Origin of the sequence: Ochrobactrum sp. BTU1, assembly GCA_018798825.1 — a bacterium.
In the GTDB taxonomy this organism is placed as follows: Bacteria; Pseudomonadota; Alphaproteobacteria; order Rhizobiales; family Rhizobiaceae; genus Brucella.
Genome location: CP076354.1, coordinates 860,658 through 1,091,343 on the forward strand (window position 1 = coordinate 860,658; position 230,686 = coordinate 1,091,343).

Here is a 230,686-nt window from a genome sequence, read left to right on the forward strand (position 1 = left end):
GCTGAAAGGCCTGTCACCGAAAGAAAACCGCGATATTCCGCCACTTGATTATGACCGTGTTTATCGCCTCAAACAGCGCCTCAACACGCCGTTTGTGGGCATCAATGGCGGTATAGGCACGCTGGAAGAGGCTGCTTTGCATCTCAACCATGTAGATGGCGTCATGTTGGGGCGTGCCGCTTATCATAATCCGGCGCTTCTGGCTGACGTTGACCAGCTCATCTATGGTAGCGCCGAAAAGCCGAAAGACATCGCCGATGTTATTGAAGCCATGTGCGAATATGTCGACCGGCATATTGCCGATGGAGGCAGACTTTCGCATATCGGTCGCCATATGGTTGGCCTGTTCATGGGGCAACCCGGTGCACGTCGTTGGCGCCAAATATTATCGACCGATGCGACCAAACCCGGTGCAAACAGCGATGTGTTGCGTCAGGCTTATGCGTCCGTCATCGAAGCGTGCAACGAAGCAGCCTGATTAGAGCGCTGATTTGATTCATTCAGATCGAAACGCGCTCTAATCCATCATGATCAGCTGGTCGCCGCGAACGCTGAAACCACCAAGGGTCTGCAGGAAGTTCATGCCGAGCAGGCTGCCGGTCATTAAACCTTCCTGTGTCACCATCGCACGAATATTGTGCCGCTGAATGTCGCCGATCTGTAGGGTCGCGATTGTGATGCTGGCTGCAGTCGCTCTGCCGTTAGCCGTATTGATCGGCACATTATAGGCAAGGGACGATGTGTCGATACCTGCTCGCTCGGCATCTTCCTTGGAAAGCACCACTGATGATGCTCCCGTATCGACAAGGAAATGCACGCGGGCATCGTTGACGCGGCCATTGACTTCAAAATGTCCGTTAGCCGATTTTGCCAGTGTGACTGTCAGTGATCCATCAGATGCACGACCAGAAATCGGGCTGCCTGGAATAAGGCCAGCAGTTATGCGACTTCCAACATCCTGAAGCTCATAGCGATATTGATAGGCTGCAACGAGACCGAGAATAATGACAGCCCAAACAGCCATGTTGCGCACGAAATCGGTAAGTTTGATACCGGAGCCGAGCAGACCAGCTGCAAGCACAACGCCCCATATGCCCATATAGGCGGCTTGACCGAAGGCGTCATTGGCAATGCCAAGCGTTGTGCCGCTGTCATTATTGGCCATCAGTAGCAAAATAACGACTGCAATGGCTGCAATCACAATCCAGAACAAACGCCCCATCAGCCTTCCTTCTTTTCCAGTCTTTCATGTCGCGTCGGTAAAAGCGCCATGATTGCTCGCCGTTCGTCTTGGCCCATGGAGGACCACTCGGCAATTTCATCGAGTGTGCGGGCGCAGCCAAGACAGAATCCTGTCCGACTGTCGATTACGCATACCAGAATACATGGCGATTCGATTGTTGCCGTGTTCATGAAATGAATGTGGTTTCCTCAAAGCGCGCTGACAAGGCCAAGCAGCACTGCAGCAACGCCAATCTGTTGAGCGGCACCCAGTGTATCACCTGTTTGCCCGCCAATTTTTGCAGTGCAGAGCTTTGCAAAGCCGAAGATCAATACAATGCTGAAGAGCAGTGCTTTGATAAAACCTGCAAGACCGGCGACCGGAATAGCCGTCACAATAAGGATGCCAAGTCCCAGCGAACAGGCGCAGACGAGGGTTTCCCAGCTTGGTTGCCCAAGGTTATCAGCGAGCCCACCGGGGCGTGCGGATGGCAGCCCATACCAGAGCGATAGCATAGCAGCGCGGCTTGCAGCTTCTGCACCGATAAGCGCAAGTGCTGCATAGCACGGACCTGCGCGATCAATGATAGCGGCCAGCAGTGCCACCTTGAGGCCTGTCCAGATGATGAGTGTCAGTGCTGCAAAGGTCCCAATGCGTGAGTCCTTCATGATGTCGAGGCGACGTTCTGGGTTGGATGAGCCAAAAAAGCCGTCCGCTGTATCACCCAGCCCGTCTTCGTGCAGTGCGCCGGTCATGGCGGCCAGTGCGCCAACGGCGATTAGGCCCGAAACAACCGAAGGCAGGCCGAGATGATCTGAAACCAGAAGGGCGATACCTGCAAAAAGGCCAAGAACAGCGCCAGCCAAAGGAAACGCGCGCAAGCTTTTTCGGAGCGAATCGCCCATGCTATCTTCAGTTGTGGTCAGCCAGTTTTGAGGCAATGGCAAACGGCTAAGAAAGCCCAGAGAACGAAATGTGTCTCTTATAAAGCTATTTCGCTGCAACTATTTGCTCCGCTTTAAAACTACAACGTCGACTGGGTCGAATATTTGCGGCCAATAAGGCTTGGCGCAAAGAGGTGATTTGAAAATTTGATTAAGTGCTTATAGGACGAGCACAACAGTTTTGCATCCTCCATTGATTGATTGGACTAGACGATATGAGCGCCAGTGGCCTTCCTTTTGACGATTTTCGCGAACTCATCCGCAATCTGCCGGGGCCTGATCTTGGTGCCGAAGCAACTGTACGAGCACGAGACGCCACTCTGACCAAGCCTGCTGGCTCGCTCGGGCAGCTTGAAGAAATTGTTGCCTGGCTGGCTGCATGGACCGGCAAGTCCATACCGCAGATCAATCGTCCGCTTGTCGCAGTTTTTGCTGGTAACCACGGCGTAACTGCCAAGAACATCACGCCATTCCCATCAAGCGTTACTGCGCAGATGGTGGAGAATTTTGCGGCTGGCGGTGCAGCAATCAATCAGATCTGCATTGCACATGATCTTGGCCTGAAGGTTTTCGATCTCGCACTGGAGCATCCGACGGGCGATATCACTGAAGAAGCCGCAATGGACGAACGTACCTGTGCTGCTACCATGGCATTTGGCATGGAAGGCATTGCGGGCGGCACGGATCTTCTTTGCATCGGTGAAATGGGGATAGGCAACACCACGATTGCCGCTGCAATTTCTTTGGCGCTTTTCGGCGGCACTGCTGAGGATTGGGTCGGGCCAGGCACAGGTTCAACTGGTGAGCTTCTGCAACGCAAGCTTGCTGCTGTTCGTGCCGCGGTCAATCTTCATCAGGATCACCTCAAAGACCCGCTGGAAGTGCTGCGCCGTCTGGGTGGCCGAGAAATCGCTGCTATGGCAGGCGCAATCCTCGCTGCACGCATGGAGAAAATTCCGGTTATCGTCGATGGTTTTGTCGCAAGTGCCGCAGCAGCAGTACTTTATGCAGCAAATCCAACGGCTGTCGACCATTGCCTGTTCGGCCATGTATCTGCTGAACCGGGCCACAGGCTGCTTCTGGAGAAGATGGGCAAAAAGCCACTTCTCGATCTTGGGATGCGTCTTGGCGAAGGTACTGGTGCTGCTTTGGCTGCAGGGATCGTCAAAGCCGCAGCGCTTTGCCATAGTGGAATGGCAACATTTGAACAAGCTGGTGTCACAAGTTCCACAAAATGAACACAAAAAAGCCCGGAGTTTTCCGGGCTTTTTTGTGGCTATAAGCGTTTAATTGCTCTCTTTATCGAGCACCATGTAGTCAAGCGGCAGCTCGGTCGTGTACTTGATTTGCTCCATCGCGAACGACGAAGAGACGTCACGAATTTCGATCTTGCCGATCAGACGCTTGTAGAAAGCATCATATGCAGCAATGTCTGGTACCGCTACGCGCAGAAGATAATCAACGTCACCGCTCATGCGGTAAAACTCGATAACTTCAGGAAATTCCTGAACCACTTCCGAGAAGCGCTTGAGCCATTCATTGCTGTGCGAGCTGGTGCGGACAGAGACGAAGACCGTTACGCGCGTGTTGACACGCACTGGGTCGAGAATGGCGACACGGCGTTTAATGACGCCATCTTCCTCAAGTTTCTGGATGCGGCGCCAGCAAGGGGTCGTGGATAGGCCAACCTTTTTGGCGACATCAGCGACCGCCAAAGTTGCGTCTTCCTGCAGTAAGCGCAGTATTTTTCTATCGAGCCTGTCCATACGTTTTTAATCCCGGTATTAGAAATCGTTTCCCGAAGTGTCCGGATGAGTGAAACTTCATACCTTATCGTTTGCATTCGCCCGAATTTACAGGAAAAAAATTCCATTGAGAACTGAAGTTCTAAAAATTATTTTCCGGGATCAATGAGTTTGCGTATTTTCTGCTGAAGAGCTGGTACGGTTTCCGCATCAAACCACGGATTTCGTTTAAGCCAGCCACTGTTGCGCCACGATGGATGCGGCAGAGGTAAAACCGTTCGACCGTCGGCATTCGGCGTTTCCATGAAGCTGCGCCAGTTCTGAACCGTTTCGGTGAGGCTGGTTTTGCGCCACTCAGGCAAATGATAGGCAAGGGCGTATTGCCCGACGACGAGAATGAACTCAAGTTGCGGCATGGATGTAAATACGCGGTCATGCCACGTCTGCCGGCACTCTCGGCGTGGAGGAAGATCTCCGCCATGTTTGTCATAGCCTGGAAAGCAAAAGCCCATTGGCACAATCGCAAAACGTGCGGGGTCGTAAAACTCTTCTCGCGTGGTACCGAGCCATTGCCGCAGACGATCGCCTGATGGGTCGTTGAAGGGCAGGGAGCTGTTATGCACGCGAATACCCGGCGCCTGCCCGCAAATGGCTATGCGTGCGGTATCCGATATGATGCAAACGGGATTGGGTTCGTGCGGCAAAGGCGGCAGATATTGAGGCGTGTCACGACAAATACGACACGCCTGGATCGAGTGTCTGAGCTCGTCCAGATTTTTCATTATCGCAGTGCCGCTCCGCATCAGAGTGAATTAATAAACGAAAATAGCCGATCTTTGATATAGTTGATGGTGCCGCTGATTACATCGGTTGATGGTGCCTCATGGCCTGTTTCGGGTTCAGCATTCGGCTTTTGGTGTTCTCTGCGCCATTGAAAGGGCATTTCAAAGCTGCCAGCCCATATTCCGCGTTTCTCGCGACGGGCGGAAGCTTCAGCGCTGCGATAGTCGCCATAGGAAACCGCCCAGCCTTGTTCCACCATCCACTGGTTGAGATCCGTATCGCCCAGATAGCAATTTCCGAGATCTCGACCATATTTATCAAAGCCTTCTTTTTCACACCGAATCGCGGCTTTGCCGATTCTGATTTTCAGCGCATCGCGGGCATCTCGACCGCAGGCATAGTCACTGCCTTCGATCCGACAGGTCTGCTCCATCTCAGGTGCGTCGATACCGAGAAGGCGGATATGTACCTTATTCAGTATGACTGTATCGCCATCAATGACATAGACTGATCCTGTCGCAGATTCCCGCGGCTGTCGGTTAACAGGTAGGGAAACAATGACGGCCCCAAGAACTAAAAAGATTAGTGAAGTTAAGAGGATGCCGCCAAATCCTCCACCCTTTTTTCGGCTTCTTGTTTGATATGGCCGCTTATAATAGCGCCGCCTTTTGTTCATTGTTTCATGCCCCCAATCGCGCCCCACACTTAACGCATCTGCAGCTTTTTGCGAAGTTCAGCGTATTTTGGATTGAAGATGCACGGCAACTTATTGGGATCAACTCAGAGCGGTTTTGTGTTGATTCAGCAACAGTCTTTACCATTGCTTTAGTCTAAAAAGACGGGACACACATTTTGCCCATTTCCCGCCACAAAGGCACGTCACCGGATAGGAAAGGCAAAAGCTATTAAACACTTCTGGGAAACTTTGGTTCCCTCAGGACAGGCGAAAAATGAAGCAAGGCGCATTGTTATATAACGATCCGTTTTCGAGCAGTGGAAAGACTGCCTCAGCTTCTTTTTCTTATGCGCACAATAGCCGAGCTTTTTTCCGTCAAAATCGGGTCTCAGTGTTGACGAAAAGACAATGCATTCTGTCGTTTATGTCATCAACTTCCACCCAATGTGAAAGACCAGCGTTGTGATGCGTATCCGCAGTTTTTCATATCCCCTTATCGCTGCGGCACTTGGCTTGGCCATTGTATGCAACAGCGCTTCGGCTTTTGATTTAAACGATGACTCGGAAAAATCACGCAGTCCGTTTGAGCTCTTCAAATTCGGTTTCTCCGCTTACAAAAGCGGCCATAAGGACGAAGCCATCAAAGCTCTTCGTTATGCTGCTGAACGCGGTCATCAGGGCGCTAAGTGGAAACTGGCTCGCATGTATGCCGACGGTGACGGTGTTGCCGAGAATGACTACGAAGCTTACCAGATTTTTGAAAAGATCGTCCGTGACGGTGCAGAACCAGGTTCCGAGAACGAGCCTTATGTTGCTGACGCGCTGGTCGCGCTTGCTGGTTACGTGAAAGTAGGCATCCCGGGTTCCCCGGTGAAGTCCAATCCAAAGTTTGCTCGCGATCTTTATGTGCAGGCAGCGTCGAATTTTGGCGATTCGGCTGCCCAGTATGAGCTCGGCAAGATGCTCCTGGATGGCGAAGGCGGTGAACGCAACTCGGTTCAGGCTGCTGGTTGGTTCCAGTTGGCTGCCAAAAAGGGCAATGCCAGTGCCCAGGCAATGCTTGGAAACATGCTCTTTCAGGCTGGCAAGACCGTTCGTGGTCTGGCTATGCTGACCGCAGCATTTGAACGCTGCCCCACGGAAGATTGCACCTGGATCCGCGATATGCAGGAACAGGCATTCTCAATTGCAGGTGAAGCAGATCGCCGTAATGCCATTGCTCTCGCAGGCGACTATGCCGTCAAGGGCGACTACTAATCATGCTTTATTCCTTGAACTGATCCAAGTTTAAGGAATTATGCTCTATAAATTTGTTTTTACGCGCATCTTGCTCCGATAACTGCTTCGCCCTTTTCGGGATTCACTCTAGCGGTGTGATTACACCGCCAATGTGACTGTGACCGGAACATGGTCGGACGGCTTTTCCCACGCTCTGACGTGCTTCTCTATATCCGCAGCAACAAAATGGTTGGCCGCTTCTGGTGAGAGCATCAGATGGTCGATGCGAATGCCATTATTTTTCTGCCAGGCTCCCGCCTGATAATCCCAGAACGTATAGACGCCATCTTCATCAGTTGAAGCGCGCACAGCTTCCGTGAAACCCAGATTTTCAAGTCGGCGAAACGCCTGACGTGATTGAGGTTGAAACAGCGCATCGCCCAGCCACTGCTGCGGGTTCTTCGCATCGTTTGGCTCTGGAATGACGTTATAGTCACCGGCAAGTACTAGCGGTTCTTCGAGCTCAAGCCTGTCTTTGGCCCATGCTTCAAGGCGCTGCATCCAAGAAAGCTTGTATGGAAATTTTTCTGTGTCGATCGGATTGCCGTTTGGCAAATAGAGCGAGACCACACGGAGAACGCCCTTATCTGTCGAGAATACCGCCTCGATAAAGCGCGCTTGTTCATCGCTATCGTCGCCCGGCAAGCCACGATTAACCTCGTCAGGCGACTTCTTGGACAGAATCGCAACGCCGTTGAAGCCTTTCTGGCCGTGCGTTTCCACATGATAGCCGAGCGCTTCAATCTCCAGCCGTGGGAACAGTTCGTCCACCGACTTGATTTCCTGAAGGCAAGCAATGTCAGGCGACGACTCCTTCAGCCAATGCTGGAGGTTTTCGATACGCGCCTTGACGCCATTAATGTTCCATGTCGCGATTTTCATCTGCAAATGATTAGGCGGAAGACGAGGCGAGGGCAAGCGCCGCTCACTCTCCATCACAGAATTTCGCCTCTGTCTGATAATTATTCAAATGCCATTTGTATTGCCGCTTTTGCGTTCCTATCTCCATGAAACCGTAGCCAAACAGGAGATTTTAATGTTCGACGCCAAAAAGCTTCTCGATCAGTTTCTGGGATCGCAAATACCGGGCATGTCAGGAAGCGTTCGTGACAAGGCAGGGCAGGCCACTGATCTCGCGAAGAAAAACCCATTGGCTACGGGGGCGATTGCGGCTGCAATCTTGGGCACAAAAACCGGACGTAAGCTTGCGGGTAATGTGGCAACTGCGGGCGGTATCGCTGCAATCGCGGGCCTTGGTTATCTCGCCTACAAAAATTATAAGTCCGGCCAGTCGCCACAGACCGCTGAACAGCCTGTAGCAAAAGAGCCAGAGCTGCTCCCGCCACCACCAGCGGATTCTCCATTTCATCCGCAGTCCCCGACGATGAGCAATAGCTTCGCGCTTACACTCATTCAGGCGATGATTGCCGCTGCAAAGGCGGATGGCCATATCGATGACGCTGAACGCGCACATATCATGGAGAAGGTGCAGATTTCGGGTCTCGACAATGAGGCTGAAGCCTTCTTCGAGAAAGAATTGGCTGATCCGATTGATATTGATGCGCTGGTCGCTGCAGCGCAGACCGAAGAACAGAAGGTCGAGCTTTATACTGCTTCCCGTCTGACGATTGATCCGGACACCCGTGCGGAGCGCGGTTATCTCGATATGCTGGCCGGTCGTCTCGGCCTTCCGGATGCGCTGGTCGATCATATTGATGCGACCGTTTCATCGGTAAAAGCCTGATAAAATAAAGCGGCTCCAGTCCAACTGGAGCCGCTTTATACAGCTGAATCTTACTCAGGAATTAGAGCACATCCCGAGAAGTGTGTAACGGTTTTCGGATAAAGATGCGCGTTACAGCGGTTGCAGTTAAGAAAGAATCGTTGGAACCGCTGTAACTATTTGTTTTTACGCATTATCCGACGCAAAACCGCTTCGCACTTTTGCTGGAAATGCTATAAAACAAGGATTTAGAGCGACAATCTGATTCAATCAGATCGAAACGCGCTCTAAAGTCTGATCAGATCGCGAAGCTCGTGCCGCAACCGCACGATGCAGTTGCGTTTGGATTGCGTATCTGGAACGATTGCCCCATCAGATCATCAACGAAGTCGATTTCCGATCCATCCATGTACGGCACAGAGATTGAATCAATCAGCACCTTGGCGCCGAGCTTTTCAATAACAATGTCATCGTCGGATTGATCGTCTACGAGGTCGTATTTGTAAGAAAATCCGGAGCAGCCGCCGCCTTCGACCGAAACGCGGAGCGCAGTTTTGCCCGGTTCAGAACCGATAATTTTTGCAATCCGCTTGGCTGCGGATTCGGAAACGGTAATGTCTGTCATCTGCCTTGTTCCGCTTGCAATTGCGAGTGTCGAGTTGGAATTGTCTGGATTTACGACAAACGCATACTTGCCTTCATGTTTAGCTGATAGCTATGAACGCAACGTGTGGAAGTCAATGTCCGCACGATATTTGCGTAATCATATTACAGTGAGGAATGCATCGCAATGTCCGCTGAAGAAATAGGGCAACTGGAAGGAATTGGCTTCGGCTATCGCGAAAGAGCGCCCTATGCCAGTAATCCTGCGCTGAGCCGAGGTCGGCTGGTGCCGGAGCCTGAAAGCGCTACGCGAACGCCTTTCCAGCGGGATCGCGATAGAATCATCCATTCCACCGCTTTTCGCCGTCTCAAGCATAAGACACAGGTGTTCATCGCCCATGAGGGGGATCATTATCGAACCCGCCTGACCCACACGATTGAAGTGGCGCAGATTGCCCGTGCTTTGGCGCGCGCTCTGAGGCTTGATGAAGATCTCGCTGAAGCCGTAGCACTCGTGCATGACTTTGGTCACACGCCTTTTGGGCATACCGGCGAAGATGCGCTGAATGAGCGGATGAAAGCCTATGGCGGCTTCGATCATAATGCGCAGTCTTTGCGTATCGTGACCAAGCTTGAACATCGCTATGCAGATTTTGACGGATTAAACCTTTCTTGGGAAACGCTTGAGGGACTGGTCAAACATAACGGCCCCCTTGTTGGTCCATTCGCCACGCATTCAGATGAGCCGGTCCCGCAACCGATCCTTGATTTCAACGAACGTTATGATCTCGAATTATCGCGATTTGCGAGCCTTGAAGCGCAATGTGCCGCGATTGCCGACGATATTGCCTATAACGCCCATGACATTGACGATGGTCTTCGGTCGGGTTTGCTTAAGCTTGAGGGGCTTGATGAGGTGCCGCTCACAAAACGCCTTCTGGATATCGTGAGGACGCGCTATCCGGCGCTTGATGCGGTGCGCACTGGTCACGAACTGGTCCGCCGCCAGATCACCATCATGGTTGAGGACGTGATCGCTGAATCGCAGCGCCGTATTGCGGCAGCCAATCCGCAGAGCTTTGAGGATGTACAGGCACAACCGCGTGCGCTTGTTGGCTTTTCAGATAAGATGCGGGATGAAGAAAAAGTCCTGAAACGCTTTTTGTTCAAGAACCTGTATTTTCATGACAGCGTCGTTGTTCGCAGGCACGCTGCAGACAAGATCGTTCAGGACCTGTTCGATATCTGCTTCAGTGATCCATCGATCATGCCGTCAGAATGGCAATCAGGCTGCGAAACGCTTGATGATGCAGGGCGCGCGCGCCGCGTCGCCGACTATCTTGCGGGGATGACTGACAATTATGCAGTGCGAGAACACCGACGATTGTTTGACCATACACCCGATTTAGCTTAATCGGGGCGGGACGAAGCGGGTCTCGAAGCGCAAATGCCTCCGGGATCGCCGCTATTTTTATGACGAACAGAAGCCGGACAGCAGAAATTAACCGGACGGAAGCCTCACAGGACGAACCATGAATATCTTTGCAGATTTCGACGCGCGTATCAAAAAAACGTTGCAAGATATTGATCTTAAAGCAAAGGACGGTGGCGATCTCGATTTATCTCGTATCACCGTTGAGCCTCCGCGCGATGCAACGCATGGTGACATCGCCACCAATGCCGCGATGGTGCTTTCCAAGGCTGTCGGTCAGAACCCGCGTGAGCTTGCCACAATTATTGCTGATGCGCTGAAGGCTGATGCCGATGTTGCAACGGTCGATGTGGCTGGCCCTGGCTTCATTAATCTCCGTCTGAAAGATGTTTATTGGCAGCGCGAACTGTTTGCGATGCTCAATGAAGCAACCGACTTCGGCCGCTCCAAGCTTGGTGCTGGTACGAAGGTCAATGTCGAGTATGTTTCCGCCAACCCGACAGGACCGATGCATGTTGGTCATTGCCGTGGTGCAGTGGTTGGTGACGTGCTGGCAAATCTGCTGAAATTCGCAGGTTTCGACGTTACTAAAGAATATTACATCAATGATGCTGGTGCGCAGATTGATGTTCTTGCCCGTTCGGCGATCCTTCGCTACCGCGAAGCGCTAGGTGAGAACATTGGCGAGATCCCAGCGGGCCTTTATCCGGGCGATTATCTGGTGCCGGTTGGTGAGGCGCTTGCCAAAGAGTTTGGCAACAAGCTTCTTGAAATGCCGGAAGATGAAGCGCTCGTTATCGTTAAAGATCGCACGATCGATGCCATGATGGGCATGATCCGTGCCGATCTGGAAGCGCTGAACGTTCATCATGACGTTTTCTACTCCGAGCGCACGCTCCATGTTGATCATGCACGCGTCATTCGCGCCGCAATCAACGATCTGACGCTCAAGGGCCATGTTTACAAGGGCAAGCTGCCGCCGCCAAAGGGGCAACTGCCTGAAGAATGGGAAGACCGCGAGCAGACCTTGTTCCGTTCGACAGAAGTCGGTGACGATATTGATCGTCCGCTGATGAAGTCTGATGGCACTTTCACTTATTTTGCGGCTGACGTTGCTTATTTCAAAGACAAGTATGACCGCGGCTTCAACGAGATGATCTATGTGCTGGGCGCCGACCACGGTGGCTATGTCAAGCGTCTCGAAGCTGTCGCTCGTGCCGTTTCCGACGGCAAGGCCAAGCTGACAGTTCTGCTGTGCCAGCTCGTCAAGCTGTTCCGTGACGGCGAACCAGTTCGTATGTCCAAGCGCTCTGGCGAATTCATCACTCTGCGTGATGTGGTCGATGAGGTTGGTCGTGATCCGGTCCGCTTCATGATGCTTTACCGGAAGAACGATGCGCCGCTCGACTTCGACTTTGCGAAAGTGACTGAGCAGTCGAAAGACAATCCGGTGTTCTACGTGCAGTATGCGTCCGCGCGTTGCCACTCGGTTTTCCGTCAGGCAGTCGACCAGCTTGGTCTGTCGGGTCTTGATCGCGTTTCTATGGCTGAACATTTCGGCAAACTGACCGACGAAAGCGAAATCGCACTCGTTCGTAAGCTTGCAGAATATCCGCGTCTGATCGAATCTGCAGCCACACATCAGGAGCCGCATCGCCTGGCTTTTTACCTCTATGACCTGGCCAGCGCGTTCCATTCGCAATGGAATAAGGGCACTGAGAACCCAGACTTACGTTTTATTAAGGTTAACGATCCAGAATTGTCTCTAGCAAGGCTAGGGCTAGTACAGGTCGTTTCCGATGTGCTGACTTCCGGTTTGACTATAATCGGTGCGGATGCTCCAACGGAAATGCGCTAGGACGGTTTCTATACGCGCAAGTTCAACCAGAGTGTTGAGCGGGTATAGATAAGTCAAAATGATGGAAGATCAGCGAGTATCCAAGTCGTCGATCTTCCTTCAGGCGCAGGAAACTTCCGTCAACTTTTGCCCACATTGCCTCGCTACAACGTAATGTATCGAGACGTCTTGCGGCGTCCAGGGTTTGAGTTAGGAACACACCATGACGGACAGCAGTGCTAATCCCCGTAGTTACGGCGAGCGTCCGCTGCACGAAGACGATCCGCTGATGGAACTTTCACGGATCATGGATTTCGGCGCGTCTGCAGATAATAACGTTGCTCGAAGCGAATATAGACCCGAACCAAATTTTGATTCTGGCGACAATGACCTTTCGTTCGATCTCGAGCGAGAGTTGCTTGGTGATTTCGGTAATTCAATCGAACCGGAACAGCATTCGGCTCCATATGTGACGCCAGCTTATGAGCCGCATTCCTATCAGGACGCAGAACCTGCGGTGCAGGAAGACGCGCTGGCGTCTGCGCTTGAAGAAGAGTTCGATCTTCATCTCGATGCAAACGAGCCGCTTGCTCCTGCTGAATCTTTTGAATTTGTTGAAGCTGATCGTTCCGAGCCTGTGCCTCAGTTCGATTACAACGACTATTCAGAAGCCCGCACGGCTTATGAAGAAACTCATCCGGATGCCTATGCTGCACAAGCGCCTGTAGAGCCGCTGGAGCAGAACTATTCGAACTATAATCCGTCTGCTTATCAGCCGTCGGAAGATCCTTACGACAATACTTATGCGACTGAACCTGCACCGCTGCCGTCCGATGGCAATGATTGGGAATTCCAATCCGCCAAGCCGTTAGAGGCCAGCTACGCCGCAGAGCCATCGCATCAGCCGCTTTCGTTAGAAGACGAGCTGGAAAACCTGCTGTTCAGCGACGAGCCTCAGTCTGCTCAGGTCATCGAGACGGCTTACGATGAGCAACCTGAGCCGTTTTCGGCTTATACGCCACGTTATGCTGAACCTGCAGCAGAAGCCCCAACTTCGGCTTATGCAGAGCCTGCTTATCGCGAAGAATCTGACCCTGTGTTTGATGACTTTCAGCTGGATGAGCCAGAGGCTTATGAACCAGTAGAAGCCGCTGCAAACTATGCGCCGGAATCAGTAGAAGAGCCACAGGCTGCTTCACAATCTGCACAGACACCGATCTATCCGCATTACGCACTCAGCAACTTCGCGGCGGGTGCCGCAACGGCTGGCGTCTTGTCGCCAGAACCTACGCAGGCTGCTGCAGAATACGAATCAGAACAAGTCGAACTCGACGATGATTTCTCTTTCGATGACGACTTCACGCTTGAGACCGAACAGTCATTTGCACCTGTCGCGGTTGAAGCAACCGGCGATGAACTTTCCGGCCTTGATGAAATCTCGTTCAATGAAGACGATTTCGGTTTCGAAGCCTCGGGCGATGCATCTTCGCCAGTTGCGGCTGACGATGCGAACCTCTTCACTGAAGAAGACTTCTTCACGGCAGATGATCTCGATCTGAGCGTAGAGGCCGAGAGTGAATCGGTGGAAACACCTTACGCTCACGCTACCTATTCCGAGGAAGAGCAGCATCCTGCCGCTCCGTCCTTCACGAACTACGCCGACCCGCGTTCTTCGTTTGCAGCACCAGCACCCGAAATCGAAACGCTGAGTGTTGCTGACAGCAAGGTGGAGCAGACCCATTCGCTCGATTTGCCGGAAGTCAGCTATGGCGAAGAAGAAAATAATGCAGGTCTGACCGATCTTGAGACTGAGTTTGCAGAAGTTTTCAACACGATTGGAGTTGATGAAACCGCTGCAAAAACAGATGCTCAGAGCGAAGCTGACAAGGCGTTTGAAGATATTTTCCGCGAAAGCGCTTCGTCCTACATGCCAAACGCAGGTGTTGCAGCTGGTACCGCGCTAGGCGTTGGAGCGGCTGCAGCTGCTGCAACAATGGCTTATGGACGTGCCAACCCTACGGCACAACCAGCATCACCGCAGAACCCAAGCGGTAGCAGCGATGATTTCTATAATCATTGGGCTGCCCAGGGTGCGCAGACTATGGAAAGTGGCGAGTTCGGCACTCGTGCTACAATGCAGCCCGAAGATGATCTCGGTAGCGCTGCGGAAGCCTATCGTAATCGTCCGGTGCGCGGCCGCCGTGGTCTTATCCTCGCAAGTGTTGCTGGTATCGCTGTCCTTATCGGCGGTATTGGCTACCATTTCCTCGGCGGTAGCGGATCCGGTGAGCCGGTTGTGATTCGCGCTGATAATCAGCCAATCAAGGTTCAGCCGGAAAATCCGGGTGGCGCTACGGTTCCTAATCAGGACAAGGCTGTCTATGACCGTGTCGCTGGTACATTGCCAAACAACCCTGAGCAGAAGTCATTGATTTCTGCCGGCGAAGAGCCTGTTGATCTTGGTGCAACACAGGACAATGAAGTCGGCACGGATGATGCACCTGAGCCTAATCAGGCTGCCGGAAACTCCGCTGAATCCGGTCAGGAATCACCGTTGATCCAGCCCCGTGAAGTTGAAACGATGATCGTTCGTCCTGATGGCACCATTGTTCAGGCCCAGCAGCCTGCGCAGACACCTCCACAGGCCGCTCCAGTAAATACTGCAAACAATTCAGCGCCAATCGCGCCTCCAGCGGAAACTGATGAGATTGCAGCTCTTGCTGCAGGTAATACGCCTCAGGAACCAGTTGCAAACACGCCTGTAACGCAGCCGACACCTGCAACTCAGGCTCCAGCGCCTCAGGTGCGGGCACCTGTCGTGCCTTCACGCCCGGCTGAACAGCCAACCACTATCGTGGGAAATGTTCCGCAGCGTACTCAGGCACAGGCTCCTGCTGCAGCACCTCAGGTTGCTTCTGCAGCCGGTGCAGGCGGTTACTTCATTCAGATCGCTTCGCAGCCGTCTGCTGAACTGGCACAGAAGTCTTACGCCAACATGGCGCAGCGTTATGGCAGCGTGATTGGTGGCCGTGCAGTCGATATCAAGCGTGCTGACATTCCGAACAAGGGCACTTATTACCGCGTTCGAGTTCAGGCTGGTTCGAAGGATGATGCATCCGCACTATGTGGTCGTCTCAAGACTGCTGGCGGTAGCTGCTTCGTGACGCAGTAAACGCTTCAAGATTGTGAATTGAAAGAAGGGCGACACCAGTCGCCCTTTTTCGTGTGACTACCATGCTCACTGTTTTTGGGTTAAACCGTTACCGCTGATTTGAAGGCGACGAACAGATCGAAGGAATGCTGCATGAAAGAGTGCAAGGCGTGGATTGCTGGTGTAGCCGGAACGAAGTTGACGCCGGACGAGGTGGCCTTTTTCCGGGATGAAAAGCCTTGGGGTTTTATTCTCTTTGCGCGCAATGTTGAAAGCCTTGAACAGGTTGCCGAGCTCACTGCGCAGTTGCGCGAAGTGACAGACAGGCCTCAGACGCCTGTTTTCATTGATCAGGAAGGTGGTCGTGTTCAGCGTCTTCGTCCGCCACTGGTTCCTAACTATCCAGCCGCAGCTCAAATTGGTGCGATCTATGATCGTGATCCCGAAGCAGGGCTTCGTGCTGCTTGGCTTCATGCACGCCTTCATGCTTTCGATCTTTTGAAGGTCGGCGTGAATGCCGATTGCCTGCCGGTTCTCGACGTTCCAATCGAGGGCGCTCATGATGTGATCGGCGCGCGCGCTTATTCCAAGAATCCGCACAATGTTGCGGCCATGGGAAGGGCTGCCGCAGAAGGTCTTCTCGCTGGTGGGGTGTTGCCTGTGGTGAAACATATGCCGGGGCATGGCCGTGCATTCAGCGATACGCACAAGGAGCTGGCGCGCGTTAGTGTGCCGTTGAGTGAGCTGGTAGCCCACGACTTTGTGCCGTTTAAGGCATTGAATGACTTGCCAATGGCGATGACGGCGCATGTGATCTTTGACAGTCTCGATCCTGAACGCCCTTCGACTATGTCGCCTACGGTCATCAACACGGTTATCCGTGACGTTATCCAGTTCGATGGTCTGGTGATTAGCGACGACATTTCGATGAAGGCGCTTTCAGGTGATCTGGGCGATATCGCTGAAGGCATCACAAATGCCGGTTGCGACATCGTTCTTTATTGCGCGGGCGTTATGGAAGAGCTGGTGAAAGTTGCTGCTCGCGTTCCCGTCCTTGACGGAAAGTCGCGCAAACGTGCTGATCTTGCAGAAGTTTATGCAGGCGACCCTGATCTTTCCGATGAAGCGGAATTGCGCGAAGAGTTTGGACAAATGTTCGAACTGATGGCGTAACCGCCAAAACTTGGTAGACTATAAACGCCGGCGCTGTTCACGCGCCGGACAGAATCTACAAACAGGACGAGCGGGTGGCTGAATCTGAAGCGAACACAGGCGGAAAAGACGGTGCTAACGTGCCGATGGATGCTTTGTGGCAAGGTGAAGCCGAGCGTGCAGAAAGCGAACCATCGCTGCTGATCGACGTGCAGGGGTTTGAAGGCCCGCTTGATCTTCTGCTGCATCTGGCCCGCAATCAGCGTGTCGATCTTTCACGGATTTCTGTTCTCGCACTTGCCGAGCAGTATCTCGGCTTTGTGGAGCAGGCACAGGCGCTTCGGCTCGAGCTGGCAGCAGACTATCTGGTTATGGCCGCATGGCTGGCTTACCTTAAATCCAGATTGCTTATTCCCAAGCAACAGGATGATGATGGTGCCACAGGCGAAGAACTGGTTGCTTCGCTGCAATTTCGTCTGAAGCGCCTCGAAGCGATGCGGGATGCTTCCGCAAAGCTTGTAAATCGCAACCGCTTGGGCCGTGACGTTTTCGCCCGCGGTATGCCTGAACTGGTCGTCGTCGATCGATCAAGCCAGTTTGCTGCTTCACTTTATGATCTGTTGACGGCTTATACATCGCAACGCCAGCGACAAGCCGTATCTCATGTGCAGATTGAAAAGCGCGCGGTATGGTCGTTGAGAGAAGCGCGTGTTGCTCTTGTAAGATTGATGGGAGTGAGCGGGGACTGGGTTTCCCTTGATCGCTTTCTTATTGATTATACGTTGTCTCCACAGGAGAGAGCGTCAGCCTTGGCAAGCTCATTTGCCGCAAGTCTGGAGCTTGTTCGTGAGGGTAAGCTGGAGGTGCGACAGAACGCGCCTTTCGCGCCAATCTATATGCGGGCGTCGGGCGAACTGAATGAACTGGATGAGGGCGACAATGTCTGAAGCGGAAGCGGCAATGGATGAATATGAAGACGATGCTCAGCATCCGGCTTCGTCGCTGACTTTGGCCGAGCTGGCTCGCATGGTTGAAGCAATAATCTTTGCATCATCCGAGCCCGTATCCGAGCGTGCTTTAGCCGAGAGACTGCCGAATGCGACTGATCTTTCTGCAGCACTTACTCATCTGCAGAAGGTGTATGAGGGACGTGGTGTGCATCTCGTTCAGGTTGGCACGGCATGGGCTTTTCGCACCGCTCCTGATCTCGGCTTTCTTATGAGCCGCGAGAGGGTGCAGCAGCGCAAACTTTCGCGCGCTGCCATGGAAGTGCTTGCAATCATTGCATATCATCAGCCGGTGACGCGCGCGGAACTTGAAGATATTCGCGGTGTGGAAACCTCCAAAGGCACGCTTGATGTGCTGATGGAGACGGGCTGGATCAAATTGCGCGGACGTCGGCGCACGCCTGGCCGCCCTGTGACTTACGGCACGACGGACACGTTTCTGGATCATTTCGGTCTGCCGGAAATCCGTGATCTGCCTGGATTGGAAGAACTGCGTGGGGCAGGGCTGTTGTCTGCCCGCATCCCATCCAGTTTCTCGGTTCCGGTTCCAAATGTTGATCCGGATGAATTGACGGATGAGGAAGAACCACTCGAAGATATCGATCTTGAAGGGCTCGGACTGTTAGCACCACGCGGAGATTGATAAGAAAATTGAGCTACAACAAATAAATTCGTTGTATCTTGGTTCACAGTCATACTTCTGTTTGAAAGATTTGTTGAAAGCGCTTAAATCGTAATCAGCAATACAGGAATAGGCCGTGCTCTAACGGCGATGAGAGGAATGAAATGGGTAGCTTTTCTATTTGGCACTGGCTGATCGTTCTCGCGGTTGTGCTGCTTCTGTTTGGCCGTGGCAAAATTCCAGAACTGATGGGTGACGTCGCCAAGGGCATCAAGAACTTCAAGCAGGGCATGTCTGAAGAAGATGCTGCTAAGGAAGACGCCAAGGCAGATGCACGTACAATTGATGCGCGTGCGGATGAAACCGTCAACGATGTCAAGAAGACGACAAAGTCCTGATGTGATCTAGATGCTGCTGCGTGCAATATGGTGCGCAGCATGTTTTGTCATGACAGCATGATCCCGTGAGTTGAACGCCGGTTTTCGGGGCCCATCATGCGCAATAATAATAGGTTGATTGCAGGGCTTTCTCACCAGAGATGCATTTGTAATCTGGATTGCGGTTTTCCGCCGAAAGACGGGACGCGCGCGTCAGAAGCGCGGAGTATCAAATTATGTTCGATATCGGTTGGTCTGAACTGCTGATAATCGCAATCGTGATGATTGTGGTCGTTGGTCCCAAGGATTTGCCGAAGATGCTCAGAGCTTTCGGTAAGGCGACAGCGCGTATGCGCAGCACCGCCAACGAGTTCCGGCATCAGTTCAACGAAGCTTTGAAGGAAGCCGAACTTGAAGATGTGAAAAATATCGTTGATGAAGCTCGCAAGCTTGATCCGCGTTCGAAGCTTACTCAGGTTTTCGATCCGATTCGCAGTGCCGGTGAAGATATTCGTTCCGGTCTCCAGTCCACGACATCAATGTATCCTACTGAGCCTGCAAAGGTTGCCGAGGTGACGACACCTGTCGAAGCGAATGGTACGACGGTCCCGGTCGAAGCTCCTGCAGAAAAGCCTGCGCCAAAAGCACAGGCAGCCAAGCCTAAAGCCCCGCGCAAGAAGGCCGCTCCAGCTGTTGAGGCAGAGGTTCCGGCTGCATCCAAGCCTGTCAAAGCTAAGGCAGTGGCTGCAGAACCTAAAGCTGCCGCCAAAGTTGAGCCTGTTGCAAAGGCAGTGGCTCCGAAGAAAACTGCTTCGGCAAAGCCCGCAACGCCAAAAGCAGCAGTGCCTGCTGCTAAAAAGACCACCAAAAAGACGACTGAAAAGACAGGAACCAAAGCGTGAAACGGGACGAGGACGAAATTGAACAGAGCGCCGCTCCTCTGCTCGAACACCTGATCGAACTGCGCCGCCGCCTGATTTGGGCGATTCTGGCGTTTTTTGTCGCTTTTGTTATCTGCTTCGCCTTTGCAAAGCATCTCTTCAATATGCTCGTCGTGCCTTACCAGTGGGCTATCGACTGGGCTGGTATGGATCGCTCGAAGGCTGAGCTGATTTATACCGCGCCGCAGGAATTCTTCTTCACGCAGGTCAAGGTCGCGATGTTTGGCGGTCTTGTGCTGGCGTTCCCGATCATCGCCGCACAGATCTACAAGTTTGTGGCGCCGGGCCTGTATAAGCACGAGCGTATGGCATTTTTGCCGTTCCTTATTGCTTCGCCGATCCTGTTTCTGATTGGCGGCGCGCTCGTCTATTTCTTCTTCACGCCGATGGTGATGTGGTTCTTCCTGGCCATGCAGCAAAGTGGCGGCAATGGTGAAGTTCAGATTTCGCTGCTGCCGAAGGTTTCCGAATATCTGAGCCTCATCATGACGCTCATTTTCGCTTTCGGTCTCGTTTTCCAGCTTCCGGTCGTTACAAGCCTTATGGCACGCGTTGGCTTGATTACATCAGCGGGCCTGAAAGACAAACGCAAGTATGCAATCGTCATTGCCTTTGTGGTGGCAGCGGTTCTGACACCGCCGGATCCGGCAAGCCAGATCGGTCTTGCCATACCGACGATCCTTCTCTACGAGATTTCCATCATATTGGCTCGAATGATTGAGAAGCAGCGCGAAGAAGCTAAGGATGAAGCCGAAGGCGATCCTGATGCTGAAGATAGCGCTCCGACTTCCTGATCCGGACATATGTTAAACAGAGGCTGCGGGATCGCAGCCTCTCTTCTTGTTAAATTTCATGAAACGGCTTTTCCCATGCTCGATATCAAATGGATTCGCGAAAACCCTGAAGCTCTCGATAAGGCGCTTGCAAAGCGCGGAGCAGGGGCACTCTCGTCCGAACTGATCGCGCTGGACGAGAAGCGTCGTGAGCACGTCGGTAAAGTTCAGGCCGCGCAGGAACGCCGCAACGCGGCTTCCAAGGAAATCGGCAAAGCCATGGCCGAGAAGGACGCGGCAACCGCTGAAAAGCTCAAGGCTGAAGTTGGTGAGCTGAAGACCTTTTTGGCTGAAGCTGAGGAAGCAGAACGCCGTCTGGTCAAGGAACTGAACGACGCGCTTTCGAGCCTGCCAAATGTGCCAGCAGATGATGTGCCGCTTGGCAAGGACGAGGCAGATAATGTCGAAGTCCGCCGCATTGGCAATCAGCGTAATTTCTCGTTCCAGCCAAAAGAACATTATGAGCTGGGCGAAGCACTTGGCTACATGGATTTCGAGCGCGCGGCAAAGATCGCCGGTGCGCGGTTTACGATTCTCAAAGGCCCGCTCGCCCGTCTTGAACGTGCGCTTGGCCAGTTCATGCTTGATCTGCACACCACCGAAAACGGCTATACTGAAACCATGCCGCCGCTGATGGTGCGCGACGAAGCCGTATATGGCACAGGCCAGCTGCCGAAGTTTTCGGAAGACCTGTTCCGCACCACGGATGGTCGTTGGTTGATTCCAACAGCAGAAGTGCCGTTGACCAATCTGGTTGCGGACGAGATTGTCGATCTCAAGTCGCTGCCTCAGCGTTATACCGCGCTGACACCTTGCTTCCGTTCGGAAGCGGGTTCCGCAGGCCGTGACACACGCGGAATGCTGCGCCAGCATCAGTTCATGAAGGTCGAGATGGTTTCTGTCACTGACGCAGACAGCTCGGCTGCTGAACATGAACGCATGACAGCCTGTGCGGAAGAAGTTCTCAAGCGCCTTGGTCTTCCGTTCCGTACTGTTGTTTTGTGTACGGGTGATATGGGCTTTGGCGCGCAGAAGACTTACGACATCGAAGTATGGATGCCTGGACAGAACGCTTATCGCGAAATTTCCAGCTGCTCGGTCTGCGGCGACTTCCAGGGCCGCCGTATGAACGCGCGCTATCGCCCGGAAGGTGAGAAAGCCACGCGTTTTGTTCATACCCTCAACGGTTCAGGTGTTGCTGTTGGTCGCGCTCTGATTGCTGTGATGGAAAATTATCAGCAGGAAGACGGCAGCATTCATATTCCTGAAGCATTGCAGCCATACATGGGCGGCCTCACGCGCATTGAGAAAGCCGCGTGAAATAAAACATTAATGACGTGAATGAAGGAGAGACGACGTGCGAATTCTGCTGACGAACGATGATGGTATCCACGCTGAAGGCCTCGCAGTTCTGGAGCGTATCGCACGCCAGCTCTCCGATGATGTCTGGGTCGTCGCTCCTGAAACTGACCAGAGCGGCCTTGCACACTCGTTGACGCTGTCAGAGCCTCTGCGCCTGCGCAAGATTGATGATCGTCATTTTGCACTGCGTGGCACGCCGACTGATTGCGTTATCATGGGCGTTCGCCATGTTTTGCCAGAAGCACCGGACCTCATCCTGTCGGGTGTAAATTCGGGTGCCAATATGGCTGATGACGTGACCTATTCAGGCACGGTCGCCGGTGCGATGGAAGGCACGCTTCTCGGTGTAAAGGCAATCGCGCTGTCGCAGGAATATGACTACGAAGATGGTCGCCGTATTCTGCCTTGGGAAACAGCAGAGGCTCACGCACCTGGGCTTATCAAGAAGCTGGTTGAAGCTGGTTGGCCAGAAGGCGTCCTGCTCAATCTGAATTTCCCGAATTGCGCACCGGATAAGGTCAAAGGCACACGCGTCACTGCACAGGGCAAGCTGAGCCACGATGCACGGCTCGATGAGCGCCGCGACGGTCGTGGTTTCCCTTATTTCTGGCTGCAGTTCGGTCGCACCAAGGCAGAAGTCGCCAGCGATAGCGACATTGCCGCAATCCGCGCTGATTACATCTCGGTGACGCCGCTGCATCTCGACCTGACAGCACAGAAGGTTCGCGCTGAATTGAGCAAGACTCTTGGGGTTGAAGCATGAATCAGGCTGTGTCTGAACGCCCGCAGCTTTCGGACAGGGAGGGATTTGCATCCTTCGTAATGCGTATGAGAGCGCGTGGCATCAATGATGCCCGCCTCTTTGCGTCAATTGAAGCGACCCCGCGACAGAGCTTCATGGGCTCTTCATGGGCGCATCTTGCTTTCAGCCAGCGCACCGCACCGCTTGATTGCGGTGAGTATATTGAAGGTATCGACGATCAGGCGCGGGTTATCTCTGCGCTCAATCTGGAAACGGGACACCGTGTTCTGGAAATCGGTACAGGTTCGGGCTTTACAGCCGCTGTTATGTCTATGCTTTCTGGCCGCGTGACGACGGTTGAACGCTATCGCAAGCTCTGCGACCGTGCCTTGCAGCAATTCGTGACGCTCAAGCGCGAAAATATCATGGTGAAGCACGCGGATGGTCGCCACGGAATGCCGGGTGGGCCATTCGATCGTATCGTAATCTGGCTGGCCTGTGAGGATATTCCGCGCCATTTTGTGGAGCTTCTGGCAACCCATGGCGTTCTCGTTGCGCCAGTGGGGCCGGGCGATGGTGTGCAGATGGTAACGCGCATCGCAAAAGTAGGTAGTCGTTTCGAGCAGGAAAACATTATGCCTGTTCGTTATCAGCCGTTTATCGAGGGCATTTCCTCCGTTTTGTGAGGAAGTGGCCCGCGTATTTATCCTTTAAAAGCTCAGGGTTTGTGGAGCATTGCGGGCAATGCCGTGGCACTTTTGTGTGCTTATGGTGTTTAATTGGTGAATATTTTTTCGAAGAAATCTCGATTCTTAACCAGCGAGTAACATTAACGCGTTTTAATGAGTCCAAGTGAGTTTTAGAGTTGGGCGAGTTGAACATGCGTTTTCCAATATTGCAGCATACGTCCGAACGTCTTCTGCGGAATGCAGCGATCGTTCTCATTGCCGGTTTTGGTGCAGGGTGTAGCGCCGATACGATGCGCTTCACGGATGGTCTTTACACAGGCTCCACGTCTAATCAGCGTGTTGTGCAACAACAGCCTGCTGGCGATGTTTACGCATCTGCGCCAGTGGCGGCGGCTCAGCCGGTTTCGAGTGGGTCCGTACAGCGTAACAGCCTGCCTCCTGTGTCGTCTGCACCGGTCGCTGCTGCTGCAACGCAGGCACAGAATCAGGTTTATCAGGCGCAAAATAATGCCGCCAATCACGTGAATGGCGCCGTTAACAATGCCGGAACTCAGGTCGCCAGTGCTGCCGGTGCTGCAAATAATGCAGCTGCCAATGCGAAGTCGCAGGTTCTGGGTCAGCTGCCTGCCACCGCAAATGGCGTTCCTCTGCCTGCCGCAAATCATACTGTTGCTCCTGCTCCAGTCGCGAACGCTGCTCCACAACCTGCCGCAGCTGGTGGTGGTTACACGGTTAAGTCAGGTGATTCGCTCTTCTCGATTGCGCAGAAGCACAACGTACCGGTTGAACAGTTGAAGCAGGCAAATGGCCTGACAAACGGAGCAATCCGCGTCGGTCAGAATCTGGCTATCCCATCGGCAGCAGGTGCGGCAACGCAGGTTGCAGCCGCTGCACCTCAGCCAGTGAAACCTGCAGCTCCTGCACCTGTGCAGACCGCTTCGGTTGCTCCTGACGCAGCATCGAACGTCAAGCCTTACACGCCGCCTCAGGCGAGCAACAAGGTCATTGAAGATGCGGAAAAGGATCAGTCCGCTGCGCCATCTTCAACCGGTATCTCGCAGATGCGATGGCCAGTTCGCGGTCGCGTTCTCGCAAGCTTCGGTCAGCGTGACGGCACTTCCGTGAATGATGGCATCGACATTATGGTGCCGGAAGGTACCGCTGTTAAGGCTGCTGAAAACGGCGTCGTTATTTATGCAGGTGACGGTCTGAAAGAATTCGGCCAGACAGTTCTTATCCGCCACGACAATGGTCTGGTTACGGTTTACGGCCACAACAGCCAGATTCTCGTGCAGCGCGGTCAGAAGGTTCGTCGCGGTGAAGATATCGCCAAGTCTGGCATGAGCGGCAACGCAAAGTCGCCAAAGCTACACTTTGAAGTGCGCAAGAACTCTTCGCCGGTCAATCCATCCAAGTATCTGGAATCCTGATCGGAATTGGATCATGTAAATAAGAAAGGCGGGTCTCGGACCCGCCTTTTTCTTTATGCTTTCAGTTACTGCGGTTCCAGTTTAGAATGAATCCCTGGACCCGCTTTAACTGTCTGTTTTTACGCATCATCCGACACACAGCCGCTTCGCACTTTTGCTGGAAAAACCTTAAATCGCTTTGCCGAGCCGGCCAGCGAGATCCTGAATATATTGCCAGGCAACACGGCCTGAGCGATTGCCACGCGTGGTCGACCAGGTCAGCGCCTCAGCGTGCATCGCCTGCGGATCGTAATCCAGCTTGTAATGCGCGGCATAGCCATCAACCATCGCCAGGTAGTCATCCTGACTGCACTTATGGAAACCAAGCCACAGGCCGAAACGATCGGACAGCGAAACCTTTTCTTCAATCGCTTCCGATGGGTTAACGGCAGTCGAGCGCTCGTTATCGATCATATCGCGCGGCATCAGATGACGACGATTGGACGTCGCATAGAAAATTACGTTGTCTGGACGGCCTTCAACGCCACCTTCAAGTGCAGCTTTCAGCGACTTATAGGACGTGTCGTCGTGATCGAACGAAAGATCATCGCAGAACAGAATGAAGCGATAGTCCGTTTCCTTGATGATATTCATCAGGGAGGGCAGGCTGTCGATATCTTCGCGGTGGATTTCAACGAGCTTGAGCGGCAGTTTGTCGGCCTGTTCGGCGTTGACGCTGGCTTGAGCAGCCTTGACGAGCGATGATTTGCCCATACCGCGCGCGCCCCAGAGCAGGACATTGTTTGCCGGATAACCTTTGGCAAAACGGCGGGTATTGTCGACAAGCTGGTCACGCACCAAATCAACGCCACGAATGAGCGCTATATCGACGCGATTAACACGTTTGACCGGATCAAGTGTCAGTCGCTCCGGTGCCCAGACGAAGCAGTCAGCGGCTTCAAGATCAGGTATGCCTGGTTGCGGTGGTGCAATGCGCTCCAAAGCAGCAATCAGGCGGTCTAGTTTCTGGCTGAGTATATTTTCGGTGGTCATTCCAAGCCCTCAAATAGTGAGGATCAGGGCTTAACATGCCACAGCGGGTGGGAAAAGTGTGCGACCTTGGCGCAGTAGGGCCTTCGCCGGTTGCAATTGTCGCGCTAACCATTGTAATGCCGTAAAGAATTTGTCTTCGAGACTTCAGAGGAGTTCCTAATGTTCGTAACACCAGCTTTCGCTCAAGCTTCCGGCGGCGGCGCTATGGGGCCAGATATGCTCATGAGCATTCTGCCTTTCGTCCTGATTTTCGTAATCATGTATTTCCTCATCATCCGCCCTCAGCGTACCCAGATGAAGAAGCGTCAGGAAATGCTGGCAGCAGTTCGTCGCGGCGACACGGTTGTGACCGGTGGCGGCATCGTCGGTAAGGTCCAGAAGGTCCATGACGACGGCGAACTCGATGTTGAAATCGCTGAAGGCGTTAAGATCCGCGTTCTGCGCAGCGCTCTTTCTGAAGTGCGCGTTAAGGGCGAACCAGTCGCCGACAACAAGAACAAGTAATTTTTACCAGACTAATCGAGCCCCGGTAAGGTTTCCATAACCGGGGCTCGATCATTATCGTGCATGTGCCGTGTCTCTGGATATGGCGCGTTCACAAAGCCGGAGGGCAGTTCGCGAATGCACTCCTCCAGCACGATCTACCCAAGCCGAAACGGATTTGCTGCTCGATGCTTTATTTTTCACGTTGGAAATCGGCTCTGATCTGGTTGGCAATCATTGCCAGCTTCATCATTGCGTCGCCTAATTTTTTCTCGCGTGAAACACTGGCAAATCTGCCCGGATTTTTGCCCACAAAGCAGGTCGCACTCGGCCTTGATCTTTCGGGTGGTTCTCGGCTCGTCCTTCAGGTGCAGAATGCTGCCAGTGGCGATCTTGATCGCACTAAAGACATTATGCGGCAGCGTCTGGAAGAACTTGGCTACGGCAGCCCTATCGTCGAGGAAGAGGGCCGTAATCGGATTCGCGTTGAAGTCCCGGGCCTTTATGACGCCCAGCTTCTGAAAGATATTCTCAGTATTCGTGGCAATCTCTCATTCCGTTCGGTTGATGACAGCATGTCTCCCGACGATGCGATCCGCGGAGAACCACCAGCTGACAGCGCGGTGGTCTATTCCTATGACGATCCACCAGTCGGCTATCTCGTCAAGAACGAGCCAATTTTTACCGGTGAAGATGTTACCGATGCAAAAGCAACCCTTGCCGAAGATGATAACGAACCAGTCATTACGCTGACGCTGGACGAGAAGGGGCGCAGCAGTCTCGCTGCTGCGACCACTCAGGCCGCTGGCAAGAGCTTCGCAATTGTCATCGATAATCAGGTTGTTTCAGCGCCTGTCGTAGACGGACAGCTTGACACGAATGAGCTTGAAATTTCTGGCGGCTTTGATCTGCAGGCTGCCAATAATATGGCCGTCGTTCTGCGTTCGGGCGCGTTGCCAAAGGCTGTTTCAGTTCTTGAAGAACGTACCATCGCTTCGGCTCTGGGTGACGACTATGCAAGTGCAGCGGTATCCGCAGCACTTCTGGCGGCGCTGCTAGTCGGCCTGTTCATGATCCTGTCCTATGGCATCCTCGGCGTGATCGCCATGGTGGCGCTTGTCGTCAACATGATCATTCTGATAGCGATCATATCACTGATTGGAGCATCGATAACGCTTGCCAGCGTTGCGGGTCTGGTGCTGATCATCGGTATGGCCGTTGATGCCAATATTCTGATTTACGAACGTGTGCGGGAAGATCGCCGAAAAGGCTATTCCGTTGTTCAGGCGATGGAATCTGGTTTCTATCGCGCGCTTTCGACCATCGTTGACGCCAACCTCACAACGATGATTGCAGCTCTCGTTCTGTTCCTGCTTGGCTCAGGTCCGGTACATGGCTTTGCGCTCACTGTTACAATCGGTATCCTTACAACACTATTCACGACGCTGACCTTCACGCGTTTGCTGATCGCCCAATGGGTGCGCACGGCAAAGCCGAAAGAAATCCCGAAGCGTCGCCTGAAGCTCGTTCCGACCGTTACGCATATTCCGTTCATGCGTCTTCAGTTCGTGACCCTCGGCATTTCCGTTCTGGCTTCAGCAATCGTTGTCGCTCTCTTCGTCAATATCGGCATCAATTACGGCATCGATTTCCGTGGTGGTTCGATGGTCGAATTGCAGGCTCGCAGCGGTGACGCCAATCTGGCTGACATTGAAGAACGCATGAGCGAACTCAATATTGAGAGCGCGCGCGTGCTGCCTGTCAAATCCCCACGTTCTGCGCTTGTCCTTATTGGTAGCCAGGAAGTGGGCGACGATGCGGAACAGACCGTTGCGGTGAAACTGCGCGGTGAATTCGAGCAGGACTACTCGTTCCAGCGTGTCGAGGTTGTCGGGCCAACCGTTTCGGAGCAGCTGTCACAGGCAGGTCTTCTTGCGCTGTTCCTGTCGCTTGCCGGTATCTTCGTCTATGTCTGGATCAGGTTCCGTTGGCAGCTGGCGCTTGGCGCTGTTCTTTCGACGCTGCACGACGTCATCATTCTGGCGGGCGTCTTCATTGTCTTCCGCATGGAATTCAATCTTTGGAGTGTTGCGGCGGTTCTGACAATCATCGGTTACTCGTTGAATGATACCATCGTGATTTATGACCGCGTGCGTGAAAACTTGAAGCGCTATAACAGTGCGCCGCTGCCCGCGATTATTGATGCCTCCATAAATCAGACCTTGTCGCGTACATTGCCGACAGCCTTTGTGACTTTCATTGCGCATATTCCGCTCTATATGTTTGGTGGAGCAGATATCCGCATGTTTGCACTGGCATTGAGCGTGGGCATCATCGTGGCAACCTATTCTTCGATCTTTATCGCAGCACCTTTGCTGGTACAGTTCGGTCTCAAGCCGCGCGCTGCTGATGGTGACGATGCAATGGGCGATGATCTTGCACAGTCGCTCAATCTGGATAATTAGACATGGCTAAGGGTATAGAAATTCGTGAGGCCCACTTTCCGGGCCGCGCACCAATTGATGCATATGGTAATGGCGGTTTCCGCTTCGCCGATATGTCGCATATTGGCTCTATTCTGTGCCTGCCATCCGGCATTCATGGCTGGGAACCGCAGACGCCGCCAATCCTGTCACGCCGTGATCTGGGCGCCATTCTTGAACAGGCAAGTGACATTGAAATCCTGTTGGTGGGAACGGGAATGGATCTTCGCCGCATTCCGGAAGATGTGCGCGCTATGCTGCGTGAGCATCGTATTTCCTCTGATCCAATGAGTACGGGCGCTGCGGTGCGCACATATAATGTGCTGCTCGCCGAAGATCGTGCAGTAGCAGCGGCGCTGATTGCGGTAGACTGATTTCCATGAACCAGAATGAGGCACATTGCCTGGCGCTTCTGCGCGAAGCTGACCGGGATCGTTATCTTTCGGTGCTCTATGCGCCGGAAGAAAAACGCGGCGCGCTTGCGGCGCTTTATGCGTTTAATGCAGAAATTGCTCGGATTCGCGATCTGGTACACGAGCCACTACCCGGTGAAGTCCGTCTTCAATGGTGGCGCGATCTCATCAATGGTGAGGAACGGGGCAGTGCAGATGCCCACCCTGTTGCTGCAGCGCTGATCGATACGATTACCAAATATGATCTGCCGCGCGTGGCTTTCGACAATTATTGCGATGCCCGCATTTTCGATCTCTATGACGACCCAATGCCAAGCCGGAACGATCTGGAAGGCTATTGCGGCGAAACCGCGTCGGCACTTATCCAGCTAGCCGGTTTCATTCTTGATCGTGATGCGGCGCAGGCCCATACCGAGACAGTCGGCCATGCCGGAGTTGCACAGGCCGTGACTGGCCTCTTGCGCCTTATGCCGATTCATCGTCGTCGCGGGCAGCTTTATGTGCCTGCCGATATGCTGCAGGCGGTTGGCGTGACGCGCGAAGCCTTCCTCGGCAACGACGACAAATCCGCTCATGAGCGCGTCATCACTGTGATGATGGCTCTCGCGCGTGAACATCTGGCAATCTTTGATAAGGCCAAGAAAGATCTGCCCAAAAGCCTCAGCCCTGCATTTCTGCCGTTGGCGCTTGTTCCGGCCTATCTCAGCTCTGTTGAACGGCTTGGTAGTAAAGCTGCTGATCAGGTGGCTGACCTGTCAGCCATACGCAAACAATGGCTGATGTTTCGCTCTAATTTTTAAAACAGATAAGGCGGTTTTCCTGAATAAGAAAACCGCCTTATCTTTTTGAATTAAAACTGTAAATTTCTTTCGAAACTTACGCGTTGTTGCCGAGCCATTCCTGGAAATCGGCGAGTGCGCGTGCAGATAGCGCACGCTTTTTTGCAAGCGTCTTTTCCTTGCCGCGCAGCCGCTTGCCTTCTGGTTTAGGCACGTCGATTGGTGGGAACAGACCAAAATTCACGTTCATTGGCTGGAATGAGCGTTTACCCGGTTCATCGTCGTCAGCAACAATGTGGCCGCCAGTGATATGGCCGAGCAGGGCACCAAAAGCTGTGGTCTGCGGCGGTGCCACCGGTGTCTTGCCAAGCTTTTCAGCAGCGGTGAAACGTCCGGCCAGCAGTCCGATTGCCGATGATTCGACGTAACCTTCACAGCCGGTAATCTGGCCAGCGAAGCGAAGGTTTTCGCGAGACTTCAACCGCAGCACATTATCCAGCAGCACTGGCGAATTGAGATAGGTGTTGCGGTGCAGGCCGCCGAGACGCGCAAATTCTGCATTCTCAAGGCCGGGGATCATTTTGAAGATGCCGGTCTGCGAGCCGTATTTCAATTTCGTCTGGAAACCGACCATATTGTAGAGTGTGCCAAGCGCATTATCCTGACGCAACTGCACGACCGCATAGGCCTTGACCGTTGGATTGTGCTCATTGGTGAGGCCCATTGGCTTCATCGGGCCATGGCGCAAGGTTTCCGGGCCGCGTTCGGCCATCACTTCGATAGGCAGACAGCCATCGAAATAGGGAGTGCCTTCCCATTCCTTGAAATCGGTCGTGTCGCCTTCGATGAGGGCAGCAACGAAAGCCTCATACTGCTCCTTGTCCATAGGGCAGTTGATGTAGTCCTTACCGGTGCCGCCCGGCCCAACCTTGTCATAGCGCGACTGGAACCAGCACACATCCATATTGATCGAATCAAAATGAATGATCGGCGCGATGGCATCAAAGAAAGCGAGCGCATCAGCACCTGTTTGTACTTGAATCGCTTCTGCAAGAGTCGGCGCAGTCAGTGGGCCGGTCGCAACAATGGTCGTGCCCCAGTCTTCGGGCGGTAGGCCGGTGACTTCTTCGCGCTCAATGGTAATCAGCGGGTGCGCTTCTAGTTTTGCAGTCACTGCCTGCGAAAAGCCTTCACGATCGACCGCAAGTGCGCCACCAGCGGGAACCTGATGTGCGTCGGCACAAGCCATAATCAGCGAGCCTGCAAGGCGCATTTCGGCATGAAGTACGCCGACGGCATTGGTCTCAGCGTCGTCCGAGCGGAAAGAATTCGAGCAGACCAGCTCTGCAAGCTGCTCCGTCTTATGCGCGTCTGTGCCGCGAACGGGGCGCATTTCATGCAAAACCACAGGAACGCCAGCCTGCGCAATTTGCCACGCGGCTTCGGAGCCTGCGAGGCCGCCGCCAACGACATGTACGGGGGAGAGATTGGTATCTTTTGACATGGCAAATCCCTTACCTCCTTTGAATGTCGCCTTCAATGGGAGAAGCGCATCAGAGCAGGGAACCTATACCACAAAAACAAATGGCATCCGGCGCGGGAGGAGGTGCGACGGATGCCATTATTGTCAGACCGGAATTGGGAGGAGGAGAGACCGGTCTTGGTATCGCAAAGCATGGGAGGAGGAGTGCTTTGCGACGAACCGGGCCTGATGGGAGGAGGATTCAGGCCCAGCAAAGTCAAATCTGATTAGCGTCCCTTGGACTGACGTGCGACAAACGGAATGTCTGCGCGGGAAATGCCAAGATCGTTAAGTTCGCGAGTCGAAAGCTGGTTAAGCTCGTTGACAGTATCGCGGTAACGGCGCCAGTTGTTGTATGAGCGAAGCAGGTTCATCGTTTTATTCCTTCATCTTTGAGGAACTGTGGTTCAATTCATCTCGTTGTGTTGCCCATTATATAACTCATTGTTTTCGCTACTTGCAGGCCCGAGTTTGCATAGCTGCTCTGCGGGTTCTGCACGACGGACTAAATCGATTAGACTGTTCAGGCACAAAATTGCCGTAAAGGACCTCGACCTAACTATTTGCCGGCTGGCGAGTTTCTTATATGTTTCCTGGTGGATTGAATTTGACGTTTGGACACGGACCGACATACATGCTGCTCCAAACGTCAAATTCGAAAAATCCACTAGATTCATAATATTGCTGGTGGTTTTTAGGTTCCGATATTTGTTCAACGCGAGTCTCGTCCGGTTACAAATATCGGAATCTAACCACCAGCCACTTGGATTAAGCTTCGTATCAACGGATAGATTGTTCGGGAGTTGTTTTGTCGTTTTCAGTTTCAGTAGAGCGCCTGATCGAGCGATGGCAGCATGATGGCCTTATCGATGCCGACACGGCTTCGCGGCTGAATGCCGATCTTGAAAAACGTGGCCCCCGGTTCAGTCTCGGCTCTGTTCTCGCAACACTTGGCGGGCTGCTGCTTGGCGCTGCGGTCATCATGCTGGTTGCAGCCAACTGGCAGGATATGCCGCGCATCATGCGTATCGGTCTTATCTTCGCATTGATCTGGGTGTGCTATATCGGCGGTGCATGGCGTGAGCTGCGCGGCGACAAGCTGTTACCGCAGGTGCTCTATATAATAGCGGCGGCATCATTCGGCGCAGGCATCGCACTTGTTGGTCAGATGTATCACCTGTCTGGCGATGTTCATTCAGCGGCTGTGGTCTGGGCGGGCGGTGTTCTTGTAGCAGCGTTTCTGCTGCGCTCTCCGGTTCTGGCTGTGTTCGGTGCAGCCGTCGCCTGCTTTTATTTGGGGACCTATGCGTTCAGCAACGAATATGGCGACTTGAATTACCGATGGGTAGGCCCGTTGCTGGTTTTGGTTGGGGCAGTTGCCGCGCGTTTCACGCAATCCCGCCACGCAGCCCATCTATGGTGCCTGTTCGTTCTGGGCTGGGCGGTGCTTCTTTATTCTGAAAACGAAAGCCGGGCGATTCTTGGCATGATGCTGGTTATCGGTATTGCTTTCATGCTCGCCGACGCCTTTGCCCATGATGCGCTTCAGAAGCTCACACGCTTTGCGCATCCGCTGGCATCCTACGGCCTGCTGCTTGCGCTGTTGGCGCTTGGCATACTGCAAGTCGACAAGATGCTTTCCATCATCTTTGATAAGAACATCACGCAGGATGTCGTCTATGGCATTCTCATTCTGGCGCTATCGATTGGTTCGTTAGCCGTGTGCGGGCGAGACAATGGCAGTTTGCGTTCCATTGCCTATGCAGCTTTCTCGTTTGAAGTGCTTTATCTCGCCTTCTCGACGGTCGGCTCGATGATCGGCACATCCGGTTTCTTCCTCACGGCAGGCGTACTGGTACTGCTCCTTGCAGCCTTCGTGCGACGTATGGAGAGCCGGTTCGGGCGAAAGCGCCAAGTGGAGGCAAAGCCATGAGCTTATTCAAGAGTAAGTGGCTTTATGCCGGTGCCGTTGTCGCTGCAGTGCTCCAGACGGGCATTCTTTATGCAAGTATTGAGAAACGCGCCTCAGTGCTTCGGTCTGGCAATGAGATCGTGCTGCAGACACGACCGATTGATCCGCGTGATCTGATGCGTGGTGATTACGTTATCCTCGGCTATGACATCACATCGATCAACCGCAACATCATTCAGGGCAAGCCTGAGGACGGTACCCGCACAGTCTATGTAGCGCTGAAGCCCGACGCTCAGGGCTTGTGGCATCTTTCGCGTGCGTCCTTTGAGCCGTTTACTGATCTCGCTTCTGACGAGAAGCAGATTCGCGGCCATTCGGTCTATGCGATTTCTGATTATCCTGATGCGACAATCAGTATGCGTTACGGCATAGAACGCTATTACGTGCCGGAGGGTGAGGGGCGTGCAATTGAGGATAGCCAGCGTGATTTACAGATCACTGCCGTGGTTGCCGTTGACGATACAGGCAAGGCTGTCATGAAAGCTTTACGTGATAATGGCGAGCAACTTTATCAGGAGCCGCTCTATTAATCGGCTTCTGAACGAAAAGGGGCTTGGCTAAGACGACAAGATCGCTATATAGGGGCGGAAAGCACGAAAGCGCTTCGGCTTGAAAGAGCTGGTAAATCTATGCCGGTGAAACGGCTTTTTTCCTTTGAACCGGGAAAATTGAATGATATAGAGACGCGCGCTTTCGAGAGGCGGTTCAATATCTGAGGCGAATTTAGTGCGTTCGGTGGAATGCACTTCGGTTCAGAGGCGGATATGGCGAAATTGGTAGACGCACCAGATTTAGGTTCTGGCGGGAGACCGTGGGGGTTCGAGTCCCTCTATCCGCACCAACTGCCTTAAGGCAAAAGAATTTCTCTCCCGCGACGAGGCACAAACGCCGGAAACGGCGGGACAATGACAAGAAGTGAAGGTTTGAACATGCAGGTTACCGAAACGCTCAATGAAGGGCTGAAGCGCGAGATTAAAGTCGTGGTTCCGGCCGGAGATCTCGAAGCCAAGCTCTCTGAGCGGCTCGAAACTGCCCGTGGTCGCGCCAAGATCAATGGCTTCCGTCCAGGCAAGGTGCCAACGGCACACCTGCGCAAGACCTACGGCAAGTCCTTCATGGCTGAGATCGTGAACGAAATCCTCAATGATTCGTCGCGTTCGATTCTTGCTGACCGCAATGAAAAGTCGGCAACACAGCCTGTCGTTTCGATGTCGGAAGACGAAAAAGAAGCTGAACAGGTTCTGGACGGCAAGGCCGATTTCGTTTTCTCGCTGACTTACGAAGTTCTGCCAGCGATCGAAGTCAAGGACTTCTCGAAGATTGCTGTCACCCGCGAAGTCGTAGACATCTCGGACGAAGAAGTTGACGAACAGGTTAAGCGCGTTGCTGCTTCGACCCGCACTTTTGAATCCAAGAAGGGCAAGGCCGAAAATGAAGATCGCGTAACGATCGACTATCTCGGCAAGCTCGACGGCGAACCATTTGAAGGCGGCGCAGACACCGATGCGCAGCTCGTTCTCGGTTCGGGTCAGTTCATTCCAGGCTTTGAAGAGCAGCTCATTGGCCTCAAGGCTGGCGACGAAAAGGTTATCAACGTAACTTTCCCTGCTGAATACGGTGCCGCGCACCTCGCAGGTAAGGAAGCAACCTTCGACATCACCGTTAAGGGCGTTGAAAAGGCTGGCGAACTCGTTCTCGACGACGAAACCGCTAAGAAGCTCGGCATCGAGTCGCTTGAGCGTCTGCGTCAGGTTGTTCGCGAACAGATCGAAAGCCAGTACGGCCAGATCACCCGTCAGAAGGTAAAGCGTCAGATTCTCGACGCACTCGATGGCGATTACCAGTTCGAAACGCCAGAAAAGCTCGTTGAAGCAGAATTCAACAACATCTGGCAGCAGATCAACTTCGATCTGCAGCAGGCTGGCCGCACCTTCGAAGACGAAGAAACCACTGAAGAAGCTGCTCGCGAAGAATACCGCAAGCTAGCTGAGCGCCGCGTTCGCCTCGGTCTGGTTCTCTCCGAAATCGGTGAAAAGGCAGGCGTAGAAGTTTCTGAAGAAGAACTGCAGCGCGCTGTTTACGACCAGGTACGTCGCTACCCAGGTCAGGAAAAGGAAATCTACGAATTCCTGCGCAAGACGCCGGATGCAGTTGCTAACCTCCGCGCACCTATCTTCGAAGAAAAGGTCGTTGACCATCTGCTCGCAAACATCAACGTGACCGACAAGAAGGTCTCGAAGGAAGAGCTGACTGCAGAAGACGAAGATGCAGCTTCGGAAGCAAAGCCAGCCAAGAAGGCTGCTGCGAAGAAGAAGGCCGCTCCTAAGAAGAAGGCAGAAGAAAAGTCCGACGAGGCTTAATTCTTCCAAGTCTGAACTATTCGAGAAGGCCGCGCACTGCGCGGCCTTTTCATTTGAAGCTTAGTTCGTCCGTTGAAGGTGTGACATGAATGGATTGCCATATCTCCATTTAGAGCTGACGATGCAGGAAGAGCCACGCCAACCTGCATGGCCGGCCGATGTCAGTGTAGTTACCTTCTCTGATGAATATGCACGAGCTACTCATGATTTGCTGCTTCGGGCCTATGCCAGCGGCGGCGGTTCGGTCACTGATTTCGACAGCTGGTACAATGGTTTGATAGCCGATAGCGAATATGATCCGGAACTGGCCGTTCTGGTTCTCGATCAGGTCCGTCGCCCTGTAGCATTTGTGCAGTGTTGGAATAGTGCTTTCGTAAAGGATTTGGTTGTCGATCAAAGCAGGCGGCGGGAAGGGCTCGGCGAAGCGCTTTTGCTTTGTGTTCTTCGGCTTTTCTTTCAACGTAATCAGACAACGATTAGTTTGAAAGTGGAGCAGAATAACCCCTCTGGAGCTGAAAAGCTTTACAGGCGTATAGGCTTTAGCGAAGTTTCAGTGACGAAACTGCCTATGAAACCTTGAGCAAATCACCCTGAAGGGCAGAGAAGGCTTGCCAGTCCTCGCCGTTTGTTTTAGCCAAAGTCAGATAGAATTTTTGCTGCGCATTGCGTCGCACAGGAAGAGATAGACGAGTTACTATGACCCTTATTGATACGCGTACGCCTGAACCAAAACGTTTCATCTCTGGCGCCACCGGCGACTGGGAAATCGTCATTGGCATGGAAGTCCACGCTCAGGTCACGTCCGAGTCCAAGCTATTTTCCGGCGCTTCCACATCCTTCGGTGCAGATCCGAATGCGAATGTGTCTCTGGTGGATGCCGCGATGCCGGGCATGTTGCCTGTCATTAATATTGAATGCGTCAAACAGGCTGTGCGTACCGGCATTGGCCTGAATGCTCAGATCAATCTGAAGTCGGTTTTCGATCGCAAGAACTATTTCTACCCCGATTTGCCGCAGGGCTATCAGATTTCGCAGTTCAAGCAGCCAATCGTCGGCGAAGGCAAGATCATGATCTCCGTTGGTCCTGACAATAAGGGCCAGTTCGAAGACGTAGAGATCGGTATTGAGCGTTTGCATCTGGAGCAGGATGCGGGCAAGTCGCTGCACGACCAGCATCCAACGATGTCCTATGTCGATCTCAATCGTTCCGGTGTGGCGCTTATGGAAATCGTTTCCAAGCCAGACCTGCGTTCGTCCGACGAAGCCCGCGCTTATCTGACCAAGCTGCGCACGATTGTCCGTTATCTCGGCACTTGTGATGGCAACATGGACGAAGGTTCGATGCGCGCAGACGTGAACGTTTCCGTTCGTCGTCCGGGCGGCGAATTCGGCACGCGTTGCGAAATCAAGAACGTCAACTCGATCCGCTTCGTCGGTCAGGCGATTGAATATGAGGCACGTCGTCAGATCGCTATTCTGGAAGACGGTGGCTCTATTGATCAGGAAACGCGCCTGTTTGATCCTGTGAAGGGCGAAACCCGTTCGATGCGCTCCAAGGAAGAAGCGCACGACTATCGCTATTTCCCTGATCCAGATCTTCTGCCGCTCGAATTCGATCAGGCCTTCGTTGATGCGCTTGCCGCAGATCTTCCTGAGCTGCCGGATGTCAAGAAAGACCGTCTGGTCGAAAAACTCGGTATCTCGGTTTATGACGCCTCGATTCTGGTCTCGGAAAAGGCGATTGCGGATTATTACGAAGCAGTATCCGATGGTCGTGATGGCAAACTGGCTGCAAACTGGGTCATCAACGATCTACTTGGTGCGCTGAACAAGACGGGCAAGGACATTGAAACATCGCCTGTTTCACCAGTTCAGCTCGGCGCGATCATCGATCTGATCAAAGACGGTACGATTTCCGGAAAGATCGCCAAGGAACTGTTTGAAATCGTCTGGAATGAAGGTGGCGACCCGAAAAGCCTCGTTGAAGAACGCGGCATGAAGCAGGTTACGGACACCGGTGCGATTGAAAAGGCCGTTGACGATATTATCGCAGCCAACCCGGATAAGGTCGAACAGGCCAAGGCCAAGCCAAGCATGGCTGGCTGGTTTGTCGGTCAGGTGATGAAGGCAACGGGTGGCAAGGCCAACCCGCAAGCTGTTAATGATCTGGTCAAGTCCAAGCTCGGGATTGAAGAATAATGTGGGTTCGCAGCGCCAGTGAGGCAGATCTTAAGGCCGTGCATGAATTGCTGGTCTCGACCTGGCACGCGACTTTCGACGATATTCTTGGCCGGGAAACGGTGAATGCCGTCACCGGCAAATGGCACTCGGTTGCGGCGCTGAAAGCCAATCTCAAGAAGCCATATTCTGAATTCATCGTTGCAGATAACGGCGAGGGTGGCATCGACGGCATGGCTTTTGCGAGCCAGACCGGAGAGGGCAAGGCCTCGCTCCATCAGCTCTATGTGCGTCCTGAATCGCAGGTGCAGGGCATCGGCACAATGCTTCTGGCAGAAGTCGAAATGGCTTTTCCGGGCGTAAACACGATGCGGCTTGAAGTGATCGAACGCAATGAAAAGTCGGTGCGCTTTTACGAGCGCAAAGGCTATGCCCGCGTGGGCCGCAGTGAAGATTGGGGCGATCCCAATTGCAAGGAGCCCGTGCTGATTATGGAAAAGTCTCTCGAAGGCTGGAGTATGTAGTCTTTTGCTTTAACGCGCATCATATCCGAAAACCACTTCACACTTTTCGGGATGCGCTTCATACTCTTGTGACAGCGGCAACTTGCCCCTTGCCTTGGGCCTTTGATAGGGCCATAAGCGTTGAAAACCCGGCAGTTAATCTGCCTGTGGCAATAACGGATCTGGATAGGTCATGAAGAAATTTCTTACGCAAGTCTTCACCTGGTGGAATGGCCAAACGCTTGGCACCCGCCTTCACACCTGGCGCAAAGGCGAACGGGTCGGCGAAGATGAGTTCGGCAATGTCTACTATCAGGGTGGCAAGGACTCTGAGGGTCGCACCCGCCGCTGGGTCATTTTCAATGGTTATGCGGAAGCAAGCGCTATTCCTCCGGGCTGGCATGGCTGGATGCATCACCGCGTTGATACGCCGCCAAGCAAGGAAGACTACAAGCCGCGTGACTGGCAGAAGCCACACCTGCAGAACCTGACTGGTTCGTCGCTGGCTTATCGTCCGAAGGGATCGATCGCGATTCCGGGAACCACTCCTGCCGAGCGCCCACGCGTAACCGGCGAATACGATGCCTGGACACCGGGCAGCTGATTTGAAGCTTTAAACCGGCATGGAGCTCATGCCGGTTTTTTCTCTTTTGCGGTATGAGAGCATAATTCGACCGGAGTGAATCGGGGGCGATAAGATTATGCTCAACATCAAAATTTTAGAGCGCTGATTTGATTCATTCAGATCTAAGGCCTGTCTAACGCAAAAGGTTTGAGGATAGTTGGATCACACATACGGTAGCAAAGCATTGCTGCTTGCAGCTGGGCCACGAATCGTCACAATTGACGATTAGGAGTTGTTCCGGCTCATTATTTAACCAGATTAATACGGATATCCGTTTTGACGAAGCATTCCACCGGCACGGCTATTAACGGAAAGAACTGGTTCAAGCAGGCAGCAAAGGTGGCTTTGCTCACTCTGCTCGCTGGCACTTCAAGCTTTAATGCAGCTTATGCTGAACGTATTTCCAATCCTGTTGCAGAGTTTTCGGGTCTCGACAAGATCACCGGCCGCATCACCAGTTTCGATGTTTACATCAATGAAACTGTGCAGTTCGGCGCGCTTCAGGTAACGCCAAAGGTTTGCTATTCGCGCACCGAGAACGAAGCGCCGCGCACAGACGGTTTTGTCGAAGTTGATGAAATCACCCTCGACCGCAAAATTCGCCGTATCTTTACCGGATGGATGTTTGCCGATAGTCCGGGTCTCAACGCTGTTGAACATCCAATTTATGACGTTTGGCTTAAAGACTGCAAGCAGAAGTCCGACGTTCCGCCGCCAGATCAGCGCAAGTAATCTTTCATTTCAGAAAATGGCGACGCCCTGAAGTGCTTCATCGAGAAGCCCTTCATATTTTTTGCGCCGAACTTCGATTGCACCGAAGCGCTCCAGATGGGCTGTCGTGAACTGCGTATCAAGCAGTACAAAACCCTGTCGTTTCAGATGCTCGACCAGATAGGCGAGGCAGACTTTTGAAGCGTCGCGCTTACGTGTAAACATGCTCTCGCCAAAGAAGGCGCGTCCGAGCGTGACGCCATAAAGCCCACCCACGAGTTGGCCGTCATGCCATGCTTCGACTGTGTGGCAATGACCAGCGTCAAAGAGTTTCTGATAGGCTTCGCGGATCGGCGCATTGATCCATGTCCGCGCTCGTTCGCCGGTACCGCTTGCGCAGCCGTCGATAACGCCCTCAAAGTCACTATCGAGCCGGATTTCAAAAACTGCTTGTCTGATTGTTTTCTGCAGGCTTTTCGGAATGTGAAAGCTATCAAGCGGGATGATGCCGCGCTTTTCAGGACGAACCCAGAAAATTTCGGGGTCGTCTGCTTCTTCGGCCATCGGGAAGACCCCGGTGGCATAGGCCCGCAGGAGCAGCTCCGGTTCGATTGTATAGTCGTCCGGTGAGGCTCCTGCGGTCACTTTATTTATGCACCCATGTTCTTATGTATTTGGAGTTTCTGACTGCTTGGCCAGATACTTTTCCAGCCAATGGATGTCGTAATCACCATTGGCAATGTCCTGATTGGAAATCAGATCCTGGAACAGGGGCAGGGTCGTCTTGACGCCATCGACCACGAACTCATCAAGCGCACGACGCAGACGCATCATGCATTCAACGCGGTTGCGGCCATGTACGATCAGCTTGCCGATGAGGCTGTCATAATATGGCGGAATGCGGTAGCCGGAATAGACGCCCGAATCCACACGGATACCAAGGCCACCTGGCGTATGGTAATGGGTGATCAGGCCCGGTGAAGGCGTGAAGTTACGCGGGTCTTCCGCATTGATGCGGCATTCAATGGCATGGCCATGGAAGCGTACATCTTCCTGCTTGACGGAAAGGCCCAAGCCTGCTGCCACACGGATCTGCTCGTGAACGAGGTCGATGCCGGTGATTGCTTCGGTAACTGGGTGCTCCACCTGAAGACGGGTGTTCATTTCGATGAAATAGAACTCGCCGTTTTCATAAAGGAACTCGATCGTGCCTGCACCGCGATAGCCCATATCAGCAACAGCATTGGCACAAATCATGCCGATCTTGTCGCGTGCTTCGGCATTCAATGCTGGGGAGTTGGCTTCTTCCCAGACCTTCTGGTGACGACGCTGCAACGAGCAATCGCGTTCACCCAGATGGATTGCATTACCTGCACCATCGCCCATGACCTGCACTTCGATGTGGCGCGGCTTTTCGAGATATTTCTCGATGTAAACGGCATCATCACCAAATGCTGCACCAGCCTCGGTACGCGCAGTTGCAAGAGCTACTGCCAGATCGTCTTCAGTGCGGGCAACCTTCATGCCGCGACCACCACCACCGGCGGATGCCTTGATGATGACCGGATAGCCGATTTCTTTTGCGATGCGCTTGGCTTCGTTTTCATCGGTTACGCCACCGTCCGAACCCGGAACGACTGGAATGCCGAGGCGCTTTGCAGTGCGCTTGGCTTCAATCTTGTCGCCCATGGTGCGAATATGCGAAGAGGTCGGTCCGATGAAAGTAATGCCGTGTGCTTCAAGAATTTCAGCAAACTTGGCATTTTCCGAAAGGAAGCCGTAGCCCGGATGGATTGCATCCGCGCCGGTGATTTCGCAAGCAGCAACGATTTGATGAATATTCAGATAGCTGTCGCGTGATGGAGGCGGTCCAATGCACACGCTTTCGTCCGCAAGGCGAACATGCATCGCATCGGCGTCAGCTGTGGAATGAACAGCGACCGTCTTGATGCCCAGTTCTTTACAAGCCCTGAGCACACGAAGAGCGATTTCGCCACGATTGGCTATGAGTATCTTTTGAAACATTGCGCTTTGCTGCCCGTTCATTGAATAAGCCTGAATTCTACTGACCAATGGGTCGTCTTATTCAATGACGACAAGCGGTTCGCCGAATTCAACAGGCGCTGCATCTTCAACCAGAATAGCCTTGACCGTACCGGCGCGAGGCGCAGAAATCTGGTTCATGGTCTTCATGGCTTCGATGATGAGAAGGGTCTGGCCTTCCTTGACCTGTGTGCCAACTTCGATGAAGTTGCGTGCGCCAGGAGCAGGGGCGAGATAGGCGGTACCGACCATTGGCGAAGGAACAGCATTCTTGCTGAGTTCTGCCTTGGTGGGTTCTGCTGCAACAGCAGCAGCCACCGGTGCTGCAACTGCGACAGGTGCAGCCTGCATCACAGTAGCAGCAGCCTGAACCGTTAAATTGCGCGAAACGCGGATGCGCAATTCACCATGTTCGACTTCGATGTCGGTCAGGTCGGTTTCATTCAGAATATTCGCGAGATCGCGAATTGTTTCTTTGTCGATGACGGAATTTTTGCTGGACATATAAAGGCCCCTTTACGCTTGCCCGTTGTTTTCTTCTTCTTTGGCAATTGCCGCGAGTGCGCGCAGGCCGAGCAGGTATCCTTCCGCGCCAAAGCCGCAGATGACGCCTTTGGCGACTGCGGAGACATAGGAGTGATGCCGGAAAGCTTCACGCGCATGAATGTTCGACAGATGCACTTCCACGACCGTAACTTTGGCCGAACGGATGGCATCGTGAATAGCAACCGAAGTGTGGCTGTAAGCTGCGGGATTGATCAGGACATAGGCGTTTTTATCACCCGCTTCCTGAATCCAGCTAACCAGATCACCTTCGTAATTAGTCTGGCGAAAATCGACAGCAAGGCCCAATTGTTCAGCCTCGCGCTTGCAGCCCGCTTCGATATCTTCGAGCGTTGCCACACCGTAGATGCCCGGCTCGCGCTTCCCAAGAAGATTGAGATTGGGGCCGTTCAGAACAAAAACCGTTTTCACCATATTCGTCCGTGATCGATAACGGGCCTATTACGAAAATTCAATTACACTTCGCATTTCATATAGAGGGCTTGGACGCAAGTCGAAACCCTCTAATTTAATGCTAATGTTTCACCACAGCGTTTTTCCCGCTATTCTTTGTGGAATGAACGCTATTTGTGGCAAAAATAGTCATTTATCACTTCTGATTTATTGAATGTACCTTGCCAATAATCAACAAGACGCGATCTCAATCAGATCAGCTTTTTTTGGCTGAGCGCGCTGCAGCGATTCTTTCAATCAGGCCTTCTGCGCCGATTGCACCGGGAACGAGGTCGTTTCCGATGATGTAGGACGGCGTGCCGGTGATGTTGAGCTTCTGGGCGAGCTGATAGGTTTCCTGGAAGGCATTGGTGATTGCCGGGTCTTTCATCTTCTCGCGAAGTTGTGTTTCATCTGCGCCGAGCTTGACCGCATCAGCAATAGCCGAAGCTTCTGTTGCGCGTTCCTGCGCACCGAGAAGAACTTCATGATACTCGGCATATTTCTCCGGCATAAGGGCTTTAAACGCCTGCGCTACAATGTGGGCGCGCATGGAGTCCGGTCCGAGGATCGGGAATTCCTTCATAACGAAACGGACGTTTGGATCGTTCTTCAGGATTGCTTCCATGTCTGGAAGCGCGCGCTTGCAGTAGCCGCAATTGTAATCGAAGAACTCGTAAACGGTGACATCACCGTTTGGATTGCCGAAGACAGCATCGTGTGACGGATTGAAAAGCTGATCCTGACTTGATGCCAGAACCTGCTTGACCTGCTCCTGAGCAGCTTCCGCCTGCTTGGTTTCAAGTGCGGTCTGCACCTCAACCATGATCTCTGGGTTCTTCAGCAGATAATTGCGAACGATTGTCTCTACCGCCTGCTGGTCCAATTGCGGCGCAGCAGCCATTTCCACAGGTGCAACTGTAGGGGCTACGGGCGCTGGCTGATGTGCGGTGCCGGCATAATAGCCGAGTGCAAGTGCAGCTGCACCGACGACGGCACCACCGATTGAACCAAGAATGACGTTCTTCATAGCAATCACTTTCATACGTTCTGAAATCTCACTTAAAGTGCGGCTTGGGTGGCCTCTTAAGTGGCTTACTTTTTAGCTTTGGCGTTGATGATGTCCTGCGCACGCAGCCAGTCGGGAGTTCCTGACTTCATTTGCTTTTGCGCGCGAATGGCAAATATCTGGGCCTGCTGCAGCTTTCCGGAATAGTAGTTCATGTCGGCTGTGGCAAGGTCAGCGCGGGCCATATCGCCAGACTGGCCATAGGCTTGCGCTAGATATCCATATCCGCCGGGAAACTCTGGGTCGGCCGCAATACCTGCTTTCAGCTCCTTGATAGCATTGGGCATATTGGCCTTGGTGCCAGTAAGCATCAAGGCGCGGCCGTAGCTCATGCGCAGCAGTGGAGACTTGCGCGTATCAAGAGAAACTGCACGTTGGAAAGCTTTTGCAGCACCTTGTGGGTTGTTAGCCTTAATCAGCACTTCGCCCATCATTTCCTGGAAATATGGATTCTTTGGCTGTTCTTTGATGAGTGCCTCAAACTTCGGCAGTGCGGCGCGGGCAGAGCCATTCAGATAAGTTGTGATTGCGCTGCCATAACGGGCCGGCAGGCCTCCGGGATTACCGCGGAACATACGCTGCAAAGCGCCCATATTGTTGGAGTAGGCTGCGATCTTGGCGCGTGCCATATCATGTCGGAGTTGCAGCGCTGCGGAATCCGTCTTGTTATAGTTCGGGCTTTTTTTGGCCAGTTCTTCAAGGTTGGAAATTCGCTCGCGTGGCAACGGATGGCTGATACGATACTGATCGATCTGGGTGCCGGACAGCGAAAGTGCCGATGCGAAGCGCTGGAACGTATCAAGCATTCCTTTTGTCGACTGGCCGGTGGCATTGAGATAATTAACAGCCAGACGGTCTGCAGTCATTTCTTCGGTACGCTGATAGCTGAGCAGGCTACGCATTGCCATTTCCGTACTGCCCATTGCAATGCCGCCACCTGCACCCGCGGCAGCACCGCTGCCTGAAGCAGCACCGGCAACGCCTGCGCCAACGCCCAGAAGCATACCAATAACTGCCATGGTGCGTGCGCGGCTCAACTGTTCACGCAAGCGATCCTGATGCCCGCCAGCGATATGACCCGCTTCATGCGCAATGACGCCGATGATTTCGTTCGGTGTTTCTGCCTGCATGATGGCGCCTGTATTGATGAAAATACGGCGGCCATCGACAAAGGCGTTGAAGCTCTGGGAATTGACGAGAATAACGCGGACACCACGTCCGCCTAATCCGGCGACTTTGAGAATAGGCGCTGCATAATCGGCGACAAGCGCTTCGATTTCAGCATCGCGTACGATTGGAACGCCGCCACCGCCACGCGATTGCGCCTGTGCAGGCAGGACGCCTGTAACGGCAACAGCAAGGGCTGCAAAGGCAGCAACTGAACGGCGCATCACATTCTGAAAAGAAAACGCTTTGGTCGTGAAAGTTGCAGTCATGCTCCCCATAGTGCTCCTCATCCTGCTCAAACGAAACAAAAGCGAATCTTACAAATCCGGCCTAGTTTAAGGGCTTTATATCAATCTTCATCGCTGTTTTTACTACAGCGCTGTTGCTTTACCAATCCGGCGATTATAGGGCGGGTGAGTTGCATTGCATTCCCCGCTTTTCTGGAGGCTAAGTTGAATACTCTTTCCAACCGTAGCGCAGTCGAACCGTTTCACGCCATGGATGTTCTGGCAGAGGCCAATCGTCGTCGCGCTGCGGGCCATCCAATCATTTCGATGGCAGTCGGGCAACCGGCAGACCCGGCACCGCAAATCGTGCGGCTGGCTGCGGAACGCGCCCTGAAAGATGGCCGTATCGGTTATACCGATGCTCTAGGGCTGATAGAGCTGCGCGAAGCAATTGCCGCGCATTATGCTGACAACTATGGCGTAACCGTCTCGCCGGAACGCATTGCGATTACGACAGGGTCATCGGCCGCGTTCAATCTGGCGTTTCTTGTCTATTTCGATCCAGGCGATCGCGTTGCAATCACGCGCCCGGGCTATCCAGCCTATCGCAATATTCTGACAGCGCTTGGCCTCGAAGTGGTTGAAATCGCCAATGAAGGCGGCGCATCAGGTGCACTGACCGCTCAGGCATTGGCTGCCGCTCATGCCGAGAAACCGTTGAAGGGCGTACTTTTTGCAAGTCCCGCCAATCCAACCGGCGCTGTGATTGACAAGCCGGAACTCAAGGCCATCATTGAAACTGCGCGCGATCTTGGTATCCGCGTAATTTCTGACGAAATCTATCACCGTCTTTCATATGAGAGCGAAGATGTGACGGCACTGCAGATCTCGGACGATGTCACCATCATCAATTCATTCTCAAAATACTACTGCATGACCGGCTGGCGTATTGGCTGGATGGTTCTGCCAAGTGCTGATGTGCGTGCCATCGAACGCCTCGGCCAGAGCCTTTATATTTCCGCGCCTGAACTTTCGCAGCGCGCGGCAATTGAAGCGTTTCACGCCACCGCAGAGCTGGAACGCGTGAAAAACCGCTATCGGCAGAACCGCCAAATTCTGCTCGAACACTTGCCGCGAATGGGGTTAAGCCTCGCCGCGCCAATGGACGGCGCATTCTATGCCTATTGCGATGTTTCGCGCTTCACCAATGACAGCATGGAATTTGCCCGAAGCATGATTGCTGAAACCAACATTGCGGCTACTCCGGGACGGGATTTTGATCCGATCGACGGGCATCGCACCATGCGCTTTTCTTATGCAGGCAGCATAGAAGAAATTGAGGAAGTGGTTCGCCGTCTTGAAGAGTGGCTTCCACAACAGCGCGCCTGATAGCTAGAGCATTTCCTGTTTTAATTGAGTCATTGGAAATGCTCTATCTATTTGTTTTTGCGCGCATCTTGTTCCGAAAACCGCTTCGCACTTTTCGGGATGCGCTCTAGAGCGGTCCCAGTTAATATTGAATCGTGGAACCGCTCTATGTTTCTGTTTTTACGCAAAGCCGCTTCGCACTCTTGCTGGAAATGCTTTAATTACTAAAACAAAAAGAAAACCGGCGTTTCCGCCGGTTTTCTTATATTCTACATCAGAAGTGAGCAGGGCTTAGAAAAAGCCCTTCTTCTGCCACCAGCCGCCGCGCTTCGGCTTCTGCTCTTCCGTATCGCTGGAGGTGACGACAGGCTCGGTAACCTTCTGCGCTTCTGCAACAGGGGCTACCTCTGGCTCCACCGCAACTTCCTCAACTTCCGGCTTTACAGCAGCCTTGCGTGTACGACGCTTAGGCTTTGCGGCTTCTGCATCTTCAGCAGGAGCTGCAACTTCTTCATCAACAGCCTTCTTGCGCGAACGTGTCTTGCGAGCAGGCTTCGCAGGTTCTTCTGCTGGCTCTGCAACGACGACATCGTCATTCGCCGCTTCTTCGCTCTTTGCAGTCTTACGACCGCGTGGCTTGCGCGCTGGCTTCGCAGGCTTTTCGTCTGCAACTGTTTCAGCAGCCGGAGCAGCTTCAGTCGCTTCAACAGTGACGGTTTCAACCGCAACGGCCTCAGCAACAACCACATCAACAGGCTGTTTTTCTACCTTCGCAGGAATGACAGGCGTGTAACCGACGAACTCAGGATCAGGTACTTTGTTGAACTGAATATCGTCTTCACGACGGTTCTTGCGACCGCCACGACGACCACGACGACGCTTCTTGCGACGATCTTCATCGCTCTGCGAGGCATTGCTCGAAGATGCGTTGTCTTCTTCATCGTCTTCGTCTGAATCGTCAGAGCCTGCTTCAACCTGCTCAGTCTGTTCGCGATTGTCGCGATCACGACCACCACGACGGCGACGGCGACGACGGCGCTTGCGATCGCCTTCTTCGCTGCTTTCTTCGCGAGCAGGGGCTTCAGCCTTGATTTCTTCTTCGGCGTCGTCGTCCTCAAGTGGAATCTCAGGATCTTCGATATCGTCTTCGTAAATCATCGGCTGTACAGGCTGGATGGTTACTGGACGTGTCGAAGGCGCACCCTTGTCGATGACAAAATGCTGATGTCCGACGCTTTCATCGGCATCGATGCTGATATTGGCACCGAAACGGCCTTCCAGATCAGCAAGCAGCTGGCGCTTGTGATTGAGGACATAGAGAGCAGACGCTGCAGGCGTGCGAACGACAATGTCGTAGCCCGAATGACGCAGCAGATAATCTTCGATGCCACGAATGATATGGAGCGCCATGGACGAGTCGGAACGGATATGACCGGTGCCGCCGCAATGCTGGCAAACCTGCATCGTGCTTTCGAGAACGGATGCGCGAATACGCTGACGCGACATTTCCAGAAGGCCGAAATGCGAGATACGGCCGACCTGAATGCGAGCACGGTCGTCTTTCAGGCAGTCCTTCATCTTCTTTTCGACAGCGCGATTGTTGCGCTTTTCTTCCATGTCGATGAAGTCGACGACGATAAGACCTGCAAGGTCGCGCAGACGCAGCTGGCGCGCAACTTCTTCAGCTGCTTCCAGATTTGTCTGCAGTGCAGTGTCTTCAATCGAATGCTCACGGGTCGAACGCCCGGAGTTCACGTCGATTGCAACCAGAGCTTCGGTCTGGTTGATGATGAGATAACCGCCGGATTTCAGCGTCACCTGTGGCAGAAGCATACGATCAAGCTGTGCTTCCAGACCATAGCGCGTGAAGACTGGCACCTGTTCGCGGTAAGGCTGAACGACCTTGGCGTGGCTCGGCATGAGCATACGCATGAAGTCCTTCGCTTCGCGATAACCGGTTTCACCTGATACGAGAATCTCGGTGATGTCTTTGTTATAAAGATCGCGGATCGAGCGCTTGATCAGGCTGCCTTCTTCATAGACGAGGGAAGGCGCTGTCGACTGCAATGTCAGCGTGCGGACATTTTCCCACATGCGCATCAGATATTCGTAGTCGCGCTTAACTTCCGCCTTGGTGCGGTTTGCGCCAGCGGTACGAAGGATCACGCCCATGCCCTGCGGCACTTCGAGTTCCTTGACGATTTCCTTCAGGCGCTTGCGATCCTGCGGATTGGTGATCTTGCGCGAAATGCCGCCACCGCGCGCGGTGTTTGGCATGAGAACCGAGTAACGGCCAGCAAGCGACAGATATGTGGTGAGAGCTGCGCCCTTATTGCCGCGCTCTTCCTTAACGACCTGAACCAGAATGATCTGTCGGCGCTTGATGACTTCCTGAATATTGTACTGACGACGGCTGGTGCGGCCATGCGAAGGAAGTTCTTCCATCGCATCTTCCGAGCCTACCGATTCAACGATGTCTTCTTCGTTCTCAACATCATTGTCGTCATCATCGTCACCATTGTCGGTGTCGATTGCTTCGGAAATGACATGTCCAGCTTGCTTCATCAATGCGATGGCAGGAGTGCCAGGAACGTAATTTTCAAAAGCCGGTCCGACAGGTTCGGCTGCAGGCAAGCCGCTATTCGAACCGCCTGAATGCGAATCACCGTTCTGGCCATCACGACGTCCGCGACGGCGATGACGGCGCGAACGGTCGTTCTTTGCCTTCGGCTCTTCGTCTTCATCTTCTGCGCGCGCAGCTTTTGCTTCCGCTTCGAGCAGGGCCAGACGATCAGCAACCGGGATCTGGTAATAATCCGGATGAATTTCAGAGAATGCGAGGAAGCCATGGCGATTGCCGCCATATTCCACGAACGCAGCCTGAAGAGATGGTTCGACGCGGGTAACGCGTGCGAGATAGATATTACCCTTCAGCTGCTTCTTATGTTCCGACTCGAAGTCGAATTCTTCAATTTTGTTCCCACGCGTTACGATAACGCGCGTCTCCTCCGGGTGGGAGGCATCTATAAGCATTTTGTTGGACATTATTGTCTTTCCTGCCGGCGCTAAGACGCAAGCCGCGTGCGCCGGACGAAACCCTTAAGGCTGTCGTCCTGGCTGGGATGCGTCTGCCGGATGATAATGGGTTCGTCGGAATAAAAGCTGCTGTCCTTGCGCGCGATGGCCTCATGGCGATCACGGTCTTCAGGCTTGCGATGGTCAGTCTTGCTTGACCCATAGCTGTTCCGAACGAAACGACCTCATATATGACCCGAAAAAGCCGGGCCGACCTCTTTGCTCTTTTCAGAGCACTGGCGACAGCGCGTATCAGTACGCAGTCGGCCGATTAAAAAACGGAGGCAGCAGGGGAGCCGTATTCCGTTGAATTCTGTGCGGGCTATTGGAGCAACAAACGTATATGCCACTGTTTTCGCTGCTTTTAGTAACGGTTCAAATTGAGAACCGGCAAACGATTCTGGCAGCTGCTCCATAACCTAACTAAGCTTTTATGGCGTCAATTGAACTATGACAAGTACGAATATCAGTTGACACCTTCATCGTAATTTTGCCGAAAGATGATTATAGGGCTCAAAATGCCCTGCTAGTGGTCTGATTTCGACATTTGCGTCCCTCTGATACAGGCGCCGAGCAAATGTCGGAATCGCAAAGATCACTAGTAACTTTAAGCATCTACTGGATTTTTCGCATTTGACGTTTGAAACAGCATCTCATTCAGCGGGGATTCAAGCGTCAAATTCAATCCACTAGAGCCATTAGATGCGAGCTGAAAAGTGTTCATTAACTATAATTTTGTACGGGTAGATTTATGAAGTGCGCGCAATCATAGGTCTTGGCTGAAATGTCAGGATTTGAGATTATTCGATAATATCTGGATCGCGATTACGGATGCATTGTCTGAGCTTTAAAAACGCAGCAAACAAAATTTCGGCAGTTCGAAGCACGCTCGCGCTTCTGGCGATGGTTTTTGCCGCTATTTTCCATGTCGGTTCGGCCGTTGCTGCTGACGAAGCGCCACTTTCTGCTCTTACATATCGTATGGCGGGGGACGATCTGCGAATGCGGGTCGTTGTGATGTTTGATCGTAAGCCGGAAGTTTCGACGCTGCTGCTCGACAATCCGCATCGCCTGGTCTTTGATCTTCCAGAAACGCGTTTCGGCTTTGATGAAAAAAGCCTGGAGGCGAGGGGGATTGTATCGCGCGTGCGCTATGGCCTGGTTGGAAAAAGCCGGTCACGTCTTATTCTCACCTTGCGTGGACCATTCAACGTCGAAAACGTTCAGGTGATCCAAAACGAAACAACGTCGGGTTATCGGCTTGTCGCGGATATCATTGCGTCCTCTGATCGCGAGTTTTCTGAAAGGCTCAAGTCGCAGCATGAGGTTACTGGCTCAACTGAGCGTAAGTCCGCAACGGCTGCTAAGGCAGTTGCATCCGAATCCGGCGGGGCGCGGCCATTCATCGTGATGTTAGATCCCGGCCATGGTGGTATCGATAGCGGTGCTGAAAGCCTGAGTGGTATTAAAGAAAAAGATCTGACACTTGCCTTTGGTCAGGAGCTGCGCGATCGGCTGGGTAAGGAGAAGAATATCAAAGTCATGATGACGCGAGATGACGACACATTCCTGCGTCTCTCAGAGCGCGTGCGACTGGCTCGCCAGTACGAGGCTGATCTTTTCATTTCCATCCATGCCGATACGATCAATCAGGGCGATATACGCGGGGCGACGGTATATACAATTTCCGACAAAGCCTCTGACTCCGTTGCGCGAGCCATGGCTGAACGTGAAAACAAGTCGGATAGCGTTGCGGGCGCCGTTCCAGAAGAACTCCCGGAAGTTGCCGATATTCTGCTCGACCTGACTCGCCGGGAAACGCATACATTTTCGTTGAGCTTTGCCGAGAAGGTCATCAGTTCCCTGCAGGGTGAGGTAAACCTCATCAATAATCCGCATCGCTTTGCCGGTTTTCAGGTTCTGCGCGCGCCTGATGTGCCATCAGTGCTTATCGAAATCGGATATCTCTCCAATGCTGAAGACGAAAAACTGATCAGTAATCCTGAGTGGCGTCGCAAATTGGCTGACCGTATTGCCCGGGCGGTAAAAGCGTTCGAAATCCAAAAACACCCGGACACTTTGTCAAAAGGCTAGAATTATGTAATGTTTAGTGGGGGGCTCATATTCATCCCTGCTGATAAGATGCATGGTTGCAACAGTTTCTTGGATTTTTGTCGCTGCCCGGCATTTGCATGCGTTAAATTGGTAAAAACATAGAAACGATCTTGCCTTTGACGCATTTGATGGTCACTAAACCAGCTTGTTGCCAATGCGGCATAGGTCGACGGGTGCTCGTTTTGATTGCCCCTAAATATATGCGAATGATCTGAAGGCAGGATCCCGGATTTATGGTAAGGCTTATCGGATATTTCTTCGGAATTGGTACGGTTCTGGCGCTTTTGGTTGCTGGCGGCGTTGCCGTCTATATCGGTAGCGTCACAAAAGAACTGCCTGATTACGAAGTGCTCGCAAAGTACGAGCCTCCTGTTATGACGCGTGTTCATGCATCTGACGGTAGTCTGATGTCGGAATTTGCGCGCGAACGCCGCATGTATTTGCCGATTCAGGCCGTGCCAAATCGCGTCAAAGCTGCTTTCATTTCTGCTGAAGACAAAACATTCTACGAACACCATGGTCTCGATTTTGGTGGTCTCGCGCGGGCAGTGCTGACGAATGTTAAGAACATGGGTTCTGGCCGTCGCCCGGTTGGCGCATCGACCATCACGCAGCAGGTCGCAAAGAACTTCCTTCTAAGCTCTAACCAGACCTATGACCGCAAGATCAAAGAAGCGATTCTTGCGATGCGCATTGAGCAGGCCTATTCCAAAGATCGTATTCTCGAGCTCTATCTCAATGAAATCTTTTTCGGTCTCGGTTCCTACGGCATCGCCAGCGCTGCACTCACTTATTTCGACAAGTCTGTTGGTGAGTTGAGCATTGCTGATAGCGCGTATCTCGCCGCACTGCCAAAAGGTCCAAACAACTATCATCCGTTCCGCTACCCCGATCGCGCGATCGAACGCCGCAACTGGGTTATCGATCGTATGGCCGAAAACGGCTACATCACGATGCAGGAAGCGGATGAAGCGAAGAAAGAACCGCTCGGCGTAAAGACCCGTACTGCTACCCATTATCTGTTTGCTTCGGAATACTTCAGTGAAGAAGTGCGCCGCCAGATCATCCAGAAATATGGCGTCGATGCCCTTTATGAGGGTGGTCTTTCGGTTCGTACAACTCTTAACCCAACCATGCAGGTCGAAGCGCGCAAGGCGCTGCAGGCAGCTCTGCTCCGTTACGACGAAGCACGCGGCTGGCGCGGCCCTGTAAAGCACGCCGAGCTTGGTAGCGACTGGGCTTCTGCTTTCGGTGATTTGCAGGCATATCCTGATGTGCCTGAATGGCAGCTCGCAGTTGTACTCAATGTATCCGCTGCAGGCGCTGATATTGGGCTTCAGCCTGAAGTCGAAGGTTCTGGTTCCCGCAGCAAAGAGCGCACGCGTGCCTTTATTGCGGCTGATGACATGAAATGGGCAATGCGCGTCACCAATATCGGTGGCAAGCGCAGCAGCGCCAAGTCGCCGGAAGGTGTGTTGAACACTGGCGATATTATCTATGTCTCTAAGGTTGGTGACGGCGGTTCGCGTTTCCGTCTGCAACAGCCGCCGAAGCTACAGGGCGCGCTTGTCGCGATGGACCCTCATACCGGTCGCGTGTTGTCGATGGTTGGCGGGTTCTCATTTGGTGAATCTGAATTCAACCGCGCGACACAGGCGTATCGCCAGCCAGGTTCATCGTTCAAGCCGTTCGTCTATGCTGCTGCACTCGACAATGGTTATACCCCGGCTTCCGTTGTGCTGGATGGTCCGTTGGAAGTTAATCAGGGTGGCGCACTCGGTGTGTGGGCTCCGAAAAACTACTCCGGTAAGTTCTCCGGCCCCTCGACGCTCCGCTACGGTATTGAACAGTCGCGTAACGTCATGACCGTGCGCCTCGCGCAGGACATGGGCATGAAGACGGTTGCAGAATATGCAGAACGCTTCGGTGTTTACGACAAGATGTTGCCGGTTCTGTCGATGTCGCTCGGCGCTGGTGAAACAACGGTTCTGCGGATGGTTACGGCCTATTCTGTGATCGCAAATGGCGGACAGAGCATCACACCTTCGATGATTGACCGTATTCAGGATCGCTACGGCAAGACGGTGTTCAAGCACGATGGACGCCAGTGCGAAGGCTGTAATGCCCAGCAATGGTCCAATCAGGAAGAGCCAACTTTGATCGACAATCGCGATCAGGTGCTTGATCCGATGACCGCTTACCAGATCACATCCATGATGGAAGGTGTCGTTCAACGCGGTACTGCTCAGCTTCTTAAGAGCCTTGATCGTCCACTTGCCGGTAAGACCGGTACGACCAACGATGAAAAAGACGCCTGGTTTGTCGGCTTCACGCCTGACCTGGTTGTCGGTGTATTCATGGGTTATGACACGCCAACTCCGCTGGGTCGCGGCGGTACTGGTGGCGGTCTCGCTGCTCCGGTCTTCAAGGAGTTTATGGGCCAGGCTTTGGCTGGAACGCCGAAGGTTGATTTCCGTGTCCCTGAAGGTATGACGCTGATTGCGATCAACCGTAAAACCGGTATGCGCACGAATAAGGGCGATCCGAACCTGATCATGGAAGCCTTCAAGCCTGGGACCGGACCGTCTGATACCTATTCGGTCATTGGTATGGATCAGTTCCGCGAAGGGTCACCGGTTCAGCCGCAGTCGCCACAGGCAACCCGCGCTATCAATTCGGGTTCAGGCGGACTTTACTGACGTCAGCCTCTTTACACTGCGCCGCGTGCTAATTATGGTCCGCGGCGCTTGAATGGTTTTAACTTTAGCCATTCTGCGTTGAGGCAGAGCGCATCGCTTTGGTGGGATGCGCTTCAGAACAAAGCGGCTCGCTTCGAGCCTTTGTTCTCTCCATCCACGACTGAATTATTGAAGGAACGATTTGCCCATGCGCGCGGAAATCGAGACGCTGGTTGACGAAATCCAGCAGGCCATAAGCCTGCTGAGGAGGCATCTTTGACTGGGATCAGGCAATCAAACGTCTGGGCTATCTGAATCAGAGAGCTGAAGATCCGACCCTTTGGAATGATGCACAGGAAGCCCAGAAGCTGATGCGTGAGCGGCAGCAACTGGAAGACAGCATCAACGGCATTAACGGCCTGAAGCAGACGCTTAACGACAGCATTGAACTTATCGCCATGGGCGAAGAAGAAGATGACAAGTCGATTATTGCGGATGCTGAAAACACCATTCGCGATCTGAAGAAGGAAGTCGACAGCCGACAGATCGACATGCTACTTTCAGGTGAAGCGGATGCCAACGACACCTATCTTGAAGTCCATGCTGGCGCAGGCGGCACGGAAAGTCAGGATTGGGCGTCGATGCTTCTGCGCATGTACACACGCTGGGCCGAACGCAGCGGGCGTAAAGTTGAAGTGATGGAAGTGCATTACGGCGAAGAAGCAGGCATCAAGTCTGCAACGATCCTGATCAAGGGCCATAATTCATACGGTATGGCGAAGACGGAATCCGGCGTGCACCGTCTGGTTCGTATTTCGCCTTACGATTCGAATGCCCGTCGTCACACTTCGTTTGCGAGTATCTGGGTTTATCCGGTCATCGATGACAACATCGATGTGCAGGTAACGGAAGCGGATGTCCGTATCGATACCTACCGCGCATCGGGTGCCGGTGGTCAGCACGTCAATACGACTGACTCAGCCGTGCGTATTACGCACATTGCGTCGGGTATCGTGGTGCAGTGTCAGGCCGAACGTTCGCAGCACAAGAACCGCGAAAAGGCTTGGTCGATGTTGCGTGCGCGTCTTTACGAGGAAGAACTCAAGAAGCGCGAAGAAGCAACTGACGCGGCCAACGCCACCAAAACCGATATCGGTTGGGGGCATCAGATCCGCTCTTACGTGCTTCAGCCGTATCAGCTTGTTAAAGACCTTCGTACGGGCGTTGAAAGCACAAACCCGCAAGAAGTGCTTGATGGCGCGGTCACACCGTTCATGGAAGCAGCCCTCGCACATCGCATTCAGGGCGGTGGCGAAGCAATCGAAGATATTGATTGATCGGTTCCCGATGACGCTAAATAGAAAACCCGGCCTTGTGCCGGGTTTTTTGCATATGCATGTCAGATTATGCCGGAGAAATTTGCGGCCCTTACTAAGCGTCACGAATCTTTTGACGCCGTGCGCTTGATCTCAGCTCTTGGCTTATAGGCCCGCGGACCAGTGATAATGGGATCAATACCCTGAAGATTTGGCGCATTATCGGGAATAAGTAGCTCTTGCTGCGCAGAAATATTCGGCATGGGCTCAGATGGCATTTCTGGCAAAGGCTGCATTGCCGAAGAACCTTTTAACAGCGACGCGAGCTTGCTGTTCTGCGGCTTATCCGAACTGCCACCTTCAGTATTGAGATAGATACCAACGCCTAAGCAAAGAGCGACCGTAACAGCGCTAAATCCAAGAACTTTAGATCGAATTCCGAACATGCCGATTGCTTTGCTTTCCATGCTTTCGAATCAACGAAATTCTATCATGGTTAACAAAGCTTATCCGAAGCTTTTGTGGTCAGATCGAAACAGGTGACAAGTTGCGATAAATGCGTGCGCCAGTTCATTGAACGGTGGCTTGAGGTCACTCGCGGAAATTGCTCTGATGGCATTCCCCGCGCAGAGACGGTTCAAACCTTTGCTTTTCAGAGTGCGCGCGCTGCCTTAAGAACGGCTTCAGCGTGACCTGCGACTTTTACTTTTTCCCAGACGTGGGCGACGCGGCCATCTGCATCAATAAGAAAAGTGGCGCGTTCAACGCCCATGTATTTACGGCCATACATGCTCTTTTCTACCCAAACACCGTAGGCTTCCAAAGCGGCTCGGTCTTCATCTGCTGCAAGCTCGACCGTCAGGTCATGTTTTTTGCGAAACTTGGCATGTTTTTCCGCGCTGTCGGGCGACAGACCAATGATGCGAGCGCCGATCTTGTCGAATTCAGGCTTTAGCTGCGAAAACGCAATCGCCTCTTTGGTGCAGCCGGATGTATCGTCTTTCGGATAGAAATAAACGACGACTGGTCCGCCTTTAAGTGAAGACAACGAGATTGCACCATTATCGGATGGCAATGAAAAATCCGGTGCCAGATCTCCAACTTGGGGACGAGCCATATCTAGGCCTTTCTTTTATGGATAAACGGGGAAACTGCCTGTTACACTCAAATCTATCGCATTCAGGGTAAGCTCATGCAACCATTCAAGTGCAGCTTGCAGAGACCTTTGACGGGTGTTGATAATTCACCGGATTCGATCAAGAATGTTTCGGATGCGATGAGGAAGTGAAATAAAAACAGAAAGTTACTAAGCTCTTATAAACTGCCTCGTGAGGTCTTCCATTTGCGGAAATATGTTGTTCGGCTGGAATATTGACAGATAAACCGCGCCAGATCCGCTTTACAAAGCGGGAGATGAAAAGAATCGAACGCCTCGCAGCTGAAGGCGAGGATTGTGCTGCGCTTGGACTAACGCGGCCTCGGCGCTCGTTTGTCACCTGGTGTTCTCACGCTTTTCTTTCTTTGTGCATCGTGCTCGTCCTCATCGGCGGCGCAGGATTTGTCATTTTACGTGGCGGCGTAAACAGCGATCTCTTGCGCGACGAAGCGCAAAAGAGCCTTAGCGGAATTCTCGGTGAAGAAGCATCGGCTTCCATTGCGAGTGCAGGTTTGTCGCTTGACCAAAACAGTCTGGTTGCACTTGAAGCGCGGGGCGTGTCGATTTCTGAGCCAAAGCAGGGGCTGGAGATCAAAGATATCAGATCGGTAAGATTGGGACTGGCCCCACTGCCGCTGTTGACGGGCAAAGTCCGCGTTGCAGAGCTTGAAATCGACGGTGCGAGTTTTGACCTACCGGAGCAGAAGGGCGCAGGTTTCTGGAAGTCTCTGCCTTACGACAACAACGGCTATATAGATTTTGATGCGGTTTCAAACGAGCTGTTCTCGACAATGCGCCGCAATCTCGAATTGCTGAGGGATCAGAATACTCAGGCAATTGGCCTTCTGAATACAACAATCCGATTTAAGACAGGCGGCACGCAGCAAAGTGTTGAAGTTAAGAAGCTTCGACTGGTCGAAAACAATGGCAAGATTTCAATCGAAGGCAGTGTTGTCTGGCAAAATAAAACCATAGCAATTGATGGGAATATTGATCGCAAAGGGCAGGAAAATGATCTTGACGCTTTCCAGATCAAGGTCAGCAACCTGCCGATTGACCTTGGTTCGCCCGAAGAAGTGGCGCCAATAATTGATGGAAATCGGGTTAATCCAGCTCATTTCGATTTGCAGGGTAAGGCGAGCCTCGCCCTGTCAGGCAAGGCAGCGAATGGTGAGAATCCAGAACGCGTAACCGCCGATCTCGCCGTTGATGGCATCGAGATGGAAATTGGTCGCGTTAATGATGTGCTCGGTAAAGCGGCTCTCCGCATTGAGCATTCTGTTGGGAGTGGCAAACTTGAAATCAAGCCGTCCCGAATCCAGCTTGGCGGAATGAACGCGGCGTTTAACGGAGCGTTTGGACCAGACCCTGATTCTGAAAACAATGCGGGTGGTCCGAGCTATCGTTTTGAAGTCGTGACAAGTTCAGCCACCAGTATGCCAGCCGAATCGAGCGATCCTGAATTGCCGTTTGGTGTTAAAATTGCGGGTCGGTTTCTTGCCAATCAGCAACGACTGCAGTTCTCCAATCTGGATGTTAAGACTGAAACAGGAGAACTTTACGGGCAGGGCAGCATGGCCTTCGGCAATGGTTCGCCCGAGATGATTTTCATGCTGCGTATTCCCGAAATGCCTGTAGCGGACGCAAAACATCTTTGGCCGATTGATGTCGCTGACGGCGCGCGCGAATGGGTACTGAAAAACCTCTACGGCGGCATTCTGAAAGACAGCCGCATTGATATTTCTCTGGCGGGTGGGCGTTTTAACGGTCCCGGCTTACCGCCTCCATTGACCGGCGAAGAGATCAAAGCAGACTTCAATGTGTCGGATACGCGCTTTGATGTGATCGGTGAATTGCCGCCCGTTCGCGATGTTACGGGGAACATCTCGGTGCGCGGTGCGCATACGACGATTAAGCTGGAAAAGGGTGTGGCCTACACACCGGATAATCGGAAGGCATCCGTTTCGGACGGCACGCTGATTATCCCATGGGGGCCGCAGCGCCCCGTTATTGCTGATCTTGATCTGTTGGTATCTGGGGATGCAGCGGCAATTGCTGAGATTGCAGGCAAAAAGCCGATTGATGTGCTGAAAAGCGTGCCGTTTGTGCCAGAAGATGTGACCGGCGATGTCAAGGCAAAGGTGAAAGTCGGGTTTGCTGTTTCCAAGGGTGCTCCTCCCGGTACATTGACATGGAATGCCGATATAGGATTCACCGACCTTGCGATTGCCAAGCCCGTTGGCGGCTCCAATGTGAGCGATGCGACGGGCAGCATCAAAGTTGATCAATCTGCTGCGCTCATAACAGCAGATGCAAAGCTTGATGGCGTCCCTGCCAAGATATCGATGACCGAGCCGGTGGATCGTTCTGGCCCCGTCAAGCGCGAGCAGAAAATCAAGCTTGAGCTCGATGATAGCTCCCGGGACAAGCTTTTGCCCGGATTAAAAGATCTCTTCTCTGGCCCGATATCCGTTGACCTCGGTATGGAGAATAACGGCCAAAGACGCGTTTCTGCGGATTTGGACAAGACACAAATAAGCTTGCCCTGGCTTGGTTGGCGCAAAGGTAGCGGCGTTCCGGCTAAGGCGACATTCGATCTGGTAAAAGCCAGCGGCACTGACGGCAAGCTTGATATCCGCAATTTGGTTCTGACGGGCGATGCATTCGGCGCGAAGGGCAATCTTTCGATATTGGGCGGCGATTTCCAGTCGGCTGACTTCAGCGAAATTCGATTGACGCGTTCGGACCGAATGAGTGTAAAAGCCACCAAAAGCTCCGGCGGCTATCGTGTGACCGTTCGAGGCTCCCAGTTCGATGCTCGTTCAATCATCAAACAGATATCTGATATCCAGAAGAAGAGCGAAAGTTCGGGGGGGAAAAGCCCACGCATTGTCGTCAGCGCTCAGGTTGATGAAGTGAGCGGGTTCAACGATGAAAAACTCCGCAACGTGGCTGTTTCTTATGAGAATGCAGGCAACAAGATTTCCGGCGTTTCCGTGAATGCCGTTACCTCATCTGGTGCAGCTTTCGTTGCGACAAACAACGATCAGGGTGATGCCCGTTCGGTCTCGCTGCAATCCAATGATGCCGGTGCAGTTCTGCGCTTTTTCGATTTTTATGACAAAATGCGCGGCGGGAAAATTACCGTTGGTCTTGCCGGTCAGGGGAATGGACCATTGAGTGGGCAGATTGATGCGCGTAATTTCGCGATTATCAATGAGCCGCGATTGGCCAAGATCGTTTCCAGCTCTCCTTCAAGCGGTGGCACCAGCCTCAATCAGGCAGTTAAGCGGGATATCGACGTCTCACGGGTTGATGTTGAACGTGGGTTCTCTCTGATCGAAAAGGGTGAGGGTTATCTCAAGCTTTCCAAGGGCGTGGTACGCGGCCCATCTGTAGGGACGACCTTCCAAGGCACGCTTTATGATCAACGTGGCAATATGTCGATCACCGGCACATTCATGCCCGCTTATGGCGTGAACCGTATTTTTGGTGAGGTTCCAATCTTCGGCGCTCTACTTGGCAATGGCCGTGATCGTGGACTTCTCGGCATTACCTTCAAGCTTGAAGGCAGCGCCAAGCAGCCACAGGTAATGGTCAATCCGATCTCGATTATCGCGCCGGGCATTTTCCGCTCGATCTTCGAGTTCTAGAGCGCATCCCGAAAAGTGCTAAGCGGTTTTCGGAACAAGATGCGCGTAAAGACAAATGTATAGAGCATTTCCAATGACTCAATCAAAACAGGAAATGCTCTAAGAGAGATCAAATCAGAGCAAATAAAAGCCGGGCTTAGCCCGGCTTTTTTCGTTATGCGATAAGCCCTTACGCTGGGCGGATTAGAACGTGACGCTTCTTGCCGAGCGATACCTTGATAACGCCCTGATCGTTGAGAGCGGAAGCGTTGATCGTCAGGCGCGGATCGGTAACAGGCTCGTCATTGATACGAACTGCGCCACCTTCGATGTGACGACGTGCTTCGCCGTTGGTTGCACAGAGTTCTGCAAGAACCATCAGCGCCAACACACCAATACCGTCATTTAGCGTTGCTTTGTGGACGCCAACCGTTGGCAGATTTTCCGACAGTTCACCGTCTTCAAAGGTCTTGCGCGCGGTTTCCGCAGCTTCTTCGGCAGCGGTACGGCCATGCAGGATTGCGGTAATCTCGGTTGCAAGGATCTTCTTTGCTTCGTTGATTTCCGAACCACCCAGTGCTGCAAGCTTTGCAATCTCATCCATAGGCAGCGTCGTGTAGAGCTTCAGGAAGCGTTCTACGTCCGCATCTTCCGTATTGCGCCAGTATTGCCAGAAATCGTAGGCGCTGAGCATATCGGCGTTAAGCCAGATTGCACCACCCAGCGACTTACCCATCTTCTGGCCGGAAGCCGTGGTGAGCAAAGGCGAGGTGAGGGCGTAAAGCTGTGGCGTACCCATACGGTGACCGAGATCGATACCGTTGATGATATTGCCCCATTGATCCGAACCGCCCATCTGCAGGCGAACGCCATGACGCTTGTTCAGTTCTACGAAGTCGTAGGCCTGAAGGATCATGTAGTTGAATTCGAGGAACGACAGCGACTGCTCACGATCAAGACGTGTCTTTACCGAATCAAACGACAACATGCGGTTGACCGAGAAATGACGGCCGACATCGCGCAGGAATTCGAGGTAGTTGATGTTGCGCAGCCAGTCGGCATTGTTGACCATCATGGCGTCGTTTGGACCGTCACCGAAGGTCAGGTAATTTGCGAAAACGCGTTTGATGCCGGCAATGTTCTCGGCAATCGTGTCTTCGGTCATCAGCTTGCGTGCTTCATCCTTGAAGGATGGATCGCCAACCATGCCTGTACCGCCGCCCATAAGGGCTATGGCCTTGTGGCCGGTCTGCTGGAACCAGTGCAGCATCATGATCTGGATCAGACTGCCAACGTGGAGACTCGGCGCTGTAGGATCGAAGCCAATATAGGCCGTCACGGTTTCCTTGGCCAACAATTCGTCGAGGCCGCTTTCATCGGAAATCTGATGAATAAAGCCGCGCTCGGAAAGTGTGCGAAGAAAATCGGATTTAAAACCGGACATGCCCTTTTCCTGACTGATTAGGCGAGAATGGAAACAACAGTAATCAAGTGCTTACCGCCTTATGATATTTTGCCTTTAGCATCATTCAAGCGGGAATAACAAGGAAAGTCCGGTATGGCCGATTTGAAACGCGCAATAGGACTGATGAGCGGTACTTCGATGGATGGTATCGATATTGCGCTTCTGACCACCGATGGTGAAAATTGGGTCGAGCGTGGACCATCCAGTGCTGTGTCTTATTCGGAGGGGTTTCGTGGGCGCTTGAAGGCAGCGCTGGTTGATGCGCGCAGTATCAACAAACGCAGTGAACGCCCCGGAGTCCTTAAACAGCTTGAACACGACCAGACCCTTCTTCATGCGATAGCGATTCAGGATTTCCTATACGCGCATTCGTTAAGGCCTGATGAGATCGATGTGATCGGTTTCCATGGTCAAACCGTGCTGCATCGTCCACGTGAGGCGCTGACTGTTCAGATAGGCGATGGACAGCTGCTGGCTGAAGAGACGGGCATTCCCGTCGTCTATGATATGCGTGCCGAAGATATGCGACACGGCGGCGAGGGTGCCCCTCTGATTCCGGCCTATCACGCAGCTTTAGCGGCCAATCTTCCGTTTGGCCTCGATGGGCCGGTGGTCTTCGTCAATATCGGTGGCATATCCAACCTGACCTATGTTGGTGAGGGCGGTGCGCTGATGGCCTATGACAGTGGGCCGGGCAATATGCTGATCGATCAGTGGATGGAGCTGCATGAACAGGGAAGCTTTGATTCAGGCGGCATCACGGCGATGAGCGGCACTGTGGATGAGACCTTGGCTTTGAAATATCTCGATCACGAGTTTTTCAAAGGGAATCATCGTCGTTCTTTGGATCGGGGTGATTTTGTCGTTCCTGCGAAAGATGAAGCGAACTTGGCAACAGGCGCACGCACGCTTGCTTATGTCAGTGCGGCCGCCATTCTGCGGTCGGCTTCGCATCTGCCGTCGAAGCCTCGAACCTATGTCGTCAGTGGCGGCGGACGTAAGAATGCAGCGATCATGGCTGAACTGAGTGCGCTTGCAGAGCGTGAAGGCGCACGCGTTTTGGATGCTGATAATGCGGGTTTTGATGGCGATGCCATGGAAGCGGAAGCCTGGGCCTATCTCGCTGTGCGCTCAATGCGTGGGCTGCCGCTCACCTATCCGACGACAACGGGCTGCGATAAGCCTGTTTCCGGCGGTGTTCTTTCACTTCCGCCAAAATAAAAGCCCGGTGAGAACAATCACCGGGCTTCAGTAGGATCAGCCTTTTAAGGCTTTTAGCGCAGACGCTTCTGGCGGACTTCAACCAGTTCGCCAGCAAGACGGCGCTCCAGATATTCCGAGCATTCGTCGATCAGCTGATCGCCCATGCCGGTGAAGAAGTGGTTCGCACCCGGAATGGTATTCTGGGTAATGGTGATACCCTTCTGCGTCTTGAGCTTATCAACGAGCCCCTGAACATCCTTTGGCGGTGCAACCTTATCCTGATCGCCATGAATGATCAGGCCCGAAGATGGGCAAGGCGCAAGGAACGCAAAGTCGTAGGTGTTTGGCTGCGGCGCGACCGAGATAAAGCCTTCGATTTCCGGACGGCGCATGAGAAGCTGCATACCGATCCACGAACCAAACGAATAACCGGCGACCCAGCAATTCTTCGAATCCGGATGCAGAGCCTGCACCCAGTCGAGCGCACTTGCCGCATCCGACAATTCACCCGCGCCGTGGTCGAATTCGCCCTGACTGCGACCAATGCCACGGAAGTTGAAGCGAAGCGTCGTAAAACCGCGCTGCTGGAACATATAGAACAGATCATAGACGATCTTGTTGTTCATCGTTCCACCGAACTGCGGGTGCGGATGCAGGATAAGGGCTATAGGCGCATTCTTTTCCCGTGAAGGCTGATAGCGGCCTTCAAGGCGTCCGGCAGGGCCGTTGAAAATGACTTCTGGCATGTGTACTCCGCTGGTGATCGGAAGATCGGCTTCAGGGTGGCGAACTTGACGTGGGGGTGCGCCGCTTCTAGAACCGATTTGAAATTTCGTTAGACTGGACCGTAGTTCAGTACCTAATGTGGCTTAATAGGCTTTTCCTGATTGAAAATTCAAGAAAATTGCGCTTCTGGCCACTTTATGGTGTCGCTTAGGAGATAGTATCGGTGATCGGAACCGGCAAGAGGCTCTATCTGGACTATAATGCCAGTGCGCCTTTGCTTGATGAAGCGCGCAATGCAGTCATCGAGGCATTAGGCATAACCGGCAACCCTTCATCCGTGCATCGTGAGGGCAGGGCTGCCCGCGCGCTGGTCGAATCGGCTCGCCGTAGTGTGGCGGCACTCGTGAATGCCAAGCCTGAGCATGTCTTTTTCACATCTGGCGCCACCGAAGCCGCATCCACCTTGTTGACGCCGATCTATATGATGGGGCGTTCGCCGGTGCGTCTGTCGCATCTTTATGTAAGCGCAACCGAGCACCCCTGTATGTTGGCGGGCGGACAATTTGCTCCAGACAACATCACGGTTCTTCCGGTCGATGAAAATGGTGTCCTTCGTCTGGATGCACTGGAACAAGCGCTGAAAGCGCACGACAAGAGCGCGGGCTTGCCGCTCGTAGCCGTTCAGGCCGCGAATAATGAAACCGGAGTAATCCAGCCCATTCGCGAGATCGCAGCACTCGTCAAAACAGCGGGCGGTATCTTCGTTGTTGATGCGGTACAAGCCGCTGGACGTATTAAGATCGATATTACAGCGGGTTGTGGCGATTATCTCATAATCTCTTCACATAAGATCGGTGGTCCGAAGGGTGTTGGTGCGGTGATCGCAATCTCCGATCTCATGATGCCGAAGGCGCTGGTCCGGGGCGGCGGTCAGGAAAAGGGACATCGCGCAGGCACAGAAGCGCTTCCGTTGATTGCGGGCTTTGGTGCGGCCGCGGATGTTGCAGCCACTCGACTGAACGGCAATGGCTGGTCTTTCGAAGCGCGTGACCGGCTTGAAACCGGCCTCATGGAGATTGCACCAAGTGCCACGATCCACGGTAAATCCGTTGATCGTCTCCCGAACACGACCTTCTTCTCGCTGGATGGACAAAAGGCTGAAACCGTTCAAATCGCATTCGACCTTGGCGGAATAGCTCTGTCGGCAGGATCAGCCTGTTCTTCGGGAAAGGTCGGACCAAGTCATGTGCTGGCTGCAATGGGCCTTGAGGAAGGGCCGGGCGCGATCCGTGTTTCGCTCGAACCAAACGCTCCAATAGAATCTGTTGATCAGTTTCTTGAAGTTTTGCGCAAAATCGTTGCCCGTCACGAGCGCTCAAAGGCCAGTTAAACGCCTAATCGGGCCTAACCTCGTAAATTATTCTTGAATTTTACCAGCAAATTTAAAGCCGGGCTTGAAATTTAGTTTAGAGAGGTTTTAAAGAAGCGACACGCACACTATATTGTGGCGAGGATAGCGACTATCATCGCCCTGACGTTTGCAACTGTCGAACCTTGAATTCGACGAGGATGGAGAACGCCAATGCCTGCAGTGCAGGAGACCATTGATCAGGTTCGCGGCTTGGACGTGGACCAGTATAAGTACGGCTTCGAAACAACGATCGAATCCGAGAAGGCCCCAAAGGGTCTTAATGAAGATATCATTCGCTTCATTTCCGCTAAAAAAGAAGAGCCGGAATGGATGCTTGAGTGGCGTCTGAAGGCCTATGAACGCTGGCTCACCATGGAAGAGCCATCATGGGCGCGCGTGGATTATCCAAAGATCGATTTCCAGGATGCGTATTATTACGCAGCCCCGAAGAATCAGACCGGCCCGAAATCGCTGGATGAAGTCGATCCGGAATTGCTCCGCACATATGAAAAGCTTGGTATTCCCCTGCGTGAGCAGGAAATCCTCGCTGGCGTGCGCAAGCAGGGCGATCCAAGCGAAATCGACGGCAATCCATCGGACAACGTTTATGCATCGGGCCGCGTGGCTGTTGATGCCGTGTTCGACAGTGTTTCCGTTGTCACGACCTTTAAGGCAGAGCTTGCCAAAGCGGGCGTGATCTTCTGCTCGATTTCGGAAGCCATTCGCGAGCATCCTGAACTGGTTCAGAAGTATCTCGCTTCGGTTGTTCCGGTTTCGGACAATTATTATGCGACGCTGAACTCAGCTGTCTTCACCGATGGTTCGTTCGTCTATGTACCAAAGGGCGTTCGCTGCCCGATGGAGCTTTCGACATATTTCCGTATCAATGAGAAGAATACGGGCCAGTTCGAGCGCACGCTGATCATCGCGGAAGAAGGCGCCTACGTCTCCTATCTCGAAGGCTGCACCGCACCACAGCGCGACGAAAACCAGCTCCACGCAGCAGTCGTTGAACTAATCGCGCTCGATAATGCCGAGATTAAGTATTCGACCGTTCAGAACTGGTATCCGGGCGATAGCAGCGGTAAGGGCGGCATCTATAACTTCGTTACCAAGCGTGGCGATTGCCGTGGTGATAATTCCAAGATTTCGTGGACGCAGGTTGAAACCGGCTCCGCTGTAACGTGGAAATATCCTTCCTGCATTCTGCGCGGTGACAATTCGCGTGGCGAATTCTACTCGATTGCCGTTTCCAACGGCTATCAGCAGATCGACAGCGGCACCAAGATGATCCACCTCGGCAAAAACACGTCGAGCCGCATCATCTCCAAGGGTATTTCGGCAGGCAATTCCAACAATACCTATCGCGGTCAGGTTTCAGCCCATCGTAAGGCTGAAAATGCCCGCAACTTCACCCAGTGCGACTCGCTCCTGATCGGCAACGATTGCGGTGCGCATACCGTGCCATATATCGAGGCGAAAAACGCCACGGCACAGTTTGAGCACGAGGCAACCACCTCCAAGATTTCCGAAGACCAGCTGTTCTACGTTATGCAGCGCGGCATTCCGGAAGAGGAGGCAATCGCCCTCATCGTCAATGGTTTTGTGAAGGAAGTTATTCAGGAACTGCCAATGGAATTCGCCGTCGAGGCGCAGAAGCTCATTGGCATTTCGCTTGAAGGCAGCGTCGGTTAATCCGGCGCGCTTTACTGCCTTACCACATCCGATTTTCTGGCCAGCCCTTTAACTGGCATAAGCAGCTCTTCGTGAGGCTGCGCTGAGAGACAAGGTTTATACCCATGCTTGAGATCAAGAACCTTCATGCAAAGATCGCTGACACGGATACAGAAATTATCCGTGGTCTGAACCTCACTGTGAACAAGGGCGAAGTTGCCGCCATCATGGGCCCGAACGGCTCGGGCAAGTCGACACTGTCCTACATCCTTGCAGGTCGCGATGATTATGAAGTGACCGAGGGCGACATTCTTTACAACGGCGAGTCGATCCTCGAGCTCGATCCGGCTGAACGCGCTGCCAAGGGCATCTTCCTGGCGTTCCAGTATCCGATGGAAATCCCAGGCGTTGCCACGATGGAGTTCCTGAAGGTTGCGATGAACAGCCAGCGCAAGGCGCGTGGCGAAGCGGAACTGAAGATTCCTGAATTCATCAAGCGCGTGAAGGAAGCCGCTGGCGGCCTTAACATCGACATGGACATGCTGAAGCGACCGCTCAATGTCGGCTTCTCGGGCGGCGAAAAGAAGCGTGCTGAAATTCTTCAGATGCAGCTTCTCGAACCAAGCCTTTGCGTTCTCGACGAAACCGACTCCGGTCTCGACATCGATGCTCTGAAGATCGTCTCCGATGGCGTGAATGCTCTTCGTTCGCCAGACCGCGCTGTGATCGTGATTACCCACTATCAGCGTCTGCTCGATTACATCGTGCCGGACAGCGTCCATGTTCTTTACAAGGGACAGGTCATCAAGTCGGGCGACAAGACCCTCGCAAACCACCTTGAAGAAAATGGCTATGCCGACATTATCGGCGAAGTAGCCTGAGGAGCGGATTATGAACATCCAGACCTCTAAACCAAGGACACCAGCTGAAAGCGTGCTGATCGACAGCTTCGCCACTCGTATGGGCGAACTGCCGGGCAATGGCGATGTCGTCGTTGCACGCGACAACGCCCTGGAATCGCTGAAGGTGCACGGTCTTCCGTCACGCCGCATTGAAAGCTGGCACTACACGGACTTCCGAACGCTGCTTAAAGGCGTTGCTGACTTCAATCCGACTGCTGGAACCAATGCGCTTCCTGCACTTCTCGCAGGCTCGTCCATCATTGCTGCAAGCAATGGTGCAGCACTTGACGCAAAGGCTCCGGAAGGTGTGACCCTGACTGCTGTGCGCGACGCACTTGCTGATGGCTCGCTCGTTCCACAGCTTACCGTTCGGGGAACCGATGACACCATCGGCCAGATCAACGCTGCTTATGTAAGCGATGGCTGGGCATTGTCGATTGCCGATGACGTTGAGCTGGAAGCACCGCTTGAGCTGCAGAACATCCAGAAAACCGGGCAGGGCCACACGCGCTTCCCAGTTGAAATCGGTTCAAACGTCAAGGCAACGATCATTGAGCGTCAGTCGGGCGGTGAAGGCGATGCTTTCTCGACCTCCGTAAGCCATGTGAGCGTTGGCGATGGCGCCGATGTCATCTGGGTTATCCTGCGTGATTTTGGTCAGGCAACGCAGCTTGCCCAGTTTAACGCAACGATTGGCGCAGGATCGAAGCTTACGCTTTACATCGTCAATGCTGGTGGCAAGCTGGTTCGTCAGGAAGTGCATCTGACTGTTGCAGGTGAAGATTCGGACTTCGAACTTCGCGGCCTCAATCTTCTGTCTGACGATTCCCACACCGACATCACAATGACGGTGGCGCATCTGGTCGAAAATACACGTTCGACCCAGATCATCCGCAACGTGGTCAAAGATCGCGCGCGTGGCGTGTTCCAGGGCATGATCCGTGTCGCACAGATCGCCCAGAAGACCGACGCCCGCATGGCCTGCAACACGCTGCTGTTGTCTGATGATGGCGAGTTTGATGCGAAGCCGGAGCTGGAAATCTTTGCGGATGACGTGGCTTGCGGCCACGGTGCCACGGTTACTGAGCTGTCGAAAGACTATCTCTTCTATCTGATGGCACGCGGTGTTCCTGAAAACGAAGCCCGCGGTCTGCTGATCAAGGCTTTCATTGCCGAGATTATTGAAGAGCTGGAAAACGAAGCTCTCGTTGAAGCACTGGAAGAAGTGCTCTCGAACTGGCTTGCAGCCCACGCTTGAGTAAATAAGGCGGAGTAATAATTGCTCCGCCTTTTCTGCCTGAATGGTAGAAGGAGCGATCATGGATCAGAAGAATCCAATTGTTGCGGCTTACGATGTCGAAGCGATCCGCAGAGACTTCCCCATCCTGTCACGACAGGTTCATGGCAAGCCGCTCGTTTATCTCGATAATGGCGCGTCTGCGCAAAAACCGCAAAGCGTCATCGACGCTGTTACGCATGCCTATGCGAATGAATATGCCAATGTGCATCGCGGCCTGCATTTTCTTTCCAATGCTGCAACCGATGCTTACGAAAAGTCGCGCGAAACGGTTCGTCGCTTTCTGAATGCCGGTTCTGTAGACGAAATCGTCTTCACCAAGAATGCGACTGAAGCGATCAATACGGTCGCTTACGGTTATGGTATGCCCAATATCGGCGAGGGTGATGAAATCCTTCTGTCGATCATGGAGCATCACTCCAATATCGTTCCATGGCACTTCATCCGTGAGCGGCAGGGCGCAAAGCTTGTCTTTACACCGGTCGATGACGATGGCGTGTTCCATATTGAGGAATTCGATAAGCGTCTGACCGAGCGTACGAAGCTTGTTGCAATCACCCACATGTCCAACGCGCTTGGCACAGTCACTCCGATCAAGAAGATCGTTGAACTTGCTCATGCGCGCGGCATTCCCGTGCTGGTCGATGGCAGCCAGGGCGCTGTCCACCTGCCGGTCGACGTGCAGGATCTCGGTTGTGACTGGTATGTCTTTACCGGCCATAAAGTCTATGGCCCGTCAGGTATTGGCGTTCTTTATGGTCGCGCTGAAATGCTCGAAAAGATGCGCCCGTTTCAGGGTGGTGGCGAAATGATCGAGGAAGTGACGGAAGAAAACGTCACTTACAATCACCCGCCACATCGTTTTGAGGCTGGCACACCGCCAATCGTTCAAGCGATTGGCCTTGGCGCTGCGCTTGAATATATGGAAAAAATCGGTCGTCATGCGATCGCAGCCCACGAAGAAGACTTGCGTGTTTATGCGCATGAACAACTGGGCAAGATCAACAGCTTGCGCATTTACGGCAATGCTCCGGACAAGGGTGCGATCATCTCGTTTGCGCTTGATGGCATTCACGCGCATGACGTATCAATGGTCATTGACCGGGCAGGGGTTGCGGTGCGTGCCGGCACGCATTGCGCACAACCGCTCTTGAAACGCTTTGGTGTCACCTCTACATGCCGTGCATCTTTCGGGATGTATAACACCCGTGCTGAAGTGGACGCGCTGGCAGAAGCCTTGGAAAAGGCTAGGAAGTTTTTCGGATGACCGAGATCGAACAAAAAATTCAGGAACAGACTGAAACCAAGACGGATGATGCAATCGCATCGGCAGATGGAAAGTCTGTTTTCTCCGCCTCTGCTATTCCGCAGGAAGAGCTGCTTCGGCTGACCGATGATATCATCAGCGCGTTGAAAACGGTTTATGATCCTGAAATACCAGCGGATATTTACGAACTCGGTCTGATCTACAAGATCGACATCGAAGATGATCGCACAGTCAAAATCGAAATGACGCTGACTGCCCCTGGTTGTCCTGTTGCTGGCGAAATGCCGGGTTGGGTAGAGAATGCCGTTGGCGCAGTCGAAGGTGTTTCGATGGTTGAAGTGACCATGACATTTGATCCGCCATGGTCTGCAGACCGCATGTCGGAAGAGGCGCAGGTCGCTGTCGGCTGGTACTAAAAACTAAAAAGCCCCGCACAATGCGGGGCTTTTTATTTGGTTAGAAGCCTGTCGTGTTCGCGTAGTGCAGGGAATTCTTTCCGATACTTCCCTGTATGAGGCCAACTAGCCCGCCTAGCGCCGTGGCCGCTGATACGAGCCCTTGGCCGCCTCGGAAAGATATAGACAGTACGGCACCCATAAATTTGAGTGCACGGCCTACGATCTTCATTGGCAATTTTTTCAATGTCTTGTTCGGGTTTTCGCGATAACGAGCGCCGAACTCTGTGATGTTGTGATCACGGTTGCGACGATAATGATAGCTCAGCGTCAGTCGAGACGACGGCACTGTTTCATAGACGATCGCATCGCAAGCCCAGCCGGTTCTTGCGCCAAGCGATTTTGCTTTCGCCCAGAGGTTCCAGTCTTCCCCCCCGGTTAGCCCGAAATGGGAATCGAAACGCAGTCCGGTGTTGCGGAAGAAATCTAGTCGTCCCATCCAGCTGCCTGTGGCAACTTTGATGGAGTCACCGCGACCTGCAGCACATTTGCGGCGGCATCTTTTCTCAGCGTTATAACCACTGCGTTTAATACCCGACCAGACAAGCTTTTGAAGAATTGTCAGGTTCTCATCAAAAGGTTTTGGTCTTACCGGGGAGCCTATAATATCGAGCTCCAGTCGATCTCGTTCTGCGAGCAATGTCACAAGCCAGTTTGGCTCAACAAATTCATCGTCATCAACGTAGACTAGAAAGTCAAAACCCTGTTCGATTGCGTGATTCAACGCTCGATTTCGTGCCGAAGAAATGCCTAAAACACCTTCCACGATATAATCGATATGATCGCCTGGCATTTGCGCGCGAAACGTTTCGACGGTCTCATCAAGCGTCGGTGAAGAGTTATTCTCGACAATGAGAAATGAAACGTTGACGTTGTTAAGCTTCTGAATGGAAGCAAGTGATGAAAAAAGGTTGCAGAGCATTTTCGGTCTGCTGCGAGTTACGACGGAAACACAAATGCGCCGTTGACACATGATATATTAAACCAAAAAAGTTTATTTGCGATATTATGCAAGCTTAATATGTATTTGTTATCAATGCAATAGTTGTAAAAAAGCAACGTTGCAACCGCAGGAAAGAGAAAGCAGTCTCTTATTCTTGCAGCTATTTGAATTTGTAAGGGAAAAAAACGAGCACATGATAAATGCGCTAGTGGTGCCCCCAGAGAGACTCGAACTCCCGACCCCCTGATTACAAATCAGGTGCTCTACCAACTGAGCTATAAGGGCAGCACAGGCGTGGAATTAGCATAATTTTCAGCCGTGTAAAGCGAAAATTCACATTCAGCGGGTGATGGTAAGCAGGTTTTGCATATGATAGCCATCATGTCTGTGGAAAATGCACGCTTTGGCTCGCTGGAACGGATAAAAATGAACGATACATCCTTGGCGCTTCACTTCGTTTCTTCAGGGACAGAAGAATCACTCGCAGCTCAGAAAGAGCTGGTGAAGCGTTATGGTCATGTTGCTGCAGAAGACGCCGACACAGTTGTCGCGCTGGGTGGCGATGGTACAATGCTGCAGGCCTTGCGGGATTTCATGAACAGCGGCATTCCCGTTTACGGTATGAACCGTGGTTCAGTGGGCTTTCTGATGAACGAGTTCAGCGTCGAAGATTTGCCTGCGCGCATTCATGCAGCGCAGAAAGAAACAATTCGCCCTCTGGAAATGATTGCGGAAACGGAATCTGCTCCGCCATTCAAGGCTTTGGCAATAAATGAGGTTTCGCTTTTCAGGCAGTCCTATCAGGCCGCCAAGGTGCGGATCACCATTGATGGTAAGGTTCGGCTGGAGGAGCTCGTTTGTGACGGTGTGATGGTCGCGACGCCTGCAGGGTCCACCGCCTATAATCTTTCGGCGCAGGGGCCAATCCTTCCGCTGGAAGCGCCACTTCTAGCTTTGACGCCCGTAAGCCCTTTTCGACCGAGGCGATGGGGTGGGGCACTTTTGCCAAAGCATGTAACTCTGCGCATGGACTTGCTTGAAACTGAAAAGCGACCAGTGAATGCAGTTGCTGACAATAACGAAGTTAAATCCGTGAAGGCAGTTACTGTGCGTGAAGACCCGGATAGTCGGGTTGCTATCTTGTTTGATCAAAATCATTCATGGGACGAGCGCATTCTGACAGAACAGTTTAGACATTAGTTGGCTATGAATTTAGTAGTTTCACGCTTTAGTGTTCGGCGAAACCTAATAAAATACAAATAAATAAGCATTTTTATATTCTCTCCGGGTATTTTAGTTGACTTTTGCACGTTCTGGACGTAGGCGATGCTGCAAGAAAACGCGTATAGCGTTGCAGATGCCTTTTCTGCCTTGGTTCCTGCGCCGGATGACGCGGCTGCAATGACAGGATGGGTGGAACTCACTTCCAAACAGAGAGCTGCGCCTCCATTGACAACATTTGCCGAACTCGGTCTTTCCCCGAAAGTGCTCGCTGCTGTTGAAGCCGCGGGATACACCGCGCCTACGCCTATCCAAGCGGGAGCAATTCCTCCAGCGCTCGAGCGTAAGGATGTGCTTGGTATTGCACAGACGGGCACCGGAAAGACTGCATCTTTCGTTCTGCCTATGCTCACGCTTTTGGAAAAAGGCCGTGCTCGCGCTCGTATGCCTCGCACACTCATTCTCGAACCAACGCGCGAACTCGCAGCACAGGTCGAAGAAAACTTTGTGAAATATGGCATTAATCAGCGTTTGAATGTTGCTCTGCTCATCGGCGGTGTTTCGTTTGACGAGCAGGAACGCAAGCTTGAACGCGGCGCAGATGTGCTGATCGCCACGCCTGGTCGTCTTCTCGACCATTTTGAGCGCGGCAAATTGCTGCTGACAGGTGTTGAAATTCTCGTCATCGACGAAGCTGACCGTATGCTCGACATGGGTTTCATTCCCGACATCGAGCGTATCTGCAAGCTGATCCCGTTTACCCGTCAGACGCTGTTTTTCTCGGCAACCATGCCGCCGGAAATTACCAAGTTGACCGAACAGTTCCTGCATTCGCCAACGCGTATCGAAGTTGCCAAGGCTTCTTCAACCGCAAAGACTGTGACGCAGCGTCTGGTCAAGTCGGGTAAGAAGGACTGGGACAAGCGCGCAGCTCTGCGTGATCTGATCCGCAGCGAACAAGATTCGCTCAAGAACGCGATCATCTTCTGTAATCGTAAGAAAGATGTGTCCGAGCTGTTCCGTTCGCTTGTTCGTCATGAGTTCAATGCAGGCGCTTTGCATGGTGATATGGATCAGCGCGCACGCATGACGATGTTGGCAAACTTCAAGGAAGGCAAGTTGCAGTTGCTGGTTGCCTCTGATGTTGCTGCACGCGGCCTTGATATTCCTGATGTGAGCCACGTCTTCAATTACGATATTCCGATTCATTCGGAGGACTATGTCCATCGTATTGGTCGTACTGGTCGTGCCGGTCGTTCAGGCAAAGCATTTACGCTGGTAACCACTGCGGACACGAAGTATCTGACCGCAATCGAATCCATGATTGGTGAAAAGATCGAATGGGTGGACGGTGATCTTTCTACATTGCCAGCGGCTGACGAATCTGAAGATACGTCACGCAAGGGCAAGAATGCCCGAGGTAAAGGCAAAGATGCCAAGGGTAAGTCGAAAGACAAACAGAAGGTCGAGGCACCTGTGATCGTTCAGGCCGATGAACCGCAACCAGTTATCAATGAAATAAAAGATCGCCGCGATGCAATCCGTCATTCAAATGACGACCGTCGCGGCAAGCCGCAGCACGATAATCATAAGCGTCGCCGTGATCGCGATGATGATGATGGTCCAGTGCCGATTGGCTTCGGTAACGACATTCCAGCATTCATGCTGATCCCGACAGGGATACTGGCGTAAGGCTTAGAAGAAACAAAAAGCCGCTCTTTCAGTGAGCGGCTTTTATTTTTTGGCTTCTGATCTGAGGCTGGCTGCAAATGCAAGTCGCGCCCATTCGGTCATGATTTCTGGATCATCATAAGCTTCGTCCGGCACACTCCAATAGGGCATTGCAATGGTTTTTCCGTTCTTGCGGCCGTCGTAAATCCACTGTGTTGATCCCGCAGCGATGAAAGCCGGTGCGCTTTCCTGATCTGCCTGTAAAAGCAACTCATCCTGAACAACAAGCGCTACGATCAAACCTTGATGGTATATACCTTTGCCGCCAAACATGCGGCGGATGCTTATCGTCCCTAAGCCTTCAAAAAGGTCTCGTAGAGATTGATCCTCCATGGAATGGGTAATCCTGAACGGTTAAGCAGCGCCCTGCATCTGGCGAAGGCTTTCTGGTGACGCTGCTGTGAGCTCGACAGACTCACCGCAACCGCAAGCCGATGTCTGGTTTGGATTATTGAAAACAAAACCAGTGCGCAACGTGGTCACTTCGAAATCCATTTGAGTGCCAAGCAGGAATAACACGGCTTCTGGAGCAATATAGACCTTAGCTCCGTTCTTTTCGACGGAATCATCACCGGCCTTTGGCTCAGTGACGAGATCAATCGTATATTCCATGCCAGCGCAGCCGCCTTTTTTTACGCCTACGCGGATACCGAGGGCACCTTCACGGGAAGCCATGATTTCATTAACGCGCGCTGCGGCTGCATCGGTAAGCGTCAAGACTGAGAAACGGCCCATGTTCATCTCTTCCGGTGTTATGCTGGTTTGTGACTGAAGAATCATCCAGTCTGTTCGCAACGTTGCGCTTTTCTGCGCGATTGCCACGTTTTTACTATAGTTAGTGTTGTAACATCATTACTGCAAGACACCAAATCAGTCGTTGTCCTGGCTGGCAAACACATCTTGGTGTGCTGCAACCAAAGAATTGCTGGAAGAGGAGACGCGTATGTTGATTGAACGCATAAAGCCTTTGATGCTTGCCGGGATTGCTGGCGTTTTCAGCACGATGATTTTGGTCTCTGGCACGCAAGCGCAGGAAGCGCCTAAGAAAGCAGCTTCTGAGCAGGAACAGACCAAGCCGGTCGAAGAGACAAAACCGTCTGAGCAGACGCAGGACGCGTCTGATGGCGTTACGGTGCCTGATTATCGCGATGATAGGTCCACGCCGCAGGCGTTAATGGAATCCTATTATAATGCGATCAACCGCAAGGAATATGCTCGCGCTTATAGCTATTACTCGGAAGAAGGACGTGAACCGGACTTTAAGGTCTTCGTTAAAGGTTATGAAAAAACCAAGAGCGTGAAGGTTGCAGTTCGTAAGACTGATCCAGATCCGGGGGCAGGGCAGATTTACTGGAGTCTTCCGATTGCAATCGAATCCGAAAGCGATGATGGCAAGAAGGAAGTTTATACCGGCTGCTATACAATTCGCCTTACCAATCCCGGTATGCAGGAAGAGCCACCATATAAGCCTATGCAGATTGTGACCGGTTCGCTCACCAAGTCGCCGCTTGAAATTGAGAAAAGCGTTCCGGAAAGCTGCGAAGCGCCATAATGAAAGATGTTGCTTGACCTTACCACGATGGGAAGCTGCATTGTGGGTATAGTGAAAGCAAGGAGTGATTTAAATGGTTACGTTTTCAATTCCCAAGATGAAATGTGGCGGTTGTGCTGAGAGCGTTACAAATGCACTGCACAAGATCGATGGAGCATCCACGGTGGATATTGATCTCGATAAGAAAGAGGTCAAATTCGTAAGCAATGCTTCAAATGACGATGCACTCAACGCACTTGCTGCAGCGGGCTATCCAGCAACGATCACGCAATAATGTGATCAACCTCACAAGCGTTTTGATAATGCATGACTTGTAAGACGCTTATCCAAAGCCTAAGTGCCGGACGCAGATGCGCCCGGCATTTTTGTTTTGATAGAATGATATACGGTGCGGAGAGGCGACCAAGTGCTGCAGCTAGGCCTGCAAAACTTGTGTTTGATTGACTGGAAGGCCGATTTTTGCCACATCAGCGGCAAATCTCGTTTATGGTGCCCCGTAACGACAGCGAACTGAGATGATAGCATTGGATGCGTTATCCAGGCCCTGTTCATAAAGGGTGCCAGAAGGCATAATCATCGCGTTATCGCGATATAGAAGGATGTAGGGCATGGCTATGGCAGCCGATTTCCAGGATCTTCGCACGAAGATGGTCGATAACCAGATCCGTACCACGGATGTAACGGACCTTCGGGTCATCGACGCTTTTCTGACCGTTCCGCGCGAAGTTTTTGTTCCGGCAAACCGTCAGGTGCTTGCCTATATCGACGAAGACCAGCTTCTCGAAGGCGAGGGCACTGCGCCACGCTATCTGATGGAGCCGTCACCTTTTGCAAAGCTTATTCAGCTCGCAAAGGTAAATAAGAACGACGTCGTTCTCGATATCGGCTGTGGCACTGGTTACTCTTCGGCCATCCTTTCTGAGCTGGCAGGTTCGGTTATTGGTCTTGAAAGTGATTCCTCTTTGTCAGCTATTGCAGCGGCTCGTTTGCAGGAATTGGGCCATGACAATGTTGTGATCGTTTCAGGCGATTTGAAAGCAGGCTACCCTTCTGAAGCGCCTTACGATGTGATTTTCATCGAGGGTGCAGTTGATTTTGTACCGGAAGTACTTTTCAATCAGCTAAAGGAAGGTGGTCGTTTGATCGCCGTCGAAGGCCGTGGAAACGCCGGAGTTGCAAGGATTTACGTGAAAGAAAACGGCGTGGCTTCTGGTCGTAGCGTTTTCAACACTGCAGTTCGTCCGCTTCCAGGTTTTGAGCGTGTTGAGCAGTTCGAGTTCTAATCCAGAGCATGGGGCAATTCTGCAACGATGCGGAAATTGTTTGTGAAAGCACTGGCGGGAAAGATGGAAATAGCGGAATTTACACGTTATTAAGTCTTCCCGAACCGATCGGTTCGATTATAGATTCGTTTGTTCTTATATGAGGTATACGGTGTTCAAAGCGTGCAAAGGACTTATGGCGGCGGCAATACTCCTGTCGGGCACCGTTTTATCGGGCCAGGCCGCTTTGTCAGAGACGCTGAACGGCGCTCTCATGAAGGCGTATAAGAACAATGCTACCCTGAACTCATCGCGGGCAGGTGTGCGTATTCAGGACGAAAATGTTGCGATTGCAAAATCCGGCTATCGTCCACAGATCACCGGTAGCTATAACGTAGCTCGTGGCAAGTCGCCTACCTCTGATTATAGAACGACCGGCACTTACGGCATTGAGCTTAACCAGATGTTGTTCGATGGTTTTCAGACCAAGAACAACGTTGCTTCAGCAGAAACCACAGTTTTTGCTCAGCGCGAGAATCTCCGAAATGACGAACAGAACACGCTCCTAGAGGCCGTTCAGGCCTATATGAACGTGTATCAGCTTCGCCAGATTGCGGCTTTGCGCGAGAAAAATCTGGCCGCTATGAATGAGCAGGTACGCGCCTCGCGTGCTCGCCTTGACGTAGGTGAAGGCACTCGTACCGATGTTGCTCAGTCAGAATCGCAGCGTTCTACTGCAATCGCGCAACTCAACTCTGCTCGTGCAGACGTTAAGTCTGCCGAAGCGACCTATGTTCAGGTTATCGGCTCACAGCCAGATCGCCTTTCTACGGCACCAGCTGCAAAAAATCTGCCACGTTCACCAGACCAAGCCTACGCGAATGCAGTTACCGTGCATCCTGGTATTCTTGCCACTCAATATGCAGTTAACGCGCAGGGCTTTAACGTCAAGGCCAAGGAAGGCGCTTTGCTGCCGACTGTCGGTCTGACGGCAAGTGCCAGCCATCTCGACACCTATGCCGGTACTAGTGTCGGTGACGGTAACTCTGCTTCGGTTGGAGTTGGTGTAAGCATTCCAATCTATACCGGTGGCCGCACCTCTGCACAGGTCCGCCAGGCTAAGGAACAGCTCGGTCAGGCACGTATCGAAGTCGATATCGTTCAGGATAAAGTTCGTCAGGCAATCAGCTCTGCTTGGTCGCAGCTTGAAGCAGCTCGTGCATCCGTGAAAGCGAACCGCGATGGCATCGCTGCAGCTCAGCTTGCTCTTGATGGTGTGATTGAAGAACGTAAAGTTGGCCAGCGCACGACGCTAGACGTATTGAATGCTCAGAATGATCTCGTCAGCGTACAGATCGCACTCGTTCAGGCTGAACACGACTCGATTGTTGCAAGCTATGCGCTTCTGAATGCCAGTGGACGTATGACGGCACAGGACATGCAGTTGCAGGTCGCTCAGTACAAGCCTGAAGAACATTACAATGCAGTCAAGGACAAATGGTTCGGTTTGCGTACACCAGATGGTCGCTGAGCCCTATCATAAGCATTAATAAAAACGGCGCCCTCATCGGCGCCGTTTTTGTATGATTCGTCTTTCGGTTCGTAAATCTTAATAAAATGATAAAGCTGTGGGTTCGGATCACACATACCTGTGCAGGGATTCTCAAATCGCTGCATGTCCGATACCCTTAATCCATTGATTCTCTGCCTGTGTGAGTAATTGGCAAAAAGGGAAAGACGGACAGCTATGGCACAAACATCCAGCGCAGCACGCGAACCGTCGATGGAAGAAATCTTGGCTTCCATTCGCCGGATTATCGAAGATAGCGATGTTACGCGTCATCCGGCGCCTGCCGCATCCGCATTTCCTTCTCGTGGTGAGGTCGCCAAATTCCGCCGACCTGCAACGATAGAAGAGCAACAGCCTGAAGCAGTGGAGAAGCCGGTGGCAAAAGCCCCGATTTTCTCTGAGGAACCAATCCTGCGCGGCCCGATTGTCGAACCTGCAAAAGAGGTTGCTGTTGCTGACGAAACTGTCGATGCCGACGAAGAAGAGGCTGACTTCATTCCTGACGCGCAAAACGATGACAATCGTAGCGGAATCGTCGAAACTACTGGCGAGATAGACAATACCGTGTCGGCTGAAGCTCAAGTTGACGATAAGATCAGTGCGTCATGGACCGAAGACGTGTCAGAACCAGAGGCTGAAGTGGCTCCAGTTGCTGAGGCGCAGCTTGCTGACTTGAAAGCGCAGGGCGCAGCACATATTTTGTCGGAAGGTACAGGACGTAAAGTGGCTGCAGCTTTTCAGGATTTGAACCACGCTGTTCATTCCGAACCGCGCCGTTCCTTTGATGAAATCGCATCAGATCTTTTGCGTCCAATGCTACAGAATTGGCTCGATACCAATCTGCCTCCGCTTGTCGAGCGACTTGTTCGCGAAGAAATCGAACGTGTGGTGAGAGGCGAACGCTAACCGTCACACGTCAGATTGGACTCTTTAACCCGTCTGTCATGCAGGCGGGTTTTCACTTTTAGGGTGATTTGTCGGCTGTTAGTTGCTATTCACCCGTCAATCAATTCATTCCGCATAAAGACCGGACGTTTCCATGCTTGAGAAGACTTATGACGCCGCGGCCGTAGAGCCGAAAATCGCTGAACGCTGGGAAGAAGCTGGCGCATTCAAGGCGGGTGCAGGTTCAAAGCCTGGCGCCGATCCATTTGCTGTGGTTATTCCTCCGCCGAATGTGACGGGGTCGCTTCACATGGGCCACGCGCTCAACAATACGATTCAGGACATTATGGTCCGCTTTGAACGTATGCGCGGCAAGAACGTTCTTTGGCAGCCAGGCATGGATCATGCGGGTATTGCCACGCAGATGGTTGTTGAGCGCCAGCTCGCTGAGCGTCAGGAACCAAATCGCCATGCCATGGGCCGCGAAAAATTCATTGAACGCATCTGGCAGTGGAAGTCGGAATCCGGAGGCTTGATTTCCAATCAGCTTCGTCGCCTCGGCGCATCATGCGATTGGTCGCGTGAACGTTTTACGATGGACGAGGGGCTGTCACGCGCTGTTCTTGAAGTGTTTGTCTCTCTTTACAAGCAGGGACTGATTTATCGCGACAAGCGCTTGGTCAACTGGGATCCGAAGTTGCTTACCGCAATTTCCGATATTGAAGTCGAATCCCGCGAGATCAAAGGCCATCTGTGGCATTTGCGTTATCCGCTGGAAAACATTCCTTTCGATCCAGAAAACCCACATACATTCATTGTTGTCGCCACCACGCGGCCTGAAACAATGCTTGGTGATACGGGTGTTGCTGTTAATCCGAAGGATGAGCGTTATCACGCTTCAATTGGCAACAATATCGTACTGCCACTCGTTGGCCGCCGTATTCCGATTGTTGCGGATGATTATGCTGACCCGGAAGCAGGTTCCGGTGCGGTTAAAATCACGCCTGCTCATGACTTCAACGACTTTGAAGTAGGCAAGCGTAATGATCTGCGCGTCATCAATATTCTCACGCCTTCTGCTGCTATCACTCTCAAGGGCAACGTTGATTTCCTTGAAGGTCTGGAAGTAACGCCTGAACTCAATGCGCTTATCAACGAGTTTGAAGGACTAGACCGTTTTGCCGCGCGCAAGCGTCTTGTCGAAACGCTTGAAGAGCGGGGCTATCTCGAAAAGATCGAGGATCACACGCATGCGGTTCCGCATGGTGATCGCGGTGGCGTACCGATTGAGCCTTACCTGACCGACCAGTGGTATGTGAATGCGGCTGAACTTGCAAAGCCAGCTATGGCTGCGGTTCGTGATGGGCGCACGCAGATTGTGCCGAAGAACTGGGAAAAGACCTACTTTGACTGGATGGAAAACATTCAGCCATGGTGTGTTTCGCGTCAGCTCTGGTGGGGCCATCAGATCCCGGCATGGTATGGACCAGATGGAAAGTGGTTCGTCGAGAAGAGTGAAGAGGAAGCCAAAGCTGCGGCTCTCGCACATTACGGCGAAGACGTTGCTCTGGAACGCGATACGGACGTTCTGGATACCTGGTTCTCATCAGGTCTCTGGCCGTTCTCCACACTCGGCTGGCCTGACAAGACACCTGAACTCGCGGCCTATTATCCAACCAGCGTTCTGGTAACTGGTTTCGATATTCTGTTCTTCTGGGTTGCCCGCATGATGATGATGGGCATGCACTTCATGGATGAGATTCCGTTCCACACGGTTTATCTCCACGCGCTCGTGCGCGATAAGCACGGCGCAAAGATGTCGAAGTCCAAGGGCAATGTTATCGATCCGCTTGAGCTGATGGATGAGTATGGAGCAGACGCTCTGCGCTTCACACTTGCGATCATGGCGGCTCAGGGACGCGACGTGAAGCTCGATCCAGCGCGTATTGCTGGCTATCGTAACTTCGGCACCAAGCTCTGGAATGCAACACGTTTCGCACAGATGAATGGTGTTAAGCTCGACCCGAACTTCAAGCCTGATGATGCGAAACTCGCTGTTAATCGCTGGATTCTGACTGAGCTCACGAAAGCAACAAGCGCAGTTACTGAAGGCATTGCGAACTATCGTTTCAACGAAGCAGCAAGCGCTGCCTATCGTTTTGTCTGGAACCAGTTCTGCGATTGGTATCTGGAACTGCTCAAGCCGATCTTTATGGGCGATGATGAGGCTGCCAAGGCTGAAGCACAAGCAACGGCTGCTTACTGCCTGGATGAGATCTATAAAATCCTGCATCCGTTCATGCCGTTCATGACCGAAGAGCTTTGGACATTAACCGCAGGAGAAGATGCAAAGCGCGATACAGTTCTTGCTTTGGCAGAATGGCCAGAACTGTCGTTTGAGGATGAAGAGTCCGCCGCAGATATCAACTGGCTGGTTGATCTTGTCATGGGCATTCGTTCTGTTCGTGCGGAGATGAATGTTCCGGCAGGTGCTGTTGCACCGATTGTTGTTCTCGAAGCGAATGAAACAACCATTGATCGTTTCGCGCGTCATGATGCTGCTATCAAGCGTCTTGCGCGTGTGGAATCGGTTTCCTTTGCTAATGAAGCACCAAAAGGCTCTGCTCAGCTGGTGCATGGCGAAGCCACGATTTGCCTTCCTTTGGGCAGTCTGATTGATCTGAAAGCTGAAGCCGCTCGCATGGCGAAGGAAGCAGGTAAGATCGCGGCCGAAATGGAAAAAATCGAGAAGAAGCTCTCAAACGAAAAGTTCGTGGAGAACGCCAAGGAAGAAGTTGTTCAGGCAGAACGTGAGCGGCTCGCTGAACTCAAAGATGCGGCTGCACGCGTTGCAACCGCCGAAGCACGTATCCGTGAAGCAGGCTGATTTCGGCAGTTAGAAGCAGCTTTACCTCGAATCACAAGCCCGGCAATTTCGCATTGCCGGGCTTTTCTGTGTCGGTGGGTCACAATTAGCTTGTTTCAAGGCGCTCTAAAGTTCATCGAACCGTCGTTTCGATTGTTTTTTCGCGCTGTTGCGCTTTAGCAACAAGGCGTGATTTGGGCCGAAAAGTGGCTAAAATTGGCGTTTTAAAGCAGGTTAGAACCAAGAAATTTAGAAGAATTCGCAATTAGCATGCTAATTTTGTGCTTTTCGCTAAAACACATCTTCGCTACTCGCTGTTCTCCCAATTTATCTATCTTGCGGGCTGAATCCTTCCTGATTTACGTTTGCGTCAAAGTAAATTGCTGAAGTTCATTGCATTCTGTTTGGGAGGACACTTTATGAAACTGCAGCGCATGAAAGCTGTCGGAATCGCAGCCGGTCTGTTGGGGAGTGCCGTAAGTGCACATGCAGGCGGTTTGGAGCGTAGCTCGCAGGATTTTGATATCCTGTTTGAGCAGGGAACCGTGATCGACACGACGGGGACTTTCGTTTCGCCACAGCGTAAGCTGAAGAACATTCGTGGTCCAATTGGCGACAGAACCGGTAACATCAACCCGTTGAGCGGTCGTCCTTATTCCTCTGACGTCGATGAGGCCAAGAGCTATTGGGTTCCGAAGTTTTCGGCAAAGGTTGATCTTACTGACGATCTCGCTTGTGCGGCCCAGTACCGTCAGCCTTGGGGTATTCATACGGATGTAGGTACAGACAACCTTCGTATGTTTACGGCTATCGAGCAGAAGATTTCCTCCAACGATTACGGCCTGAATTGTTCTTATCGGTTCAATGCGGGGGAAAAGGGTTACTTCCGCCTTCTCGGTGGCGTTAGCTATCAGGAGCTGAAGGGTGAGCAGACCCGTATGATCCCTCCGGGTTCAGCTTTCGGTGGTACGTTCCGTGTCGCTTCGCTTGATGTTGAAGACAAAGCTTTTGGCTGGCGTATCGGTGCTGCCTACGAACTTCCTGAATACGCAATTCGTGCAAGCGTCGTGTATCAGTCTGAAGTCAAATACAATCTGGAAGGCACTATTGATAACCTGGCTCTGAGCCCGCTCACTGGGCGCTCGCTTCCAATCGCTGTCGCAGGTGATGTTGCTACGCCGCAGTCTGTAGAGTTCAAGTTCCAGACGGGTATTGCTCCTGACTGGCTCGCATTCGGTTCGGTCAAGTGGACCGATTGGTCGAGTGTTGAAACTGTTGCATTCGACTCTTCTGCCAATCTTCAGCTGGCGCCTGGTGTAATTGTTCCTAAGGGAACGAATATCACAAACCTGAACCTCTACTATCAGGATGGCTGGACTGTCAGTGGCGGTGTTGGTCACAAATTCAACGAACAGTGGTCTGCTGCTGCAACCGTTACCTGGGATCGCGGAACGACAACCGATTTGACATCGCAGACCGACCTCTGGCTCTTTGGTCTGGGCACAAACTACAAGGCAACGGAAAACTTTGAAATCCGTCTCGCTGGTGCTGCTGGCTGGCTCACGTCGGGCGAAATGGACGATACCATCGTGAACGGTAAGCCAAACGCTACCGGCTCGAAGGGTGAGTTTGGTAATGATTTCGTCGGCGGTCTGTCGCTGACGGCCAAAGTTAAGTTCTGATCGTCTGAACACCACAATGAAAAGCCCGGCTTCGAGCCGGGCTTTTTTGTTTCAAGCTTAGTATCTTATTGCTCAAGTCGAGCGAGCAGAGAGGAGGTATCCCAGCGACCGCCGCCGATCTTCTGCACTTCCTTATAGAACTGATCAACAAGGGCTGTTACCGGAAGAAGCGCGCCGTTGCGGTTGGCTTCCTCAAGGCAAATCCCAAGATCCTTGCGCATCCAATCAACAGCGAATCCAAACTCATATTTGCCTTGGTTCATCGTGTTATGACGATTTTCCATCTGCCAGGAGCCTGCAGCACCTTTGGAAATAACGGCAACCAGTTTCTCGATATCGAGACCAGCTTTTTTACCAAAGTGAATACCTTCCGCCAGTCCTTGCACCAGACCTGCGATGCAAATCTGATTGACCATCTTGGCAAGTTGTCCAGAGCCAACAGGCCCCATAAGCCCGACCGAGCGCGCATAGGATTCAATGATCGGCTTTGCTTTTTCAAAGACCGCCTCTGATGCGCCGACCATAACCGTAAGGACGCCGTTTTCAGCTCCAGCTTGACCGCCGGAAACTGGCGCATCTATGAAGTGAAAACCGCGCTTTTGCGCTTCCGCGTCAAGCTCGCGTGCAACTTCGGCTGAAGCTGTCGTGTTATCGATGAACACGGCATTCTTTTTCATTGTTGCAAAGGCGCCGTTCGGCCCGGTTGTCACTTCACGCAGATCGTCGTCGTTGCCCACGCAGCTGAAAACAAAATCTGCATCACGAGCTGCTTCCGCCGGGGTGGCCGCATGATTTCCACCAAACTGTTCTGCCCACTTGGAAGCTTTTGCACTTGTTCGATTATAAACGGTAACGTCGTAGCCGCCCTTGGTTTTCAGGTGACCAGCCATTGGATAGCCCATCACGCCGAGGCCGAGGAAGGCCACTTTAATTGCTGTCATTGTCAGATACCTCCGGAGGGAATGCGTAGAAACATCGATTAGGTGAGGGGTGTCATCACTGCCTTGCGATAGGCTGCACGCTGCGTAAGACGCTGATACCAGCCTTCAAGGCGGGGCATTGAGGGGCGTGTGATGGGTAATTCGAACCAAGCATAGGCATAGCAACCAAGTGGAATATCACCTATGCCGAAATTATCGCCGGAAAACCACGGTTGTACGGCAAGTGCTTCTTCCGCAATTTGGAGCGATCGAGTCATGCCTTCAATGCCGCGCTGCAAAATCGCTGGATCGCGCTTGTCTTCAGGTAAACGGATCAGATGCATCATCACATCTCGGAAATCGCCAAACAGGGTAGTCGACGACCAATCAATCCACTTTTCAGCTTGAGCGCGCTTGGCGGGATTTTCGATCCATAAACTGCCGTTGGCGTGGCTAGCTGCAAGATAGCGTACAATGACGTTGGATTCCCAAAGTGTTGTGTCACCATCCTGTAAAAGTGGAATGAGGCCGTTGGGGTTTAGCGCCAGAAAGTCGGCATCCTGTAAACCGCCAAATGGACCGCCAATGTTGACCTGTTCATATTCAAGGCCAAGCTCTTCAGCCGCCCAGAGCGCTTTTCTTACATTGGTGGAATTAATTCGACCCCAGATTTTCAGCATGATGTAGCCTATCACATTGCTATGAAAACGCGCGTGTAGCGCATTTGAATAAGTATGCATTTAAAGCAGATCGCCCCCGGTAGCTGCAAGGCTACCGGGGGCGATAAATTTTCTTTTGTTTCGATGACTAGCGGACCAAATGTCTTGTCAGTCGCCGTTCAATGAAATCCCATATATGTCGCAAACACTCGACAATCAGCAGATAAATAACTGCAGCCCAGAGGTAGGTCTGGAAGTCGAATGTGCGCGAATAAGCACGGCGCGTTTCGCCCATCAGATCGAGGATCGTGATGATCGAGACAATCGCAGAACCTTTAATCATCAGAATGATTTCATTGCCGTAAGGACGCAGAGCAACGATCAGTGCCTGAGGCAGAATGACCTTCCAGAATGTCACGCGTTTGGAAATACCAAGCGCTGCTGCACCTTCCCATTGCCCGAGAGCCACACTCTGAATCGCACCGCGAAGAATTTCAGCCTGATAGGCAGCTGTATTGAGCGAGAATGCGAGGATAGCGCAATTCCAAGCGTCCCGGAAAAACACCCAGAGACCAATGCTTTCAAGAAACGGACGGAACGTACCGAAACCGTAATAGATCAAGAATGTCTGCGCGAGCAGTGGCGTGCCGCGGAAGAAGTAGACATAGCCAAACGCAATGCCACGCAACCAACGATTATTGGACATACGCGCTGCGGTAATTGGCAGGGAAAGCAGCGCACCGATGACGATAGACACTGCAACCAGTTGCAGCGTCGTCAGCAGACCCGACCAATAACGCGGCGCATAGGTTTCAAAAAGATCGATGCGCCACGTATTATAAAGATAAATGGCAAGTCCTGCGAAAAGCAGAGCCCAGAAGGCTACGATGAGGTGGCCAGCGATGCGGATGCCTGTCCAGCTTTTAACGACTGGCGGCGGTGCGAGAACTTCTGCTGTTCCTCGTGATGTGATCTCACTCATGATCATGCACCCCGCGACGCATTGTTGCCGGCATCAGCCCAACGAGCGATGCGGTTGATGAAGTAGGACGAAATGATCGCAAGGCCGAGATAGAGAAGACAAGCCACGCCGAAGAACAGGAATGGCTCTTTCGTAACGCGTGCTGCAATCGAAGTCTGGCGCAAGATGTCTGACAAAGTGATCACGGATACCAGAGACGTATCCTTCAGCAGAACGAGCCAGAGATTGGCGAGACCCGGAAGGGCGATACGGATCAACTGTGGAAGCACGACTTTGCGCATGGTCTGCCAATGGGAAAGACCGACAGCATAGCCGCCCTCATATTGACCGCGCGGGATCGCACGAAATGCGGACAGGAAGACTTCACTCGAATAGGATGAGAACACGAAACCAAGCGCCACCATACCGGCGGCAAAAGCATTGATTTCAACATTTGCATCAACGCCAAACAGACTAAGTAGGCGCTGCAAGCCCAAAGATGCACCAAAATAAACCAGGAAGAGCGTCAGAAGCTCAGGCAGTCCGCGGAAAATGGTGGTGTAGATATTGCTGGCGAGTCGGATGGATGGTTCTTGTGATTGTTTGCCCAAGGCAACAAGAAATCCGAGCGCGAGGCCGACTGGCAGAGTTGCTATTGCCAAAGATATCGTGACCAGAAGGCCCCAGGCAATACTCATCCCCCAACCGTCGGGACCGAAACTTAACAAGGTGGCGTAGTGTTCCATGCGCCTAATCTCTTCCTAGGGCTTCTCAGGTCTGCGAGTAGCAAAGCCCGATAACTTTTGAAGTTTCTCTTTATAGCCCAAATAGTTACGCCGGCTTACTTGGGAGTAAACCGGCGTTTTGATGTTAAAATATCTTAGTTTTCTGCACCGTAAGCGTCGAAATCAAAGTACTTGTCGTTGACTTCCTTGTACTTACCGTTTGCGCGGATCGCTTTGATTGCTTCGTTGAATTTTTCAATCAGCTCAGGGCGACCCTTTTTGAAGGCAACGCCGGCACCAGGACCGTGAATCTCGATCACTGGAGGGAAGGTGCCAACCATCTTACAGCAAGCGCCATCTGGCGTCTTCAGCCATTCAGCCAAGGTCACGCTATCATCGTTGACGGCATCGAGACGACCATTCGCGAGATCAAGACGATATTCTTCGGCCGTCGGATAAGCCTTGATGGTGCTGTCGGTGAAGGTCTTTTCCGAATAGTTTGCGTGCGTGGTCGAAACCTGAACACCAATCGTCTTGCCAGCGAGATCTTCCTTGGTCACGCCCTTGATGTCCGTGTCCTTAGGTGCGGCGATACCTGGAGGTGTGTTGTAATACTTGTTCGAGAAGTCGACCTGCTTCTTGCGCTCATCCGTAATGGACATGGATGCGATGAAGGCATCGAATTTGCCGGACTGAAGGGCTGGAATAGCGCCGTCCCACTCCTGGGTGACGAACTCGCATTCAGCCTTCATTTCTTCGCAGAGCGCTCTGGCGATATCGACGTCGAAGCCCGAAAGCGTGCCATCTGGCTTGATAAAGTTAAACGGAGGATACGCACCTTCCGTGCCGATCTTCAGCTTCAGTGGTTCCTGAGCGGTCGCAGTGCCTGCGGTCATGGAGCCAATGGTAATTGCAAGTGCTGCAACTGATGCTGCTGCGGCGATACGCTTTAATACGCGCATTCTAAGTCCTCTCGTTTGTTAAGGCTGGTTCCCTGATTATTCTTCTGGTTCAGCCGCTTCAAGGTACACTGTCATTCTAAACTTTAAGTAGCAATTCTGACAGTGAATCCCTTGTTGTCTACAATTAGATGCTAGAGCTGACAACGCGCAATATTTTTTCGCACTTATGCCCAATCATCCGCCCATAATCTGATATTCCCACCATTTTCCATGTCATGGCAATACGGCTAGAGTAATTTAATTGTGCATGCAAAAAGGCTGATTTAAAAGGATATCCGTGCCATATCTGCGCTTGGTAGAATTTTACCCTATAGTTTAACGTTTACACGGGGAAAATCTCAAAGCTCCATCAGCTCTACGACGAAATCGGCAATTTCTTCAATTTTATCGATATGGAAAACGGGCAATCTTTCATCATTGGCGAGATGGTCACTGGCCAGTGCAACGATGCTCGGATCATCATCAGAAAGCGGTGGTCCATCATGCCCGCCGCTACGCCTCAGCTCGACCTTCCTATGAGATTCGCGCTTATAGCCCTCGATCAAAACGAGATCGCATGGGGCCAGCTTGCTAACGATGGCTTGTAGCGAAGGTTCTTCTTCACCCATGTTTTCATGCATAATCGCGTAGCGAGCTGATGAGACTATGGCGACTTCGGAAGCTCCGGCATTTCTGTGTCGCCACGAATCCGTACCGACGTGATCAATATCGAAGTTATGGTGAGCGTGTTTCACGGTCGAAATTTTATAACCGCGCTTGGTCAGTTCCTGAACCAGCCGTTCGGTCATGGTGGTCTTGCCCGAGTTTTTCCAGCCGGTGATACCGAATAGTTTATGGGTCATCTCAGAGCCTCATTCAGCCGTTTTGCTTCAGCAAGATCGTCTGGTGTGTTGATGTTGAAGAACGGATCAAATGTTTCGCCATTGGCAAGTTGTACCAAAGGGAATTCTACCTCTTCAAAACCGATATGCCGTGCGAAAGCAAAGACACTGGCTTTTTCAGCCTGTGCCAACCAGTCATTGAGCGGCTGCGCCAAATCAGTTTTCCATAGCCCGAAGATTGGATGAACACGTCCGCCTGAACTCGCCAGCACGATAGAAGCCCCTGTTTTCTTTTGTCTTTCACAAAGTTGAGTCGCAAGATCGAGTGGAAGAAAGGGGCTGTCAGCTGCGACGCTCAACAGAAACGGGAACCCAGATGCATATTCGAATGCTGTTCGAAGACCGACAAGCGGCCCACCATGAGCGGAGGGCAAATCTGAGACAATTGGAGTATTGAGCTTTGCTAGACGGTTAGGGTCGCCATTCGCATTGACAAAGGGGTTGCTCACCTGTGGCGAAAGCCTTGAAGCGACGTGTTCAATTATCGTTTGGGAATCAAGTGATTGGAGAAACTTGTCGCCTGCGATGCCACCTTCCTGCATACGGCTGGATAAGCCGCCTGCGATGATAACCCCTGCAAGTCTGATCCCGTCTGGTGTCACGACGGATCTACTCCTGTCGGTGTTGTGGCCAAGGTGCTCTTGTTCTGTTCGCGTCTTTTGCGAATGTTCTCGCGGTAAACCATATAGATACCGCTGCCAACGACAAGGATTGAGCCGGCAATTGTGTAGGAGTCCGGGGCTTCGTTGAAAACGACGGTGCTCAACAAAATGGCCCATAACAGGCTCGAATAACGGAATGGCGATACGAAAGAGATTTCGCCTTCACGCATCGCCATGATGATAAAATGATAACCTACCAGCAATAGCCCGGCGGCCAGCGCCATAATCAGCACTGGTCCAATACCAACCGGTTGCCATCCACCCATCGGGTGAATGAGCCCTCCGCCTGTCAATGCTATGGCACCAGCAGTCAGCGTTGAGAGGTAAAGGGTAGGGACATGCGCTGGCACGCGACGCGTTGCGATATCCCGCATAGCCGCGAAGCAAACGCTGGATAGCAAAATTCCGACGGCTGCTAGACTTGCTGAGCTATCGGTGCCGGGGCGGATGATGATGATAACCCCCACAAGGCCAAAGGAAATACACATCCAGCGTCGCCAGCCGACTTTTTCGTTGAGGAAAAGAACAGCGCCAAGGGTTACGACCAAAGGGGTTGCCTGAAAAACTGCAGAGCAGAAAGCCTGCGAAAGGTGACCAAGAGAAAAAATATAGGTGACTGTCGCTAAAACCTCGCCGAGAACGCGAAGAACGGTCATTAAATCCAAAGAAAGGTTGCGAAGGGCGCCGTTGCGCCAGGCGAGTAAGCCAATTGCAATTGTCGCGAATATGCCCCGGATGAACATATACTGACCGCTATTCATCTGGGTCAGCAGATATTTCGTCATAGTATCGCCGATGGTGAATGTACCCATAGCGAGAAGCATAAAAATACTTGCACGGAAGTTTGCTGACTGCGGCACGATATGAAATCCGGTTTAGGATTGTATATCGCTATCGTATCATTTGGATTCGGTCCAATTTATACTTGTTGCAAATCCATCTAATTTATTTATCCGCCGGTAAGGCTCATATGGCGTGCGACTGCCGGGCGATTATGGTCGCGATCAATAATGAAGTCATGGCCCTTGGGCTTACGTGAGATTGCCTCGTCAATCGCATCGTTGAGAACGCTGTCACCTTCACTTGCACGCACCGCCGCACGCAAGTCTGCATCATCATTCTGGCCAAGGCACATATAAAGCATACCTGTGCAGGTGAGGCGCACGCGATTGCAGCTCTCGCAGAAATTATGCGTAAGTGGCGTGATGAAACCGAGACGCCCGCCCGTTTCTGCAATCGTGACATAGCGGGCAGGGCCGCCGGTGCGATACGGGATATCGGACAGGGTGAACTGTTGGCCGAGGTCGTCGCGGAGCTGCGAAAGCGGGAGATATTGATCGGTGCGATCAAATTCGATTTCGCCCATCGGCATGGTTTCGATCAGGGTCATGTCCATGTCGCGGCCATGCGCCCAGCGGATCAGTTCAGGAATTTCAAATTCATTGAAATTCTTGAGTGCTACCGCGTTGATTTTAACGCGAATGCCAGCCTTTTGCGCGGCCTCAATGCCTTCGATGACGCGGTTAAGATCGCCCCAGCGGGTGATCGTACGAAATTTTTCAGGATCAAGCGTGTCCATCGAGACATTGATGCGCCGTACACCGCAATCTGCGAGTTCGTCGGCATAGCGCGCAAGCTGTGAACCATTGGTGGTCAGCGTCAGCTCGTCCAGCGCACCTGTCTTCAGATGCCGCGAAAGCTCGCGAATGAGATGCATGATATTCTTGCGAACAAGCGGTTCACCGCCTGTCAGACGCAGTTTACGAACACCCTTCTCGATAAATGCGCTGCAGATGCGGTCGAGTTCTTCCAGTGTCAGCAGATCTTTTTTCGGCAGGAAAGTCATGTGTTCCGCCATGCAGTATGTGCAGCGGAAATCGCAGCGGTCTGTAACGGAAACGCGCAAATAGGTGATGGCACGCCCGAACGGATCAATCATTTGTCCGGTCGGAGAAACAACAGGCAGTGTTTGAGAACGTTGCATAGAGTAAGCCATTGTTTCCACATGCTGCAGAGCCTGTCTGCATCTTAGTCCTAGAGATAGGTTCCGCGAAGCGCTTTGTCCAGTTTACACCTTGGTATAGCAGCTTCAAGCAAGAGCACATTAATCGAACAGATCGATCCCTTGGCTCTTCTCATAATGGATAAAGATCAATATCTCTTTGATTTGACGCAATTCGAAGCGGCTACTGCAGTATTTATATGCAAGCCGTCATATATTGCAGAATGAAACACCGCTGGAATGACGGAGAACAATTATGAGTGATGTCTGGCCTACCGAATTGCGGGTCTCGAAGGATCGCAAGCTTTTGACGGTGGCTTTTGAAAGCGGTGAACGTTTTGAGCTGACTGCGGAACTTTTGCGGGTTCTGTCACCTTCAGCGGAAGTGCAGGGGCATTCACCTGAACAACGCGTGACGGTCGGTGGCAAGCGCGATGTCGAAATCATGCGCATGGATCCGATTGGCAATTATGCCGTCCGCATCACCTTTGACGACATGCACGATACCGGTCTGTTTTCATGGACCTATCTTCACAAGCTGGGCACCGAGAAAGACACGCTTTGGCAGACTTATCTGGACGAGCTTGCGGAAAAAGGTCTGAAACGCGATCCGCGATGAGGAAAAGGGCGGACTTTATTTTTTGCGCATCCCAAAAACCGCTGCACAGTTTTCGGGATGCGCTTAAGCCGCTCTTTATTCTTTAACCGAGATTGAGTTCCTTGAAGAAGTCGTTGCCCTTATCATCGATGACGATAAAGGCTGGGAAGTCGACGACTTCAATACGCCAGATGGCTTCCATCCCGAGCTCTGGATACTCGACAACCTCGACCTTCTTGATGCAGTCTTGCGCAAGACGAGCGGCTGGGCCACCAATCGAGCCAAGATAGAAGCCGCCATGCGTGCCACAGGCTTCGCGAACCTGACGCGAACGATTGCCCTTGGCGAGCATCACCATCGAGCCGCCAAACGACTGGAACTGATCAACATAAGAATCCATACGGCCAGCAGTGGTTGGTCCAAACGAACCAGATGCGTAGCCGGTTGGTGTCTTGGCCGGGCCTGCATAATAGATCGGATGGTTCTTGAAATAATCCGGCATAGCTTCGCCGTTTTCCAAACGTTCGCGGATTTTCGCGTGCGCGAGATCGCGTGCAACAATAATCGAGCCGGTCAAGGAAAGCTGCGTCTTTACCGGATGCTTCGACAATTCCTTGAGAATGTCTTCCATCGGTTGATTGAGGTCTATCTTGACCACATGCGACGACAGCTTTTCTTCGTCGATTTCCGGCATATATTGTGCTGGATTGGTTTCAAGCTGCTCTAGGAAAATACCTTCCTTGGTGATCTTTCCTTTGGCCTGACGATCAGCCGAGCAGGAAACACCGAGGCCAATCGGCAGCGATGCGCCGTGACGTGGCAGGCGTATAACGCGCACATCATGGCAGAAATACTTGCCACCGAACTGCGCACCAACGCCGAGTGACTGGGTCAGTTTGTGGATTTCAGCTTCCATCTCCAGATCACGGAACGCACGGCCGTTATCGGAGCCTTCGGTTGGAAGCTCATCGAGATAGCGGGTGGAAGCGAGCTTCACCGTCTTCAGGTTCATTTCAGCCGAAGTGCCACCAATGACAATCGCCAGATGATAAGGCGGGCAGGCGGCCGTACCGAGACTGAGGATCTTATCCTTGAGGAAGTCGATCATGCGGTCATGCGTCAACAGCGATGGCGTTCCTTGAAACAGGAATGTCTTGTTAGCCGAACCGCCGCCCTTGGCAACAAACAGGAATTTGTAGGCGTCTTCGCCTTCTTCGTAGATGTCGATCTGCGCAGGCAAATTGTTTTTGGTGTTCTTTTCCTCGAACATCGACAGCGGAGCGAGCTGCGAATAGCGCAGATTCTTCTTATTATAGGCATCCAGCACGCCAGCACCCAAAGCATCGGCGTCGCCACCTTCGGTCCAGACGCGACGGCCCTTCTTGCCCATGATGATCGCTGTGCCTGTATCCTGACACATAGGCAGAATGCCGCCCGCTGCAATATTTGCGTTCTTCAAGAGATCATAAGCCACGAAGCGGTCGTTATCGGTTGCTTCGGGGTCCTTCATGATATTTGCGAGCTGTTGCAAATGGCCTGGGCGCAGAAGGTGATTGATGTCGGCAAAGGCAGCTTCCGAAAGGATGCGCAGCCCTTCAGCGTCGACGCTCAGAATTTCCTGTCCCTTAAACGTATCGACCGACACATGATCGGAAGTCAGTTTGCGGTAAGGAGTTTTGTCTTCGCCAAGTGGGAATAGATCGGCGGCGCTTGCTTCTGCCATTGTGGTACCTCGCTTGCTTGCCTGCCGCATCCAAGTGCCGCCTTCGGCCCAACGGATGCGCTCCGTGATTCAGCCCTGACAAAGTCAGGGGCATATTCTGCGGGGCTTTTAGCGCGATGCAGGGCGGAATCCACTGCGGCACATTGTTCTGTTCGACACGAAACGGAGCTCGAGTGTGTCCGCAAAATCGCTTTTCAAGAAAAATTGATAGAGTTGGGCGCAAAATAATAGGAGGATGCGTTAACGTTAAAAGATTCTATACGAGATTCATCAATTCTATGGGCAAAGATTGACGCGGCTTCGCTTAATAGCGGTTGCATTGAATTGGCGGTTGGAATGCAGTTCTCCAGAAATTTGAATCGGAACATTAAAGATAATCGCAAGCGCGGTCCTTATGTCCGTAACGCGATGGCTTTCGCACTGGCAGCATCGACACTTTTCTCGACAGCGCAGGCGCAGGCAGCTAACTCTCTGCTTGAGCTGTTCCAGCAGCGTCGTCAGCAACAGGCCCAGCCGGTTCAGCCGCCTGTGCAGGTCGCACCAGCACCAAATACTGCTAAGCCAGTTTCCGTGCCTCGAGCTGCCGTGCCGCCAGCACAGCGCGTCACGGTTAAAGGACCGCAGATCTACAATTATAAGCCGGATGCTTTGATCAAGGTCGATTTCAGCGCTCTTGATATGCAGGTGACAGCGGCAGTTGATCCCGCGCGCGTCGATCCTCTGACATCAGGAATGTCGCCGTTTGGTCCGGTAAACAAGACCGACGAATCTCAGGGTGAGCTCGCTTTCGATGCCGCAACGGATTATCTGAAGACCGTCGATGTCAAAGCGGAAAAGCAAATTGCTGAAGCTATTGTCAGCTTCTATTCCGAAAAGCGCACTTTTCTTTGGTCGGCAGACAACAAGGCGCTTGATAAAGCCCGCAATGTTGCAGCCTTCTTTGCTCAGGCTGACGATGATGGTCTGAACCCGGAAGAATACGCCGTCGCTATTCCTGGCGATCATTTCGAAGAAGCACAGCTTGCCGAACGTCAGCAGAAACTTGCTGACTTTGAAATTCGCATGTCTGCGCGTGCATTGCGCTATGCAATTGATGCGGGCGAGGGCCGTGTGATTGCAGACCGCCTCAGTGGTTTTTATGATCTGCCGCGTAATCGCGTCGATCCTAAAGCCGTTCTGGCCCGTCTGGCATCTGAAACCGACCCGGTTACTTATCTGAAAAGCTTCCAGCCGAACAACGAAGCCTATGCTTCATTGAAGCGTGAACTGGCTAATACGGACGCGCCAGCTGGCGAACCTATTCGCATTTCGCTTGATAAAGCTATTCGTCCGGGTGATTCCAGCGATCAGCTTGCAAATGTTGTCGCGCTTATTACGAGACACGCTCCAGCCAGTTATCTGGAACAGCATCGCAATGTTCTGCAGGCTCATGCAGATGGAAGCATCTATGATCCAGAACTGGCCGCTGCCATCAAGGATTACCAGAAGCTTTCAGGCAGCACACCCGATGGCATTATTGGTAAGAACACGATTGCAGCCCTTCAAGGCGAGCAGGATTCGGTCAAGCGTGATCGCATTCTCTATTCGATGGAGCGCCTGCGCTGGCTGCCACATGATTTCGGCTCGCGTTACGTGATGGTCAATCAGCCATCCTACCGAGCTGAATATTTTGAAGACGGCAAAGAAAAGCTGGCCATGAATGTGGTCATCGGTTCGCCAACCCATCAGACCTATTTCTTCTATAACAAGGTCCAGATGGTTGTTTTCAATCCATCCTGGGGCGTGCCGCGTTCGATTATTCTGAACGAAATGCTGCCAAAGGTGATGCGTGATACGAGCTATCTCGATCGCAACGGCTACGAAGTTTATGTCGGCGGCAAGAAGGTTTCGGCGAGCGCTGTGAACTGGAGTGCAGTTGCTGCAGGCAAGGCGCATGTCGGCATCCGCCAGAAGCCTAGTCTCGATAATGCTCTGGGCGAACTGAAGATTCTTTTCCCGAACGCTCACGACATTTACATGCATGACACTCCGGCGAAATCCTATTTCAGCCGCGATATGCGTGCCTTGAGTCATGGCTGCATCCGTCTGGAGCGCCCGCGTGATATGGCAGCAGCAGTTCTTGGTAAGCCGGTTGAAGAGCTGAGCAAATATTTCGGTAAGGACGAACGCGGCTTGAAGGTTGCAAATCCGGTTCCGGTCTATATCGCTTACTTCACGGCTTGGCCTGATGCCAACGGTAACGTTCGTTACTTCAGCGACGTTTACGACCGTGATGCGGGTATGCAGAAAGCTTTCGATAAGACGGCAGAGTCACGCATGGCCGCTCTTTGAGCGGTCGGCGGTAACTCGGCTAAAGAATGTTTTTATCGAACAGTGCTGCTTGCATAGACAAATAACATCAAGAAAAAAGCGGACTTAGAGCATTTCAAGCAAAAGTGCGAAGCGTCTCTGCAGGGAAATCAGTTCGTCGGACTGATTTCTTTTCCTGCTGCGCTGCGTCGGATACTGCCATAAAAACAAATAGATAGAGCGGTTTCAAAGATTCGGTATTAACTGGAACCGCTCTACCCCTCTTTTCGTTCTTAATTCTGAATGAAACAGGCTTTTCCGACACCGCGTGCTGGATCACCGAAAGCACGGTTGTCACATCGTACGCCATCACGGAATACGCGCTCTACAAAACGCCCTTTCGCTCCGTAACGAACGACCTTACGACCATAGAAATCGCAGAAGCCTTTTTCTTTTGCGCATTGCTGCCACTCGCCACGACGACGATCATCGCGTCTGTTATCACGCCAATCATCACGGCGATCGTCACGCCAATCGTTTCGGCGATCATCACGACGATTGTCGCGCCAATCGTTGCGACGATCATCACGTCGATCTTCATAACGATCACGGACAACGAATGAGCAGCTTTTCTGTGCGCCAGGGGCCGGATCACCGAAAACTTGATTTGAGCAGCGCACATTCGGACCATCGATAAACTGAGACGTGCCCCGGCCATTCGCGCCATAGATCACTTCAGTTGGATACGGAAGCCTGCAGGTTTCATTTTCACCGGCGCAACGCTGCAATTGCGCAGCCTCAGCGGGTGCTGGAGCAATTACGTACATAGATGCAATAAAAGCTGACATGCCTGCGACGAGGCTAAGTTTATTAGACAGAAGAGCTGCCATGGCTAACACCATTGTTTGAATGTCTGATGAGTTCTTATAGATTTCAGTTCTTGAACATAGAATGAACGGCGACTTACGTTTCAACTGGACAAAATCGCGAATGATTTTAAATATTTGAATGCAAATCGTGTAAAAATTCCAGATAGATAGTTCCCTTTTTTTGCTGAATCCGCAAGAGTGCGAATAGATGTTTCTCGTCAGCAAGGTCGTAAGAAAATGCATGGTGAATACAAGGTCCACGGTGGCAAGCTGGTTGTTATCGATCTCGAAGTTCAGGATAACAAACTGAGCCGGGTTCAGGTCGCGGGTGACTTTTTCCTCGAGCCTGCAGAAGCCCTTGATGACATTCGTGATGCATTGAACGGTTTGCCTGCGACTGCCTCGTCCGAAGAAATTGCCAATGCGGTCCGCAAAGGACTTCGCCCAGACGCTTTTATGATCGGTTTCAGCCCTGAAGCTGTCGCTATTGCGGTGCGTCGCGCTCTTGGCGTTGCTCGTACTTGGCGCGACTATGAATGGCAGATCATCGATATTCGGCCGCTGACGCCAACCATGCATCTCGCGCTTGACGAAGTTCTGGCGCGTGAAGTGGCCGCTGGACGCCGTGCGCCGACCTTGCGCTTTTGGGAGTGGGAGCGTCCATCCATTATCATTGGAGCATTCCAGTCGCTGCGCAATGAAGTGGATATGGAAGCGACGGCTGAACTCGGCGTCGAAACAGTTCGTCGCGTAACAGGCGGCGGCGCGATGTTCGTCGAGCCGGGCAACTCGATTACCTATTCTCTCTATGCGCCGGGTGAACTCGTGCGTGATATGAGTTTTGCCGATTCCTACGCATTTCTCGACGAATGGGTCCTGAAGTCGCTTAATTCGCTTGGCATCGACGCGTTTTATAAGCCGCTCAATGATATTTCGAGCTCGAAAGGCAAGATCGGTGGAGCGGCCCAGAAGCGCTATTCAGGCGGAACTGTTCTGCATCACGTCACCATGGCTTATGACATGGATGCCGAGAAAATGGTGAAGGTGTTGCGCATTGGCCGGGAAAAGCTGTCTGACAAGGGTACGGCCAGTGCGGTCAAACGCGTCGATCCTGTCCGCAGCCAGACGGGTTTACCGCGCCGGGAAGTCATTGATCGCATGAAAGAGATGTTCGTGTCGTTGAATGGCGGTGTCACCGGGACGATAACACCGGAAGAATACGCAGCAGCCGAGAAGCTCATTGAAGAAAAATTTGCCACGAAGGAATGGCTGCATCACATTCCGTAAGCAAACATGGCTCGCAATGTCATCGCGCCGCGTGACAGCGGGTGCTAGCCATGTCATAGGGAGGCCAAGTTATCACAAGGCCTCCCACGCACATGATCCGCATCGACAGCATCAGCAAGTCCAACAGCCACCGTATTCTCTTTATCGAAGCTTCTGCCGCGTTGAATCGTGGGGAAAAAATTGGTCTCGTCGGCCCGAACGGTGCCGGTAAAACCACGCTTTTCCGCATGATTACCGGCGAAGAACTGCCCGATGAAGGGCAGGTGAATGTCGAAAAAGGCGTGACGATCGGCTATTTCAACCAGAATGTTGGTGAAATGGGTGGTCGTTCGGCTGTCGCGGAAGTTATGGAAGGCGCAGGTCCGGTCAGTGTTGTGGCCGCAGAGTTGCGCGAACTTGAAGCCGCGATGTGCGATCCTGATCGTCTTGACGAAATGGACGCGATTATCGAGCGATACGGCGAAGTGCAGGCTCGCTATGAAGAACTCGACGGCTATGGATTGGATGGTCGTGCGCGCGAAGTGCTTGCGGGTCTGAGTTTCAGCCAGGAAATGATGGATGGCGATGTCGGCAAATTGTCCGGCGGCTGGAAAATGCGCGTGGCTCTCGCTCGCATTCTTCTCATGCGCCCCGACGTTATGCTTCTCGACGAACCGAGCAACCATCTCGATCTTGAAAGCCTTATCTGGCTTGAAGCTTTCCTCAAAAACTATGATGGCGCATTGCTGATGACCTCGCACGACCGCGAGTTTATGAACCGCATCGTGACCAAGATCATTGAAATCGACGGCGGCTCGCTCACGAGCTATTCCGGTGACTATGCCTTTTATGAAGGCCAGCGTGCGCTGAACGAAAAGCAGCAGCAAGCGCAGTTTGAACGCCAGCAAGCAATGCTTGCCAAGGAAATCAAATTTATCGAACGCTTCAAGGCACGCGCATCACACGCATCTCAGGTACAGAGCCGTGTGAAGAAGCTTGAAAAGATTGATCGCGTGGAACCGCCACGTCGTCGCCAGACAGTGGCTTTCGACTTCGCACCAGCGCCACGATCTGGCGAAGATGTCGTCAGCCTCAAGGGTGTCAACAAAAGCTATGGCAGCCGCACGATTTATGACGGGCTGGATTTCATGGTTCGTCGTCGTGAGCGCTGGTGCATCATGGGCGTCAATGGTGCAGGCAAGTCGACATTGCTCAAGCTTGTCACCGGCACAACGGAGCCTGATCAGGGGATCGTCAATCTCGGTGCGAGTGTGAAGCTTGGCTATTTCGCACAGCACGCCATGGATATTCTCGACGGTGACAGCACCATTCTTGAATGGCTGGAACAACGCTTTCCAAAGGCAGGGCAGGCACCTTTGCGTGCACTTGCAGGCTGCTTCGGCTTTTCTGGCGATGATATCGAAAAGAAATGCCGTGTGCTTTCTGGCGGTGAGAAAGCGCGATTGGTCATGGCAGCAATGCTGTTTGATCCGCCAAATTTCCTTGTACTCGATGAGCCGACTAACCATCTGGATCTCGACACCAAGGAAATGCTCATTCGGGCGCTTTCCGCTTACGAAGGCACAATGCTTTTCGTATCGCACGATCGTCGTTTTTTGTCGGCGCTCTCCAATCGCGTACTGGAACTCACGCCGGACGGCATTCACCAATATGGCGGTGGCTATACGGAATATGTTGAAAGCACAGGCCAGGAAGCGCCGGGCTTACACGTCGGATAAGAAAAAGGCGGGAAATTTCCCGCCTTTTCTTTTGTCATATGCTTAGCGGTAAACAATGCCGCCATCAGTCAGGATAGCCTGTCCGGTAATATAATCTGAATCTGGGCTCGAGAGGAACGATACCAGCGAGGCAACGTCTTCCGGGGTCTGGGCGCGGCCAAGAGCGATGCCTTCAACATACTTCTTGTAGGTTTCGCCCTTTGGCGCACCGGTGATCTCCGAGAAGCGCTCATCGATCTCAACCCACATATCGGTGCCGACGATGCCCGGGCAATAGGCATTCACCGTTATGCCTGCGCTCGCATATTCTTTGGCGGCGGCTTGAGTCAGCGCACGCACAGCGAATTTCGTGGCCGAATAAACACCCAGCATTGCGAAGCCATCATGGCCAGCAATCGACGAGGCATTAATAATCTTGCCCTTATGTCCGCGCGCTTTGAATTTGGCTGCTGCTGCCTGAATGCCCCACAGAACACCTTCGACATTGATTTTCAGGATACGGTCGACTTCTTCGGGCTTAACATCGGAAATAGGCTGAACCTGTGCGATGCCCGCATTGTTGACGATGACGTCGAAACCGCCGAGTTCCTTTTCTGCATGGTCAATTGCCGCGTAGATATCATCGCGTTTGCTTACATCTGCTGAGAACGTAGAGGCCTTGCGACCCAGTGCTTCAACTTCCTTTTTTACGGATTCAAGCTTGTCTGCTTTCAGGTCGACCAGTGCAATATCAAAGCCGTCTTTTGCAAGGCGCAGAGCGATACCGCGACCAATGCCCTGTGCTGCACCTGTGACCAATGCAACTTTAGCTGTGTTTGACATGATTTATCCTTTTCTGCTGTTAAGCTGATAAGCAGTCGGGAGAACTGCTGTTGTTCAAGCTGGCATTGCCAGATGACATGCACAAGACTGTAGAACGCCGTACTTTCTGTTCATTGATCACAATCAAGTGCGCGCTAAATTATTGATGTGCCAATCAGAAACAGCTTCTTAATTAGATTGGTAAGCAGTATAGTAGATTAAATTTATCAACTTTTAGAATGTGCCATGCGCTTCCGTTCCGACAACAGAAAAACATCCTCAAAAATTGAACTACAACGCCGTCGTTTTCTCGCGATATCAGCGATGGCTTTCGCTACAAGCTTGCTGCCATCGGTACTCTATGCCGAAGAGAGGCAATCTCTACGTATTGCGCTTGCAACCAGTGTCTCCAACCTAGCTGCGGAGGTGGCAGCTACTGAAGCAAAAGAGCAGGGGCTCGATGTCGAACTGATTGAATTCAGTGATTGGAATACGCCGAATACGGCAGTTGCCGATAAGACTGTTGACGCCAATCTTTTTCAACATATTCCCTATCTGGATTACACCAACTCCAAGACCGGAAACGGACTCGTGCCGATAGCACCTGCTTTCAGCACGCCATTCGGGCTTTACTCGAAGAAATATTCAAAGCTCGAAGATCTTCCGGTTAATGCGCAGATCGCGTTTTCAGGCGATGTGATCAATACCGGCCGGTCGCTTCTTCTTCTGCAGAAGGCGGGCTTTATAGAGTTGAAGCCAGGCACAGATCACCGTGCAAGCCTCGAGGATGTTGTTATCTGGAAGAAACCGCTCAAGATCGTGCAACTGGACGGACCACAAATCGCGCGATTACTGGACGAGGTGGATGCAGCGGCGACCTATCCCACTTTTGCAAAACTCGCAGGGCTGGAAGCGTCATCAGGACTGATCTTCGAGAACGAACCGATCTACGCCTTTCAGTTCGTCACACGCCCGGAATTGCGGGATGATGTTCGATTGAAGAAGTTCATCGATATTTATCAGAACTCACCAGCTGTTAAAGCAAAGCTGCAGGAGCTTTACGGGGATATGGTTTCGTTTCCGCGTTGAAGTGCGTAGAGCGCTTGCATTTGATCTCTGGTGGAACATGCGGTTTTTAGTGGTCATTTTGCCAAATAGACCATTGATGCAGAGACGTGGTTCAGCTAGAAACGCCTAGATTGAGGCGATCACGCCTCCCGGCGATGCACCCGTAGCTCAGCTGGATAGAGTGCTGCCCTCCGAAGGCAGAGGTCACAGGTTCGAATCCTGTCGGGTGCGCCATATAATCAATGACTTAGCGTAAATTTAGGTGATGCTCACAGGTTCATTGAACCTTCTGGTCACATGCGAAATTCGCATTTGGATCTAGCCTACAAAGATTCGTTACGGGTTTCGTTGCGCTGACGCCGTTACTTTTAACTTTCCTAATTCTTATTGTTGCTCCAAGAGCGCTCGCGCCTTGTCTCATTAGAAGACTCAGGTTTTATTACGCCCAACTTTAAGAGGGTAAGGTAATATGGCTAAGAAAAGTGTGGCGGGTGCACCAGCCGTTATGGCTGTAGTAGGAGTAATACTCTTGGGTGGCGGGTTTTATCTCCAGTCCAGCGGATCGGGTGTTTCACCGGCCGATCAGTCGCGCTGTGAGGAAAACGTCAAGAACCTCTACAAAGATAGCGCCGAAGCCCAACAAACATTTATATCCAAATGCAATGAACCGGGCGTCGTTGCGATGATTGATGCACGGGTAAATGGCTCTGGTGCGTCTGATACAGCCACGGCCATTGCGTCGGCCAACCAGTCCGAGATCGGCTCTGGCGCTCTTGGTTACGGTATCATGGGTGTGGGCGTAGCACTGCTTATTTCAGGGCTTTTTGGCCTGTCTCGCGCCAAAAAGCGTGGTTGAAGCCACCGTTTAATACCAGCTCTCTGCAGCTGGCATTAAACAACGAATATGGAATAATTCACATCTTTGAAATCGGCTGAATCAGCCGATTATGTCGCTATTTTCCGTAAAGATCTGAAAGTAGGTGATGAGCAGAACTGCGAATGCATCCTGCAAAACGGGTTCCGGCTTCCAATTTAGTATGCTTTAAGAAGCCCAACGTATTTTAGCAGGAGTTCGACGTGCGCTTATCCAGCAAGGCAGCCTTAACCAGCGTGATCCCTTTTCTGATGGTTTCTGCGGCGCTTGCCGATGCAAAAACGGATTCGCTTCAACTCAGAAAAACTGTGGTTGATGGGCTTTATACCTATATCGAACTGGGCGAAAATTCTGAAGGGCGATCAAAAGCTCTCGGTGTCGAGATGGAAGACAAGGTAAAAGTACCTGTTGCAAAAGCGCAATCGGAATGGCGGGAAATAGCGCAGAACAGTACAGACCAGGCTGGCTATCAAACCTATAAAATGTGCGATACGGCAGCCAGCTCGCTTCAAGATATTATTGATACAATTGCTGGCTACATTAAAAGCGACAGCACGCAAGAGCCTGACTACGAAGCCACTTTGACCAAGTTTGGCGCGGATTTGACCGAGTGCGAAAAGGCACTGGATGTGCAGTTAACTTTCTAGCTTTCAGTATAATGGCGGCATCCATATTTCGAACGCCGCCATTCAGATAATTACTTTAGTTCAGCAATCATATCATCATAGACTTTGCAGGCGCTCGTTGGATCAGAAGCGAGCTGCGACTGCGCGCCGGAAAGCTTCTGAGCAACTTCAGCTGCTTTCTGAGGGTCCTTTGCTGCCAGTTCCTGCATCTTTGTAGAAAATTCTGTCGCTTTTGCAGTAACGTCTTCAGCTGTGCAGGCGAGCGAAGGTGAAGCAGCGGCCATCACAACAGCGATTGCGAGAAGGTATGCTTTCATTGTTCTTTCCTCGTGACTAGTCATAGTTATATTAGACAACTCCCTATAACCGGCTGAATATAAGAGGGAAATAATATTTGAATCACATAGTGTGTACAGATTTAACAATATTCCAGAGCATTATGTACGACGTGCTTCCGCGCCGCATTTCTGATAATTTTGTTAATATCGGTTCTGCTTGATTAGAATAGATCTAGTAAGATCAAAATAGTTGTCGATACTCGAACATTAAGCTTCGTTTTGTTTTCAATTCTCTGAGTTTTGCGCTTATTGAGCACTTATTAATTAAGCGTAACAGGAGATGATATGCGTCATATTCCAACTGCTATTGCCGCATTTATCGGCTTAGCCATTTTGAGTGTCGTTCTGGGGTCCTGGTATACTGTCGACGAGGGGGAACGTGGCGTCATTCTGCGTTATGGAGCCGTGGCCGGCGTTGCACAGCCGGGGCTTGGTTTCAAAATTCCATTGATAGATTCCGTCGTTCGCGTTTCGGTCCAATCCAAGGCAGCTATCTATAACGGCATGGAGGCCTATAGCCGGGACCAGCAACCAGCAACGATGAACCTCTCGGTCAACTATCGTATTCCGCCGGACCGCGTTGAAGAAGTTTATGCCACCTATGGCGGTGAAGATGGACTTCTGTCGCGTTTGGTTGAACGTCGCGTGTTCGAGGAAAGTAAGACTGTATTCGGTCGCTTCGCAGCTGTAACAGCCATTCAGGAGCGCGGTCGCCTTAATCAGGAAATCGCAGACGCTATCCAGAAAAGCGTAAGCGGTCCGGTCATCATCGATAGCGTGCAGATCGAGAATATTGATTTCTCTGATGCCTACGAGGCTAGTATTGAGCAGCGTATGCTTGCTGAGGTCGAAGTTCAGCGTCTGCGTCAGAATGCAGAACGTGAAAAGGTGCAGGCGGAAATTACCGTGACGCAGGCTAATGCGCAGGCTGACGCCCGCCGTGCAGATGCGCAGGCGCAGGCTGATTCTGTGAGGCTTCAGGCACAAGCTGATGCAGAAGCTATTCGTCTGAAGGGTGACGCTGAGGCTCAGGCCATCAAGGCGCGTGGTGATGCATTGCGCGACAACCCAGGTCTGGTTTCGCTCACACAGGCCGAAAAGTGGAACGGACAACTTCCCACGACAATGCTGCCGAACGGCGCCATTCCGATGTTGAACCTTACGCAGGAATAAGACGTTTTGATTAAATGGCGGGTCGCGAGGCTCGCCATTTTTCGTTCGTCCGAAAACAAAGAAACGCGCAAAGCTTCCGCTCTGCGTTTACATTATCTAATTTAACTATCTACTTGATAGGGTAGGAAACTTTGTCCCTGAACATTCCTCTATCTAAGAGAGGAATGGCGCGAGTGACGGGGCTCGAACCCGCGACCTCCGGCGTGACAGGCCGGCACTCTAACCAACTGAGCTACACCCGCGCATTGTTCCGATGCTTTCGATCAGGAACGGTGCTCATGTATGCGGGAACGGGATCAGCGTCAATCGTTTCTATGCGTAAGACCATAAAAAAATTCGGATAATTCTAATTTAAGGCTGATCTTGTGGAAAAGATGGGGGAATGGGAGCATTTCAGCGGCTAAAAAAGCGTATAAAATGGCGGTTTCACTAAGAAGCGGCACATCTGACTAATGTGCCGCCTGCTGGAGATTCGTTTTATCGAACAGATTCGCCCGTTTTGGGATCGATCTTGATTTCGACCTTTGCCCCATTCTTCATAAAATATTCGATTTCATAATAACCGCGATCATTCCAATCGACTTCATCAATATATTGAACATCGGCTGTTTGCTCGATTTTGGCGATTATCTCGGATAACTTTGCGCCTTCTGGCGCGGCTGCAAAAGCGCCGACGGAAGTCGCAGTGAGAAGAATGGCTGCAAGCATGGTGCGCATGAAGAACTCCTTTGATCGTTACAACCTCTAGGTAAGGCCGCAAATTCACTAATCAAGGATACGCTTCGCTGGATCTCTTATTGCCACGAGCCGAAGTGTGTCTGCAAAAAGCAGCCAAACACGAGGAAGGCCGCTATGGCCAGGGCGATCAAGAGTATTTTCATTTTTTGATCATCCGCATTGTTCAGATCACATACAAGAAAACTGTATGTGATCTGAAGCTGTCAGATAGACCGCCTTAAGGAAATGATTTCGATCAACGGTTACGATTATCGACTGAAAATGCGCCAGCACCAGTTGCGACGAGCGTCAGGAATACGAAGCAGAACAGAATTGCCGCATCGCCACCATTTGCAACTGGGAAGAAGCTTTTGGGAAAATGCGCCATGAAATAGGCAAAAGCCATATGACCCGATAGGATGAAGGCGACAGGACGGGTGAACCAGCCCAGCAAGATCAACGCGCCGCCAACAACCTCCAGCAAGGCTGATGCGATTTGCAATGCAGACAGGCTATCAGGGCCGGCAATAGGAAAACTGAATGCTTTCTGCGTGCCATGCTCGATATAAAGCAATGCCGTCACAATACGAAGGATGCCAATGGCATGAGGTTGATATTTGTTGAGCGAGCTGGTTTCTGCCATTAGTTTCTCCAAACATGAGTTTAAAATTCAACAAACCCATGAAGCCGGAAACAGGAAGAAATGCAAGCAATTGCTAATTAGAAATTGTGGTTGATGTCAGCGACAACGAGGCTGTCCCAGCCTCACATCAAACTGGCGCGGACCGACCATCCCATTTTTCATAGACTTTGAAACGATCGTCGCTCTTACGGAACAAGGGCCAGCAATTACCTGATACTGATCTTCTTTTTGATAGATGACCTTGCTGATCGGGTAATTCGGAATGGCTTGCGCAACCGCTTCAATAACAGCGTTCAGTTCTTTTGCGCGCTGATAATTTGGTGCAAGCGCCGCATAGGATACATGGGTCGCAGCCAATAGCGAAACTGCGCCGAGCATGAGTGTTAACCGTGCCATTGCAATCTCCATCCAATAGCAAGTGAGTTACATTGGAGCGGGTAGCGGGAATCGAACCCGCGCATTCAGCTTGGGAAGCTGACAAGCTACCATTACATCATACCCGCCCGCCGTGGTGATAAGGTAACATCAAGTCAGAGCGTTTTCATAATTGAAATTGATGGTATTCGCGACACTCAGTTTGATCCTGGTGCATTCATTAAAAGCCGTAAAAAGAATTCATCTCGTTTCCCCATTGATATCCGAGAATCCATCGCCATTTGCGGTGTTCGATAATTCAACTTGAATATTCAATGGGTAGTTTATGGCCATAGCTTCCAAGCGCCGAGCATTGCTGATCGTCAACCCGAAAGCCCGAAATGGTAAAGGGTTCAGCGCTGATATGCGCGCGATTCTGGAGCAAGGCGGGATATCGCTGGTAGAGAAGACTGCAAAAAGCGACGAAACAATTTCAGATGTCATTCTTGGCAATCGCGATGTTGATTTGGTGATTGTCGGCGGAGGCGACGGTACACTCAATGCAGCCGCAAAAGGACTTATGGAAACGAAACTGCCACTGGCTATCCTGCCCTTAGGTACCGCGAATGACTTTGCTCGTACGATTGGCATCCCCGCAGACCCAACGGAAGCCACGCGCCAATTACTGAATTATCAGCAACTCCCCATCGATCTGGGTGAGGTCAACGGTCATCTGTATTTCAATGTTGCAAGCATCGGTTTTAGTGCTGAATTGGCGCAAAAACTCAGTGCCGATGCCAAGAAGAAATGGGGCAAGCTTGGCTATGCCATCGCCGCTAGCCGTATTCTGATGAGATCCGAGCTTTTCACGGCCTATCTTGAACATGACGGCATAACCGAAAAGATAAAAACGCTTCAGGTGTCGGTTGGAAATGGCAAGTTTTATGGTGGTGGCATGGCTGTCGAAAAAGATGCAGCCATTGACGATGGAAAGCTCGATTTTTATAGCCTCGAAGTCGATCATTGGTGGAAGCTGTTGCGGCTCCTGCCAAGTCTTCGACAGGGTACCCAGTCAAAATGGGATGATGTGCGCGCATTTCCTACGACGGAAGTTATCATACGCACCAAAAAACCACGGCCGGTGAATACTGATGGCGAGCTCTCGACCTGGACGCCGGCTCATTTCCGCCTGCACCGCAAAGCAATCGAAGCATACCGGCCAGCATCATTCTAAGATAAGATAAAAAATGGCCCGCTCTCATTGAACGGGCCCAATTCATGACGTTAGGTGACTGGCTCGGAGGTCATAAGAGCCGTATAAGTAACGGCTCAACTCCGGGATTGTTCCCGGACTAGAAGAAAAAGTACCAGATAAACAGCACTACAATAAAAGGCACGCCAAGAAGCCAAAGGATAAGTGCACGGAACATTTTGTTTCTCCTTCATGTTGAAAAATCAACGCGCTAGAAGCACCAAAGTTCCCTGTTCGTTGAGACAGATATTTAACCATCCACAACGACTCAATTGTGGGATTTGCAAAAGCTTTAATGATCCGTCAATAATTCGGTGACATCACTAATTCCTAATAGATATTTTCGATCGACTGGTCGTGTGTAGAGTTGCGGGCGTGTGGCGTATGAGTTCGAACCGGTGGCAAAACCGTGCTGGAAACGTAGGGCTATCGATTAAGCGTGAAAAACGCGGATCGACTGCAATGTTGACATTCATGGCATTAGCCGTGGCTCTCGCGGGTTGTGCGAGCGCTCCACAACCGAAGTCATCGAAGAAAAAACACCCCAAAGAATATTTTGCCGAATCCAAATATGGCGTCAAAGCCAGCCCCCGAGTTACCAATGTTCAAGGGAAGCCTCTGCCTCGCGGCGGTGGGCGCAACCAGATCGGTCAACCCTATCAGGTCAAAGGCCGTTGGTATTATCCAAAAGAGAACAAGAACTACGCCTCGACGGGCCGCGCCTCTTGGTATGGCAGCGCTTTTCATGGCCGTCTGACCGCCAATGGCGAAATCTACGACATGACGCATCTGACGGCAGCGCATCCAACAATGCCGCTGCCAAGTTATGCGCGTGTCACAAACACTTTTAATGGCAGCTCCATCATCGTTCGCGTGAATGATCGTGGGCCATTCGAGCGTGATCGCGTTATCGATCTGTCGCAGAAGGCTGCCGAAATGCTGGATTACCAGCATCATGGTACCGCTGATGTGAAGGTTGAATATGTTGGGCGTGCGCCGCTTGATGGGCAGGATGATGCTTATCTGATGGCGTCTTACCGTTCGGGCAATGGCGATCCTATCGGACAGCCAGCCACGGGCGTCATGATGGCCATGAATGCGCCGACACCAACACCTGCGGGTATCGCAGCCATGCCGGTCCCACAGTCTTCGCCATTTGAAGTTAATCCCGCTTATGGCGATGGCGAAATGCCGTTGCTTCCTGCCAACGTTCCAGTTCCATCGCAGCGTCCGGCTGGCAGCTTTGGCGTTGCCACAGCAGCGCGTATTGGCGGTCTTGGATATGCGTCGGATCGCCTGGCTGCATCAGCCTATGCAGAAGAGCGTACCTATGGCAGCATCCTGACAGCAAACGCTGTTTCCGATGCATGGAAGCGTCGCAATACGGAAGATCAGCGTGAATATGTCGAAATCGGCATGTTTAACTCGCTGGAAGATGCGATGAAGCTCGAAAAATCTCTGCCTCGCTCTGCGCACGTTACGCGCACAAAAATACCGACAGAGCAGGGTGATATTTACGAGCTGACAGCTTTTGCCGAAAAGGGCAATAACGACGATCTGCTTCGCGCTGCATGGAAGGCTGGAGCGACCGACGCCTTTGTCGTTCGTGCGGACTGATTTCGGCCAGAAACGCCGCTTAGCTTCGTCAAAGAAGAAGCATGACGGGTGTAAGATGGGGCGTTTCTCGATAAGCATAAAGCTTGCATCGGCGGTTGCCGCTGCCGTTTTAATAGCCGCACCGTGCTATGCGCAGACGGTGCAGGCTGGCTTTGCAACGAAAGCGCCACAGGTGCTTTTGTTAGACGACAAGAGCGGCACAGTTCTTCTTTCAAAAAATCCGGATATGAAAGTCCCACCGGCATCGCTTGCCAAGCTGATGACGGCGGAAGTTGTCTTTGAGGCGCTTGAAAAAGGCAACACGACGCTCGAAACCACCTATCCGGTTACTGAATATGCCTGGCGTACCGGCGGAGCGCCGTCCGGCACATCGACCATGTTCGCTGCCATTAAATCCACCCCGACCGTTGCCGATCTTCTTCAGGGCATGATCGTGCAGGCGGCCAATGATGGCGCCATCATTCTCGCCGAAGGCCTGTCTGGTAGTGAAGGTGCTTTTGCTCAAGCAATGAATGAGCGCGCGAAAGAGCTTGGCTTGACTAGCTCGAATTTCGTGAACTCCACCGGATTGCCTGCTCCCGGACAAACGGTGACGCTGTCGGATCTGATAAAACTCGCGCGCCACATCCACAGCGCTTATCCGGAACGCTATAAATATTACGCGCAAGAAGCGTTTACCTGGAACAAGATCATGCAGCGCAATCGAAACCCGCTTTTGCGGCTCGACATCGGTGCTGATGGCATGGGAACGGGTTACACTGAAGCGTCCGGTTATGCGCTTGTTGGATCGGCAGAACAGAACGGGCGTCGGCTTTTCCTGGCGATGAGTGGTCTAACAAGCATCAAAGAACGTGAAGAAGAGGCGAAGAAGCTCATTCAGTGGGGTATGACTTCATTCGATACCGTGAATATTTATGCGGCTAATGAAGAGATCAGCACGGCGAAGGTTTTTGGTGGTTCGGCGTCCAGTGTTCCGCTGAAAGTGAAAGATGGCGTTGAATTGTTGCTCCCCAAGGAAGGGCGCGACAAGCTGAAAGCGCGTATTACATATCAGGGACCTCTCAATGCACCTGTTTTAGCCGATACTGAGGTCGGGACGCTGCAGTTTGAACTGAATGGCAATGTCGTTCAGCAAATGCCACTTTACACGGCGCAGGAAGTACCTGTTGGTACGCTATCGCAGCGAGCCATGGGCGCAGTCATGGAACTCTCCACCGGTTGGTTGAGGAAGTATCTTTAACGCGCATCCCGAAAAGTGCGTACCGGTTTTCGGATGTGACGCGGTTTAGAAGAGATATCCGACGTTCCGAACTGATGTAATCAGATCGAAAAGCGGTCCAGATACTCGACCTTGCGAACAAACGCCGCTAAATAGATTAGGAGCCTGAACAGGCGATAATTCAGTTTGCGGAAGTCAATTTGACCGGATTATTCATTACATTCGAGGGTGGGGAAGGCGCGGGTAAATCGACCCAGATCGCCTTGCTGGCAGAGCATTTGCGCGCTCTTGGGCTTGATCCATTGATAACACGCGAACCCGGTGGTTCTGCGGGTGCAGAGGCTGTTCGCCATGTGATTCTGAGCGGTAATGCCGAAAACTATGGTCCGGCCATGGAAGCATTGCTGTTTGCCGCCGCGCGTGCCGATCATGTTGATCAGCTGATCCGTCCTGCGCTTGCTGAAAACCGCATTGTGCTTTGCGACCGCTTCATCGATTCGAGCCGCGCCTATCAGGGTGTTACAGGCAATCTCAATGCCACCTATATGGCGGCGATTGAGCGTATCGCCATCGACGGTGCCATGCCTGATCTCACGATCATTCTCGATATTCCTGCGGAAAAAGGTCTTTCACGAGCCAACAAGCGGCGAGGGGCTGACGTGGCGGATCGTTTCGAGAAAGAAGCGATTGCCGTGCATGAAGCGCGCCGTCAGGCTTTTCTTGCCATTGCAAAAGCTGAACCCGACCGCTGCAGGATCGTCGATGCGGACCGCGCTCAAGATGTAATTTCTGCCGACATCATCGCCATCGCTGATGAAATTCTGAAGAAAAGAGGTCTTCTGTGATCGAAGAACTCGATGTCCCCAAAGCTCATGATTCCATCGAGGGCGTGGCCGAACCGTCGGCAAGCGATTATCTCACCGGCCATAGTGAAATCGCCGCTTTTCTCGCACAGGCCTATCGCGAAGACCGTATGCATCATGCGCTGCTTTTTGAGGGCGAGCAGGGTATTGGCAAGGCGACTCTGGGCTTTCATCTGGCAGGCCATATGCTGGCTCATGCAGACCAAGCACTTGCCCCTGAAACTATAGGCGTACCTGATTTCAGTAAGCCACTCTGGCGGCAGATCGCAGGCGGTATGCATCCAGCTGTGCTGCATATCAACCGCCCCTTTGATCAGAAGACGGGCAAGTTTAAAACCGGTATTCCCGTTGAAGAAATTCGCCGTGTTACCCATTTTCTGACCCGCACGGCATCTGACGGCGCATGGCGTATTGTGATTGTCGACCCCGCCGACGACATGAACCGCAACGCTGCCAATGCGCTTCTCAAAACGCTGGAAGAGCCGCCAGCCCGCGCAATCTTCATTCTGATTTCGCATTCGTCGGGACGGTTATTGCCGACGATCCGTTCACGCTGCCAGAGCATCCAGTTCAAGCCACTTGCGGATGAGCCACTCACTAATGCATTGGAACATATCGGGCCAAGTGTTGGCCTCGATGCGGGTGACATCACGCCAGCGTTGCTCACGCGTTCAGAAGGCAGCGTGCGCAAGGCGCTGCTGCTTGTAGCACACGGTGGTCTGGAAGTATCCGATACGGTTGATGCAATCTTGCAGGGGCAGAATTTCGACCTGCCGAAAGCACAGGCGCTATCAGGTGTTCTCAATGGCCGCGAGGCGGAGGTTCAATATGAGCTGTTCCGCGATTATCTCATGAGCCGCATCGCCGATGAAGCTCGCCGCTATGCAGATTCGGGCCAACTGCGCGAAGCCGATCAGTGGTCACGCTACTGGAGCGAACTGACACGCGAAATTTTCAATGCCGAGACCTATAATCTCGACCGCAAGCAGGCCGTTATGATCCTTTTGGAAAAAACGCATCGCGCTTTTCGATCTGGCGTGCCTCCGCTTACGTGACATGCCGACTTAGTTGCGTTATGTCACCGCTAACGTTTTTTAAACATCACACTTGAAGAAGCCGGATTTCTGATGAGCCGCGAAAAATTCTACATCACCACCGCGATTGCTTACCCGAATGGCAAGCCGCATATCGGCCATGCTTATGAGTTGATTGCGACCGATGCCATGGCGCGTTTTCAGCGTCTGGATGGCAAGGACGTTCACTTCCTGACCGGCTCGGATGAACACGGCATCAAGATGTTGCAGAGCGCGCGCAAGGAAGGCATCACGCCCCGCGAACTCGCAGATCGCAACACGGCTGCTTTCCAGCGCATGGGTGAGTTTCTGAACAGCTCGCACGACGATTATATCCGCACCTCGGAAGAACGCCACTACAAGGCCAGCCAGGCAATCTGGCAGGCAATGTCGGCCAATGGCGATATTTATAAGGGCGGTTATGCGGGCTGGTATTCGGTGCGCGATGAAGCCTATTACGGCGAAGAAGAAACTGAGGTGCGTGCGGACAATGTTCGCTACGGTCCACAGGGCACGCCGGTCGAATGGGTTGAAGAAGAAAGCTATTTCTTCCGCCTGTCGAATTATCAGGACAAGCTCCTTGAACTCTATGAAAACAATCCCGGCTTCATCATGCCTGCGGAGCGTCGCAACGAGATCGTTAGCTTCGTAAAGTCGGGCCTGAAGGATCTGTCAATTTCGCGCACGACGTTCGACTGGGGTATTCCTGTTCCGGGCGATGAAAAGCATGTCATGTATGTGTGGGTCGATGCGCTGACCAATTACATCACAGCACTCGGCTATCCTGATACGACTGACGAGAAGTGGGCTTACTGGCCTGCGGATGCGCATATTATCGGCAAGGATATTTCGCGTTTCCACGCGGTTTACTGGCCTGCATTCCTGATGTCGGCGGGCGTTCCCCTGCCAAAGCGCGTATTCGCGCATGGCTTCCTGTTCAACCGCGGCGAAAAAATGTCGAAGTCTCTCGGCAATGTCATCGATCCGTTTGAACTGGTCGAACGCTACGGCCTTGATCAGCTGCGTTATTTCCTGATGCGTGAAGTGCCGTTCGGTCAGGATGGCAGCTATAGCCACGATGCAATCGTCAACCGCACCAATGCCGATCTCGCCAATGATCTTGGCAACCTCGCACAGCGTTCGCTATCGATGATTGCAAAGAACTGCGAAGGCAAGGTTCCAGTTCCGGCTGCATTCTCGGATGCCGATAAGGCCATTCTCGATCAGGCTGATGCTGCATTGGAAACCGCGCGGAAAGCTGTCGGCGATCAGGCATTGCACATCGCCCTCGGGGCTATCTTTGCCGTTGTTGCGGAAGCAAACCGCTATTTTGCGGGGCAGGAGCCTTGGGCGCTCCGCAAGACTGACATGGAACGCATGGGCACAGTGCTCTATGTGACGGCAGAAGTGATCCGCCGCGTTGGCATCATGGTTCAGCCTTTCATTCCGCAGTCGGCAGAAAAGCTGCTCGATACTCTGGCAATCCCGGCAGATCAGCGTCAGTTCTCTGACGTAAGCGCACATCCGCTTGTCGGTGGCGCAGAACTGCCTGCACCGCAGCCGGTTTTCCCGCGCTATGTGGAAGCGGAAGAACAGAACTGAGCTGAATATGCTGGTTGATAGTCACTGCCATCTCGACTTTGCGGACTTCGAGCCCGAGCGCGACGCTATTGTAAACCGCGCGCTCGAGGCTGGCATCAAACGCATGGTCACGATTTCGACGCGAGTACGCAAGTTCGATACGATCCTCGCACTGACCAAGAAATATGATTCAGTCTATTGTTCGGTTGGTACGCATCCGAACAACGCACATGAAGAGCTGGATGTTACTGCCGATGATCTCGTGCGGCTGGCAGAGCATCCGAAAGTTGTCGCCATAGGCGAGGCGGGGCTTGATTATCATTATGATTATGCGCCGCCAGAAGCCCAACGTCAGGGCTTCCTCGTGCATATTGAAGCTGCACGTCGTACGCAGTTGCCGCTTGTGATCCACGCACGCAGCGCGGATCAGGACATGGCTGTTATTCTGGAATCTGAGACTGCGAAGGGTGCATTTCCCTTCATCCTGCATTGCTTTTCGTCAGGGCGCGCTCTGGCCGAAAAGGGTGTCGAGCTGGGCGGCTATGTGTCATTCTCGGGCATTCTTACTTTTAAGAATTCGGCTGATATTCGCGAAATTGCACAGATAGTTCCGCGTGATCGTTTGCTGGTTGAGACTGATGCGCCTTATCTCGCGCCTATGCCGCATCGCGGCCAGCGCAATGAGCCATCATTCGTGCAGCACACAGCAGCCGTGTTGGCTGAAACGATTGGTGTAAGCCGCGAAGAAATCGCTGACATTACCAGCGAAAATGTCTTCCGGCTTTTCTCCAAAATGCCAAAGCCTGCCGAGGAATAATCATCGTGGTATCGCCTCGCAATTGTCTGCGTTTCACAATTCTCGGGTGCGGTTCGTCTCCCGGTGTGCCACGCATCAACGGTGATTGGGGCAATTGCGATCCTAAGAATCCAAAGAACAAGCGCCGCCGCGCGGCTTTGCTTGTTGAACGGTTCGACGCCGACGGGAACAGCACGGTCGTTGTTATCGACACGGGCCCGGATTTCCGGGACCAGATGATTGATGCCAACGTGCCGTCGCTTGACGCTGCTGTTTATACTCATCCACATGCCGACCATATCCACGGCATCGATGACTTACGAACCTATGTCGTTGAAAACCGGCGACTGATGGATGTGTATGCCAACCGGTTGACACGCAACCGCCTGTTTGAAGCCTTCGGCTATTGTTTTGAGACGCCAGTGGGATCGAGCTATCCGCCGATCCTTTCGATGCATGATATCATGGCAGAAACAGCATTCTCGATCACGGGTGCGGGCGGGTCGATCCGCTTTGAGCCATTTATGCAGGTGCATGGCGATATTGAATCGCTTGGCTTCCGCATTGGCAATGTCGCTTACTGCACGGATGTCAGCGCGTTCCCGGATGAGAGCCTGAAATATATCCGCCATGCCGATGTGCTGATTATTGGTGCGCTGCAATATCGCCCGCATCCAAGCCATTTCTCACTGGAGCAAGCGTTGGAATGGATCGAATTCTTCGGACCAAAACGCGCAATCCTGACGCATATGCATGTGCCGCTCGATTACGATACGGTTATGCGGGACACGCCTGATCACGTAGAACCCGGCTATGACGGCTTGCGATTTGAAGTGCCTCTTTAGAAAGAAAAAGCCCGCTGCGAATTTCGCAGCGGGCTTTTTTCATTGATACGCAACGGTATCAGGCAACAGAGCCCTTAACCGGGAATGGCATCACATTGCTGGCTTCAGCTTCTTCGTTCTGAGCCTTTTCAGATTTGTCTTCAAGCTGCAGACCGCCAGCACGAAGCAGGTCAGAGAAGCGGCCACCACGCGCAGCCAGTTCATCGAAGCTGCCGCGTTCGACCAGATGACCTTTGTCCATGAACAAGACAATATCGGCAGAACGGACGGTCGACAGACGGTGCGCGATGATGAAGGTCGTGCGGTTCTGGCTTAGATCATCAACAGCCTGCTTGACCTTTTCTTCGGTCTCAACGTCAAGCGCACTGGTCGCCTCGTCGAGTACAAGGATTGGTGAATCTTTCAGGATAGCGCGGGCAATCGCCAGACGCTGACGTTCACCACCTGAAAGCTGCGAACCACGTTCACCGACAACCGTATCGTAACCATTGCCCTTTGCGAGAATGAAGTCGTGGGCAGCAGCAGCCTTGGCAGCAGCATGAACCATTTCATGAGACGCATCTTCATTACCGACGCGGATGTTTTCTTCAACCGAACGATTAAACAGACCGGCATCCTGAAACACGGTTGCAATGGCATGGCGTAGCGAACGACGGCTGACAGTACGCGTATCGGTGCCATCAATCAGAATGCGACCAGCGGCAGGATCGAACACGCGCTGAAGGATATTGATCAGCGTGGTCTTACCGGCACCTGTCGGACCAACAATAGCGACGGTCTGTCCCGGTTTCACTTCAAACGAAACGTCATAGACGCCCTGACCCGAATTCGGGAATTCGAAGGTCACATTGTCGAACACAATGCCACCCTTGACATTTTCAAGATCGGTTGCGCCTTGCGGTTCCTGACGGTCGGCCGTCGCGTCTTCCATCTCGAAGAATTCTTCAAGCTTGGCACGGGCGGTCACAGTCTGGTTGATGAAGGCGCTGATCTGGTCAAGACGACCGATCATCAGCTGCGCAAAGCCGATAAAGGCAATCACGTCACCAACGCGCATCTGACCCTTGGTCACAAAATATGCGCCAAGCAGAAGCACGATAACCATCGAGAAGGTCGAGGCCATACGGTTAAGACCGCTGGCGAGCGCCCACCAGTTGAGAACCGGGAACTGGACGTTTTCGAGGTTTTTGGCATAGGTACGCAGCGCCTGCGTTTCAGAGGCAATGCGGTTATAGCTCTGCACGACAGAAACGTTGCTGATCGTGTCGCTCACATGCTCGAAGAGCTTATGGTGATGCTTTTCAACCGCGGTCTGGCCATCTTTGGTCTTACGCATGACGAGCTGGCCAATCATCACATAGATGACACCGAGCACGATAAGAACCATGGACATGCGAAGGTCCATGCTCATTGCAACCGGAATAAGCGCGCCCAGAGCCACAATCGTGGTCAGGTGCTGACGCATGAATTCAAGCCAGAGAGTGAAGAGCGAGTCTGTCGCGCGGATCAGCGTATGCAGTGCATTCGACGTACCGCGCTTCTGGTGCCATGCAAGAGGCATGGTGATGATGCGCTCATAGGAGTCTATCATCACGCCCAGACGGCGACGATGGGCGAGGCGGTCAGCCCCACGCGCAACGAAGACTGCTGCAATGATGTTAAACCCGCCAAGAGCGGCCCACATGGCGAGCTGCGTAACGATATCTCCCTTGTCGGAGATAGCCTGAATTACCCGACCGAAAAGGATCGGTTCGGCCAGCATGACAAGGGCAACCAATACGCTTGCTATACACATGGTTATGGTTGCGGCTTTCTCAGCCGCAAGATATTCCATGGCACGCCAGTAGATTTTGAGCAATGACACCTTCGGACTCCCGCTCGTTCTATTTCACTGGACTAAATGGTGCAGTCCCGTTGTTCTATCAATATGCAATGACGGCAAGAAGTGGCGATTGGGTGTCAAGGTTGACCATAAATTAAAAATAGATGTAACCGACCGTGAAGAGTCTAAGGCAGTTTTGTTACAGTGGCAGATTGTTGTTTTCGTCGATTATGCCTAGCAATCCGGCCTTGGCGCGTCTATTGACAGATTTAAAGCGCATTCCGGCGACCGGCTCACGGTTACGGCCTGTAAGACGCACCAGAGACAGGCACGCGAAGCTCGTGCCCCTAAGAAGTATTGATCGGGTTTTCCATGGCAGGCGTTGAACAAAAGAATGTGGCTGCAGACGAGACGGGTATGCGTCTTGATCGCTGGTTCAAGGTTCATTTTCCCGGACTTGGGTTCGGACACCTGCAGAAACTGCTGCGTTCCGGACAGGTTCGCGTGGATGGCGGTCGCGTAAAGGCAGATACACGTCTGCAGGCAGGCCAGTCGGTCCGCATTCCGCCATTAGGCGTTGATGAGAAGGCCACCGGTCCTGTAACTGCGCGCACTATTCGCAGTCAGGAAGATGGTGATGTCCTCAAGCAGATGTTGATTTATGAAGACGCCAAGGTCTTTGTTTTCAATAAGCCTGCGGGTCTGGCAGTGCAGGGCGGTTCCGGCCTTGTCCGGCATGTGGACGGTATGCTTGAAGCATGGCGCAATAAGAAGGGTGAAAAGCCTCGCCTCGTACATCGTATTGACCGCGATACGTCAGGCTGCCTTGTTGTTGCAAAGACACGCGGTGCTGCACAGGCTCTGACCGCTGCATTCCGCGAGCGTGACACCAAGAAAACCTACTGGGCACTTGTGAAGGGCGTTCCACGCAAACGCGAAGACAAGATTTCAACTTGGTTGGTCAAAGAACAAACGCCGGATGGCGATAAGATGCGTGTTTGCCAGCATGGTGAACCGGATTCCGATCATGCCGTCTCTTATTATAGGATCATCGAGAAGGTCGGTAACAACCTGACGTGGTTGGAAATGGAGCCTTACACGGGCCGCACCCATCAGCTGCGTGTTCATGCAGCGCATATTGGTCATCCAATCATCGGCGATCCTAAATACTTTGAAGCTGACCAGAACTGGGAATTCCCGGGCGGCATTCAGAAGAAATTGCATCTTCACGCCCGCCGCATTCGCATCCCAAATCCATCGGGTGGCACTATTGATGTCACCGCACCGCTGCCACCGCATATGGTGCAGTCGTGGAACTTGCTTGGCTTTGATGAGGTAGACGCGGAAGAGTAAAGATGTCGGCTACGGGGGGAGGATCGGTTCAGGGCCGGGTGTCGTTCGACGGGCTGGCAATTGCCCTCGTCATGTTCATCATGTTCACCTGGGGGCTTAACCAGGTTGCCATCAAGATCGGCAATCGCGGCTTTAATCCCATGCTCATGGCCGCAGGTCGTGCAGCTTTGGGCGGCCTTTGCGTTTTTCTCTGGTGTTACTGGAAGCGCATTCCGCTGTTTGGCCGTGATGGCACACTGAAGCCAGGTATTCTGGCCGGTCTTCTTTTTGGTGTCGAATTTGTTCTGATCTTTCTGGCGATGGAACTGACCAGTGTGGGACGTGTCACGCTGATGATGAATGTCATGCCGTTCTGGGTCGCTATCGGCAGTCATTTTCTTTTGGGCGAACGAATGTCCATGCGTGCCTTCATAGGCATGTGCGTGGCGTTTCTTGGTGTTTTCGTGGTCTTTTCAGATCATATCAGCCGTCCCGGCCCCAATGCGGTCTACGGCGATCTGCTTGCGCTGATTTCCGGTATGCTTTGGGGAATGACCACGCTCGTCATTAAGCGGTCTAAGCTTGCAAGTGCTGCGCCTGAGAAGACGTTGCTTTATCAGCTTGCCGTAGCAGCACTCGTGCCGTTGCCATTCATGTCTTTGAGCGGACCATTGATCCGCGATCCCGATATGCTCTCAGTTCTGTCATTTCTATTTCAGTCAATGTTCGTGGTAGCTGTGACATATCCATTGTGGTTCTGGATGGTGCGTCGGTATCCGGCGTCCAAATTGTCCAACTTTGCATTCCTAACGCCAGCTTTCGGCGTACTCCTCAGTGGATTGCTGCTCAATGAACCACTGGGTTGGAAAATCTTTGCCGCACTCGGTCTGATCGGGCTAGGCCTCATTATCATCAATCGACCAGCAAAAGCCGGAGCCGCCCGATGAAACTCGTTCTCTTTGATTGTGATGGCACGCTTGTCGATAGTGGTGACACTATTCACCATTGCATGGTCGCCAGTTTTAATGACGCTGGACTTGTTCCGCCTGAAATCGAGCAGACCCACTCAATCATCGGTCTTTCTCTTCCAATCGCTATTGCGCAGTTGCTCGGTCGCGAAGTTGACGAACAGGCGCACTGGCTCACGCAGCGTTACAAGGAAAACTTTGTAAAGTACCGTCAGAACCCTGATTTTGCAGAGCCGCTTTATGACGGTATTCTGCCACTTCTGACTGAGCTTGGCAGTCGCGATGATTTGTTGTTGGGTATCGTTACCGGTAAGTCGCAGCGTGGCGTGCGTTCGATTTTCGAACGTCATGGCATTGGACATCATTTCATGACCGTTCGTACCGCCGATGATTGCCCGTCCAAGCCTCATCCGGCTATGGTGCTTGAATCCTGTGCCGAAATGGGGATAGAACCAGAGCGAACAATCGTGATCGGCGATGCGATCTACGATATGCAAATGGCTCGTTCAGCAGGTGCGCGTGCCGCTGGTGTTTCGTGGGGCTATCATAAGCCCAACGCACTGAAAGATGCAGGCGCCCATTATGTCATGAACAAGCCTGAAGAACTCCATGCGATTCTGCATGAAATGGATGCTTTCGCATCCTGACCTACAATAATTGGATATTATTATGCGCGACACTCTGAGCGATCCCCAAGCTGAAATGCCGATTTCGCAAACCGACCCGGTAAAGCGCTCTCAGGAATTGATGCGCACACCGCTGCCGAAGCGCTTTTATGAAAAAGCTGAAGTTGCCGAAGCCGAAGGCGGGTTCACCGTGCATCTCGATGGTCGTCCGGTCAAAACACCGGCACGGGCTGTTCTGCTTCTCCCAACAAGCGAAGCTGCGGAAATTATTGCGGAAGAATTCCGTGCACAGGTGGAAGTTATAGATCCTTCCAAAATGCCTGCAACGCGTTTGGTGAACACGGCGATTGATGGCATTGCTCAAGACCCGCAGGCGGTTTTCGAAGACATTCTGCGTTTTGCCGGAACGGACATGATCTGTTACCGCGCCGCGAGCCCGAAAGAGCTGGTTGCGCGTCAGACCGAACAATGGGACCCATTGATCGACTGGGCAGAAAGCCTTGGCGCACGTTTTGCACTTGCAGAAGGTGTGATGCATGTCGAACAGTCACGCGAAGCGATTTCAGCTTTCGGCATTCATCTGTCGGAATTCAAGAATCCTATTGCGCTGGCATCGCTCCATACGATGACGACGCTGACCGGCTCCGCACTGATTGCATTGGCAATTGCCAAAGGCGAAGTCTCTGTCGAAGACGGTTGGAACCGTGCCCATCTCGATGAAGACTGGACTGTCGAACATTGGGGCGAAGATGCTGAAGCGCAGGCACGTCGCAAGACACGTCTAGGCGAAATGATGGTCGCAGCCCGCGTACTTCAAGCGCTCTAGTTATTATTTATCTAATAGCTGTAACAAACTGTATAAAAAGAGAAAACCCGGCTTTCGCCGGGTTTTCTTTCGCGCGCCTTCTGGCACGTCGTTCCCCTCGGTAACTCAAGCGCATCCCCAAAATCGTAAAACGGTTTTCGCATAAGAGGCGCTTTAAAGAAGTAACCGGAGCGCGTGGCAATCTCTGATTGCCACGCGCAATTCCGATTAAACCGAGTAGTACATATCGAACTCAACCGGATGCGGCGTTGTTTCATAACGCAGCACTTCAGCCATCTTGAGTTCGATGAAGCTATCGATCTGGTCGTCCTCGAATACGCCACCAGCCTTGAGGAATTCGCGATCCTTGTCGAGCGCCTGCAGGGCTTCACGAAGCGAACCGCAAACGGTTGGGATCTTCTTCAGTTCCTTTGCAGGCAGATCGTAGAGATCCTTGTCCATGGCCTGGCCTGGATGAATCTTGTTCTTGATACCGTCAAGACCAGCCATCAGCAGCGCTGAGAAGCAGAGATATGGATTTGCTGATGGATCCGGGAAGCGAACTTCAAGACGCTTCGACTTCGGCGACGAGCCGAATGGGATACGGCAAGAAGCAGAACGGTTGCGAGCCGAGTAAGCCAGTAGAACCGGAGCTTCATAGCCAGGGACCAGACGCTTGTAGGAGTTGGTCGATGGGTTGGTGAATGCGTTCACAGCCTTGGCGTGCTTGATAACGCCGCCGATGAAGTACAGGCAGTTTTCTGACAGACCGGCATATTCATTGCCAGCGAAGGTTGGCTTGCCGTCTTTCCAGATCGAGAAGTGAACGTGCATACCCGAGCCGTTGTCGCCGAAAACTGGCTTTGGCATGAAGGTTGCAGTCTTGCCGTAGGCATTGGCTACCTGATGCACGACATATTTCTGGATCTGCATCTTGTCGGCGTTGCGGACGAGCGTGTCGAATTTTGTACCCAGCTCGTGCTGAGCTGAAGCCACTTCGTGGTGATGCTTTTCAACCGTTACGCCCATTTCCGTCAGAACGGTGAGCATTTCGGAGCGCATGTCCTGAAGACTGTCCACTGGTGGAACAGGGAAGTAACCACCCTTGACGCGTGGGCGATGGCCCATATTGCCGGTTTCGTAATCGGTATCATCGTTCGATGGCAGTTCGGTCGAATCGAGCTTGAAGCCGGTGTTGAACGGATCGACCTTGTACTTGACGTCATCGAATACGAAGAATTCAGCTTCCGGGCCGACGTAAACAGTGTCGCCAATGCCGAGCGACTTCATGTAGGACTCAGCCTTCTTTGCAGTCGTGCGTGGATCGCGGCCATAAGCTTCACCCGAAATCGGATCAAGAATGTCGCAGAGAATTACCAGCGTGGACTGAGCAAAGAACGGATCAATGTGAGCGGTTTCCGGATCTGGCATGAGAACCATGTCGGATTCATTAATAGCCTTCCAGCCACCAATCGAAGAGCCGTCGAACATGACGCCATCTTCAAACATCTCTTCATCGATCAGGCCGACATCCATCGTAACGTGATGCAGTTTGCCTTTTGGGTCTGTGAAGCGGAGGTCAACAAACTTGACGTCGTTGTCTTTGATCTGTTTCAGAATGTCATTGGCAGTCGTCATTTTGGTATCCTGTTTGCACGACGATGGTCGGTAGACTTGGTTTCGTTAGATCGCGTCCACGCCGGATTCGCCGGTACGGATACGGATAACTTCTTCGATATTGGAGACGAAAATCTTACCGTCACCAATGCGGCCCGTCTGGGCTGCCTTGCGGATAGCTTCAATGGCGCCATCGACGGTTTCGTCGGCGACGATGACTTCGACTTTCACTTTTGGAAGAAAATCGACGACATATTCCGCGCCACGGTAAAGCTCGGTATGGCCCTTCTGTCGGCCGAAACCCTTGGCTTCAATTACAGTAATACCCTGCAAACCAACTTCCTGAAGGGCTTCCTTCACTTCATCGAGCTTGAAAGGCTTAATGATGGCTTCGATCTTTTTCATCAGAGAATTGTCTCCGCTCTTGTTCGGAAATGGACATTGTGCCCGTTTCGTAAATATAGAAGCATGAACTGTGCCAACTCGATCTATGCCGATCAAATTTTTTAAGTTGCTTGCTTTTTCAAGCAAAAATTCCCGAAGTTGCCCTGTCACTCCCAGAGAAAATGGCACCAAAGTCAAGGCTAGCGCATTTTCAGTAATTTCAGAAGTGCAACTTTCTTTGGCCCAGAGTGGCATTATTATTGTCATTGAGACAAGGCTGTCCGTATGAAAGATATTCAACAAGGTTTCGAGCTTGTTAGCGATGCATAAAAAATAGACAAAATGCGCAGAAGTTAATCAATCTTGATGGAGCGCAAGTGCCGCGTAATTAATCACTTCGATAATAAGGGGAAGTGGAAGCCATGTTTGAACTGCTGACGCCAGCGGAAATGTCGAGTGCGGATAGACTGACTATCGAATCTGGCACGCGCGATGGTTTTTCACTGATGCTCGCCGCCGGTCATGCGGTCGCGCATGTGGCTCTGGGCATGTTTGCAGGTAAGGGGCCGATAGCCGTTCTTTGCGGACCCGGAAATAATGGTGGCGATGGTTATGTAGCCGCGCAGTTTCTGCTTGAGGCTGGCATGGATGTCATGTGCTTTGGAACTGCACAGCCCCGGCAGGGTTCCGACGCTATGCGGGCATTGCTGTTTTATAAAGGAGAAGTGCGTCGGCTCAGTGCGTTTTCGCCGGTCGATTTTGCAGGCGTTATTGATGCGCTATACGGTGCAGGCCTCACGCGTAGCATCGGGGGTGTCGAAGCTTCCGTTATTGGAGAATTAAACGCATCCGGCATTCCGGTTATAGCTGTCGATTTACCGAGCGGCATTTCCGGTGCGAGCGGTCAAATATTGGGTGGAGCCGTCGATGCGCGCGCAACGGTGACGTTTTTCCGCAAAAAACCGGGCCATTTGCTACAACCGGGCAGGGCACATTGCGGAATTCTTCATGTTGCAGATATTGGCATTGCTGATGACGTTCTGACCACTATCAAACCCCAGACATTTGAAAACTCACCTGAGCTTTGGCGAGGTCAGCTGCCGCAGCTTTCAATCAACACGCACAAATATAGTCGTGGTCACGCGGTCGTCTTTTCCGGACCTGCGCATTCAACGGGTGCCGCGCGACTGTCAGCAATGGCTGTGGCACGGAGTGGTGCCGGGGCAGTTACACTTTTATCGCCGCCTGATGCACTTCTGACAAATGCCGCGCATCTGACGAGCATCATGGTACGCGAAACCCGCAATATCAAAGATGTAGAGACATTTGTGAAGGATCGCAAAGTAGCTGCCTGTGTGCTCGGTCCGGGATGTGGCAGCCCGTCATTTGCGCGAGATCATGCTTTGTTGCTCCTTTCCGCCGTTGATGGGCAGGCAGAATATCTGAAAGGGCTGGTGCTCGATGCGGATGGCATAACGGCATTTGAAAATAAGCCAGATCAGCTTTTTAAGGCCAAGCGTAGCGCGCATACGGCTCTTGTGCTCACGCCACATGAAGGCGAGTTCAGACGTCTTTTCCCGGATATTGCTGCGGAAGCAGATAGTTCAAAGACGGATAAAGCGCGTCAAGCCGCAAGCCGCGCCAATGCCGTCGTGATCTATAAAGGCCCGGATACGGTGATTGCTGCGCCTGACGGTCGTGCCATTATCAACGCAAACGGTACAGCGTTTCTCGCAACAGCTGGATCCGGCGATGTACTGGCGGGTATTGTTTGCGGACTGCTTTCACAGGGGATGCCAGCCTTTGAGGCGGCAAGTGCAGCTGTGTGGATACACGCTGACGCTGGACGACGCTTCGGTCACGGGCTTATTGCAGAGGATTTGCCGAACCAACTGCCCGCTGTCTGGTCTGCACTTGAACGATTAGCGCCCTGAGCTGCGGCTACCACCGGTTCCGACATCGACGGAAACACTGCCGGAAATCGAAACATCGGTATTGCCAACGCGGAAGTTTTTCCAGCTTCCGGCGGGTTGCGAATTGGGTTCCGGGGCAGGCGGAGGCGCAGATACAATAGGCTTCTGCGGTTCTACGCCTGGCAACCCTGTCGGTGCTTGGTCTTGAGCAAAAGCGCTAGCTGATAATACTGTTGAGGAAACAGCAGTAAATATTAGAAATCGCTTCATATTCTCAATCCTTATTTCAGACCTGATCTGCAACTGCTTCCAGAAGCTGTTCAGCCATATTGAGCGTGAACTCATCATAGTGAGAGATGACGCGGCTCGGTTCATAATGCTGTACCGGCAAGTCAGTATAACCGAAATCGACGGCAACCACAGGGATACCAGCTGCCTTGGCGGTGTCGATGTCTGTACGGCTGTCGCCAACCATGATGGCGCGGTCGCGATTTCCGCCCGCTTTGGCAATCGTATCTGTCAGGTGGCGTGGGTCAGGCTTGCGATAAGCAAAGGTATCTGCACCACAAATTGCTGCAAAACGGTTTGCTTCACCCATAGAAGTCAGCAATTTGACGGCCAGAGCCTCAAACTTGTTTGTGCAAACAGCCAAGGTGTAACCATTCGCGCTGAAGCGATCCATCGCTTCAAGAACGCCAGGATAAAATGTCGAGTGACCCGGCATATGCGCTGCATAATGTTCGCGAAATTCTTCGACAAGGTGATCAAGCTTCACGTCATCGACCTGCTTCTGCTGTGCTGCAAAAGCGCGCTCGATCATGACGCGGCCGCCCTGTCCAACGAAGCGGCGCAGAGATTCACTATCAGCGGTCCGCAGACCTGAAATAGCAAGGCAATGATTCAGACTGTCCAAAAGGTCCGGAGCCGTTTCGACCAGGGTTCCGTCGAGATCGAAAACGATAATGGGTTGGGAATTGACAGCGGACATGTGACTTCCTTCAGGAATGATACTTGCGAGCGCATTGCTAAACGCTTTCTCAAATAGGCCAAATCGTTCGCAGAAACGAGAGCCTATCGCAAAAATCGCGATATTTTGTATTGAGCGCTTTGTTGCACCGCACGCACATGCTAGAGGCGTTCACGGAGCCGGGTGAGAATCCGCTGGGAATATAGGAATTCAGGCATGGATGAAGCACGCAAGCTGAAAATCGCCGCCGCTGCAGAGGCACTGACGCACGTCAAGGACGGAATGCGTCTGGGAATTGGAACAGGCTCAACAGCCGAAGAATTCGTGCGTCTGCTGGCCGAAAAGGTAAACGGTGGTTTCAAGATCATCGGTGTACCGACATCTGAGCGGACTGCTGCTCTTTGCGCTGAACTCGGTGTTCCACTGACGACACTCGAAGAAACGCCGCATCTCGATCTGACCATTGACGGTGCAGACGAAGTCGATGCCAATCTGTCGCTTATAAAGGGCGGCGGTGGTGCGCTTCTTCGTGAAAAGATTGTCGCGGCTGCATCCGACTCAATGATTGTTATTGGGGACGGATCGAAGGTTGTTGAAGCGCTTGGACGCTTTCCGCTGCCGATTGAGGTTAATCGTTTCGGTCTTGGCGCAACTTTGCGCAGCATTGAGTTGGCAGCATCGCAATGTGGCCTTGCAGGTCCACTGGTCCTGCGGTTAAAAGATGGCTCGCCGTTTGTAACGGATGGTGGACATTATATCGTGGATGCATCTTTTGGCCGCATTCCCGATCCAAAGATTCTATCCGACGCTCTCTTCGCCATACCGGGCGTTGTTGAGCATGGACTTTTCATCGGACTGGCACGGGCCGCGATTATCGCAGGCGCTGACGGTATCCGAACCATGAACCGGCCTTGAAGCGCCGACACGAATTGTTTGAACGGAGTACCGACCATATGATCCCGGCAACTGGCTTCCGCCGTCTGATTGCACCGTTTTCCGCACTCGTCCTGATGTCAGGCGTTCATGCGGCTTCTGCACAGGAAATTTCTGCTTCGCATCTGGAAGCTGCACGCGCAGCAATCGCTTCTATCAATGCGACGGAGCAGTTTGATGAGATCCTGCCAAGTGCAGCTCGCGCTCTGAAGGGCGAACTCATCCAGAAAGATCCGAATCTCGAAGCTCTCATCACCAAGACCGTTGATGACAAGGCTCTCGCTCTTGCGTCGCGTCGCGCAGACCTCGAAACCGAATCTGCCCGCGCTTATGCAAACGCATTCAGCGAAGATGAACTCAAGGCAATTTCGGCTTTCTACACCTCGGAAGCAGGCAAGAAGCTTCTCGCTGAAGGTCCAATCGTGACTCGTGAAGTCGTTAAGGCTGCAAATATCTGGCAGAACGGCATTGCTCGTGACCTCGCAACCGGTGTTGCAGAAGTTCTCGCAGCGCAGGCTGGCGCAACTGCTGCCCCAGCTACCCCTGAGCAGCCAGCGCAGCAGTAATTGCTTGCAGTAAACTAAAATTTAGAAGCCCGGCGACTTGGCCGGGCTTTTTCTTTTGCTTACATAAACCGCAGTGTTGATTTTGAATGGAGAGCACCATGGCCGACTACGATTATGATCTTTTTGTTATCGGCGGTGGTTCCGGCGGTGTCCGGGCAGGGCGTCTGGCCGGTGCCATGGGCAAGAAGGTTGGTCTGGCCGAAGAATATCGCATGGGTGGAACATGCGTTATCCGTGGTTGTGTTCCCAAGAAGCTCTTTGTCTACGCTTCGCAATTTCCCGAGCATTTTGAAGACGCCGTTGGCTATGGCTGGGAAGTTGGCAAATCGAGCTTTGACTGGAAGAAACTGATCGAAGCCAAGGACAACGAAATTACCCGCCTTGAGGGCCTTTATCGAAAAGGCCTGGAAAATTCCAAGGTCGATATTTTTGCAAGCCGCGCCGAGCTTATCGATGAGCATACTATTGAGCTGAAAGCAGATGGTCGTCGCGTAACCGCTGACCAGATTCTGATTGCAACCGGTGGGCACCCAAGTGTGCACGACTCTCTACCGGGCGCAGAATATTGCATCACTTCCAACGAAGCATTTCATTTGGAAGAACTGCCGAAAGCAATCGTCATTGCAGGCGGCGGTTATATCGCTGTCGAGTTTGCCAATATTTTCCACGGTCTCGGCGTTGAAACCACGATTGTCTACCGCGGCAAAGAAATCCTGTCGCGCTTTGATCCTGACCTCCGTCATCTGCTCCATGAAACGATGGTAGCAAAAGGCATACGTATCATCTGCGGTGCAGTTTTTGAGAAGGTCGAAAAGCAGTCTGACGGCGAACTGAAAGTTTCTCTGACCAATGGCGAGACACTCAATGTCGGTCAGGTTATGATGGCTATCGGCCGTAAGCCTAACACGAAGGGCCTTGGTCTTGAAAAGGCTGGCGTTAAAACCGACGCGCAGGGTGCTATCGAAGTCGACGACTATTCGCGCACCAGTGTTTCCAATATTTGGGCTGTCGGTGACGTTATCAATCGCGTTCAGCTGACACCGGTGGCAATCCATGAGGCCATGTGCTTCCTCGAGACCGCTTTCAAGGACAATCCAACCAAGCCGGATCATGAGCTGATCGCCACTGCAGTCTTCTCGCAGCCTGAAATCGGCACCGTTGGATTGCCGGAGGATGAAGCTGCGAAGAAGTATCCAGAATTGGAAGTCTATCGCGCCTTGTTCCGCCCGATGAAGAACACGCTGTCTGGCCGTAACGAAAAGATGCTGATGAAACTCATCGTTGACGCCAAGAGCCGCAGGGTTGTCGGCGCCCACATCATGGGGCCGGATGCCGGTGAAATGGCACAGCTTCTGGGCATTTCGCTAAAGGCTGGCGCAACGAAGGATGACTTCGACCGCACCATGGCCGTTCACCCCACCGCGGCTGAAGAACTGGTCACGATGTACAAGCCGACCTACCGTGTTGTGAACGGAGAAAAGGTCGACGGCTAAATCTTTCGTCGCACGCTGATCCTGTTAACGATTCTTGCTGGTATAAAGCGAGCGACTACATTATATCAACGCGATCACGTATGCCGGTTTCCGTGTTTGGGCATTGAGTTGTCCAATAGAAACGGATGCCGGCTTTCGTGTTAAGGAGGACAAAATCCGAGAGAAATCGCGCGGATAATTAAAACAGGTGTGAAATGACGAAGAACTGGACCCCGAATTCCTGGAGAGACAAACCGATCAAGCAAGTGCCGTTTTATCCAGACGCACAGGCTCTGACCGATGTTGAAGCTCGCCTTCGTACCTATCCACCGCTCGTATTTGCAGGTGAAGCCCGCAAGCTGAAGAACCAGCTCGCGGATGTTGCCGAAGGCAAGGCATTTCTGCTTCAGGGCGGCGATTGTGCGGAGAGTTTCGCAGAACATGGCGCGGATAATATCCGCGACTTTTTCCGCGTCTTTTTGCAGATGGCCGTTGTTCTGACGTTTGGTGCCTCCAAGCCTGTTGTTAAGGTTGGCCGTATTGCTGGTCAGTTCGCCAAGCCGCGTTCTTCCGACATGGAAACGCTCAATGGCGTCGAGCTGCCATCATACCGTGGCGACATCATCAACGGCATCGATTTCGATGAAGCTTCGCGTATCCCTGATCCGCAGCGTCAGGACATGGCTTACCGCCAGTCTGCTGCAACGCTGAACCTGCTGCGTGCATTCGCGCAGGGTGGTTACGCTAACCTTGAGAACGTGCATCAGTGGATGCTCGGCTTTGTTGGCAAAAGCCCGCAGGCAGAGCGTTATGCAGCTCTCGCACAGCGTATTTCGGAAACGATGAACTTCATGCGTGCCATTGGGATCACTTCCGATAGCAATCATTCGCTCCGTGAAACCGATTTCTACACCAGCCATGAAGCATTGCTGCTTGGCTATGAAGAAGCGCTCACACGCGTCGATTCGACCTCCGGCGACTGGTACGGCACTTCAGGTCACATGATCTGGATTGGCGACCGTACACGTCAGGCCGATCATGCGCATATCGAATATTGCCGTGGCATCAAGAATCCGCTCGGTCTGAAATGTGGCCCATCGCTGCAGCCGGATGATCTCATCCGTCTGATCGATCTTCTCAACCCAGAAAACGAAGCAGGTCGTCTGACGCTCATTGCTCGTTTCGGTTACGACAAGGTCGGCGATCATCTGCCACAGCTCATCCGTGCTGTTGAACGTGAAGGCCGCAAGGTCGTCTGGTCTTGTGACCCGATGCACGGCAACACGATCACCGCAGGCGGTTACAAGACGCGTCCGTTCGACCGCATCCTCAAGGAAGTGGAATCCTTCTTCGCGATTCATCGTGCCGAAGGTTCGCATCCGGGCGGTATTCATGTCGAAATGACTGGCAAGAACGTCACCGAATGCACCGGCGGCGCTCGCGCAATTTCGGCGGAAGACCTGCACGACCGTTACCACACGCATTGCGATCCACGTCTCAATGCCGATCAGGCACTTGAGCTGGCCTTCCTTCTGGCAGAGTTGCTCAAGAAGGAACGTGACTCAGGTTCGGAAAAGCAGGCCGTTAACGCCTAGTCGGATCAAGCCACATCAATTCAACACAGGGCGGAGGATTTATCCTCCGCCCTGTTGTGTTTCGGCTGAATTCGCTTATTGATTTTGGCGAAAACTCACTTGGGGGCATCGATGAAGCGGATTATTCTGGCGTTTCTCAATTCAATGCGTGCTCTCCGGCATTTGGCCAAGCACGAGAAAGCGGTTCAGCAGGAGCTTGTCCTGTTTCTGCTTTCGTTGCCAATCGCATTTTTCCTGGCTCCTAGTGCGCTGGCATTCTTGCTGATGACGGGATCGATCCTGTTCCTCATTCTGGTTGAAGTGCTCAACACGGGTATTGAGGCCACTTGCGATGCAGTCTCGCGTGATTTTCATAAAGAAATTCAGATTGCCAAGGATTGCGGGTCGCTCGCCGTCCTGATCGCGATTGTGTTTGTAGCTGCCACATGGGGCTATATTCTTATTACGACCTATATGATCTGACAAAGAACAGCCGTTCTTGAACTCCATCCGTTGCAATTAATTGCACAAGCGCGCTAAAGCTTGGGCATGATCAGCACCAGCGAGAATCTCGATATGCTTCGTATTGCCGTTGCACAGCTCAATCCCGTTATGGGCGACATCGCCGGAAATCTTGCAAAGGCGCGTGCAGCCCGCGCAGAAGCAGCCAAAATGAACGCCGACCTTGTGATGTTCACCGAGTTGTTCATTGCAGGTTATCCGCCGGAAGATCTTGTGCTGAAGACTGCCTTTGTCGCGGCCTGTGAAAAGGCTGTTGGTGAGCTAGCCAAAGACACCGCTGACGGCGGCCCGGGCGTTATTATCGGCACGCCTATGCAACGCAATAGCGGTTTGCATAATTCGATTGCTGTACTGGATGGCGGCGAGATCATTGCCGAGCGTTTTAAGGTCGATCTGCCGAACTACGGCGAATTTGACGAAAAGCGCGTATTCCAGCCGGGTCCAATGCCAGGTCCGGTGAATTTCCGCGGTGTGCGCATTGGTATTCCGATTTGCGAAGATATCTGGGGCGATCTCGGAGTAGCCGAAACGCTAGCTGAAAGCGGCGCTGAATTTCTCTTGGTGCCAAACGGTTCGCCTTATCACCGCGCCAAGATCGAACGCCGCTATCAGGTCGTTTTGAAACAGGTTATCGAAACCGAACTTCCGATGCTCTACGCCAATCAGGTTGGCGGGCAGGATGAGCTGGTCTTCGATGGTGGTTCCTTTGTTTTTAATGCCGACAAGACCCTGAGCCTGCAGATGCCGCAATTTGCGGAAGCGATTACGCTGACTGTCTGGAAGCGGGACGGCGAGGGCTGGAATTGCGAAGCAGCTGAAAAGGCAAAGCTGCCAGAAGGTTTGGAAGCTGATTATGCGGCCTGTATGCTGGGTCTGCGTGATTATGTGAACAAGAACGGCTTCAAGGATGTCGTGCTTGGTCTGTCAGGTGGTATCGACTCCGCAATCTGCGCGGCGTTAGGTGTCGATGCGCTTGGCAAGGATCGCGTGCGCTGCGTGATGCTGCCATATCGCTACACCTCGGAAGAGTCGTTGAAAGACGCTGCCGATTGCGCGAAGGCGCTTGGCGTGCGTTACGATATTGTGCCTATCGCAGAGCCTGTCGAAGGCTTTCTGTCTGCATTGAAGCCAATGTTTGAAGGTACTGAGAGCGGCGTTACTGAGGAAAATCTACAAAGCCGCGCACGCGGCACTATCCTTATGGCAATTTCCAACAAGTTCGGTTCGATGGTTGTGACCACGGGCAACAAGTCGGAAATGTCGGTGGGCTATGCAACGCTTTATGGTGACATGAATGGTGGCTTCAACCCCATCAAGGACGTCTATAAGATGCAGGTTTTTGCTCTGTCCGAATGGCGCAACAACAATGTTCCGGTTGGCAGCCTTGGCCCTGCTGGCGAGGTTATCCCGACAAACATCATCACAAAAGCGCCATCCGCAGAATTGCGTGAAAACCAGACAGATCAGGACAGTCTTCCGCCTTATCCGGTGCTGGACGACATTCTCGAATGCCTCGTTGAAAACGAAATGAGCAATGCCGAGATCGTCGCGCGCGGCCATCAGCTTGAGACGGTGCAACGCATCGAGCACCTGCTTAATCTGGCCGAATACAAGCGCCGCCAATCTGCGCCTGGTGTCAAAATTACCAAGAAGAATTTCGGACGTGATCGTCGTTATCCAATAACGAACCGCTTCCGCGACCGCTGAGAGATTTCATAATGACCGTAACAGTTCGTTTTGCACCGTCGCCGACGGGGTATATTCATATTGGCAATACACGTACCGCACTTTCAAACTGGCTTTACGCCAAGAAGAACGGCGGCAATTTTATTCTGCGTTACGATGATACAGACGTTGAACGCTCCAGGCAGGAATATGCCGATGCTATTGCCGTCGATCTCGCATGGCTGGGTGTTACGCCTGACCGGGTCGAATATCAGTCAAAGCGTTTTGATGTGTATGCCAAGGCTGTCGAGAAGCTGAAGCAGGCTGGTCTTCTCTATGCCTGCTATGAAACAGCAGACGAACTCGAACGCCGTCGCAAGCTTCGTCTCGCGCGTCGTTTGCCGCCAGTCTATGGCCGCGAAGCTCTGAAGCTGACCGATGATGAAAAGGCAGCTTTCGAAGCTGAGGGCCGCAAGCCGCACTGGCGCTTCCTTCTACCAAACTTTGAAAGCGATCCTTTCGCAACCACACGCACTGAAGTCCATTGGGATGATCTGGTGCGTGGGCCACAGACTGTAGATCTGGCTTCCATGTCCGATCCGGTTCTGGTTCGCGAAGACGGCACTTATCTCTATACGCTGCCATCGGTTGTTGATGATATTGATCTTGGCATCACCCACATCATCCGTGGTGACGACCATGTCACTAATTCGGGCGTGCAGATTGCAATTTTCAAGGCGCTCGGTGCCGAACCGCCGGTCTTTGGCCACCACAACCTGCTCACCACGGTTTCTGGCGAAGGGCTTTCCAAGCGCTCTGGCGCTCTTTCGGTCGGTAGCTTACGTGAAAGCGGTTATGAACCTATGTCGGTCGCTTCGCTGGCCATTCTGATCGGAACATCCGAGTCCGTTTCGGCAGCGATCGATATGGATGCCTTGGCAGAACGTTTTGATCTTGCTGCGATTTCAAAATCATCGGCAAAGTTTGACCCAGCAGAACTTGATACGCTTAACCGCGCTTTGCTGCATGATATGCCTTTTGAGAAAGCGAAAGAGCGTCTCGAAGCACTCGGCATTTCAGGCGATCAGGCAGAGGCTTTTTGGGCAACTGTTCGTGGCAATCTTGAGCGTTTCAACGATGCGGCTCATTGGTGGCAGATCATCAATGGCGATCTGCCGGAAAAGCCGGAGCTAGCCGAAGAAGATCAGGTGTTTGTGCAGGAAGCCTTTAAACTGCTACCTGCTGCTCCTTGGGATAAGCAGACCTGGAAAACATGGACCGATACTGTGAAGATCGCGACGGGACGCAAGGGCAAGACATTATTCATGCCCCTGCGTATCGCACTTACGGGGCAGGCGCATGGTCCGGAGCTTGCGGACCTACTGGTTTTGATTGGTCCGGATAGAACGAAGATCCGACTACTCTAACTTTCGAGCTTTCCGTATAGGTGCGCTCCGCTGGCGGTGTGGTTGCTGTCGGAGCGATATAGTCAGTTGGTTGAACTTTTGGTTGTGATGTCGGCGCGTAACTCGATTCCGATGCTTCGTATGGTGGAACAACGAAATCTTCGACCGGTTCACTTACGGTTTTCGCGACTTTAGTCTGGTCGTGTTTAGATATTTTGTTTGAGGCTGTTTTTCTGGGAGCAGCCTTCTGCGCTTTTCGAGCGGGTGCCCAAGTCGCTGAACATGCCTGAACATATCGACCAGCGTGGGATCTGCCAGCTATCGTCGCGTTTAGCTCAGAGAGCTGGTTTTCAAGAGTTTTAACGTCCGACTGCAGTTTATCGGCTCGCGTCTTAAGGCGCGTGCACGATGTGGATTTGCCCGCACTGAAACAGCTTTGCTTTGATAGTTCAGTACGAGTCCGTGCAAGCTGAGCTTTGCTTTGTTCAAGTTTTGCTTTCGTCGATGCAACATTGCTCGACAATCGCGCTTTCTCTTTTGGAGAGCATTGCTGCACCGGTTGGGTGGTTGTACAGCCGGCTATCAATAATGCGGTCGTTAACACCATCGCTGGCGATGCCAGGCGAAAAAAACGTCTACAAGCAATCTTCATAGAACAAGCCCGTCCTGTTTGTTCGTACGTATCGATTGTTATGTATTGTATTTAAGAAAGCATAAACGCCAAGTACGATTATTCATACTTGGCGTTTATTATAAATTGATAATATATATTATAGCAAGTTCTTATTCTATTTTACTTCTTCAATTCTCCCGAGCGCTGAAGTGCTTCAACAACTGCCAGAGCGGTCATATTCACAACGCCACGCGATGTAACTGACGGCGTAAGGATGTGGGCAGGGCGCGCTGTGCCGAGCAGAATTGGCCCAACATGCAGTGCATCAGTCACCGTCTTGACCACGTTTAGCGTGATGTTTGCCGCGTCAAGGTTCGGGAAAACCAGAAGGTTTGCTTCGCCCTTGAGGCGCGAGTTCGGGAATACGCGATCCCGCAAAGCTTGCGAAAGCGCAGAGTCGCCATGCATTTCACCATCAGATTCAAGCTCTGGAGCTTTTTCTGCCAGCAACGCTGCGGCCCGACGCATCTTCTCTGCACTTGCGGATTCTTTCGATCCGAAGTTGGAATGTGAAACGAGTGCAGCCTTTGGTTCAATTCCGAAACGGCTGATTTCCTTGGCAGCCAGAATTGCCATTTCAGCGATTTCTTCGGCTTCCGGTTCTACGCTGACATAAGTGTCGGTGAGGAACAGTGCGCCGCGCTGCGAAATAAGCAGGCTGAGGGCAGAATAATCGCTGATACCTGGAAGCTTGCCGATAATCTGCTTCACGACGCGCATATGGCGCTCAAAGCGTCCTTCCAGACCACAGATCATGGCATCTGCTTCATCGCGCATCACAGCCAGCGCTGCAATTGCCGTCGAGTTGGTACGTACGATTGTACGTGCCGCCTCAGGAGTCACACCCTGACGGCCCGTATAGGACAGATAAAGGTCGACATAATCACGGTAACGTGGATCATCTTCCGGATTGATAAGATCGAAATCAGTGCCTGGACGAATCTTTAGACCGTAGCGCTGAAGGCGTGTTTCGATAACGTGTGGACGACCAACGAGGATTGGTGCAGCAATACGTTCTTCGATAACCACCTGAGCAGCACGCAATACACGTTCATCTTCACCGTCAGCATAGATCACGCGCATCGGCTTGCTCTGCGCGCGGGCTGCCGCGAAGACTGGCTTCATGATGAGGCCGGAACGGAAGACGAAGCGGTTCAGCCTGTCGGTATAAGCTTCCCAGTCTTCGATTGGACGCGTTGCAACGCCGCTTTCCATCGCAGCCTTGGCAACCGCAGGAGCGATACGCAGGATCAAACGCTGATCGAATGGCGACGGGATAATGTGATCTGGTCCGAAAGTCGGTGTATCACCAGAATAGGCCCGGGCAGCAACATCAGAAGGTTCTTCGCGAGCCAATGCCGCAATAGCACGAACCGCTGCGAGCTTCATTTCTTCATTGATTGCAGTCGCACCCACATCAAGTGCGCCACGGAAGATGTAAGGGAAGCAGAGGACGTTGTTGACCTGGTTCGGATAGTCTGAACGTCCGGTGCAGATCATAGCATCGGCGCGTGCTTCGCGCGCAGCTTCCGGCATGATTTCTGGATTTGGATTAGCCAGTGCCATGATCAATGGCTTTTCAGCCATCTGCTTGAGAAGCTCAGGCTTTAGAACACCAGCCGCCGACAAGCCGAGGAAAACGTCTGCGCCGCCGATAACATCGGCCAGCACGCGTGCGTCGGTCTTCTGTGCGTACACTTCCTTCCAGCGATCCATAAGCGTATTGCGGCCTTCATAGACCACGCCTTCAATATCGCAGACAAAGATGTTTTCGCGCTTGGCACCAAGATTAACCAGCAGGTTAAGACAGGCAAGTGCCGCAGCACCGGCGCCTGAAGTTACAATCTTGGCAGTGCCAATTTCTTTTCCAGCCAATTCCAATCCATTGAGCACTGCGGCAGCGACAATAATTGCCGTTCCGTGCTGATCGTCATGGAAGACCGGAATATTCATTTTGGCGCGCAGTTGCTCTTCAACTTCAAAGCATTCAGGTGCCTTGATGTCTTCGAGGTTGATACCGCCAAAGGTCGGTTCGAGCGCGGAAACAACATCAACGATACGGTTGATTTCATGTGCATCGACTTCAATGTCGAAAACATCGATATCCGCGAATTTCTTAAAGAGAACGGCCTTGCCTTCCATCACTGGCTTGGATGCAAGTGCGCCGATATTGCCAAGGCCAAGAACCGCGGTGCCGTTTGAAATAACTGCGACCAGATTGCCACGCGCCGTATATTCGGCAGCTGCAGCGGGATCTTCATGGATGGCGAGGCAGGGGGCGGCGACGCCTGGCGAATAAGCAAGCGCAAGGTCGCGCTGATTTCCGAGCGGCTTGGTGGCTTGAATTTCCAGCTTACCCGGCTTCGGGTAGCGGTGGAAGAACAGGGCCGCTTCGTCAAAATCCGAACGCGTGGAAGTGGAGGGGGTCTTTTTATTCGTCATTATCGCATCGCTTTCCGGTTCATGCGCGCAGCTGGGGGAGGAAACCGCGCAGGGACGCTTATTTGCGTCTTTTGAGCCATTATCGTTCTTATCTCAAACTATCAAATCACTATAGGCCCGATTTCGAGAAGCAGTTATTCCGCAGTTGAATGGTATTTCGAGTGAAACAGCTTCTTTTATGGCAACAGACATGCCACCAAGCCAATGTCGCAATCAACCGGATTTTGGTTGACGCGCGGAAATGTCCACCTGTTCCGCGCTTTTTTACCACTCAAATAATTGCGACCTTAATTTTACCGGGAATATCGCTTCGATTTTGAAAATTCGTATCCCTCATTATCTGGGATAATTTATATAAGAAATTACTTTAATAGCTAACTATATAGCACTGTTTCGTTTAATTTTTGGAGGCTTATACTTAGTAAAATTCAGTAAACAAACTAGGATATATGTGTCATGCGCAGTGGCCTTGAAAATATTGTCGTCACCGAAACCGTTTTGTCGGATGTCGATGGTCTTTCGGGAAAACTCATCATTCGTGGGCGATCGCTCGATAATCTTGTTCCTCATACCAGTTTTGAGGATTGTATTGAGCTTCTATGGGATGGCTTGTTTGATGACCTTCCCAAGGGAGAGGAACTTCAGCGTGCGCTCGGTGAGGCTCGTGCTCAGATTTTTCATCACACCGATGCAATAGACGATGTGTTGCTTGAACTGCCGCCGATAGAAGTCGTGCGTGCGCTGATGGCCAGAATCCCCGACGGAGATGACCTTACAGCCGCTCTTTATATGGTTGCAGCTCCGGCTGTTTTCACTCCTGCCATTATGCGTATGAAACGTGGACGACAGATGCTGTCTCCCGATCCTTCTCTTCCGCATAGCGTCGACTTTCTACGTATGATGAATGTCAGAATGCCGGAGGAAATTGATGTTCAGGCCCTCAATAGCTACCTCGTATCTGTTTCTGATCACGGTTTGAATGCATCGACCTTCGCTGCCCGTGTGGTTGCTTCGACACAGGCGGGGATGACGTCATCAATTCTGGCCGCAATCGGCGCTTTGAAAGGCCCACTTCACGGCGGAGCACCTGCTCCTGTGCTTGATATGTTGGACGCGATTGGAAATGCCAAGAATGCAGAAGTTTGGCTGGATAGGGCTGTTTCCAAAGGTGAGCGCATAATGGGTTTTGGTCATCGGATTTACCGCATTCGTGATCCCCGGGCCGATGTAATCAAAGCTGCGCTTCATCGCATTATAGAGAGCAAAAACGCTAACAAAGACAGGCTGCATTTGGCTGAAGCGGTGGAAACTGCAGCAATCGCTGTGCTGAATAAGCATAAGCCGGAACGAATGCTGTCAACCAATGTCGAATATTATACGGCTTTACTGCTTGAACAGCTTGATATCCCTCGCGCAGCTTTCACCTCCGTATTTGCCATGGGGCGAACATTGGGTTGGGTTGCACACTGCCGTGAACAAATAAAAGAGAACAAACTTATTCGTCCACAGTCGATCTATGTTGGTCCCAAAATTGATACAGTCACTTAGTTTTACTTCGACATATTTGATCTCAGCCCCTGAGATAAACATTCAGATATATTGAAAATTCTATTTGAGAGACGCGAAGTTATTGGCTTTGCGTCTCTTTTTTAACCGTCATATGTCTGTGACATGAATCGGGTTTTCTACGCTCAAATCCGGGTTGCCATCGGAAGGACAACCAAATGAGCGATGAACAGACTGAGTCAAAGAAATACCGCACTCTGTTTATTTCTGACGTGCATCTTGGCTCCAAAGCGGCTCAGGCCGAACTTTTGCTGGACTTCCTGCGTTGCCATGATGCTGAAACGATCTATCTGGTTGGTGATATCGTTGATGGCTGGCGTTTGCGACGCAACTGGCATTGGCCACAGGAACACAACGATGTTGTGCAGAAGCTTCTGCGCAAAAGCCGCAAGGGCGCGACAATCATTTATATTGCCGGCAACCACGATGAGTTCCTGCGCAATTTTCAGGGTACGCATTTTGGCGGCATCGAAGTGATGAACCGCGCTATTCATGAAGCGGCGGACGGACGTAAATTCCTCGTCATTCACGGCGATCAGTTCGACGTTGTGGTGCGCAATGCACGCTTTATCGCATATCTTGGTGACTGGGCTTACGATACGGCCATCTGGATCAACACGATCATGAGCCGCGTGCGTGCAATGTTTGGTCTGCGTTACTGGTCGTTTTCCGCTTGGGCTAAATTCCGCGTGAAGAAAGCGGTCAACTTCATCGGCAAGTTTGAAGACGTGGTTTCAGAAGAAGCACAACGCATCGGCGTCGATGGCGTTATCTGCGGTCACATCCATCATGCGACCATCGAGAAGATGAACGGCGTTGAATATATCAACACCGGCGATTGGGTAGAAAGCTGCACAGCGGTTGTCGAGCATTTCGATGGACGTATGGAGTTGCTGGAATGGACTGAGCGTCTGGGCCAGAAACCATCACTCCCTGCCGTGCAAGACGCAAATGCAGGCGGAAGAATAATCAGGCTTCCGAGAGCAGCCCGCAAAGCGGTGAATGGCAGCAGATGAAGAAACTGGTCATCGTAACAGACGCCTGGCATCCACAAGTAAATGGCGTTGTGAGAACGCTGGCAAAATGCTGTGAACTGATGACCGAACGTGGCTATGAGGTGATTGTCATCTCTCCACAGGATTACCGTTCGGTACCTTGTCCGACATATCCCGAAATTCGTCTGGCCATGACGACCCCATCGGCCTTCCGCCGACGGCTCGTGAAAATGCAGCCGGACTATGTGCATATCGCTACCGAAGGTCCGCTGGGCTTCATGGCGCGGCGTGCATGTCTTAAAATGGGTTGGAACTTTACGACAAGCTTTCACACCCGCTTTCCTGAATATCTTCAGGACAGGTTTCCAATTCCGCCAAAGTGGACTTACGCGTTCTTGCGCCGCTTTCATAATGCGGCGTCCCATACACTTGTTCCAACCCAATCAATCCTCGACGATTTGCATGGACGTGGTTTTACAGGGCTGGAGCTTTGGACCCGCGGTGTTGATCGCACGCTTTTTCATCCACGCGACGATGTTAAAAGGGACCTGCCGCAGCCGGTCTTTATCTGCGTCGGACGCGTCGCTACAGAAAAGAACCTGCCAGCATTTCTGGAGTTGAAACTGCCGGGAACGAAATTGATCGTCGGCGACGGTCCGGCACTCGACGATTTGAAAACCCGTTTTCCGGAAACCGTTTTCATTGGCAAGAAAGAGGGCAAGGACCTCGCGCGTGTCTATGCATCGGCGGATGTGTTTGTGTTTCCGAGCAGAACCGACACGTTTGGCCTCGTTCTGCTGGAAGCCATTTCGTCGGGCCTGCCTGTGGCGGCATTTCCCGTACCGGGATCATCCGATGTTGTGGGCGCAACAGGAGCGGGGGTTTTGTCCGAAGATTTGCATGAAGCATGCATTGCGGCACTTGAAATGCCAGCCTTTGATCCCGCTGAAGTGCTCAAGCCTTTCACATGGGAAGCCTGTGCGGACATCTTCGAAAACGTTCTGTCGTCAACGAAGAGTGTCGCACAACCTTTCAGCAGAACCGAGAATCAACCCCAGACAGTCGCCTCTGGCGGATAAACCAATGCCCCGTCATAGCGCAGTCCTGGATCACGGTCGTGTGCCAATAACAGCGGACCGTCCAGGTCAACGACATCGGCTTTCTGCGCAAGCAAAACGGCAGGCGCCATGCCAAGCGATGTACCAACCATACAGCCAACCATGATTTGCAGTCCGAGCGAAGTAGCCTTTTCGCGCATAATCAAACCTTCGGTCAGGCCACCAGCCTTATCGAGCTTGATATTCACGGCATCATAACGCTTGGCGAGATCTTCCAAACCGACAGACGTATGAACGCTTTCATCGGCGCATATAATCACCGGGCGTTCGATGCGGCTTAGAATATCATCTTTACCGGCGGGCAGGGGCTGTTCAATCAGAACCACGCCTGCTTTGGCTGCGGCAGCCATATTTTCTTCGATATTATCTTCAGTCCAGCCTTCATTTGCATCGATAATGATGCGGCTGTTTGGAGCCGCATCGGCAACTGCGTGAATACGCTCGATATCGTTGTCGCCGCCCATTTTCACTTTGATTAGAGGGTAATGCGCGACCTTCGCAGTCGATTCCGCCATTTCTTCGGGCGTTCCGAGCGACACTGTAATGGCGGTTTCCAGCGCCCGCGTCGGTGTGCCAAGTGTATCGGCGACACTCTTGCCAGAGAGTTTGGCTTCCAAATCCCACATTGCACAATCAACCGCATTGCGGGCTGCACCTGCTGGCATGAGCGTCTGAATATCCTGACGTGTGGCACCGCTTTCAATAGCTGAGCGCACGGCTTCAATTTGTTCGCTTACGCTCTCAATTGATTCGCTATAGCGTGCATATGGAACGCATTCGCCGCGCCCCAATAGGCCATTATGCCCGATCTCGCATACGATCACTGCGGCTTCAGTCTTCGAGCCGCGGGAGATTGTGAATTTCCCGGCGATGGGATAGCGTTCATGAATGATTTTCAAGCTATTGTGCATGGATATGCCCTTTAGGACGCAGTATTTCGGTCGTGCAACGACTCGTGTATGAGGTTAGGCCATGTTGACCGACACTGCCGACAAAGCAAGTACTGCTGCCAATGTCGCGCCAAAGATTGATTTGGCCGAGCACGATGGCGCGCGTCTTGTTAGCCTGAGTGGACGCTGGGTTTCCCAAAGCGTCAACTTCGTGGACAAGAAAATGCGTGAGCTTGAAAAAGTTGGCGGTTCGCAGGCAGTCATCATAGATGCGACTGACGTGGCAGGCCTCGACACTGCTGGTGCATGGCTCATAGAGCGTCTGCGTCAGAGGCTGAAGTCGCAAAATATCGATGTTCGTCTTGAGGGTGTTAAGCCCGCCTGGCTTCCGCTTATGGAAGAGGTCGGTAATGCCGTCGAGCGTACACTTGATGTGCCGCAAGTCAAAAAGCCATTCGTCATTATTCGTATGCTGGAATCGCTGGGCCGAGGCGTCGTCTCGATCTATGACGATTTCAAAATGGCCATGCATATTCTTGGCGCTACCATCCGTGGAGCGCAGCTGAAAGCTGGTCGCGGCAGTGGTATTCCTATCCCGGCCATTGTCACACAGATGGATCGTATGGGCGTTGGTGCCATTCCGATCATTATACTTATGTCGACGATTGTTGGTGCGATTATCGCACAGCAGGGTGCCTTTCAGCTCCGCTATTTCGGCGCTGAAATCTTTGTTGTCGATCTGGTCGGTATTCTTGTACTGCGCGAACTGGGTGTCTTGTTGACCGCCATCATGATCGCGGGCCGTTCAGGAAGTGCGATTACCGCTGAAATTGGTTCGATGAAAATGCGCGAGGAAACAGACGCACTTACGGTTATCGGTCTTAATCCGGTCGGTGTTTTGGTGTTTCCGCGTCTTGTGGCACTCGTCGTCGTTCTGCCGCTGTTGACTATCATCGCCGATCTTGCGGCTTTGATTGGTGCTGCAGGCGTTGCCTGGTTTTACTCAAATATTTCACCGGAAGCTTTTATCAGCCGTCTGCATGATGCAGTGGCGCTCAATACATATTTCGCTGGCCTCATTAAAGCGCCGTTTATGGCAATGATCATTGGCATTCTCGCCTCGGTTGAAGGCATGAAGGTCGGCGGCAGCGCAGAATCGCTTGGGCGTCGCGTTACTGCTTCTGTGGTCAAAGCGATCTTTGTCGTAATCGTAGTAGATGGCATGTTTGCCATGTTCTATGCCGCTATTGATTTTTAAAAGTGTGACGATCCGTTGTTTTTATGGGCTATTTCGGACACAGTCAGAGATAAATCAGACTTGAGATTCTCGCTTGCGGTTCAGTCTCAGAGCAAGCTCGGATAAAGAATAGGTATGGAGAGCAGTATCGATCAGCAGCCACAATCACACGACGAGGAAAGCAATCAGGCGCCCGTGCCGATCATATCGGTGCGTGATGTTACTGTTTCTTTCGGCGGTCGTGCGCCTGTTCTCGATAAGCTGTCGCTTGATATATACAAGGGCGAGGTGCTTGGCTTCATCGGACCGTCCGGTTCCGGTAAGTCGGTGCTTATGCGCACAATTCTCGGACTGAATAAAAAGCAGTCTGGAGATATCGAGATATTGGGCAAAAACATCGATCGTCTGGGCGACGTCGAGAAAATGGCCATCGATATGCGCATGGGTGTTCTGTTCCAGCATGGTGCGCTTTTCTCAGCGTTGAATGTACTGGAAAACATTCAGGTGCCGATGCGTGAATATCTCGATCTTTCACCAAAGCTTATGGATGAGCTTGCGCGTTTGAAGATCGATCTGGTGGGACTGAAACCGGATACAGCTGAGAAATTCCCGTCGGAGCTTTCAGGCGGCATGATCAAGCGCGCAGCTCTAGCCCGCGCACTGGCTCTTGATCCCGATATCGTCTTCCTTGATGAGCCGACTTCGGGTCTTGATCCAATCGGTGCAGCAGACTTTGACGAGCTGATTGCGAACCTTCGCGATACTATGGGGCTGACTGTCTATATGGTCACGCACGACCTCGACAGTCTGTTTGCGATTTGCGATCGCATTGCAGTTTTGGGCAACAAAAAAGTGTTGGTCAGCGGTTCCATTGAAGACATGCTGACTGTAGACGATCCATGGGTTAAATCCTATTTTCAAGGCAAGCGCGCGCGCCAGATTGACACTTCGGCGCCAAGCAGACGGCGGCCGGGTAGCCGCTTGCAGACTGGATAAGGTATGGAAACGAGAGCCAATTACGTACTGGTAGGAGTGTTCACGCTGATCGTCAGTCTACTGGCGTTCGGTTTCGTGTACTGGATCGCCCGCTTCGGTGAAGCGAGGGATTCGGTTGCTCTTGATGTGCGCATTCCGGGTTCGGTAACGGGCCTCAGCATCGGTAGTCAGGTGTTGTTTAACGGTATCAAGGTTGGTGATGTGCGCCGCCTGCATCTCGATGAGACCAATCCCGGCATGGTGATTGTGCAGACGCGCGTTAATGCTACAACGCCGATCACACGCTCAACTGCCGCTACGCTCGGTTTTCAGGGCCTCACAGGCCAGGCTTACATCGAATTGAAGGGCGGGCGTCTGGATGAACCCAATCTTCTGACCGAAGCTGCAAAGGAAGACACGGTTGCGCGTATTGACGCCGATCCGTCCTCAATCAACAATCTACTCGCCACTGCACAGGACATCTTTGCCCGTGCGAACAGTGTTTTGGGCGAACTGGAAGGCTTTGCAAAAGATGCGCGCGGCCCTCTGACTGACACGATCAAGAACACCAAGACTTTCACAGACGCGCTGGCGAAGAATGCCGATGTGATTGAAGAACTTGGTTCCAATACTGGCAACATCAATCAGATCATCACAGATGCAAAAGATATGATGGCCCGCTTGAATGCAGCATCCGTTCGCGTTGAAGGTATCATGGCCAAGGCTGATAAGCTTCTGTCTAGCGACGACAAGGATGGCGTTGTAGCGCAGGCAAAAGCCACGCTTGAATCAATCCGCCAGACCTCAACTAATCTCGACAAGCGTCTCGGACCGATTGCAGACAATCTGCAGCGTTTTTCAGGCCAAGGTCTGCGCGATGTTCAGTCGGTTGTGGTTGACAGCCGTCGTTCGATCCAGCGTATTGAACAGGCAATTACAGATCTCGAACGCAATCCGCAGCGTCTGATTTTCGGCGGACAAGGTAACGTACCGCAGTATAACGGGAGGGCGCGTCATTGATTTCCAGAATCGGTTCCGTTGATATGAAATCACGCCGGTCGCTCATCAAAGCTTCTGCTGTGTCTGCACTCGTTGTGGGCCTTCTCGCAGGCTGTGGAACGACAACGCCCCTCGATACTTTCAACCTTTCGGCACCGCAGCCCAATGTTTCTTCCCCTAGCCGGAAGAGCATTCAGTTGCTGATACCAACTCCTACGGCGTTGAAAGCCCTCGACAGCGAAAATATCGTTATCAGCTCTTCACCGGGCTCAATCGAATATCTGAAGGGCGCACAATGGGGCGACCGCCTGACGAATATCGTTCAGTCGCGAATTGTGCAGGCCTATGAAAATACGGGTGTCTTTGGTGGTGTAGGCCGTCCTGGCGACGGCTTGGCAATCAATTATCAGATACTCACCGATCTGCGCATGTTCGGCGTTCAGGTCTACGGTGGACAGCGTGTTGCAGTCGTAGAGCTTGCCGTGAAGCTGATGAATGACAAGAATGGTGAAGTACGCTCAACGCGCGTGTTCCGCTCATCCGTTCCGGTCAGTGGCGCGACAAACAGCGCCTATGTCAAAGCACTGGACGCTGCGTTTGATCGGACTGTAAGCGAGGTTGTGGGCTGGACGATATCGTCGCTTTAATCATTTCGGAGCGCATCTAAAGTCAAAGCATAATCCTATCGGGGTGAAACGAGGATCGATAAGATTATGCTTCAAATAAAAAGGCTTAGGGCGTCGATCTGATCCAATCAAATCGAAACGCACTCCAAAGCAGGTCGGATAATCTCCGGCCTGCTTTTTTCGTGCCAGCCTAAAGCATGTTGCAGCTAAATGGATTCATTTAGCTGCAACATGCGACAACTAACAGAATCTGGAGCGAGAGCCATGGGTGCGATTAAGCGCGACACGCTCTAGTGCTTGACGCGGAAACGTCGGAGCCGGATTTGTGTGTAATCAGTCCAATGAATTGATTATTCACCCCGGGTTTGCTTCACCTTGAACTCGTTTCACTCTACTGCTCTGTTTCGATAATTTGAGACATGCAGCTTCGATAATCCGTTTTCATTCCAAAACAAAAAACGCGGCCTGAGAGCCGCGTTTTTCTTTCATTCTATATGGTCCGCGATTAGCGCAGACGTCCGCTTGCGTGAGCGAGCATGGTGTAAACCTTGCCGGTATCCGACGTGAGATAGGTCTGAGTGACCATGTTATCGCGATCGTTGCGTGCAACGTCTTCAAGCAAGCGCTGGAAATCGTCCATGTAACGGTCTACGGCGCGGCGGAATTCACCATCGGTCTGATACTTGCGCTTGATATCATCAAAGGTCTGCTGACCCTTCAGCGTGTAAAGACGACGGGTGAAGACATTGCGTTCGCCACGGCGGTAGCGGTCCCAGAGTTCAACCGACGCTTCATGATCGATTGCACGCGCAATATCGACCGAAAGCGAGTTGAGCGATTCAACGACGTGGCTCGGTGAACGCGGAGCCTGTGTCGACTGCGGCTGGGATGGCGCTGCAGCTTCATCGTCACGGGAGGCGCGAGCCAGAAGGTCCGAAACCCAACCGCGTGGCTTTTCAGCCGATTGTGCAGGCTGAGCGGCCTTTGGTGCCTCTACAGGGCGGCTACGGACTGCAATATCAGCCTGTGGTGCCTGAGCCTGTGGGCGTGGCGCGACAGGAGCTTGAACTGGTGTCGGAGCTGGAGCAGCGCGCTGGGTCTGAACCGGACGGGAAACCGAGCGGTCTGCACGGCTTTCGCCAACATCGACCAGACGTCCCGACTTGTTGACGATTTCAGCAAGCTCCTTGAGAGCATTGATCTGCTCGCCAACCGCCTTGCGCATGGCACTCGTCGTTTCTTTTGCTTCTGCAGGCATGTCGAGAACGCCACGCTTGAGCTCGCCACGGGTTGTGTCGAGTTCGCTGCGAATTTCCGAAGCTGTGCGACGGATATCGTCGGTGGCAGCCGAGAACTTCTGCGAAGCCTGTTCCACGATCTCGGAAACGCTTTCGCGCATCTTTTCAGCAGAAACGCGAGTCTGTCCTTCAGCACGCTGGAAGGCAGATGCAACAACCGTTTCAAACGACTGCATCAGCTTCTCGATGCCTTCCGACTTTTCGACCAGACCGGAAGCCAGCTTGTCGAGCGCCAGGTGACGATCTTCAAGAGTACCTGCAAGGCCATTCTGAGCCGAGTTGATCATGTCCGAAGCAGACGAGAGAACCTTGCCGTGTTCTTCAAAGCGTTCCGCAATATCAGCGATCTGCGACAGGGTACCATCCGAAAGCGCACGCAGCGTTCCGATGTTGTTGTCGATGAGACCGGTCGAAGCCTGGAACATCTGTGCTGCGCGGTTTGCATTTTCAACGAAGCTGCTGGTTGTTTCAACGAGACGACCATCAATGTCTGTCAGGTTGCGGGCTGCAGCATCGATCAGCTTGCCGAGTTCACCGTTTGAAGCGGCGAGGCGGTCGATCAGTTCGCTGACATTGTCCGAGAGGCCAGACTTCGCCTGCTGGACAGCAGCAATTGTTTCAGCCGTACGGCTGGCCAATGCGTTGACCAGTGCTGCATTTTCCGAACGAAGACGGTCAGTTGCTGCATGGGTCGCTTCTTCAAGCTGCTGAGCAAGGCCGCGACCGCTATCTGCAAGACGCTGTACGAGCGGTTCAGCAGTATCGTTGAGGATCTGCGTGATTTCCTGCGAACGTGCAGCGAGGACAGCATTCAGCTCACGGGTACGTTCTTCAAGCGTAACGGCAGTCGTATCGGTAACTTGAGCGATACGGGCTTCAACCGAACCAAGTTCCATCGTGATGCGCGAACCAATGTCGCCGAGGCGCGTTGCAATGGCATCTGCGCGTTCAGCAAGGCGAGCTTCAGTGCCGGAAAGATTTTCCGTAACACTTGAAGAGAATGCTTCGCTATGACCGGCCAGTGTTTCACTGGTTTTGGTCGCAGTGTCTGCGATACGGGCTTCAATTGCTGAAAGCTCACCGGTGAGGCGGCTTTCAATGGCTTCGAGACCGCCGGCAATCGCGCTTGCACGTTCATTCAGGCGAGCTTCTGTGCCAGCCAGATTATCGGCAACGCTTGCGGCAAATGCTTCACTGTGACCAGCAAGCGTATCGCTTGTCTTGGTTGCGGTATCAGCAATGCTGCTTTCGATCTGCGACAGACGTTCTGCAATTGCATTTGCGCGTTCGCCGAGGCGTTCTTCAGTGCCGGAGAGGTTCGCAATGAGATCGGCACTGAAGCTCTGACCAAAGCCGTCGAGAGCCTGACCAGCTTTCGCTGCTTCAGCAGAAAGCGTGCTGGCTGCTTCCGTGATCTTCTCACGCAGCGAGCCTGCGACGACACCAGCACTCTGTTCGAGTGCGCGACGAACATTGTCGACGCCAATCGAAAGCGCCTTTTCCATGGTCTGTGTGCGTTCTTCGATAATGCCGGTCTGGCCTTCGAAAGCGCGGCTGATCGCATCGCTGCTGTTCTCAATCGCGTTGTGCAGATTGGTCGTGCGCTGCGAAAGGATATCGCCATGATCCTGAAGGGTCTGGCTGAGCGACGCAGTGCTTTCAGTCAGAGTTTCGCGGATTGCAGCGGTGCGGCCTTCAATCGTCTGTTCATGCCCATCAAGGATATGGACGAGGGCGCTGTTGTGATCGTTGAGAACCGAGCGCAGTCCACTCGTGCGTTCTTCGACGTGCTGAACGTGATCATTGAACGTTGCTTCAAAGGCAGAACGGCTTGCACCGATTGTTTCGCTAAGCGTCTGCGAGCGTTCGTCGAATACGCGTGCCAGCTCCTGCTGATTGTCAGCAATTAGAGACTGCAGCGAATTGACCCGTTCATCAAAAGTACGAGCGATCAGTTCACGATTTTCGTTGAAATTATCGCGCAATACGCTTGTACGTTCATCCATCAGCTGAGCAAGCATTGCCTGATTGCCAGCGATGACACCCTGCAGAGAGGCTGCACGCTCTTCGAGCGAACGCGAGTGATCTGCGAAGGTCGCATCGAGGCGCGAAGCGCTGTTTGCCATTTCTTCCTGAAGAACACTTGTTCTGTCAGCAAGAATAGCCGCGTGCCGCTCAGCAGCCGAATCCAGAGCCGAAGCGCTGTTGTTAATTGCGTTTTCGATATCGCTTGTGCGTGCGGCAAGCGTATCAGCATGGCCACGGATAACCGCTGAAACGCGTTCAGTTTCACCTTCAAGCGAAGACGCCAGAACATCGCGGCTTTCTGCAAGCTTGCCAGCAAAAGCCGAAGCTTTTTCGTTTAGAACGTTGCCAACGCTTTCGCTGATCGAAGTCAGATCATCGCTGATCTTGGTCTTCGTTTCATCGATCATTGCGCTCAGTGCATTGCGGCCACCAGAGAAGGTTTCTGCAATTTCACGAGTACGTGCAATGAGATTTTCGTTGATCTGACGCGAACGGGTTTCAAGAGCCGCGTTCAGCTTTTCAGTGCTGCTATCAAGTGCATGGGCGCGTGTTTCAAACTCGGACAGGAGCGAGCGGCCACGTTCGTTCAGCGTTGTGTCGAGCTGGGTCAGGCGTGCGTCGAACTCGCTGACCATCGACTGCGTGGCGCCGCCGAGCAGAGTTGCGATACCGGCTGTACGCTCATCAAGCGCCGAGCTTACGCGTTCCGAAATTTCACGCGACTGCTGATCGAGCGTCGCAATACGTGTATCCAGTTCGCTTGCAAAAGCTTCGCCGGAAGTCGTGATGCGTGTTGCAATATCGCCGGTACGCTTTTCAATGGCGTCAGCAATTGCGCCGCCGCTTTCGTTGATGCTGCCGATCAGACGTTCGCCAGAATCGCCGAGAAGCGAGCTGAGCTGCTGAGATGCAGATACAACATTATCGCGTATGATATTGGCAGCGCTCGACAATTCTTCCTTGAGCTGCTCATGAGCGCCAGTAATGGAAGAGCGAACGCGTTCGGCATGGCTGACAACAGCTTCACGCTCATTGCCCAGATCGCTGACAAGCGAGCGAATGCGCACTTCGTTGTCGCTATAAGCGCGTTCAAGCTGATTAACTTCGGATTGAACGAGTGTTTCAAGTTCGACAGCGCGTGCAAGTGTGCGCTCGATGCCTTCGTTCATCGCTGCAACTTCGCGGCGAACAGCCTGGCTCAGCGTGGAAACGCGGTCGCCTGCAGCGGCTTCAGGCTGCAAAAGCTTGAGCGCTGCTTCCGACATGCTGCGTGCTGCAACGTGCATTTCCTGCGCACGACGCACCAGATGCGCGAAGCCCCAGAACATGATGACGGGCAGCGCCACGCCAGCTGTTACGCCGAGACCGGCAGGGGATGTGAAGAAGTCTTTTGTTGCCTGAAGGCTGGAGAACACATCAGGGCTGATTGCCTTGCTGATCGCAACGCCGCCGGCGGCCCAAAGGACGCTCATGGCAGTCGTTGTCCAGAAAAGCTTGGACGAGCGTTCGGTAATGCGACGCGGTGCTGCAGCAACGGCTCTGCCATTGCGCGAATCGTCGTTGGCAGGCGTAAGAGCGGCGGCAGGCGTGGCGGCTACAACGGATGGCGCAGGAGAAACAGGAGCTGTTGCAGCTTTTGGTGCTGCGTCCTGAACTGGTGCCTTAGCTTTGTTGACTGGCTTCGATGCGTTGTTAGCGGCTTCCGGCGTGGCGGATGGAAGCACTGCACTGACGACTGGAGGCACAGGTGGCGCAGCAGGGCTCGCAATGACTGAAACGGTAGAAATCGTTTCCGCCTTCGCTGTTCCTTCGGTGGTAATGTTTACAGGAGAGACTTTCGCGGCTTCGACCACTTTCGTGTTCTGCTCTGCGACCAGTTCTTCGGCCGCACGCGAAATCTGCTCTTCAAGGTCATCGACGGAGAATTCTTCGTCAATTGCACTCAGGTCCATATCAATATCGAAATCGTCACCGAAATCGATGTCGAGTGCCTGTTCAAGTGCCTGTTCAACCTCGTGGTCGAGCTTTTGCGCCTTGGATTTAGAAGCCATAGCCTTGCCTACCTCGTACTCATTACTGCGACGGCCGGATCAACATAGAGCCGTTACAAAACTTACTCCGCCATTTTTCATCGTATCGGCTCAGGCTTGTTAAGGAAATAGGCGCCCGCGCCGGATGTCTAAAACTTTAAATACAAGGTTAACAAAAAAGGGTTCAGTTTAAAAAAATCCCGGTTTTCCGGCGTTTTCAAGTTAACGATCATTCTGTGGAAATCAAACCGAAACGACAAACCACTATAATGCATCTGCTACAAATCGTTAACAAAAATGCACGTTAAAAGAGAGCTGTTATTTTTATTCTACCAATAGTTTGATTCATGCGGCAAAAAAATAACGCTACACGGACTGATAATTCCAACTTGATGATAATGCCTATATCACCCATGCAGCAAGAGCTCTCGTCCAAATAGGTGATCTAGGGCAGGAACGTTGAAAAGGAACGGCATTTTGGCGCAGTTTTCAGTCCAAAGCGCCGCAATGGTTGAACTTGAACCGATTACACCGTATCTGCCTCAGCAAGATATTCAAGAAGCCTGTTGTTTCCTTCAAGGAAGTCGGAACAAAAGCTATCAATAGCGCCGTGTAAGGTGCGCAGGAACTGACAATGACAAAAATTATCTTCGTGTCCGCTGACGGCGCTTCGCGAACTGAAGTCGAAGCCGATAATGGATCGAGCGTGATGGAAGCAGCCATTCGCAACGGCATTCCCGGTATTGATGCTGAATGCGGCGGTGCCTGCGCCTGCGCCACATGCCATGTCTATGTGGATGAAGACTGGACTGAAACTGTTGGCGGTCCAGATGCGATGGAAGAAGACATGCTGGATTTCGCTTATGAAGTGCAGCCAAACTCACGTCTTTCGTGCCAGATCCGTGTAAGCGATGAGATCGACGGTTTGGTCGTAAAAGTGCCTGAGCGCCAGAACTAAAATAAAAGGAAAGAGCGGCGAGACATTAGGGAGCGCAGATGGAAGTCGAACGTCATTCAGACATCGCTATCATCGGCACCGGGCCTGTCGCTCTTTTTTCAGTTTTTCAGCTGGGCCTGTTTGGCCTTACGTGCCGTTTGTTTGATTCAGCGAGCCGAGCAGGCGGTCAGTGTACTGCGCTTTATGCTGATAAGCCCATTTTCGATGTTCCAGCTTTTGCAAAGATTATGGGGGAAGAGCTTATTGAGCGGCTATTGACCCAAATAGCGCCTTACAAGCCTGCCTTCGAATTCGATCAGCTTGTGACCGGCGTTTCAGCTAGTGAAAACGGTATTCAGCTCAAAACGGCCACCGGAACAATATTCAGTTCAAAATGCCTGGTGATTGCTTCGGGCCTTGGGGCATTTACCTCAGAAGGCCAGATCGTTCGCCCCGATCCGCTTGCCACATTGGACTTGCAGCGTTTCGGCAATTCAATTGTCGTGAATACTGAAACGTTTCGCACATCACAGCCAAAAATCTATGCGATTGGCGATGTTTGCCACTACCCCGGAAAACTGAAACTCATTCTTTCAGGTTTCCACGAGGCTGCCCTGATGACACAAGCCATCAGGAAAAATTTGCAACAAGCTAAATAGACCCCGGCGTTACTGGGTCATTTTCTCAAGTCGATAAGTCAGAAGACGCTCAAAGCGTCGTTCAAAATTAATCGTCTCAACACGATCAAAACGCTCCTGCGCTTTATCATGCGCTGCCATAAGCCGTTCCGTCACCTTATCAATGTCTGAACGCAAGGTAGCGCAGTCTGTTCGGCTCCGCAATGAGCGTATCTGACGTTCCATTTCACTCGCATGGCTGCGTGCGATAACGATATGGCTTTCCTCGTGACGACGAATATCCTGATACAAAGTATCCCAGATCAATGCGAGTTCAGGGCCAGCCTTGCGGCGCTGTTTCCAGCGCGGCAGCATGACCTTTGCATGAACATTCACATAAACGCCCTGAACCTTGCAGGCGCGATCACCTGTAGCACGCCCATAGCGTACCTTGGCATCGAAGCGGATTTCTGCAGCGCCAGGATGATGCTGACCGGTCTTCTTGAGAAACGGGCCACTGCGCGACAGTGCCTTGTCGAGATCTGCAGCTGTCTTCCCGTTGACATTATAATAGCTGAACGTCCGGAAAATGGAGGCAGCTTCTGCCTGTGGAGCAACAACAGCGAGGGCTAAGCCCAAAGCCAGAACTCGTTTTTTAAAGGACATGTTCTGGCACCTCTTCATAAAACCAGAAAGAAACTCGTACATTCACTGATGTGCAACATGGCATGCAATCGTCAAGAGAACTATAACGACCATCAATAAACGCCATATCGCCCGTTTGGCTGCATAAAGTCCGACAGAAAAGACAATTGGAATATTCTTCAATGATAAAACAATGGCAACTTGCCCACGGTCGTAACCTCCAATTGGGCGCAAAATCTGTCATCATGGGCATTTTAAACGTCACACCGGATTCATTTTCCGATGGTGGACATCACAATGACCTGGATGATGCATTGATTGTTGCGAAAACCATGCTGGACGATGGCGCAACGATTATCGACGTCGGAGGGGAATCGACTCGCCCCGGTGCTGCTTTAGTTGACGCCGAAACAGAAGCCGCACGCGTTGTTCCAGTCATACGTGCGCTTGCAAAAGAGTTTGGCTGCATAATCTCGATCGATACCTATCGCGCATCAACAGCTAGGCTTGCGGTAGAGGCGGGCGCCCATATCGTCAATGATGTATGGGGGCTTCAGCGAGAACCGGAAATCGCTCAGGTTGCGAAAGATACCGGTGCCGGACTGGTCATCATGCATACGAGCCGCGATAGAAATACCAACCCCGATGTGATTGCTGATCAGTTCGCCTTTCTCGATGTATCTTTGGAAATTGCGAGCAGGGCAGGTATTGATGCTGGCAGTATCGTGCTTGATCCGGGCTTTGGCTTTGGCAAAAACAAGGATGAAGACATCGCTTTGATGGCACGCATGGAAGAATTGCAGCGTTTCAGCTATCCTCTATTGGTGGGAACGTCGCGCAAACGTTTCATTGGTGCCATCACAGAACAGGCTGATCCATTGATGCGGGATATCGGAACGGCTGCGACGTCGGTTGCAATGCGATTGGCAGGAGCCGACATCTTCCGTGTTCACAATGTCGCTTTTAATAGGGACGCACTTGCAGTTGCCGATGCTATCCTGCAAAGCAGATTAAAGAATTAATAGGAAACAGAGCCGTGTACACCATCCGCATCATGAACTGCGCATTTTTCGCGCATCACGGCGTCTTTGACGAAGAACATAAACTTGGTCAGCGTTTCTACGTTGATGCGATCCTGGATGTCGATCCGGGTGACTCGCTTGAAAATGACGACATTGAAGGCACGGTCCACTACGGCATCGCCTTCACTGTCATTCAGGACATCATCACAGGCAGCCAGCGCTATCTCATTGAAACATTGGCACTTGATGTCGGCAAGGCACTGACTGCGCGTTTCCCGCAGATCAAACGTGCTGAAATCACCATTCGCAAGCCTAACGCACCAGTTCCAGGCGTGCTTGATCATGTTGAAGTAACGGTGGTTTATCCACGCTGATGAGCATTGCTTTGCCTTATCGCGCCTGGCTTGGGCTTGGCGGCAATATCGATGATCCTGTCGCTTCGATGGCCAAGGCGCTGAAACTCCTTGATGCGCGCACCGATACGAAAGTTATCGCGGTTTCTCAGGTCTATCGCACACCGCCATGGGGAAAGACCGATCAGGCCTGGTTTCACAATGCCTGTGCGCAGATCGAAACCGCACTTGCGCCGCTTCAGCTCATCGATACCTGTCTTGATGTAGAGCGTTCACTCAAACGCGTTCGACTGGAGCGATGGGGGCCGCGCATCATCGATATTGATATTCTCGCGATGCAGGATGAAGCAGGCGAGGCGATTATCACGAACGAACCTACACTGGAGCTTCCACACCCGCGCATTCAGGAGCGCGCATTTGTGCTCGTGCCGCTCAATGATATTGCGCCGTCACTTCAGATTGCGGGTAAAACTGTTTCGGATTGGGAAAAGGCCTGTGCCACTTCTGAAATAGAAAAAGCCCGCACTGATACGGGCTGGTGGCTGGATTAGATTGTAACCGCTCTAATTCCTATTTTTACACAGAGCCGCTTAATTTTTGGCGATGCTGCCAACAGCGATATTATCTATACGCTTGAGGCTCATACCGATTACCGGAACAAGTTCCTTCTCTACGCGGACCGAAACAGTCACATTCATGGTGTTCTTGTCGGCAACGCGAGCAAGCATCGCGCCATTGAGCTCTTTACGGTTAAGACCGAGAACCACCTTGTTGCCGGTTACGGAGCCAGAGGTAACGTTGAGGCCTTTACCTTCAGCGCCGTCATTAAACTTGCCCGAATAGTTGGAGCCGACGCGCGTCACGGTTGCCTTCATAGGCTGCGAGAAAACACCAACGCGGCAAGAACCATCAAGCGTCATGCCAACTGCATTGTCAGGAGTAGTGCCTGCGAGCGTGCAGACAAATTTTGTGCCCTTGTATTTTCCGGCAACAATTTCGCCCGGACCGGACCATTGGCCTTCAATCGTCTGAAAAAACTGTTCATCCTTGTCTGCAGCCAGAGCTGGCGCAGCAAAAAGCGATGCGGGCAGTAGCGTAAGGCATGCAGCGATGTAGTTTTTCATATTCAGCTCTGTCCCGGAATCTCGACCGCTAGGCACCATTCCAATAGATGATCTACAAACACTCCGCAACCGAACGTCAGGGTGTTTTGTTGGCGCAAGGATCACAGATTCGAGCACCTGATAGTGAAGCTTATAATCGTTTCGAATGGTTAACGCTTCGTTTTCATGGCGGCTGAAGTCACAGAGATTATTGGGAAGAGCTCATTATTTTCGGTCAGTCGGCTTGTTGACCTTTTCACCATTGATGCGGGCAATATCACCAATAAAGTCGCCTACGCCGGGACGTTTTTCAGCATTGAACGGGAAGGGGCGTACAACATCCATCGCTGCAATCCCGATACGCGCAGTCATTAGGCCATTGACCACGCCTTCACCCAGTTTTGCCGAAAGACGCGATGCCAGACCATGACCTATCAGCTGCTGGATAACGCTATCTCCCATAGCAATCGTTCCGGTAACGGCCAAATGCGCTACGACACGTCGCGCAAGCTTGAGAAAGCCCAATGTGCCGGGACGGCCACCATAGAGCTGTGACAAGCGGCGTATAAGGCGCGCAGATTCAAAGATCACATAGCCAATATCGACAAGAGCCCGCGGGCTGATAGCTGTTACGATGGAAACACGCTTGGAAGCATTGAGAATGAGTGCGCGTGCCTCGCGATCAAGTGGTTTCAGAATTTCCGTTTCGGCAAGACGAATAAGATTACGGCCATCGATGATTTCATCGGTCAGTCCATCAAGCATCTGACGGCCGCGAGCGGTTTCCGGCAAGCCGGCCGCTATTGTCCGTAATTCATCGACCGCCTTTCGCGCAGCGGCCATATCATCACGTTCCGCTGCATCGGCTGCGTCTTTGCGCAAATGTTGAACAGAGGCGAGCCGTCTTAATGCGATCAGCTCGCGCACGATGATGGCGATGAAAGAAGCAAGCGCAATCATTGCAACGCCAAGCGCCGTCCAGCCGAGCCAGTCTGCGCGCGTAAAAAGCGCCTGAATGAGATCTTCGGTCCAGATGCCGATCGCAAATGAAACAAGGATGCCCAACGCACCAAACAATATTTTGCTCAACGACCATCGCCGGCGAGGCGGAGCTTCAAATGAAGGGTCCAGAACTTCCAGCTCAGCAGCCTCTTCATCCGTCAGTGCGAAGACATCGACCTCGGGAATGACCTTCTCAAGATCGGTAACCGCACGCGGGCGGCGTGGCGCATCATTCGGTGCTCCAGAGGGCGAAATCGTATCCGTCGGCTTTTGAACGGTAAATGCTGCGGGTTTGCGTGGAGGCTGTTCACTCATGCCAGACGATCCCCGATTAGAAACTGCAATGCACGATCAAGCCGAATATGCGGCAACGAAAGCGTTATGCCTTCCGCCGTGCGCTCTAGCCGCGGAGGCCGGAAACGAACAAATCGAATGGCTGGTTCATCACTCGAAATCGATGGTTCGAATATTACATTAGGATTTTTTGGTAAATCACCGGGGAATATAGCTGTTTCTGTTTCACCGTCGAATATTTCAGCGTCGATGCGCTCGCCTTTTAGCGGTGTCCCGATAATGACAGGCAAGGTATCCTTGCCTTCCTTTACTGTCGCCTCACGCGTGGCGCGGACAGCCGCCATAGCCAATACGTCGATATCGGCACCCGAAAAATCAGCGCGTTCAATCGCCCGCTCAACAAGACGGCGAACGATTGCCTGCAACCGGTCATGGCTTTCATGGTGAAGATGATCGGCCTTTGTAGCAGCAACCAGAATGCGTCCTATGCGCCGCTGAATGAGCCCGGTCAGCAGATTTGCCCGCCCCGGACGGAAACAGGAGAGAATATCGGTCAGCGCCCGCTCAAGATCAGCAACCACAGCGCCACCGGCATTCATGGCCTGCATGGCATCGATGAGGATAATCTGTCGATCAAGCCGCGCGATATGTTCCCGAAAAAATGGTTTGATCACATGCGTCTTATAGGCCTCATAGCGGCGCTCCATCATTGCGGCCAGACTGCCGGTTTTAAAATCGTCAGGTTTTAGGTCGGGCAGAGGGGCAAAAGTAAGCGCTGGCGAACCTTCAAGATCGCCAGGCATCAAAAAGCGCCCCGGAGGTAGGGTGGAGAGCGCACGCTCATCAGCTTTGCCTGCACGCAGATAGGCAGTGAAGCTTTTGGCCAGCCGTTGCGCTGTCAGCTCATCTGCGTTTTCAGAGGGAACAATTGCTTTTGCTTCATTAATCCAAGCTTGAGCAAGATCGATATGCGTCGGCTCATGAGCCAGAGCGAAGGAGTCTGCACTGAACTCACTATAGGTTTTGCCCAACAAGGGCAGATCAAGCAGCCATTCGCCGGGATAGTCGACAATATCCACCGAAAGTCGCCCCGGTGACAGCCAGCGCCCCCAGGCAGAAGCTGTTTCATATTCGATTGTCAGACGGAGCTGTGAAATGGCGCGCGTAGAATCTGGCCAGATACGTTCATCAAGCAGTGCCGAAAGATGCTCTTCATATTGAAAACGCGGAACTGCATCATCGGGCTGCGGCTCAAGCATGGAACGCGAGATGCGTCCCGATTTGTAAGCTTCAAACAGGGGCAGGCGACCGCCATGCACCATATTATGCACCAGAGCCGTGATGAAAACCGTTTTACCAGCGCGAGAAAGCCCTGTTACCCCCAATCTCAGCGACGGAGACATCAAGCCTGTGGCTCGGTCTGTCAGCGTGTCGAGCGCGATCCTTGCTTCATCGCCGAAACTGGTCAGTTTTGCCAATTGTTTCCTCGTGAGAATTACGTCCTGTCACAGCCATAGATAGGAATTCATGAGCCGTATCAACAAGGAGACTGCAGATAGAATGATGAAGCGTCTTAACGCGGCAAAGGAAAACTTTCCAGAAAACCACGATCACGCGCGATTTCCGATAGCGGCCCATCGAAGGTTATTGTCGCAAGAGCAGCGGTAGGAAAGCCAGCTTCAAGACGCGAAAGGCTCGAAGGTTCACCGTCGCCACATAGCGCCAAAGCCAAATCTTCTATGCTGGGATTATGTCCAACAAGCATGAGTTGATCGGAGGCGGCATTGTTCTTGATGGCCTTCATGTATTCACCTGCACCACCGCTATAGATTGTTTCATCGATAACGGTTTCAACATCAATACCAAGCCGCTCAATAAGCCCAAATGCCGTTTCGCGTGTCCGACAGGAGGCGGAGAGCACAACCCTGTCAGGCAAAATACCAGACATCTTCATAGCTTGTGCCAACTGGTCCAGTGAGGAAATACCTTCCTCATCCAGCGGCCTGTCGAAGTCTTTCATCGCGGGCTTGGCCCAAATTGCCTTGGCATGACGGAGTAGAAAAAGGCGACTCATGAAAGGCTCCAAACAACATTTTGAGGCTTCTGAAGCGTAATCCATGCCACAATTTCTGCAAGATTGCTCCCACCACCTGCAGTTTCAGACGATTTTTCGACGAACACTCACAATATACACAGGTAGTTTTGCTGCAATAATGGGCAAAAACGAGAGCATAGGCTATGCTAATTCGGCAATTATATTTCTTAAGCAGCAACCGATCTAAAATATTGAAGTTTTTTACGAAAACAAAATTGAATTAATTATCTGTGTTTTAAAAAATGCTTATTTTTTCATCAAAATCACACAATTTTGATGAATTAAAAAGTAGTGAGACGCGTGTGTTTGATGTTGTGTCCTTGTTGCGATCGACTTATATAACCGCTCGCGTCTCCTAGATGTGGGGTGATTCAGAATGAGTGAATTGATCGACCTTGACTATAGGCCCACTGAAGACGAGCCGTTCATGAATGAACGGCAGAAGTCTTACTTCCGTGCAAAACTTGTTGCATGGAAGAATGATATTCTGCGCGAAGCGCGCGAAACATTAGAAGCGCTGCAGCAGGAAAATGCAAATCACCCGGACCTGGCGGATAGGGCATCCTCCGAAACGGATCGGGCAATTGAACTTCGCGCTCGCGACAGACAGCGCAAACTGATTTCCAAAATCGATGCAGCTCTCGGCCGTATTGACGAGGGGACCTATGGTTTTTGTGAGGAGACCGGCGATCCTATCAGTTTAAAACGACTTGATGCACGACCAATCGCAACGCTTTCTATTGAAGCACAAGAGCGCCACGAGCGCCGCGAAAAGGTCTATCGCGACGATTGATCTTCATCCAGTCGAATAAGAAATTTCAAGGCTGCGGTTTACCGCAGCCTTTTTTATTGGTTGGTTCTACTGCTGAAAAGAAAACTCACCAGTTTATTCGACGGAATGTCGTCATTCTTGAACCTAGCTCGGATGCCATCAATTAAGGCGCCAGCAGTGCTAACTGCTTTCCGATTTTACTTTTCATCATCGCTCACTTGTCAGCCCTTATCCGTTCAATCTCTTCGGGAGAAAATACGGATTAATCCGCCAACTGCGCTTCGATTACTGAATAATGCACGTCCCCGGCCAATCTCGGCATGATCGATTAGCGCAGCCAGTAACGACAGCCGTAAATGCGATTAGGCAAATAACAATTGTTATTCTTTTCATATATGTTGCCCCGCAAAATTCTCGTCGCTCCAACACAGATTTATATCAGGGATACGTGTAGATCGCCGGTGCTGAAAGCCGCATACGTTTTGAATAATACCAAGAGACCGAAGACGGACCATCACAAAGCCTAAAACGACAAGCGTTCCCGCTAAGCCAGTTCTACCTTGCAAACTCTCAACATAGATACCACTCGCGATCAAAGTCGCCACTCGTGCTTAACCAAAAACTCCTGAGTCGTGCTCAGGAGTTTGGTATTATCCGCAAATCAGAATTTGCGTGTTTCGTCCTTGGTCAGTTCACCAAGCAGCTTTTCCATTTCATCCTCGATATCGTCACTTGGCTTGCCGCCGTTCGGCGAAATATCGAGAGATCCTAGAAGTTCTTCTTCAAAAATATCGACTTCCAGCATTTCCGGCTCTTTGTTGCCAGATGCGGCAGACGTATCGGTTTCGAGATCTGCCATGATCGCGTCATGCAGTGCTCCGCCCAGATCTTCGAGACCGTCATCTGTTTCTGGTTCTTGATCAGAAACAACAGCTACAGGTTCCAATTTCGGGGCCGCGGGCGTGAAATCAGGCGCTGATGAGGTTGTGACTGCAGGGCTCTGGAGAATGTCGCCAATCTCTGGTGCCGGGGTTTTCACGCTTGGCGCCACTTCACGCTCAGGCGTCACGCTACCAAGATCAGCTGCAGCAACCGTTGCTGCTGCGGCCGCACTGGCACCAAGACCTGATGTCGAACTCAAAACACCGCGCGAAACCTGGCTAAGCGGATAGGCAGGATGCAAACGCGGTGCCTGCGGCTGCTCTGCCGGGCGTGCAGCAGGAAGAACGGTGCGTGGCTGTGGAGGATAGTTCGGGGCCGGGCGGGGCGGCTGCTGAGGACGGGCTGGAGCAACCGGCGTTTCAGCAACCTTTGGCGCCTGAGGCGTTACTGGAGGCACAGGAGGGCGCGGAGGCGCACGGAATTGCGGCGCTTCGGGTGCAGCCTGTTGCACAGGCGTTTCACGGACTGGCTCGGGCTTGCGTTGAACAGACGTATCAATTGGAGAATTGAGCTGAATGGCTTCGTCTTTTTGAATCGTCTGCTGGCTCTGCTGGGAAAGGGCCGGGCGCTCGCTTACCTCAGTTGTGATGCTGGCTTCGTGCTGGCGAAAACGTTCGATATGTTCCGGTTCGATACGTGACGCTTGCGACCGTGCGTTGGCGCGCGATTCCATAACGATGTTCTGTTCAACAACGACATCTGTCGGACCCCCGATGAGTAGGAGGTGTTCAACATCGTCGCGACGAATAAGAACGAGTTTACGACGGCTGTCGACCGCCGCTGCATCCATCACTGAAAGTCTTGGCTGGCGTCCTGTTCGACCGTTCGTGGCAAAAGTCCCGCCGCCAAAGCGACGGATAATACTAAGAACAACGAAAATTCCGCCAAGAATGATCGCAAAAATAAGGATAAAGCCGACAATATTTGCGGCACTTTCTCCAACAAGACCGCTGAGCCATTCCTTCATGCGGGTAACCCTCTCATACTAAAAACGAATAATGTCCAGTCGATGAAGCCACACTTCCCCGCGCTCCATCTACCGCGACAACACATATCTCGCAGAACACTAGTTCAATTTGCCTGACTTGGGAATGTTCCATCAATTTACGAGAAACATATGATCCCCAGCCAAAACAGTGCAAAACACATTGGTTCATGCTGTTTTGAGGTCGGGATGCTTGTGCTGTCAGGCAATTAACGCATTCTGCGAATCGGATATACCCTGCAATATGCGTCAAAATCTGGCACAAGACATAAAGCAGGGAACGTGATTGGTTTTGCTTGATGAATAAGATAGCGCTTGAGCTGGAAGAAACGGCGAACGGACGGTTTATCGTCCATGCAGTTCAGCCAAATAGCATGAAAGGGCAGTGGGCCTGATGTCGCGACAGACGGACAATAATTATCCGAAACCGCTCGTCATGCCGAAGCGTGGCTCAAGTGCAGCTCTGCGGCTTTTGATTATCGGCGTCGTGTTGACGGTCGCAGCGCTCGTCTATTTTGTATTCCGCGACCAGCTTGGTGATGGCTTCGCCATCATACTCATGGGCATTTTGTCCATGATCGGCGTTTTCTATCTCTTTGGCGCAGCAACTGGGCTCATCCATTTCAGCCAGCGGCATGGTGAGCAGGATCTCGCACACACTTTCATGGATACGTTGCCTGAAGGCACCGTTATTTCGGATGCTCGCGGCCAGATCGTTTATGCAAACCACGCCTATGCGGGCATGACTGGTATTGCGAGCGCTGATGGTATCCGGTCACTTGATAATATTCTGACCAGTGAGCCAGCCGCCTCAGACGCTATTTATCGCCTCACAAATGCAGTTCGCGACGGTCATTCGGCGCAGGAAGAAGTACGCATTTCCGGCGGCCTCTCGCGTGAAGGTCAAAGTTCGGCGGCGCCCGTCTGGTATCGGATCAAGGCGCGCCCGGTCGATGGCGGACAGGACTTTAAGGGACAACTCGTCGCCTGGCAGATTGCAGATATTTCCGATGAACGCGCCGAACAGGAGCGCTTTTTTCAGGAACTGCAGGAAGCGATCAACCACCTTGATCATGCACCAGCAGGCTTTTTCTCGGCTGATCCTTCAGGCCGGATCATCTATCTCAATGCAACGCTCGCCGAATGGCTTGGCGTTGACCTGACACAGTTCTCGCCCGGCTCGCTTACGCTCAATGACATTGTTGCGGGCAGTGGCATGGCATTGATTAAAGCCGTCAAAGCAGAGCCAGGCACCAGCCGTAACACAGTCATCGATCTTGATCTTATCAAGCGCAATGGCCAGAGCCTCGCTGTTCGCTTTTATCACCGCGTTCAGGCCGCTCGTGATGGCACACGAGGCACAAGCCGTACAATCGTGCTGGATCGCGCCGAGGGCGAGGATTCATCGGCAGCATTGCGTTCCGCTGAAGTGCGCTTCACCCGCTTCTTCAATTCGGCTCCAATGGCCATTGCGGCAGTGGATGCTGAAGGTCATACGCTGCGGACCAATGCGCGGTTCCTCGATATTTTCGCCCCTGTGGTTGATCGCGATGCGGTCGATAATCGCGTGAAGCTTGAAAATGTCGTTCATGAACGCGACCGCGAAACCTTCAACAAGGCACTGGCTGCAGCCTTTGCAGGGCAGGCCAGTATCTCGCCTGTCGACACGGTTCTGCCGGGTAATGAAGACCGTCACATTCGCTTCTATATGAGTGCTGTCACCGATCTTGGTGAAACAAGCGAAGAAGCGGCGATCATTTCTGCTGTCGAAACCACCGAGCAGAAAGCGCTAGAAAATCAGATGGCGCAGAGCCAGAAGATGCAAGCTGTCGGTCAGCTTGCTGGCGGTATCGCGCACGACTTCAACAATGTGCTGACCGCGATCATCATGTCTTCGGATTTGCTACTGAGCAACTACCGCGCATCCGATCCGTCCTTCCCCGACATCATGAACATCAAACAGAATGCCAATCGTGCGGCCTCGCTCGTGCGGCAGTTGCTTGCGTTCTCGCGCCGTCAGACGCTCCGCCCGGAGGTTCTCGATCTTACAGACGTTCTGGCCGATCTGCGTATGCTTCTGGCGCGTCTTGTCGGCAAGGATATTGGCCTCAAGATCGAACACGGACGCGATGTATGGCCTGTTAAGGCCGATCTTGGCCAGTTCGAACAGGTTGCCGTCAATCTCGCTGTAAACGCCCGTGACGCAATGCCGGAGGGCGGCGAGATCACACTGCGCACACGCAATGTCAAAGCAAACGAAGCAGCAAAGCTCAACTATCGTGATCTGCCTGAAGCCGACTATGTAGTCTTTGAAGTTGAAGACACCGGCACGGGTATCCCAGCCGATGTGCTCGAAAAAATCTTCGAGCCATTCTTCACGACAAAGGAAGTCGGCAAGGGCACCGGTCTTGGCCTCTCGATGGTCTATGGCATCATCAAGCAGACCGGCGGTTTCATCTATTGCGATTCCGAGGTTGGAAAAGGCACGACGTTCAAAATCTTCCTGCCACGCCATATTGAAGAGAAGGGCGCAGATAATGCACCCGTGGCCGTCAAGGAAAAGAAGGTCGAAAAGGCTGCCGATCTTTCCGGTTCCGCAACGGTGCTTCTCGTTGAAGACGAGGATGCTGTGCGCATGGGCGGCGTGCGTGCGCTGCAATCGCGCGGCTATACCGTACACGAAGCAGCATCCGGTGTCGAAGCGCTCGAGGTGCTTGAAGAGCTGAACGGTCAGGTCGACATCGTCGTCTCCGACGTTGTGATGCCGGAAATGGACGGACCGACTCTGTTGCGCGAATTGCGCAAGACTCATCCAGACATCAAGTTCATCTTTGTTTCGGGTTATGCAGAAGACGCTTTTGCACGCAATCTGCCAGCAGATGCCAAGTTTGGTTTCCTGCCAAAACCATTCTCTCTCAAACAGTTAGCAACTGCTGTTAAAGAAATGCTGGAGAAAGAAGATTGATGCGTGAGTGCGGTGCAGACAGCGATGCGTGAGCGCGTGATTGCGATTTTCGGTGGCGGACCAGCAGGACTGTTCGCCGCCGAGCATTTGTCTGCGCTTGGATATTCGGTCACAATTTACGAGCAGATGCCGACGGTTGGACGCAAGTTTCTTCTGGCGGGAAAATCCGGTCTCAACATCACCCATTCAGAAGATTTTGCGCAATTTGCCCAGCGCTATGGTGCGAGCAATGATCGCCTCTGGCCTGCATTGCAGCAATTCACACCGCAGAATTTGCGCGACTGGGCGGATGCGCTCGGCGCTGAAACCTTTGTGGGTTCTTCAGGACGCGTGTTCCCCAAGGTCATGAAAGCATCACCACTTCTTCGCGCATGGGTGCGAAAACTGGAAGCGCAGGATGTCAAAATACTGACCCGTCATAAATGGATCGGATTCCAATCCGGAAAGCCACTCATTGAATCTCCGGCGGGTATCGAGCCCATATCCTGCGATGCAGCATTGTTCGCGTTTGGTGGCGCAAGCTGGCCCAAGTTAGGCTCCAATAGTGCATGGCTTGAACCTTTCACCGAGCAGGGTATTCAGATTGCTCCTATGCGTCCGGCCAATTGCGGCTTTGATGTCAGCTGGAGCGAACTCTTTGCAGAACGTTTTGCGGGAGAACCGCTCAAGTCGGTAACGATCTCCAGCAAGGCTGGTGTAACGCAGGGCGAATTCGTCATCACGCGTGGCGGCGTGGAAGGCAGTCTTGTCTATGCACATTCAGCTGCTTTGCGTGATGACCTTGAACGCGATGGCCATGCCAACCTTATTCTCGATCTGGCACCGGGCCGTACGCTTGAACGATTGACACTTGATCTTTCGCGTCAGGATAAGAAGCTAAGTATTAGTAATCTCTTGCGAAAGGGTGCGGGCCTTACCGGTGTAAAGGCCGCACTTGTGCTCGAGTTTCAGCGCGAAAAAGACCCCGCCAAACTGGCGCAAACCATCAAGGCACTGGAAGTTCCGCTCCTTCGTCCACGCCCCATTCAGGAAGCTATATCTTCCGCAGGCGGCATAGAATGGAGCGAAATCGATGAGCATTATATGCTCACAAAGCTACCCGGCGTGTTTGTCGCTGGTGAAATGATTGACTGGGAAGCACCTACAGGCGGCTATCTTCTCACCGCATGTTTTGCGATTGCGAAGGCCGCAGCAGAAGGCATGGATTACTGGCTCTCGAGAGGCAGTTAGACGCCTCACTATTCAGGCTCATGGGAGGGAATATGATACGCTTTTTGAAAATTGCCGGTTCCATTGTCCTCTTAATCCTGTTGGGTGTCGTTTTGTGGCTCGGCTTTCGGCCACCGGAGCTTCTCAAAGTCGGCACCGGCTATGCCGCAAAGATCGTCTGCTCCAATGTATTTCTGGCAAACCGCAACCCGCAGGAGGTTCTGGCGCTTGATGTGCAGGCGCCGGGCCACCCGCTTTTAAAATTTGTCGATGTGTCAGTCGATAACGGAAGTGAAACAGTCACTGCGCATATCTTTGGCTTTTTCGCGCCAAGCAAAGCTGTCTATCGTCCGGGCCTTGGCTGCGCCAACGTACATGATGAAGATCTGCGTCCTCAACTGACGATGCCCATGGATGCAGCCGCTCTCATAGCAGACATCAATATCAACCCGGCCGTTCAAAACATCATCGAAACCCCAGCATTGGCAGGCCCCGGTATGCGAGCCGTGGCTGTGCTGAAAGACGGCCAGATCATAGCCGAAACCTATGCGCAGGGCTTTGATGCCGATACGCCTCTCTTGGGCTGGTCCATGACGAAATCCGTTATGGCAACGCTGATTGGTATGCGCATTTCGGAAGCCAAAATGGACCTGCAGCGCGACCATCTTCTGCCAGAGTGGGAAGGTGACGACCGCTCGAAGATCAAGCTTGCCGATCTTCTTGGGATGCAAAGCGGCCTTAAATTCGATGAAGACTATGGCAATGTCACAGACGTTACCCGTATGCTTTTCCTCGAAAACAACATGACCGAATTTACAGCTTCCCTGCCACTGGAAGCGCAGCCCGGCACCAAATTCAACTATTCGAGCGGCACGGCCAATATCCTGTCAAAGCTCTATATGGAAAGCTTCGACACGCCTGAAGAAGCATTTACCTACGCACAGAAAGTGCTCTTTGAACCATTGGGCATTGCAAGCGCCAAGCTGGAAGCAGATGCGAGCGGCATATTCGTCGGCTCATCTTATCTTTATGCCAATGCGCGCGACTGGCTCTCCATCGCCCGCCTTCTGCTCGATAAGGGTAAGGTCGGCGACAAGCAGCTCTTGAGCGAGGATTTTGTACGTCTGATGCAGACGCCAGCCACAGCATCGCAGGGGCGTTACGGATCAGCTCAGACATGGCTGCAAAGTGCTGGCATTCAAGCGGGTACAGAAGGCATCCCGGCGGACGCCTTCTGGATGTCGGGCCATGATGGTCAGAGCCTGATCATTGTACCTTCGATGAACCTGGCCATTATTCGCCTTGGTCTTACACCGTCGCGCACGGGTTACAAGGTTCCCGAACTTCAGACCGCTATCATCAAGGCTTTGCAGTGACGGCAGGCAAATCCGCAAGGCTGAGCTTGCGGAAATCACCGCCGCTTGGATTCTGGAACGGATAGAGGCCGAATTCCGGCATCACTGCATAGAGATGGTCGAAAATATCGGACTGGATCTGTTCATAAGACGCCCAGACGGTCGTATTGGTAAAGCAGTAGATTTCGAGCGGCAAACCATCCGGTGTCGGGTCCATCTGGCGCACAAGAAGCGTCATGCCCTTGTGAACGCCAGGATGGTTTCGCAAATAGGTTTCCACATAGGCGCGGAACGTTCCTATATTGGTGAAGCGGCGCGTATTGACCGGGTTCTTTGCCTTGTCGCCAAGCTTTGCATTCCAGTCGGCGATTTCCTTTTCCTTCTTTGAAAGATAGCCTGTGAGCTGATCGATTGAAGCAAGGCTCTGGAGTTCATTTTCGTTCAGAAAGCGGATTGTCGCCTGATCGATAAACAGCGCACGTTTAATGCGTCGGCCACCGGATTGCTGCATTCCGCGATAATTTTTCATTGGCTCGGTGATGAGCTTGCGGATCGGAATCGTGGTGATTGTCTTATCGAAATTCTGCACCTTGACCGTATAAAGCGCGATCTCGACCACATCGCCATTCGCGTCGAGATTTTTCATCTCGATCCAGTCGCCAACGCGAACCATGTTCGATGAAGCAATCTGCATACTGGCAACGAGCGAGAGCAGTGTATCCTGAAACACCAGAATAAGAACCGCGGCCATGGCACCCACACCAGACAGCAGGATCACAGGTGATCGATCAAGAAGCGTCGCGATGATCAACACGATCGCGATAATGTAGATTACGAGCTTGCTGACCTGAATATAACCTTTGATCGGGCGATCTTTGGACTCTTCGCGGCGGCTGTAAAGCGTATCAACCACGCTCAGAACAGCGCTTACCGTGAAAGCCAGTGTCAGAATAATGAATGCCGTCGCTACATTGCTGATTACGGTCAGTGCCGTCTGTGGCAGTTCAGGTACAGCTGCGATGCCCGACGAAATAATCAACGCCGGAACGATATTAGCCAGATGGCCAATCACGCCATTTTGCTTGAGTTCTTCATCCTGACCAAATGCCGTCCGTTGAACGATCCTGTCGAGAACCTTCAGTAGTATCGCTTTGATAAGGAAGTTTGCGACAAACGCCGCAAGAAAAAGACCGCCAAGGGATGCAACCGTTTGCGCCCAGGGATGGGCAATAAAGAATTCCGACAATAGACTTTCCCGAATAAACTAAGCCAAATGATCTGGTGATTGTGAAACACTGGTACGTGGATGAGTTTCTGAAATCAACCTTCGAGCCTCATTTCAAATAAAAGCCCCGGCCAAAGGCCAGGACTTTTACCATACAGGACACAAGGATTTCAGAGTTACTGCGCGGGGGCAGGTGTGGCTGGTGCGGGTGCTGGGTCAGCTGCTGGCGTATCTGCGGCCGGCGCATTGGTTTCGCCAGTCGCTGTTTTATCAGCAACACCGTCCGCAAAGAGGGCGGATCGATCAAAAGCCGGAGCTTCTGTCAGCTGTTCCTTTGAAGCCTTGATGACAAGCCACTTTTTACCATCACTACGCGTTGCAAGCTGAAGCTGATCCGGGCTTACCGCGACATCCTTTTCACCGACGCCAAGGAAACCACCGACGCCGATCACGGCTGCTTCAATCTCACCTTCCGGACTTGCAATCAGATCGTTCAACTTACCGACTGAGGCTGCGTCAGGTGCATCACTCTCATAAACACTCTGTCCGATGAAGCTCGAAACGAGCATCTGGCCATCCTTGGCTTCCATAAAGCCAACCTGATCGGCATTTTCCGCTGGCGGGCTGCCAAACATATTCTGGGACGAAACCGGCATTTCCGGTGCTGCGGCGGGCGCATCTGTGGGGGCGGGTGTCGCAGTCTGCGCGAAGGCTGTGCCACCAATAAACAATGCACACGTCGTTGTCAGAAGTGCTGTTCTAAGCATAATTATCTCCTTTATACGCTCGGTTGCATTAGTTGAACGTAGAGAAGACAATTGAGTTCCAATATTTTTAATTTTCTTCTTAGAAAGAACGCTGACTAATTTAACCAATATCCGGCTAATAATCTCTAATATAAAATAAGACAGGCCGGAAAAATCCGGCCTGTCTTTTATATCATCTCTAATCTTTAAAGTATTTCCAGCAAATGTTCGTATCGGTTTTGCGTAGAATAATAAGAATAGACGAATAATTAGAGCGTTACCTATGATTCAATCAAAACAGGTAGCGCTCTAAAGATCAGCTGCAGCCGCTTGTCGCGCCGCAGGTGTCGCACTTAAGGCAGGTGCCATTGCGAACCATCGTGAAGTTCTGACACTCCGTGCAGCTGTCGCCGGTATAGCCCTGCATCATCGACTTGATGCGACGGTCAGCTTCAAGCTTCTTCGCAGCATTAGCAGTTTCTGCACGGGCAGATGCCGCATCAGACGCCGCCTTATCCGAGAACAGTTCAGTCGCAGCAACATTGTCCTGCTGTGGCGCTGCTGCTGGCTGCTCTTCAAACTCGCGCTTGAATGCAGTTGCACCATCCGTCACGAGACCGACAGTCGCCGGGCGAGGAGACGAAGACTTGAGTGTCGTTACATTCGAAACCGATGGAGACGTTTGTGCCGACCCCTTGGATTCGTTACCCGAAGGGCTGTTTGAAACCAGCGTTGGCTTGTAGCCACGGGTCCAGCCAGTGGAAACGAGGTTGGTCTTGCCTTCCTTGATGCCCTTACCGAGTGCCGTGTTGGAGAAATCGCTCGTATCAACATGAGCGAGATCGTTGCGGCCAAGGTAAGACACTGCCAGTTCGCGGAATACATAGTCGATGATCGACGTTGCCGTCTTGATGGCATCGTTGCCGATAACCATGCCTGCAGGCTCGAACTTCGTGAAGGTGAAAGCCTCGACATATTCTTCGAGCGGCACACCATATTGCAGGCCGAGCGACACAGCGATGGCGAAGTTGTTCATCATCGCACGGAAAGCAGCGCCTTCCTTGTGCATATCGATGAAGATTTCGCCGAGACGACCATCACCAAATTCACCAGTGCGCAGGTAAACCTTGTGGCCACCAACGACTGCCTTCTGCGTGTAACCCTGACGACGGTTCGGCAGTTTTTCGCGCTCGTGAACGATCTTTTCAATGACCTTCTCGACAACGCGTTCAGTAATCTGAACGGCGCGCGCTGCAGCAGGTGCTTCGATCAGCGCTTCGACTGCATCATCTTCGTCTTCATCGTCAGAGATGAGCGACGCATTGAGCGGCTGCGAAAGCTTGGAACCATCGCGATAAAGTGCATTCGCCTTGAGGGCCAGCTTCCAGGAAAGGAGGTAAGCGCTCTTGCAATCTTCAACCGTTGCTTCGTTCGGCATGTTGATCGTCTTGGAGATCGCACCCGAAATAAACGGCTGGGCAGCGGCCATCATGCGGATGTGGCTGTCGACCGAGAGGTAACGCTTGCCGATCTTGCCGCAAGGATTGGCGCAATCGAACACTGCGTAATGCTCTTCCTTCAGGAAAGGCGCACCTTCAAGGGTCATTGCACCGCAAACGTGAACGTTGGCTGCTTCGATGTCCTTCTTGGCAAAGCCAAGTGCTGGCAGCATTTCAAACGAGAAGTCGTTGAGCTGCTCATCGGTAAGCTTCAACACGTCCTTGCAGAAATCTTCGCCCAGCGTCCACTTGTTGAAAGCAAACTTGATGTCGAATGCGCTCTTCAGAGCAGCATTCAGCGCTTCAATCTTCTCATCGGTAAAGCCCTTCGACTTCAGCGATGATGGATTGACGCCTGGAGCCTGATTGATGTTGCCGTGACCGACTGCATAAGCTTCGATCTCAGCGATCTGGCTTTCAGCGTAACCAAGTGTGCGAAGCGCTTCAGGAACTGCGCGGTTGATGATCTTGAAGTAACCACCGCCGGCAAGCTTCTTGAACTTTACCAGCGCGAAATCTGGTTCGATACCGGTTGTGTCGCAATCCATGACAAGGCCGATCGTGCCGGTTGGCGCGATAACGGTTGCCTGCGCATTGCGGTAGCCGTGCTTTTCACCAAGCTCCAGTGCCTTGTCCCATGCAGCGCGTGCGTGGGTAATCATGTCCTGATCTGGGCAATCCTCAGCAATCAGTGCAACCGGATTGACGGCAAGGCCTTCGTAACCTTCGGTTTCGCCATGAGCGGCGCGACGATGGTTGCGGATAACGCGCAGCATATGCTCAGCGTTTGGCTCATAGCTTGGGAACGCGCCAAGTTCATGCGCCATTTCAGCTGACGTGGCATAGGCAACACCGGTCATGATCGCGGTGAGGGCGCCGCCGATGGCGCGACCTTCATCGGAGTCATAAGGAATACCATTGGTCATCAGCAGGCCGCCAATATTGGCATAGCCGAGGCCGAGCGTACGGTATTCGTAGGAGAGACGAGCAATTTCCTTCGAAGGGAACTGCGCCATCATCACCGAGATTTCGAGAACCATCGTCCACAGACGAGCAGTATGCTCATATGCGTTAATGTCGAACGAGCCGTCCTTATTGCGATAGGTCAGCAGGTTGATCGATGCCAAATTACAAGCCGTGTCATCAAGGAACATGTATTCCGAGCACGGATTGGACGCACGGATTGGGCCTGCGGTCGGGCAGGTGTGCCAATCATTCATCGTGGTGTTGAAGTGCAGGCCCGGATCGGCCGAAGCCCAGGCAGCATAACCAATCTTTTCCCAAAGATCGCGCGCCTTGAGCGTCTTCATGACGCGACCATCGCGGCGTGCAGTCAGGTTCCATTCGCCATCTTCTTCAACGGCGCGCAGGAATTCATCCTTGAGCGATACCGAATTGTTCGAATTCTGACCTGCGACTGTCAGATAGGCTTCCGAATCCCAGTCGGTGTCATAGGTCTTGAACTGAATGTCCGTGTAGCCCTGACGTGCGAACTGGATAACACGCTTGATGTAGTTTTCAGGAACCTGATTCTTCTTGGCAGCACGAACTTCGCGCTTGAGGGCAGGGTTCTTTGATGGATCGAAGCAATCATCCCGGGTTTCTGCCGAGCCGGCTTCGCAATTGACGCAAGCCTTCATGATGGCAGCCAGATGCTGCTTGACGATCTTGGAACCGGTTACGAGAGCAGCAACCTTCTGCTCTTCCTTTACCTTCCAGTCGATATATTCTTCGATATCCGGATGATCGACGTCGACGACAACCATCTTGGCCGCGCGACGGGTCGTGCCGCCGGACTTGATCGCACCCGCTGCACGGTCGCCGATCTTGAGGAAGCTCATCAGACCTGACGACTTGCCGCCGCCCGAAAGCTTTTCACCTTCGCCACGCAGATAGGAGAAATTCGAGCCGGTGCCCGAGCCGTATTTAAAAAGTCGTGCTTCACGAACCCAGAGATCCATGATGCCGCCTTCATTGACGAGATCATCGCCAACGGACTGAATGAAGCAGGCATGTGGCTGCGGATGTTCGTAAGCGGACTTTGATTTCGTCAGCTTGCCGGTCTGCCAGTCAACATAGAAGTGGCCCTGACCAGGACCGTCGATACCATAGGCCCAATGCAGGCCGGTGTTGAACCATTGCGGGCTGTTTGGCGCCACGCGCTGCGTCGCCAGCATGTAAGCGAGTTCATCGCGGAAAGCACTCGCATCTTCTTCCGTATCGAAGTAGCCACCCTTCCAGCCCCAATAGGTCCAGGTGCCGGCGAGACGATCAAAAACCTGACGCGCATCCATTTCGGAGCCGAAGCGCTCACCTTCAGGGAGCTTCGCAAGCTTGTCTTCGTCCGCTACCGAACGCCAAAGCCAGGAAGGAACGTCGTTTTCCTCAACCTTCTTGAGATTGGCGGGAACGCCAGCCTTGCGGAAATACTTCTGCGCGAGAATATCAGCAGCAACCTGGCTGAACTGCGCAGGAACATGGATGTTCTCAAGGCGGAACACCACAGAGCCATCGGGATTCTTGATCTCGCTGGTCGCTGTGCGGAACTCAATATCGGCATAGGCCGACTGATTCTCTTTCGTGAAACGGCGTTCGATCTTCATCTGTCCCATCCAAACGTTCTATATATAGTGGCCAGACCGATAAATTTCAGCCTCGGCCTGCCAGCCACGGTACGCATCGCGTCGATTTGTTTCGAACGTCCTCCCAACAGGTGAGAGGGCAATCGTATTGAGAAGCGAACTCCTCGGAAATTCATCTGGCCAAACATCCTCATGAGAGGCGTATCAGCGCTCCGGCCAGTGGCCGAACTTATTCGAAGTCGAGCAAGCTTTCAGATCAGGATTTCCCCATCTGGTATGTTACCATGATTGAAAATACTAAATCTAGTATTAATGCGACGCCGCCATCAATGAATCCAGCTTTCCGTCACACCTAGTCGGCCTGAGTTTCAGACGCAAAAAACCCCGCGCGATACACGTCTTTTCGACGCAACGCCCGCTAGGAATTCAACTAGTTTGAAGAAAAGACCGACTAAATTGACTACGCTCGGCCACGCCACTCACGCAACGACAGGCTCATAAAAAACGACTCGGACATGAGCGTCAAGCATTGGTTTACCATAAGGCCGCAGACGCTAGATATTGTGGGAAAGCTCTGGGGGCAAATGTGGATAACGGGGAGAATGACGGTTATGTGAAAGACAAAAAATTTAGCCGGAAAAACAAAATACAGAACACCGGACACCGCAAAAGCCATTCACGACTGATGCATGACGGTTCAAAAATCGTTTATAAGCAGAAGGTTACTCGGCAGCAATCGCGATAGGCGAGTCGCCAAAGTCGAGAAGAATGCGTTTCAGGTCGACTTCATCCACACGCGCAGCAGCTTCACGGGGTGAGACCCATTCACAAACGCGCTGTTCGCGTTCCGGCCAATCTTTCGCGCGTTCGACAAAGTGCAACGCATAGACTGCAACCGTAAACTGGTTGATGCACTCAGGTGGCAGGTCATTTTTGCAGTAATCAAAGCTGCCGATTGGCTGAGACGATATCTCACCGCGAACGCCAGCTTCTTCATAAGCTTCACGAGCGGCAGTATCTGCAAGCGTGCGACCGACCTGCGGCCATCCCTTTGGGATAATCCAGCGACCCGTTCCACGACTGGTGATCACAAGTATCTGCAATTCATGAGCTTCATAGCGGTACACCAGTGCCGCAACTTGTTGCAAACGACCAGAAGGCGTCAAAATACGCTTCTCTGTCGCAACAAATTTTTTGGCCTGTGTTTTCACCGCGAAAGTCCCACCATTTTCCAAACAGAATGGATTGATTCGCCAAAATGACAATGGATTTGTTTAACAGGGCCTCAGAATAAGAAGCTGAAAATGCTTTTATTTTTAAGGTTTTGCTGAAATTAGCAGCCACATCGCTTTAACTCAAAAGCTTGGTGACATGCCTCCATCTCATTTCGGCTGACTTTCAATATAGTGCGATTGCGGCGAATTTACCACCGCAATCGTCTTTCATTTATTTTCGTTTATCCGCGTTTTCCGCCAGCGATCGGTTCCTGATATGTGAAGCCCATATCCCATGGGAAGTAGATCCAGGTGTCCTGAGAGACTTCCGTTACGAATGTATCGACCAGCGGACGGCCTTTTGGCTTTGCATAAACAGTTGCAAAATGTGCCTTTGGCATCATTTCACGAACGATGGCTGCAGTTTTGCCAGTATCGGTCAGATCATCGACCACGATTACGCCTTCGCCGCCATTTTCGAGAAGCGGAGCGCTAATTCCTTTCAGAATTTCCATTTCGCCCTGCGATGTATAATCGTGATAGGACGCAACGCAGACCGTTTCGATGAGGCGGATGCCGAGTTCACGGCAAACAATGGCCGCAGGAACCAGACCACCACGGGTGATTGCAACGATGGCACGCCATTCGCGGTCCATATCTGCAATACGCCAGGCAAGCGCGCGGGCATCACGGTGGAACTGATCCCAGGAAACGGGAAAGGCTTTATCGGGCAACGACATCGAAACGCTCCATGGAGGGTCCGGTCGAGATATGCCGGACCTATCAAACCAAAAATGCGCTATGACGGGTGCCATTCGCGCTGAACTGTTTAGGCTTTCTTTATTCGCGCACAGTGAAGTTTTCACATGCAGCACAATGCAGAAAGGCTTTATCCCGGCACAGTCAGCGCCGGGTGATGCTGATAACCGCAAAAATGCCTATTGTGCAAGAGCAGCGTGAGATCGCACGCCTATAGATCGCTAAATTAGAAGCAAAAAAATGATACGCCGATCAAAATCGGCGTATCAAGCAACTGTTCAGAGCATTTCCAGCAAAAGTGCGAGGCGGTCTTGCGTGGGATAATGCGATAAAACAAAAAAGACCGTTCCAATGATTCAGTATTACAGCATTTCCAGCAAAAGTGTGAAGCGGTTTTGCGTCGGATAATGCGTAAAAACAAACAGTTACAGCGGTTCTAACGATTCATTCTTAACTGGAACCGCTGTAACTGGAACCGCTCTAACGCGAGAAAAGCGTGAGGATAGGGAGGTCATTGAGCATGGCGCGGGTAACACCGCCGAAAACCAGCTCACGGAGCCTTGAGTGGCTATAGGCGCCCATGACCAACAGGTCGGCACGCTGCGCTATGATGTGTTCTCGCAAGACATCCTGCGCATAACGATTATGAGATGCCAGTGGCGTTACGCTTACGGCAAGTCCATGACGAGAAATGGATTCAGCAAGATCGCTACCTGCAAGTGCTTCATCCTCACCTTCGCGCTCAGGCGGATCAATCCAGACAATTTCAGTTCGGCTTGCATTCCTCATCAAAGGAAGCGCGTCGAAAGTGGCGCGTGCCGCCTCGCGTTTGCCATTAAATGCCACAACAATGCGGTCCAACGCTTCCATTGCAATAACGGGTGTGTGCGGAACGAGAAGAACCGGGCAGCTGGAATTAAACACCAGCGTATCCGCCGTTTCGTCATTAGTTGCCGCATCTTCAGGATCTGGCTGCCCAGCCACAAGAAGTTCCGCACCAAGACAGGATGTGAGAACACCATCAGCTGCCGTTCCGGTTTCCGAACGGGTTATGCGGAACTCATGATTTGCACCCTGACGGCGCATTTCCTCCTCAAAGCGTTCTTGTAGCCTCTCGGAGATTTCCTTGTGCTGCTTGTCGTGCAGCTCAAACATGCCCGGATCGATAAATCCGTTCGGGTCCGCATACACAATAGGAGAGGGAATAGAGTAAAGTCCGATGACGTGAATGTCGGGAAACTTTCGCATCAAAAGCCCAACTGCAGACAGAACCCGCTTCAACTCGGCTTCACTGCGGGAATAGGCTACCACCGTCTTGTAGGACATATCAGATCTCCTTCCGGCTATACTTCTATTTTAGCATATAATGCGATTGCGCGAGCAGGCAAAACCACCCGATTTCAAGCGGCTCCCTGATTTTGCAACGTTGTAATCATCGCTTCGATTGCAGCAACAGCAATATCGATCTTGGCGACATCACTGCCGCGCACCACCAGTTCCGTACTGAACCGGCCATTTTCAAACTTCGGATAAGACCCGATGATCGTTTCAGGATTCTCTTTCTGGATCGCGGTGAGCGGTGCTCCAATGACGCCTTCACCAAACGGGCAGCGCACGGCCTTCGACAAAAGCTTGCGGCCAGTTTTCAAGGTTGGGAGAACATTGTCGAGCATCGCCTGAAACACAGACGGCACGCCAGCCATCACATAGACATTGCCGATATGAAAGCCGGGCGCAGCGGATACCGGATTGTCGATATGTTCCGAGCCCTGCGGCATACGCGCCATGCGCTTGCGTGAGTCCGTAAACTCCAGATCACGCTTGGCGTAATTGTCGCCCAGCAGCTTCATCGCCTTTTCATCATAAATGCATGGCACTTCAAAAGCGCGTGATACGGCGTCTGCAGTGATGTCATCATGGGTTGGACCGATGCCGCCGGAGGTGAATACATAGTCATAGCCCGGCCGCAACGCATTGAGTGCAGAAACGATCGAATCTTCGTCGTCAGGCACAATCCGGACCTCTTTGAGATCAATGCCGGCAGTTGTCAAAACATCAGCTAAATGGCCGATATTCTTGTCTTTCGTTCGTCCTGAGAGAAGTTCATCGCCGATGGCAAGCATTGCAGCCGTAACGGCCTGCTGCGGGGTATTCGTCATGCCCAGACTCCATTCTGTGTATGCACAGTTAATCCCCGGCAGAAGAATGCTGCAACTGGTTTTCTGTGTTTTTCAAACTGGAGACCCCGCATGCGACTGATTGTTTTCACTATAACTTTCATTCTCCGAAATCGTTGCGGGTAATTTGTTGAATATTTTCGGCGGCACTCTCGCGACAATTTCCACTGTCATTAAATCCAGTTGTTAAAACGCTGGAAACAGCTTGAATTTGCTTCACAAATCATGACATAGAATTCCTCAGCTGCGGTCGTGGCGAAATTGGTATACGCAACGGACTTAAAATCCTGTCCGGGGCTTTTTTAATACCCTCACTCTTACGCTAGCGTAATGATATCGCTTGATAATCCTTCATTTTTCACCTTGCTCGTAACAAGCGTTACGCAAGCGTAAGGATTATGTGACCAAAACCCTGTGACCTCGTGTCCAAACCCACAATTCGGAGACCTCAAATGCTCGCCTTTATCGGGGCCGTGACGGTCGCTCTCGTCCTCATTTTGGGTGCCTACACAGCAGCCAAACACATCTTCAAAACAGCAAAAGGAAATACCAATGAACGCTAAGCTTATCGCACTCGGTGCTGCCGCTCTCGTCGCCGCTTCGGCCTCTTTCGGTTCGTTCTATGTCGTTGATCAGGGTGAACGTGGCGTGGTCGTTCGCAACGGCTCGATCACAGCTGTGAAGGAAAGTGGCCTCGGCTTTAAGATGCCATTTGTTGACAGCGTTTCGATCATCGACATCCGCTCGAAGGCCAAGACGTACACTGACGTGACCGCGATCAGTTCTGACCAGCAGGTCGCCACCTTGGCGCTCTCCTTCAATTACTCGATCCCGGGCGATAAGGCCGCTCTGGTCTACTCCGAGTACGGCAGCGAGGAGAACCTCTTGAGCCGTCTGGTTGAACGTCAGCTGATGGCACAGGTTCGCAATGTCTTTGGTCGGTACAACGCTCATCGCTCGGTGACCGAACGCGCTCAGCTCAACGCTGACATCCAGCTGGCCCTTCAGCAGTCCGTCGATGGTCCTGTCACGATTGAAACCGTGCAGATTGAGAACGTGGCTTTCTCGGAAGCATACAACGACAAGATCGAAGAGCGCATGAGCGCCGAGATTGAAGTCCAGAAGCTGAAGCAGAACGCTGAGCGTGAGAAGGTTCAAGCGCAGATCACAGTCACGAAGGCAGAAGCTCAAGCTGGAGCAATCCGCGCAACAGCTCAGGCTCAGGCAGACGCTGTGCGACTTCAGGGTGAAGCCGAAGCTGCCGCTATCAAGGCCAAGGGTGCCGCCTTGCGGGACAACCCTACGCTCATCGACCTGACCGCAGCTGAGAAATGGAATGGTTCGCTCCCGACGACCATGGTTCCCGGCTCAGCAACACCTTTCGTCAACGTGAAGTGAGGCACCCATGCGCAACCACGGTAAAGTCATCGGCCCTTCAATAGCCGACAATAAGAGCCTCCTGACGAAGCTCATCCAGCAGGAGCCGATGCTGTTCGGCGCTGAGGCGAAGTTTGCTGAAAAGCAAGGGGGTCCTTTAACGGACCTCGCTTTGTTGGCTCTGGAGAACATCGGAGTAGACCGAACAGACCTTCTGGTTGACACACGGTCACACATGCTGAAGCCCGGATGGTTCCCTGCGATCCCCGGCTGGCACTGCGATGAGATGCCTAGAGGAGACGATGGACAGCCCGACATCGACCTCCTTCCAGAAAATGATTTGCGCCCACGTCATTATCTAATCGTTTTGGACGCCGGGACCGAGGCTATGACGCATTTCCTGTCCGGCAAATGCCGAAATTACATGGCGCTCGATGACGGTCTTATTGAACATGATAAGGCGCTACAGCGAGGTGAAGAAAGCACAGTCTGGGGACAATGTGACAGCATAATCCGCAAGTCTGTTGATCCTGAGTTTATCGAGAGGTCGCTTTCCGGTCACCTTTACGAGTTCGGTCAGTTCGACTTTCACACGGCGACTTCAGCCAAGCTTGACGGATGGCGTTGGTTCTTCCGGGCAACGACGAAATCGAAACGTCCGGTTGCAAACGAAATCCGAAGGCAAGTTCAGGTTTACCTCGGCAACGAGAACGGAGGCTGGTGAAATGGATCAACCAATCGCTTACACTAAGGAAGGGCGTCCGCTCTTCGATAACACACCTACGGTTGTCTGCATGTTGGTGCCTGATCGACGATACCTAAAGCTTCTCGCTGTACGTCGAGCCAATATGCCCGGAAGGGGACTGCTTGGTCTGCCCGGAGGTTACCATATGCGTGACGAGACGTGGCAGGAAGGTGGCGCAAGGGAAGTCAAAGAGGAGACAGGTTACAGTGTCGATCCTCAGACAGCAGCTCTGCAAAGCCTCGTGACCGATGAATACGGGAACAATCTGGTCATTGCCTATGCAAATGCGCCGGAAGCTTTCCAACTTTCAATCCAAGACGCATCAGAGGTGCAGGAAGTTCTCTGGCTTGAGAGCGCCCTTACGGCTGAAGATTGGGCGTTCCCTCGGCATTACGAGGCAGCGAAGCGTTATTTCGAAACAGGCAGGCGCAAATGAAGCGCGTCCGTATCGTGACCGACAGACACGGGCAGTATCTCCTTGAACGTCAGCTCAGCGAAACGTGGTGGGCGACAGTCAAGGACCCGCGAGGCCACGTCATTCGTGAAGACAACCTAGAGGTCATCCGTGAAATCGCCGGGGAGTTCTACCCGGACCACGAGCTAAGCGTCCTCTAAACCACACCGGAAAATCAGCAATGAATGCACTCACGCCTATCCAAGGGGCGGTTGAGCTTGACCCCGCTTATCTCCGTCAGATTGACCTTGAGATTGAAATGGTTGGGCTGGGCAAGGACCGCTACTGGGCCAGAACCAAGAAAGACATTGAGAAGGACCGGGGCGCAGGCACCCAGACTGGACGCTACTTAGTTCAGCAGGTGATTGGCCCACTCGCTGGAGGCATCAAGCTATTCGTTGACGATGCCTATTCAGGACGCCCCGGTCCAAGGGCGGTTGCCGCCAAGTTGATCAAGGATATGGACTTTGAAGTCGTCGCTTACCTTGCCGTGAGGGCATTGATCAGTCGTCTTCTGTTCAAACCTAACGTGCCGATGCTTGGACTTGCACGGTTGATCGGCAATTCCATCGAAGCAGAAGCTCGTTTCGCCTCCTTCGAAGCCACTGCACCGGCTCTTTATAATACCATTGACCGGAACCTTACCAAGACAGGCGCGACACCCAGCCATAAGGCGCTCGTGTTGAAATACGCGATGGGCAAGAACGATCTGCCTTGGGACAGCTGGACAAGGACCGATTGCATCCACCTTGGGATGAAGCTCATTGAGTTGTGTCAGGAATACTCAGGGATCATTGAGTTCGCTGAGCAGCAAGTGACATTCAGCGGAGCGTACAAATCTCAGTACCTCGTGAACTTCACACCCAAGGTGGACGAGTGGGTAAAGCAATCGCTCGTCAAAGGTGCAGACTTCCATCCGCTCTACTTGCCGACGATTATCCGGCCCAAACCTTGGACCTCGTTGGAAGGTGGCGGTTACTACAGCAACGCTGTGAAGCCCCTTAGGCTCGTCAGAGGGATGCGTAAGGCTCACCGAAAGCTTCTCGAAGAGGCGGACCTGAGCACGGTCTTTGCGGGTGTCAATGCAATCCAAGAGACGCCTTGGCAGATCAACACAAGCGTCCTCGACGTTATGCAACAGCTTGCCAAGACGAACTCAAGCATTGCCGGAATGGTTCCCGAGGATGACCTGAAGCTTCCCGATAAGCCTCACGATATCGAAACCAATGAAGAAGCCCTGCGGACATGGAAGTGGGCAGCTCGTGACGTACATGTCGCGAACATCCGGCTTCGCAATGATCGCCTGAAACAGGAACAGCTCCTCGACCTCGCTGAGCGGTTCCGCAATGAGAACGCTGTGTATTTCCCTCACACCCTGGACTTCAGGGGCAGGGCGTATCCAGTTCCTCAGGCGCTCAATCCGCAGGGCAGCGATCCAGTCAAAGCTCTGCTCAGGTTCACTGAAGGGAAACCTTTGGGCGAACACGGCAAGCGCTGGCTAGCAATTCACGGGGCAAACTGCTTCGGTGTGGATAAGGTTCCTTTTGAGGACCGAGTTGCGTGGGTACACGAGAACTCATACGAAATCTGGAAATGCGCAATGGAGCCGCTGGACAGCCTTTGGTGGACCGAAGCTGACAGCCCTTGGTGTTTCCTAGCGTTCTGTTTCGAGTGGGCCGGGGTGCATCACGCAGGAGAAGCCTTTGTCTCTCATCTGCCTGTTGCTCTGGACGGTTCGTGTAACGGTCTTCAGCATTTCAGCGCCATGCTTCGTGATCCTGTCGGAGGTGCCGCAGTCAATCTGATACCTTCAGATCGACCTCAGGACATTTACAAGCAGGTCGCTGACGTGGTGCTGGGCAAGCTCAAGGTCTTCGCTAACGGGGAAGACGAAGACAGCGAGGAAGCCGCGCAGAAGTCCAGATGGGCCTACGCATGGCGACACTTCGGGATCGACAGGAAGGTTACCAAGCGTCCTGTTATGGTCCTACCTTACGGCGGAACCGCTCGGTCCTGCTTGAAGTATGTGGATGAAGCCGTTCGCGAAAAGATTGCAGGAGGTAAAGAACACAACCTAGGGGAGGAGCTTGGGCAAGCGGTTGCTTGGCTTTCAAGTCTCGTCTGGTCCAGCATCGGTGACGTTGTGGTTGCCGCTAGGGAAGCCATGGACTGGCTCCAAGGGGCGGCGAGGGTGGCTGCTAAGGAGAACAAACCGCTGTCTTGGGTGACACCGAGCGGCTTCATTGTTTATCAGGCTATCTTCAACACTCGCCTCCATAGGGTCAAAACGAAGGTTGCAGGAGATTTGCTTTACTTTGGCGATCTTCAAGAGACCTCCAAGATCAACCCGAACAAACAGGCGACAAGCCTTAGTCCAAACTACGTCCACTCAATGGATGCATCAGCGATGATGCTCACTGTCGCTCACATGTGGAAAGCGGGTTTCCGTTCTTTCGCAATGATCCACGACAGCTACGCAGTACATGCGTGTGACACTCAAATGCTTTCAGACGTTCTTCGACAGGAGTTCGTGAGGATGTATCGAGTGAACCCTCTTGTCGCTTTCAAACATAGAATAGCGGTGACTTTAGAAGACCCAGACAAACTTAAAGACCTCCCAGCCTCAGGCACTCTTCAAATAGAAGAGGTGCTTAAGTCTGCCTTTTTTTTCGCATAATCGTTACGCTAGCGTAAGTGTTACGGTAATAGGTTGCACAGTAGCCTTTCAGGTTTCTGTCTCCCTCAAACAACACATGAGGTTCACCTTACATGAACAATAAGATCACCATTCGTTACGGCGCAGCTCACCACTCGGTTTCTGTCGGGGATGTGACAATCGACTTCTGCAAAGCGCATCGTGACGTTCGTTACCAGACACGTAAGACCGTTATCGAAGGTCTCCGTGAGCTGGGCTATTTCGGGGAGCAGGGTAAGCGCCGCAAGGTCACCCGCTTCAAGGGCAAGAAGGGCCACGGGACCCTCGTCCGTCATGGCTGACTTGGGCATTATCTTCACAGGATTGGTTCTGGCAGCAGCCATGATCTACCTCGCCATGAGCGATGGAGGGCCAACTCTCCATGCCTAGGTTCAACCGTGACGTGATGCATATGGCGCAGCCTAAGGCTGTATCCGATGCCTCCCTTACAATCCTTAACGTGCTCCAAGACAGCCGACCTGAGGTCCAGATTATGGGCGCTGCTGCTGTCTTCCTAGCGTTGTCTGAACACCTGAAGGTCCCCGCACAGGACGTGTTCACCGCAACCAAGAACCTCATCAACGATCAGGACGGAAAGCGTGTCGAGTTCCGCGCCGTCCAAGCTTATCTCGAAGGAGAATTGAATTGACCAAGACCATTTTTAAAGCCGGTGACCGCGTTCGACGCCTCCGCTGCAATAACACACACCAAATGCCCGTAGGTAGTGAATGGACCATCTCCGATTTCCGACCTGATGGATATTTCCTTGTTGAAGGAAGTTTCCCCTATGGCTGCGATCCAAAATATTTCGAGCTAGTCGTCCCCGCCAAGAAGCCTCAGCCGAACCTCAAGGCCAACTTCAGCATCCCTCGGGACATCCTCACACAAGCTGCCGAAGCTTACGTCAAGGAAGTCTACGGCGTCACGCTTGCATCAGCCAAGCTTCCTTACGGTACGGCACTGGTTCCACTTCATGCGGAGGTGGCTGCACGATGAGCACTGTTTTTAATGTTGGTGACCGCTTCCGTTTCATCCGCGACAACTCCAATGGTGGCGCTCGGTTCGGTACGATAGGTGAAAATTTCGAAGTGAAGGGGGTAAGTCATTCCCCATCTCGATACGGCGATCAAATCACTTACCATCGTCCGGGCGTAACCTTCGATGTCAATGTTCCCGTCAAAGACATCGAGCTGGTCGTCCCTGCCAAGACGCCCCAGTCTCCCATTAAGGCGACCTTCGAGTTCTCTCGTGTCGAGATTGAAGAAGCGATGCGGGACTACGTGAGCAAGAAGCTTGGGCTCCGTCTCAGGCATACCACAGGAAGCCTCACGAGTGCTGAAGTGGTGACCGTCACAGCCGAGGTCATTCCCGCATGAGCCTCCTCCGCAAAGCAATCCTCACCCTCAAGATGGGCAATCCAATCCCGGCTGATGTCTGGATGAAGCTCTCCGCTCGTGGCTACGACATGCCACGTCTCGAAGCCAAGTACGCAATCTAATCAAAAGGAATACCCGAACACATGGCAAATGAAACATACAAGAAGAACCCGAAGTTTATGTCACCAAAGGGTACAGCTGTTTACCCTAAGCTGACCGAACCTGACTACGGCACCGCTGAATACCCTAAGCCAGACGGCGAATACTCGGTCAAGCTTCGCATGTCGAAAGACGAAGCTGAGGCATTCCTTGATACTAAGGGCAGCGATGGTCGCACTTTGCGTCAGGTCCATGAGGAAGCCGTTGAGGCAGCTCAGGTCGAGTTCGATAAGCTGGACATGGCGAAGAAGAAGAAGCTGGAGAAGCAGGACATTAAGGGTCCTAAGGCTCACCCAATTTATTCTGAAGTGCTCGATAAGGAAACCGGCGAGGAAACCGGCGATGTCGAGTTCAAGTTCAAGAAGAAGGCTTCAGGTGTCCGAAAGAAGGACAACAAGAAGTGGACCGCTAAGCCTGACCTCTTCGACGCTAAAGGCAACAAGCTGGGCAAAGGTGTCAGTATCTGGGGTGGTTCTACGCTCAAGGTTAATTTCGAAGCGTCGAACTTCCTAGTGAACGGCTCTTGGCTGGTCGGCCTCACGCTATTCCTCAACGCTGCTCAGGTCATTGATCTTGTGTCTAACGGCCAGCGTGACGCTTCGGGCTACGGCTTCGAAGCTGAAGAAGGTTACGAGTATGATCCTGAGGATTACCGTGAAGAGGACAATAGCTCCTCCGAAGGTGGTTCTGAAGGCAACGACGACAACGGCCCAGCGGACGGCGACGAAGACTTCTAAGCTTGCCACGTAAAGTGAAAGCCTCTGCTCAGATCGGTTATGCCAATGGCTTCCGCTCTGGGCTGGAGGGCAAGGTATCCGTAGCGCTCGATAATGCCGGATACACCTACGCCTACGAAGGCTACCGCGTTGAATACGTCTGGCCTGCTCGAAAGTCGAAATACACGCCGGACTTCCCGCTCCTTCATAACGGCATCATTGTCGAAACCAAGGGGCGCTTCCTCACCGAGGACCGTCAGAAACACCTTCTGATCAAGGAACAGCACCCGGACTTAGACATACGGTTCGTGTTCTCCAATTCCAAAACCCGCATCTCCAAGGCTTCGCAAACCACTTACGCAAAGTGGTGTGAAACCCACGGCTTCCTATACGCAGACAAGAGCATCCCTCAGGACTGGCTCGATGAAGCGCCTAACGCAAAGCGTATGGAAGCGATGCTCAATCTCATACCAGCAACCAAGAAAGCTTCGAAATGATCAAGAAGATCATCGCATTTGTCAGCGGCAGCATTCGCCGCAAGCCGACCACAGAGAACGCCCTTCGTGGGATGTCCAAGGCTCTCGACCAGCTTCAGGAAGTCGTCACCCATGAGAACACTGAAATTGATCGTCTGGATGACGTTATCGAGACTGCGGCCAGTGACCGCCTTGATGCCTTCAAGCGCCGTGATCGTGCGTCGAAGGTAGCTGAACGTTTCGCAGACCTGTTGGCATAAGGAGAGAGATTAATGAGAACCCTAGGTGTAACTATTTATCTGCTCCTTCTCGTTGCAATTCTGGCAGCTCTCGGCGGCTGGATCGCTAATCTTTTCAAGGTCTTCGGCCTGCTTGTTACACAAGGAGTTGACCTTACGGGTGAGCTGGTCGTCCGTGTAATTGGTATTGTGATCCCGATCATCGGGGCAATCGCAGGTTACCTTTGATGGACCCTGAAGGAATTGAGAAAGCTGCCCGATACCTCGCCGAAACACTCTTCGTTGCGTTCGATGACCTGAACCCCTTGAGCTTGGAAGAAGTCAGGCAGCAACTGGGTAACGAAGGAGGGTGGGTTAAGGAAGATGCGGAAGGTCTTATCGCATCGTTAGACCTGATCGTGAATCGAGCGTTCCTTATGAGCATGAAAGTCAAACAGGCATTTGGGCTGTAATTGGATAAACAAAAACATCGATCTTACTTAGACAAAGACGAGGCTCTAGCCCTCATCGACAAGTTCATCGGAAGTGATCTTCGCGAAGAAGTTCATCGCATGTTTATTCGTGACGAGGCAGTGGTAGCAAAGCTGCTGTTTATGCTTCGTGACTTCCACGATCGGAATGTGCTTCTCACCGAAAGAATGCAGCAAGCCGAGAAGGAATACTTCCAGACGTTAGCCCCCAAGGTTAGCTCAGGTTTCCTTTCGGCTGAAACAAGCCTCAACATCAACTACAGCGCTAAAAATTATCACGTTCGCTGGGACCCGGGTTCATACTCGATGAACCACATGATGAGCCATCTGCTCCAAGAGGACAAAAATCCCGTCATACTTGAGATGATCGAGAAGCAGTTCCAGCGGCAGCTTGAGGCTGATCTGATCCCGCAGTTGCGGGTGGCATTCAGAAAGATGATCACAGCGTCTCATTTATGAGAGACGAACACGAGGAGAGCTTTCTCCTCCAGAAGGAGCCATGCCCAGCGTGTGGCTCCAGAGACAACCTAGCCCGGTATTCAGATGGCCACGGCTATTGCTTTGGCTGCGGACATTACGAGCCGGGGGACAAGGATCACCACAATATGGAGAATGAGCCGACAGGGGTACGCCCCGCTCGGGCGGATTTGCTCGACCTTGGGGAACCTTCAGGCTGGCCTAGTCGAGGCATTTCAGAAGATAGCGCTCAGAAATGGGGCTTCACCAAGTCTACGTATAAGGGCGAACCCGTCCGACTTTTCAACTACAGAAATACGAGCAATCAGGTCGTCGCCCAGAAGGTACGCTTTAAGGGCAAAGACTTCCGTTTCCTTGGAGAGACGAAGGAAGCTGGCCTGTTCGGGATGCACCTCTGGCGTGACCGAGGAAAGCGTGTCGTCATCGTTGAAGGCGAGATGGATGCAATTTCCCTATCACAGATGCAGGGCCATAAGTGGCCTGTCGTGTCTATCCCGAATGGGGCGCAAGGTGCAGCTAAGGCGCTCTCAAAGAACATCGACTGGCTTGAACAGTTTGATGAAGTTGTCCTGCTCTTCGACAACGATGAGGCAGGTCAAGTCGCACTAGACGACTGCAAGAAGGTAGCCTTCACGCCCGGAAAGCTCCGCATTGCCCGACTTCCTGAGGACCTCAAGGATGCCAATGAGGCACTCGTAGCGGGACGTATCAAGGAAACACTCGATTGCCTTTGGGACGCCAAGGTTTACCGACCTGACGGCATCCTAAGCGTCGATGACATCATGGATGACATTCTCACTCCTACCGAGATGGGTATCCCATGGTGGCTTCCGGGTCTCACAGCCGCAACCTACGGTAGACGATATACGGAAGTCTATGGGGTGGGGGCAGGGACCGGGGCAGGGAAGACAGACTTCCTCATGCAGCAGATAGCGTTTGATGTCAACGACTTAGGGTTAACGGTTGGAGCAATCTTTCTAGAGCAACGTCCTCGGGAAACTGCTCAGCGTGTCGCAGGTAAACTGGCTGGCAAAATGTTCCATATCCCGAACGGAGACTGGAATGCTGAGGAACTCCGAAGGGCTGCTTCTGAGCTGCAAGGAAAGGTCTTCTTCTACGACAACTTCGGTCAAACCGACTGGGACGTTGTGAAGGGACACATTCGGTACATGGCTGTGAGCCTTGGTGTCCGCGTGTTCTACCTCGATCACCTTACGGCTATGGCCGACACGAGCGACGAGAAGGGTTCCATTGAGCAGATCATGAAAGAGATGGCTGGGATCGCCCAAGAGCTGGACATCATGATCACCTTCGTATCGCACCTATCGACACCCGATGGAAAGCCTCATGAAGAAGGTGGCCGTGTCATGATCCGGCATTTCAAGGGTTCCCGTGCAATCGGCTTCTGGTCTTACTTCATGTTTGGCCTAGAGCGCGATCAACAGTCTGACGATCCTGAAATCAAAACCACCACCATCTTCCGTATTCTGAAGGACCGCTACACAGGCAGAGGTACGGGCCAGACGTTCTTGCTTGGTTTCGACCAACAAACAGGACGTTTGTACGAACGCGAAGATGATCCTTTCAAGAAACAGGACAGCGCCTCTCACGGCTTCCGAGACGAAACACGGGAGACTGAGCCAGAGGACTTCTAAGAGGTGAATTGAGCCGAACATTAATATTCGACCTTGAGAGCAATGGGCTTCTTGAGGAAACGACCACGATCCACTCCTTGGTTATCAAGGAAAGAGAGACTGGAGAAATCTGGTCTCTTCATAATCAACACGATACTGGCGCAGGCCCGAACGTTGCAGACGGCCTGAGGCTGCTAGAAGACGCTGATTTCATAGTCGGCCACAACATCCAATCCTTCGACATCCCTGTAATCCAGAAGCTTTACCCTTGGTTCAAACCTAAGGGCATCGTTCGCGACACCTTGATCATGTCTCGGTTCATCTACGCCGAGATGCTCCGCAGCGACATCGAGTTCCACGAAAGCCGAACCAAGAAAGGCAAGAAGTGGATCGAGAAGCGCATGTGGGGACGCCACAGCCTTGAGGCTTGGGGCCAACGTCTCGGTGTCTGGAAAGGCGACTACGGCCAGAAGCGGGAAGAAGAAGGAAAGGCGCTCGGCCTTAAGGGGCCGCAGCTTACTGCATACGTCTGGGGAACATGGTCTCAGGAGATGCAGGACTATTGCGTTCAGGACGTTGAGGTAACTGAAAAGATACTCGACAAGCTTGAAGGCAAGGGCAACTCCGAAGAGAGCATCAACCTTGAACATGACGTTCGCAGGATCGTCACCCGTCAGGAGAACTACGGCTTCGGCTTTAACGAGCGCAAAGCTGCTGAACTCTACGGCACCTTAAGCCAACGTAAGGCTGAACTTGAGCGGGACCTTCAGAAGGCATTCAAGCCTTGGTACCGCAAGGGTGATCGCATGTGTCCAACAACGGACCGGCAGATCAAGCGTCCTGACCTCGGCATTGAGGTTGTCGTTAAGAAATACTCCAAGGTGACGGGAAGGGAAGTCAAGCCGTACATCGGTCCGATCTTCGACCAGTACATCAAGGACAGCCCCTATACCAAAGTAACTCTTCAACCTTTCAATGCGACCAGTCGTTTCGACATCGCAGATCGGCTTAAGGTCATCTACGGATGGAAGCCTAAGGAGTTCACCAAAGACGGTCATCCAAAGATCGATGAAGAGGTGCTCTCTAAGCTGAAATATCCGGTGATCCCTCAGCTTCTCGAATACCTCATGATCCAGAAGCGGATCGGACAGGTGGCCGAGGGGAAGGAAAGCTGGCTTAAGCACTGCAAGAATGGTCGCATCCACGGCAGGGTAAACACGGCAGGCGCTGTCACAGGTCGAATGACCCACAGCACTCCGAACATTGCTCAGGCTCCCTCAGGACGAGCACCTTATGGTCACGAATGCCGTGAACTGTTTGTTGCTGGTCCGGGCAAGAAGCTGGTCGGCTGCGATGCCGATGCTTTGGAACTTCGAGACCTCGCTGGATATATGGCTGCTTATGATGGCGGCGCATACATCAAGACGGTTCTTGAAGGGAAGAAAGAAGACGGCACCGACATGCACACGCTCAATGCTGCGGCTTTGGGCTGTTCACGTGATGACGCAAAGACTTGGTTCTATGCCTTCATTTACGGTGCTGGTGACTTCAAGCTCGGTATGATCCTTGCGGCGAAAGGTTCAGCTGCGGCAATTAAACGGGCAGGTGCGGAAAGCCGTGCCAAGTTCCTCAACAGCCTTCCAGCTTTGAAGAAGTTGACCGAACGGGTGAAGACGAAAGCTGCCGCCACAGGGACACTCAAGGGTCTCGATGGGCGTATCCTAAAAGTTCGCTCAGGTCACGCGGCGTTGAACACCTTGCTTCAGTCGGCAGGTGCAATCCAGATGAAGAGAGCTTTGGTCATCCTAGACAACGACCTACAGGCAGCGGGGCTGGTTCCCGGTGTCCAATATGAGTTCGTCGCGAATGTTCATGACGAATGGCAGATCGAGGTAGATGAAGACAAAGCAGAGTTCGTCGGCAAAACGGCAGCAGCAGCTATCGCCAAGGCCGGGGAATATTACAGCTTCCGTTGCAAACTTGCTGGCAACTACGACATCGGCAGCAACTGGGCGGAAACACACTAAGGCTGACCCTCACGGTCCCGGCTACGTTTACGTTGTGACAAACCAAGCGTGGCCGGGAAAGTGCAAGATCGGGTTCGCCAAAAGTCTGACCAACAGGATCAGACAGATGAACACCAACGACCCATTTAGGTCATACCAATATCACGACACTCGGAGGTTTGATGACCGCTCTCTGGCTGAGAAGCGCGTTCACGGGCTGGTGGCTGGGTTTCGCATCCCCGGCACCGAATGGTTCGATTTACATCCCGACGATGCAGTCAAGTTTCTACGAAAGGTAAAGGCATGAACGGTGACAAGGAGACAGTGACAATCTCCAAGAAGGAATACGATAGCCTCTTAGATAGCAGCAATAAGCTGAACTGCCTTGAGAATGGCGGTGTCGATAACTGGGAATGGTATTACGAAAGTCTCAAGCAAGGCGGCTACTTCGAAGATGAAGAAGATGAGGACGAGGACGAGGACGAGGATTGAGAACCCTCCTCATTGACGGCGATATCCTCGTTGTCAGCACATGTGCCGCAGCTGAAAAGGAAGTAGACTGGGGCGACGACCAGTGGACCGTGACGTCAGACATCAAGTCGGTTAAGGCCACAATACTCGACGCAATCGAGAACATTAAGAAGGACCTTGAGGCCCAAGAGGCGATCATTACGCTTTCTATGGGTTTGACCTTCCGTCACGAAATCTTCGAACCTTATAAGAAAGGCCGAGGGCGAAAGCCTGTCGGTACTGGCGAGGTGAAACGCTGGCTCATCGAAGAGCAGGGCGCAAAGCTGAAGCCGGGGATCGAAGCTGACGACACCATGGGCATCCTTTCGACCCACCCTAGGCTGATCAAAGGTGAGAAGGTGATTGTGTCTGCTGACAAAGACATGATGACAATACCTGGACTACTTTATCGTGACGGTGAAATCATCACTGTGACCGAAGAAGAGGCTGACCGGAACTGGCTCACTCAGACACTTACGGGCGACGTGACGGACAACTATCCGGGCCTCAAAGGATACGGCGCAAAGAAAGCTGAGAAGTTCCTAGACGGTATCCCTGAGGGTGAAGACCCTTGGCCGCATATTGTCCAGCTCTTTGTCGATAATGGTTTCGATGAGGAATATGCGCTCACTCAAGCTCGAATGGCTCGTATCCTTCGCTGGACAGATTACGATTACAAGAAGAAGGAGGTTAAGCTCTGGCGTCCAAGCTGATCGCCCTCACAGGCAAGGCAGGGAGTGGGAAGTCGGAAGTGGCTTCCTACCTCGTAGACGGCCACGGGTTCCAGCTCGTGAAATTCGCAGGGCCACTTAAGGCGATGCTTAGAGGTTACTATCGTGAGCTTGGGCTGACCGAAGAGGAAATCGACAGGCGACTGGAGGGCGACCTCAAGGAAACCCCTGATCCTCATCTTTCGGGCCGAACCCCGCGCCACGCTATGGAGACCTTAGGAACAGAATGGGGCAGGGATCAGATGGCTCCTGAGTTCTGGACGAATGCAGCCGAAGCAAAGATCAAAGGCTCACGGGCAGATTTGATCGTTGTGGATGATTGCAGGTTTCCAAACGAAGCCCATGTGGTTCGACGCTTGGGTGGCTCTGTGGTGCAGGTTAAGTCAGCCCGAGGTCGTCGTAAGGTCTCCAAACACAAGGCCGAGAAGGGACTTGCACCCGCTCTGGTCGATCACTCGCTGGATAATAATGAAGGCATCGGCGCTCTACGGAAGGGCATCGATACGTTTCTCTTCGGTCTCAAATGAATAGGTTGCACAGTAGCAGTTTTGAACAGCACGACCTCGAATGTCCCGCTGTCTCAAAAGCGTTGGTGGAATATCTACGAAAGGTATTCCCCGACCGACTGCCCACAGATCGCACCATTAACGAACGCAAACTGGGAGAGCTGTTCGGCCAACAGGACGTAATTGTCCATTTGCTGTGCCGCCTCCAAGAGCAGGAAGAGACCGTCCTTGTGTAAACCAAAGACGCCGAAGATTGAGAAGGCGGACCCTGTTCAGGCACCTCCTCCAGTCGCTTCGGCACCCGTGGCTCCGGTGCTTAATGAAAGCTCTAGCTCTGCCGATTCCAACGGCAATAGCGCAGCTCTCAAGCGCCGGGGCCGTGCGTCCCTGACGATCCCGCTCCTTCAGTCAACAGGCTCAGGTATCAACATCCCGACCTGATGAATGGCTGAAGAGCAGGATAAAGTATCCGCGAAAGCTCTTTATGAACAGCTTGTCACCGACCGAGACCCATATCTCCGTCGTGCTAGACGCGCTGCTGAACTGACGGTCCCCTCGCTATTCCCTAAGGATGGCGTAGGGGCATCGACAGATTTCGAAGAGCCTTCGCAAAGTCTCGGAGCCAGAGGTATTCGCAACCTCGCATCAAAGCTCCAAATGGCATTGTTCCCAGTGAACGCGCCTTTCTTCAAGTACACAGTCGATGACCTTGCACTCCAGCAGCTTACCCAAGCTGAAGGCCAGCGAGGAGCTGTCGAGAAAGCACTCAACTCCAGAGAACGCGCTGTTCTTGACGAGATGAACGGTTCGCTATTCCGTCCCGTTTCTTTCGAAGCATGTCGTCAGCTGCTGATCGCAGGGAATTATCTTCTCTTCATTCCGAAGAAGGGTAAGCCTCGTGGTTTCCGTCTGAGTTCTTACGTGGTCAAGCGCGATGCTGCCGGTAACGTAATCGACATCGTAATCAAAGAAAGCATGGCTCGGACAGCGTTGCCGCCTGATGTGGTCGCTCATCTGAATGCTGTGGACACCCTTGAGGACGCGGAACGTGACAGCAAGGTCGATGTTTATACGCACGTTGCGAAAGACATTGACGGCGAAACATACACAGTCACTCAGGAAGTCGATGGCGTAGAACTCCCGACCGATTACGCAGGAACGTACACCAAGGACAATCTACCTTGGATTGCGCTTCGCTTCACGTACATCGAAGGCGAGAACTATGGCCGCTCATTCTGTGATGAGTACATTGGCGACCTAGCGACACTCAACGGCCTGACCAAAGCTCTCCGCGATGGCACCATTCAGGGCGCTAAGGTTGTCTGGATGGTTCACCCAAACAGCACTGTGAGCGTTCGTAAGCTTGCCGCTGCTGAGAATGGTGAGTTCGTCCAAGGCGATCATCAAAGTGTAATCCCGCTTCAGCTCAATAAAGCTTCCGACTTCTCGGTTGCTGAACGTTTCATTGCCCAGCTCACCGAACGGCTTCAGTTTGCCTTCCTCCTCAACACCGCGATCCAGCGGAACGGGGAACGGGTTACTGCTGCTGAAATTCGGTACATGGCTGGTGAACTTGATCAGGGCTTAGGTGGCGTCTACTCGCTGCTGTCTGAAGAGTTCCAGCTGCCTGTCGCCAAGCTTTATGAAATCCGCATGATGTTCGTCCGTAAGGTGCCTCCGCTTCCAAAGGAAATCACCAACACGGCCATTGTGACGGGGCTTGATGCACTCGGCAGAGGCAATGACCTGAACAACCTCGACGCTCTCGTTGCAGGTGCTGCTCAGGTTGTCGGTGCAGATCAGGTCGCTCGTTATCTCAACGCTGGGGAATACTTCAAGCGCCGTGGTGCTGCCCTCGGCATCGACATGTCAGGTCTCATCAAGACTGAAGAAGAGCTGGCTCAGGCTGACCAACAGGCTCAGCTCATGGCAATGGCTCAGAACCTTGGACCTCAAGCAATCTCCCAGATGGGCGGATTAGCCAAACAGGAAATGGTCGGTGCTCAGAACGGCACTCCGACACCCGAACCCGCAGAGGAAGAATAATGGCTGAAGAAGCTAAGACACCCGAAACTCCAGTTGTCGCACCTGAAACAACCCCTGAGGTGAAGACTAAAGCTGCACCTAAGGCCAAAGCTCCAGAGCCGGTTAAGGGACAGATTACGTTCAACTCCGGCGCAACTTACATTCCGGTGAACGCTTAATGAGTGAAGTCAACTCTGTAGTTATCCAGTCGGCAGACGCAGCACCAACAGGTGAGGCGGTTGAACAGGCACTTGCTGAAGCAGCTGCTAACGCTCCGACTTCCACTGAAGAAGCTGCTGCTAAGCTTGCTACTGAACGTGAACAGAGCGAACGCCCTGAATGGCTCAACGAGAAGTTCAAGACGCCTGAGGACCTCGCTAAAGCCTATGCCGAACTTGAGGCAAAACTAGGCGCAGCACCTGAAGAGGCGGCTGAGGCCAATGCTGAAGATGCACCCAAGGAAGAAGATACATCCAAAGAAAAAGAAGAGGATGTAGCAGCTAAGGTTGACGTATCGACCTTTGAAGCTGAGTACGCCGAGAAGGGTGAACTTTCTGAAGAGAGCTATGCAAAGCTCGAAAGCATTGGCTTCAGCCGTGAGACTGTTGACGCATACAAGCGTGGACAGGAGGCTCTTGCCCAGATCGCAACACAGCGTCTTACGGATGCTGCGGGTGGTGAGGAAGAGCTGAGCCGGGTTCTCACTTGGGCTAAGACTGGCTTGACACCTGAGCAGGTTGATAAGGCCAATGAAATCTTCGACAGCAATGACGTTGAAGCCGCTGTTCTGAAGATGGAAGAAGTTCGCAGCCTGTACGCAAAGGCAAATGGCAATGATCCCAAGAAGCGACTTGAAGGTGACCCTTCGACGCGCGTTGAGGGTTACGGAAGTTGGGCTGAAGTTACACGCGACATGTCGAACCCAAAATACAAGACCGATAAAGCCTTTCAGGCCAAGGTCGCTAACAAGCTGGCGGCATCCAGTATCTAATGCGTCCTATAAACTTGCTGGTGTGGCACTGTGCTGCCACGCCTGAAGGTAAGCCTTTCACTGCTGCTGACATTGATCGTTGGCATAAACAGCAGGGCTGGGCAGGAATTGGTTATCACTACGTTGTCCTCTTAGACGGCACAATCCAGAAAGGCCGACCAGTTGAAACCGTTGGTGCTCACGTTCAGGGCCACAACACGGGATCGATTGGTTGCGTCTATATTGGTGGCGTCGATAAAGACAACAGGTTCGCCAAAGACACCCGGACGCCTGCCCAGAAGGCAGCGATGATCCAGCTTACCAAAGACTTGCTCAAACAGTTCCCGACTATCAAGCGTATCGCGGGACACAATGAGTTCGCCAACAAGGCTTGTCCGTCATTCAAAGTGCCGGATGACCCTCTTGGTAAACTCTTGAAATGAACCGAAAGACCAGCCGCCGCAGGACTTCGAAGTTCTGGCTAGCGGTTACCTTATTGGTCTCCTTCACCGCCTTATTCATGGCCTTATGGTTCCGACTTGAGACTGCCGCTGCTGCGATCACAGTAATGATCCCGGCTGTGTACGGTGCTTATGTCGGGATCGGCCATATGGATTACCGGCAAACCTTCAACAAATCACCTGAGGATTACCCTTGAATGTAATCTATAAGTGGCTCATCGGCCTAGTCGCGGCTCTTGCATTGTTCGGCTTTATCTATGCCAAAGGGCATTCTGAGGCCAAAGCAAAGGCTGAGCTACAGGCTACTCGGCAGGAACTCAGTGAGCTGTATTACAAAATCTCAAAGGAGCGTGAGGCGCGTGTAGCCGATGCTCGACTTGCTGAAGAGGCTGCGGTTCGGGCCGATGCACTGAGAACCAAAATCACCAACTTACAGGAGTACGTCGATGCGCTTGCTGACGCTGGCCGTGAGTGTCTGTCTAGCGCTGACACTGAGCGGTTGCGCGACATTTGGAACTAAGCTTTCTGCTCCGGTTTACCCTGAGCTACCTGCGGACTTACGCCTGTGTTTCGACAAGGAAGTACCGCAGCCAAAGCAAGGGCCGCTCACAAAGAAGCAGGTGATCGCGCTGATCGCTTCGCTTAAGACTTCGGAAGCTGAGAAGACGGCATGTGGCAAACGCCTGATTGCCTTCTACGATAACCTATCGAAGTAACCAAAGGCTTCTGACGGACACGAGCCTTATCCAAATCGTCCGTCATCTATTCCTATTGCCTAGTTCTGACTGATCACACTTGCACTCTTGCAGGTGATCCCAAGGAACCAAGGATGTCTCACAAGAAGACACTTGGGACCCACCAACGTTCACCTGAGGGTGATCGAAGCTGGATAATCTCAATACTCTGACTGTGCTGCTCCGAGGTCCGCGCAAACCTCAGAACAACATAGGAATATACAACATGGCTGATGCTATTGTTTCTCGTCTTGGTCAGGCAAACGGTGCTGGTGACGTAAAGGCAAACTTCGTTAAGGTCGCTACTGGCGAAATCATGACTGCTTTCACTCAGACCGCTGAGTTCACTGATAAGCAGCTGGTTCGTTCCATCAAGGAAGGCAAGTCCGCTTCGTTCCCAGTAACTGGCCGCACTTCGGGTGCTCGTTACCATACTCCGGGTGAGCAGGTTCTCGGCTCGGTTGTGAAGTTCAATGAGCGCGTTATCACCATTGATGACCTTCTGCTCACTGACTACTTCACCGCCAACATTGACGAGGCGATGAACCACTTCGAAACTCGCTCGGAAATGACTAAGCAGATGGGCGAAGAACTCGCTCAGGCTTATGACCGCAACGTTGCTATTACGGCAGTTCTGGCTTCCCGTAAGGGTCCAGTTGTCGATGGCCTTCCGGGTGGCGGTAAGCTTGTGAAAGCTGACCTCCTGACTGACAGCGATGCTCTCGCTGCTGTCCACTTCGACGCTGCTGCTGTCTTTGACGAGAAGTTCGTCCCAGCAAGTGATCGCTACTCCTTCATGAAGCCTGTGCAGTATTACATGCTGTCGCAGAACACGAAGGTGATCAACAAGGACTGGGATGGTCGCGGTTCGTACGCGGATGGTAAGGTAATCAAGATTGCCGATATCACCCTCGTGAAGACTGCAAACCTGCCTAACGGTAAGAACGTCACGACCGGCCTTGCCAAGTATCAGGGCGACTTCACCAACACCGCAGGTCTTATCATGAATAAGTCCGCAGTCGGCACAGTGAAGCTCCTCGATCTGGCAATCGAAAGCGAATACATGGTTTCCCGTCAGGGTACTCTTGTCGTCGCTAAGTACGCTGTTGGTCACGGCGAGCTTCGTCCTGAGTGCGCTCTGGAGCTGGCAATCGCCTAATCCATTCGCACTTTAACCCATACCGGGGTCCCTTAGCTGGGGCCTCGGTTTTTTCGTTTAGGAAACCTCTGATGGCCCTCGGGCTGGCACCTTTAACTGAACTTGAGGCTGTTAACGAAATCCTCGCAGTAGGTTCGAACAGTCCCGTATCTACGCTCGATGAGAACCAAGTCATCGACGCTTCACTGGCCCAGAGCACACTTCGATCAGCCTTGATCGAGATACTCAGCAAGGGCTGGTATTTCAACACTGAGGAAGACCTTGAGCTTGTCCCCGATCAGGATGGACGCATTAGGCTCCCTCGAAACACCCTTAGGCTCCGGGCTTCCGGTGGCTCAAAGGGAAGCAAGTTGGTTCAACGAGGGACGACCCTCTACGACAAGACCAACAAAACCGACAAGTTCACCGCATCCGTAACCGTTGAGCTGGTTCTCGCACTTGAGTTTGAGGACCTTCCGTCGACCGTTCGAATGTACGCAACGGTCACCGCAGCGCGTCGATATCAGGACCGCTTCTTCGGTGATCAAGCTGTTCACTCCTATACCATCGAAGACGAACGCTATGCTCGTGCTGCCATGATGGACGAGGAACTGGATAATCAAGGAGCCAACATGCTCAACGATAGCCAGACCATTCGGGACCTTTCTAGCCGCTCTTAATGGCTAAGATTTCTGGCTCTATCGCCAACTTTGCGAACGGTATCAGCCAACAGGCTGTTGCCCTTCGTCTCGCAACGCAAGGTGAGGAACAGGTAAACGCTTATTCGACCGTCATTGATGGCCTTAAGAAGCGCCCTCCGACCTCCCGTGTTGCAACACTTGGCACAGACTTTCCCGATAACGTTCACAGCCACATGGTCAACCGGGATAACAACGAACGTTATTCGATCCTAACGACACCTTCAGGTATCCGAGTGTTTGACCTTCAGGGCAACGAGAAGGTTGTCCGAACGCAAGTAGGCTGGGATTACCTTTGGTACGACCCGTCGGTTACCCCGGCAGCTCCTTATAAGATGCTCACAGTGGGTGACTACACGTTCATTGCGAACACTGGCGTCAAAACCAAAATCTCCAGTATCACTGAACCGCTGTCACCTTCCGAAGCACTTGTGCATGTCATGGCTGGTAACTACGGCAAAGACTATACGATCACGATAGATGGCAACGAGGTCGCACGTTATTCGACACCAGATGGAACGAGCGGAGCGCAGTCTCCGGGCGTAGATACTTCTTATATTGCTCGTCGCTTGGCGAACGGTGAGATGAAGGACCTAGGCAAGACCGTTAACGGTGACATTGCGTGGAAGTATAAGACAACCGATAAGTACGCTCAGGCAAACCTCACGGGTTTCACCATCAAGGTGTTCAAGGGGACGATCTATTTCCGCAAGGATGATGGGCAGCCCTTCAGTATCGGCGTTGAAGATGGCTACAACGGTCACTCAATGAAAGCCGTTCAGAAGGAGGTACAGGATTTCTCCGATCTTCCTTCGTTCACTGAAGATGGCATGGCAATAAAAATCACTGGCTCGGTCTCGACCAAGTACGATGATTATTACGTCAGGTTCCAAAAGCACTCAGCTCACGATGACATCTCGACACCCGGGGTGTGGCGCGAAATTCCTGCTCCGGGGACCGCTAAAGGCTTTGAAGCCCAGACGATGCCTCACGCTCTTGTCCGTGAAGAGGACGGAACATTTACGTTCAAATCGCTTGACTGGGATGAACGCAAGGCAGGCGACGATGAGGTCAATCCTCCTCCAAGCTTTGTCGGGAAGACAATCAACGACATCGTGTTCTTCAAGAACCGCTTAGGCTTCCTTTCAGGAGAGAATGCAATCCTGTCTCGACATGGTTCGTATTTCGATTTCTGGCGAATGACTGCAACGGCGATGATGGATGATGATCCAATTGACGTATCAAGTGCCGAGACAAACGTCTCAGTTCTTCGTCACGGTATCTCATTCGCTGACCGTTTGGTTCTCTTTGCGGATCAAGTTCAGGCTCACCTTTTGGGAAGTGAATTGCTCACCCAGAAGTCAGCTTCGATGCGCGTCACGACTGCCTATCAGGTTTCATCTAAGGTGCGCCCAGTGGCAACCGGCAATGTAATCTTCTTTCCAGTGGATCGAGGCCAGTTCTCGACTGTTCGTGAATATCGCATTGATGCCGCTACAGGTGAGGCAGATGCTGAAGACGTGACAGGACATGTGCCTCAGTACATCCCCGGGTCAATCGAGAAGATGGCCGCAAGTACACATGAGGACATCTTAATCGTCCGCTCTAACAAGGACGTGGCGTCTCTTTACGTCTACAAGTACTACTGGGCAAATGAGCAAAAGCTTCAAGCCTCTTGGTCTAAATGGACGTTCCCCGGGGTAACCAAGGTCCTCGACTTCTGGTTCGTGAATAGTCAACTCTATGTGCTCCTTAAGCGCCTCAACGAGACGTTCATCGAGACGATGGAAGTTCAGCCAGGCGGAACAGATACTGACATGCATTTCGTGGTCAATCTCGATCATCGATACCGTCAGGAGGGCTACGACCTTCGCACATATGATCCATACAACAAGGAAACGCGGGTCCCTATGACCTACGATTTCTCACGTCTGGATTTCATTTGCGTGTCGGCTGGAGACCCTTCCTCTCCGATATCTCCGGGGCTACGGCTTCAGATCAAGGAGAAGGGGACGAACTACGTGATCCTCGACGGGGACATGCGAAGGGTGCCTCTCTATTTCGGCCTTGAGTACACCATGAGGTATCGCTTATCGCGCATCTTCATCCGCAAGGCAGGGCAGAACGGAGGTGTGACTACGGTCACCGAAGGCAGACTTCAGCTCCTCCAGTTGCTCGTTCAGTATTCCAAGACGGCCTACTTCCGTGTTGAAGTTACGCCACTTGCTCAGGCTACACGCTCATATGTCACCAATGGTCGCCTTATGGGTGACCCGATGAACACCACGGATAGCGTCACGCTGTCAGATGGAACGTTCGCTCTTCCGATCCTTTCGAAGAATGATCGTGTGGAAATTGACATCGTTTCGGACAGTTATCTTCCCTGCTCAGTCCTTTCAGCTGAGTGGGTGGCAAACTACGTCCAGAAATCGCAAAGGATGTAATGAAGGAAATCCGTAGGGCAACAACTGAGGATGCAAGGAAACTTGCCCCTCGGCTTCGTCCTGAAGACAGACGTGAGTGCCTCTCGGCTTCCGGTTTACCTCCTGAGGTCATCCTGCCGCTCTCGGTTTCGAGGGAAGAGGTTTACGTCTTCACAGACAACGGGTCCCCTGAGGTCATCTTCGGGGTCTCGCCTGTTCAGCATTACCCGCACCTCGGGCTGATCTGGATGATGGCAAGTGAGAAGCTTTCTGCCTACCGCAGGGAGCTTGTTACGCTTGTTCCTAAGCAGATCGATAAGTTCCACGAGAAGTTTCCCCTTCTGGGTAACCATGTGGATGCCCGAAACAAGGTTCACGTTAGCTGGATCAAACGGTCTGGTTTCAGCTTCCTTAGGGTTCTCCCGAGGTATGGCATCGACCAGACACCATTCATTGAGTTCGCAAAACTAAGGAAACCCTGATGTGCATTGGCGCAGTGGGGATGGCAATCGCTCAGTTCGCAATCAGCGCCGCAACTACGGTTATGAGCTTTGGGGCAGAGCAGGCCGCATATAAGGCTCAGCAGCAGCAGTACGAGAACAACCGCATTGAGGCTAATAAAGCCGCAACGGACAACTACGCTGCTACTCAGCTCCGTATGCAGCAGGAGCAGAAAGCCGCTTCACAAGAACTTCAGAAGACACAGACAGAAGCCGCTCAGGCGAGGGCAACCGCTCAAGTCGCAGCAGGTGAGGCCGGTGTTTCCGGTCTGTCGGTAGATGCCCTTATCGGGGACTTCTACAACCAAGAGGGTCAGTATGAACGCACCCTCGATAACAACATGCAGATGCAAGCCGATGCCTTAAGGGCCGACATGGACGGCACCATGCATCAAACCGCAAGTCGTATCAATTCCGTCTCGCAGGGCCAGAAGCCGTCATTCGCAGGTGCAGCAGTTCGCATCCTCTCAGGAGGACTGGAGAGCTACGGCACGTATCAGCGTTACAAATCGGCAGCTAAGCAGACGGGCTAAGAAGAGGAATGAATATGGCACAGGGGCGCGTACAAACTCCCGAGTTCCGCAATAATCTAAAGCTGCAACCCGCAGCCCGACCCGTGGACACCTATGAGGCCCCTGCCGCTATACCTCGGGACGACAATACGGCACGACTGGTGGATGCCCTTTCGGCATTCTCCGGTCAGATCGGCCAGCTTGCTCCGATTCTAGGGGCAGCACAGGCAAACCGAAATAAAGACGCTAACGAGGCCGCCTTGGCCGAACGTCAGAATTTCTTCATGAAGGCTTCTCCTGAAGAGCGCCGTCAGTTCGTCATCGATAAGCACGGGCTGGATAAAGCAGATAAGCTTCAGGCCGCAGCTATTGGCAAGATGGATGGCGCTCAGTTCGCTGAGATGGTCCAGAATGAAGTTCTGATGGACATGCAAGAGAACTTCGACTGGGATAATGGCGACCCCGAGACGTATGCGCGTGAGGTCCTCCAGAAGAAGCTTCAGGAAAGTGGCCGTGCAGGTGAGCCGACATTCCTTTCAGCGTATTCACAGGCTGGACAGACGTTCGCTCAGAACATCGTGTCACTGAGAAACAAGAAGATGGTCGAGAAGCGAGAGCAGCAAGTCCAAGGGGCGGCAGCTAACTACTTCCGAATGACCATTGATGATGGCGTAAGGGCCGATAAGGCACCCGAAGTCATCGCCAAGGATTTCCTTAAGACGGCCATTGATGCCGGAAGCAAGGGAACACTTCTCCTAGATGATAACGAAGTCGCAAAGCGGCAACTCGTGGAACTCGAAAGGCGTACCTCTTCGAACCCTGAGGTTGTGCTTAAGGCTCTCTCAATGGCACGTCCGGGGAAAGGCGGGGAGTTACCTTCGTTCCTTGACGATCCAATGACGCGGGACAAAGCGATGGACCTAATGTCCAAAGCTCAGGTTGCCCAGCATAATCAGTACAACGCCGCTGAGCAGGACGCACTTCTCTCTGCAAACGTTGAGAACATCCGCAATGGTACAGGCTTTATAGGCGCTCGTGACCTCGTGCAGACCAAGCTTACAGGCTCTGGCTCCAGTGAGGAAGTGATTACTAATATAGCGAAGCAGCAGACTGAAGCTGTTCGACAGTTTCTCCTTCAAGACGGACGCGATGCAAAAGCCCGGGGCGAACAACCAGAGGAAACAATCGCCCGACAGACTGCTGTTCTAGCTAGGTCAGGTCTTGAGAACCCTGACGTGAAGGCTGCGGCTGAAGGGCTGGCACTTGCTGGGGCTCCTGAGGTTCTCTCCGATGAAGCCAGTCAGCAGAAGCTAGTGCAGCGCATCGACCTTCTCAATTCGATCAGCAAAGCGAACAAGAATATAGGCGCTGTCTACCTCAAGGGTAACGATAAGGACTACTTTGACGGCTTTATTGCAGCTCGTGAGACGCTCGGGCGTTCCGACAAGGAAGCCGTAGCGTTTGCCTATGCCGTCTCTAATCCTACACCTACGGCGAAAGCCCGAGTGACCCGAGAGTTTCAGTCAATCAACAGCGCTGTGAAAGACCTCAGGGACACGAAATGGATGGGCCGTTGGTCAATCGATATGGAGAACTCTGGCATGGTCGAGGATCATCTTGTCGATCTGGCCCAGAAGTTCGCCCTCGGTGGCCTTAATGGGAAAGATGCGGTTGCAGCTGCTCGTGATGCCATGGAGAAATCAGCAATCCACTATAACGGTACGCTGATCGACGTTGGTGCAATTGAGAGCAGGGCTGAGATGCCTTCGGATTTCCGAGGCGCTGTTGACGCTCAGGTTGCTTCATTCATGGCCGACAGTAAGGGCAAGAACTATTCGCTTGGTCAGCTCACGATCCAACAGACAGGCGACCGCGACGGACGCTTCTATCTTCTCGACAAGGAAACCAATCGTCCCGCTACGGATGACCAAGGGCAGATGCACATGTTCACCTTGAGTAACCTCAGGGCATGGTCAAACGCGAACGAAGAGATGCAACGTAAGGCACAAGCCACGTATAGCGTATTCAATCAAAGCGTGAACGCTAAGGGCCTATTCCAAGCTGAAGACAAAGACGGCTCGACTGTCTGGATCAATAAGAACCGTGAAATCTGGCACAATACGGCTGAAGAAGGTCAGGCACCTGTCTGGAAGAAGACCGGCAAACGGTATTCCAAGACAATAGCTACTGGCCCTGATGGTGAAATCATCCTCAAACGTCCTGAGTTCAAGAAGCCAACAGTCAGCCCAGCCTTTGGTATGTTTAGCCGCAAGATGGTCAACTCTTGGTCCGACCAGATGCCTGACGCAATAAATGGCGGCGGTATCAGCACAGGATCAAACAGCTTCTTCAAGTTCGGCAAGACAGCAGAAGACGCAATCAACGAACGCAATAGAGGACGCTAAGCCCTCTTAAATCGAAACCTAAACTGGCCTCGGGGTAACTCCCGGGGCTTTTTCTATTGGAGCCTTTATGAACCAACGTGAACAGTTTGCTATGCAGTTCCTTATCCAGAAGGGCTGGAAACCGCACCAAGCTGCCGGTATCGTCGGTAATCTCGTCGCTGAGAGCAGCCTCAATACAAAGGCTATTAACCGGGGCGATGCTTCTGACGGCACCGATAGTGTAGGCATTGCTCAGTGGAATCGTGATCGCAAGACGCGGCTTTATGCTCATGCTGATAAGATTGGACGTAATGTAAACGATCTTGAAGCACAGCTCGACTTCCTTGACTGGGAACTGAACAACACCGAGAAACGGGCTGGCGATCTGATCCGTAATTCATCTAACGTGGCCGGTGCTGCTGACGGGATGATTATGTTTGAGCGGCCTAAGGGTTCAAACCGAGGTGCTCGTTATGCGATGCATTATGAGAAGCGTCAGCAGTCAAGCTATAACGCGCTAAAGGCATACGACCCTTCGGCGCAAATTGATCTGCCACCACAGGCTCAGGCTTCTGGGGCAGGCTCAGCTCAGGACGTGATGTCTGCTGCAACTAGTGGCAGGGCTGATATGTCCCGCGTCGATATTCCTCAAGCAGCGGCACCGAACGTCTACCAGCCGGAAACCGAAGGTCCAAGCTTTGGGCAGACTGCGGCTGCGGTTGCTGGAAACAGTGACACGGCTTGGATGGTCCGCTCGATTGGTGATGACTTAAACCGCTTCAAGCCTGACGAGAATTTCAGTCTTCCTTCTAATCGCTACGAGACCGATGCTGCCCAAAGAGGCTTTGATGCTAGCAAGTACGGCTCAATGTTCGACAAAGCAGTCTCCGAGGAAAGCTATCAGTACCTCCTAGGGCGGGCTTCGGATGCCCAGAAGCGTTCCGAAGTGATTAGCCAGAGTGGTCTTACTGGTGCAGGTTTGCAACTCGTGACCGAGATTGCAGAAGACCTTCCGCTGGATATTGCTATTGGCTCAGTAGCTCCCGGACTGGTCCTCGGTAACAAAGCTCGTCGCCTTAACAGCATGATTGCAGGTGGCCTTGCTGCCGGTTCTGCGAGTGCCGCAGGTGAAGCTTTAGGCGCACGTTGGAACCCCGATAAGTCCACTGAGGATGTCGTTCGGGCTGGCGTGTTTGGTACACTGCTCGGTGGTGCAGCAGGTGCTCTCCTACGTAATCCTCACACAATGGAAGAAGCTCTTCACCTTCAACGAGCAGGGCAGGATTCCTTAGCTAAAGCTGAGATTGCCCCAGTTTCCCGGGGAGGCAGCTCCGCAGGTGCCGCTCAGGTCAACAATAAGGTTGACTTCCTAGAACGTGACGATGCCTTCAAGCACGTTGAAGCTGACGATTTCGGAACGAGTGCAGGACCTAAGGCGCTCCGACAGATGGACTTAGGTGGACAGCTGGGTACTTCTCCAAATGCAGTGACACGTGCTGGTCAGGGCTTGGTTATCGATGCTGTCGGTAAGAAGAACAGCGTAGTCAACCAAATCTCGGCAGCTGAAGACAAGGGCCGCATGGCCTACGAGTTTAACGGCTTTCTTCAGAAAATGGCTAAGCCTTCATTCAAGCGCTATGCCAAGGACAAAGGAGCCGGCTGGTTCGATGGTGCCGCATTGCGTTCTGAGTTCTCCGAAGACATCGCTAGGTACATCCGAGACACCACTGAAGGTGCAGCTGAGGCTTATCATCCTGAAGTCATTAAGACAGGTAACCGTATCCGTGAAGGTCTACGCAAGCTTGGTCAGTTGGCCGAGAACCCCTTGCTCCGTGAAGGAGAGATGGGACGTGGCGTCCATAAGTTCACTCGACTGGACGACAGTGAGCACTACCTTCCGCGTGTCTTTGATCACGCAAAGGTCGTCAATGCGATAGAGGAATACGGCGAGGACACGATTATCCAGCTGGTATCGAACGGTATTAGCAAGAAGGTCCCTGAGATTGCCGATGACATCCTCTTCAAGCTGGCAAAAGGCTACACTCGGGCAGTCGTAAAGCGTTCCTATGGTGCTGAAGACCTCGCAATGCGTGGTTTCATCGTTGAGGACGTTGACGAAATCCGACGCATTCTCAGCGAAAGCGATGCTTTAGGTCCTTCTGATATCGACAAGATCGTTGAGAACCTCGACGCTGCACGTAAGGCTCGTCCTACGGATGGCGGAACGATGTCTCGGGCAAAGCATCGCGTCACAATTGACGAGACTGCCAAGCTAGACAATCCAGTCAATGCAAAGACAGGAACGATATCCGAGACGCCTTTGCGGTTTGACGACCTTCTGGTAAATGACGCGCTCTATCTCTATGAGCGTTACGTTCATCAGATGACAGGCCGTATTGCGCTAGCACGGTATCGCGTAAGGGACGCTGACGGTAACCTTCTGATCAACGGTTTCACGAGTGATGACGAGTTCTCCAAATACCTCGACACTGTACGTAAACGTGCTGCCGAAGATAAGAACCGTGGTGTGGCCGGATCGCATGAGAACCTTGAGAAAGACATAGCAAACCTTCAGTTCGCCTATGATTATCTCGTTGGTCGCCCACAGAACAATATGTCGGAGGGCTGGCAACAGTTCCTTAATCTGGCCGGTAAGTTCAACTTCAGCCGCGTAATGAACCAAGTTGGCTTCGCTCAGATCACTGAGTTTGGTCGCGTGTTGGGACATCTCGGGCCAAAGGCTGTCTTCTCTCAGTTACCTGAAATGAGGCGCATCCTGAATGCTGACGGTGAACTTATTCGCAAGTCTGGGTTGGCCGAAGACCTTGAGAAGTTCGGTATTGGCGGGTTCGACCGTCTCCTTCACAATCCGGGTTATCGCTACGATGAAATGTCAGGTGCATTTACGTCTCTCAGCAGAGGCCGCTTTGCCGACAAGGCAGAAGGTTTTCTCAACCGCGCTAACCACGTAACAGCGGAAATCTCTGGCCTGAATACCGCAAACGACATGCTCCAGAACATGACGGCGAAAGCGATTGTTCAGAAGTGGGCTGACTTTGCACACACAGGGAAGGGCTTTAGCAGGAAACGTCTGGCCGACCTTGGGTTATCCGAGGAAATGACTGAACGTGTCCTGAAGCAATTCAAGGAACCGGGAAACTTTCATTACAAGAACGGCGAGTTCGGAGGCAAGGTTCTCCGTGCTGACTTCGAGAAGTGGTCCGATCCGATTGCTCGTGAGGCGTTCCTCAATGCAGCCTATCGTCAGTCCCGCTACATCGTTCAGGCAAATGATCTAGGCACTCTGCACAGATACTTCAGCCACCCTTTGGCGCGAGTGATTATGCAGTTCCGAACGTTCATGATGGGTTCGTGGACCAAGAGCACACTGAAGGCTGCCCATATGCGTGACCGTCAGGCTGCTGCTTCTATCCTCTTAGGTTCTATGCTCTCGGCATTGGCTTACGTCACCCAGACGAAGCTTAAGGCTGTCGGTAGGTCAGACCGTGAGGAATACGAAGAGCGGTTGTTGTCGTGGGAAAGTATCGGTAAGGCGGCGTTCTCACGTACAGGTGAAAGCTCGATCATTCCAATGATGGTCGATAGCGTTGCACCTATGCTCGGCTTCGATCCTCAGTTCTCCGCAACGAGAACCTCAGGGCAAACCTCGGACCTGCTCTTCGGTAATCCAACGATGGGCTTGTTTGATGACATCCGTACAGGTGTCGGAGGTGCGGCTACAGCTCTCCGTGAGGGTGAACCAATGTCTCAACAGACGGCAAGAACCTTGATGGGCTTGGGTCTGTTCCAGAATTTCCTTCCGGTGACCATGGGTTTCAACTCATTGATCAGCGATCTTCCTGAATACACGCCGAAGAAGCGTGGCGAATAGTTGAGGGGGCTTCGGTCCCTTCTTTCCTCATACACAAAGGATCAATGGCAAACAAAATCCTGTCGTTCGTCTACTATGACGGCGACGATATCAAACAAGACTTCACCTTTGATTTCCCTTATCTCGAAAGGGATCACGTCAAGGTTTACCTCAATGGTGAAGCGACTGGCGAATATGCCTGGACTGGCGAATATCAGCTACGGACCAGCTTTAAGCTGCCTCGTGACATGAAGCTTCAGATCAAGCGAGAGACACCCGCAGTTGACCCTCTGGTCTTTATTGCGGATGGCTCAAGTCTCCGCTCAGATGACCTGAACAAGGCCCAGCTTCAGTCGATGTATGTCGCACAGGAAGCCCGAGATATCTCAACGTGGATTACCAGCTCGACAATCATTGCACCTGAAAGCGATGCAGGTCGCGTTGACCTAGTTCTCCCGTCAATTGAAGACCGCCGCAACAAGATCATGGGCTTCGATGAAGATGGCGGCTTCATGATCTACAATGAATACAACATGCCTTCTGGACCAAAAGGGCCGACAGGCGACAAAGGACCGATTGGTGATCAGGGTCCACGAGGTATCCAAGGGCCGGAAGGTGACCAAGGACCAAGAGGACCACAGGGCGAACAAGGTCCACAGGGTATTCCCGGCCCTCAGGGTCCTCAGGGTGAACGTGGGGACATCGGTCCGTCATTCGTGCCGGATGCCTACGGAGTCACCGCTGATCGTGCTCTGTACGACACCAAGCCTGTCGACTTCGCCTTCCTAGATATGCAGCAAGGTAAGATCTATTTTCGTATCTCTGCGACAGCTGGTGTGTGGTCCGAAGGTGCTGCCTTTGGTCAGGGTCCTCAGGGACTTCAAGGCGTTCAGGGTCCGCAGGGCATCCAAGGTCCTCAGGGTCTCACAGGTCCTCAGGGCTTGCAGGGTGCTCGTGGTCCGCAAGGCGTTGAAGGTCCTATAGGTCCTAATGGTTTGACCGGACCAGCCGGAACTCCGGGGATGGTATGGCGTGGCCTTTGGGTTTCGACCATGAACTACTTCCCGAAGGATGTCGTTCGCTACCTTGGTGAGGCATATTTCCACAAAGGTACAGCAGAGAGCATCAATCAGAACCCTGTGGCGAACCCTTCGGTTTGGGACCTCGTTGTCTCGAAAGGTGACGCGGGTCCTCAGGGCGTTAAGGGTGACGTAGGCCCGACAGGTCCTCAGGGTTCTAAAGGAGACACGGGTCCACAAGGTCCGACAGGTCCTCAGGGTCCGCAAGGTCCAGCTGGTCCTCAGGGAGCACAGGGTCCACAGGGCACTCAAGGTCCGGCAGGTACCTTCCCCGTGTCGGACGGTGCATACGGCCAATACCAGCTAGTCGGTTCCAACACAGTGATCGTTCCTCCCGCTGGCTGGGCATTGCGAGGTTCGTTCACGATTGGCGGTACGACCTTTAAAATCGGCCTGATCCAGCGAGTACAATAGGGAAACATTTTGATCGGCTTTGAGCCGGGGTTTGAGGCGCGTGTCGTTGCTGACGAGGTGCGCTTCAACATCCCCGATTATTTACTTCAGGCGGCGCTGGATGCGTCTTACGCTGCCAAAGACCACACACATACGGCTGACCAGATTAGCGGCCTTGAGGGTGCCTTAGGGGGCTACCTCACGAAGACTGAAGCCTCTTCGGTTTATGAGACCCAAACAGCAAACTGGACGTACAACGAAGCTGTCGATGATGCGAACACTCGGTTCCCTTGGATTGACCTTGCAGGTGGCAAGTTCCGCATTTCTTGGAATGCACTGAGGGCGAAATACAAAACGTACTTCGACGGTGTTTATCAGATTAAAGGCAGCTACGCCGCCGCATCACATACCCACACGATTTCGCAAATCACTGATCTTCAAGCCCAGCTCAATGCCAAGATCACCTCAGATGGTCGTGCATATCCCCGTCGAGTTGGTGGCGGAGCTATAAATTTCAACTGGTCTGGAAAAGGAGGGACGCCAACGTGGGTTTGGGGTTGGAAAGCGGAGGACGGGACGGAAGGGCAAGACATGTGTGTCTATCAGCCCGGAAACTTCAGCGTCAACTATGCGAACAGTACGTGGAACTCAGAACGCCTCCAAGGATGGGATATTGCAGGTATCCAGAACGATGCACAAAACCGCGCAAATGACCGAGGATATTGGGCCACCCGAGACTACCTCCTAGCTGAACATGTGCCAGTTGGCTGCACAGCCTTCTTGAAATGTCAGACCAGCAACAGTGTTGGTCCGGGCGACAGCGTGGTTGGAAGCCTCCTCTATTGGTCTAACGCCGGAAACCAAAATGGCGGCGTTGTGAACTACGGTACTTGGCAGTGTCTCGGCTACACCCTTAACAACCACACGAATAGAACAACACTTTGGAAGAGGGTCGGTTAGTGAAGATCATAGACGTTCTCGCCCTCAAATGGCTTAACCCTGACCAAACCCTACTCGGAGGCACTGTCGTCACTTCTGACCTAGGGACACTACCTATCTGCATTCATGAGGGATACGACACATCAGAAGGTGTTCAACTCTGGAACGATGCTGCTTCCGGTAAGTACGGCCCTGTGTTCGACTATGCCCCTGAGCCTGAACTCTCAGCTGAGGAGGCGAGGGCGCTTATGCCCTACCTTCCTGCCCGTCAATTCTGGCAAGCGGCTCTTTCCGTGAGCATCACCGAAGACACCCTTATCGAAGCCATAAGCGACCCTTCAAGCTCCTCTTACATCCCCGATCCGATTGCCCGTCAGGAAGCCATAATCGACATCAGGAAGGCCACGAGCTTCAGCCGGAGCTATCCTACTCTCAACCAACTTGCGACCGCTCAGGGCCTCCCAGCGGAACAGCTAGACGCCCTCTGGATGTGGGCAACTACGATCTAATGAAAGGAAATCCTATTGTGGAAACTGCCACGAACGGCGCGGCTGTTGCAGCTGTAGCAAGCCCCGTGTGGCTCCCTTGGCTACATACAGCGTCAGAAATCACGGCGACTGTAGCCCCAATCCTAGGTGCGATCTGGTTGATCGTACAGATCATCTCGAAGGTCACCGAAATTGTTCAGAAATGGAGACATCGTGAAGACTAATAAGCAAACGCTCGACAGTCTCTTTGATGCCTTCGCTCAGGAACTCCAGAAGCAAATAGTACCGGGAGAAACTCCTGCGGCTACGTTGAACGTCATTCGACAGTTCCTCAAGGATCAGGGCGTCAATCCGATCCCCGGCACAAATCCCGTAGTCAACAACATCGCTGCAAATCTTCCGTTCTCCGGCGAGGAGCACGATGAAGAAGCCGTACATCACTAAGCCATAACAGACGACAGGAGAGCTTTAGGCTCCACTGGAAGGATTACCCTCCCGGTGCCTAAACGCTCGTCCTGAGGTTACCTAGGAGCAAATTGACCGCAACTAAGCAGAGGGCGTTATCTTCGACGCACCTCAACCAAGTCCTTGATCCACTCAAGGCAGACTTCAGAAACTTCCTTTATGTCATCTGGCAGCATGTCCTTCCGGGATGCAACCCGACGAAGGTCCAGTACGACATCGCACGGTTCCTTCAGCATGGCCCTAAGCGTATGGTCATCGAAGCTTTCCGTGGTGTCGGTAAGTCGTGGATTACGTCCGCCTTTGTGTGCTGGCTGCTCTATTGTAATCCTCAGCTAAATATCCTCGTTATCTCGGCCTCTAAGCAACGCGCTGACGACTTCTCAACGTTCACCAAACGTCTGATCTTTGAAATCGATATTCTGGCCCACCTGAGGCCGACAGGCGACCAACGTAACTCCAACGTGGCATTCGATGTCGGACCTGCTCGTGCCTCTCACGCGCCGTCTGTGAAGTCCCTAGGAATCACCTCGCAGATCGCCGGTAGCCGTGCTGACGTGATCATTCCCGATGACGTTGAGGTTCCTAACAACTCCGACACTTCGCTGAAACGTGAGAAGCTGTCTGAGCAGATTAAGGAGTTCGATGCTGTTCTGAAGCCGGGAGGCCGTATCATCTACCTCGGTACACCGCAGAGTGAACAGTCTATCTACAACCTTCTTCCTGACCGTGGTTACCAGCTCCGCATCTGGTGTGCTCGTTATCCTGACGAAGCGAGACGCGCTAAGTACGGCTCTAAGCTGGCCCCTCTGATCGCCAAGGAGCTTGATGCTGATCCGAACCTAGTTGGACGCACAACTGACCCTGAACGCTTCTCAGGCCACGATCTGGACGAACGTGAGCTGTCTTATGGTAAGTCCGGCTTCAGCCTTCAGTTCATGCTCGATACGAGCTTGTCGGATGAAGACAAGTATCCACTTAAGCTGTCCGATCTGATCGTCCTAGGGCTGAACCCGAAGAAAGGACCTTCAGAAATTGTCTGGGCTGCCTCAAAGGACAAGGTTCGTGAGGACCTTCCGATGATCGGCCTTCCGGGTGATCGCTACTACGAACCAATGTTCATCGGTAAGGAATGGCTGGATTACGAAGGCTCAGTCATGTTCGTGGACCCTTCGGGCCGAGGTAAGGATGAAACCACATGGGCCGTCATTAAGATGCTCCATGGGATGCTCTTCCTGACAGCGATCGGTGCATCTAAGGACGGCTATAGTGATCCCACGCTTCTAAAGGTGCTGAAATGTGCCAAGGACCAGAGCGTCAATCTGATCCTCGTTGAGCCGAACTACGGTGACGGCATGTTTGCCCAGCTGCTCCGTGCAAAGTCGCAGGTTCAGTATCCTGTTCAGATCGAAGACAGCCCTTGGGCAAAGGCTCAGAAGGAAGTCCGCATCATCGACACGCTGGAACCAATTCTGAACCAGCACAAGCTCGTGGTCTGCTCCTCGGTAATCGAATGGGATTACGAGAGCACTGAGGTCTACACACAGGACGACATGGTGCGTATGCGTCTGTTCTACCAGATGACCCGTATCACCCGTAACCGTGGCGCTCTGGCCCATGATGACCGGATTGATGCTGTCGCAGGAGCCGTGGCGTACTGGGTAGACTACATGGGCCGAAACACTGACAAGGCTGTTGCAGACAGGAAGCAGGAGCTGCTCGATCAGGAACTGGCACGGTTCATGGAGAATGCCCTCGGTTCCTCCTTCCACTCGTCACCTCGGTGGTTCTGACCGAATAGGTTGCACAGTAGCAGGGGTCCCCTAAGGTTATACCTAAGGTACACCTAAGGTTCACCTAGAGTGTTACCTTAGGTGTATCCTAAGGGTGACCTTGAGTTCACCTCGACACACACTCAAGGGGATACATCCTTAGCTCCACCCGATGTAAGTCAGGCTGGCCTAGGGTGTCCCCATACTACTGCTCCTCCGTAATCATCCAAACCTAAGGGTAACCTCAGGCAGCAGCTCTACGGGATAACTAAAGCTGGACCTAAGGCTTCACCTGAGGGTTCCCCTAGCGTTCGCAGAACCTCACGAATGTTTGTTACAAAAATCTGTGCGACCAATCGGATATAGAAGCTTTGCGCGATCCCCCCGTGTACCCCCTCGAAACTGCCCTCTGGATGCACTCAAAGGTCCCAAAGGTCACACTATTGGTCACGGTAAGAGGCTAAGGCGTTGAAAACAAAGGGATAGAAACGGATATTACATCCTTATAAGGTAGGGGGCATAGGGGGAATGCCTAGGGTGTGTTCCGAGTTTGCTAATGTTTAGACGTATCCTTGCAAATCGGTGTAAGGAAGGGCGTCACACCTAAGCACACCAAAGGGCCAACTAATGAGCAACTCTAGCCTACCTTGGCAAACCCTTATCAATCTGTCTGACGCAATGCCTTATGAGCGGCATGAGGTGGAAGCGTTCGGGACATTCCTAAAGAGGGACGATAACAAGGACTATAGGCTAACCGTTGGCATACCTTACCTTAACATCGACGGTCATGCGGTGGGGGAACTCATGAGCCGTGGCTATGCAGTCTATTCATCGGACATGCTAAGCGGCCTTATTGTCGTTGCGAAGCGGGGGACGCCTAAGCGGTTATTCAGACAGGCGGCTATTCGCTTTGAAGTCTGGCAGTGCATCGGGGATGAACCCGCTATGACCTATAAGGCAACAACGGGAAGCCTTAACGAAGGGCTTGAGGTGGGCATTAAGGCGTTACTAGCAGGGGCGATTAACGTGGCTCTAGCGCAATAACCCAGGCATTTGCATAAAAGTTTCTAATGTTTTCAATAGGTTATCATTTTTATCAATGTTTTTTCATTTTACGTATTGCGCAAGCGTAACACTTACGCTAGAACATAATCACCGCAGCGAACAAGGCAGACGCCAAGCGCTGAGGGGCGGACCGGAAGGACCGAGTTCTTTGACAATCGAATCTGTAAGTGGCGACTGCCTCAAGTGAACCCTAGGGGACACATAAGGAAATAGCCACGGGGACAACGAAACCGTGTCCTTAGCAATCTATCTTGCGACAATGAATAACGGAACGATCAAGGCAACTCAGGGGGCTATTGCCCCTTAAGTTTGTCCTTACTCTTACGCTAGCGTAACACTAGTGCAACGGTAAAGACAGACAATCGAAGGGTATGCACCATGCAGCATGTGATTATCGAGAACACGAACAAATGGCGTGTCGATAGCATCGGAAACGGCCTGATGTATGAGTTCACGGATAAAGAGACCGGACAAACTGCATTTCTTCAAGGTGACGATGCAGCGTCATGGCGTGAAGAATACGACGAAGTTTCCGACAGCTACGGAACGCCGTACACACGCCATTCACGGCTAACGTGGAATGAATGCCTCGCTGAACTGTGCGGGGTTTACGTGTGGAACTGACAAAGCGAAACGGTCAGCCCTTAATTGGGCGGCTGTCGTCCTAAGGTCGCGCTTAGGGCCTGATGAGCTAGCGCAATAGGTAAGGCGGGTGGCCCCGTCGATCTAGCCGGAAGCCTCGACGCACAGAGGCACCACTGTAGGGAGATTGAAGCATGTTCACATGGTCAATCACTCTTCGCTTCAGGACAAAGAAAAAGGCCACGGTCTCGATCACCGTAGCCCTCTTCATAACCCTCTAGCAAGGGGCGCTTGGGCTGCAAAGCCTGAGCGTTCCCTACAGATACACCTCATCAAACACTCTAGCAAGCCTTAAGCCGCCGTCTGGGATGACCAGCGGGGTGACTAGGCGCGTCCATAAGGGGTCACACCATGCCGCGCATTTATGCTGCCTGTCTCGCTTCGTACAACAATGGCGTTCTTCATGGCCGCTGGATTGAAGCTTCTAGCGATGTCGATGCAATGCAGGACGAAATCAACGCAATGCTTCGGGGAAGCAAGTACCCTAACGTGACCGTGACGTGTCCCGACTGTGACGGTCACGGGGGCATTATTGCCAGCGGCTGCGACACTTGCAGAGGTGCGGGGGAAGTTCCCAGCGCCGAAGAATGGGCGATGCATGACAGTGAAGACCTGCCGTCCTGCTTTGGGGAATACCCGGGATTACAAGCAATAGCCGATTACGTCGAGTTCCTAGAAGACCACGACGAACACGATGAGGAAGACCTTAAGGCGATCTTTGAGGATTACCGGAATACGGACGATGCGGCGGACGCTATGGAGAACCGCTTCGTGACAATTTGCGCAAGCTTCAAAGATTACTCGGATGACTGTGCGGACGAACATATTTCCTCGCTCACAGCGGACGGCGAAGCTCCCCAGTTCTTAGTCAACTATTTCGATTATGAAGCCTTCGCCCGTGACCTCAAGCACGATTACAACGTGATCGACGTGCCGTCTGGCGTTGCGATCTTCCATCACTGAGGCGACACCCATGATTAAGCAAAAGAAGGTCAAGCAGACCAAAGCAGATTTGCGCCGGAAGGTGGCTGAGTTAACCGCGCAACTTGCAAGCACTTACCATTTTGCCGACGCCGAGCTGCACAAATCGGGCGGGCTTATGGGAAGCGGCGTCTTGCTTCAACTGACTGCCTTAGGCGGTCGCGAAATTATCAATCCCGTTGTCATCCAAGACGGCCTAAGCCCGGCAACTATCGCTGCGATCCGTGCAGACATTGAACGCAGTTTTGAAATTGCCATAGCGTTTAAGCCCGGTAAGGCTAAGAAAACCGAAGCGTGACTAATGGCAACATATGTAGTCCGCCGCTGCGGTATCCAGTGGAAGGTCACCAAGAGGGAACCCGGGTGGCTCTCTCTAATCGGCACCTATCCAACACGTAAAGTCGCCCTTTCAGTTGCCCGAACGTTGGCAGGGAAGGGCGGAACGGTTGAGGACGCCTCACAGCGAAGCGAGGACGCCAAGCAGTGACCTTCACCACCTTCCTAATCATCACCCTTTGTTATTTCTCAGCCACCTGTGCTCCTGCCGCGTGGCTTCTTCTTAAGGATCGACCAAAATGAAGCTTCCACCTATTGAATGCCCAGCCGCCGCTCTCCCTGTGTTCGTGGTCTTGCCGCCTGAGACGCCTGTCTCGACCATCCTTCGTGCAGCAAGGGATTTGATCAGTGTGCCGGACAGGTGGACCAAGTGGGGCTACGGGTTTGAAGTTAAGCCTTTGACTGAGGAACAAGCAGGGGAAACACCGTGGGTGACTGAACCTGAGGCAACCTGCTTTTGCGCTCTAGGAGCAGTACGGAAGGTGACGGGTCGTGCGGATGATTATCAACCCGCTGTTCGTCTTCTAGAGGCTGGTGCTTTCGACGTGGCGGAGTACAACGACCACCCATCGACGACCCACGCTGACGTTCTACGCATGTTTAACCGTGCGATCAGACGTGCAGAGGCGAGGGAAGCCTTAGCTCTTACCCACTGACCGAGCCTTATAAGCAGCCTGAGCCGCCTCAATTTGCCGCTCTAGCTCAGCTCTATTCTTCTCATCAAGCAACCTAAACGGCTCAGGGGTGTGACTTCTGATCACCCTAGCGCCGTGCCTAAGGGTCAACCTCTTGTGGCCCCTTAGTTCCACAGCCTTCTCATAGGCACCAATCCCAATGGTCAGATTGCACGAGGCGGACAGTAACGTCTCAAGCCTGTTGCCGTCATCTGCCCACTGCTCAACGTGGAAACAAAGCTCATCTGTCGTTGCCATTTCAGGTCTCCTTAGGGGTTAGGAACATATACCCACACAGGAGGCTAGGCAAGGAATTTAACCAGTACCGAAAGGACAACCTGAAATGAAAGACCTGCATTCCTTCAAGCGCGGCGACAAGGTTCGCCTAGTGAACACCAACGTCACGCAGAACGCAGCTCCTCGGCTTGATAGAGGCTATTATGACGACATCCTTAGGGGAGCAGAGGGCGAGGTACTGAACGCAAGTCCGCAGCACAGCCTCCTGACAGTCCATTTTAATCAAGGCGGAACCACTGTTTTGCTCCATTGGCGACTTGAAGCTGTCAACGCAGAGGCACCAGCGCCTGTCGTCCCCTCGCTGCCCATGACGAAGGCCGTGCTGGACCTCCTTAAGCAAAAGGGAACGCTCACCTCATTGGAAGCTCAAGGCGTCCTCAGGTGCCGCAGCCTGTCGAAACGCATCAGTGAACTTAAGCAGCTCGGTTGGCCGATCTTCAGGGAAATGAAGTGGGACACCACGGGCCAGCGCTATGCGAGATACAGCTTAGCTCTCTAAACCCTTACAAAAGCGGAGGAAACAGTGAGCAAGCTCCTCGACTTGCCGCCGAAGGAGTTGCGCCGCCGTGCGATCATTGCGCGAGGCGTACTCGATATACATGCAGCCCTCAGAAAATTTCAGGATAGCCCGGCAATGACCATGACTATCCTTGCAGTTGCCTTAGGATGGTATGAAGGCCGACCTTTGGACACCTCAGGGGTGGCGCGTATAGCGTCACTTCCGAGGACGACTGTAACGAGGCATCTTAAAGCGCTGGAGGCCGAGGGCTTCCTTCGCTTCTCACGAACACAGCGTTGGGTCTTTCCGATCCCGCGCAACACAGCAGCTGTGGTCAATGTGTCGGTCTATGATGACCTAGAGTTGATTATTACACGCACAGGACGAGAACTGACCAAACTGGACACATGAAGTGTTGCATTGGTTAACACTTTGTGATGAACGCTGCATCCACGAGACACCTTGTCTGAAAAACTTATCCACACCCGCAGTGACCGGACTTACAAGGCTATCTGAACTTGCACAGGCATTAGGACTAGTTTCCCATTGACCTGAATTTTAACCGAATGATAAAGGTTACCCAAACGTGAACAGAGTGAGAACATTGGAGTTCACCAAGCGTAACCAAAGGAGTACAGAGAAGTGACCGTGCAGTCAGTAAATGCAGGGGGCAACCTTGCTGAAATCATCGGTGCGATAGCCAAGGAAGCTTCGGAAGCAGTGGGGGCATTGCTGAAGAAGGGACAAGGAGCGGACGTTTCCCGTCAGGTTGAAGGGATCGTCAATGGTGCAAAGAGGCTGGACGGCTGGGGCTACGTGTATGAAATCCCAGCCAGTCCATACGCTACACCGAACGTTCCCGAGGGCTACCAAACAGTTCTTGGTTACATGTTCGATCAAAATCCGGGCATTTTCACCTTTGTGAAGAACCCAAAGAACGCATGGAAAGTCGAAGAAGCTTGGCTTCAAGCTGAAGCTGCCAGACGTGGCCTGAAACTGCCGCGTGTCCGATCCCCGAAATATCTCAGTGAACTCGGTCAAAGCGAGTGCTGGGCGTACCCACTAGAGCTGCTCAGGGAGAAGCTCTTCTAGTAGGTCAGCTACCAAACACCCTCATGCTATTGCATTAGTGTTACGCATGAGGGATTAATACGCGGGCGTAAGAGTTCCAGTTTTGTATCTTGTAGGAGAGCAGATATGACCGCATCGAACACCGATCCTAAAGCCGATCAGGCAACGCTAGCGCGAAAGCTGGCGGCTATCCTCGCTCTCTTTCAGGGCGATGATAACACTATGCAGATCAACCTATTAACGACCTTTCTGCACATCAAAGCGAATGGGGAAACACCTCATAAAAAGCTTGAATTGCTCATGGATGCCACCGGCGCATCAGTTTCTCGCAACATCGCGAAGCTGTCCGAAGAGGGCTACAAGAAGCGTGATGGTCAGAGAGACCCGGGAATGGGTTTGGTCAAATCCACAGAAATGTCCAACGACAAATCTGCGAAAGCTGCAACGCTTACGCCAGCCGGTCAGGCTGTGTTCGATGAGTTCGTCCGTATCCTAAGGAGTGGAAATAATGGCAGTTAGAGAACGAGGAAAGGTCTGGCAGGTCGATGTCAGGCTCGGGGATCATGGTCGCCTAAGGCCAACGTTCCCGACTAAGGCTGAAGCCGAGGCGTGGGAGATGGATGCGAAACACGCTCATAAGATGGGCCGTCCGCTTCCTCCGACTGAGACGAACATCACCCAAGGCGGCGGCAGGATCACAACTCTGGGGCAGCTTGTGCCAGAAGTTGAGAAGGCTTGGCAGACCGATGGCGTTACTGCGATCAAGGACCTCTTGCGTAACGTCAAGTGCTTCGTCACTTGGTATGGCGAGAACCGTCATCCGAACGAAGTCGATGAAATCGTCATTGACCGCTATGTGAACTATTTGCGGACCGAGAAGGGCAACTCAGGCTCAACCGTGAACCGCAAAATGTCTGCTGTGCGGGTTCTCCTGAAGAGGGCCAAGCGTTACCGCCTGATCAGCTTCCTTCCTGAGTTCCAGCGTTTCGATGAGACCAAGGGATCGTTGAACTTCCTGAACTTCGGTGAAGAGAACCCGATCCTCGGTAAACTTGAGCACCTCGGCTACGAGGCTCATTACGATCTGGTCTGCTTCTTGCTCGATACAGGTTGCCGCATCAGTGAAGCCTTGAACCTCGAATGGCGAACCGTTCGTGGCGATAGGGTGACCTTTGAGAACCGCAAAAACGGCCAGTTCGGGACTGTCCCTCTGACCAAACGTGCAAGTGAAGCTCTCAAGCGCCGCAAGAAGCTCGGCAAACATCCCGACAAACCATTCGGTGAGTTGACCTACAAGGGCGCTCATGGCGTTCTGCGTCAGGTGTACGCTCAGCTGGGCGGGGAGTTCGCCAAGATTACCCAGCCGTTCCATGTCTACCGTCACTCTTGCGCTAGCCGCTTGGCAATCCGCAACGTGAACGCCAAGAGAATCATGGAGTGGATGGATCACTCGTCTATCATCGTAACGCAGCGTTATATGAAGCTTGCTGTGACCGATCTGGACGAAGCAAAAAATGCCCTTGAAGTGGCCTGAAAGGTTTACACAAGGGAGTTGGTCATTAGGTCTTGAACTTGTGACCAAAGCTGTGACATAAGCTGTGACCACAGCAAGCGGACGTGGTGAAATCGGTATACACAGCAGACTTAAAATCTGCCGCCTTACAATGGCTTGCGGGTTCAAGTCCCGCCGTCCGCACCAACTAGCCCCGGAAGAAAAAAGGACTTAAAATCCGTCGCCTTTTAGGCTTGCGGGTTCAAGTCCCGCCGACCGCACCACCCATTCTCCTAGATAAAACATTACAATTTTACTCAAGTTTATCGTTTCAAGCTTGTTTGCGCTCTCAAAGCCATGTAGCCATGCGCAAATATTGTTATGAATGCAGAAAGCTGACCGATGAACGCCTTCGTTAAAGCCGTAGCTCAAGCTGAAACTGCCATGCGCGCGCTCTTTCCAGAGACGCCCTTGCAGCTCAATGACTATCTTTCACGGAAATACGGCGCGGAAATTTGGCTCAAACGCGAAGATCTGACACCAGTTCGCTCTTATAAAATACGTGGCGCCTTCAACTTCATTTCGCGCGCGGTAAAAACTGCTGACGAAAATGCGGTCTTCGTTTGCGCATCGGCTGGCAATCACGCGCAGGGTTTTGCCTTCGCCTGTCGCCACTTTGGTCGCAAGGGCGTGGTGTTCATGCCTGTAACAACGCCACAGCAAAAAATCGACAAGACCCGTGCTTTCGGTGCGGAATTTATCGAAATCAAGCTCGTCGGCGATATTTTCGATGTTTGCTATGCTGCATCGCAAGAATATGCAGAGGCAAATAAAGGCGTGATGGTGCCGCCATTTGACCATGCAGGCATCATCGAAGGGCAGGCGACTGTTGCGCTCGAAATCGAACGACAGCTGCCGGATGGCAAGAAGCCGGATTTTGTCTTCCTTCCAGTTGGCGGTGGCGGCCTTTCGGGCGGCGTGACACAATATTTCACTGCTCTGGGCTGGAAGACTGCCTATCGCTTCATTGAGCCACAGGGCGCTGCAAGCCTCAAGGGCAGCCTTGAAGCAGGCAAACGTATCAAACTTAGCCAAGTCGATAATTTTGTCGATGGCGCAGCCGTCGCAGAGATCGGCAAGGAAAACTTCAAGCTTCTCAAAGGCTTCGACAAAAATATTGTCGTCACGGTTCCGGAAAATCGCCTCTGTTCAACCATCGTCGAGATGCTGAATATTGAGGGCGTCGTCCTTGAGCCTGCCGGTGCGCTCGGCATTGATGCGCTCAAGGATTTCAAGAAAAGCGAACTCAAAGGCAAGCGCATTGTCATCGTCGTATCCGGCGGCAATTTCGATTTTGAGCGTCTGCCAGACGTGAAGGAACGCGCGCTTCGCTATGAAGGTCTCAAGAAATATTTCATCTTCCGCTTCCCGCAGCGTCCCGGTGCGCTACGCTCATTCCTTGATCTGCTCGGTCCGGAAGATGACGTTGCACGCTTTGAATATCTGAAGAAATCTGCACGCAATTTCGGTTCTGTGCTGATCGGTATTGAAACCAAGGACGCTGCAAACTTCAAAATTCTCGAAAAGAAATTTGCGGAAGCAGGCTGGGCTTATCAGGATATTACCGACAATCAGGTGCTGGCAGATTTCATCATCTGATTGAACTAAAGGCAAAATTCATTTGCTTTTTGGGGCATAATACCCCATATGGCGGCTTAGGCGCATGGGCTGAACAATTTCAGCCTTCCCGGAATCGGACTTGTTGCGTCTCGCCTCTTGCAGTCAGAATGGTCTGATAGCAGGGGAGACCCGACTGGTTTCGGGCACGGCAGCGCAAGTCGACCGGAGTATTCCGGCGTCCCGTCGTACATCCAAGATATTCCCGTTCGGCAAGTTGCGCTTGTCCGAAGTTTTAAAGCGGACCGCAACTTTGCGGTGCCGCCGAAAGAGTTTAAATTGACTACTGAAAACACCGGCGGCTTTGCCGCTCTTGGCGTTACCGGCGTGTTGCTCAAAGGCGTTGAAGCTGCTGGCATGACCGAGCCAAAGCCGATCCAGACACAGGCTATTCCGCACCAGCTGGAAGGTCGCGACATTCTGGGTATCGCACAGACCGGCTCTGGCAAAACCGCTGCATTCAGCTTGCCGATCCTGCAGAAAATCATCGCACTTGGTGACAAGCGCAAGGGCAAGACCGCACGCGCGCTGATCCTCGCACCAACTCGCGAATTGGCCGTGCAGATTGAAGAAACAATCCGCACTGTCGCCAAGCAGGCCCATATCTCCACCGCACTTGTTCTCGGCGGCGTGTCACGCCTGAGCCAGATCAAGCGTATGCAGGGTGGCGTGGACGTTCTTATTGCAACGCCGGGTCGTCTGACCGATCTGGTCCGCGAAAACTGCGTCGATCTGTCGGAAACCCGCTGGCTGGTTCTCGATGAAGCTGACCGTATGCTCGACATGGGCTTCATCAACGATGTGAAGCGCATTGCCAAGGGCACGCACAAGAACCGTCAGACAGCACTTTTCTCGGCAACCATGCCAAAGGAAATCGCTGCACTCGCTCAGAGCCTGCTGCGCGATCCAATTCGCGTTGAAGTTGCTCCACAGGGTACGACAGCTGCTGAAATCACGCAGGTCGTGCATCCTGTTCCAACCAAGGAAAAACGCCGTCTGCTTTCCGGACTTCTGGGCGACAAGGGCATGAAGTCGGTCATCGTCTTCACCCGCACCAAGCATGGTGCAGATGCGGTTGTGCGTCATCTCGAACGTGATGGCTTCGACGTTGCTGCGATCCACGGCAATAAATCCCAGAATGCCCGTCAGCGCGCGCTGAACGGCTTCCGTGATGGCACATTGCGCATTCTGGTTGCGACCGACATCGCCGCACGCGGTATTGACGTTCCGGGCATCAGCCACGTCGTCAACTACGATCTGCCGGATGAGCCTGAAACCTACGTACACCGTATTGGCCGTACCGGTCGTAACGGCGCAAGCGGTGCTTCGATCACGCTTTACGATGCAGCAACAGAAGATTCGAAGCTGCGCGCGGTTGAACGCGTTACGCGTAACAAGCTGACCATCAAGGAAGCTCCGGTTAAGCTTGCACCAGCACCGGCTCCAAAGTTCGATGATGCAGAAGACCGGCCACGTTCGGACCGCAAGCCAGGTTCGCACTCTGTGCCGCAGAAGCATCGCCGTCCTGCAAACAAGATGGCAAAGTCTGGCGAACATCGTTCGGGCCAGACTTCCCAAGGTTCAAAGCCTGCAGGTGCAGAAGGCGCAGCAAAGCCAAAGCGTCCATTCCATCGCAAACGTCGTCCAGGTGGCGGCGGTGGCGGCCAACGCGCTGCTTAATCGCAGCACTACTTTTTCTAAAAGCCGCCCTTAACGGGGCGGTTTTTTCGTTTTAGCTGGATTGGTGAGTTAGTCCTTGCAATTTCAATTGGAAAATTATTCCCCGCTTGCTTGAAGAACGTCGTGCTTCCACATAGTTTCCTGTCAACCAGAAGGAACGGAAGCCATGCTCAATTCGGCACTCGATGCTATCGGCAATACACCACTGATCCGCTTGAAAAAGGCTTCTGAAATCACTGGTTGCGAAATCTACGGCAAGGCCGAATTTCTCAATCCCGGACAGTCGGTCAAGGACCGCGCAGCGCTTTACATCATCCGTGATGCCGAAAAACGCGGACTGCTCAAGCCCGGCGGCGTTATTGTTGAAGGTACAGCAGGAAACACCGGCATCGGTCTTACTTTTGTTGCCAAGGCGCTTGGCTATCGCACCGTTATTGTTATTCCGGAAACCCAAAGCCAGGAAAAGAAGGATGCACTGCGCCTTCTAGGTGCTGAACTGATTGAGGTTCCTGCCGCGCCTTATCGCAATCCGAACAATTATGTGCGTCTTTCCGGGCGTCTGGCCGAGCAACTCGCCAAAACCGAACCCAATGGCGCAATCTGGGCCAATCAGTTCGATAATGTTGCCAATCGCATCGCACATATTGAAACGACAGCGCAGGAAATCTGGCGTGATACCAATGGCAAGGTCGATGGCTTCGTTTCGGCTGTAGGTTCAGGTGGCACACTTGCAGGCACTGCATTCGGCCTCAAGGATAAGAATGCGGATATCAAGATCGCTCTCGCTGATCCGCATGGTGCAGCGCTTTATTCCTTCTACACCACGGGCGAATTGAAATCAGAAGGTGATTCCATCACTGAAGGCATCGGGCAGGGGCGCATCACGGCCAATCTCGAAGGTTTCATACCCGATTTTTCCTACCGTGTTGGCGATGCTGATGCGCTCGATATTCTGTTTGATCTGGTGCAGGAGGAAGGACTTTGCTTGGGCGGTTCTTCGGGCATCAATATTGCCGGTGCAATCCGCCTTGCAAAAGATCTCGGGCCGGGCCACACAATCGTGACCGTGCTTTGCGACTATGGTAATCGTTACCAGTCCAAGCTGTTCAACCCTGCTTTCCTGCGCGGCAAAGATCTGCCTGTGCCGGGTTGGTTGGAAACGAAAACTGATGTTCACATACCGTACGAGGGATAATCATGGCATACGAGACTGAAGCTCTGTTCCGCGAAGATGCATATCTTTCAACCGCGGAGGGTTCGGTCATTGCCCTGACAGATACCGGCGGGATTATTCTTAATCAGACAAATTTTTATGCCACTTCCGGCGGTCAGCCGGGAGATACCGGCTTTTTTGAGCGTGCCGATGGCTCACGTATTGAAATTGCTGCAACCGTGACCGGTGAAAGCAAAAATGAAATCGTCCATGTGCCTGCCGAAGGGCAGGCGCTCCCTGCTATTGGTGAGAAGCTGGTTCTGCATATCAATTGGGAGCGCCGCTACAAGCTGATGCGTATGCATACAGCCTGCCATCTTCTTTCTGTCGCTTGCCCGTTTCCAATCACCGGTGCTGCGGTTGGTGAAGAGGAAAGCCGTGTCGATTTCGATCTTCCTGATGCGAGCTACACCAAGGAATCCGTTACCGAAAAACTCATGGAAATGGTGAAAGCCAATGATCCAGTTACGCTTCGCTGGATCAGCGACGAAGAGTTTCTGGCCAATCCGGATATTGTGAAGTCGAAGAACGTGCGCCCACCTGTGGGTGCAGGCCGTCTTCGTCTGGTGGTTATCGGCGAAAATGGTTCGGTGGATTCGCAACCTTGCGGCGGAACACACGTTTCTGAAACGCAGGAAGTGGGTGAAATCCACATCGGCAAAATCGAAAAGAAGGGCAAGGAAAACCGCCGCTTCCGCATTCGATTTGGCAATGCACCATTAGTTTAAGTTCAGGAGCAATCATGTCCGACAAAAGCGCATTTGTTATCTCCCGCGATGATCTGAAAGCTCGTCTGGGCGAGCCGGGTCTCGCAATCGTGGATGCATCCTGGTATTTGCCCGCAGCCGGTCGCAATGGGCGCGATGAATATGATGCAGCACACATTCCGGGCGCAGTTTTCTTTGATCAGGATGTGATTGCAGACAAGGATTCGGGTCTCCCGCATACTTTGCCATCGCCGGAGCTTTTTGCGCGCCATGTAGGTGCAATGGGCATTACGGCGGATGAAACCATTGTGGTCTATGACGGCCCCGGCATGTTTTCCGCACCGCGTGTCTGGTGGATGTTCCGCGTGATGGGTGTGAAGAACGTTCTGGTTCTCGATGGCGGTTTTGATGGTTGGAAGGCAGCAAACTTCCCCGTCACGGATGAAGTCACAAAAATTGCTGCAACACTTTTCACGCCTTCATTCAATGCGTCAAAGGTCGTTGATTTTGCCGAAATGAGCAAAATCGTGGATGGACGCAGCTCTCAGATTGCTGATGCGCGTGCCGCAGGCCGTTTCACAGGCCGCGATGCAGAACCGCGTGAAGGTATGCGTTCCGGCCACATGCCGGGCGCTCGCAACGTTCCGGTCGGTTCCCTGTCTGAAAACGGTCAGCTGAAAAGCCTCGACAGCCTTCGCGAAATCTTCGCCAGTGCCGGTGTAGACCTCAATAAACCAGTCGTCACCAGCTGCGGTTCCGGCGTGACCGCTGCCGTTATCACCCTGGCATTGACCTCGCTTGGCCATGAAGACAATCGGCTTTATGATGGCTCATGGAGTGAATGGGGCAGCAGGCAGGATACGCCTGTAGTGACCGGCGAAGCAGAATAAGCATGACTGAAAAAATGATGGCCAGAGTGACCCATCTGGAAATGACAGCGCGTCCTGCGCTGTCGGTTCCGGTTCCCTCCAGCCTGCGCCTTGCCATAATGCGCTCGACCGAAATGCCGGTGCATTTCTATCGCTATCTCTACGAACAGGTTGGACGCCAGCATCACTGGATGATGCGTCGCGTGCAGAGCGATGCGGAAGTGGCCGAGGCTATTCACGCTGAAACTGCCGAGATTCACGTTCTTTACGCTGACGGCAACCCGGCTGGCCTTCTCGAACTGGATTTGTCTGCATTACCTGAAACGGCTGAAATTCTCTATTTCGGCTTGGTTCCCGACTATCAGGGCAGGGGATTGGGTAAGTTCTTCCTCAATGAAGCAATTTCCACGGCCTGGTCCCATAGCCCGCAGAAAGTGGCTATCCACACCAACACGCTCGATAGCCCGCGTGCATTACAGCTTTATCAAAGGATGGGATTTGTGCCTGTCGGCTGGTCCGAAGAAGAAGTCACGCCCTGGGACTAAATTATCCGCGCGCGACTTCGCGTCCGTTGGTGATCGAAACGACGGACGCACTCGTAATACGACCGCTTTCTTCATCAAAGACGACGCAATTTCGACCGCGCTGCTTGGCCATATAAAGGCAACGATCAGCGCGGCTTAACACCTGCGAGTTGGTTTCATTCTTCGGTGCAGACGCCACACCGATACTGATCGTCAGTGGATATACCTGATATTCAGTAGCGTGGAATGGTGTGTTCTCTACTTCCGCGCGTATTCTCTGTGCGACACGAATACCGGTTTCCCCCGTTGCACCCGGAAGAAAAACGCAGAATTCTTCGCCGCCAATACGCCCTACGAGATCGCCTTTACGCGTCACATTCTGCAGTGCAAAAGCAATCAGCTTGAGTGCGCGATCACCAACGCTATGCCCAAACGTATCATTGATCGCTTTGAAGTGATCGGCATCAATAACGAGAAGCGTCCCGCTTTCAATACGTGAACGGCTGATCTTCATCGCATCAAACAATGCTTCGCGGTTGAGCAGCCCGGTCATGTGATCGACGCGCGAGCGCGCCTGCAGCTCACTATGCGCTTTTTCAAGCTGCGTATAGGCTTCACCAAGTTTGCTATGCTGCAGAAAAATATAGAGAAGTGAAGGGAAGGCCGTGGCCAATGGGATAGCGGCGCTAAGGCTGATAGCAATAACGCCCGGCATCGATCCGGAAAAGAATCCGACGGCTAAACTGGAGCCAACGGAAAACAGCACAACAGACAACGTTATCAACGCTGCCTTCCATAAAGCTGCCTTCATGCCGATGAACTCCCCCAAACCCCGATGAAGATGTTTTTAGGTGCCTGTCTCTGAACCCTCTGTGAACAGGCCTGATCGCCGTGGGCCTTATAGGCCGAACATTTTAGCGATTAAAGGCATGTTCCTGCACTTATGCAATTTTTTATATATGCGTGCTATTATTGACACAATCTAAAGTAGTGCAGCCAAAATATATTACTCATAGATTAGCTCTACGACAACTATCTTTAAAAGAAATAACACTCGATGAAATTTTTAACACGTTACTAATTTACGATGTTGGCGATCAATAACGTAAAACAACTGAAGGACGCCTTTTGGGCGTCCTTCAGCTTTGAAATCTTGATATCGCGGGCGATTAGAAGACTGCCAGGTACTTCAGAAGCGATATGATACCGATAATAATGACGATTATCTGGGCAATCTGTTTCACTTTCCCATCAAGCGGCAGCATGTTGATAAGGTAAAGAACGAGGAAGATAACCAGAATTGTTATCAGCAGACTAATGAGGATAGACATAGGCAGTCGGACCCTTCCCGGAACGGCTGTTATTTGTGTCACTCGGCGGCTGTTCCATCGCTGCACCGAATTCAGTCTTCAAAACCTTGGGAAGCACGGCTCGATAAAGCCAGAGACTGTCCCCGATCTCCATCGTTTCTTTGCAGAAATGATGTGCCGGTTAACGTTCCAATGAGAATAAGGTTCCACTTAATTGCAAAGCAAAACGGCGGCTTCCGCCGCCGTTTCATACATCCAATTTCAAGCAAGCCACTATTTCAGCATCGAGCCTGTCTGTTTGCGGCGGCTATGCCAGCTGAATGCTTCTTCCAGCAGGTGCGGGGTGTGACCTCCGCGCTCACAGGCACGTCCAAAATAGTCATTCAACTGATCCCGGTAATCCGGATGCGCACAATTGTTGATAATCAGGCTTGCGCGCTCACGCGGCGCAAGGCCGCGCAAATCGGCGAGGCCTTGTTCAGTGACCAGAATATCAACATCGTGCTCAGTATGATCAACATGCGTCACCATCGGCACGATTGACGATATGGCACCGTTTTTGGCTTCGGACTTGCTCACGAAGATCGAGATATAGGCGTTGCGCGCAAAATCACCGGAACCGCCAATACCGTTCATCATATGGGTGCCATCGACATGGGTCGAATTCACGTTGCCGTAAATGTCGAACTCAAGGGCGGTATTGATGCCAATAATGCCCAGACGACGAATGACCTCCGGATGATTGCTGATCTCCTGCGGACGCAGGATCAGCTTGTCACGATAGCGGTCGATATTGTTGAAAACGCGCTCGCCGCAGGTAGGACTGAGTGTGATAGACGAGCCGGATGCATAATCAAGCTTGCCCGCATCGAACAGATCGAAGGTGCTGTCCTGCAGCACTTCGCTATACATGCGAAGATTATGGAACGGGCTTTCGGCAAAACCGTTCAGAACTGCATTTGCAATAGTGCCAATACCAGCTTGCAGCGGGTTAAGCGTCAGATCGAGACGACCAGCCTCGACCTCATTCAACAGGAACTTGATAAGGTGCGACGCAATCGCAACGGTTTCGCCATCAGCAGGTTCGACCGTTGAGGCGCTGTCGTTCTCATGCGTAATAACAATGCCGGCGATTTTTTCAGGTGGAATCGGAATATAGGGCAGGCCGACACGGCTGTCGCAAGCCGTCACCGGGATTGGATCACGGGAAGGGCGCTTGGTTGGAATATAGATGTCGTGAAGCCCTTCCAGCGCCAATGGCTGGTTCAGGTTGACCTCGACAATGACCTTCTCGGCCAGAATTGCGAAGCTCGCTGAATTTCCAATCGACGTTGTCGGGATAATGCCGCCATTCTCTGTGATGGCCAGCGCTTCGACCACAGCATAATCGATAGGGCCGATCTGGTTGGAGCGCAGCTGTTCGACAGTCTCGGACAGGTGTTGATCAATGAACATGACTTCGCCGCGGTTGATCGCTGCACGCAATGTGCGATCCACCTGAAAAGGCATACGGCGCGCCAGAACATGCGCTTCAGTCAGCAGCTTATCGACATCATGGCCAAGGGAGGCACCGGTAATCAGCGTAATCTGAAATGGATCATCGGCAGCGCGTGCAGCCATTG

Annotated in this window: 217 protein-coding genes, 6 tRNA genes and 1 other RNA gene (2 of these 224 only partly in view); 155 read left to right on the top strand and 69 right to left on the bottom strand. The window is 52.5% G+C overall.

What is annotated here, in order from left to right:
• A protein-coding gene (gene dusA / locus KMS41_04150; protein ID QWK78440.1) for a tRNA dihydrouridine(20/20a) synthase DusA crosses the window boundary here: on the top strand, positions 1–478 show its final stretch. The gene continues 536 nt to the left of window position 1, outside the view; the window shows 478 of its 1,014 coding nt (coding positions 537–1,014); its start codon lies beyond the left edge, outside the window; its stop codon occupies positions 476–478.
• A 39-nt stretch (positions 479–517) separates the two neighbouring features.
• Here dusA and KMS41_04155 read toward each other — a convergent pair whose 3' ends face one another.
• Genes KMS41_04155 through KMS41_04165 form a run of 3 tightly spaced genes read right to left on the bottom strand, consistent with a single transcriptional unit; the run spans position 518 to position 2,226 of the window.
• Positions 518–1,222 carry a TIGR02281 family clan AA aspartic protease gene (locus KMS41_04155; protein ID QWK78441.1) on the bottom strand — a complete coding sequence of 235 codons (705 nt, stop codon included), beginning with the start codon at positions 1,220–1,222 and terminating at the stop codon, positions 518–520.
• On the bottom strand, positions 1,222–1,413 hold the full coding sequence (locus tag KMS41_04160) for a DUF1289 domain-containing protein (protein ID QWK78442.1): 192 nt from the start codon (positions 1,411–1,413) through the stop codon (positions 1,222–1,224). Before KMS41_04160 ends, KMS41_04155 begins: the two co-directional genes overlap by 1 nt.
• An 18-nt stretch (positions 1,414–1,431) precedes the next feature.
• Positions 1,432–2,226, bottom strand: a complete 795-nt coding sequence (locus KMS41_04165; protein ID QWK78443.1) for an adenosylcobinamide-GDP ribazoletransferase — start codon at positions 2,224–2,226, stop codon at positions 1,432–1,434.
• A gap of 155 nt (positions 2,227–2,381) precedes the next feature.
• Here KMS41_04165 and cobT point away from each other — a divergent pair, with 155 nt between their 5' ends.
• Entirely contained in the window at positions 2,382–3,404 is a 1,023-nt protein-coding gene (cobT, locus tag KMS41_04170; protein ID QWK78444.1) for a nicotinate-nucleotide--dimethylbenzimidazole phosphoribosyltransferase, read from the top strand.
• Between the two features lie 48 nt (positions 3,405–3,452).
• Here cobT and KMS41_04175 read toward each other — a convergent pair whose 3' ends face one another.
• The 3 genes from KMS41_04175 to KMS41_04185 form a co-directional block, all read right to left on the bottom strand.
• Positions 3,453–3,932, bottom strand: a complete 480-nt coding sequence (locus KMS41_04175; GenBank protein QWK78445.1) for an Lrp/AsnC family transcriptional regulator — start codon at positions 3,930–3,932, stop codon at positions 3,453–3,455.
• A 128-nt stretch (positions 3,933–4,060) separates the two neighbouring features.
• Positions 4,061–4,693 (bottom strand): uracil-DNA glycosylase family protein, encoded by a 633-nt coding sequence (locus tag KMS41_04180; protein QWK78446.1) that lies wholly within the window; start codon positions 4,691–4,693, stop codon positions 4,061–4,063.
• A gap of 20 nt (positions 4,694–4,713) precedes the next feature.
• Positions 4,714–5,370, bottom strand: a complete 657-nt coding sequence (locus KMS41_04185; protein QWK78447.1) for a thermonuclease family protein — start codon at positions 5,368–5,370, stop codon at positions 4,714–4,716.
• A 465-nt stretch (positions 5,371–5,835) separates the two neighbouring features.
• Between KMS41_04185 and KMS41_04190 the strand changes: the two genes are divergently transcribed.
• A complete protein-coding gene (locus KMS41_04190; GenBank protein ID QWK78448.1) occupies positions 5,836–6,627 on the top strand; it encodes a sel1 repeat family protein in 792 nt (263 codons plus the stop codon).
• A gap of 120 nt (positions 6,628–6,747) precedes the next feature.
• Here KMS41_04190 and xth read toward each other — a convergent pair whose 3' ends face one another.
• Positions 6,748–7,530 carry an exodeoxyribonuclease III gene (xth, locus tag KMS41_04195; GenBank protein ID QWK78767.1) on the bottom strand — a complete coding sequence of 261 codons (783 nt, stop codon included), beginning with the start codon at positions 7,528–7,530 and terminating at the stop codon, positions 6,748–6,750.
• 154 nt (positions 7,531–7,684) lie between these two features.
• Between xth and KMS41_04200 the strand changes: the two genes are divergently transcribed.
• Positions 7,685–8,392 carry a tellurite resistance TerB family protein gene (locus KMS41_04200; GenBank protein ID QWK78449.1) on the top strand — a complete coding sequence of 236 codons (708 nt, stop codon included), beginning with the start codon at positions 7,685–7,687 and terminating at the stop codon, positions 8,390–8,392.
• 277 nt (positions 8,393–8,669) lie between these two features.
• On the opposite strand, the gene erpA is transcribed toward KMS41_04200, so the two are convergent.
• The gene (gene erpA, locus KMS41_04205; GenBank protein QWK78450.1) at positions 8,670–8,996 is read right to left on the bottom strand and encodes an iron-sulfur cluster insertion protein ErpA; all 327 of its coding nucleotides are present in this window, start codon (positions 8,994–8,996) and stop codon (positions 8,670–8,672) included.
• Between the two features lie 165 nt (positions 8,997–9,161).
• Here erpA and KMS41_04210 point away from each other — a divergent pair, with 165 nt between their 5' ends.
• The 13 genes from KMS41_04210 (at position 9,162) to KMS41_04270 (ending at position 24,549) form a co-directional block, all read left to right on the top strand.
• On the top strand, positions 9,162–10,388 hold the full coding sequence (locus KMS41_04210; protein QWK78451.1) for a deoxyguanosinetriphosphate triphosphohydrolase: 1,227 nt from the start codon (positions 9,162–9,164) through the stop codon (positions 10,386–10,388).
• Positions 10,389–10,506: 118 nt separating this feature from the next.
• Entirely contained in the window at positions 10,507–12,264 is a 1,758-nt protein-coding gene (locus KMS41_04215) for an arginine--tRNA ligase (GenBank protein ID QWK78452.1), read from the top strand.
• Positions 12,265–12,466: 202 nt separating this feature from the next.
• Positions 12,467–15,415 (top strand): SPOR domain-containing protein, encoded by a 2,949-nt coding sequence (locus KMS41_04220; protein QWK78453.1) that lies wholly within the window; start codon positions 12,467–12,469, stop codon positions 15,413–15,415.
• 132 nt (positions 15,416–15,547) lie between these two features.
• Complete coding sequence (gene nagZ / locus KMS41_04225) at positions 15,548–16,567, top strand: beta-N-acetylhexosaminidase (GenBank protein QWK78454.1); 1,020 nt, start codon at positions 15,548–15,550, stop codon at positions 16,565–16,567.
• Positions 16,568–16,641: 74 nt separating this feature from the next.
• Positions 16,642–17,493, top strand: coding sequence for a segregation/condensation protein A (locus tag KMS41_04230; GenBank protein QWK78455.1), 852 nt, complete (start codon positions 16,642–16,644; stop codon positions 17,491–17,493).
• Positions 17,486–18,196, top strand: a complete 711-nt coding sequence (gene scpB / locus KMS41_04235) for an SMC-Scp complex subunit ScpB (GenBank protein QWK78456.1) — start codon at positions 17,486–17,488, stop codon at positions 18,194–18,196. Before KMS41_04230 ends, scpB begins: the two co-directional genes overlap by 8 nt.
• A gap of 143 nt (positions 18,197–18,339) precedes the next feature.
• Positions 18,340–18,573 carry a twin-arginine translocase TatA/TatE family subunit gene (locus KMS41_04240; protein QWK78457.1) on the top strand — a complete coding sequence of 78 codons (234 nt, stop codon included), beginning with the start codon at positions 18,340–18,342 and terminating at the stop codon, positions 18,571–18,573.
• Between the two features lie 215 nt (positions 18,574–18,788).
• The gene (gene tatB / locus KMS41_04245) at positions 18,789–19,454 is read left to right on the top strand and encodes a Sec-independent protein translocase protein TatB (GenBank protein ID QWK78458.1); all 666 of its coding nucleotides are present in this window, start codon (positions 18,789–18,791) and stop codon (positions 19,452–19,454) included.
• Positions 19,451–20,287, top strand: coding sequence for a twin-arginine translocase subunit TatC (gene tatC, locus KMS41_04250; GenBank protein ID QWK78459.1), 837 nt, complete (start codon positions 19,451–19,453; stop codon positions 20,285–20,287). The genes tatB and tatC overlap by 4 nt, the downstream gene beginning before the upstream one ends.
• A 75-nt stretch (positions 20,288–20,362) precedes the next feature.
• The gene (gene serS, locus KMS41_04255; protein ID QWK78460.1) at positions 20,363–21,646 is read left to right on the top strand and encodes a serine--tRNA ligase; all 1,284 of its coding nucleotides are present in this window, start codon (positions 20,363–20,365) and stop codon (positions 21,644–21,646) included.
• 37 nt (positions 21,647–21,683) lie between these two features.
• Positions 21,684–22,451, top strand: a complete 768-nt coding sequence (gene surE, locus KMS41_04260) for a 5'/3'-nucleotidase SurE (GenBank protein QWK78461.1) — start codon at positions 21,684–21,686, stop codon at positions 22,449–22,451.
• Positions 22,448–23,116 carry a protein-L-isoaspartate(D-aspartate) O-methyltransferase gene (locus KMS41_04265; protein ID QWK78462.1) on the top strand — a complete coding sequence of 223 codons (669 nt, stop codon included), beginning with the start codon at positions 22,448–22,450 and terminating at the stop codon, positions 23,114–23,116. Before surE ends, KMS41_04265 begins: the two co-directional genes overlap by 4 nt.
• A 179-nt stretch (positions 23,117–23,295) precedes the next feature.
• Positions 23,296–24,549 carry a M23 family metallopeptidase gene (locus KMS41_04270; protein ID QWK78463.1) on the top strand — a complete coding sequence of 418 codons (1,254 nt, stop codon included), beginning with the start codon at positions 23,296–23,298 and terminating at the stop codon, positions 24,547–24,549.
• A gap of 168 nt (positions 24,550–24,717) precedes the next feature.
• Here the strand turns inward: KMS41_04270 and KMS41_04275 are convergent, their stop codons facing one another.
• Positions 24,718–25,581 carry an ATP-binding protein gene (locus KMS41_04275; GenBank protein QWK78464.1) on the bottom strand — a complete coding sequence of 288 codons (864 nt, stop codon included), beginning with the start codon at positions 25,579–25,581 and terminating at the stop codon, positions 24,718–24,720.
• 159 nt (positions 25,582–25,740) lie between these two features.
• Between KMS41_04275 and yajC the strand changes: the two genes are divergently transcribed.
• From yajC to KMS41_04295, 4 genes are all read left to right on the top strand, one after another.
• A complete protein-coding gene (gene yajC, locus KMS41_04280) occupies positions 25,741–26,085 on the top strand; it encodes a preprotein translocase subunit YajC (GenBank protein ID QWK78465.1) in 345 nt (114 codons plus the stop codon).
• Positions 26,086–26,252: 167 nt separating this feature from the next.
• Positions 26,253–28,529, top strand: coding sequence for a protein translocase subunit SecDF (gene secDF, locus KMS41_04285; GenBank protein ID QWK78466.1), 2,277 nt, complete (start codon positions 26,253–26,255; stop codon positions 28,527–28,529).
• A gap of 2 nt (positions 28,530–28,531) precedes the next feature.
• Entirely contained in the window at positions 28,532–28,921 is a 390-nt protein-coding gene (locus KMS41_04290; GenBank protein QWK78467.1) for an Mth938-like domain-containing protein, read from the top strand.
• Positions 28,922–28,926: 5 nt separating this feature from the next.
• Positions 28,927–29,760 carry a phytoene/squalene synthase family protein gene (locus tag KMS41_04295; protein QWK78468.1) on the top strand — a complete coding sequence of 278 codons (834 nt, stop codon included), beginning with the start codon at positions 28,927–28,929 and terminating at the stop codon, positions 29,758–29,760.
• Between the two features lie 76 nt (positions 29,761–29,836).
• On the opposite strand, the gene trmFO is transcribed toward KMS41_04295, so the two are convergent.
• Both trmFO and KMS41_04305 read right to left on the bottom strand, forming a co-directional pair.
• Positions 29,837–31,243 carry a methylenetetrahydrofolate--tRNA-(uracil(54)-C(5))-methyltransferase (FADH(2)-oxidizing) TrmFO gene (gene trmFO / locus KMS41_04300; protein QWK78469.1) on the bottom strand — a complete coding sequence of 469 codons (1,407 nt, stop codon included), beginning with the start codon at positions 31,241–31,243 and terminating at the stop codon, positions 29,837–29,839.
• Between the two features lie 245 nt (positions 31,244–31,488).
• Complete coding sequence (locus KMS41_04305; GenBank protein ID QWK78470.1) at positions 31,489–31,635, bottom strand: DUF1127 domain-containing protein; 147 nt, start codon at positions 31,633–31,635, stop codon at positions 31,489–31,491.
• Between the two features lie 434 nt (positions 31,636–32,069).
• Between KMS41_04305 and KMS41_04310 the strand changes: the two genes are divergently transcribed.
• From KMS41_04310 to KMS41_04350, 9 genes are all read left to right on the top strand, one after another.
• Positions 32,070–33,194 carry a DUF2157 domain-containing protein gene (locus KMS41_04310; protein QWK78471.1) on the top strand — a complete coding sequence of 375 codons (1,125 nt, stop codon included), beginning with the start codon at positions 32,070–32,072 and terminating at the stop codon, positions 33,192–33,194.
• Complete coding sequence (locus KMS41_04315; GenBank protein QWK78472.1) at positions 33,191–33,763, top strand: GDYXXLXY domain-containing protein; 573 nt, start codon at positions 33,191–33,193, stop codon at positions 33,761–33,763. Before KMS41_04310 ends, KMS41_04315 begins: the two co-directional genes overlap by 4 nt.
• Before the next feature lie 228 nt (positions 33,764–33,991).
• Positions 33,992–34,074 (top strand) — tRNA-Leu (locus tag KMS41_04320).
• Between the two features lie 64 nt (positions 34,075–34,138).
• Positions 34,139–35,593, top strand: a complete 1,455-nt coding sequence (gene tig, locus KMS41_04325) for a trigger factor (protein ID QWK78473.1) — start codon at positions 34,139–34,141, stop codon at positions 35,591–35,593.
• Between the two features lie 121 nt (positions 35,594–35,714).
• The gene (locus KMS41_04330) at positions 35,715–36,173 is read left to right on the top strand and encodes a GNAT family N-acetyltransferase (protein ID QWK78768.1); all 459 of its coding nucleotides are present in this window, start codon (positions 35,715–35,717) and stop codon (positions 36,171–36,173) included.
• A 116-nt stretch (positions 36,174–36,289) separates the two neighbouring features.
• The gene (gene gatB / locus KMS41_04335; protein QWK78474.1) at positions 36,290–37,792 is read left to right on the top strand and encodes an Asp-tRNA(Asn)/Glu-tRNA(Gln) amidotransferase subunit GatB; all 1,503 of its coding nucleotides are present in this window, start codon (positions 36,290–36,292) and stop codon (positions 37,790–37,792) included.
• Positions 37,792–38,295, top strand: a complete 504-nt coding sequence (locus KMS41_04340; protein QWK78475.1) for a GNAT family N-acetyltransferase — start codon at positions 37,792–37,794, stop codon at positions 38,293–38,295. Before gatB ends, KMS41_04340 begins: the two co-directional genes overlap by 1 nt.
• Before the next feature lie 172 nt (positions 38,296–38,467).
• Positions 38,468–38,878 carry an NADH:ubiquinone oxidoreductase subunit NDUFA12 gene (locus KMS41_04345; GenBank protein QWK78476.1) on the top strand — a complete coding sequence of 137 codons (411 nt, stop codon included), beginning with the start codon at positions 38,468–38,470 and terminating at the stop codon, positions 38,876–38,878.
• Between the two features lie 282 nt (positions 38,879–39,160).
• Positions 39,161–39,631, top strand: a complete 471-nt coding sequence (locus KMS41_04350) for a DUF2155 domain-containing protein (protein QWK78769.1) — start codon at positions 39,161–39,163, stop codon at positions 39,629–39,631.
• A 9-nt stretch (positions 39,632–39,640) separates the two neighbouring features.
• On the opposite strand, the gene aat is transcribed toward KMS41_04350, so the two are convergent.
• The 6 genes from aat to KMS41_04380 form a co-directional block, all read right to left on the bottom strand.
• Positions 39,641–40,210 carry a leucyl/phenylalanyl-tRNA--protein transferase gene (gene aat / locus KMS41_04355; GenBank protein QWK78770.1) on the bottom strand — a complete coding sequence of 190 codons (570 nt, stop codon included), beginning with the start codon at positions 40,208–40,210 and terminating at the stop codon, positions 39,641–39,643.
• 66 nt (positions 40,211–40,276) lie between these two features.
• A complete protein-coding gene (gene accC, locus KMS41_04360; protein QWK78477.1) occupies positions 40,277–41,635 on the bottom strand; it encodes an acetyl-CoA carboxylase biotin carboxylase subunit in 1,359 nt (452 codons plus the stop codon).
• Between the two features lie 57 nt (positions 41,636–41,692).
• Entirely contained in the window at positions 41,693–42,157 is a 465-nt protein-coding gene (locus KMS41_04365; GenBank protein ID QWK78478.1) for an acetyl-CoA carboxylase biotin carboxyl carrier protein, read from the bottom strand.
• 12 nt (positions 42,158–42,169) lie between these two features.
• Positions 42,170–42,631 (bottom strand): type II 3-dehydroquinate dehydratase, encoded by a 462-nt coding sequence (gene aroQ, locus KMS41_04370; GenBank protein QWK78479.1) that lies wholly within the window; start codon positions 42,629–42,631, stop codon positions 42,170–42,172.
• Between the two features lie 235 nt (positions 42,632–42,866).
• Positions 42,867–43,679, bottom strand: coding sequence for a DsbA family protein (locus tag KMS41_04375; protein QWK78480.1), 813 nt, complete (start codon positions 43,677–43,679; stop codon positions 42,867–42,869).
• A 65-nt stretch (positions 43,680–43,744) separates the two neighbouring features.
• Positions 43,745–45,163 (bottom strand): M48 family metalloprotease, encoded by a 1,419-nt coding sequence (locus KMS41_04380; GenBank protein QWK78481.1) that lies wholly within the window; start codon positions 45,161–45,163, stop codon positions 43,745–43,747.
• Positions 45,164–45,337: 174 nt separating this feature from the next.
• Here KMS41_04380 and KMS41_04385 point away from each other — a divergent pair, with 174 nt between their 5' ends.
• Positions 45,338–46,501 carry an aminotransferase class I/II-fold pyridoxal phosphate-dependent enzyme gene (locus KMS41_04385; protein ID QWK78482.1) on the top strand — a complete coding sequence of 388 codons (1,164 nt, stop codon included), beginning with the start codon at positions 45,338–45,340 and terminating at the stop codon, positions 46,499–46,501.
• Between the two features lie 270 nt (positions 46,502–46,771).
• Here the strand turns inward: KMS41_04385 and KMS41_04390 are convergent, their stop codons facing one another.
• Positions 46,772–49,525, bottom strand: a complete 2,754-nt coding sequence (locus KMS41_04390; protein ID QWK78483.1) for a ribonuclease E/G — start codon at positions 49,523–49,525, stop codon at positions 46,772–46,774.
• A gap of 2 nt (positions 49,526–49,527) precedes the next feature.
• On the opposite strand from KMS41_04390, the gene KMS41_04395 reads away from it, so the two are divergent.
• From KMS41_04395 to prfB, 4 genes are all read left to right on the top strand, one after another.
• Positions 49,528–49,713 carry a hypothetical protein gene (locus tag KMS41_04395; GenBank protein ID QWK78484.1) on the top strand — a complete coding sequence of 62 codons (186 nt, stop codon included), beginning with the start codon at positions 49,528–49,530 and terminating at the stop codon, positions 49,711–49,713.
• Positions 49,714–50,458: 745 nt separating this feature from the next.
• Positions 50,459–51,649, top strand: coding sequence for an N-acetylmuramoyl-L-alanine amidase (locus KMS41_04400; protein ID QWK78771.1), 1,191 nt, complete (start codon positions 50,459–50,461; stop codon positions 51,647–51,649).
• A gap of 254 nt (positions 51,650–51,903) precedes the next feature.
• Complete coding sequence (locus tag KMS41_04405) at positions 51,904–54,369, top strand: penicillin-binding protein 1A (GenBank protein ID QWK78485.1); 2,466 nt, start codon at positions 51,904–51,906, stop codon at positions 54,367–54,369.
• Positions 54,370–54,556: 187 nt separating this feature from the next.
• A protein-coding gene (prfB, locus tag KMS41_04410; GenBank protein QWK78486.1) for a peptide chain release factor 2 occupies positions 54,557–55,685 on the top strand; the annotation gives its coding sequence in 2 pieces (ribosomal slippage) (positions 54,557–54,625 and positions 54,627–55,685; 1,128 coding nt in all).
• 101 nt (positions 55,686–55,786) lie between these two features.
• On the opposite strand, the gene KMS41_04415 is transcribed toward prfB, so the two are convergent.
• A complete protein-coding gene (locus KMS41_04415) occupies positions 55,787–56,131 on the bottom strand; it encodes a hypothetical protein (protein QWK78487.1) in 345 nt (114 codons plus the stop codon).
• A 185-nt stretch (positions 56,132–56,316) separates the two neighbouring features.
• Entirely contained in the window at positions 56,317–56,781 is a 465-nt protein-coding gene (locus KMS41_04420) for a peroxiredoxin (protein ID QWK78488.1), read from the bottom strand.
• Positions 56,782–57,077: 296 nt separating this feature from the next.
• Here KMS41_04420 and KMS41_04425 point away from each other — a divergent pair, with 296 nt between their 5' ends.
• A complete protein-coding gene (locus KMS41_04425) occupies positions 57,078–60,473 on the top strand; it encodes an AsmA family protein (GenBank protein QWK78489.1) in 3,396 nt (1,131 codons plus the stop codon).
• Between the two features lie 169 nt (positions 60,474–60,642).
• On the opposite strand, the gene KMS41_04430 is transcribed toward KMS41_04425, so the two are convergent.
• Positions 60,643–61,896, bottom strand: a complete 1,254-nt coding sequence (locus tag KMS41_04430; protein ID QWK78490.1) for a tyrosine--tRNA ligase — start codon at positions 61,894–61,896, stop codon at positions 60,643–60,645.
• A gap of 114 nt (positions 61,897–62,010) precedes the next feature.
• Between KMS41_04430 and KMS41_04435 the strand changes: the two genes are divergently transcribed.
• Complete coding sequence (locus KMS41_04435) at positions 62,011–63,138, top strand: anhydro-N-acetylmuramic acid kinase (protein ID QWK78491.1); 1,128 nt, start codon at positions 62,011–62,013, stop codon at positions 63,136–63,138.
• A 53-nt stretch (positions 63,139–63,191) separates the two neighbouring features.
• On the opposite strand, the gene KMS41_04440 is transcribed toward KMS41_04435, so the two are convergent.
• Entirely contained in the window at positions 63,192–63,866 is a 675-nt protein-coding gene (locus KMS41_04440) for an alpha/beta hydrolase (protein ID QWK78492.1), read from the bottom strand.
• Between the two features lie 203 nt (positions 63,867–64,069).
• On the opposite strand from KMS41_04440, the gene KMS41_04445 reads away from it, so the two are divergent.
• The 6 genes from KMS41_04445 to KMS41_04470 all read left to right on the top strand — a co-directional run bounded on the left by KMS41_04445 (position 64,070) and on the right by KMS41_04470 (position 70,813).
• On the top strand, positions 64,070–65,236 hold the full coding sequence (locus KMS41_04445) for a cysteine desulfurase (protein ID QWK78493.1): 1,167 nt from the start codon (positions 64,070–64,072) through the stop codon (positions 65,234–65,236).
• Positions 65,237–65,428: 192 nt separating this feature from the next.
• Positions 65,429–66,952, top strand: coding sequence for a Fe-S cluster assembly protein SufB (gene sufB, locus KMS41_04450; protein ID QWK78494.1), 1,524 nt, complete (start codon positions 65,429–65,431; stop codon positions 66,950–66,952).
• Positions 66,953–67,056: 104 nt separating this feature from the next.
• Complete coding sequence (sufC, locus tag KMS41_04455) at positions 67,057–67,812, top strand: Fe-S cluster assembly ATPase SufC (GenBank protein ID QWK78495.1); 756 nt, start codon at positions 67,057–67,059, stop codon at positions 67,810–67,812.
• 10 nt (positions 67,813–67,822) lie between these two features.
• On the top strand, positions 67,823–69,091 hold the full coding sequence (gene sufD, locus KMS41_04460) for a Fe-S cluster assembly protein SufD (protein ID QWK78496.1): 1,269 nt from the start codon (positions 67,823–67,825) through the stop codon (positions 69,089–69,091).
• 61 nt (positions 69,092–69,152) lie between these two features.
• Positions 69,153–70,397 (top strand): cysteine desulfurase, encoded by a 1,245-nt coding sequence (locus KMS41_04465; protein ID QWK78497.1) that lies wholly within the window; start codon positions 69,153–69,155, stop codon positions 70,395–70,397.
• Positions 70,394–70,813 (top strand): SUF system Fe-S cluster assembly protein, encoded by a 420-nt coding sequence (locus KMS41_04470; GenBank protein ID QWK78498.1) that lies wholly within the window; start codon positions 70,394–70,396, stop codon positions 70,811–70,813. Before KMS41_04465 ends, KMS41_04470 begins: the two co-directional genes overlap by 4 nt.
• A gap of 40 nt (positions 70,814–70,853) precedes the next feature.
• Here KMS41_04470 and KMS41_04475 read toward each other — a convergent pair whose 3' ends face one another.
• Positions 70,854–71,825: a glycosyltransferase gene (locus KMS41_04475; GenBank protein QWK78499.1), complete on the bottom strand. Its 972-nt coding sequence runs from the start codon at positions 71,823–71,825 to the stop codon at positions 70,854–70,856.
• A 179-nt stretch (positions 71,826–72,004) separates the two neighbouring features.
• A tRNA-Thr gene (locus tag KMS41_04480) sits at positions 72,005–72,080 on the bottom strand.
• 141 nt (positions 72,081–72,221) lie between these two features.
• Here KMS41_04480 and KMS41_04485 point away from each other — a divergent pair.
• Both KMS41_04485 and KMS41_04490 read left to right on the top strand, forming a co-directional pair.
• Entirely contained in the window at positions 72,222–72,995 is a 774-nt protein-coding gene (locus KMS41_04485; protein ID QWK78500.1) for an NAD kinase, read from the top strand.
• A 249-nt stretch (positions 72,996–73,244) separates the two neighbouring features.
• Positions 73,245–74,708 (top strand): DEAD/DEAH box helicase, encoded by a 1,464-nt coding sequence (locus KMS41_04490; protein QWK78772.1) that lies wholly within the window; start codon positions 73,245–73,247, stop codon positions 74,706–74,708.
• A gap of 42 nt (positions 74,709–74,750) precedes the next feature.
• Here the strand turns inward: KMS41_04490 and KMS41_04495 are convergent, their stop codons facing one another.
• Together KMS41_04495 and sufA are read right to left on the bottom strand one after the other, a co-directional pair.
• Complete coding sequence (locus KMS41_04495) at positions 74,751–75,080, bottom strand: TfoX/Sxy family protein (protein QWK78501.1); 330 nt, start codon at positions 75,078–75,080, stop codon at positions 74,751–74,753.
• Positions 75,081–75,101: 21 nt separating this feature from the next.
• Positions 75,102–75,482 carry a Fe-S cluster assembly scaffold SufA gene (sufA, locus tag KMS41_04500; protein QWK78502.1) on the bottom strand — a complete coding sequence of 127 codons (381 nt, stop codon included), beginning with the start codon at positions 75,480–75,482 and terminating at the stop codon, positions 75,102–75,104.
• Between the two features lie 208 nt (positions 75,483–75,690).
• On the opposite strand from sufA, the gene KMS41_04505 reads away from it, so the two are divergent.
• The 7 genes from KMS41_04505 to KMS41_04535 all read left to right on the top strand — a co-directional run bounded on the left by KMS41_04505 (position 75,691) and on the right by KMS41_04535 (position 84,564).
• Entirely contained in the window at positions 75,691–76,299 is a 609-nt protein-coding gene (locus KMS41_04505; protein QWK78503.1) for a hypothetical protein, read from the top strand.
• A 73-nt stretch (positions 76,300–76,372) separates the two neighbouring features.
• Positions 76,373–76,573 carry a heavy-metal-associated domain-containing protein gene (locus tag KMS41_04510; protein ID QWK78504.1) on the top strand — a complete coding sequence of 67 codons (201 nt, stop codon included), beginning with the start codon at positions 76,373–76,375 and terminating at the stop codon, positions 76,571–76,573.
• A gap of 340 nt (positions 76,574–76,913) precedes the next feature.
• Positions 76,914–77,582 (top strand): protein-L-isoaspartate O-methyltransferase, encoded by a 669-nt coding sequence (locus tag KMS41_04515; GenBank protein QWK78773.1) that lies wholly within the window; start codon positions 76,914–76,916, stop codon positions 77,580–77,582.
• Positions 77,583–77,721: 139 nt separating this feature from the next.
• A complete protein-coding gene (locus KMS41_04520; GenBank protein ID QWK78505.1) occupies positions 77,722–79,092 on the top strand; it encodes a TolC family outer membrane protein in 1,371 nt (456 codons plus the stop codon).
• A 216-nt stretch (positions 79,093–79,308) separates the two neighbouring features.
• Entirely contained in the window at positions 79,309–80,037 is a 729-nt protein-coding gene (locus KMS41_04525; protein ID QWK78506.1) for a PopZ family protein, read from the top strand.
• Between the two features lie 133 nt (positions 80,038–80,170).
• Entirely contained in the window at positions 80,171–82,903 is a 2,733-nt protein-coding gene (locus tag KMS41_04530) for a valine--tRNA ligase (protein QWK78507.1), read from the top strand.
• A gap of 617 nt (positions 82,904–83,520) precedes the next feature.
• Positions 83,521–84,564: an OmpP1/FadL family transporter gene (locus KMS41_04535; protein QWK78774.1), complete on the top strand. Its 1,044-nt coding sequence runs from the start codon at positions 83,521–83,523 to the stop codon at positions 84,562–84,564.
• Positions 84,565–84,629: 65 nt separating this feature from the next.
• On the opposite strand, the gene KMS41_04540 is transcribed toward KMS41_04535, so the two are convergent.
• From KMS41_04540 to moaA, 9 genes are all read right to left on the bottom strand, one after another.
• Positions 84,630–85,505 carry an NAD(P)-dependent oxidoreductase gene (locus KMS41_04540; GenBank protein QWK78508.1) on the bottom strand — a complete coding sequence of 292 codons (876 nt, stop codon included), beginning with the start codon at positions 85,503–85,505 and terminating at the stop codon, positions 84,630–84,632.
• Positions 85,506–85,543: 38 nt separating this feature from the next.
• Positions 85,544–86,164: a glutathione S-transferase gene (locus tag KMS41_04545; protein ID QWK78509.1), complete on the bottom strand. Its 621-nt coding sequence runs from the start codon at positions 86,162–86,164 to the stop codon at positions 85,544–85,546.
• A 127-nt stretch (positions 86,165–86,291) separates the two neighbouring features.
• On the bottom strand, positions 86,292–87,125 hold the full coding sequence (locus KMS41_04550) for an ABC transporter permease (GenBank protein QWK78510.1): 834 nt from the start codon (positions 87,123–87,125) through the stop codon (positions 86,292–86,294).
• Positions 87,126–87,127: 2 nt separating this feature from the next.
• On the bottom strand, positions 87,128–87,850 hold the full coding sequence (locus KMS41_04555; protein ID QWK78511.1) for an ABC transporter permease: 723 nt from the start codon (positions 87,848–87,850) through the stop codon (positions 87,128–87,130).
• Positions 87,851–87,984: 134 nt separating this feature from the next.
• Positions 87,985–88,791 carry an ABC transporter substrate-binding protein gene (locus tag KMS41_04560; GenBank protein ID QWK78512.1) on the bottom strand — a complete coding sequence of 269 codons (807 nt, stop codon included), beginning with the start codon at positions 88,789–88,791 and terminating at the stop codon, positions 87,985–87,987.
• A gap of 338 nt (positions 88,792–89,129) precedes the next feature.
• Positions 89,130–89,633: a molybdopterin-guanine dinucleotide biosynthesis protein B gene (gene mobB / locus KMS41_04565; protein QWK78513.1), complete on the bottom strand. Its 504-nt coding sequence runs from the start codon at positions 89,631–89,633 to the stop codon at positions 89,130–89,132.
• Entirely contained in the window at positions 89,630–90,274 is a 645-nt protein-coding gene (gene mobA / locus KMS41_04570; GenBank protein QWK78514.1) for a molybdenum cofactor guanylyltransferase, read from the bottom strand. Before mobA ends, mobB begins: the two co-directional genes overlap by 4 nt.
• Positions 90,271–91,158 carry a DMT family transporter gene (locus KMS41_04575; GenBank protein ID QWK78775.1) on the bottom strand — a complete coding sequence of 296 codons (888 nt, stop codon included), beginning with the start codon at positions 91,156–91,158 and terminating at the stop codon, positions 90,271–90,273. Before KMS41_04575 ends, mobA begins: the two co-directional genes overlap by 4 nt.
• A gap of 125 nt (positions 91,159–91,283) precedes the next feature.
• Positions 91,284–92,273: a GTP 3',8-cyclase MoaA gene (gene moaA, locus KMS41_04580; protein ID QWK78776.1), complete on the bottom strand. Its 990-nt coding sequence runs from the start codon at positions 92,271–92,273 to the stop codon at positions 91,284–91,286.
• A 319-nt stretch (positions 92,274–92,592) separates the two neighbouring features.
• Here moaA and KMS41_04585 point away from each other — a divergent pair, with 319 nt between their 5' ends.
• Positions 92,593–92,955, top strand: a complete 363-nt coding sequence (locus KMS41_04585; protein ID QWK78515.1) for a DUF971 domain-containing protein — start codon at positions 92,593–92,595, stop codon at positions 92,953–92,955.
• An 82-nt stretch (positions 92,956–93,037) separates the two neighbouring features.
• Here KMS41_04585 and KMS41_04590 read toward each other — a convergent pair whose 3' ends face one another.
• Positions 93,038–94,657, bottom strand: coding sequence for a fumarate hydratase (locus KMS41_04590; protein QWK78516.1), 1,620 nt, complete (start codon positions 94,655–94,657; stop codon positions 93,038–93,040).
• Between the two features lie 336 nt (positions 94,658–94,993).
• Here KMS41_04590 and KMS41_04595 point away from each other — a divergent pair, with 336 nt between their 5' ends.
• Positions 94,994–96,988 carry a L,D-transpeptidase family protein gene (locus KMS41_04595; GenBank protein ID QWK78517.1) on the top strand — a complete coding sequence of 665 codons (1,995 nt, stop codon included), beginning with the start codon at positions 94,994–94,996 and terminating at the stop codon, positions 96,986–96,988.
• A gap of 251 nt (positions 96,989–97,239) precedes the next feature.
• Here the strand turns inward: KMS41_04595 and KMS41_04600 are convergent, their stop codons facing one another.
• Positions 97,240–97,794 carry a hypothetical protein gene (locus KMS41_04600; GenBank protein QWK78777.1) on the bottom strand — a complete coding sequence of 185 codons (555 nt, stop codon included), beginning with the start codon at positions 97,792–97,794 and terminating at the stop codon, positions 97,240–97,242.
• A gap of 258 nt (positions 97,795–98,052) precedes the next feature.
• On the opposite strand from KMS41_04600, the gene KMS41_04605 reads away from it, so the two are divergent.
• Together KMS41_04605 and KMS41_04610 are read left to right on the top strand one after the other, a co-directional pair.
• Complete coding sequence (locus tag KMS41_04605) at positions 98,053–99,102, top strand: lipoate--protein ligase family protein (GenBank protein ID QWK78518.1); 1,050 nt, start codon at positions 98,053–98,055, stop codon at positions 99,100–99,102.
• 92 nt (positions 99,103–99,194) lie between these two features.
• Entirely contained in the window at positions 99,195–100,820 is a 1,626-nt protein-coding gene (locus tag KMS41_04610; GenBank protein QWK78519.1) for an ATP-binding cassette domain-containing protein, read from the top strand.
• Positions 100,821–100,862: 42 nt separating this feature from the next.
• Here KMS41_04610 and KMS41_04615 read toward each other — a convergent pair whose 3' ends face one another.
• Positions 100,863–101,642: an acetoin reductase gene (locus tag KMS41_04615; GenBank protein QWK78520.1), complete on the bottom strand. Its 780-nt coding sequence runs from the start codon at positions 101,640–101,642 to the stop codon at positions 100,863–100,865.
• A 303-nt stretch (positions 101,643–101,945) separates the two neighbouring features.
• On the opposite strand from KMS41_04615, the gene KMS41_04620 reads away from it, so the two are divergent.
• From KMS41_04620 to KMS41_04635, 4 genes are all read left to right on the top strand, one after another.
• Positions 101,946–102,710, top strand: a complete 765-nt coding sequence (locus KMS41_04620; protein QWK78521.1) for a MetQ/NlpA family ABC transporter substrate-binding protein — start codon at positions 101,946–101,948, stop codon at positions 102,708–102,710.
• A 136-nt stretch (positions 102,711–102,846) separates the two neighbouring features.
• A tRNA-Arg gene (locus KMS41_04625) sits at positions 102,847–102,923 on the top strand.
• Positions 102,924–103,218: 295 nt separating this feature from the next.
• Positions 103,219–103,545, top strand: coding sequence for a hypothetical protein (locus tag KMS41_04630; GenBank protein QWK78778.1), 327 nt, complete (start codon positions 103,219–103,221; stop codon positions 103,543–103,545).
• Between the two features lie 221 nt (positions 103,546–103,766).
• Positions 103,767–104,210, top strand: a complete 444-nt coding sequence (locus tag KMS41_04635) for a hypothetical protein (protein QWK78522.1) — start codon at positions 103,767–103,769, stop codon at positions 104,208–104,210.
• A 50-nt stretch (positions 104,211–104,260) separates the two neighbouring features.
• Here the strand turns inward: KMS41_04635 and KMS41_04640 are convergent, their stop codons facing one another.
• Positions 104,261–104,506 (bottom strand): hypothetical protein, encoded by a 246-nt coding sequence (locus tag KMS41_04640; protein QWK78523.1) that lies wholly within the window; start codon positions 104,504–104,506, stop codon positions 104,261–104,263.
• 306 nt (positions 104,507–104,812) lie between these two features.
• Here KMS41_04640 and KMS41_04645 point away from each other — a divergent pair, with 306 nt between their 5' ends.
• Positions 104,813–105,700 (top strand): prohibitin family protein, encoded by an 888-nt coding sequence (locus tag KMS41_04645; GenBank protein QWK78524.1) that lies wholly within the window; start codon positions 104,813–104,815, stop codon positions 105,698–105,700.
• 165 nt (positions 105,701–105,865) lie between these two features.
• On the opposite strand, the gene KMS41_04650 is transcribed toward KMS41_04645, so the two are convergent.
• From KMS41_04650 to KMS41_04670, 5 genes are all read right to left on the bottom strand, one after another.
• Positions 105,866–105,942 (bottom strand) — tRNA-Asp (locus KMS41_04650).
• Positions 105,943–106,177: 235 nt separating this feature from the next.
• Entirely contained in the window at positions 106,178–106,417 is a 240-nt protein-coding gene (locus KMS41_04655) for a PepSY domain-containing protein (GenBank protein ID QWK78525.1), read from the bottom strand.
• A 256-nt stretch (positions 106,418–106,673) separates the two neighbouring features.
• A complete protein-coding gene (locus tag KMS41_04660) occupies positions 106,674–107,060 on the bottom strand; it encodes a DoxX family protein (GenBank protein QWK78526.1) in 387 nt (128 codons plus the stop codon).
• A 96-nt stretch (positions 107,061–107,156) separates the two neighbouring features.
• Positions 107,157–107,456 (bottom strand): hypothetical protein, encoded by a 300-nt coding sequence (locus KMS41_04665; protein ID QWK78527.1) that lies wholly within the window; start codon positions 107,454–107,456, stop codon positions 107,157–107,159.
• Between the two features lie 33 nt (positions 107,457–107,489).
• Positions 107,490–107,563: transfer RNA gene (locus KMS41_04670), tRNA-Gly, on the bottom strand.
• Between the two features lie 197 nt (positions 107,564–107,760).
• On the opposite strand from KMS41_04670, the gene KMS41_04675 reads away from it, so the two are divergent.
• The 8 genes from KMS41_04675 to KMS41_04710 all read left to right on the top strand — a co-directional run bounded on the left by KMS41_04675 (position 107,761) and on the right by KMS41_04710 (position 116,660).
• Positions 107,761–108,648 (top strand): lipid kinase, encoded by an 888-nt coding sequence (locus KMS41_04675; GenBank protein ID QWK78528.1) that lies wholly within the window; start codon positions 107,761–107,763, stop codon positions 108,646–108,648.
• Between the two features lie 402 nt (positions 108,649–109,050).
• On the top strand, positions 109,051–110,283 hold the full coding sequence (locus tag KMS41_04680) for a septal ring lytic transglycosylase RlpA family protein (GenBank protein ID QWK78529.1): 1,233 nt from the start codon (positions 109,051–109,053) through the stop codon (positions 110,281–110,283).
• A gap of 55 nt (positions 110,284–110,338) precedes the next feature.
• Entirely contained in the window at positions 110,339–111,523 is a 1,185-nt protein-coding gene (locus KMS41_04685) for a D-alanyl-D-alanine carboxypeptidase (protein QWK78530.1), read from the top strand.
• Positions 111,524–111,702: 179 nt separating this feature from the next.
• On the top strand, positions 111,703–112,347 hold the full coding sequence (tmk, locus tag KMS41_04690; GenBank protein ID QWK78531.1) for a dTMP kinase: 645 nt from the start codon (positions 111,703–111,705) through the stop codon (positions 112,345–112,347).
• Positions 112,344–113,420, top strand: a complete 1,077-nt coding sequence (locus tag KMS41_04695) for a DNA polymerase III subunit delta' (protein QWK78532.1) — start codon at positions 112,344–112,346, stop codon at positions 113,418–113,420. The genes tmk and KMS41_04695 overlap by 4 nt, the downstream gene beginning before the upstream one ends.
• A 72-nt stretch (positions 113,421–113,492) precedes the next feature.
• Positions 113,493–115,040 carry a methionine--tRNA ligase gene (gene metG, locus KMS41_04700; protein QWK78533.1) on the top strand — a complete coding sequence of 516 codons (1,548 nt, stop codon included), beginning with the start codon at positions 113,493–113,495 and terminating at the stop codon, positions 115,038–115,040.
• Between the two features lie 7 nt (positions 115,041–115,047).
• A complete protein-coding gene (locus tag KMS41_04705; protein QWK78534.1) occupies positions 115,048–115,836 on the top strand; it encodes a TatD family hydrolase in 789 nt (262 codons plus the stop codon).
• 5 nt (positions 115,837–115,841) lie between these two features.
• Positions 115,842–116,660, top strand: a complete 819-nt coding sequence (locus KMS41_04710; GenBank protein QWK78535.1) for an MBL fold metallo-hydrolase — start codon at positions 115,842–115,844, stop codon at positions 116,658–116,660.
• A 58-nt stretch (positions 116,661–116,718) separates the two neighbouring features.
• On the opposite strand, the gene KMS41_04715 is transcribed toward KMS41_04710, so the two are convergent.
• On the bottom strand, positions 116,719–118,524 hold the full coding sequence (locus tag KMS41_04715; protein ID QWK78536.1) for a glucan ABC transporter ATP-binding protein/ permease: 1,806 nt from the start codon (positions 118,522–118,524) through the stop codon (positions 116,719–116,721).
• Between the two features lie 330 nt (positions 118,525–118,854).
• Between KMS41_04715 and KMS41_04720 the strand changes: the two genes are divergently transcribed.
• From KMS41_04720 to KMS41_04735, 4 genes are read left to right on the top strand one after another with little or no spacing between them, the layout of a single operon-like run.
• Complete coding sequence (locus tag KMS41_04720) at positions 118,855–119,835, top strand: RluA family pseudouridine synthase (GenBank protein ID QWK78537.1); 981 nt, start codon at positions 118,855–118,857, stop codon at positions 119,833–119,835.
• 2 nt (positions 119,836–119,837) lie between these two features.
• Positions 119,838–120,761, top strand: a complete 924-nt coding sequence (locus KMS41_04725; GenBank protein ID QWK78538.1) for a DMT family transporter — start codon at positions 119,838–119,840, stop codon at positions 120,759–120,761.
• Positions 120,758–121,429 (top strand): HAD-IA family hydrolase, encoded by a 672-nt coding sequence (locus tag KMS41_04730; protein ID QWK78539.1) that lies wholly within the window; start codon positions 120,758–120,760, stop codon positions 121,427–121,429. The genes KMS41_04725 and KMS41_04730 overlap by 4 nt, the downstream gene beginning before the upstream one ends.
• Before the next feature lie 22 nt (positions 121,430–121,451).
• On the top strand, positions 121,452–122,234 hold the full coding sequence (locus tag KMS41_04735) for an ATP12 family chaperone protein (GenBank protein QWK78540.1): 783 nt from the start codon (positions 121,452–121,454) through the stop codon (positions 122,232–122,234).
• A 207-nt stretch (positions 122,235–122,441) separates the two neighbouring features.
• Here the strand turns inward: KMS41_04735 and glnA are convergent, their stop codons facing one another.
• Together glnA and KMS41_04745 are read right to left on the bottom strand one after the other, a co-directional pair.
• Positions 122,442–123,851, bottom strand: a complete 1,410-nt coding sequence (gene glnA, locus KMS41_04740; protein ID QWK78541.1) for a type I glutamate--ammonia ligase — start codon at positions 123,849–123,851, stop codon at positions 122,442–122,444.
• Positions 123,852–123,896: 45 nt separating this feature from the next.
• A complete protein-coding gene (locus tag KMS41_04745) occupies positions 123,897–124,235 on the bottom strand; it encodes a P-II family nitrogen regulator (protein QWK78542.1) in 339 nt (112 codons plus the stop codon).
• Between the two features lie 401 nt (positions 124,236–124,636).
• Here KMS41_04745 and KMS41_04750 point away from each other — a divergent pair, with 401 nt between their 5' ends.
• Positions 124,637–126,148 carry an NAD(P)H-hydrate dehydratase gene (locus KMS41_04750; GenBank protein ID QWK78543.1) on the top strand — a complete coding sequence of 504 codons (1,512 nt, stop codon included), beginning with the start codon at positions 124,637–124,639 and terminating at the stop codon, positions 126,146–126,148.
• Here the strand turns inward: KMS41_04750 and KMS41_04755 are convergent.
• Together KMS41_04755 and KMS41_04760 are read right to left on the bottom strand one after the other, a co-directional pair.
• On the bottom strand, positions 126,137–126,397 hold the full coding sequence (locus tag KMS41_04755) for a hypothetical protein (GenBank protein QWK78544.1): 261 nt from the start codon (positions 126,395–126,397) through the stop codon (positions 126,137–126,139). The genes KMS41_04750 and KMS41_04755 overlap by 12 nt on opposite strands.
• A gap of 16 nt (positions 126,398–126,413) precedes the next feature.
• Positions 126,414–127,115, bottom strand: a complete 702-nt coding sequence (locus KMS41_04760; GenBank protein ID QWK78545.1) for a phosphoglycolate phosphatase — start codon at positions 127,113–127,115, stop codon at positions 126,414–126,416.
• Positions 127,116–127,310: 195 nt separating this feature from the next.
• Here KMS41_04760 and rpiA point away from each other — a divergent pair, with 195 nt between their 5' ends.
• The 7 genes from rpiA (at position 127,311) to KMS41_04795 (ending at position 135,253) form a co-directional block, all read left to right on the top strand.
• Entirely contained in the window at positions 127,311–128,009 is a 699-nt protein-coding gene (gene rpiA / locus KMS41_04765; GenBank protein ID QWK78546.1) for a ribose-5-phosphate isomerase RpiA, read from the top strand.
• A 38-nt stretch (positions 128,010–128,047) separates the two neighbouring features.
• Complete coding sequence (locus tag KMS41_04770; protein QWK78547.1) at positions 128,048–128,593, top strand: DUF2059 domain-containing protein; 546 nt, start codon at positions 128,048–128,050, stop codon at positions 128,591–128,593.
• 98 nt (positions 128,594–128,691) lie between these two features.
• Positions 128,692–130,086 carry a glutathione-disulfide reductase gene (gor, locus tag KMS41_04775; GenBank protein QWK78548.1) on the top strand — a complete coding sequence of 465 codons (1,395 nt, stop codon included), beginning with the start codon at positions 128,692–128,694 and terminating at the stop codon, positions 130,084–130,086.
• Positions 130,087–130,280: 194 nt separating this feature from the next.
• A complete protein-coding gene (locus KMS41_04780) occupies positions 130,281–131,660 on the top strand; it encodes a 3-deoxy-7-phosphoheptulonate synthase class II (protein ID QWK78549.1) in 1,380 nt (459 codons plus the stop codon).
• A gap of 111 nt (positions 131,661–131,771) precedes the next feature.
• Positions 131,772–132,122, top strand: a complete 351-nt coding sequence (locus KMS41_04785; GenBank protein ID QWK78550.1) for a diacylglycerol kinase — start codon at positions 131,772–131,774, stop codon at positions 132,120–132,122.
• 66 nt (positions 132,123–132,188) lie between these two features.
• Entirely contained in the window at positions 132,189–133,868 is a 1,680-nt protein-coding gene (locus KMS41_04790) for an NAD+ synthase (protein ID QWK78551.1), read from the top strand.
• 11 nt (positions 133,869–133,879) lie between these two features.
• The gene (locus KMS41_04795) at positions 133,880–135,253 is read left to right on the top strand and encodes a glutamate--tRNA ligase (protein QWK78552.1); all 1,374 of its coding nucleotides are present in this window, start codon (positions 133,880–133,882) and stop codon (positions 135,251–135,253) included.
• A 772-nt stretch (positions 135,254–136,025) separates the two neighbouring features.
• Here the strand turns inward: KMS41_04795 and KMS41_04800 are convergent.
• Positions 136,026–138,347: an NADP-dependent malic enzyme gene (locus KMS41_04800; GenBank protein ID QWK78553.1), complete on the bottom strand. Its 2,322-nt coding sequence runs from the start codon at positions 138,345–138,347 to the stop codon at positions 136,026–136,028.
• Positions 138,348–138,803: 456 nt separating this feature from the next.
• Here KMS41_04800 and KMS41_04805 point away from each other — a divergent pair, with 456 nt between their 5' ends.
• The 3 genes from KMS41_04805 to KMS41_04815 all read left to right on the top strand — a co-directional run bounded on the left by KMS41_04805 (position 138,804) and on the right by KMS41_04815 (position 141,987).
• Positions 138,804–139,895 (top strand): citrate synthase/methylcitrate synthase, encoded by a 1,092-nt coding sequence (locus KMS41_04805; GenBank protein QWK78554.1) that lies wholly within the window; start codon positions 138,804–138,806, stop codon positions 139,893–139,895.
• A gap of 176 nt (positions 139,896–140,071) precedes the next feature.
• Positions 140,072–140,929 (top strand): UDP-2,3-diacylglucosamine diphosphatase, encoded by an 858-nt coding sequence (locus KMS41_04810; protein ID QWK78555.1) that lies wholly within the window; start codon positions 140,072–140,074, stop codon positions 140,927–140,929.
• Positions 140,926–141,987, top strand: coding sequence for a glycosyltransferase family 1 protein (locus tag KMS41_04815; GenBank protein ID QWK78556.1), 1,062 nt, complete (start codon positions 140,926–140,928; stop codon positions 141,985–141,987). The genes KMS41_04810 and KMS41_04815 overlap by 4 nt, the downstream gene beginning before the upstream one ends.
• Here KMS41_04815 and KMS41_04820 read toward each other — a convergent pair.
• Positions 141,957–142,937: a dipeptide epimerase gene (locus KMS41_04820; GenBank protein QWK78557.1), complete on the bottom strand. Its 981-nt coding sequence runs from the start codon at positions 142,935–142,937 to the stop codon at positions 141,957–141,959. The genes KMS41_04815 and KMS41_04820 overlap by 31 nt on opposite strands.
• A 61-nt stretch (positions 142,938–142,998) precedes the next feature.
• Between KMS41_04820 and KMS41_04825 the strand changes: the two genes are divergently transcribed.
• From KMS41_04825 to KMS41_04840, 4 genes are all read left to right on the top strand, one after another.
• Positions 142,999–144,174: an ABC transporter permease gene (locus tag KMS41_04825; GenBank protein ID QWK78558.1), complete on the top strand. Its 1,176-nt coding sequence runs from the start codon at positions 142,999–143,001 to the stop codon at positions 144,172–144,174.
• Between the two features lie 114 nt (positions 144,175–144,288).
• Positions 144,289–145,149: an ABC transporter ATP-binding protein gene (locus tag KMS41_04830; protein QWK78559.1), complete on the top strand. Its 861-nt coding sequence runs from the start codon at positions 144,289–144,291 to the stop codon at positions 145,147–145,149.
• Between the two features lie 3 nt (positions 145,150–145,152).
• Positions 145,153–146,148, top strand: a complete 996-nt coding sequence (locus tag KMS41_04835; GenBank protein ID QWK78560.1) for an MCE family protein — start codon at positions 145,153–145,155, stop codon at positions 146,146–146,148.
• Positions 146,145–146,774 (top strand): membrane integrity-associated transporter subunit PqiC, encoded by a 630-nt coding sequence (locus KMS41_04840; GenBank protein ID QWK78561.1) that lies wholly within the window; start codon positions 146,145–146,147, stop codon positions 146,772–146,774. Before KMS41_04835 ends, KMS41_04840 begins: the two co-directional genes overlap by 4 nt.
• 484 nt (positions 146,775–147,258) lie before the next feature.
• On the opposite strand, the gene KMS41_04845 is transcribed toward KMS41_04840, so the two are convergent.
• On the bottom strand, positions 147,259–152,130 hold the full coding sequence (locus KMS41_04845; GenBank protein ID QWK78562.1) for a kinesin: 4,872 nt from the start codon (positions 152,128–152,130) through the stop codon (positions 147,259–147,261).
• Between the two features lie 613 nt (positions 152,131–152,743).
• Between KMS41_04845 and KMS41_04850 the strand changes: the two genes are divergently transcribed.
• A complete protein-coding gene (locus KMS41_04850) occupies positions 152,744–153,067 on the top strand; it encodes a (2Fe-2S)-binding protein (GenBank protein ID QWK78563.1) in 324 nt (107 codons plus the stop codon).
• A gap of 38 nt (positions 153,068–153,105) precedes the next feature.
• Positions 153,106–153,705: an FAD-dependent oxidoreductase gene (locus KMS41_04855; GenBank protein ID QWK78564.1), complete on the top strand. Its 600-nt coding sequence runs from the start codon at positions 153,106–153,108 to the stop codon at positions 153,703–153,705.
• A 9-nt stretch (positions 153,706–153,714) separates the two neighbouring features.
• Here the strand turns inward: KMS41_04855 and KMS41_04860 are convergent, their stop codons facing one another.
• On the bottom strand, positions 153,715–154,329 hold the full coding sequence (locus KMS41_04860) for a DUF922 domain-containing protein (GenBank protein ID QWK78565.1): 615 nt from the start codon (positions 154,327–154,329) through the stop codon (positions 153,715–153,717).
• A 161-nt stretch (positions 154,330–154,490) separates the two neighbouring features.
• Here KMS41_04860 and folP point away from each other — a divergent pair, with 161 nt between their 5' ends.
• The 3 genes from folP to folK are packed head-to-tail and all read left to right on the top strand — an operon-like array spanning position 154,491 to position 156,234.
• A complete protein-coding gene (gene folP, locus KMS41_04865; protein ID QWK78566.1) occupies positions 154,491–155,330 on the top strand; it encodes a dihydropteroate synthase in 840 nt (279 codons plus the stop codon).
• A 14-nt stretch (positions 155,331–155,344) separates the two neighbouring features.
• On the top strand, positions 155,345–155,704 hold the full coding sequence (gene folB, locus KMS41_04870; protein ID QWK78567.1) for a dihydroneopterin aldolase: 360 nt from the start codon (positions 155,345–155,347) through the stop codon (positions 155,702–155,704).
• A complete protein-coding gene (gene folK / locus KMS41_04875; GenBank protein QWK78568.1) occupies positions 155,704–156,234 on the top strand; it encodes a 2-amino-4-hydroxy-6-hydroxymethyldihydropteridine diphosphokinase in 531 nt (176 codons plus the stop codon). The genes folB and folK overlap by 1 nt, the downstream gene beginning before the upstream one ends.
• 39 nt (positions 156,235–156,273) lie before the next feature.
• On the opposite strand, the gene KMS41_04880 is transcribed toward folK, so the two are convergent.
• The 4 genes from KMS41_04880 to KMS41_04895 form a co-directional block, all read right to left on the bottom strand.
• Positions 156,274–156,807: a hypothetical protein gene (locus KMS41_04880; GenBank protein ID QWK78569.1), complete on the bottom strand. Its 534-nt coding sequence runs from the start codon at positions 156,805–156,807 to the stop codon at positions 156,274–156,276.
• A 204-nt stretch (positions 156,808–157,011) separates the two neighbouring features.
• Positions 157,012–158,103, bottom strand: a complete 1,092-nt coding sequence (locus KMS41_04885; GenBank protein QWK78570.1) for a TIGR01620 family protein — start codon at positions 158,101–158,103, stop codon at positions 157,012–157,014.
• On the bottom strand, positions 158,100–159,560 hold the full coding sequence (locus KMS41_04890; protein ID QWK78571.1) for a YcjX family protein: 1,461 nt from the start codon (positions 159,558–159,560) through the stop codon (positions 158,100–158,102). The genes KMS41_04885 and KMS41_04890 overlap by 4 nt, the downstream gene beginning before the upstream one ends.
• A 95-nt stretch (positions 159,561–159,655) precedes the next feature.
• Positions 159,656–160,156 (bottom strand): histidine phosphatase family protein, encoded by a 501-nt coding sequence (locus tag KMS41_04895; protein QWK78572.1) that lies wholly within the window; start codon positions 160,154–160,156, stop codon positions 159,656–159,658.
• Positions 160,157–160,553: 397 nt separating this feature from the next.
• Between KMS41_04895 and dksA the strand changes: the two genes are divergently transcribed.
• Positions 160,554–160,970, top strand: coding sequence for an RNA polymerase-binding protein DksA (gene dksA, locus KMS41_04900; GenBank protein ID QWK78573.1), 417 nt, complete (start codon positions 160,554–160,556; stop codon positions 160,968–160,970).
• A gap of 640 nt (positions 160,971–161,610) precedes the next feature.
• On the opposite strand, the gene KMS41_04905 is transcribed toward dksA, so the two are convergent.
• Positions 161,611–162,858: a flagellar biosynthetic protein FliO gene (locus tag KMS41_04905; protein QWK78574.1), complete on the bottom strand. Its 1,248-nt coding sequence runs from the start codon at positions 162,856–162,858 to the stop codon at positions 161,611–161,613.
• 412 nt (positions 162,859–163,270) lie between these two features.
• Here KMS41_04905 and KMS41_04910 point away from each other — a divergent pair, with 412 nt between their 5' ends.
• Genes KMS41_04910 through KMS41_04920 form a run of 3 tightly spaced genes read left to right on the top strand, consistent with a single transcriptional unit; the run spans position 163,271 to position 168,426 of the window.
• Complete coding sequence (locus KMS41_04910) at positions 163,271–165,841, top strand: response regulator (GenBank protein ID QWK78575.1); 2,571 nt, start codon at positions 163,271–163,273, stop codon at positions 165,839–165,841.
• A gap of 24 nt (positions 165,842–165,865) precedes the next feature.
• Positions 165,866–167,071: a TIGR03862 family flavoprotein gene (locus KMS41_04915; protein ID QWK78779.1), complete on the top strand. Its 1,206-nt coding sequence runs from the start codon at positions 165,866–165,868 to the stop codon at positions 167,069–167,071.
• Positions 167,072–167,103: 32 nt separating this feature from the next.
• Entirely contained in the window at positions 167,104–168,426 is a 1,323-nt protein-coding gene (locus KMS41_04920) for a beta-lactamase family protein (protein ID QWK78576.1), read from the top strand.
• On the opposite strand, the gene KMS41_04925 is transcribed toward KMS41_04920, so the two are convergent.
• The 7 genes from KMS41_04925 to KMS41_04955 form a co-directional block, all read right to left on the bottom strand.
• On the bottom strand, positions 168,410–169,651 hold the full coding sequence (locus tag KMS41_04925) for a mechanosensitive ion channel family protein (GenBank protein QWK78577.1): 1,242 nt from the start codon (positions 169,649–169,651) through the stop codon (positions 168,410–168,412). The genes KMS41_04920 and KMS41_04925 overlap by 17 nt on opposite strands.
• Before the next feature lie 155 nt (positions 169,652–169,806).
• Complete coding sequence (locus KMS41_04930) at positions 169,807–170,397, bottom strand: PRC-barrel domain-containing protein (protein ID QWK78578.1); 591 nt, start codon at positions 170,395–170,397, stop codon at positions 169,807–169,809.
• A 295-nt stretch (positions 170,398–170,692) separates the two neighbouring features.
• Entirely contained in the window at positions 170,693–174,478 is a 3,786-nt protein-coding gene (locus tag KMS41_04935; GenBank protein ID QWK78579.1) for a vitamin B12-dependent ribonucleotide reductase, read from the bottom strand.
• Positions 174,479–175,179: 701 nt separating this feature from the next.
• Positions 175,180–175,668 carry an NUDIX hydrolase gene (locus KMS41_04940; GenBank protein ID QWK78580.1) on the bottom strand — a complete coding sequence of 163 codons (489 nt, stop codon included), beginning with the start codon at positions 175,666–175,668 and terminating at the stop codon, positions 175,180–175,182.
• A gap of 245 nt (positions 175,669–175,913) precedes the next feature.
• Positions 175,914–176,411 carry a xanthine phosphoribosyltransferase gene (gene gpt / locus KMS41_04945; GenBank protein QWK78581.1) on the bottom strand — a complete coding sequence of 166 codons (498 nt, stop codon included), beginning with the start codon at positions 176,409–176,411 and terminating at the stop codon, positions 175,914–175,916.
• 499 nt (positions 176,412–176,910) lie between these two features.
• The gene (locus KMS41_04950) at positions 176,911–177,756 is read right to left on the bottom strand and encodes a universal stress protein (GenBank protein ID QWK78582.1); all 846 of its coding nucleotides are present in this window, start codon (positions 177,754–177,756) and stop codon (positions 176,911–176,913) included.
• A 74-nt stretch (positions 177,757–177,830) separates the two neighbouring features.
• Positions 177,831–178,589: a competence/damage-inducible protein A gene (locus KMS41_04955; protein QWK78583.1), complete on the bottom strand. Its 759-nt coding sequence runs from the start codon at positions 178,587–178,589 to the stop codon at positions 177,831–177,833.
• Positions 178,590–179,159: 570 nt separating this feature from the next.
• Between KMS41_04955 and KMS41_04960 the strand changes: the two genes are divergently transcribed.
• The 46 genes from KMS41_04960 (at position 179,160) to KMS41_05185 (ending at position 217,707) form a co-directional block, all read left to right on the top strand.
• Positions 179,160–180,005, top strand: a complete 846-nt coding sequence (locus KMS41_04960) for a prohibitin family protein (protein ID QWK78584.1) — start codon at positions 179,160–179,162, stop codon at positions 180,003–180,005.
• Between the two features lie 7 nt (positions 180,006–180,012).
• Positions 180,013–180,708 (top strand): hypothetical protein, encoded by a 696-nt coding sequence (locus KMS41_04965; protein ID QWK78585.1) that lies wholly within the window; start codon positions 180,013–180,015, stop codon positions 180,706–180,708.
• Between the two features lies 1 nt (position 180,709).
• Positions 180,710–181,165 carry an NUDIX hydrolase gene (locus tag KMS41_04970; protein QWK78586.1) on the top strand — a complete coding sequence of 152 codons (456 nt, stop codon included), beginning with the start codon at positions 180,710–180,712 and terminating at the stop codon, positions 181,163–181,165.
• The gene (locus tag KMS41_04975; protein QWK78587.1) at positions 181,162–181,344 is read left to right on the top strand and encodes a hypothetical protein; all 183 of its coding nucleotides are present in this window, start codon (positions 181,162–181,164) and stop codon (positions 181,342–181,344) included. Before KMS41_04970 ends, KMS41_04975 begins: the two co-directional genes overlap by 4 nt.
• Before the next feature lie 20 nt (positions 181,345–181,364).
• Positions 181,365–183,860, top strand: a complete 2,496-nt coding sequence (locus tag KMS41_04980) for a hypothetical protein (GenBank protein ID QWK78588.1) — start codon at positions 181,365–181,367, stop codon at positions 183,858–183,860.
• A 92-nt stretch (positions 183,861–183,952) separates the two neighbouring features.
• Positions 183,953–184,180 (top strand): hypothetical protein, encoded by a 228-nt coding sequence (locus tag KMS41_04985; GenBank protein ID QWK78589.1) that lies wholly within the window; start codon positions 183,953–183,955, stop codon positions 184,178–184,180.
• An 80-nt stretch (positions 184,181–184,260) separates the two neighbouring features.
• Positions 184,261–184,527 (top strand): hypothetical protein, encoded by a 267-nt coding sequence (locus KMS41_04990; protein ID QWK78590.1) that lies wholly within the window; start codon positions 184,261–184,263, stop codon positions 184,525–184,527.
• Positions 184,524–184,874, top strand: a complete 351-nt coding sequence (locus tag KMS41_04995) for a hypothetical protein (protein QWK78591.1) — start codon at positions 184,524–184,526, stop codon at positions 184,872–184,874. Before KMS41_04990 ends, KMS41_04995 begins: the two co-directional genes overlap by 4 nt.
• Entirely contained in the window at positions 184,871–185,254 is a 384-nt protein-coding gene (locus KMS41_05000) for a hypothetical protein (protein ID QWK78592.1), read from the top strand. The genes KMS41_04995 and KMS41_05000 overlap by 4 nt, the downstream gene beginning before the upstream one ends.
• Before the next feature lie 143 nt (positions 185,255–185,397).
• Positions 185,398–186,150 carry a hypothetical protein gene (locus KMS41_05005; GenBank protein ID QWK78593.1) on the top strand — a complete coding sequence of 251 codons (753 nt, stop codon included), beginning with the start codon at positions 185,398–185,400 and terminating at the stop codon, positions 186,148–186,150.
• 2 nt (positions 186,151–186,152) lie between these two features.
• A complete protein-coding gene (locus KMS41_05010) occupies positions 186,153–186,626 on the top strand; it encodes a hypothetical protein (protein QWK78594.1) in 474 nt (157 codons plus the stop codon).
• Positions 186,623–186,865, top strand: a complete 243-nt coding sequence (locus KMS41_05015) for a hypothetical protein (GenBank protein ID QWK78595.1) — start codon at positions 186,623–186,625, stop codon at positions 186,863–186,865. Before KMS41_05010 ends, KMS41_05015 begins: the two co-directional genes overlap by 4 nt.
• 12 nt (positions 186,866–186,877) lie before the next feature.
• Complete coding sequence (locus KMS41_05020) at positions 186,878–187,072, top strand: hypothetical protein (protein ID QWK78596.1); 195 nt, start codon at positions 186,878–186,880, stop codon at positions 187,070–187,072.
• Positions 187,072–187,296 carry a hypothetical protein gene (locus KMS41_05025; GenBank protein QWK78597.1) on the top strand — a complete coding sequence of 75 codons (225 nt, stop codon included), beginning with the start codon at positions 187,072–187,074 and terminating at the stop codon, positions 187,294–187,296. The genes KMS41_05020 and KMS41_05025 overlap by 1 nt, the downstream gene beginning before the upstream one ends.
• Positions 187,297–187,773, top strand: a complete 477-nt coding sequence (locus KMS41_05030) for a hypothetical protein (protein QWK78598.1) — start codon at positions 187,297–187,299, stop codon at positions 187,771–187,773.
• 146 nt (positions 187,774–187,919) lie between these two features.
• A complete protein-coding gene (locus KMS41_05035; protein QWK78599.1) occupies positions 187,920–189,446 on the top strand; it encodes a toprim domain-containing protein in 1,527 nt (508 codons plus the stop codon).
• Between the two features lie 8 nt (positions 189,447–189,454).
• Positions 189,455–191,452, top strand: coding sequence for a hypothetical protein (locus tag KMS41_05040; GenBank protein QWK78600.1), 1,998 nt, complete (start codon positions 189,455–189,457; stop codon positions 191,450–191,452).
• A 34-nt stretch (positions 191,453–191,486) separates the two neighbouring features.
• Entirely contained in the window at positions 191,487–191,738 is a 252-nt protein-coding gene (locus tag KMS41_05045; GenBank protein QWK78601.1) for a GIY-YIG nuclease family protein, read from the top strand.
• Positions 191,735–191,923, top strand: coding sequence for a hypothetical protein (locus KMS41_05050; GenBank protein ID QWK78602.1), 189 nt, complete (start codon positions 191,735–191,737; stop codon positions 191,921–191,923). Before KMS41_05045 ends, KMS41_05050 begins: the two co-directional genes overlap by 4 nt.
• The gene (locus KMS41_05055; protein ID QWK78603.1) at positions 191,920–192,654 is read left to right on the top strand and encodes a hypothetical protein; all 735 of its coding nucleotides are present in this window, start codon (positions 191,920–191,922) and stop codon (positions 192,652–192,654) included. The genes KMS41_05050 and KMS41_05055 overlap by 4 nt, the downstream gene beginning before the upstream one ends.
• 38 nt (positions 192,655–192,692) lie before the next feature.
• Positions 192,693–193,199, top strand: a complete 507-nt coding sequence (locus KMS41_05060) for a hypothetical protein (protein QWK78604.1) — start codon at positions 192,693–192,695, stop codon at positions 193,197–193,199.
• Positions 193,200–193,406: 207 nt separating this feature from the next.
• Entirely contained in the window at positions 193,407–193,619 is a 213-nt protein-coding gene (locus KMS41_05065; protein QWK78605.1) for a hypothetical protein, read from the top strand.
• Positions 193,620–193,622: 3 nt separating this feature from the next.
• On the top strand, positions 193,623–195,224 hold the full coding sequence (locus tag KMS41_05070) for a head-tail connector protein (protein QWK78606.1): 1,602 nt from the start codon (positions 193,623–193,625) through the stop codon (positions 195,222–195,224).
• Positions 195,224–195,382 (top strand): hypothetical protein, encoded by a 159-nt coding sequence (locus tag KMS41_05075; GenBank protein ID QWK78607.1) that lies wholly within the window; start codon positions 195,224–195,226, stop codon positions 195,380–195,382. Before KMS41_05070 ends, KMS41_05075 begins: the two co-directional genes overlap by 1 nt.
• Positions 195,382–196,194 carry a hypothetical protein gene (locus KMS41_05080; protein QWK78608.1) on the top strand — a complete coding sequence of 271 codons (813 nt, stop codon included), beginning with the start codon at positions 195,382–195,384 and terminating at the stop codon, positions 196,192–196,194. The genes KMS41_05075 and KMS41_05080 overlap by 1 nt, the downstream gene beginning before the upstream one ends.
• Entirely contained in the window at positions 196,194–196,616 is a 423-nt protein-coding gene (locus KMS41_05085; GenBank protein ID QWK78609.1) for an N-acetylmuramoyl-L-alanine amidase, read from the top strand. Before KMS41_05080 ends, KMS41_05085 begins: the two co-directional genes overlap by 1 nt.
• 464 nt (positions 196,617–197,080) lie before the next feature.
• On the top strand, positions 197,081–197,350 hold the full coding sequence (locus KMS41_05090) for a hypothetical protein (protein QWK78610.1): 270 nt from the start codon (positions 197,081–197,083) through the stop codon (positions 197,348–197,350).
• 244 nt (positions 197,351–197,594) lie between these two features.
• Entirely contained in the window at positions 197,595–198,527 is a 933-nt protein-coding gene (locus tag KMS41_05095; GenBank protein ID QWK78611.1) for a hypothetical protein, read from the top strand.
• 71 nt (positions 198,528–198,598) lie between these two features.
• On the top strand, positions 198,599–199,186 hold the full coding sequence (locus KMS41_05100) for a hypothetical protein (protein QWK78612.1): 588 nt from the start codon (positions 198,599–198,601) through the stop codon (positions 199,184–199,186).
• Positions 199,186–201,648, top strand: a complete 2,463-nt coding sequence (locus KMS41_05105) for a hypothetical protein (protein QWK78613.1) — start codon at positions 199,186–199,188, stop codon at positions 201,646–201,648. The genes KMS41_05100 and KMS41_05105 overlap by 1 nt, the downstream gene beginning before the upstream one ends.
• Positions 201,648–202,109 carry a hypothetical protein gene (locus tag KMS41_05110; GenBank protein QWK78614.1) on the top strand — a complete coding sequence of 154 codons (462 nt, stop codon included), beginning with the start codon at positions 201,648–201,650 and terminating at the stop codon, positions 202,107–202,109. Before KMS41_05105 ends, KMS41_05110 begins: the two co-directional genes overlap by 1 nt.
• Entirely contained in the window at positions 202,109–202,660 is a 552-nt protein-coding gene (locus KMS41_05115) for a hypothetical protein (protein QWK78615.1), read from the top strand. The genes KMS41_05110 and KMS41_05115 overlap by 1 nt, the downstream gene beginning before the upstream one ends.
• Positions 202,661–202,674: 14 nt before the next feature.
• Positions 202,675–205,044 carry a hypothetical protein gene (locus tag KMS41_05120; GenBank protein QWK78616.1) on the top strand — a complete coding sequence of 790 codons (2,370 nt, stop codon included), beginning with the start codon at positions 202,675–202,677 and terminating at the stop codon, positions 205,042–205,044.
• Positions 205,045–205,111: 67 nt separating this feature from the next.
• A complete protein-coding gene (locus tag KMS41_05125) occupies positions 205,112–208,915 on the top strand; it encodes a hypothetical protein (protein ID QWK78617.1) in 3,804 nt (1,267 codons plus the stop codon).
• Positions 208,916–208,959: 44 nt separating this feature from the next.
• On the top strand, positions 208,960–210,387 hold the full coding sequence (locus tag KMS41_05130; GenBank protein QWK78618.1) for a hypothetical protein: 1,428 nt from the start codon (positions 208,960–208,962) through the stop codon (positions 210,385–210,387).
• A gap of 9 nt (positions 210,388–210,396) precedes the next feature.
• Complete coding sequence (locus KMS41_05135) at positions 210,397–211,326, top strand: hypothetical protein (protein QWK78619.1); 930 nt, start codon at positions 210,397–210,399, stop codon at positions 211,324–211,326.
• On the top strand, positions 211,326–211,814 hold the full coding sequence (locus KMS41_05140; GenBank protein ID QWK78620.1) for a hypothetical protein: 489 nt from the start codon (positions 211,326–211,328) through the stop codon (positions 211,812–211,814). The genes KMS41_05135 and KMS41_05140 overlap by 1 nt, the downstream gene beginning before the upstream one ends.
• Before the next feature lie 17 nt (positions 211,815–211,831).
• Positions 211,832–212,017, top strand: coding sequence for a hypothetical protein (locus tag KMS41_05145; GenBank protein ID QWK78621.1), 186 nt, complete (start codon positions 211,832–211,834; stop codon positions 212,015–212,017).
• Positions 212,007–212,237: a hypothetical protein gene (locus KMS41_05150; GenBank protein QWK78622.1), complete on the top strand. Its 231-nt coding sequence runs from the start codon at positions 212,007–212,009 to the stop codon at positions 212,235–212,237. Before KMS41_05145 ends, KMS41_05150 begins: the two co-directional genes overlap by 11 nt.
• Positions 212,238–212,329: 92 nt before the next feature.
• Entirely contained in the window at positions 212,330–214,048 is a 1,719-nt protein-coding gene (gene terL / locus KMS41_05155) for a phage terminase large subunit (protein QWK78623.1), read from the top strand.
• Positions 214,049–214,654: 606 nt separating this feature from the next.
• Positions 214,655–215,071 (top strand): hypothetical protein, encoded by a 417-nt coding sequence (locus tag KMS41_05160; GenBank protein ID QWK78624.1) that lies wholly within the window; start codon positions 214,655–214,657, stop codon positions 215,069–215,071.
• A gap of 399 nt (positions 215,072–215,470) precedes the next feature.
• Positions 215,471–215,716, top strand: a complete 246-nt coding sequence (locus KMS41_05165) for a hypothetical protein (protein ID QWK78625.1) — start codon at positions 215,471–215,473, stop codon at positions 215,714–215,716.
• 2 nt (positions 215,717–215,718) lie between these two features.
• An RNA gene (locus KMS41_05170) (hammerhead ribozyme type II) lies at positions 215,719–215,793 on the top strand.
• 292 nt (positions 215,794–216,085) lie between these two features.
• On the top strand, positions 216,086–216,697 hold the full coding sequence (locus KMS41_05175) for an antirestriction protein ArdA (protein QWK78626.1): 612 nt from the start codon (positions 216,086–216,088) through the stop codon (positions 216,695–216,697).
• 10 nt (positions 216,698–216,707) lie between these two features.
• Positions 216,708–217,013, top strand: a complete 306-nt coding sequence (locus KMS41_05180; protein QWK78627.1) for a hypothetical protein — start codon at positions 216,708–216,710, stop codon at positions 217,011–217,013.
• Positions 217,014–217,290: 277 nt separating this feature from the next.
• Positions 217,291–217,707 (top strand): hypothetical protein, encoded by a 417-nt coding sequence (locus KMS41_05185; GenBank protein ID QWK78628.1) that lies wholly within the window; start codon positions 217,291–217,293, stop codon positions 217,705–217,707.
• On the opposite strand, the gene KMS41_05190 is transcribed toward KMS41_05185, so the two are convergent.
• On the bottom strand, positions 217,690–217,983 hold the full coding sequence (locus tag KMS41_05190; protein QWK78629.1) for a hypothetical protein: 294 nt from the start codon (positions 217,981–217,983) through the stop codon (positions 217,690–217,692). The two genes, KMS41_05185 and KMS41_05190, sit on opposite strands and share 18 nt — an antisense overlap.
• Positions 217,984–218,068: 85 nt before the next feature.
• Here KMS41_05190 and KMS41_05195 point away from each other — a divergent pair, with 85 nt between their 5' ends.
• The 12 genes from KMS41_05195 (at position 218,069) to KMS41_05250 (ending at position 227,775) form a co-directional block, all read left to right on the top strand.
• Positions 218,069–218,521, top strand: coding sequence for a helix-turn-helix domain-containing protein (locus KMS41_05195; GenBank protein ID QWK78630.1), 453 nt, complete (start codon positions 218,069–218,071; stop codon positions 218,519–218,521).
• 24 nt (positions 218,522–218,545) lie between these two features.
• Positions 218,546–218,932 (top strand): helix-turn-helix domain-containing protein, encoded by a 387-nt coding sequence (locus tag KMS41_05200; GenBank protein ID QWK78631.1) that lies wholly within the window; start codon positions 218,546–218,548, stop codon positions 218,930–218,932.
• Between the two features lie 231 nt (positions 218,933–219,163).
• Positions 219,164–219,613, top strand: a complete 450-nt coding sequence (locus KMS41_05205) for a hypothetical protein (protein ID QWK78632.1) — start codon at positions 219,164–219,166, stop codon at positions 219,611–219,613.
• 105 nt (positions 219,614–219,718) lie between these two features.
• Positions 219,719–220,111 (top strand): MarR family winged helix-turn-helix transcriptional regulator, encoded by a 393-nt coding sequence (locus KMS41_05210; GenBank protein ID QWK78633.1) that lies wholly within the window; start codon positions 219,719–219,721, stop codon positions 220,109–220,111.
• A complete protein-coding gene (locus tag KMS41_05215) occupies positions 220,101–221,126 on the top strand; it encodes a tyrosine-type recombinase/integrase (protein QWK78634.1) in 1,026 nt (341 codons plus the stop codon). The genes KMS41_05210 and KMS41_05215 overlap by 11 nt, the downstream gene beginning before the upstream one ends.
• A 77-nt stretch (positions 221,127–221,203) precedes the next feature.
• Positions 221,204–221,291: transfer RNA gene (locus tag KMS41_05220), tRNA-Leu, on the top strand.
• A 195-nt stretch (positions 221,292–221,486) separates the two neighbouring features.
• The gene (ilvA, locus tag KMS41_05225; protein ID QWK78635.1) at positions 221,487–222,743 is read left to right on the top strand and encodes a threonine ammonia-lyase IlvA; all 1,257 of its coding nucleotides are present in this window, start codon (positions 221,487–221,489) and stop codon (positions 222,741–222,743) included.
• Between the two features lie 297 nt (positions 222,744–223,040).
• Complete coding sequence (locus KMS41_05230; GenBank protein ID QWK78636.1) at positions 223,041–224,441, top strand: DEAD/DEAH box helicase; 1,401 nt, start codon at positions 223,041–223,043, stop codon at positions 224,439–224,441.
• Positions 224,442–224,607: 166 nt separating this feature from the next.
• On the top strand, positions 224,608–225,636 hold the full coding sequence (locus KMS41_05235; protein ID QWK78637.1) for a cysteine synthase A: 1,029 nt from the start codon (positions 224,608–224,610) through the stop codon (positions 225,634–225,636).
• 2 nt (positions 225,637–225,638) lie between these two features.
• Positions 225,639–226,382 (top strand): alanyl-tRNA editing protein, encoded by a 744-nt coding sequence (locus tag KMS41_05240; GenBank protein ID QWK78638.1) that lies wholly within the window; start codon positions 225,639–225,641, stop codon positions 226,380–226,382.
• Positions 226,383–226,396: 14 nt separating this feature from the next.
• Complete coding sequence (sseA, locus tag KMS41_05245) at positions 226,397–227,251, top strand: 3-mercaptopyruvate sulfurtransferase (GenBank protein QWK78639.1); 855 nt, start codon at positions 226,397–226,399, stop codon at positions 227,249–227,251.
• Positions 227,252–227,253: 2 nt separating this feature from the next.
• Positions 227,254–227,775 (top strand): GNAT family N-acetyltransferase, encoded by a 522-nt coding sequence (locus KMS41_05250; protein ID QWK78640.1) that lies wholly within the window; start codon positions 227,254–227,256, stop codon positions 227,773–227,775.
• 1 nt (position 227,776) lies between these two features.
• Here KMS41_05250 and KMS41_05255 read toward each other — a convergent pair whose 3' ends face one another.
• From KMS41_05255 to KMS41_05265, 3 genes are all read right to left on the bottom strand, one after another.
• Positions 227,777–228,565: a GGDEF domain-containing protein gene (locus tag KMS41_05255; GenBank protein QWK78641.1), complete on the bottom strand. Its 789-nt coding sequence runs from the start codon at positions 228,563–228,565 to the stop codon at positions 227,777–227,779.
• Positions 228,566–228,923: 358 nt separating this feature from the next.
• Positions 228,924–229,085, bottom strand: coding sequence for a hypothetical protein (locus KMS41_05260; protein QWK78642.1), 162 nt, complete (start codon positions 229,083–229,085; stop codon positions 228,924–228,926).
• Positions 229,086–229,337: 252 nt separating this feature from the next.
• On the bottom strand, positions 229,338–230,686 hold the 3' portion of the coding sequence (locus KMS41_05265; GenBank protein ID QWK78643.1) for an acetyl-CoA hydrolase/transferase family protein. It continues 142 nt past the right edge of the window; the window shows 1,349 of its 1,491 coding nt (coding positions 143–1,491); its start codon lies beyond the right edge, outside the window — the gene reads right to left on this strand; the stop codon is at positions 229,338–229,340.

Bases quoted from the DNA above. Each gene is read 5' to 3' on its own strand.
- KMS41_04155 (QWK78441.1), bottom strand. From the start codon at position 1,222: ATGGGGCGTTTGTTCTGGATTGTGATTGCAGCCATTGCAGTCGTTATT.
- KMS41_04160 (QWK78442.1), bottom strand. From the start codon at position 1,413: ATGAACACGGCAACAATCGAATCGCCATGTATTCTGGTATGCGTAATC.
- cobT (QWK78444.1), top strand. From the start codon at position 2,382: ATGAGCGCCAGTGGCCTTCCTTTTGACGATTTTCGCGAACTCATCCGC.
- KMS41_04175 (QWK78445.1), bottom strand. From the start codon at position 3,932: ATGGACAGGCTCGATAGAAAAATACTGCGCTTACTGCAGGAAGACGCA.
- KMS41_04180 (QWK78446.1), bottom strand. From the start codon at position 4,693: ATGAAAAATCTGGACGAGCTCAGACACTCGATCCAGGCGTGTCGTATT.
- KMS41_04185 (QWK78447.1), bottom strand. From the start codon at position 5,370: ATGAACAAAAGGCGGCGCTATTATAAGCGGCCATATCAAACAAGAAGC.
- KMS41_04190 (QWK78448.1), top strand. From the start codon at position 5,836: ATGCGTATCCGCAGTTTTTCATATCCCCTTATCGCTGCGGCACTTGGC.
- xth (QWK78767.1), bottom strand. From the start codon at position 7,530: ATGAAAATCGCGACATGGAACATTAATGGCGTCAAGGCGCGTATCGAA.
- KMS41_04200 (QWK78449.1), top strand. From the start codon at position 7,685: ATGTTCGACGCCAAAAAGCTTCTCGATCAGTTTCTGGGATCGCAAATA.
- erpA (QWK78450.1), bottom strand. From the start codon at position 8,996: ATGACAGACATTACCGTTTCCGAATCCGCAGCCAAGCGGATTGCAAAA.
- KMS41_04210 (QWK78451.1), top strand. From the start codon at position 9,162: ATGTCCGCTGAAGAAATAGGGCAACTGGAAGGAATTGGCTTCGGCTAT.
- KMS41_04215 (QWK78452.1), top strand. From the start codon at position 10,507: ATGAATATCTTTGCAGATTTCGACGCGCGTATCAAAAAAACGTTGCAA.
- KMS41_04220 (QWK78453.1), top strand. From the start codon at position 12,467: ATGACGGACAGCAGTGCTAATCCCCGTAGTTACGGCGAGCGTCCGCTG.
- nagZ (QWK78454.1), top strand. From the start codon at position 15,548: ATGAAAGAGTGCAAGGCGTGGATTGCTGGTGTAGCCGGAACGAAGTTG.
- scpB (QWK78456.1), top strand. From the start codon at position 17,486: ATGTCTGAAGCGGAAGCGGCAATGGATGAATATGAAGACGATGCTCAG.
- KMS41_04240 (QWK78457.1), top strand. From the start codon at position 18,340: ATGGGTAGCTTTTCTATTTGGCACTGGCTGATCGTTCTCGCGGTTGTG.
- tatB (QWK78458.1), top strand. From the start codon at position 18,789: ATGTTCGATATCGGTTGGTCTGAACTGCTGATAATCGCAATCGTGATG.
- serS (QWK78460.1), top strand. From the start codon at position 20,363: ATGCTCGATATCAAATGGATTCGCGAAAACCCTGAAGCTCTCGATAAG.
- KMS41_04265 (QWK78462.1), top strand. From the start codon at position 22,448: ATGAATCAGGCTGTGTCTGAACGCCCGCAGCTTTCGGACAGGGAGGGA.
- KMS41_04275 (QWK78464.1), bottom strand. From the start codon at position 25,581: ATGACCACCGAAAATATACTCAGCCAGAAACTAGACCGCCTGATTGCT.
- yajC (QWK78465.1), top strand. From the start codon at position 25,741: ATGTTCGTAACACCAGCTTTCGCTCAAGCTTCCGGCGGCGGCGCTATG.
- secDF (QWK78466.1), top strand. From the start codon at position 26,253: ATGCTTTATTTTTCACGTTGGAAATCGGCTCTGATCTGGTTGGCAATC.
- KMS41_04290 (QWK78467.1), top strand. From the start codon at position 28,532: ATGGCTAAGGGTATAGAAATTCGTGAGGCCCACTTTCCGGGCCGCGCA.
- KMS41_04295 (QWK78468.1), top strand. From the start codon at position 28,927: ATGAACCAGAATGAGGCACATTGCCTGGCGCTTCTGCGCGAAGCTGAC.
- trmFO (QWK78469.1), bottom strand. From the start codon at position 31,243: ATGTCAAAAGATACCAATCTCTCCCCCGTACATGTCGTTGGCGGCGGC.
- KMS41_04305 (QWK78470.1), bottom strand. From the start codon at position 31,635: ATGAACCTGCTTCGCTCATACAACAACTGGCGCCGTTACCGCGATACT.
- KMS41_04315 (QWK78472.1), top strand. From the start codon at position 33,191: ATGAGCTTATTCAAGAGTAAGTGGCTTTATGCCGGTGCCGTTGTCGCT.
- tig (QWK78473.1), top strand. From the start codon at position 34,139: ATGACAAGAAGTGAAGGTTTGAACATGCAGGTTACCGAAACGCTCAAT.
- KMS41_04330 (QWK78768.1), top strand. From the start codon at position 35,715: ATGCAGGAAGAGCCACGCCAACCTGCATGGCCGGCCGATGTCAGTGTA.
- gatB (QWK78474.1), top strand. From the start codon at position 36,290: ATGACCCTTATTGATACGCGTACGCCTGAACCAAAACGTTTCATCTCT.
- KMS41_04340 (QWK78475.1), top strand. From the start codon at position 37,792: ATGTGGGTTCGCAGCGCCAGTGAGGCAGATCTTAAGGCCGTGCATGAA.
- KMS41_04345 (QWK78476.1), top strand. From the start codon at position 38,468: ATGAAGAAATTTCTTACGCAAGTCTTCACCTGGTGGAATGGCCAAACG.
- accC (QWK78477.1), bottom strand. From the start codon at position 41,635: ATGTTTCAAAAGATACTCATAGCCAATCGTGGCGAAATCGCTCTTCGT.
- KMS41_04365 (QWK78478.1), bottom strand. From the start codon at position 42,157: ATGTCCAGCAAAAATTCCGTCATCGACAAAGAAACAATTCGCGATCTC.
- aroQ (QWK78479.1), bottom strand. From the start codon at position 42,631: ATGGTGAAAACGGTTTTTGTTCTGAACGGCCCCAATCTCAATCTTCTT.
- KMS41_04375 (QWK78480.1), bottom strand. From the start codon at position 43,679: ATGAAGAACGTCATTCTTGGTTCAATCGGTGGTGCCGTCGTCGGTGCA.
- KMS41_04380 (QWK78481.1), bottom strand. From the start codon at position 45,163: ATGGGGAGCATGACTGCAACTTTCACGACCAAAGCGTTTTCTTTTCAG.
- KMS41_04390 (QWK78483.1), bottom strand. From the start codon at position 49,525: ATGTCCAACAAAATGCTTATAGATGCCTCCCACCCGGAGGAGACGCGC.
- KMS41_04400 (QWK78771.1), top strand. From the start codon at position 50,459: ATGGTTTTTGCCGCTATTTTCCATGTCGGTTCGGCCGTTGCTGCTGAC.
- KMS41_04405 (QWK78485.1), top strand. From the start codon at position 51,904: ATGGTAAGGCTTATCGGATATTTCTTCGGAATTGGTACGGTTCTGGCG.
- KMS41_04415 (QWK78487.1), bottom strand. From the start codon at position 56,131: ATGGAAAGCAAAGCAATCGGCATGTTCGGAATTCGATCTAAAGTTCTT.
- KMS41_04420 (QWK78488.1), bottom strand. From the start codon at position 56,781: ATGGCTCGTCCCCAAGTTGGAGATCTGGCACCGGATTTTTCATTGCCA.
- KMS41_04425 (QWK78489.1), top strand. From the start codon at position 57,078: ATGAAAAGAATCGAACGCCTCGCAGCTGAAGGCGAGGATTGTGCTGCG.
- KMS41_04430 (QWK78490.1), bottom strand. From the start codon at position 61,896: ATGTCCGGTTTTAAATCCGATTTTCTTCGCACACTTTCCGAGCGCGGC.
- KMS41_04435 (QWK78491.1), top strand. From the start codon at position 62,011: ATGGCCGATTTGAAACGCGCAATAGGACTGATGAGCGGTACTTCGATG.
- KMS41_04440 (QWK78492.1), bottom strand. From the start codon at position 63,866: ATGCCAGAAGTCATTTTCAACGGCCCTGCCGGACGCCTTGAAGGCCGC.
- sufB (QWK78494.1), top strand. From the start codon at position 65,429: ATGCCTGCAGTGCAGGAGACCATTGATCAGGTTCGCGGCTTGGACGTG.
- sufC (QWK78495.1), top strand. From the start codon at position 67,057: ATGCTTGAGATCAAGAACCTTCATGCAAAGATCGCTGACACGGATACA.
- sufD (QWK78496.1), top strand. From the start codon at position 67,823: ATGAACATCCAGACCTCTAAACCAAGGACACCAGCTGAAAGCGTGCTG.
- KMS41_04465 (QWK78497.1), top strand. From the start codon at position 69,153: ATGGATCAGAAGAATCCAATTGTTGCGGCTTACGATGTCGAAGCGATC.
- KMS41_04470 (QWK78498.1), top strand. From the start codon at position 70,394: ATGACCGAGATCGAACAAAAAATTCAGGAACAGACTGAAACCAAGACG.
- KMS41_04475 (QWK78499.1), bottom strand. From the start codon at position 71,825: ATGTGTCAACGGCGCATTTGTGTTTCCGTCGTAACTCGCAGCAGACCG.
- KMS41_04485 (QWK78500.1), top strand. From the start codon at position 72,222: ATGAACGATACATCCTTGGCGCTTCACTTCGTTTCTTCAGGGACAGAA.
- KMS41_04495 (QWK78501.1), bottom strand. From the start codon at position 75,080: ATGGAGGATCAATCTCTACGAGACCTTTTTGAAGGCTTAGGGACGATA.
- sufA (QWK78502.1), bottom strand. From the start codon at position 75,482: ATGGGCCGTTTCTCAGTCTTGACGCTTACCGATGCAGCCGCAGCGCGC.
- KMS41_04505 (QWK78503.1), top strand. From the start codon at position 75,691: ATGTTGATTGAACGCATAAAGCCTTTGATGCTTGCCGGGATTGCTGGC.
- KMS41_04510 (QWK78504.1), top strand. From the start codon at position 76,373: ATGGTTACGTTTTCAATTCCCAAGATGAAATGTGGCGGTTGTGCTGAG.
- KMS41_04515 (QWK78773.1), top strand. From the start codon at position 76,914: ATGGCAGCCGATTTCCAGGATCTTCGCACGAAGATGGTCGATAACCAG.
- KMS41_04520 (QWK78505.1), top strand. From the start codon at position 77,722: ATGAGGTATACGGTGTTCAAAGCGTGCAAAGGACTTATGGCGGCGGCA.
- KMS41_04525 (QWK78506.1), top strand. From the start codon at position 79,309: ATGGCACAAACATCCAGCGCAGCACGCGAACCGTCGATGGAAGAAATC.
- KMS41_04530 (QWK78507.1), top strand. From the start codon at position 80,171: ATGCTTGAGAAGACTTATGACGCCGCGGCCGTAGAGCCGAAAATCGCT.
- KMS41_04540 (QWK78508.1), bottom strand. From the start codon at position 85,505: ATGACAGCAATTAAAGTGGCCTTCCTCGGCCTCGGCGTGATGGGCTAT.
- KMS41_04545 (QWK78509.1), bottom strand. From the start codon at position 86,164: ATGCTGAAAATCTGGGGTCGAATTAATTCCACCAATGTAAGAAAAGCG.
- KMS41_04550 (QWK78510.1), bottom strand. From the start codon at position 87,125: ATGAGTGAGATCACATCACGAGGAACAGCAGAAGTTCTCGCACCGCCG.
- KMS41_04555 (QWK78511.1), bottom strand. From the start codon at position 87,850: ATGGAACACTACGCCACCTTGTTAAGTTTCGGTCCCGACGGTTGGGGG.
- KMS41_04560 (QWK78512.1), bottom strand. From the start codon at position 88,791: ATGCGCGTATTAAAGCGTATCGCCGCAGCAGCATCAGTTGCAGCACTT.
- mobB (QWK78513.1), bottom strand. From the start codon at position 89,633: ATGACCCATAAACTATTCGGTATCACCGGCTGGAAAAACTCGGGCAAG.
- KMS41_04575 (QWK78775.1), bottom strand. From the start codon at position 91,158: ATGCTTCTCGCTATGGGTACATTCACCATCGGCGATACTATGACGAAA.
- moaA (QWK78776.1), bottom strand. From the start codon at position 92,273: ATGATTGATCCGTTCGGGCGTGCCATCACCTATTTGCGCGTTTCCGTT.
- KMS41_04585 (QWK78515.1), top strand. From the start codon at position 92,593: ATGAGTGATGTCTGGCCTACCGAATTGCGGGTCTCGAAGGATCGCAAG.
- KMS41_04590 (QWK78516.1), bottom strand. From the start codon at position 94,657: ATGGCAGAAGCAAGCGCCGCCGATCTATTCCCACTTGGCGAAGACAAA.
- KMS41_04595 (QWK78517.1), top strand. From the start codon at position 94,994: ATGCAGTTCTCCAGAAATTTGAATCGGAACATTAAAGATAATCGCAAG.
- KMS41_04600 (QWK78777.1), bottom strand. From the start codon at position 97,794: ATGTCAGCTTTTATTGCATCTATGTACGTAATTGCTCCAGCACCCGCT.
- KMS41_04605 (QWK78518.1), top strand. From the start codon at position 98,053: ATGCATGGTGAATACAAGGTCCACGGTGGCAAGCTGGTTGTTATCGAT.
- KMS41_04610 (QWK78519.1), top strand. From the start codon at position 99,195: ATGATCCGCATCGACAGCATCAGCAAGTCCAACAGCCACCGTATTCTC.
- KMS41_04615 (QWK78520.1), bottom strand. From the start codon at position 101,642: ATGTCAAACACAGCTAAAGTTGCATTGGTCACAGGTGCAGCACAGGGC.
- KMS41_04620 (QWK78521.1), top strand. From the start codon at position 101,946: ATGGCTTTCGCTACAAGCTTGCTGCCATCGGTACTCTATGCCGAAGAG.
- KMS41_04640 (QWK78523.1), bottom strand. From the start codon at position 104,506: ATGAAAGCATACCTTCTCGCAATCGCTGTTGTGATGGCCGCTGCTTCA.
- KMS41_04645 (QWK78524.1), top strand. From the start codon at position 104,813: ATGCGTCATATTCCAACTGCTATTGCCGCATTTATCGGCTTAGCCATT.
- KMS41_04655 (QWK78525.1), bottom strand. From the start codon at position 106,417: ATGCGCACCATGCTTGCAGCCATTCTTCTCACTGCGACTTCCGTCGGC.
- KMS41_04660 (QWK78526.1), bottom strand. From the start codon at position 107,060: ATGGCAGAAACCAGCTCGCTCAACAAATATCAACCTCATGCCATTGGC.
- KMS41_04665 (QWK78527.1), bottom strand. From the start codon at position 107,456: ATGGCACGGTTAACACTCATGCTCGGCGCAGTTTCGCTATTGGCTGCG.
- KMS41_04675 (QWK78528.1), top strand. From the start codon at position 107,761: ATGGCCATAGCTTCCAAGCGCCGAGCATTGCTGATCGTCAACCCGAAA.
- KMS41_04680 (QWK78529.1), top strand. From the start codon at position 109,051: ATGAGTTCGAACCGGTGGCAAAACCGTGCTGGAAACGTAGGGCTATCG.
- KMS41_04685 (QWK78530.1), top strand. From the start codon at position 110,339: ATGGGGCGTTTCTCGATAAGCATAAAGCTTGCATCGGCGGTTGCCGCT.
- metG (QWK78533.1), top strand. From the start codon at position 113,493: ATGAGCCGCGAAAAATTCTACATCACCACCGCGATTGCTTACCCGAAT.
- KMS41_04705 (QWK78534.1), top strand. From the start codon at position 115,048: ATGCTGGTTGATAGTCACTGCCATCTCGACTTTGCGGACTTCGAGCCC.
- KMS41_04720 (QWK78537.1), top strand. From the start codon at position 118,855: ATGGCAGGCGTTGAACAAAAGAATGTGGCTGCAGACGAGACGGGTATG.
- KMS41_04725 (QWK78538.1), top strand. From the start codon at position 119,838: ATGTCGGCTACGGGGGGAGGATCGGTTCAGGGCCGGGTGTCGTTCGAC.
- KMS41_04730 (QWK78539.1), top strand. From the start codon at position 120,758: ATGAAACTCGTTCTCTTTGATTGTGATGGCACGCTTGTCGATAGTGGT.
- KMS41_04735 (QWK78540.1), top strand. From the start codon at position 121,452: ATGCGCGACACTCTGAGCGATCCCCAAGCTGAAATGCCGATTTCGCAA.
- glnA (QWK78541.1), bottom strand. From the start codon at position 123,851: ATGACGACTGCCAATGACATTCTGAAACAGATCAAAGACAACGACGTC.
- KMS41_04745 (QWK78542.1), bottom strand. From the start codon at position 124,235: ATGAAAAAGATCGAAGCCATCATTAAGCCTTTCAAGCTCGATGAAGTG.
- KMS41_04750 (QWK78543.1), top strand. From the start codon at position 124,637: ATGTTTGAACTGCTGACGCCAGCGGAAATGTCGAGTGCGGATAGACTG.
- KMS41_04755 (QWK78544.1), bottom strand. From the start codon at position 126,397: ATGAAGCGATTTCTAATATTTACTGCTGTTTCCTCAACAGTATTATCA.
- KMS41_04760 (QWK78545.1), bottom strand. From the start codon at position 127,115: ATGTCCGCTGTCAATTCCCAACCCATTATCGTTTTCGATCTCGACGGA.
- rpiA (QWK78546.1), top strand. From the start codon at position 127,311: ATGGATGAAGCACGCAAGCTGAAAATCGCCGCCGCTGCAGAGGCACTG.
- KMS41_04770 (QWK78547.1), top strand. From the start codon at position 128,048: ATGATCCCGGCAACTGGCTTCCGCCGTCTGATTGCACCGTTTTCCGCA.
- gor (QWK78548.1), top strand. From the start codon at position 128,692: ATGGCCGACTACGATTATGATCTTTTTGTTATCGGCGGTGGTTCCGGC.
- KMS41_04780 (QWK78549.1), top strand. From the start codon at position 130,281: ATGACGAAGAACTGGACCCCGAATTCCTGGAGAGACAAACCGATCAAG.
- KMS41_04785 (QWK78550.1), top strand. From the start codon at position 131,772: ATGAAGCGGATTATTCTGGCGTTTCTCAATTCAATGCGTGCTCTCCGG.
- KMS41_04790 (QWK78551.1), top strand. From the start codon at position 132,189: ATGATCAGCACCAGCGAGAATCTCGATATGCTTCGTATTGCCGTTGCA.
- KMS41_04795 (QWK78552.1), top strand. From the start codon at position 133,880: ATGACCGTAACAGTTCGTTTTGCACCGTCGCCGACGGGGTATATTCAT.
- KMS41_04800 (QWK78553.1), bottom strand. From the start codon at position 138,347: ATGACGAATAAAAAGACCCCCTCCACTTCCACGCGTTCGGATTTTGAC.
- KMS41_04805 (QWK78554.1), top strand. From the start codon at position 138,804: ATGCGCAGTGGCCTTGAAAATATTGTCGTCACCGAAACCGTTTTGTCG.
- KMS41_04810 (QWK78555.1), top strand. From the start codon at position 140,072: ATGAGCGATGAACAGACTGAGTCAAAGAAATACCGCACTCTGTTTATT.
- KMS41_04815 (QWK78556.1), top strand. From the start codon at position 140,926: ATGAAGAAACTGGTCATCGTAACAGACGCCTGGCATCCACAAGTAAAT.
- KMS41_04820 (QWK78557.1), bottom strand. From the start codon at position 142,937: ATGCACAATAGCTTGAAAATCATTCATGAACGCTATCCCATCGCCGGG.
- KMS41_04825 (QWK78558.1), top strand. From the start codon at position 142,999: ATGTTGACCGACACTGCCGACAAAGCAAGTACTGCTGCCAATGTCGCG.
- KMS41_04830 (QWK78559.1), top strand. From the start codon at position 144,289: ATGGAGAGCAGTATCGATCAGCAGCCACAATCACACGACGAGGAAAGC.
- KMS41_04835 (QWK78560.1), top strand. From the start codon at position 145,153: ATGGAAACGAGAGCCAATTACGTACTGGTAGGAGTGTTCACGCTGATC.
- KMS41_04845 (QWK78562.1), bottom strand. From the start codon at position 152,130: ATGGCTTCTAAATCCAAGGCGCAAAAGCTCGACCACGAGGTTGAACAG.
- KMS41_04850 (QWK78563.1), top strand. From the start codon at position 152,744: ATGACAAAAATTATCTTCGTGTCCGCTGACGGCGCTTCGCGAACTGAA.
- KMS41_04855 (QWK78564.1), top strand. From the start codon at position 153,106: ATGGAAGTCGAACGTCATTCAGACATCGCTATCATCGGCACCGGGCCT.
- KMS41_04860 (QWK78565.1), bottom strand. From the start codon at position 154,329: ATGTCCTTTAAAAAACGAGTTCTGGCTTTGGGCTTAGCCCTCGCTGTT.
- folP (QWK78566.1), top strand. From the start codon at position 154,491: ATGATAAAACAATGGCAACTTGCCCACGGTCGTAACCTCCAATTGGGC.
- folK (QWK78568.1), top strand. From the start codon at position 155,704: ATGAGCATTGCTTTGCCTTATCGCGCCTGGCTTGGGCTTGGCGGCAAT.
- KMS41_04880 (QWK78569.1), bottom strand. From the start codon at position 156,807: ATGAAAAACTACATCGCTGCATGCCTTACGCTACTGCCCGCATCGCTT.
- KMS41_04885 (QWK78570.1), bottom strand. From the start codon at position 158,103: ATGAGTGAACAGCCTCCACGCAAACCCGCAGCATTTACCGTTCAAAAG.
- KMS41_04895 (QWK78572.1), bottom strand. From the start codon at position 160,156: ATGAGTCGCCTTTTTCTACTCCGTCATGCCAAGGCAATTTGGGCCAAG.
- dksA (QWK78573.1), top strand. From the start codon at position 160,554: ATGAGTGAATTGATCGACCTTGACTATAGGCCCACTGAAGACGAGCCG.
- KMS41_04905 (QWK78574.1), bottom strand. From the start codon at position 162,858: ATGAAGGAATGGCTCAGCGGTCTTGTTGGAGAAAGTGCCGCAAATATT.
- KMS41_04910 (QWK78575.1), top strand. From the start codon at position 163,271: ATGTCGCGACAGACGGACAATAATTATCCGAAACCGCTCGTCATGCCG.
- KMS41_04915 (QWK78779.1), top strand. From the start codon at position 165,866: ATGCGTGAGCGCGTGATTGCGATTTTCGGTGGCGGACCAGCAGGACTG.
- KMS41_04920 (QWK78576.1), top strand. From the start codon at position 167,104: ATGATACGCTTTTTGAAAATTGCCGGTTCCATTGTCCTCTTAATCCTG.
- KMS41_04930 (QWK78578.1), bottom strand. From the start codon at position 170,397: ATGCTTAGAACAGCACTTCTGACAACGACGTGTGCATTGTTTATTGGT.
- KMS41_04935 (QWK78579.1), bottom strand. From the start codon at position 174,478: ATGAAGATCGAACGCCGTTTCACGAAAGAGAATCAGTCGGCCTATGCC.
- gpt (QWK78581.1), bottom strand. From the start codon at position 176,411: ATGTCGTTGCCCGATAAAGCCTTTCCCGTTTCCTGGGATCAGTTCCAC.
- KMS41_04950 (QWK78582.1), bottom strand. From the start codon at position 177,756: ATGTCCTACAAGACGGTGGTAGCCTATTCCCGCAGTGAAGCCGAGTTG.
- KMS41_04955 (QWK78583.1), bottom strand. From the start codon at position 178,589: ATGACGAATACCCCGCAGCAGGCCGTTACGGCTGCAATGCTTGCCATC.
- KMS41_04960 (QWK78584.1), top strand. From the start codon at position 179,160: ATGAACGCTAAGCTTATCGCACTCGGTGCTGCCGCTCTCGTCGCCGCT.
- KMS41_04965 (QWK78585.1), top strand. From the start codon at position 180,013: ATGCGCAACCACGGTAAAGTCATCGGCCCTTCAATAGCCGACAATAAG.
- KMS41_04970 (QWK78586.1), top strand. From the start codon at position 180,710: ATGGATCAACCAATCGCTTACACTAAGGAAGGGCGTCCGCTCTTCGAT.
- KMS41_04975 (QWK78587.1), top strand. From the start codon at position 181,162: ATGAAGCGCGTCCGTATCGTGACCGACAGACACGGGCAGTATCTCCTT.
- KMS41_04980 (QWK78588.1), top strand. From the start codon at position 181,365: ATGAATGCACTCACGCCTATCCAAGGGGCGGTTGAGCTTGACCCCGCT.
- KMS41_04985 (QWK78589.1), top strand. From the start codon at position 183,953: ATGAACAATAAGATCACCATTCGTTACGGCGCAGCTCACCACTCGGTT.
- KMS41_04990 (QWK78590.1), top strand. From the start codon at position 184,261: ATGCCTAGGTTCAACCGTGACGTGATGCATATGGCGCAGCCTAAGGCT.
- KMS41_05000 (QWK78592.1), top strand. From the start codon at position 184,871: ATGAGCACTGTTTTTAATGTTGGTGACCGCTTCCGTTTCATCCGCGAC.
- KMS41_05005 (QWK78593.1), top strand. From the start codon at position 185,398: ATGGCAAATGAAACATACAAGAAGAACCCGAAGTTTATGTCACCAAAG.
- KMS41_05015 (QWK78595.1), top strand. From the start codon at position 186,623: ATGATCAAGAAGATCATCGCATTTGTCAGCGGCAGCATTCGCCGCAAG.
- KMS41_05020 (QWK78596.1), top strand. From the start codon at position 186,878: ATGAGAACCCTAGGTGTAACTATTTATCTGCTCCTTCTCGTTGCAATT.
- KMS41_05025 (QWK78597.1), top strand. From the start codon at position 187,072: ATGGACCCTGAAGGAATTGAGAAAGCTGCCCGATACCTCGCCGAAACA.
- KMS41_05035 (QWK78599.1), top strand. From the start codon at position 187,920: ATGGAGAATGAGCCGACAGGGGTACGCCCCGCTCGGGCGGATTTGCTC.
- KMS41_05050 (QWK78602.1), top strand. From the start codon at position 191,735: ATGAACGGTGACAAGGAGACAGTGACAATCTCCAAGAAGGAATACGAT.
- KMS41_05070 (QWK78606.1), top strand. From the start codon at position 193,623: ATGGCTGAAGAGCAGGATAAAGTATCCGCGAAAGCTCTTTATGAACAG.
- KMS41_05075 (QWK78607.1), top strand. From the start codon at position 195,224: ATGGCTGAAGAAGCTAAGACACCCGAAACTCCAGTTGTCGCACCTGAA.
- KMS41_05080 (QWK78608.1), top strand. From the start codon at position 195,382: ATGAGTGAAGTCAACTCTGTAGTTATCCAGTCGGCAGACGCAGCACCA.
- KMS41_05085 (QWK78609.1), top strand. From the start codon at position 196,194: ATGCGTCCTATAAACTTGCTGGTGTGGCACTGTGCTGCCACGCCTGAA.
- KMS41_05090 (QWK78610.1), top strand. From the start codon at position 197,081: ATGCGCTTGCTGACGCTGGCCGTGAGTGTCTGTCTAGCGCTGACACTG.
- KMS41_05095 (QWK78611.1), top strand. From the start codon at position 197,595: ATGGCTGATGCTATTGTTTCTCGTCTTGGTCAGGCAAACGGTGCTGGT.
- KMS41_05100 (QWK78612.1), top strand. From the start codon at position 198,599: ATGGCCCTCGGGCTGGCACCTTTAACTGAACTTGAGGCTGTTAACGAA.
- KMS41_05105 (QWK78613.1), top strand. From the start codon at position 199,186: ATGGCTAAGATTTCTGGCTCTATCGCCAACTTTGCGAACGGTATCAGC.
- KMS41_05110 (QWK78614.1), top strand. From the start codon at position 201,648: ATGAAGGAAATCCGTAGGGCAACAACTGAGGATGCAAGGAAACTTGCC.
- KMS41_05115 (QWK78615.1), top strand. From the start codon at position 202,109: ATGTGCATTGGCGCAGTGGGGATGGCAATCGCTCAGTTCGCAATCAGC.
- KMS41_05120 (QWK78616.1), top strand. From the start codon at position 202,675: ATGGCACAGGGGCGCGTACAAACTCCCGAGTTCCGCAATAATCTAAAG.
- KMS41_05125 (QWK78617.1), top strand. From the start codon at position 205,112: ATGAACCAACGTGAACAGTTTGCTATGCAGTTCCTTATCCAGAAGGGC.
- KMS41_05130 (QWK78618.1), top strand. From the start codon at position 208,960: ATGGCAAACAAAATCCTGTCGTTCGTCTACTATGACGGCGACGATATC.
- KMS41_05160 (QWK78624.1), top strand. From the start codon at position 214,655: ATGAGCAACTCTAGCCTACCTTGGCAAACCCTTATCAATCTGTCTGAC.
- KMS41_05165 (QWK78625.1), top strand. From the start codon at position 215,471: ATGCAGCATGTGATTATCGAGAACACGAACAAATGGCGTGTCGATAGC.
- KMS41_05175 (QWK78626.1), top strand. From the start codon at position 216,086: ATGCCGCGCATTTATGCTGCCTGTCTCGCTTCGTACAACAATGGCGTT.
- KMS41_05180 (QWK78627.1), top strand. From the start codon at position 216,708: ATGATTAAGCAAAAGAAGGTCAAGCAGACCAAAGCAGATTTGCGCCGG.
- KMS41_05185 (QWK78628.1), top strand. From the start codon at position 217,291: ATGAAGCTTCCACCTATTGAATGCCCAGCCGCCGCTCTCCCTGTGTTC.
- KMS41_05190 (QWK78629.1), bottom strand. From the start codon at position 217,983: ATGGCAACGACAGATGAGCTTTGTTTCCACGTTGAGCAGTGGGCAGAT.
- KMS41_05195 (QWK78630.1), top strand. From the start codon at position 218,069: ATGAAAGACCTGCATTCCTTCAAGCGCGGCGACAAGGTTCGCCTAGTG.
- KMS41_05210 (QWK78633.1), top strand. From the start codon at position 219,719: ATGACCGCATCGAACACCGATCCTAAAGCCGATCAGGCAACGCTAGCG.
- KMS41_05215 (QWK78634.1), top strand. From the start codon at position 220,101: ATGGCAGTTAGAGAACGAGGAAAGGTCTGGCAGGTCGATGTCAGGCTC.
- ilvA (QWK78635.1), top strand. From the start codon at position 221,487: ATGAACGCCTTCGTTAAAGCCGTAGCTCAAGCTGAAACTGCCATGCGC.
- KMS41_05235 (QWK78637.1), top strand. From the start codon at position 224,608: ATGCTCAATTCGGCACTCGATGCTATCGGCAATACACCACTGATCCGC.
- KMS41_05240 (QWK78638.1), top strand. From the start codon at position 225,639: ATGGCATACGAGACTGAAGCTCTGTTCCGCGAAGATGCATATCTTTCA.
- sseA (QWK78639.1), top strand. From the start codon at position 226,397: ATGTCCGACAAAAGCGCATTTGTTATCTCCCGCGATGATCTGAAAGCT.
- KMS41_05250 (QWK78640.1), top strand. From the start codon at position 227,254: ATGACTGAAAAAATGATGGCCAGAGTGACCCATCTGGAAATGACAGCG.
- KMS41_05255 (QWK78641.1), bottom strand. From the start codon at position 228,565: ATGAAGGCAGCTTTATGGAAGGCAGCGTTGATAACGTTGTCTGTTGTG.
- KMS41_05260 (QWK78642.1), bottom strand. From the start codon at position 229,085: ATGTCTATCCTCATTAGTCTGCTGATAACAATTCTGGTTATCTTCCTC.